The organism is Vibrio stylophorae (genome assembly GCF_921293875.1).
Lineage (GTDB): Bacteria > Pseudomonadota > Gammaproteobacteria > Enterobacterales > Vibrionaceae > Vibrio_A > Vibrio_A stylophorae.
On the sequence record NZ_CAKLDI010000001.1, the window covers coordinates 1,152,689 to 1,383,374 of the forward strand.

225 protein-coding genes, 1 tRNA gene, 1 pseudogene and 3 riboswitches (2 of these 230 cut by a window edge) are annotated in these 230,686 nt (G+C 46.5%); of the genes and pseudogenes, 133 read left to right on the forward strand and 94 right to left on the reverse strand.

What is annotated here, in order from left to right; genetic code table 11:
• The 5 genes from L9P36_RS05280 to L9P36_RS05300 all read right to left on the reverse strand — a co-directional run.
• Positions 1-1,231, reverse strand: partial view of a hypothetical protein gene (locus L9P36_RS05280; protein ID WP_237465513.1) — the 5' portion only. The gene continues 1,937 nt to the left of window position 1, outside the view; only the first 1,231 of its 3,168 coding nucleotides appear in the window; the start codon lies at positions 1,229-1,231; the stop codon falls past the left edge of the window.
• Positions 1,232-1,576: 345 nt separating this feature from the next.
• A complete protein-coding gene (locus L9P36_RS05285; protein ID WP_237465514.1) occupies positions 1,577-2,719 on the reverse strand; it encodes a mandelate racemase/muconate lactonizing enzyme family protein in 1,143 nt (380 codons plus the stop codon).
• A 133-nt stretch (positions 2,720-2,852) separates the two neighbouring features.
• Positions 2,853-3,809, reverse strand: a complete 957-nt coding sequence (locus tag L9P36_RS05290; RefSeq protein WP_237465516.1) for a DMT family transporter — start codon at positions 3,807-3,809, stop codon at positions 2,853-2,855.
• A 52-nt stretch (positions 3,810-3,861) separates the two neighbouring features.
• Entirely contained in the window at positions 3,862-5,037 is a 1,176-nt protein-coding gene (locus tag L9P36_RS05295; RefSeq protein ID WP_237465518.1) for a UxaA family hydrolase, read from the reverse strand.
• Positions 5,037-5,366 (reverse strand): UxaA family hydrolase, encoded by a 330-nt coding sequence (locus L9P36_RS05300; protein WP_237465520.1) that lies wholly within the window; start codon positions 5,364-5,366, stop codon positions 5,037-5,039. The genes L9P36_RS05295 and L9P36_RS05300 overlap by 1 nt, the downstream gene beginning before the upstream one ends.
• 142 nt (positions 5,367-5,508) lie before the next feature.
• Between L9P36_RS05300 and L9P36_RS05305 the strand changes: the two genes are divergently transcribed.
• The 7 genes from L9P36_RS05305 to L9P36_RS05335 all read left to right on the forward strand — a co-directional run bounded on the left by L9P36_RS05305 (position 5,509) and on the right by L9P36_RS05335 (position 13,950).
• Positions 5,509-6,165, forward strand: coding sequence for a GntR family transcriptional regulator (locus tag L9P36_RS05305; protein WP_237465522.1), 657 nt, complete (start codon positions 5,509-5,511; stop codon positions 6,163-6,165).
• 313 nt (positions 6,166-6,478) lie between these two features.
• A complete protein-coding gene (locus L9P36_RS05310; RefSeq protein ID WP_435532762.1) occupies positions 6,479-6,832 on the forward strand; it encodes a DUF2541 family protein in 354 nt (117 codons plus the stop codon).
• 247 nt (positions 6,833-7,079) lie between these two features.
• A complete protein-coding gene (locus L9P36_RS05315) occupies positions 7,080-8,159 on the forward strand; it encodes a cytochrome-c peroxidase (protein WP_237465525.1) in 1,080 nt (359 codons plus the stop codon).
• Positions 8,152-10,569 (forward strand): hybrid sensor histidine kinase/response regulator, encoded by a 2,418-nt coding sequence (locus L9P36_RS05320; protein ID WP_237465527.1) that lies wholly within the window; start codon positions 8,152-8,154, stop codon positions 10,567-10,569. Before L9P36_RS05315 ends, L9P36_RS05320 begins: the two co-directional genes overlap by 8 nt.
• The gene (locus tag L9P36_RS05325; protein WP_237465529.1) at positions 10,566-12,434 is read left to right on the forward strand and encodes a response regulator; all 1,869 of its coding nucleotides are present in this window, start codon (positions 10,566-10,568) and stop codon (positions 12,432-12,434) included. The genes L9P36_RS05320 and L9P36_RS05325 overlap by 4 nt, the downstream gene beginning before the upstream one ends.
• A 115-nt stretch (positions 12,435-12,549) precedes the next feature.
• Entirely contained in the window at positions 12,550-13,503 is a 954-nt protein-coding gene (locus L9P36_RS05330) for a glucosaminidase domain-containing protein (protein ID WP_237465532.1), read from the forward strand.
• Positions 13,504-13,764: 261 nt separating this feature from the next.
• Positions 13,765-13,950, forward strand: a complete 186-nt coding sequence (locus L9P36_RS05335) for a DUF2986 domain-containing protein (protein WP_237465534.1) — start codon at positions 13,765-13,767, stop codon at positions 13,948-13,950.
• 163 nt (positions 13,951-14,113) lie between these two features.
• Here L9P36_RS05335 and L9P36_RS05340 read toward each other — a convergent pair whose 3' ends face one another.
• The 15 genes from L9P36_RS05340 to L9P36_RS05410 all read right to left on the reverse strand — a co-directional run bounded on the left by L9P36_RS05340 (position 14,114) and on the right by L9P36_RS05410 (position 25,301).
• Complete coding sequence (locus L9P36_RS05340) at positions 14,114-14,593, reverse strand: YehS family protein (protein ID WP_237465535.1); 480 nt, start codon at positions 14,591-14,593, stop codon at positions 14,114-14,116.
• A gap of 422 nt (positions 14,594-15,015) precedes the next feature.
• Positions 15,016-15,507, reverse strand: a complete 492-nt coding sequence (locus L9P36_RS05345) for a hypothetical protein (protein WP_237465537.1) — start codon at positions 15,505-15,507, stop codon at positions 15,016-15,018.
• Between the two features lie 356 nt (positions 15,508-15,863).
• Positions 15,864-16,151, reverse strand: coding sequence for a hypothetical protein (locus L9P36_RS05350; RefSeq protein WP_237465539.1), 288 nt, complete (start codon positions 16,149-16,151; stop codon positions 15,864-15,866).
• A gap of 295 nt (positions 16,152-16,446) precedes the next feature.
• Positions 16,447-16,794: a hypothetical protein gene (locus L9P36_RS05355; RefSeq protein ID WP_237465541.1), complete on the reverse strand. Its 348-nt coding sequence runs from the start codon at positions 16,792-16,794 to the stop codon at positions 16,447-16,449.
• A 563-nt stretch (positions 16,795-17,357) separates the two neighbouring features.
• The gene (locus tag L9P36_RS05360; RefSeq protein ID WP_237465543.1) at positions 17,358-17,729 is read right to left on the reverse strand and encodes a hypothetical protein; all 372 of its coding nucleotides are present in this window, start codon (positions 17,727-17,729) and stop codon (positions 17,358-17,360) included.
• Between the two features lie 213 nt (positions 17,730-17,942).
• Positions 17,943-18,431 (reverse strand): P-loop nucleotide/nucleoside kinase family protein, encoded by a 489-nt coding sequence (locus L9P36_RS05365; RefSeq protein WP_237465545.1) that lies wholly within the window; start codon positions 18,429-18,431, stop codon positions 17,943-17,945.
• Between the two features lie 92 nt (positions 18,432-18,523).
• The gene (locus tag L9P36_RS05370) at positions 18,524-19,033 is read right to left on the reverse strand and encodes a ClbS/DfsB family four-helix bundle protein (RefSeq protein WP_237465547.1); all 510 of its coding nucleotides are present in this window, start codon (positions 19,031-19,033) and stop codon (positions 18,524-18,526) included.
• Between the two features lie 69 nt (positions 19,034-19,102).
• Complete coding sequence (locus L9P36_RS05375) at positions 19,103-19,969, reverse strand: DUF4231 domain-containing protein (RefSeq protein WP_237465549.1); 867 nt, start codon at positions 19,967-19,969, stop codon at positions 19,103-19,105.
• 19 nt (positions 19,970-19,988) lie between these two features.
• Positions 19,989-20,585 (reverse strand): TIR domain-containing protein, encoded by a 597-nt coding sequence (locus L9P36_RS05380; RefSeq protein WP_237465551.1) that lies wholly within the window; start codon positions 20,583-20,585, stop codon positions 19,989-19,991.
• Positions 20,488-21,075 carry a 7-cyano-7-deazaguanine synthase gene (locus L9P36_RS05385; protein ID WP_237465553.1) on the reverse strand — a complete coding sequence of 196 codons (588 nt, stop codon included), beginning with the start codon at positions 21,073-21,075 and terminating at the stop codon, positions 20,488-20,490. The genes L9P36_RS05380 and L9P36_RS05385 overlap by 98 nt, the downstream gene beginning before the upstream one ends.
• On the reverse strand, positions 21,066-21,779 hold the full coding sequence (locus L9P36_RS05390) for an 8-oxoguanine DNA glycosylase (protein ID WP_237465555.1): 714 nt from the start codon (positions 21,777-21,779) through the stop codon (positions 21,066-21,068). The genes L9P36_RS05385 and L9P36_RS05390 overlap by 10 nt, the downstream gene beginning before the upstream one ends.
• Positions 21,760-22,755, reverse strand: coding sequence for a hypothetical protein (locus tag L9P36_RS05395; protein ID WP_237465558.1), 996 nt, complete (start codon positions 22,753-22,755; stop codon positions 21,760-21,762). The genes L9P36_RS05390 and L9P36_RS05395 overlap by 20 nt, the downstream gene beginning before the upstream one ends.
• 309 nt (positions 22,756-23,064) lie before the next feature.
• On the reverse strand, positions 23,065-23,448 hold the full coding sequence (locus L9P36_RS05400) for a nuclear transport factor 2 family protein (RefSeq protein WP_237465560.1): 384 nt from the start codon (positions 23,446-23,448) through the stop codon (positions 23,065-23,067).
• A 201-nt stretch (positions 23,449-23,649) separates the two neighbouring features.
• Positions 23,650-24,300, reverse strand: a complete 651-nt coding sequence (locus L9P36_RS05405; protein WP_237465562.1) for a hypothetical protein — start codon at positions 24,298-24,300, stop codon at positions 23,650-23,652.
• 206 nt (positions 24,301-24,506) lie between these two features.
• Entirely contained in the window at positions 24,507-25,301 is a 795-nt protein-coding gene (locus L9P36_RS05410; RefSeq protein WP_237465564.1) for an AraC family transcriptional regulator, read from the reverse strand.
• Positions 25,302-25,393: 92 nt separating this feature from the next.
• On the opposite strand from L9P36_RS05410, the gene L9P36_RS05415 reads away from it, so the two are divergent.
• The 3 genes from L9P36_RS05415 (at position 25,394) to L9P36_RS05425 (ending at position 27,942) form a co-directional block, all read left to right on the forward strand.
• Positions 25,394-26,791, forward strand: coding sequence for an MFS transporter (locus tag L9P36_RS05415; protein ID WP_237465565.1), 1,398 nt, complete (start codon positions 25,394-25,396; stop codon positions 26,789-26,791).
• A 77-nt stretch (positions 26,792-26,868) separates the two neighbouring features.
• Positions 26,869-27,300, forward strand: a complete 432-nt coding sequence (locus tag L9P36_RS05420; protein ID WP_237465567.1) for a DUF4087 domain-containing protein — start codon at positions 26,869-26,871, stop codon at positions 27,298-27,300.
• A gap of 81 nt (positions 27,301-27,381) precedes the next feature.
• On the forward strand, positions 27,382-27,942 hold the full coding sequence (locus L9P36_RS05425) for a GNAT family N-acetyltransferase (protein WP_237465569.1): 561 nt from the start codon (positions 27,382-27,384) through the stop codon (positions 27,940-27,942).
• An 85-nt stretch (positions 27,943-28,027) separates the two neighbouring features.
• Here the strand turns inward: L9P36_RS05425 and L9P36_RS05430 are convergent, their stop codons facing one another.
• Positions 28,028-29,101 carry an FUSC family protein gene (locus L9P36_RS05430; protein ID WP_237465572.1) on the reverse strand — a complete coding sequence of 358 codons (1,074 nt, stop codon included), beginning with the start codon at positions 29,099-29,101 and terminating at the stop codon, positions 28,028-28,030.
• 385 nt (positions 29,102-29,486) lie between these two features.
• Between L9P36_RS05430 and L9P36_RS05435 the strand changes: the two genes are divergently transcribed.
• The 3 genes from L9P36_RS05435 to L9P36_RS05445 all read left to right on the forward strand — a co-directional run bounded on the left by L9P36_RS05435 (position 29,487) and on the right by L9P36_RS05445 (position 33,701).
• Entirely contained in the window at positions 29,487-30,701 is a 1,215-nt protein-coding gene (locus L9P36_RS05435) for an NRAMP family divalent metal transporter (RefSeq protein WP_435532763.1), read from the forward strand.
• 414 nt (positions 30,702-31,115) lie between these two features.
• Positions 31,116-32,621: an MAC/perforin domain-containing protein gene (locus L9P36_RS05440; RefSeq protein ID WP_237465576.1), complete on the forward strand. Its 1,506-nt coding sequence runs from the start codon at positions 31,116-31,118 to the stop codon at positions 32,619-32,621.
• 261 nt (positions 32,622-32,882) lie between these two features.
• Positions 32,883-33,701 (forward strand): SDR family NAD(P)-dependent oxidoreductase, encoded by an 819-nt coding sequence (locus tag L9P36_RS05445; protein ID WP_237465579.1) that lies wholly within the window; start codon positions 32,883-32,885, stop codon positions 33,699-33,701.
• 186 nt (positions 33,702-33,887) lie between these two features.
• On the opposite strand, the gene L9P36_RS05450 is transcribed toward L9P36_RS05445, so the two are convergent.
• Together L9P36_RS05450 and L9P36_RS05455 are read right to left on the reverse strand one after the other, a co-directional pair.
• Positions 33,888-34,355: a NanQ anomerase/TabA/YiaL family protein gene (locus tag L9P36_RS05450; protein ID WP_237465580.1), complete on the reverse strand. Its 468-nt coding sequence runs from the start codon at positions 34,353-34,355 to the stop codon at positions 33,888-33,890.
• A gap of 143 nt (positions 34,356-34,498) precedes the next feature.
• Positions 34,499-35,203: a class I SAM-dependent DNA methyltransferase gene (locus L9P36_RS05455; protein WP_237467863.1), complete on the reverse strand. Its 705-nt coding sequence runs from the start codon at positions 35,201-35,203 to the stop codon at positions 34,499-34,501.
• Positions 35,204-35,488: 285 nt separating this feature from the next.
• Between L9P36_RS05455 and L9P36_RS05460 the strand changes: the two genes are divergently transcribed.
• Entirely contained in the window at positions 35,489-36,073 is a 585-nt protein-coding gene (locus tag L9P36_RS05460) for a hypothetical protein (protein WP_237465581.1), read from the forward strand.
• 131 nt (positions 36,074-36,204) lie between these two features.
• A complete protein-coding gene (locus tag L9P36_RS05465) occupies positions 36,205-36,573 on the forward strand; it encodes a hypothetical protein (RefSeq protein ID WP_237465582.1) in 369 nt (122 codons plus the stop codon).
• Between the two features lie 218 nt (positions 36,574-36,791).
• On the opposite strand, the gene L9P36_RS05470 is transcribed toward L9P36_RS05465, so the two are convergent.
• A complete protein-coding gene (locus L9P36_RS05470; RefSeq protein ID WP_237465583.1) occupies positions 36,792-38,453 on the reverse strand; it encodes a phosphoethanolamine transferase in 1,662 nt (553 codons plus the stop codon).
• Between the two features lie 497 nt (positions 38,454-38,950).
• On the opposite strand from L9P36_RS05470, the gene L9P36_RS05475 reads away from it, so the two are divergent.
• Positions 38,951-39,766 (forward strand): HAD family hydrolase, encoded by an 816-nt coding sequence (locus L9P36_RS05475; protein ID WP_237467864.1) that lies wholly within the window; start codon positions 38,951-38,953, stop codon positions 39,764-39,766.
• 70 nt (positions 39,767-39,836) lie between these two features.
• On the opposite strand, the gene L9P36_RS05480 is transcribed toward L9P36_RS05475, so the two are convergent.
• Positions 39,837-40,553 carry a YebC/PmpR family DNA-binding transcriptional regulator gene (locus L9P36_RS05480; protein ID WP_237465584.1) on the reverse strand — a complete coding sequence of 239 codons (717 nt, stop codon included), beginning with the start codon at positions 40,551-40,553 and terminating at the stop codon, positions 39,837-39,839.
• Positions 40,554-40,970: 417 nt separating this feature from the next.
• Here L9P36_RS05480 and L9P36_RS05485 point away from each other — a divergent pair, with 417 nt between their 5' ends.
• The 5 genes from L9P36_RS05485 (at position 40,971) to L9P36_RS05505 (ending at position 46,983) form a co-directional block, all read left to right on the forward strand.
• Positions 40,971-42,377, forward strand: a complete 1,407-nt coding sequence (locus tag L9P36_RS05485) for a TolC family protein (protein ID WP_237467865.1) — start codon at positions 40,971-40,973, stop codon at positions 42,375-42,377.
• A 24-nt stretch (positions 42,378-42,401) separates the two neighbouring features.
• A complete protein-coding gene (locus tag L9P36_RS05490; protein ID WP_237465585.1) occupies positions 42,402-43,382 on the forward strand; it encodes an HlyD family secretion protein in 981 nt (326 codons plus the stop codon).
• Positions 43,383-43,398: 16 nt separating this feature from the next.
• A complete protein-coding gene (locus L9P36_RS05495; protein ID WP_237465586.1) occupies positions 43,399-44,622 on the forward strand; it encodes an ABC transporter permease in 1,224 nt (407 codons plus the stop codon).
• The gene (locus tag L9P36_RS05500; protein ID WP_237465587.1) at positions 44,619-45,752 is read left to right on the forward strand and encodes an ABC transporter permease; all 1,134 of its coding nucleotides are present in this window, start codon (positions 44,619-44,621) and stop codon (positions 45,750-45,752) included. The genes L9P36_RS05495 and L9P36_RS05500 overlap by 4 nt, the downstream gene beginning before the upstream one ends.
• Positions 45,753-45,915: 163 nt before the next feature.
• Positions 45,916-46,983 carry an SMI1/KNR4 family protein gene (locus L9P36_RS05505; protein WP_237465588.1) on the forward strand — a complete coding sequence of 356 codons (1,068 nt, stop codon included), beginning with the start codon at positions 45,916-45,918 and terminating at the stop codon, positions 46,981-46,983.
• Positions 46,984-47,315: 332 nt separating this feature from the next.
• Here the strand turns inward: L9P36_RS05505 and L9P36_RS05510 are convergent.
• Positions 47,316-48,521: pseudogene (locus tag L9P36_RS05510) on the reverse strand (DEAD/DEAH box helicase); the annotation flags it as partial.
• A 131-nt stretch (positions 48,522-48,652) separates the two neighbouring features.
• Entirely contained in the window at positions 48,653-49,543 is an 891-nt protein-coding gene (locus tag L9P36_RS05515; protein ID WP_237465589.1) for a LysR family transcriptional regulator, read from the reverse strand.
• A 199-nt stretch (positions 49,544-49,742) separates the two neighbouring features.
• On the opposite strand from L9P36_RS05515, the gene L9P36_RS05520 reads away from it, so the two are divergent.
• Together L9P36_RS05520 and L9P36_RS05525 are read left to right on the forward strand one after the other, a co-directional pair.
• Positions 49,743-50,705 carry a DUF2860 family protein gene (locus tag L9P36_RS05520; RefSeq protein WP_237465591.1) on the forward strand — a complete coding sequence of 321 codons (963 nt, stop codon included), beginning with the start codon at positions 49,743-49,745 and terminating at the stop codon, positions 50,703-50,705.
• A gap of 81 nt (positions 50,706-50,786) precedes the next feature.
• Positions 50,787-51,281, forward strand: coding sequence for a hypothetical protein (locus L9P36_RS05525; protein WP_237465593.1), 495 nt, complete (start codon positions 50,787-50,789; stop codon positions 51,279-51,281).
• 151 nt (positions 51,282-51,432) lie between these two features.
• On the opposite strand, the gene L9P36_RS05530 is transcribed toward L9P36_RS05525, so the two are convergent.
• Positions 51,433-52,827, reverse strand: a complete 1,395-nt coding sequence (locus L9P36_RS05530; protein WP_237465595.1) for a peptide MFS transporter — start codon at positions 52,825-52,827, stop codon at positions 51,433-51,435.
• A gap of 490 nt (positions 52,828-53,317) precedes the next feature.
• On the opposite strand from L9P36_RS05530, the gene L9P36_RS05535 reads away from it, so the two are divergent.
• The 5 genes from L9P36_RS05535 to L9P36_RS05555 all read left to right on the forward strand — a co-directional run bounded on the left by L9P36_RS05535 (position 53,318) and on the right by L9P36_RS05555 (position 58,289).
• The gene (locus tag L9P36_RS05535) at positions 53,318-54,283 is read left to right on the forward strand and encodes a siderophore ABC transporter substrate-binding protein (protein ID WP_237465597.1); all 966 of its coding nucleotides are present in this window, start codon (positions 53,318-53,320) and stop codon (positions 54,281-54,283) included.
• Positions 54,284-54,300: 17 nt separating this feature from the next.
• Positions 54,301-55,239 carry an ABC transporter permease gene (locus L9P36_RS05540; protein WP_237465599.1) on the forward strand — a complete coding sequence of 313 codons (939 nt, stop codon included), beginning with the start codon at positions 54,301-54,303 and terminating at the stop codon, positions 55,237-55,239.
• Positions 55,232-56,251 (forward strand): iron chelate uptake ABC transporter family permease subunit, encoded by a 1,020-nt coding sequence (locus L9P36_RS05545; protein ID WP_237465601.1) that lies wholly within the window; start codon positions 55,232-55,234, stop codon positions 56,249-56,251. The genes L9P36_RS05540 and L9P36_RS05545 overlap by 8 nt, the downstream gene beginning before the upstream one ends.
• The gene (locus L9P36_RS05550; RefSeq protein ID WP_237465604.1) at positions 56,248-57,003 is read left to right on the forward strand and encodes an iron ABC transporter ATP-binding protein; all 756 of its coding nucleotides are present in this window, start codon (positions 56,248-56,250) and stop codon (positions 57,001-57,003) included. The genes L9P36_RS05545 and L9P36_RS05550 overlap by 4 nt, the downstream gene beginning before the upstream one ends.
• Positions 57,004-57,140: 137 nt before the next feature.
• Positions 57,141-58,289, forward strand: a complete 1,149-nt coding sequence (locus L9P36_RS05555) for a glycerate kinase (protein ID WP_237467866.1) — start codon at positions 57,141-57,143, stop codon at positions 58,287-58,289.
• 89 nt (positions 58,290-58,378) lie between these two features.
• Here L9P36_RS05555 and L9P36_RS05560 read toward each other — a convergent pair whose 3' ends face one another.
• From L9P36_RS05560 to L9P36_RS05585, 6 genes are all read right to left on the reverse strand, one after another.
• A complete protein-coding gene (locus tag L9P36_RS05560; protein WP_237465606.1) occupies positions 58,379-58,726 on the reverse strand; it encodes a putative quinol monooxygenase in 348 nt (115 codons plus the stop codon).
• A gap of 5 nt (positions 58,727-58,731) precedes the next feature.
• Positions 58,732-60,156 carry an exodeoxyribonuclease I gene (sbcB, locus tag L9P36_RS05565; RefSeq protein WP_237465608.1) on the reverse strand — a complete coding sequence of 475 codons (1,425 nt, stop codon included), beginning with the start codon at positions 60,154-60,156 and terminating at the stop codon, positions 58,732-58,734.
• An 84-nt stretch (positions 60,157-60,240) separates the two neighbouring features.
• The gene (locus tag L9P36_RS05570; protein WP_237465610.1) at positions 60,241-61,164 is read right to left on the reverse strand and encodes a hypothetical protein; all 924 of its coding nucleotides are present in this window, start codon (positions 61,162-61,164) and stop codon (positions 60,241-60,243) included.
• A gap of 217 nt (positions 61,165-61,381) precedes the next feature.
• The gene (locus L9P36_RS05575) at positions 61,382-61,975 is read right to left on the reverse strand and encodes an NAD(P)H-dependent oxidoreductase (protein WP_237465612.1); all 594 of its coding nucleotides are present in this window, start codon (positions 61,973-61,975) and stop codon (positions 61,382-61,384) included.
• A 158-nt stretch (positions 61,976-62,133) separates the two neighbouring features.
• Positions 62,134-62,235 carry a MetS family NSS transporter small subunit gene (locus L9P36_RS05580; protein WP_237465614.1) on the reverse strand — a complete coding sequence of 34 codons (102 nt, stop codon included), beginning with the start codon at positions 62,233-62,235 and terminating at the stop codon, positions 62,134-62,136.
• Position 62,236: 1 nt separating this feature from the next.
• Positions 62,237-63,727, reverse strand: a complete 1,491-nt coding sequence (locus L9P36_RS05585) for a sodium-dependent transporter (RefSeq protein ID WP_237465616.1) — start codon at positions 63,725-63,727, stop codon at positions 62,237-62,239.
• 460 nt (positions 63,728-64,187) lie between these two features.
• Between L9P36_RS05585 and cydH the strand changes: the two genes are divergently transcribed.
• From cydH to L9P36_RS05605, 4 genes are all read left to right on the forward strand, one after another.
• The gene (gene cydH / locus L9P36_RS05590; RefSeq protein ID WP_237465618.1) at positions 64,188-64,283 is read left to right on the forward strand and encodes a cytochrome bd-I oxidase subunit CydH; all 96 of its coding nucleotides are present in this window, start codon (positions 64,188-64,190) and stop codon (positions 64,281-64,283) included.
• Between the two features lie 81 nt (positions 64,284-64,364).
• Positions 64,365-65,039 (forward strand): TIGR01621 family pseudouridine synthase, encoded by a 675-nt coding sequence (locus tag L9P36_RS05595; RefSeq protein ID WP_237465620.1) that lies wholly within the window; start codon positions 64,365-64,367, stop codon positions 65,037-65,039.
• 154 nt (positions 65,040-65,193) lie between these two features.
• Positions 65,194-65,382, forward strand: coding sequence for a hypothetical protein (locus L9P36_RS05600; protein WP_237465621.1), 189 nt, complete (start codon positions 65,194-65,196; stop codon positions 65,380-65,382).
• A gap of 68 nt (positions 65,383-65,450) precedes the next feature.
• Positions 65,451-66,398 carry a class I SAM-dependent methyltransferase gene (locus L9P36_RS05605; protein WP_237465622.1) on the forward strand — a complete coding sequence of 316 codons (948 nt, stop codon included), beginning with the start codon at positions 65,451-65,453 and terminating at the stop codon, positions 66,396-66,398.
• A gap of 168 nt (positions 66,399-66,566) precedes the next feature.
• On the opposite strand, the gene gspS2 is transcribed toward L9P36_RS05605, so the two are convergent.
• Complete coding sequence (gspS2, locus tag L9P36_RS05610; protein WP_237465623.1) at positions 66,567-66,953, reverse strand: type II secretion system pilot lipoprotein GspS-beta; 387 nt, start codon at positions 66,951-66,953, stop codon at positions 66,567-66,569.
• Positions 66,954-67,270: 317 nt separating this feature from the next.
• Between gspS2 and yoaA the strand changes: the two genes are divergently transcribed.
• The 8 genes from yoaA (at position 67,271) to L9P36_RS05650 (ending at position 75,368) form a co-directional block, all read left to right on the forward strand.
• Positions 67,271-69,262 (forward strand): DNA repair helicase YoaA, encoded by a 1,992-nt coding sequence (yoaA, locus tag L9P36_RS05615; RefSeq protein ID WP_237467867.1) that lies wholly within the window; start codon positions 67,271-67,273, stop codon positions 69,260-69,262.
• Entirely contained in the window at positions 69,237-69,938 is a 702-nt protein-coding gene (gene tsaB / locus L9P36_RS05620; RefSeq protein ID WP_237465624.1) for a tRNA (adenosine(37)-N6)-threonylcarbamoyltransferase complex dimerization subunit type 1 TsaB, read from the forward strand. The genes yoaA and tsaB overlap by 26 nt, the downstream gene beginning before the upstream one ends.
• A gap of 42 nt (positions 69,939-69,980) precedes the next feature.
• Entirely contained in the window at positions 69,981-70,301 is a 321-nt protein-coding gene (locus L9P36_RS05625) for a hypothetical protein (RefSeq protein ID WP_237465625.1), read from the forward strand.
• 49 nt (positions 70,302-70,350) lie between these two features.
• Positions 70,351-70,902 carry a Slp family lipoprotein gene (locus L9P36_RS05630; protein WP_237465626.1) on the forward strand — a complete coding sequence of 184 codons (552 nt, stop codon included), beginning with the start codon at positions 70,351-70,353 and terminating at the stop codon, positions 70,900-70,902.
• Between the two features lie 9 nt (positions 70,903-70,911).
• The gene (locus tag L9P36_RS05635) at positions 70,912-71,814 is read left to right on the forward strand and encodes an alpha/beta fold hydrolase (protein ID WP_237465629.1); all 903 of its coding nucleotides are present in this window, start codon (positions 70,912-70,914) and stop codon (positions 71,812-71,814) included.
• A 63-nt stretch (positions 71,815-71,877) separates the two neighbouring features.
• Positions 71,878-73,551, forward strand: coding sequence for a long-chain-fatty-acid--CoA ligase FadD (gene fadD / locus L9P36_RS05640; protein WP_290368677.1), 1,674 nt, complete (start codon positions 71,878-71,880; stop codon positions 73,549-73,551).
• Between the two features lie 61 nt (positions 73,552-73,612).
• Entirely contained in the window at positions 73,613-74,743 is a 1,131-nt protein-coding gene (rnd, locus tag L9P36_RS05645) for a ribonuclease D (RefSeq protein ID WP_237467868.1), read from the forward strand.
• A 262-nt stretch (positions 74,744-75,005) separates the two neighbouring features.
• On the forward strand, positions 75,006-75,368 hold the full coding sequence (locus L9P36_RS05650; protein WP_237465632.1) for a hypothetical protein: 363 nt from the start codon (positions 75,006-75,008) through the stop codon (positions 75,366-75,368).
• A gap of 192 nt (positions 75,369-75,560) precedes the next feature.
• Here L9P36_RS05650 and L9P36_RS05655 read toward each other — a convergent pair whose 3' ends face one another.
• Both L9P36_RS05655 and L9P36_RS05660 read right to left on the reverse strand, forming a co-directional pair.
• Positions 75,561-76,526, reverse strand: coding sequence for a KpsF/GutQ family sugar-phosphate isomerase (locus tag L9P36_RS05655; protein ID WP_237465634.1), 966 nt, complete (start codon positions 76,524-76,526; stop codon positions 75,561-75,563).
• 2 nt (positions 76,527-76,528) lie between these two features.
• Positions 76,529-77,209, reverse strand: a complete 681-nt coding sequence (locus tag L9P36_RS05660; RefSeq protein ID WP_237465635.1) for an HAD family hydrolase — start codon at positions 77,207-77,209, stop codon at positions 76,529-76,531.
• A gap of 206 nt (positions 77,210-77,415) precedes the next feature.
• Between L9P36_RS05660 and srlA (L9P36_RS05665) the strand changes: the two genes are divergently transcribed.
• From srlA (L9P36_RS05665) to L9P36_RS05710, 10 genes are all read left to right on the forward strand, one after another.
• Entirely contained in the window at positions 77,416-77,964 is a 549-nt protein-coding gene (gene srlA / locus L9P36_RS05665) for a PTS glucitol/sorbitol transporter subunit IIC (protein WP_237465637.1), read from the forward strand.
• Between the two features lie 15 nt (positions 77,965-77,979).
• Positions 77,980-78,960, forward strand: a complete 981-nt coding sequence (gene srlE, locus L9P36_RS05670) for a PTS glucitol/sorbitol transporter subunit IIB (RefSeq protein ID WP_237465639.1) — start codon at positions 77,980-77,982, stop codon at positions 78,958-78,960.
• A gap of 42 nt (positions 78,961-79,002) precedes the next feature.
• Positions 79,003-79,362 carry a PTS glucitol/sorbitol transporter subunit IIA gene (locus tag L9P36_RS05675; protein WP_237465640.1) on the forward strand — a complete coding sequence of 120 codons (360 nt, stop codon included), beginning with the start codon at positions 79,003-79,005 and terminating at the stop codon, positions 79,360-79,362.
• Between the two features lie 84 nt (positions 79,363-79,446).
• Positions 79,447-80,226 carry a sorbitol-6-phosphate dehydrogenase gene (gene srlD, locus L9P36_RS05680; RefSeq protein ID WP_237465642.1) on the forward strand — a complete coding sequence of 260 codons (780 nt, stop codon included), beginning with the start codon at positions 79,447-79,449 and terminating at the stop codon, positions 80,224-80,226.
• A gap of 63 nt (positions 80,227-80,289) precedes the next feature.
• On the forward strand, positions 80,290-80,688 hold the full coding sequence (locus L9P36_RS05685; RefSeq protein ID WP_237465644.1) for a transcriptional regulator GutM: 399 nt from the start codon (positions 80,290-80,292) through the stop codon (positions 80,686-80,688).
• Positions 80,689-80,775: 87 nt separating this feature from the next.
• Positions 80,776-81,537, forward strand: coding sequence for a glucitol operon DNA-binding transcriptional repressor SrlR (gene srlR, locus L9P36_RS05690; RefSeq protein WP_237465646.1), 762 nt, complete (start codon positions 80,776-80,778; stop codon positions 81,535-81,537).
• A 164-nt stretch (positions 81,538-81,701) separates the two neighbouring features.
• Positions 81,702-82,265 (forward strand): PTS glucitol/sorbitol transporter subunit IIC, encoded by a 564-nt coding sequence (gene srlA / locus L9P36_RS05695; protein WP_237465648.1) that lies wholly within the window; start codon positions 81,702-81,704, stop codon positions 82,263-82,265.
• Positions 82,262-83,251, forward strand: coding sequence for a PTS glucitol/sorbitol transporter subunit IIB (gene srlE, locus L9P36_RS05700; protein WP_237465650.1), 990 nt, complete (start codon positions 82,262-82,264; stop codon positions 83,249-83,251). Before srlA (L9P36_RS05695) ends, srlE (L9P36_RS05700) begins: the two co-directional genes overlap by 4 nt.
• A gap of 7 nt (positions 83,252-83,258) precedes the next feature.
• Entirely contained in the window at positions 83,259-83,618 is a 360-nt protein-coding gene (locus tag L9P36_RS05705; RefSeq protein ID WP_237465652.1) for a PTS glucitol/sorbitol transporter subunit IIA, read from the forward strand.
• Between the two features lie 259 nt (positions 83,619-83,877).
• Complete coding sequence (locus tag L9P36_RS05710; RefSeq protein ID WP_237465654.1) at positions 83,878-84,096, forward strand: hypothetical protein; 219 nt, start codon at positions 83,878-83,880, stop codon at positions 84,094-84,096.
• 134 nt (positions 84,097-84,230) lie between these two features.
• Here L9P36_RS05710 and minE read toward each other — a convergent pair whose 3' ends face one another.
• Genes minE through minC form a run of 3 tightly spaced genes read right to left on the reverse strand, consistent with a single transcriptional unit; the run spans position 84,231 to position 86,003 of the window.
• Positions 84,231-84,485: a cell division topological specificity factor MinE gene (minE, locus tag L9P36_RS05715; RefSeq protein ID WP_237465656.1), complete on the reverse strand. Its 255-nt coding sequence runs from the start codon at positions 84,483-84,485 to the stop codon at positions 84,231-84,233.
• 1 nt (position 84,486) lies between these two features.
• Positions 84,487-85,296 carry a septum site-determining protein MinD gene (gene minD, locus L9P36_RS05720; protein WP_237465657.1) on the reverse strand — a complete coding sequence of 270 codons (810 nt, stop codon included), beginning with the start codon at positions 85,294-85,296 and terminating at the stop codon, positions 84,487-84,489.
• A gap of 35 nt (positions 85,297-85,331) precedes the next feature.
• A complete protein-coding gene (gene minC, locus L9P36_RS05725) occupies positions 85,332-86,003 on the reverse strand; it encodes a septum site-determining protein MinC (protein ID WP_237465659.1) in 672 nt (223 codons plus the stop codon).
• A gap of 198 nt (positions 86,004-86,201) precedes the next feature.
• Between minC and L9P36_RS05730 the strand changes: the two genes are divergently transcribed.
• The gene (locus tag L9P36_RS05730; protein ID WP_237465661.1) at positions 86,202-86,477 is read left to right on the forward strand and encodes a YcgL domain-containing protein; all 276 of its coding nucleotides are present in this window, start codon (positions 86,202-86,204) and stop codon (positions 86,475-86,477) included.
• A 24-nt stretch (positions 86,478-86,501) separates the two neighbouring features.
• Entirely contained in the window at positions 86,502-87,608 is a 1,107-nt protein-coding gene (locus tag L9P36_RS05735) for a lytic murein transglycosylase (protein ID WP_237465663.1), read from the forward strand.
• 74 nt (positions 87,609-87,682) lie between these two features.
• Here L9P36_RS05735 and L9P36_RS05740 read toward each other — a convergent pair whose 3' ends face one another.
• Positions 87,683-88,108, reverse strand: coding sequence for a GNAT family N-acetyltransferase (locus L9P36_RS05740; RefSeq protein ID WP_237465664.1), 426 nt, complete (start codon positions 88,106-88,108; stop codon positions 87,683-87,685).
• 361 nt (positions 88,109-88,469) lie between these two features.
• Here L9P36_RS05740 and L9P36_RS05745 point away from each other — a divergent pair, with 361 nt between their 5' ends.
• The 4 genes from L9P36_RS05745 (at position 88,470) to L9P36_RS05760 (ending at position 92,192) form a co-directional block, all read left to right on the forward strand.
• Positions 88,470-89,141: an SDR family NAD(P)-dependent oxidoreductase gene (locus L9P36_RS05745; RefSeq protein ID WP_237465666.1), complete on the forward strand. Its 672-nt coding sequence runs from the start codon at positions 88,470-88,472 to the stop codon at positions 89,139-89,141.
• Positions 89,142-89,283: 142 nt separating this feature from the next.
• Positions 89,284-90,234: a tRNA-dihydrouridine synthase gene (locus L9P36_RS05750; protein WP_435532764.1), complete on the forward strand. Its 951-nt coding sequence runs from the start codon at positions 89,284-89,286 to the stop codon at positions 90,232-90,234.
• Positions 90,235-90,296: 62 nt separating this feature from the next.
• Positions 90,297-90,863: a hypothetical protein gene (locus L9P36_RS05755; RefSeq protein WP_237465670.1), complete on the forward strand. Its 567-nt coding sequence runs from the start codon at positions 90,297-90,299 to the stop codon at positions 90,861-90,863.
• Between the two features lie 231 nt (positions 90,864-91,094).
• Entirely contained in the window at positions 91,095-92,192 is a 1,098-nt protein-coding gene (locus L9P36_RS05760; protein WP_237465672.1) for an OmpA family protein, read from the forward strand.
• A 580-nt stretch (positions 92,193-92,772) separates the two neighbouring features.
• On the opposite strand, the gene L9P36_RS05765 is transcribed toward L9P36_RS05760, so the two are convergent.
• A tRNA-Asn gene (locus L9P36_RS05765) sits at positions 92,773-92,848 on the reverse strand.
• A 158-nt stretch (positions 92,849-93,006) separates the two neighbouring features.
• Here L9P36_RS05765 and uvrB point away from each other — a divergent pair.
• The 3 genes from uvrB to L9P36_RS05780 all read left to right on the forward strand — a co-directional run bounded on the left by uvrB (position 93,007) and on the right by L9P36_RS05780 (position 96,975).
• On the forward strand, positions 93,007-95,043 hold the full coding sequence (gene uvrB, locus L9P36_RS05770) for an excinuclease ABC subunit UvrB (RefSeq protein WP_237465674.1): 2,037 nt from the start codon (positions 93,007-93,009) through the stop codon (positions 95,041-95,043).
• Between the two features lie 118 nt (positions 95,044-95,161).
• Complete coding sequence (locus L9P36_RS05775) at positions 95,162-96,613, forward strand: sigma-54-dependent transcriptional regulator (protein ID WP_237465676.1); 1,452 nt, start codon at positions 95,162-95,164, stop codon at positions 96,611-96,613.
• Positions 96,614-96,615: 2 nt separating this feature from the next.
• Positions 96,616-96,975: an Hpt domain-containing protein gene (locus L9P36_RS05780; RefSeq protein WP_237465678.1), complete on the forward strand. Its 360-nt coding sequence runs from the start codon at positions 96,616-96,618 to the stop codon at positions 96,973-96,975.
• Here L9P36_RS05780 and yvcK read toward each other — a convergent pair.
• Positions 96,934-97,857 (reverse strand): uridine diphosphate-N-acetylglucosamine-binding protein YvcK, encoded by a 924-nt coding sequence (gene yvcK, locus L9P36_RS05785; protein WP_237465680.1) that lies wholly within the window; start codon positions 97,855-97,857, stop codon positions 96,934-96,936. The genes L9P36_RS05780 and yvcK overlap by 42 nt on opposite strands.
• Positions 97,858-97,983: 126 nt before the next feature.
• A complete protein-coding gene (locus L9P36_RS05790; RefSeq protein WP_237465682.1) occupies positions 97,984-98,568 on the reverse strand; it encodes an LON peptidase substrate-binding domain-containing protein in 585 nt (194 codons plus the stop codon).
• 439 nt (positions 98,569-99,007) lie between these two features.
• Positions 99,008-99,164: riboswitch (molybdenum cofactor riboswitch) on the forward strand.
• Here L9P36_RS05790 and moaA point away from each other — a divergent pair.
• The 5 genes from moaA (at position 99,153) to L9P36_RS05815 (ending at position 102,026) form a co-directional block, all read left to right on the forward strand.
• A complete protein-coding gene (gene moaA / locus L9P36_RS05795) occupies positions 99,153-100,133 on the forward strand; it encodes a GTP 3',8-cyclase MoaA (RefSeq protein WP_237465685.1) in 981 nt (326 codons plus the stop codon). Its footprint overlaps the riboswitch before it by 12 nt.
• A gap of 55 nt (positions 100,134-100,188) precedes the next feature.
• Positions 100,189-100,716, forward strand: coding sequence for a molybdenum cofactor biosynthesis protein B (gene moaB, locus L9P36_RS05800; RefSeq protein ID WP_237465687.1), 528 nt, complete (start codon positions 100,189-100,191; stop codon positions 100,714-100,716).
• 11 nt (positions 100,717-100,727) lie between these two features.
• Positions 100,728-101,216 carry a cyclic pyranopterin monophosphate synthase MoaC gene (gene moaC / locus L9P36_RS05805; RefSeq protein ID WP_237467869.1) on the forward strand — a complete coding sequence of 163 codons (489 nt, stop codon included), beginning with the start codon at positions 100,728-100,730 and terminating at the stop codon, positions 101,214-101,216.
• Positions 101,213-101,458 carry a molybdopterin converting factor subunit 1 gene (gene moaD / locus L9P36_RS05810; protein ID WP_237465688.1) on the forward strand — a complete coding sequence of 82 codons (246 nt, stop codon included), beginning with the start codon at positions 101,213-101,215 and terminating at the stop codon, positions 101,456-101,458. Before moaC ends, moaD begins: the two co-directional genes overlap by 4 nt.
• 22 nt (positions 101,459-101,480) lie before the next feature.
• Positions 101,481-102,026 (forward strand): molybdenum cofactor biosynthesis protein MoaE, encoded by a 546-nt coding sequence (locus L9P36_RS05815; protein WP_237465690.1) that lies wholly within the window; start codon positions 101,481-101,483, stop codon positions 102,024-102,026.
• A 174-nt stretch (positions 102,027-102,200) separates the two neighbouring features.
• On the opposite strand, the gene L9P36_RS05820 is transcribed toward L9P36_RS05815, so the two are convergent.
• From L9P36_RS05820 to L9P36_RS05840, 5 genes are all read right to left on the reverse strand, one after another.
• Positions 102,201-102,680 carry an FKBP-type peptidyl-prolyl cis-trans isomerase gene (locus tag L9P36_RS05820; protein ID WP_435532765.1) on the reverse strand — a complete coding sequence of 160 codons (480 nt, stop codon included), beginning with the start codon at positions 102,678-102,680 and terminating at the stop codon, positions 102,201-102,203.
• Positions 102,681-102,867: 187 nt separating this feature from the next.
• Positions 102,868-103,830, reverse strand: a complete 963-nt coding sequence (locus L9P36_RS05825; RefSeq protein ID WP_237465692.1) for an ABC transporter permease — start codon at positions 103,828-103,830, stop codon at positions 102,868-102,870.
• A 1-nt stretch (position 103,831) separates the two neighbouring features.
• A complete protein-coding gene (locus L9P36_RS05830) occupies positions 103,832-104,809 on the reverse strand; it encodes an ABC transporter permease (protein WP_237465694.1) in 978 nt (325 codons plus the stop codon).
• 168 nt (positions 104,810-104,977) lie between these two features.
• The gene (locus tag L9P36_RS05835; protein WP_237465696.1) at positions 104,978-106,534 is read right to left on the reverse strand and encodes an ABC transporter substrate-binding protein; all 1,557 of its coding nucleotides are present in this window, start codon (positions 106,532-106,534) and stop codon (positions 104,978-104,980) included.
• A gap of 112 nt (positions 106,535-106,646) precedes the next feature.
• Positions 106,647-108,353 (reverse strand): dipeptide ABC transporter ATP-binding protein, encoded by a 1,707-nt coding sequence (locus L9P36_RS05840; RefSeq protein WP_237465698.1) that lies wholly within the window; start codon positions 108,351-108,353, stop codon positions 106,647-106,649.
• A gap of 639 nt (positions 108,354-108,992) precedes the next feature.
• Here L9P36_RS05840 and L9P36_RS05845 point away from each other — a divergent pair.
• Positions 108,993-110,069 carry a DUF3137 domain-containing protein gene (locus L9P36_RS05845; protein ID WP_237465700.1) on the forward strand — a complete coding sequence of 359 codons (1,077 nt, stop codon included), beginning with the start codon at positions 108,993-108,995 and terminating at the stop codon, positions 110,067-110,069.
• Positions 110,070-110,166: 97 nt separating this feature from the next.
• Here the strand turns inward: L9P36_RS05845 and L9P36_RS05850 are convergent, their stop codons facing one another.
• The 4 genes from L9P36_RS05850 to L9P36_RS05865 all read right to left on the reverse strand — a co-directional run bounded on the left by L9P36_RS05850 (position 110,167) and on the right by L9P36_RS05865 (position 114,171).
• Positions 110,167-110,739 (reverse strand): LemA family protein, encoded by a 573-nt coding sequence (locus tag L9P36_RS05850; protein WP_237465702.1) that lies wholly within the window; start codon positions 110,737-110,739, stop codon positions 110,167-110,169.
• 38 nt (positions 110,740-110,777) lie between these two features.
• Positions 110,778-111,833: a DUF3137 domain-containing protein gene (locus L9P36_RS05855; RefSeq protein ID WP_237465704.1), complete on the reverse strand. Its 1,056-nt coding sequence runs from the start codon at positions 111,831-111,833 to the stop codon at positions 110,778-110,780.
• Between the two features lie 32 nt (positions 111,834-111,865).
• Positions 111,866-112,912, reverse strand: coding sequence for a DUF3137 domain-containing protein (locus L9P36_RS05860; RefSeq protein ID WP_237465706.1), 1,047 nt, complete (start codon positions 112,910-112,912; stop codon positions 111,866-111,868).
• Between the two features lie 71 nt (positions 112,913-112,983).
• Positions 112,984-114,171: a DUF3137 domain-containing protein gene (locus L9P36_RS05865; RefSeq protein ID WP_237465708.1), complete on the reverse strand. Its 1,188-nt coding sequence runs from the start codon at positions 114,169-114,171 to the stop codon at positions 112,984-112,986.
• Positions 114,172-114,422: 251 nt separating this feature from the next.
• Between L9P36_RS05865 and L9P36_RS05870 the strand changes: the two genes are divergently transcribed.
• The 6 genes from L9P36_RS05870 to L9P36_RS05895 all read left to right on the forward strand — a co-directional run bounded on the left by L9P36_RS05870 (position 114,423) and on the right by L9P36_RS05895 (position 119,370).
• Positions 114,423-115,175 carry a DUF3450 domain-containing protein gene (locus L9P36_RS05870; RefSeq protein WP_237465710.1) on the forward strand — a complete coding sequence of 251 codons (753 nt, stop codon included), beginning with the start codon at positions 114,423-114,425 and terminating at the stop codon, positions 115,173-115,175.
• The gene (locus L9P36_RS05875; RefSeq protein ID WP_237465713.1) at positions 115,168-116,532 is read left to right on the forward strand and encodes a MotA/TolQ/ExbB proton channel family protein; all 1,365 of its coding nucleotides are present in this window, start codon (positions 115,168-115,170) and stop codon (positions 116,530-116,532) included. The genes L9P36_RS05870 and L9P36_RS05875 overlap by 8 nt, the downstream gene beginning before the upstream one ends.
• On the forward strand, positions 116,504-117,085 hold the full coding sequence (locus L9P36_RS05880) for a MotA/TolQ/ExbB proton channel family protein (protein ID WP_237465714.1): 582 nt from the start codon (positions 116,504-116,506) through the stop codon (positions 117,083-117,085). Before L9P36_RS05875 ends, L9P36_RS05880 begins: the two co-directional genes overlap by 29 nt.
• A 66-nt stretch (positions 117,086-117,151) precedes the next feature.
• Positions 117,152-117,508 carry an ExbD/TolR family protein gene (locus tag L9P36_RS05885; protein WP_435532766.1) on the forward strand — a complete coding sequence of 119 codons (357 nt, stop codon included), beginning with the start codon at positions 117,152-117,154 and terminating at the stop codon, positions 117,506-117,508.
• Complete coding sequence (locus L9P36_RS05890; RefSeq protein ID WP_237465718.1) at positions 117,498-118,208, forward strand: TonB family protein; 711 nt, start codon at positions 117,498-117,500, stop codon at positions 118,206-118,208. Before L9P36_RS05885 ends, L9P36_RS05890 begins: the two co-directional genes overlap by 11 nt.
• Entirely contained in the window at positions 118,186-119,370 is a 1,185-nt protein-coding gene (locus L9P36_RS05895; protein ID WP_237465720.1) for a tetratricopeptide repeat protein, read from the forward strand. Before L9P36_RS05890 ends, L9P36_RS05895 begins: the two co-directional genes overlap by 23 nt.
• Positions 119,371-119,492: 122 nt before the next feature.
• Here the strand turns inward: L9P36_RS05895 and cls are convergent, their stop codons facing one another.
• Entirely contained in the window at positions 119,493-120,956 is a 1,464-nt protein-coding gene (gene cls / locus L9P36_RS05900) for a cardiolipin synthase (RefSeq protein ID WP_237465722.1), read from the reverse strand.
• Positions 120,957-121,273: 317 nt separating this feature from the next.
• Between cls and L9P36_RS05905 the strand changes: the two genes are divergently transcribed.
• The 4 genes from L9P36_RS05905 (at position 121,274) to tnpA (ending at position 125,180) form a co-directional block, all read left to right on the forward strand.
• Positions 121,274-122,617: a sodium-dependent transporter gene (locus L9P36_RS05905; protein ID WP_237465724.1), complete on the forward strand. Its 1,344-nt coding sequence runs from the start codon at positions 121,274-121,276 to the stop codon at positions 122,615-122,617.
• A 127-nt stretch (positions 122,618-122,744) separates the two neighbouring features.
• On the forward strand, positions 122,745-123,311 hold the full coding sequence (locus tag L9P36_RS05910) for a hypothetical protein (RefSeq protein ID WP_237465726.1): 567 nt from the start codon (positions 122,745-122,747) through the stop codon (positions 123,309-123,311).
• 763 nt (positions 123,312-124,074) lie between these two features.
• Entirely contained in the window at positions 124,075-124,578 is a 504-nt protein-coding gene (locus L9P36_RS05915; protein ID WP_237465728.1) for a hypothetical protein, read from the forward strand.
• A 164-nt stretch (positions 124,579-124,742) separates the two neighbouring features.
• The gene (gene tnpA, locus L9P36_RS05920) at positions 124,743-125,180 is read left to right on the forward strand and encodes an IS200/IS605 family transposase (protein ID WP_237465730.1); all 438 of its coding nucleotides are present in this window, start codon (positions 124,743-124,745) and stop codon (positions 125,178-125,180) included.
• 84 nt (positions 125,181-125,264) lie between these two features.
• Here tnpA and L9P36_RS05925 read toward each other — a convergent pair whose 3' ends face one another.
• Positions 125,265-126,206, reverse strand: a complete 942-nt coding sequence (locus tag L9P36_RS05925; protein WP_237465731.1) for a permease — start codon at positions 126,204-126,206, stop codon at positions 125,265-125,267.
• 128 nt (positions 126,207-126,334) lie between these two features.
• Here L9P36_RS05925 and L9P36_RS05930 point away from each other — a divergent pair, with 128 nt between their 5' ends.
• The gene (locus L9P36_RS05930; RefSeq protein WP_237465732.1) at positions 126,335-126,631 is read left to right on the forward strand and encodes an ArsR/SmtB family transcription factor; all 297 of its coding nucleotides are present in this window, start codon (positions 126,335-126,337) and stop codon (positions 126,629-126,631) included.
• A gap of 137 nt (positions 126,632-126,768) precedes the next feature.
• On the opposite strand, the gene L9P36_RS05935 is transcribed toward L9P36_RS05930, so the two are convergent.
• The 3 genes from L9P36_RS05935 to arfB all read right to left on the reverse strand — a co-directional run bounded on the left by L9P36_RS05935 (position 126,769) and on the right by arfB (position 128,638).
• On the reverse strand, positions 126,769-127,125 hold the full coding sequence (locus L9P36_RS05935; RefSeq protein WP_237465733.1) for a hypothetical protein: 357 nt from the start codon (positions 127,123-127,125) through the stop codon (positions 126,769-126,771).
• Positions 127,126-127,284: 159 nt separating this feature from the next.
• Entirely contained in the window at positions 127,285-128,079 is a 795-nt protein-coding gene (locus L9P36_RS05940) for a hypothetical protein (RefSeq protein WP_237465734.1), read from the reverse strand.
• Positions 128,080-128,224: 145 nt separating this feature from the next.
• Positions 128,225-128,638 carry an alternative ribosome rescue aminoacyl-tRNA hydrolase ArfB gene (arfB, locus tag L9P36_RS05945; RefSeq protein ID WP_237465735.1) on the reverse strand — a complete coding sequence of 138 codons (414 nt, stop codon included), beginning with the start codon at positions 128,636-128,638 and terminating at the stop codon, positions 128,225-128,227.
• A 261-nt stretch (positions 128,639-128,899) separates the two neighbouring features.
• Here arfB and L9P36_RS05950 point away from each other — a divergent pair, with 261 nt between their 5' ends.
• Positions 128,900-129,829, forward strand: coding sequence for a DUF7916 family protein (locus tag L9P36_RS05950; protein ID WP_237465736.1), 930 nt, complete (start codon positions 128,900-128,902; stop codon positions 129,827-129,829).
• A gap of 68 nt (positions 129,830-129,897) precedes the next feature.
• On the opposite strand, the gene L9P36_RS05955 is transcribed toward L9P36_RS05950, so the two are convergent.
• Complete coding sequence (locus L9P36_RS05955; RefSeq protein ID WP_237465737.1) at positions 129,898-130,827, reverse strand: NAD-dependent epimerase/dehydratase family protein; 930 nt, start codon at positions 130,825-130,827, stop codon at positions 129,898-129,900.
• A 368-nt stretch (positions 130,828-131,195) separates the two neighbouring features.
• On the opposite strand from L9P36_RS05955, the gene L9P36_RS05960 reads away from it, so the two are divergent.
• Positions 131,196-131,801, forward strand: coding sequence for an HAD family hydrolase (locus tag L9P36_RS05960; protein ID WP_237465738.1), 606 nt, complete (start codon positions 131,196-131,198; stop codon positions 131,799-131,801).
• 91 nt (positions 131,802-131,892) lie between these two features.
• Here L9P36_RS05960 and L9P36_RS05965 read toward each other — a convergent pair whose 3' ends face one another.
• Entirely contained in the window at positions 131,893-132,402 is a 510-nt protein-coding gene (locus L9P36_RS05965) for a glycine cleavage system transcriptional repressor (RefSeq protein WP_237465739.1), read from the reverse strand.
• A 244-nt stretch (positions 132,403-132,646) separates the two neighbouring features.
• Entirely contained in the window at positions 132,647-136,243 is a 3,597-nt protein-coding gene (locus tag L9P36_RS05970; RefSeq protein WP_237465740.1) for a hypothetical protein, read from the reverse strand.
• Between the two features lie 304 nt (positions 136,244-136,547).
• Here L9P36_RS05970 and L9P36_RS05975 point away from each other — a divergent pair, with 304 nt between their 5' ends.
• The 4 genes from L9P36_RS05975 to L9P36_RS05990 all read left to right on the forward strand — a co-directional run bounded on the left by L9P36_RS05975 (position 136,548) and on the right by L9P36_RS05990 (position 139,037).
• A complete protein-coding gene (locus L9P36_RS05975) occupies positions 136,548-137,129 on the forward strand; it encodes a DUF4303 domain-containing protein (RefSeq protein WP_237467871.1) in 582 nt (193 codons plus the stop codon).
• 205 nt (positions 137,130-137,334) lie between these two features.
• Complete coding sequence (locus L9P36_RS05980) at positions 137,335-137,832, forward strand: hypothetical protein (RefSeq protein WP_237465741.1); 498 nt, start codon at positions 137,335-137,337, stop codon at positions 137,830-137,832.
• 65 nt (positions 137,833-137,897) lie between these two features.
• Positions 137,898-138,320 (forward strand): VOC family protein, encoded by a 423-nt coding sequence (locus L9P36_RS05985; RefSeq protein WP_237465742.1) that lies wholly within the window; start codon positions 137,898-137,900, stop codon positions 138,318-138,320.
• Between the two features lie 150 nt (positions 138,321-138,470).
• Complete coding sequence (locus tag L9P36_RS05990; RefSeq protein ID WP_237465743.1) at positions 138,471-139,037, forward strand: DUF2937 family protein; 567 nt, start codon at positions 138,471-138,473, stop codon at positions 139,035-139,037.
• A 146-nt stretch (positions 139,038-139,183) separates the two neighbouring features.
• Here L9P36_RS05990 and L9P36_RS05995 read toward each other — a convergent pair whose 3' ends face one another.
• From L9P36_RS05995 to cspD, 6 genes are all read right to left on the reverse strand, one after another.
• On the reverse strand, positions 139,184-140,323 hold the full coding sequence (locus tag L9P36_RS05995) for a ribosomal protein uL16 3-hydroxylase (protein ID WP_237465744.1): 1,140 nt from the start codon (positions 140,321-140,323) through the stop codon (positions 139,184-139,186).
• Between the two features lie 89 nt (positions 140,324-140,412).
• Positions 140,413-141,780, reverse strand: coding sequence for an adenylosuccinate lyase (gene purB / locus L9P36_RS06000; RefSeq protein WP_237465745.1), 1,368 nt, complete (start codon positions 141,778-141,780; stop codon positions 140,413-140,415).
• Between the two features lie 23 nt (positions 141,781-141,803).
• A complete protein-coding gene (hflD, locus tag L9P36_RS06005) occupies positions 141,804-142,421 on the reverse strand; it encodes a high frequency lysogenization protein HflD (RefSeq protein WP_237465746.1) in 618 nt (205 codons plus the stop codon).
• Between the two features lie 17 nt (positions 142,422-142,438).
• Positions 142,439-143,560, reverse strand: a complete 1,122-nt coding sequence (gene mnmA / locus L9P36_RS06010; protein ID WP_237465747.1) for a tRNA 2-thiouridine(34) synthase MnmA — start codon at positions 143,558-143,560, stop codon at positions 142,439-142,441.
• A gap of 87 nt (positions 143,561-143,647) precedes the next feature.
• Positions 143,648-144,406 (reverse strand): pseudouridine synthase, encoded by a 759-nt coding sequence (locus L9P36_RS06015; protein WP_435532730.1) that lies wholly within the window; start codon positions 144,404-144,406, stop codon positions 143,648-143,650.
• 303 nt (positions 144,407-144,709) lie between these two features.
• Positions 144,710-144,934, reverse strand: coding sequence for a cold shock domain-containing protein CspD (cspD, locus tag L9P36_RS06020; protein ID WP_237465765.1), 225 nt, complete (start codon positions 144,932-144,934; stop codon positions 144,710-144,712).
• Positions 144,935-145,148: 214 nt separating this feature from the next.
• On the opposite strand from cspD, the gene clpS reads away from it, so the two are divergent.
• On the forward strand, positions 145,149-145,469 hold the full coding sequence (clpS, locus tag L9P36_RS06025; RefSeq protein ID WP_237465767.1) for an ATP-dependent Clp protease adapter ClpS: 321 nt from the start codon (positions 145,149-145,151) through the stop codon (positions 145,467-145,469).
• 38 nt (positions 145,470-145,507) lie between these two features.
• Positions 145,508-147,790, forward strand: coding sequence for an ATP-dependent Clp protease ATP-binding subunit ClpA (gene clpA / locus L9P36_RS06030; RefSeq protein WP_237465769.1), 2,283 nt, complete (start codon positions 145,508-145,510; stop codon positions 147,788-147,790).
• Between the two features lie 105 nt (positions 147,791-147,895).
• Here clpA and infA read toward each other — a convergent pair whose 3' ends face one another.
• From infA to asnS, 5 genes are all read right to left on the reverse strand, one after another.
• Positions 147,896-148,114, reverse strand: a complete 219-nt coding sequence (gene infA / locus L9P36_RS06035) for a translation initiation factor IF-1 (protein ID WP_001040192.1) — start codon at positions 148,112-148,114, stop codon at positions 147,896-147,898.
• Positions 148,115-148,200: 86 nt separating this feature from the next.
• A complete protein-coding gene (locus tag L9P36_RS06040) occupies positions 148,201-148,884 on the reverse strand; it encodes an arginyltransferase (RefSeq protein ID WP_237465772.1) in 684 nt (227 codons plus the stop codon).
• Entirely contained in the window at positions 148,874-149,590 is a 717-nt protein-coding gene (gene aat / locus L9P36_RS06045; RefSeq protein ID WP_237465774.1) for a leucyl/phenylalanyl-tRNA--protein transferase, read from the reverse strand. Before aat ends, L9P36_RS06040 begins: the two co-directional genes overlap by 11 nt.
• Positions 149,591-149,730: 140 nt before the next feature.
• Entirely contained in the window at positions 149,731-150,936 is a 1,206-nt protein-coding gene (locus L9P36_RS06050; protein WP_237465776.1) for an amino acid aminotransferase, read from the reverse strand.
• Positions 150,937-151,106: 170 nt separating this feature from the next.
• The gene (gene asnS, locus L9P36_RS06055; protein ID WP_237465778.1) at positions 151,107-152,507 is read right to left on the reverse strand and encodes an asparagine--tRNA ligase; all 1,401 of its coding nucleotides are present in this window, start codon (positions 152,505-152,507) and stop codon (positions 151,107-151,109) included.
• Between the two features lie 41 nt (positions 152,508-152,548).
• Here asnS and L9P36_RS06060 point away from each other — a divergent pair, with 41 nt between their 5' ends.
• Both L9P36_RS06060 and L9P36_RS06065 read left to right on the forward strand, forming a co-directional pair.
• Positions 152,549-152,785, forward strand: a complete 237-nt coding sequence (locus L9P36_RS06060; protein WP_237465781.1) for a hypothetical protein — start codon at positions 152,549-152,551, stop codon at positions 152,783-152,785.
• 17 nt (positions 152,786-152,802) lie between these two features.
• Positions 152,803-154,284, forward strand: a complete 1,482-nt coding sequence (locus L9P36_RS06065) for a bifunctional NUDIX hydrolase/phosphatase PAP2 family protein (protein WP_237465783.1) — start codon at positions 152,803-152,805, stop codon at positions 154,282-154,284.
• Between the two features lie 175 nt (positions 154,285-154,459).
• Here L9P36_RS06065 and L9P36_RS06070 read toward each other — a convergent pair whose 3' ends face one another.
• The 3 genes from L9P36_RS06070 to L9P36_RS06080 all read right to left on the reverse strand — a co-directional run bounded on the left by L9P36_RS06070 (position 154,460) and on the right by L9P36_RS06080 (position 158,047).
• Complete coding sequence (locus L9P36_RS06070; protein ID WP_237465785.1) at positions 154,460-155,461, reverse strand: 2-hydroxyacid dehydrogenase; 1,002 nt, start codon at positions 155,459-155,461, stop codon at positions 154,460-154,462.
• Between the two features lie 119 nt (positions 155,462-155,580).
• Positions 155,581-156,087, reverse strand: coding sequence for a response regulator (locus L9P36_RS06075; protein ID WP_237465787.1), 507 nt, complete (start codon positions 156,085-156,087; stop codon positions 155,581-155,583).
• Positions 156,056-158,047 carry an ATP-binding protein gene (locus L9P36_RS06080; RefSeq protein WP_237465788.1) on the reverse strand — a complete coding sequence of 664 codons (1,992 nt, stop codon included), beginning with the start codon at positions 158,045-158,047 and terminating at the stop codon, positions 156,056-156,058. The genes L9P36_RS06075 and L9P36_RS06080 overlap by 32 nt, the downstream gene beginning before the upstream one ends.
• Positions 158,048-158,323: 276 nt before the next feature.
• Between L9P36_RS06080 and L9P36_RS06085 the strand changes: the two genes are divergently transcribed.
• Both L9P36_RS06085 and L9P36_RS06090 read left to right on the forward strand, forming a co-directional pair.
• The gene (locus L9P36_RS06085) at positions 158,324-159,571 is read left to right on the forward strand and encodes a DUF945 family protein (RefSeq protein WP_237465789.1); all 1,248 of its coding nucleotides are present in this window, start codon (positions 158,324-158,326) and stop codon (positions 159,569-159,571) included.
• A 93-nt stretch (positions 159,572-159,664) separates the two neighbouring features.
• Positions 159,665-160,930 carry a DUF945 family protein gene (locus L9P36_RS06090; protein WP_237465790.1) on the forward strand — a complete coding sequence of 422 codons (1,266 nt, stop codon included), beginning with the start codon at positions 159,665-159,667 and terminating at the stop codon, positions 160,928-160,930.
• A gap of 98 nt (positions 160,931-161,028) precedes the next feature.
• Here the strand turns inward: L9P36_RS06090 and L9P36_RS06095 are convergent, their stop codons facing one another.
• Positions 161,029-161,637, reverse strand: a complete 609-nt coding sequence (locus L9P36_RS06095) for a hypothetical protein (protein WP_237465791.1) — start codon at positions 161,635-161,637, stop codon at positions 161,029-161,031.
• Positions 161,638-161,901: 264 nt separating this feature from the next.
• Between L9P36_RS06095 and L9P36_RS06100 the strand changes: the two genes are divergently transcribed.
• The 3 genes from L9P36_RS06100 to L9P36_RS06110 are packed head-to-tail and all read left to right on the forward strand — an operon-like array spanning position 161,902 to position 163,453.
• Complete coding sequence (locus tag L9P36_RS06100; RefSeq protein ID WP_237465792.1) at positions 161,902-162,375, forward strand: TlpA family protein disulfide reductase; 474 nt, start codon at positions 161,902-161,904, stop codon at positions 162,373-162,375.
• 29 nt (positions 162,376-162,404) lie between these two features.
• Positions 162,405-162,818: a hypothetical protein gene (locus tag L9P36_RS06105; protein WP_237465793.1), complete on the forward strand. Its 414-nt coding sequence runs from the start codon at positions 162,405-162,407 to the stop codon at positions 162,816-162,818.
• A gap of 47 nt (positions 162,819-162,865) precedes the next feature.
• Complete coding sequence (locus tag L9P36_RS06110) at positions 162,866-163,453, forward strand: hypothetical protein (RefSeq protein WP_237465794.1); 588 nt, start codon at positions 162,866-162,868, stop codon at positions 163,451-163,453.
• 54 nt (positions 163,454-163,507) lie between these two features.
• Here the strand turns inward: L9P36_RS06110 and L9P36_RS06115 are convergent, their stop codons facing one another.
• Both L9P36_RS06115 and L9P36_RS06120 read right to left on the reverse strand, forming a co-directional pair.
• Positions 163,508-164,038 carry a hypothetical protein gene (locus tag L9P36_RS06115; RefSeq protein ID WP_237465795.1) on the reverse strand — a complete coding sequence of 177 codons (531 nt, stop codon included), beginning with the start codon at positions 164,036-164,038 and terminating at the stop codon, positions 163,508-163,510.
• 76 nt (positions 164,039-164,114) lie between these two features.
• Entirely contained in the window at positions 164,115-164,786 is a 672-nt protein-coding gene (locus tag L9P36_RS06120) for a SanA/YdcF family protein (protein ID WP_237465796.1), read from the reverse strand.
• 309 nt (positions 164,787-165,095) lie between these two features.
• Between L9P36_RS06120 and asnA the strand changes: the two genes are divergently transcribed.
• The 3 genes from asnA to L9P36_RS06135 all read left to right on the forward strand — a co-directional run bounded on the left by asnA (position 165,096) and on the right by L9P36_RS06135 (position 168,390).
• Entirely contained in the window at positions 165,096-166,103 is a 1,008-nt protein-coding gene (gene asnA, locus L9P36_RS06125) for an aspartate--ammonia ligase (RefSeq protein ID WP_237465797.1), read from the forward strand.
• A gap of 162 nt (positions 166,104-166,265) precedes the next feature.
• A complete protein-coding gene (locus tag L9P36_RS06130; RefSeq protein WP_237465799.1) occupies positions 166,266-166,727 on the forward strand; it encodes an HAD family hydrolase in 462 nt (153 codons plus the stop codon).
• A gap of 184 nt (positions 166,728-166,911) precedes the next feature.
• On the forward strand, positions 166,912-168,390 hold the full coding sequence (locus L9P36_RS06135) for a hypothetical protein (protein WP_237465800.1): 1,479 nt from the start codon (positions 166,912-166,914) through the stop codon (positions 168,388-168,390).
• A 259-nt stretch (positions 168,391-168,649) separates the two neighbouring features.
• Here the strand turns inward: L9P36_RS06135 and rplY are convergent, their stop codons facing one another.
• Together rplY and radD are read right to left on the reverse strand one after the other, a co-directional pair.
• On the reverse strand, positions 168,650-168,928 hold the full coding sequence (rplY, locus tag L9P36_RS06140; protein WP_237465801.1) for a 50S ribosomal protein L25: 279 nt from the start codon (positions 168,926-168,928) through the stop codon (positions 168,650-168,652).
• A 129-nt stretch (positions 168,929-169,057) separates the two neighbouring features.
• Positions 169,058-170,803: a DNA repair helicase RadD gene (gene radD / locus L9P36_RS06145; RefSeq protein WP_237465802.1), complete on the reverse strand. Its 1,746-nt coding sequence runs from the start codon at positions 170,801-170,803 to the stop codon at positions 169,058-169,060.
• Between the two features lie 12 nt (positions 170,804-170,815).
• Here radD and L9P36_RS06150 point away from each other — a divergent pair, with 12 nt between their 5' ends.
• A complete protein-coding gene (locus L9P36_RS06150; RefSeq protein ID WP_237465803.1) occupies positions 170,816-170,971 on the forward strand; it encodes a hypothetical protein in 156 nt (51 codons plus the stop codon).
• Between the two features lie 119 nt (positions 170,972-171,090).
• Here the strand turns inward: L9P36_RS06150 and L9P36_RS06155 are convergent, their stop codons facing one another.
• On the reverse strand, positions 171,091-171,600 hold the full coding sequence (locus tag L9P36_RS06155) for a GNAT family N-acetyltransferase (protein ID WP_237465804.1): 510 nt from the start codon (positions 171,598-171,600) through the stop codon (positions 171,091-171,093).
• 273 nt (positions 171,601-171,873) lie between these two features.
• On the opposite strand from L9P36_RS06155, the gene rsuA reads away from it, so the two are divergent.
• Positions 171,874-172,572 (forward strand): 16S rRNA pseudouridine(516) synthase RsuA, encoded by a 699-nt coding sequence (gene rsuA, locus L9P36_RS06160; protein ID WP_237465805.1) that lies wholly within the window; start codon positions 171,874-171,876, stop codon positions 172,570-172,572.
• A gap of 39 nt (positions 172,573-172,611) precedes the next feature.
• Positions 172,612-173,799, forward strand: coding sequence for a Bcr/CflA family multidrug efflux MFS transporter (locus L9P36_RS06165; RefSeq protein WP_237465806.1), 1,188 nt, complete (start codon positions 172,612-172,614; stop codon positions 173,797-173,799).
• 71 nt (positions 173,800-173,870) lie between these two features.
• On the opposite strand, the gene L9P36_RS06170 is transcribed toward L9P36_RS06165, so the two are convergent.
• Positions 173,871-175,469 carry a DUF2867 domain-containing protein gene (locus tag L9P36_RS06170; RefSeq protein WP_237465807.1) on the reverse strand — a complete coding sequence of 533 codons (1,599 nt, stop codon included), beginning with the start codon at positions 175,467-175,469 and terminating at the stop codon, positions 173,871-173,873.
• A gap of 257 nt (positions 175,470-175,726) precedes the next feature.
• On the opposite strand from L9P36_RS06170, the gene L9P36_RS06175 reads away from it, so the two are divergent.
• The 8 genes from L9P36_RS06175 to L9P36_RS06210 all read left to right on the forward strand — a co-directional run bounded on the left by L9P36_RS06175 (position 175,727) and on the right by L9P36_RS06210 (position 185,560).
• A complete protein-coding gene (locus tag L9P36_RS06175; protein ID WP_237465808.1) occupies positions 175,727-176,401 on the forward strand; it encodes an ABC transporter ATP-binding protein in 675 nt (224 codons plus the stop codon).
• Positions 176,382-178,832 (forward strand): ABC transporter permease, encoded by a 2,451-nt coding sequence (locus L9P36_RS06180; RefSeq protein ID WP_237465809.1) that lies wholly within the window; start codon positions 176,382-176,384, stop codon positions 178,830-178,832. The genes L9P36_RS06175 and L9P36_RS06180 overlap by 20 nt, the downstream gene beginning before the upstream one ends.
• Positions 178,832-179,914: a lipocalin-like domain-containing protein gene (locus tag L9P36_RS06185; RefSeq protein WP_237465810.1), complete on the forward strand. Its 1,083-nt coding sequence runs from the start codon at positions 178,832-178,834 to the stop codon at positions 179,912-179,914. The genes L9P36_RS06180 and L9P36_RS06185 overlap by 1 nt, the downstream gene beginning before the upstream one ends.
• A gap of 1 nt (position 179,915) precedes the next feature.
• Entirely contained in the window at positions 179,916-181,196 is a 1,281-nt protein-coding gene (locus tag L9P36_RS06190) for an amidohydrolase (RefSeq protein ID WP_237465811.1), read from the forward strand.
• Positions 181,197-181,501: 305 nt separating this feature from the next.
• Entirely contained in the window at positions 181,502-182,500 is a 999-nt protein-coding gene (locus L9P36_RS06195) for a response regulator (protein ID WP_237465812.1), read from the forward strand.
• Positions 182,497-183,486 carry a sensor domain-containing diguanylate cyclase gene (locus L9P36_RS06200; RefSeq protein ID WP_237465813.1) on the forward strand — a complete coding sequence of 330 codons (990 nt, stop codon included), beginning with the start codon at positions 182,497-182,499 and terminating at the stop codon, positions 183,484-183,486. The genes L9P36_RS06195 and L9P36_RS06200 overlap by 4 nt, the downstream gene beginning before the upstream one ends.
• 957 nt (positions 183,487-184,443) lie before the next feature.
• Positions 184,444-185,061 (forward strand): DsbA family protein, encoded by a 618-nt coding sequence (locus tag L9P36_RS06205; protein ID WP_237465815.1) that lies wholly within the window; start codon positions 184,444-184,446, stop codon positions 185,059-185,061.
• A 40-nt stretch (positions 185,062-185,101) separates the two neighbouring features.
• On the forward strand, positions 185,102-185,560 hold the full coding sequence (locus tag L9P36_RS06210; protein ID WP_237465818.1) for a hypothetical protein: 459 nt from the start codon (positions 185,102-185,104) through the stop codon (positions 185,558-185,560).
• 82 nt (positions 185,561-185,642) lie between these two features.
• Here the strand turns inward: L9P36_RS06210 and L9P36_RS06215 are convergent, their stop codons facing one another.
• Entirely contained in the window at positions 185,643-186,032 is a 390-nt protein-coding gene (locus L9P36_RS06215) for a hypothetical protein (protein WP_237465820.1), read from the reverse strand.
• 266 nt (positions 186,033-186,298) lie between these two features.
• Between L9P36_RS06215 and L9P36_RS06220 the strand changes: the two genes are divergently transcribed.
• From L9P36_RS06220 to L9P36_RS06230, 3 genes are all read left to right on the forward strand, one after another.
• Entirely contained in the window at positions 186,299-186,952 is a 654-nt protein-coding gene (locus tag L9P36_RS06220) for an MBL fold metallo-hydrolase (RefSeq protein WP_237465822.1), read from the forward strand.
• A 352-nt stretch (positions 186,953-187,304) separates the two neighbouring features.
• Positions 187,305-187,715 (forward strand): MarR family transcriptional regulator, encoded by a 411-nt coding sequence (locus L9P36_RS06225; protein ID WP_237465824.1) that lies wholly within the window; start codon positions 187,305-187,307, stop codon positions 187,713-187,715.
• A 215-nt stretch (positions 187,716-187,930) separates the two neighbouring features.
• Positions 187,931-188,239: a hypothetical protein gene (locus L9P36_RS06230; protein WP_237465826.1), complete on the forward strand. Its 309-nt coding sequence runs from the start codon at positions 187,931-187,933 to the stop codon at positions 188,237-188,239.
• Positions 188,240-188,303: 64 nt separating this feature from the next.
• Here L9P36_RS06230 and L9P36_RS06235 read toward each other — a convergent pair whose 3' ends face one another.
• Complete coding sequence (locus L9P36_RS06235) at positions 188,304-189,746, reverse strand: alanine/glycine:cation symporter family protein (RefSeq protein ID WP_237465827.1); 1,443 nt, start codon at positions 189,744-189,746, stop codon at positions 188,304-188,306.
• A gap of 102 nt (positions 189,747-189,848) precedes the next feature.
• Positions 189,849-189,940, reverse strand: a riboswitch (glycine riboswitch).
• Positions 189,941-189,942: 2 nt separating this feature from the next.
• Positions 189,943-190,031, reverse strand: a riboswitch (glycine riboswitch).
• Positions 190,032-190,282: 251 nt separating this feature from the next.
• On the opposite strand from L9P36_RS06235, the gene L9P36_RS06240 reads away from it, so the two are divergent.
• Positions 190,283-191,950 carry an ATP-binding SpoIIE family protein phosphatase gene (locus L9P36_RS06240; RefSeq protein ID WP_237465829.1) on the forward strand — a complete coding sequence of 556 codons (1,668 nt, stop codon included), beginning with the start codon at positions 190,283-190,285 and terminating at the stop codon, positions 191,948-191,950.
• Positions 191,951-192,088: 138 nt separating this feature from the next.
• On the opposite strand, the gene gdhA is transcribed toward L9P36_RS06240, so the two are convergent.
• The 3 genes from gdhA to L9P36_RS06255 all read right to left on the reverse strand — a co-directional run bounded on the left by gdhA (position 192,089) and on the right by L9P36_RS06255 (position 197,917).
• On the reverse strand, positions 192,089-193,432 hold the full coding sequence (gdhA, locus tag L9P36_RS06245) for an NADP-specific glutamate dehydrogenase (RefSeq protein ID WP_237465831.1): 1,344 nt from the start codon (positions 193,430-193,432) through the stop codon (positions 192,089-192,091).
• A 315-nt stretch (positions 193,433-193,747) separates the two neighbouring features.
• On the reverse strand, positions 193,748-196,816 hold the full coding sequence (locus L9P36_RS06250) for an efflux RND transporter permease subunit (protein ID WP_237465832.1): 3,069 nt from the start codon (positions 196,814-196,816) through the stop codon (positions 193,748-193,750).
• Positions 196,817-197,917: an efflux RND transporter periplasmic adaptor subunit gene (locus L9P36_RS06255; protein ID WP_237465834.1), complete on the reverse strand. Its 1,101-nt coding sequence runs from the start codon at positions 197,915-197,917 to the stop codon at positions 196,817-196,819. It lies immediately after the preceding gene.
• Positions 197,918-198,028: 111 nt separating this feature from the next.
• Between L9P36_RS06255 and L9P36_RS06260 the strand changes: the two genes are divergently transcribed.
• Entirely contained in the window at positions 198,029-198,646 is a 618-nt protein-coding gene (locus tag L9P36_RS06260) for a TetR/AcrR family transcriptional regulator (RefSeq protein WP_237465836.1), read from the forward strand.
• Between the two features lie 52 nt (positions 198,647-198,698).
• On the opposite strand, the gene L9P36_RS06265 is transcribed toward L9P36_RS06260, so the two are convergent.
• Positions 198,699-199,397, reverse strand: a complete 699-nt coding sequence (locus L9P36_RS06265; protein ID WP_237465837.1) for a DUF7168 domain-containing protein — start codon at positions 199,395-199,397, stop codon at positions 198,699-198,701.
• Between the two features lie 159 nt (positions 199,398-199,556).
• Here L9P36_RS06265 and L9P36_RS06270 point away from each other — a divergent pair, with 159 nt between their 5' ends.
• The 3 genes from L9P36_RS06270 (at position 199,557) to L9P36_RS06280 (ending at position 201,488) form a co-directional block, all read left to right on the forward strand.
• Positions 199,557-199,904 (forward strand): XRE family transcriptional regulator, encoded by a 348-nt coding sequence (locus L9P36_RS06270; RefSeq protein ID WP_237465839.1) that lies wholly within the window; start codon positions 199,557-199,559, stop codon positions 199,902-199,904.
• Between the two features lie 77 nt (positions 199,905-199,981).
• Positions 199,982-200,593 carry a riboflavin synthase subunit alpha gene (locus L9P36_RS06275; RefSeq protein WP_237465840.1) on the forward strand — a complete coding sequence of 204 codons (612 nt, stop codon included), beginning with the start codon at positions 199,982-199,984 and terminating at the stop codon, positions 200,591-200,593.
• 343 nt (positions 200,594-200,936) lie between these two features.
• Positions 200,937-201,488 (forward strand): hypothetical protein, encoded by a 552-nt coding sequence (locus tag L9P36_RS06280; RefSeq protein WP_237465841.1) that lies wholly within the window; start codon positions 200,937-200,939, stop codon positions 201,486-201,488.
• A 169-nt stretch (positions 201,489-201,657) separates the two neighbouring features.
• On the opposite strand, the gene L9P36_RS06285 is transcribed toward L9P36_RS06280, so the two are convergent.
• Both L9P36_RS06285 and L9P36_RS06290 read right to left on the reverse strand, forming a co-directional pair.
• On the reverse strand, positions 201,658-202,539 hold the full coding sequence (locus L9P36_RS06285) for a fructosamine kinase family protein (protein ID WP_237465842.1): 882 nt from the start codon (positions 202,537-202,539) through the stop codon (positions 201,658-201,660).
• Positions 202,540-202,657: 118 nt separating this feature from the next.
• Positions 202,658-202,984: an HI1450 family dsDNA-mimic protein gene (locus L9P36_RS06290; RefSeq protein WP_237465843.1), complete on the reverse strand. Its 327-nt coding sequence runs from the start codon at positions 202,982-202,984 to the stop codon at positions 202,658-202,660.
• A 176-nt stretch (positions 202,985-203,160) separates the two neighbouring features.
• Between L9P36_RS06290 and L9P36_RS06295 the strand changes: the two genes are divergently transcribed.
• The 3 genes from L9P36_RS06295 (at position 203,161) to mlc (ending at position 206,555) form a co-directional block, all read left to right on the forward strand.
• The gene (locus tag L9P36_RS06295; RefSeq protein ID WP_237465844.1) at positions 203,161-204,360 is read left to right on the forward strand and encodes an iron-containing alcohol dehydrogenase; all 1,200 of its coding nucleotides are present in this window, start codon (positions 203,161-203,163) and stop codon (positions 204,358-204,360) included.
• A 154-nt stretch (positions 204,361-204,514) separates the two neighbouring features.
• The gene (locus L9P36_RS06300; protein WP_237465845.1) at positions 204,515-205,084 is read left to right on the forward strand and encodes an acetate uptake transporter; all 570 of its coding nucleotides are present in this window, start codon (positions 204,515-204,517) and stop codon (positions 205,082-205,084) included.
• A 256-nt stretch (positions 205,085-205,340) separates the two neighbouring features.
• A complete protein-coding gene (mlc, locus tag L9P36_RS06305; protein ID WP_237465846.1) occupies positions 205,341-206,555 on the forward strand; it encodes a sugar metabolism global transcriptional regulator Mlc in 1,215 nt (404 codons plus the stop codon).
• A 103-nt stretch (positions 206,556-206,658) separates the two neighbouring features.
• On the opposite strand, the gene bioA is transcribed toward mlc, so the two are convergent.
• A complete protein-coding gene (gene bioA, locus L9P36_RS06310; RefSeq protein ID WP_237465847.1) occupies positions 206,659-207,975 on the reverse strand; it encodes an adenosylmethionine--8-amino-7-oxononanoate transaminase in 1,317 nt (438 codons plus the stop codon).
• A gap of 126 nt (positions 207,976-208,101) precedes the next feature.
• Here bioA and bioB point away from each other — a divergent pair, with 126 nt between their 5' ends.
• From bioB to L9P36_RS06335, 5 genes are all read left to right on the forward strand, one after another.
• Positions 208,102-209,154, forward strand: coding sequence for a biotin synthase BioB (bioB, locus tag L9P36_RS06315; protein ID WP_237465857.1), 1,053 nt, complete (start codon positions 208,102-208,104; stop codon positions 209,152-209,154).
• Positions 209,138-210,349, forward strand: coding sequence for an aminotransferase class I/II-fold pyridoxal phosphate-dependent enzyme (locus L9P36_RS06320; protein ID WP_237465859.1), 1,212 nt, complete (start codon positions 209,138-209,140; stop codon positions 210,347-210,349). Before bioB ends, L9P36_RS06320 begins: the two co-directional genes overlap by 17 nt.
• The gene (gene bioC / locus L9P36_RS06325) at positions 210,343-211,122 is read left to right on the forward strand and encodes a malonyl-ACP O-methyltransferase BioC (protein WP_237465861.1); all 780 of its coding nucleotides are present in this window, start codon (positions 210,343-210,345) and stop codon (positions 211,120-211,122) included. The genes L9P36_RS06320 and bioC overlap by 7 nt, the downstream gene beginning before the upstream one ends.
• A complete protein-coding gene (gene bioD, locus L9P36_RS06330) occupies positions 211,119-211,808 on the forward strand; it encodes a dethiobiotin synthase (RefSeq protein ID WP_237465863.1) in 690 nt (229 codons plus the stop codon). The genes bioC and bioD overlap by 4 nt, the downstream gene beginning before the upstream one ends.
• 195 nt (positions 211,809-212,003) lie before the next feature.
• Positions 212,004-212,843, forward strand: a complete 840-nt coding sequence (locus L9P36_RS06335) for an AAC(3) family N-acetyltransferase (RefSeq protein ID WP_237465864.1) — start codon at positions 212,004-212,006, stop codon at positions 212,841-212,843.
• 17 nt (positions 212,844-212,860) lie between these two features.
• Here the strand turns inward: L9P36_RS06335 and L9P36_RS06340 are convergent, their stop codons facing one another.
• Positions 212,861-213,046: a hypothetical protein gene (locus L9P36_RS06340; RefSeq protein WP_237465867.1), complete on the reverse strand. Its 186-nt coding sequence runs from the start codon at positions 213,044-213,046 to the stop codon at positions 212,861-212,863.
• A gap of 232 nt (positions 213,047-213,278) precedes the next feature.
• Here L9P36_RS06340 and htpX point away from each other — a divergent pair, with 232 nt between their 5' ends.
• From htpX to L9P36_RS06380, 8 genes are all read left to right on the forward strand, one after another.
• Positions 213,279-214,163: a protease HtpX gene (htpX, locus tag L9P36_RS06345; RefSeq protein ID WP_237465869.1), complete on the forward strand. Its 885-nt coding sequence runs from the start codon at positions 213,279-213,281 to the stop codon at positions 214,161-214,163.
• A 364-nt stretch (positions 214,164-214,527) separates the two neighbouring features.
• The gene (locus L9P36_RS06350; RefSeq protein WP_237465870.1) at positions 214,528-215,202 is read left to right on the forward strand and encodes a hypothetical protein; all 675 of its coding nucleotides are present in this window, start codon (positions 214,528-214,530) and stop codon (positions 215,200-215,202) included.
• 29 nt (positions 215,203-215,231) lie between these two features.
• Positions 215,232-215,666 carry a hypothetical protein gene (locus L9P36_RS06355; RefSeq protein WP_237465872.1) on the forward strand — a complete coding sequence of 145 codons (435 nt, stop codon included), beginning with the start codon at positions 215,232-215,234 and terminating at the stop codon, positions 215,664-215,666.
• Positions 215,667-215,826: 160 nt separating this feature from the next.
• The gene (gene hrpA / locus L9P36_RS06360; RefSeq protein ID WP_237465874.1) at positions 215,827-219,723 is read left to right on the forward strand and encodes an ATP-dependent RNA helicase HrpA; all 3,897 of its coding nucleotides are present in this window, start codon (positions 215,827-215,829) and stop codon (positions 219,721-219,723) included.
• A 64-nt stretch (positions 219,724-219,787) separates the two neighbouring features.
• Entirely contained in the window at positions 219,788-220,195 is a 408-nt protein-coding gene (locus L9P36_RS06365) for a ribosomal maturation YjgA family protein (RefSeq protein WP_237465876.1), read from the forward strand.
• A gap of 54 nt (positions 220,196-220,249) precedes the next feature.
• Positions 220,250-220,771 (forward strand): NUDIX hydrolase, encoded by a 522-nt coding sequence (locus L9P36_RS06370; RefSeq protein WP_237465878.1) that lies wholly within the window; start codon positions 220,250-220,252, stop codon positions 220,769-220,771.
• Positions 220,772-220,996: 225 nt separating this feature from the next.
• Positions 220,997-221,857, forward strand: a complete 861-nt coding sequence (locus L9P36_RS06375) for an endonuclease/exonuclease/phosphatase family protein (RefSeq protein ID WP_237465880.1) — start codon at positions 220,997-220,999, stop codon at positions 221,855-221,857.
• Positions 221,858-222,015: 158 nt separating this feature from the next.
• On the forward strand, positions 222,016-223,611 hold the full coding sequence (locus L9P36_RS06380; RefSeq protein ID WP_237465882.1) for an ABC-F family ATPase: 1,596 nt from the start codon (positions 222,016-222,018) through the stop codon (positions 223,609-223,611).
• 270 nt (positions 223,612-223,881) lie between these two features.
• On the opposite strand, the gene fusA is transcribed toward L9P36_RS06380, so the two are convergent.
• Entirely contained in the window at positions 223,882-225,969 is a 2,088-nt protein-coding gene (gene fusA / locus L9P36_RS06385) for an elongation factor G (RefSeq protein WP_237465884.1), read from the reverse strand.
• Between the two features lie 609 nt (positions 225,970-226,578).
• Between fusA and L9P36_RS06390 the strand changes: the two genes are divergently transcribed.
• Entirely contained in the window at positions 226,579-228,216 is a 1,638-nt protein-coding gene (locus L9P36_RS06390; protein WP_237465887.1) for a methyl-accepting chemotaxis protein, read from the forward strand.
• 32 nt (positions 228,217-228,248) lie between these two features.
• Here L9P36_RS06390 and L9P36_RS06395 read toward each other — a convergent pair whose 3' ends face one another.
• Positions 228,249-228,785 carry a DNA mismatch repair protein gene (locus tag L9P36_RS06395; RefSeq protein WP_237465888.1) on the reverse strand — a complete coding sequence of 179 codons (537 nt, stop codon included), beginning with the start codon at positions 228,783-228,785 and terminating at the stop codon, positions 228,249-228,251.
• Between L9P36_RS06395 and L9P36_RS06400 the strand changes: the two genes are divergently transcribed.
• The 3 genes from L9P36_RS06400 to L9P36_RS06410 all read left to right on the forward strand — a co-directional run.
• Positions 228,784-228,957: a hypothetical protein gene (locus L9P36_RS06400; protein WP_237465889.1), complete on the forward strand. Its 174-nt coding sequence runs from the start codon at positions 228,784-228,786 to the stop codon at positions 228,955-228,957. The genes L9P36_RS06395 and L9P36_RS06400 overlap by 2 nt on opposite strands.
• 130 nt (positions 228,958-229,087) lie before the next feature.
• A complete protein-coding gene (locus L9P36_RS06405) occupies positions 229,088-229,456 on the forward strand; it encodes a hypothetical protein (RefSeq protein ID WP_237465890.1) in 369 nt (122 codons plus the stop codon).
• A 217-nt stretch (positions 229,457-229,673) separates the two neighbouring features.
• Positions 229,674-230,686, forward strand: partial view of an LruC domain-containing protein gene (locus L9P36_RS06410; RefSeq protein ID WP_237465891.1) — the beginning only. Its footprint extends 1,156 nt past the window's final position; 1,013 of the gene's 2,169 nt are visible here — the first part of the coding sequence; it begins with the start codon at positions 229,674-229,676; its stop codon lies off the right edge, out of view.

Here is a 230,686-nt window from a genome sequence, read left to right on the forward strand (position 1 = left end):
ATTTTGTCTGCTGGGCGAGGGTAAGCGCTGCCCAGTGTTCATAGGCTTCAACCGTATAAAAAGTTTGTGTTGATTCGGTGAAGTATTGCTGCGCCATGGCTAAATCACCCAATTTCCCCGCCGCAATAGCCATATGGGTATGACAGAGCGCATGTAGGAGTGTATCGCTCGCTTTTAGCATGCTCAGCGCTAGCCTATTGAGGCTGATGCTTTTCTCGAACTGCTTAGGTTGCGTGCCATGTAGCGCATATAAGCGGCCGAGCCAAAAGCAGCTAAAAAAGTCTGACCCAAACTCTTCCGCCGCTTTTTGCAGATTGCGCATCGCTTCGTCGACATGACCGAAACTCAAGCTTTCATAGGCCCAGGTTTTACGCTGGATCACATCAGCAAAGAGTGGGCTTTTTTTCGCCGTGGTTTTTTCAAAGTAGTAGATGCGACTGAGCTGATGTTTGAGTGTGTCCTCTAGGCTGTCTATGTTTTCGCGCGAATAGCCACAAATATGGAGCAGGTTGTCACTGTTGACAGGGGTTTGTTCGCCAAGAATTTGCCAAACACTGGTTTCTAAGGTGCTGACAATGGTGCGCGCAATGAGCTCAGGGTCTTCGGCATCGACAATGTGTTGCTGAACCAAATGGGCTTGTGGATGCACTTGTATATGGGGTTGAGGCTCAACTGGTTGATGGGCACTGTGTGGCGCATTGTTGGTGTCAGCCCGCGCTGTTTGCTTGGCTTTTGTGGCATCTTGCGCTTGTTTGGAAGTATTGGTTTGTACGTTATTTGCAGCCACAGCGTCAGCTGAGTTGGGTTGATGGGTATCTGTTGTGCTTGTTTCATCGCTGATAACTTCACACATTGGCGGCGTGATAAGCGCATATATTTGTCGCATCTCATCGCACATATTTTCTGGATCGGCAGCTTGCTCACCGAGCCAAAAGGCAAAGAGTAAAACATCGTGTTCAAGCGCCGCTTCAATTTCACATTGCAGGGCTGTTTTACCATCTTTCACCACTTTGCCAGCGTGCTGGCCCAGCAAACACACCATATAGCGGTTGTTGCCAATGCGGCTCAGCCGCTGCTCAAGCGGGGTATTATGGTTGGCTTCAAGTTGGACAAACGGACGAGGATGAAGACCACTTTTTTGCAAAATCTCAGATTCACTAGTGCGTTGAATTAAATGTTCAACCAGAGGTTTGAGCTCGAGAGATGCAAAGGAATATACGATGTTGTCCATGTTCCATCCTTGTCAATGCGCAGAAAATAGGCGAATTTCCAGTCTAAAGGAAGCATGGAAAGGGCGGATGTGAAATCATCAATCGGATTGTAATTTATGCTGTGAGATCAAATTTTACGCCCAGTTATCACAGCAACTGAATAGGATTTAATGGGCTCATTCACAACTCAATTGCGAATTAAAAATAAGCGGTTATATGATGATTTTTAAGAAATTGTAATGAAAAAGGCCGCTTTCGCGGCCTTTGGCTTATCTCTTTCCCGGAAAATAAGCATATCAGTTTATGGCTTTGCGCTCTTTTGTATCACGTGAGGGGGAACACGTGATCACAAGCGCAACCAAGTCTTAGTTCACACGATATTTGGCGATGATTTCCTCATCAAGCTCCACACCCAATCCTGGGGTGTTTGGTACAGCAACATAGCCATTTTCAAAGGCGATTTGGTTTTTCACCAAAGAGGTAAACAGTGGGCTGGTGCTTTGAGAGTACTCAATTAGATCGCCATGCTCGCGTGATGCCAAGAAATGTACGGTTGCAGCAATCAAAATACCGGTAGAGAAACCGTGCGGTACCAGCTTCATGCCCGCCATATGTGCCATATCGTAGATCTTCACCATCTCAGTGATACCCCCGCAGCGCGTCACATCTGGTTGCACGAAGTCGGCACCTGATTTCTCGATGAAGTTTGCGAACTCATAACGGGTGGTCAGGGTCTCACCGCCCGCCAATTTTTGCGTGGTGGATTGCGATACTTTACGGTAACCCGCTAGCACGTCATCGGTGATTGGCTCTTCAATCCAAAGTAGGTTGAATTCTTCAAGCTTTTTCGCCATCTCAATAGTGTGGCCAGCGGTGCGCCATGCGCTTGCAAGATCGATAGCGATTTCTACATCTTTGTTAATTGCACGCGCAGTTTCGCACACGGTTTTGATGATTTCGTAATCGGTCTCTGCGTTGTGACCCAATGGACCGCCACCAAATTTAAGGGAGGTAAAGCCTTGTGCCAAAAGCTCTGTGGTGCGGGCAATGTTCTCTTCTTTAATCGCAGATGGAATAAAGGTGCCGTAGGCGCGGATCTTTTCACGGAACTTACCGCCCAGTAGCTGCCATACTGGCACTTGGTAGAACTGACCAGCGATATCCCAAAGCGCCATATCAATGGCAGAGATGGCATGGATCATGGTTGAGCGGCGGCCCGCATAGTGAGTGCCGTTGTACATCTTGGTATAAAGGCGCTCAATCTCAAGTGGGTTTTCGCCAATCAAAAGGCGCTCAAGACCCTGTGATGAACCGTGGCTTTGCGTCGCTTTAATGCAAGCTTCAATCATCATCGGTGAGCTATCAGACTCGCCCACACCGGTAATGCCCGCATTGGTATGTACGCGAATGAGCACGCCATCTTCACCCCATTCACAGGCTTCATCAAGGGCAGGAACGCGTAGGTGAATCACTTCAACTTCTGTAATTTTGATTTCGTTAAATTTCATGTTTGTTTCTCTTTTTGTTTTTTCTTTTTTGATTTTGAGGACGTTTATTTTGGGGATTTCTTTTTTTGCAATCTTGCAGGCAAGGCTGCATGTGTTCGAAAAACTGCCAGCTCAGCTGGCAGTTTGAAGAGTGTTAAGCGGCTGCTTTTTCTGCGGCAACAGCTTTTTTCTTGTTGTCACCCATGGTGTAGATACATAGCGCAATGACCACAGTCACAACACCTGCAAGTTTCTGCAGCGTCACAGTCTCACCCAGTAGGAAGTAAGCGACGATCATTGCAAATAGCGGTAGAACGTTCAGTGCCATGGTGGTAATTACAGCGTCTTGAGTCTTCAGTGTGGCAATTTCCCAAATCGCATAAGCGATACCAGAACACACCAAACCAAGCGCTAGAATACTGAAGATGTGCTTGTTGTTTTCTACAAGAACAGAGGCTGAGCTAAAGTCTGCACCTGTGATTAGGCCAAGGATCACTAGCGCTGCGGTTGCAGAAGCAAACTGATAGAAGTTGCTTGAGAACGCGTCATAACGCTCGTTTAGGTCTGAGCCGAACTTACCCAAAATGTAGTTGTAAGTGACAAAGCCCAATACACCGCAAAGTGCGAATAGGTGGCCAAGGTTCAAACCTTGAATTTTGTTGGATGGGTCATAAGCGATGATGCCTGCACCCGCCAATGAAAGCACAACCGCACCCACTTTGATTGCCGACGGTTTGATCTTATCAATCACAAATACCGCCAGCATGGTCAAGAAAGGTGCCATACCGTTGATCACGCCAATCTCACCAGACGAGGTGTAGTCATAGGCCAAAATGGTGAAGTAGAAAAACACAGCCTGCGCCGAGATACCTGCTGCCATAAGCAACATCGCATCTTTCGCGCTTTGGATTGGTTTTAGCGTGTGTTTTTTCGATACCAAAAACAGAACAACAAAACCAAGGGTTGCAATGGCGTAGCGTGAAATGGCCAATACCACAGGATCCAATTTACCAGCTAGAACGCCACCGAGTGGGAAGGAGGCACCCCAAAGGGCAGCACATACCAAAGCCAAAGTAAGACCTAGGGTTTTATTAGGAGCAGCTTTACTCATAGTTTTAATCTCAATAAAGGGGCACCAAGGCACCCCTTGTTAGGACAACAGATTATTGTGGGCAAATACCGATCACATGCTCGAGGCGTTGATCTTTTTGATAGAGAGATGCGTAGGCATAACCAACACCTTCAAGGTTGGTTGGCGCGCCATCCGCAACGGCAAATACTTTATCGAGAATGGTGTTGGACACATTATCGATGGTGTCAGTGGCATCCATGATGCCGCAGGCATTGATATCCATATCAGCTGTAATCAATGAACTGTTACCCGATACACGAATTACCGGCACAATGGAGTTGTTAAAGCCAGCGGCTCCCGCAGTCCAGATAATGAGCTGACAGCCCAGAGATGCAAAGTGCATCGCCGCGCCACCACAAAGCATGGTGGTCTCCGTCAGGTAGAAACCTGGTTTGGTTGGTTTTTCACGGTAGATATGGTTAATGCGCAAGCAATCTTGAATTGGGCTTGAGCCAGTTTTGTGCATCGCACCTTGCGATTTTTCATCAATGGTGGTCAAACCGCCCACACTGTTACCAATCGACATGGTCTCAGTGCCATCAATCACGTGCCAACGCTGCAAATCTTCTGCAATGAGACGCTCGATTTTTTCGCCCACTTCAGGTGTGACTGCACGTGCTTTTAGGATCTCTTCACAGCCCAGTAGTTCAATGAGCTCGCCAGCCATCGTGGTGGCGCCCATATCGACAAGCTTGTCTGATGCCGCGCCCACAGAAGGGTTTGATGCCAAACCGCTTGAGGTGTCAGAGCCACCACATTTGATCCCGATGCGCAGCGCAGAAATCGGCGCTTCAACACGCTCAATGCTGTCTGCGTATGCTTTTAGCTCTTTTGCTAGCGCCAAGCCATCTTTAATGGTTTCAATGGTGCCTTTGTTTTTAATCACAGTGAGGGTGTGAACAGGCAAGCCTTCTTTGCGAACCGGACCTGCAACCATCTCAGGGTCAATGGAGCCACAACCCATGGCAATCACCAAAACACCCGCGATATTTGGGTTGGTCGCTGTGTGGATGATGGTGTCGATCATCTCTTCGTTACCACCGTACATACAGGTGTAGTGGTTGGTAACAACAACTGAATTATCAATCTCTTTGCTGATGTTGCGCGCAATGCCTTCGCAGCATTCATCGATCGCAACGATCATCACGTTATTACGAATACCAAATGTGCCGTTTGGGCGAGGGTAGCCTTGAAATGTACGAGTCATTATTTTTCGATCCCCATTTGTTTGATGATTTCTTCAATGATTGCTTCAGGAATATCTAGGCGTTCGCTGCGCACGTTTTGTACGTGAACGAGCTGACCCAGAGGGATCATGACAATCGATTTACCAATGGAATGGCCCGCTTTGTAAATATGTGCATCGTTTTCGATGTCACACAGTGCAATTTTGTTGCCGAAGGTGATCTTTTGTAGTGCTTTGATTTCTGCGATCACTTCATTTTCAGCAGAGATAATTTCAACGATTTCGTTCTTTTCGACATTGCCAAGTAGAGTAGCGACGTTGTCGCTCGGAGACAGTTTTATAGCTTTCATAGTGTACTTCCGTAATGTTGATTGTCTCATTGTCGGACAATCGGCATTATACAGATAGACAAAAGACGGAATATGACACCAATCACAACTTCGTGTTAAGATTGAAAAATATTGAAAATCAGCAAGATGACGAGCCAAGGAAATGAAGATAAATAAGCAAAGCCTGGAAGAGCAAGCGACTGATTATATTAGAAATATGATTCTTTCCGGCGTGCTTGGTCTCGGTGATAAAATCGTCGAGAGCACCTTATCAAAAGAGTTAGAGCTCTCGCGCAGTACCTTGCGTATGGCACTGAATTCCTTATCTCATGAGGGGTTGGTGGTGCAAAAGCCCTATGTGGGTTGGCATGTGTTTACCTTAGAAGGTGACGATTTGTGGGAGCTTTATAACCTACGTGTTGCCATTGAATCGCAAGCGGCGTTGATGGCGGCAGAGCGTGCGGATCAGCAAGATAAAAAAGAATTGCGCCGTATTTATGACGAATTTTGTGAATTTTGTACCCAAGGGCCTTTGGATATCGAAGAAGTTTGCGTCAAAGATTTCGAATTCCACCGTAAAGTGGTGGAGATCACCAAGAGCACTAAGTTCATTAAAATTTATGAGCAGATCTCCAATCAGCTGCGCTGCTATATCAAAATGACGCACCATGACTATGACTTGTCTTTAAGTGGCTTGAGTCACCGAGGCATTGTGGAAGCGATTGTGGATGGTGATACAGACCGCGCGTGGCGTGAGTCAAAACTCAACATCACCACCTTTACTGATTTGTGCCGTCAAAATCTAGAAGCGAAGTCTTAACGCCAAGTCATCATGTGAAGTCTTAAAGCGAAATTTGAATGCATGAAGGCCTGAAAGCTGGGCAGTTCAGTCCTTTTGCTTTGATGCGCAATGAAAAATATCAAAGGCTGCAACGATGCAGCCTTTTTCATGGGTGATATTTCACATGGCTTTGCGGTTCATCTCACTTTTCTTGCTGAAGGATTGCTGAACTAAAAGCGCTTGATCATTCGTGTCAAAGAGGGGCGATGATACACTGCGCGAGCACTGGCAGTTGCCATGATTTTGAGATGGATATATGAAGTTTAAAGCTGTATTGACTGCGCTTTTTGCCATGATGGCGATGTTTTTCACTGCGCCTTTCGCGCATGCAGATGAATCGATTACTTTAGGTCGCACCATTGTTTTTGAAGAAAATAACTATGGTGCTGATATTCCCCTGGTGGTGTGTCGCCGCGCTGATGCGATTCGTGTTAAAGCGGATCGCGATATGTATTTGCGAGAGGTGGTGCTGACCTTTAAAAATGGCGACACCAAGACTGTCCATTTTTATCGCAATGTGAAAAAAGATAAAAAAACTGGATGGCGCTCATTGGGCTATGGCTACAAGCGCTGCGTAAAACGCCTTGAGGTATTCGCCACATCGAAACACTCTTCCGCCGGTATTCGTATCTACGGTCGTCAATAATCTCCCGAAAATCCCCATCTAAAAAGAAGCCATATGGCTTCTTTTTTGTCTCAGTTCACTGAGTATCTCCCGCTTTTTCTTTTTCCGATATGAACTAGGTTTTATAAAAAAGAAGGCGCAATTTCACAGTGTTTTATGAAGCAAAACATCATGATTTTAAACAAGGTGATGACGCTGGTTGACCAAGATGGCTGATAGCCGTTTTGAACATAACTTAAATTATGGCGTGAACATTCAGGGAGAAAGAATGAAAGAAAGGGGATGGATAGCGGCGTGCGTCAGCGTCGTCTTATTCGCACTGCTGCTGTTTGGCTATGAAGCGACTTCGCCCAATCAACATGCGTCCCACACCAGTTCGCATCAACATGGCGCGAAAGAAAACCAAGGTGTCCATCGTCGCGAACAAAGTCATCAAGCTGGCTTATCACCGACATCGAAGCCCCAATTTATCTCGCCCATTCCACAAACTATCGCCTTTGATCGCCAACAAGCCAAAATCGGCTGGCAGCTGTTTAATGACGCCAATTTATCCTCAAATCGCATGGTCAGTTGCGAAACCTGCCATGACTTAGCAACCAATGGCGCCGAGACCATTGATGTATCCATCGGTGTGCATGGTAAAGGCATTCGCAATTCGCTCACTATTTTTAATTCAGCCTATAACTATCGATTTTTTTGGGATGGACGCGTCAACACGCTGCATGACCAAATTGATGGTCCAGTGCATAGCAGCGTCGAAATGGATACCGACTGGCCCACTATTGAACGCTATGTATCCGAAAATTCGCACTATCAGACGCAGTTTGAGCAAGCCAATTTAGCGATTTCAGAAGCGACCATTAAACAAGTGCTGGTGGAATTTATGCGCACGCTGAATACGCCCAATGCGCCCTTTGATCGTTATATCCAAGGTGATAGCAAGGCGTTAACCGCGCAGCAAATCCGCGGTTGGGAGGCGTTTCAAAGTGAAGGTTGCATTAGCTGTCACCGAGGGATCAATGTTGGCGGTGGTATGGTGATGCGCTTTGGCTTTTTGGGTGAGCAAACCATTGGTGCAGAGCGCTCAAATGATACCGGGCGTCACCGTAGTACAGGGAAAAATGAAGATATGTACCTTTTTCGTGTGGCCAGCTTGCGTAATGTTGCCGATACCGCGCCCTATTTTCATGATGGACAAACGAAAACCTTGCAAGAAGCCATAAAAATTATGGGCGAAAGCCAATTAGGGAAAACATTAGCGCCGCATACCATTACCGATATCGAAGCATTTTTAATCTCACTTTCAGGCGAGCGCCCATCAATTTTGCAGGAGTTTGAAAATGAATAAAATGAAAGCATTATTGGTGGCCGGCGCATTGGCTATCAGCATGATTATCGCCTCGATTTTTATTCTTTATATGGAATATAACCGCTTAATTATCTATCGCACCATGGTCACTGAAATCGGTCATGAAGTGATTAATATCCGTGACACGGTGACGCAACATGCACTTGAGCCTGATACCGATCCCTATTATCTCACGCAAGTCTTGGTTGAAATTGAGCGAAATATTCAAGAAGAACTCGCAAGCTATGCGCAATCTAATTATATCGGGATTTATGAAATAGAAGCTTTTGCCCAACTCGGCCAATTTACACAGGCGCTATCTAATATTACGGATACCCTCGATCATGTGATTGGTATCATTATTATGGAAAAATCGCTGATTCAAGCGATTTACAAGCAATTTAAGATTACGCCAGTGTCCAGTTCTTCTGCGCTGCGATTGGCATTTTTAGATGATCAAAGTTTATTCTCAAAAATGGTGTCAGAAGCTGAAAACCCAGCGGTGACGACGTTTTTGCAAGTCGAAAAACAAAAGAAACAGCTGCTTTCTATTTTATTATCCCATGAAAATATGGACTTTATTGAGCGCTCTGAAGTTGTTTTTGGCACTTTATCAGAGCAAGTTCGAACGCGAATGGTCCAACTGCTGATTGTGCTATTTTTAATCATCATTAGTGGTGTTTGTGTCGCCGCATGGCTTCGCATGAAAGAACTGCATCGAAATAATGTCATTCGCCAAGAAGCCATGGATCGCATTGAGCGCGCCAATCAAGCCAAATCAATTTTTCTAGCCACTATGAGCCATGAATTAAGAACGCCGATGAATGGTGTTTTGGGTATTGCGCAAATGATCGAGGAAGATGCTCAGGAAGCACATATTCGTGAGCAAGCAAAAGTGATTGTTGATTCTGGCCAGCACTTGGTGACTTTGCTCAATGATATTTTGGATTTTTCCAAAATTGAGCAAGGGAAAATGGTCTTGGAATATCATAAATTTTCAGTTTGCGAGGTAATCGCACACCTTGAAAATGCACTTATGCCATTAGCGAAAAATAAAGCCATTCAATTTCATGTACAAAATGAAGTGCCCAGTCATTGCCATTTTATTGGTGATTCCGCCAGGGTTCGACAGATATTATTTAATTTAGCGGGCAACGCCATTAAGTTTACCCAAGAAGGGTATGTGGATGTGCATTTCGCTTTGCTTCATGACCCGCGTCGCGTACTGGAAATTAAAGTCTCTGACTCTGGTATCGGGATTGCTCGGGATAAATTAGAGGGAATTTTCACCCCCTTTGAGCAGGCTGATCTATCTACCACCCGTAAGTTTGGTGGAACCGGGCTTGGACTGTCCATTGTGAAGCAAATGACGGACTTGATGGGCGGCAGCATTCATGTCTTTAGCCAGCTTGGCGTCGGCACACAATTTGTTTTGCAATTACCTTTAGCGATTGAAGAGGAGTCATCGCAGCAAAACCAAAACCAAAGCCAAAGCCAAAACCCACAGCAACAGATTGGCCAGATATCGCTGCCATCAGGCCATGGTGAAAAAGATAAAAATGAACAGGCATTACAGGTGCTGCTGGTGGATGACAATCGCGTCAATGCACTGGTGGCACAGCAAATTCTTCACAAATGCGGGCATCAAGTCCAAATCGCATCAGATGGGCTTGAAGCGCTAGATATTCTAAAGCAGCGCTCTTTTGACCTGATCATCATGGACAATCATATGCCGAACTTAAGCGGCATTGAGACCATCCAGCAAATTCGTCAGCAGCTTAAACTGAGTACCGTTATTTTTGCCTACACCGCCGATGTGTTTAAAGAAGCGCATGATGCATTTATTGCAGCGGGCGCTCAGTATGTGCTTACCAAACCGCTGCAAAAAAATAGCCTTGAGCAAGCGATATGCCGCTACCAGCATGAAATATGCGAAAAAAACGCAGCGCAAACTGAGCAAAACGTGCGTACTAGCGCGCCTGTTAAAGGTGGCAATGTGATTTATTTGGTGCGCGCGCCTGTCACACAATTGCCCATCACGGAAGAGGAGCTATCCACCTGTGCTTGGCTACAACACCCGCAGCAAAGCGATGAAGAAAAAAGGGCGTTTTTAACATCATTCGCGCAGCAATTTGATGCCATGATTGATGCGCTGATTGCCACTTATGCGAGCGGCGATCTTCCGGCGTTATCGCAACAGCTTGATGCCATTGATGAGTTGGCTGCGCAATGTCCGCTTGCTGAAGTGCTCAATTTAGTGCATCAAAGTCAGGCGCTCATTACGCAGCATTGTTCACCGGATCTTGAATTGTTGCAGCAGCTAATCAATCGCATGTTGGTGAATTTACATCAGGCCAATCGGCTATTACATGCCAGCAATGATAAAGCACGGCAGGAGGCGGCCTTATGATGCTGGAATGGAGTGAATCGAGGCGCCGCGAATTTGTTTTTATCCTTATCGTATCGGCTGTGATTTTTGCGCTGGATATGTATAGCAGCGCAAGCTCAGCCGTGCCGGTGGCTTATGTCAGCATCGTGCTGATCGCGCTGGGTTCGAAAAATCAAGCCATCACGCTATCATCAGCCATCCTTTCAACGTTATTGATTGTCCTTGGCTTTTATTTATCGCCCTTGAATGGCGAGGGCGTGCACGTTATTTCCAACCGTATTTTGGCCATGTATGTGGTTTGGATTGTGGCTGTTGTCTCCTTGCTTGGTATTGCTAATACGCAGGCCGTGATGGCGCAAGTGTCCAAACAACAATTAACGGCCTTTCGTGAGACATTGGGGCAAGTGGCGGAATACGCCAGTGATGCCATTGTGATCACCGATGCAAACGGCTTCGTTACTTGGGTGAATAAAGGGTTTACGCAAATATCCGGCTATTCACTTGATGAGGTGATGGGTAAAAAACCAGGCGATGTACTGCAAGGGAAAGAGACCGATGTGAATGCGGTGCGCCTACTGTCACAGGCGATTGCGAAGGCCGAGCCCATTGATATTGAAATCATCAATTATCATAAAAATGGCACGCCCTATTGGATTGATATGTCGATCAATCCGGTGTTTGAGCACAATCAATTGCGACGGTTTGTCGCAGTCGAGCGCGATATTACCCATCGTAAACAGCTTGAAACATATATTGCTGAGCGAGCGCAAACGGCGTCGCAGCAAACCCATATTCAAGCGCAATTTGCTGATCTCATCGCCTTGGATTTAGCCGTGATTCAACAAGGCTTAGCTTGCCTGCAACATACACATCCAAACGCGGAAGGTGATGCCTTCATTCAGCATATGGGGCAGTTGATGGCGGCTGCAACTGGCTATGTGCAAGTACTTTCTCGTTTTGAGCAGGGCGAGCTAAAGCCTAAAATGCAGCGCATTGACGTGGTGGATTGGCTCAATGAGCGCACTGCAAGCTTTGCCGCTTTATTAAAGGCGCAAGGCGGGTACTGGCATGTCGATTGCCAGTTATCATCCTTCGCATCTTTTCAAGGCGCCGTGCTGTTGCTTAACGCAGTGATTCAATATTGCCTCTTTAAATCAGCACGCTACGGCAGCGTGGAGCTATTGGTTACGCAAACCACATCTCAGTCTGAGGCATGGATTGAACTAACATTTGTTTTTAACGATCATGGCGAGTTTTATCAGCAAACGAAATCATTGATGCATGATCTCGCCAATATCAATACCCAAGATAGCGTGAATCATGCCTGTGGTTATCTCTCGATTTTGAAAATCGTCGAAGCCTTTGAGGGCAGCCTGACCACAACCTTGGCTGCGGGCGAGAGGCGAACTCAAAGCGTTTTGAAAATACCTGCTTTAGCATTTGAGGCGCCACCTGCAGCGCCCAAAAGTGAATTGAAGGATCGCGTTTTAATTGCGGAAGATAATCGGGTCAATGCCATGGTGTTAACCAAAATGCTGCAATCACTGGGGTATGCGCACATTGATGTTGCGGTCAATGGTGAAGAGGCGGTGCAAAAATTCCATGAAAATCAGTATGCGGTCATTTTTATGGATAACCATATGCCGGTGATGACGGGAATCGAGGCGACTAAGCAAATAAAAATGATGCAGACTAAAACGTCGCCCGGCGCTGATGTGCCCATTATTGCCTGTACTGCTGATATCTCATCACAAGCAACTCAGGACTTTTATGACAGCGGCGTATCCCATGTGTTATTTAAGCCCGTTGATAAAGCAAAATTGGCGCAAGCACTGGCAGCCGTTCAGGCGCATACCAAGGTGGAACAACCGCTCACCTTAGTTTAAATGTTGCCATTTATTTACAGGGATGTGGCTGCCCAAAATGGTATGCAATTGTTGTCACAAATCGAAGCAGTGATAATCCACCTATAATTTTAAAAAAATCAATGAGGAGAATGGGATGCCCAAGAATCATTTCCGCCATTTTTTGCGTCATTTTTCGTGTCATAGCAAAATGGTACGTTTGCTGAATTTGACACTATTGTTGACCTTTGCTGTTTGCGCGATGCCAAGCCGAGCCGATACATTGCCACTACCGCCAGAAAAAATTAACCATCCCTATCCTGATGTTGCGATAACTGAGCTGCACTCAGCGCAATCGCTGGTGAGCTATTTCGATAAGCGTAATTATCAGCTCAATACCGTGTATCAAACCCGTGTGTTGCCAGCGATTTTTGTTGAGAACCTGCCGAGTAATTTACAGGCGCTGAGTGTGCCAGAAAAAACCAGTACCTATATTCGTTTGCTTTTGCCCACAGTGGTCGCGGTGAATGCACAAATTTTGCGCGTACGTCATGCATTACTGGATATATCGCAAAAGCCAAAAGCAAGCTGGAGCGACGCGGAAGTAGCTTGGGTCAATGCGCTGATGACGCACTATGGGGTGAAAAATAATGATCTCAATGAGCTACTTTTGCGCGTTGATATTATTCCTGTAGGCATGGCACTTGCGCAGGGGATTGATGAAAGCGGGTGGGGCACCAGCCATTTTGCGATTGCCGGTAGCAACTTATATGGCGAGCATCTACCGTCAACGGGTGGCAAATACCTCACGACCCCAGGTGGCAATGTGAAAGTCGCTGCTTTTGATAATCTCTATGCCGGCACGGCTAGCTATATGCATAACCTAAATAGCACTCAAGCCTATCGTGAGATGTGGCAGCTTCGCCAACAATTGAGAGCGCAAAAGCGACTTACAGGTGATGCTTTGGTGGGCGCTTTGATTGATTACTCTACACGTGGCCAAGCCTATGTAGATAATCTACGTGCGCTGATTCACCATCATCAGCTTGATCATTTTGACCGCGTGGCACTGACGCGCACCAACCCGCAAGTGGTACGTTTTGCGCGTTAGTTAGCCGAAGGGGTTGCTACGAAGTACAATCACTGAATCAAAATGCGTGAGTGGCGATGTTTGCTACTCACGCATTTTTTGTTGCTTTTACCTTGGATGAAAGCCATCTAGTTTGGTGGATTTATACGCTAGGTGGTGAGGTGATATTCTTTTCAATCCGTTGCGATGCTCGCGCGAGAATTCATTGTGCTTTGATGTAAAAGTGACTAAGCTGCCGCGCTCTGAATTTTTCTATCTATCAATGCAGCAAAAGGCGACCCCATGAATCGAAAGAAAAAGGTGAACGAAACCCTCAAAGCCAAGCAGAAGAAAATGAATGCTAAGCTGCACCAAAGTAACAAGCCACGTTATATTTCAAAGGCTGAGCGCGCTAAAATGGCAGCGGAAGCTGCGGCGAATACGCAAAGTGATGATGGACAGTCAGAACAAACCCAGCAGTCTGAATAACCACAGGTATAACTGGTTTCCATGGATTGGAAGCGCGAGTTAATGTGGAAAAAAACCGCCATTGGCGGTTTTTTTATGGGCAAGGTATTGATAGCGAGTCAGATGTATCAAATGGTTCCATGTTCATAGCGATGATCGATATGATGGGTCGCCTACATTAAGCTTACGCTTCTAGTTCGCTGCTGTTTTGACGCAGGTGTCGCTTCACACCCACCAAAAATTGTTGCAGCAGCTGATCTTTACAGGCGCGATAATGCTTATTATCTGGTTTGCGGAAAAACGCACTTAACTCATGTTTGCTGAGTTGAACATCCGCAAGTTGCAGAATTTCTAAAGTCTCTTCCGCTTTTAAATTCAATGCGATGCGCAATTTTTGTAACACCATATTGTTGTTCAAATTGCTTTCAGGTTTTGCCTGTTCGCCTTCGCGCTTGCCACGTTTGAGATTGATCAATCCATTGAGAAATGTCGCAAGCTCAATATCACTCAGTGTGATGAAGTCATCTTCTCTTTTGCCAAGCAGCCAGTGCGTCACTTGCTCATGGGTCACGATTAAATCAGCAAGGGAGAAGGTTTCGATGATGGTATTTTCATTGAAATCAAAAGCATCGCGGACACGGCGAAAAATATCATTATTCGTCAAAATAGATCCTAGTTTGAGGTAAACCCAGCACTGTCAAAATGACCACTGGCATGGCGAAAATTTTACCAGAATTAGTGTCGCGCCCCTATCAATAACGTATCCACCCATAAAATCGGGTTGCCTAAGGTTGAGGGCGGGGTACGCGTCTAAGCCACACGTATCTGAAGACACCACGCATTTAGCTGTAGGCCTAGGCGCTAGGAGTCAGCGGACATCAAAATTTGATAGGCGGTGGGCTGTTTAATGGATAGGTGGTTATCCGTAATCATTTGCGATGCGTTGTCAGCAATGAATTCACATACCTCGGTTGGACTCATTCTATAAGCCAATGCCATGTATTCAAAATTGAGTAGTTTGTGCATGTGCGTTATGTATAAGCGAAAAGAGTTCAACACATGCACAAATCAGATTTTAAGTCCTTATCAGTTTACTTGGCTTTTGAGCTGGCTAAGTATTTGAAATGTATGTTCTGCGTTGTCAAGAGTAGCTCTCATCACATGACTTGTTGCAACCAAAAATAGTCCAGAGACCAAAGTGACAAATCCAGGTGCTATACCAGCTACTGCGAGCCAGAAATCAAAGCCGTAACGACCATTTCCGGCGCCAAGTCCTGCCAAGGCAAGTAATAGACCTGAAGCAAAAATTAACCAGCCTAAGATACTAATACATTTAGAGACAAGTTGTGCAATTTGATATTTAGACTCATGGCTCACAAGATTTTGTGAGCTTTTCATTGCAACGTTAGAAACGTTAGCTTTCTCTAAGGCTTCTTTAGAGCTACGAGCTTCAACGTTCTCAATAGTTATTTTAAAACCATCTGATTGTAAAGCGCGTATTTCTTCTCCAGCGCTTTCTGAAACAATGTCTACTGCGATTTTTGTGGTGCCTTTTTGCATGATTACATAGTAATTCATCATTCCTCCTGAACAGATTTCCTGTGATTGAGAACCAATGGCATATTAGATTGCTTGTTTAGTTTGTGCTTCTAAAACATCTATTAATGTAACGCTGAAAATGGCTTAGCTCCTTGTGAATAAAGTTGCTTATCGCTCAATTTTGACTGAAATTTTCTGTACATCTTTTTTGATATCGCGTATGTGCGGTTGTGCTTACATATTGGTGATGTATTTGTAAGCGCAAAGGAAAAGGGGAGCTAATTGCAAAGAGAGTGTGAGCCCTAATAGGTCAGGGCTTACACTTCACGTAAAATACACGACCTGACCTTTTTGAAGCGTTGGCTGTGTTCGTTTCGAATAGCCACTTCGAGATGCTAGATAATTGATTTACTCTTAAAAAGTGTTTTTTTGCAGGATAAGCAAATATGTTTGTAACGTGGGTCTGCATGAGCGCTTAATGGTTGAAAAATAACTTTGTTTGAACCGCAACTAAAGCATTTAGCACTTTCAGGGTCTTCCGTTTTACATTCAGGGTGCTGAGCTAAATAGTCCTCAAGTGTTGGCAATTTGTCCCAATAATCATTCTGTGGTTTCGAATAAAATACGAAATAGTGGAATATTGCAGAACCAACTATTACTAAAACTAACCAAGTTAAAGTCATCTTTTTATCCTCAAGTTATCCTGAAGACATAACAAGGTATTAGGCAGTCTGTCTGGTTTGTTATGCCTGCTGAAGCACTAATTTTACGCTTAAACTTACTTTGGTCATTATGAATGGTGTTGCTTAACTCTCAGTTTCGAATGAAATTTTGTGCTGTTTTTATGTGCGAGAATGCCGGGTATTTAAAGCGGAGCTGGTGAGCGCTGCGTTAATCTTGATGATATCACCACGTTGCATCAGTATTTTTGGGGCATAAGTACACCTAAATGTTATACGGCATGCTTTGTTGAGCTATTCACCACTCCCATTTACCTTGCTCACTGAGCAGCACTTTTTCACCTTGGGTCACGGTTAAAACGCCTGATTCTGAAACTCGGTATGTCACATTGCCATGGGTGAACTGATAGCCTAAAAATTGCGATGGTGTGCCGTTAGATAAATAGGTATGTAAGGTACGGCCTTTGAGGGTGATTTTATCTCCCGTTTTTTTTGATTGGCCAGTATAAGTGACGTCATTACAGGTGACTTCACCCTCCATGCAGTTTGAGGTGATTGAAACTATATAGTGTTTTGTGGTTAAGGTGGCAGCGTGGCTAAAGTGGCTCACTAAAATCAATAGCAGTGAAAGTCCACGAATCGACATAATCTTTTCCTCATGAATCATGCTGCACGTGGTGCGCGCAACATAATATGGATGTTTTAGAATAGGCCTGAAGCCTGATCTATTGTAGCGCTAAGAGGCGTACAGGATGAAGCACAATGGCTGGCTATATGGATCCAGACAATGCAAGCATCAAAGCAAACATCAAGAATGTTAGGGCAAAGGCACAGCCCGTTGTGAGCAGTCCATCATGAACCAACTCACGGTGAACGTCTGTGATTGTTTTAACTGGATATTCTCTTTCATAGGTGAGCCGCTCTTCATAGGACCATGTCATACGAATGTAGCGATAGAAGACACAACACAAACCCACACAGCCCAGTAAAGTGATTATCTTTTGCCCATTTCAAAATGCGAGCTTCTTTCGGATTATTGATTGTTCGTTTCGTATAAAACAGGCGATGGCGAGCTTTATCACTTAATTGGGGGTAATCAGAAAGCTTTCGATAACCGTCGCGATTCTTTTTTTGTTGGCGTATTTGTTTTCTATTCATATTTTCAATGCCACACAATATTGAGCAATCAACCCTTTGATATAGATGACGTTAGGAAAAGCACTGTAAGCCAGCAGTGAATAAAAATAGGACGATGGCGAAGATGGAAGATTTTTCCCAAAAAATATAGATGGGGTAGATGAACGTCAGCACATTTTTTAACCGACCCTGACGCAGTTTTAAAAATGCTTTATCTTCTACAAAACAGGACATGTTAATCCATAAGCTTCTTACAAGTCCGGTTTTCCATGAAACATGATAGCGGCCATCAATGAAATGATGATTGTCTAATTTCAATGTCAGCCAAAGGATCAGAAATAACGCGTAAAAGAGTAGGGTAGGAATGGTCAGCCATGCCAATGCTGCAAGCAATATTGAGGTTACGATGGGATGCAAAAGAATACCTGATTCATCATTCGTCAAATGTCGCTGATATTGAAATCAATTCAGCTATGTTCTGCTAATTTTCGATAATTGTGTGCCTCAGCGTTTACCAAATCAATCTTAAACCCATCCGTGCGCCTGAAATTTAGCGTATATGTCTATTTATCCACGAACCCACTGTGTGAGGGGGGCGAAAAACAGCGTAGCACGACGACAACAGACAGCAGCACTATCAAGCTTTTTCACTTATTATCAGTGTACTTGAGTATCGCTTTGTATCCAAACGACCTGCTCATTTGAAGTTGGTATTTCAAACCAAGACCAGAACAGATTTAACATGTCAGGTGTCATTTCGTAGGACTTGCCATCTAAATTAGCGTTGCGTGAAAGCGCTCTTTGCTGGCATGTGTCAAAGGGTGCATCAAGATAATGAATTTCACTTTCTATGCCGAGGGATAACGCCCAATCAGTGAATCGATCGCGATCCGCTTTGCACCAAAAACCAAAGTCGAAAATAACAGGGATACCTAGCGTAAAAAGCTGGCGCGCTGAATCTTTGAATAGCGCTTGCAGTGTCGCTAAGCGGCTATCGAAAATTTCGCGTTCCATGTGTTCGCCGTACAAAGGAATCATCCACTCATCAATGGAGAAGCGAAAAGCGCCATATTTCTTTGCCAGCGCCTTGGCATAGGTGGTTTTCCCTGAGCCAATAAAGCCACATATAAAATAGATATTGGTCATGAGTCCTCTTTAGCTTAAAACGCCATGTTCAGCGGTGGCAGGCAGAGCGTTCTTCAGAAATAAGCCGTTGTACGTGAAACTTGAGCGAAGTGTTATATGAATTCTCGTTTAAATCGTCGAACTTTTGTGCGCATATTTTTCATAGGGGAGGATGTATTAAATTGAATCATCCGTCCCAGCGTCCATTGGTTATACCAGGCGGCGCCATAGAGCGCATGGTCACTTAAGCGATCAATCAGTAAAAGGATGTCGTTTACCGTAGACTCAAGCTCAATGAGTAAATCACCATATGACCAGTCACTATAGTCGGCATGAAACTTTTCGGTGAGTAAGCCCAATTGATTCCATTGGTAGCCTGTTTCCGGAAAATCCACATGTTGATTGTGCGATTTTAAGTGGTGCCATTTGAGCACTAGTTTTCCCCAGCCAATCAAGTAAGCCACGGTATCACTCACGCTAATCAGGGTGCCTTTTACGTTTCCTTCAACGCCAGATTGACGCGCTTTGCTTTCAGGAATAGACCGATAGTCCGCCATCAATTTGGGAAAAATTGAGTGGATAGCGGAAACAAGCTCATCTTTATTTTTGGGTATGGAAGACATTTGACCTCAATTTAGATCGAGCTTACGAAATAGACGTATTTTTATACACGATTCACCTAATAGATATAATTAAGTATCTACTTTTCGTGCAATCCACTGTGTATGCTCACGGGAGAATGCATTTTCAGTATTAATTACAAAGTCCGAAAAATCACGTTCAGTAATGGATTTCCATTCGGATTTAATGAATCCAATTTCATGAGCTGCTAGGGAATATGAAGAACTTAATTCATTGTGCTTTTTTGCCTGAATCCAAGTTAATACTGCACTAGCAGCGGTCGCTATAACCGCTACTGGAAGCGATTGTGACGAGTCGTAAACCCTAAATATCAACATAATAATAGCTGCGCTATGTAACAACACCGCAATCCTAAACCAGCGAGATGCTCTTTTTTTGTTAAAAGTCGCTTTCTTTGAGTACCAGTCGGCTTGATCATCAATTCTTTGATTCTTGTAAAGTGTCTTTCGAGAATCGAATGACAGGGAGCGAATTGTTCGCATCATATCTGTTATAGGCTCTTTTGCTCCTTCAGATGAGTTCAGAATGGTTGAAAGACTTTGATTCTGCTTTAGCACGTTCTTTAAGTCGTTAATAAAGTTTACCTCAGAGCTATTATCTTCATGGAAAGGCTCTGCTTTCATCATCCATTTCCAAGATAATGTTTTTACTGATTCAGCCACAGCCCTTCCGTTATACCATGTATCATCAGGTTTATATGTCTTGAGATAGATAAGGATTCCGAGAGTAACAAAAAAAAGTAATGCTGATACCACAGCACCATAAGTGTTAACAGGGACAAAAAAAGATACAGCCGCAGCTATTACTAAAATTCCCAGATAAAAGCTTAAACAGAGATAATATATGTTTTGGGCATACAATGATGCCTTGTTTGCCGATTGATACAATCCGGGTAAGGAGTCCTCTTGTACTTGCATTTACGTCCTTTAAAATTCGTTATCTGTTTGTGGAAGCATCTTCAATCGCCTCCATCATTGATGCATGTTTCCATTGCACGATAGAGCTAGCGTTATCTCTAATATGGCTGGGAATATTGGCTGGTGGCTCATTGCCTTTATAAACGGCAATAACACCTTTCCCCATTTTTTTGCTTTGCTCGATCTCCCATTTAACCCACTTGCTTTCTATACTGTTTGGCGATAGATAAACCATGGTCACGGAAGCTTTTTCAATTTTCCCCCTAATTTGGCGCTTGATATATTCATCTTGATCGCTGTTATAAGCTTTTTTTACTGAGTGGTCTGAAAATTCAAGGTCAACGCCTTCGTTTTTAGCTTGACCTCGCAATAGATTAACCTCATCCATATCATCGCTAGAAAAACTGATAAACACGTTTCGCTTGGATTCGCCTGCACTTCGCAAATGTTCCTTAGCTTTCTTTTCCAGTTCCTTTCTATCAACTGGAGAAAAACCATAGCCGCCGCCTCCACCCATACTAACCTCCTTTAATCCTGAATTCTTTGCATGATATACAAACACCACATGGTTCATCACCGCCAACATGGCATGAATATGATAAAATGCCTTTTTCATTGGCTATATCGATAACATCTTTTTTATAGAAATCACGTAATGGAGCCACGATTTCGATTGTTTGCCCTAAAGCCTTTGAAATCGTGCGCTCTGCAGAAAAAAGAAAGTCGTCAGTCTGATCTGGGAATATAGCGGTGTCTTCCCTCAAAAGCCCGATGGATACGCTACTGCAATCGTTTTGCACGGCAAAAGCACTGGCTATTAGCAAAAACAACAAATTCCGTCCGGGCAAAAAAGCTTCATCAACAATGTGCTTGGCTTTGTCGGTAAGCCCAGAGATGATTACGGAGCCAAAACCGGAGATGTCGATTTCCGTACATTTGGGAAGTCCAAATTTATTAACATGGTTTCGAACAGCCAAAACTTCCTTATTAATATTTAATTGCCCATAGTTTATGAATACTGGCTTTTGCTCCACACCTGCTTCCATAGTTAAAACAGACATTAAGCAGGAGTCCATCCCTCCAGAAAGCAAAGTTACTACGCCCATGTATATGCCTCCTTACCCAATGCTCTCATTACAAACCACATTGACTGATCAACAACTGAAACCGCATGATTGAACTTTGATGCTTTGTCTATAAATCTCCGCTCTATCGCTTCATACTCGTCAATTTTGCTTACTTGCTTTGGGCAAATGTCTAAACCATCAATCAATTTTAGATAATTCAAAATATGCCTATCTAAAATAGCGACATTATCTGTAAACCCAATATTTTTAACATAATGGCTAGATTGCTTCGGACCAATGCCTGGGCACAAGAAAATCAATTCTCTTCGCAAGTCCGATGGAGCGCTCATGGTCCCTATCATCTCTTTTAAAGAACCATATTTTCGTTCAATATTGCAAAACGATTCTGCAATATGCTTTGCAGCGCGTTTCGGATATCTGTACCTGCTGTATGTCTTGCCATTGGTCGATGAATAGGCTGGAGAATTTAAAATGCTCTCAATTGAATAGGTATGTTCACTGGATTTTATCCGTTTTTTTAGCCTTCTCAGCACCTGGGTCGATTGGATAGCACTTGCATATGCCAAACTTAATTCGTAGCGAACGCCACTACCTAGAATACATATGAGTAATTCAAAGGTTAAATCCTGTTCGGACATGCAGGTATAATCTTTACGCTCAACTACACGCTCAATATCCTTACAAAGTTCTGCTATCGCACTTTCAATTTGCCAGGGCTTCATGCGCTTCTTCTCGTCTATTAATCGTTTTAGAAAATAATTTTTGGTTTTTATTCAGAAAAGACTTAGGCAAATAGCGCTCTAACATAGCAATCTGTCCATCGTTCTCAATTGCTTGTTTAAGCATCTCCATCCACAAGCGGTAAAACTCGAGATTGTGCGCATAACAGCGGGCAAAAAAACTTAAATTTTTTTCACTACCATACTCGCTTTGGTGCTCATATAAATCGAGTTGCAATGGGTGATGTAACTTACCAGAATCAAAATCCACAACAGTTTGACACCAATCCAAGCCATCGAATGAGTCCGCGCCGGCAAAAGCGTAAAGCATCATCGATAATGGATTACCCGTACCTAAAATATGCAGGACTTGATATTTGCCTGTGCTATTCAACGCAGACCTGATCTTTGAAATATTCTCGGCGATTTCGCATATTCCAAATCCAAGTTCACGTTCTGGAATAGCAATTAGCTCTGGGCTGCATATGGTCGCAACTTGTTTGCATATCTCGGGGTAATCGTAGGCGTCTTTACAATGAACTATGGGAGAAATTACATCGGAACCGATTTGGCCTATTGTTCGCTTTATCATCGATTCAATATTTTTGACATTCGCCGTTTCGTTGGCCAGACAATAATCATCAAATCCAAATGCATGTGATACGTTATTTCTTCGCAATGTATTGATATATCGCTTAAAACACCAACGTTTAGAGCGAGACCACGCTACTTCATAAATACCTGAATCCCACAACACTACCTGACACTGCTCATGAGCTTTGTTTAGCGCAGCGAGCAGCCTTTTGTTGTCTTGATATTTATAAACATCGAAACACGAAACCAAAAACTGAGGAAAATCTAGGGAGGTAAGTAGTTCAATATGATCAATTACCGACCAGACATTTTTGGATACACTTGATACCGATGGATAAAAAACAGGAGTGGGAACTCTACCGATTGTTGAAACATCTGGGAACATGTTAACTATCCTCTGTCTTTTTCCATGTATAACAGTGTATTCAGCATCAAGGCTGAATTTACCGCTCATTATGTTGTTAATTTAGCGCTTTAATTGGCGCTGGTCATTATGAATAAAGTTGCTTAGCACTCAGTTTCGACTGAAATTTTTTGCACTGTTTCTGTGTATCGATTGCAGCGGCTATTCATCCTCTGTATCGGTTGTGCGGAAGTTATTCCAGTGGCGGTTAAAGGCAGATGGCAACTTGCCAAAATCGACGGGCTCACCTAAGTCGATGTGAAAAATGGGTATAACTGAGTTTAGCTTTGATTACGCGGCGCTTGCCGTCAACACACTTGTTGAATGTGCTGCAACGAGCTGTAATGTCTCATTTTCAGTGGCTTGCCAAATGCGGGTGAATCGAAGTGTCGCTTGCGAAGTCACACCACCAAAGGTGCCGTCAATTTCAGCCAATACAGAGACAATCGCAGTATTTTCCATGATGCGAATGTGCTGCTCTGACATGTTGATGGATTGAATGCGGCCAAAACCGGAGCGATGCCCTTGAATATCATCCGCCTTAGTCATGAGTTGGCCTAAGTGATTGGTGAAAATGAGCTGCTCACACAATAAGGTATCAAGTGTATCAACATCTGATTGGAGCATGGCTTCCTTGAGGCGGTTTTCATGTTCTTGAATGACTTCAATGTTCATCGTTTACATCCTAGTGAGGTTATTTCTAAGCTCGCACGCTTCGTGCTGTGAGCCATTAGGCTTGCGATGTTTACCAATCGCTATCTATCAAACATCGCTTAAATTGCTGCGTTGAAATCGGCTATTCATTTACGGCTTTGGTTCACGACAGCGCTGATAAAAAACAGTCACGCTAATGTTCTCTGCGCAAAGCATGCTTAGCTAGGGCTGCCCTGCATACATATACACACCAAGCACGCCGTAGAGCACTGCGGTCGGTATGACGGTTGTGACCACAATGGCTGAATCAATCACGACGGTTGCTGGCGTGATAATGACTTTACCCAGATTGGCGATGGTGCTGGATTCTTGAATTACCTGAATGCGATATTCATTTTCCAGTTTGATGCTGTTTGTTTGGCCTTCAAGAGCCAAGCGATGGCCTGTAAGTGAAGCGTGAAACTGCATCGGCTGAGTATCAGAGAACCCTAAATCAATGAGCTGTTTTCTGCGGGCTTCAGAAATACGTGAGGCGTGAATGAATAGGGTTAGTTCCCCCGTGATTTCACCGGAGGCTTGTAACACAAAGGGGCTGATACGTGGGGTGAACTCAATGTCGCGACTGAGTTTTAGTGCCGTTTTCAGGGCGGGGCTTATCTCAAAGAGATAGGCGTATTTGTTGCCGCTCACAATTAGTAGGTTGTTGTTATCGTTGACTGTGAATGATGAAACGGACTCAAAGTAGCGGTCATTCTCCCAAAGGGCTGATGTGGTGCCACAGCCTGTCAACGTCATGGCGAGCAGTAGCGAGATCAAACATGTTTTTAGCGACATGGCTTTGGTTTGCATCATTTTTATAGGGATCACTTTCATCGACATTCCTTGCATCATTCAACTGCATTGATGTCATTAATCTAACGTGAAAAATGATTGAAATCTTTCTTCGTGATATCACCCAACACACAGTTTCGATTGAAAAAAATGGGTTAGTTTCGATATCAATTCGCACCCAGTCGTGGCTGCGATCTTGTCTTGATTTGTCTTTCTTGAAAAAGGAAATAGGAATCAAGAAATACAAGTCAGTTCGCGCTGTGTCGATGCTGCTGAATATATTGTTTAGGTGGCATGCCCAGCGTCTTCTTAAAAAAGCCAATAAAGGCGCTGACGGACTCATAACCCAAATGCTCGGCAATGCGCTGTACGGGGACTTTGGCGGAAAGCTGCTGTAGGGCGATAACGATATGCAACTGTCCGCGCCACTGGCCAAAGGTGGTGCCAAGCTCCTGTTTGACCAGCCGCGCGAGCGTGCGCTCACTCATGGCGTAGTGTTTGGCCCAAGCACACATGGGTTGGCGATTGCTCGGGTCGCGGAGCATGGCTTGGGCAATCAGTTGTAATCTTGGCTCTGTGGGAAGCGGAAAATCAAAGCGCTCACGGGGCAAAAGCATCAATTCATCCAATACTACGCTGGCCAGTCTTGCCGTGGCGCTTTCCACCTCATATTGCGGCGCACTTTGCGCCAGTCGAATCACGGCCTCTCGCATCAAAGGTGACACGCTGAGCGTGCAGCTTTGTGTGCTTGGCATACAAAGTTGCGGCTCCACAAATAACATGCAGATATCTGCACCAGAGGCGATGTGGTTGCTATGTGGCACTTGGCTTGGAATCCAAACGGCGCTGTTGGTGGGCACCATCCAAATGGCGCGATCGATGGTGCAGGTCACTGAGCCACTTAATGGTAAAACCAATTGGCCTTTGAGGTGCTGATGGCGCGCCGTTTCCATGGCTTTCAGTTGCGGATTAAAGCGCAGCGCAGTCACGGGTTGGGATTGCGTAGCGTGCTCAAAACCAGCATCAAGTGGGGCAGAATGCATAAATTGACCGAATATCGATATTTTTTGTCAATCTACCTTAATTCGGAAATTTTCAACGCACTATAATGCGGGCGTCATTAAAGGATTGATGGATGTCACAAAAAATGAGTAATGCACGAATCCGTGGTCGTGGGCTTGTGATCCTCGGCATTTTATTAATTGCCAGTAACTTAAGAAGTCCCATTGCTGGGATGGGGCCGGTGATTGATTGGATCACCCAAGATTTAGGGCTCACCGCCGCACAAGCGGGCATGCTCACCACTTTGCCGCTGCTCGCTTTTGCTTTTTGCTCGCCCGTGGCTTCAGTTTTAGCTCGCCGCGTGGGTTTAGAGCTTTCTTTAATGTTGGCTTTGATTGCTATTCTCTGCGGCGTTCTCGTGCGCTCTCAAGGCTCGACGCCGCTGCTGTTTGCGGGTACCGCCTTGATTGGTGTCGGTATTGCCATTGGTAATGTGCTGCTGCCAAGTTTGCTGAAACGCGATTTTCCCACCCATTTGCCCACACTCACGGCGCTTTATGTGTTGCTGATGGGGATTGGTTCTACTTTGGTGGCTAGTGTGGCGATTCCGCTGGCCAGTTGGGCGGAGCATATGGGATTCACGCTGTTGCCCAATTGGGGCGTTTCGCTGGCCTCTGTGCTGCTGTTGGTGCTGCTCGCCATGGTCGTGTGGTTGCCGCAGGTGCGCCGACATAGCGCGCCCACCAAAGATACCGCAGTGCTCGATAGCCATAGTTATTTGTGGCGAACCGCTGCCGCGTGGCAGGTAACGCTGTTTTTAGGCATCAACTCCTTTGTGATGTATATCCTTATCGCTTGGCTGCCGAGCGTGCTCATTGATAAAGGCTACAGCGAGCAGCAAGCGGGCTTTTTGCATGGTTTATTGCAACTGGCGACCGCCATTCCAGCGCTGGCGCTTATTCCTCTTATGGCGAAATTCAAGGATAAACGCTGGCTTGGTGGGAGTATGGCGGTGCTTACCTTTGTCGGCATCGGCGGGTTAATGCTATGGCCACAATATGCGGTGCTGTGGATTTTGATGTTTGGTTTTAGCTGCGGCGGCGGTTTTATTTTGGGGCTCTCTTTTGTGGGCATTCGTACCCACGATGCTCAGCAAGCAGCGGCGCTCTCTGGTATGGCGCAATGCATGGGTTATTTGCTAGCGGCTACGGGGCCGATTTTGTTTGGCCTATTGCACAGTGTGACTGGCAGTTGGGATGCCTCGTTGGCGATGTGTGTTTTGCTCTGTTTGGTGTGGGGCGCGATCGCTACCAAAGCGGGGGTACCGTACCTTATTGACCGTCGTGGTCACGCCCATCCCGTGGCGATTCATGCACATGAAACACCAGAGCAAGAGCTGATTCGCTTGCGCGCTGAAGTGGAAAAACTTAAAGCGCAGTTAGCGGCGCAAGCGCAAGCACAAGCACAAGCACAAGCAGAAGCTGAGCGCGACATGGATGCGGCTTCTTTGGTTGAGCAAAGTGCCTCTTGAGTGATTTATTCCTTTTCTAACAGCAGCTTAGCATTATATGATTTGTGCTAAGTTGTTGTTTTTAAGGATGAGTGCCAATGAAAGGATGGACCAGTTCGGCGGTGACGGGCGGCGCGTTTTCAGTTTTGTTATCGATAGCGATGCAGGCAGAAGCGAGTACGGAAACCACAAAGGCAGAGCCACATTTATCAAAGGCTTATCAGCAGCAGTGTGGCTGGGTCGATAATCCATCATCAGCCAATCTGTTTTTTGAAAATGAGGCGGTGAGTTTGATTATCTTTCGCCAAGGCTTGGCGCAAGATGATGCCAGTATTGATATGATTTATGCCAATCGAGATGAAAGCCAAGTGCTACGCCAATCTAGCGCCCATGCGCTGTGTGCTTGTATCGAATATATTGCCGTGGATGACACGGTCACTGAGCTTAAAAGCTTTACGCAGCAGCCGCTGAAATCTTGCTTATCTAATCCTGCATTGCGCGCACTTGCGCCCATTCAACCCAAGGGCTAATTCATTCAAAACCGATCAATCCAAAACCAGTCAACCCAGAAGCGTTGAACGAAAGTGCTAATCAGTAAAAGAGACAGGCCAATGACGGATCATTTTTCTATTCGACTTGCCACCCAAGAGGATGCGGCTTTACTTCCTCAGCTTGAGGATGATGCAGGCTCACTGTTTGCCACCATGCCTTTGGATTTTTTGCAGCGCTTGCCCGCAGAAATTCCCTTTGGTGATGTGGCGTTTTACCATCAACGCATTGCGCAGCAATTGTGCTGGGTCGCGCAACGTCATGCGTCGAAAGGACAGAGCCCGCAAGTTGTGGGTGTTATCTGTGCTGATTGGGTACTGGAAGACAAGGCTTACTATATTGCCGAGTTGTCGGTGGCACCGTTAGCGCAAGGGCAGGGGATTGGCCGTGCGTTGGTTAGCCATATGCAGTGCTTTGCCAAGGAAAAGGGCGTGGATTTAACCCTCACCACATTTCGAGAGGTGCCTTGGAATGCGCCTTTTTATCGCTCATGTGGTTTCGTTGAATTGTCAGCGCCAGTCATCACACCATTTTTAGAGGAACGGCTATCAGAGCAAGCGAGTCACGGTTTTTTACGTGATGATCGCTGCGCCATGCGCTGGTCTTTCGCGACAAGCATTTAGCACGAGGCTTAAAGGGCTGCTCTTGTGTATCGAATTGATATACAGCCCTTTTTTAACGCTTTATTTTGATGGTTATTATGATGCGTTATTTCAATGGAAGATTGGCCTGATCGTAGCGGTGTAGCTGTTGGCAGGCGTGGCTTAACTGTGAAAATTGCCGCGCTAACTCGCGATTGAGCCACAAATAGCCAAAATAGCTGATGTCACTTTGATCGTCGAGGGCTTCAGGCGTCGTTGCTTGCTCCGGTACATGATGGTGCGGCTGCAAAGACATTAGTTCAATGTCATTTATCTCAATGGCGAGCACTTGCTTGTGCTCAATGGCCGTTGCCAGTGCTGAAAATTGTTCACTCAATGCTTGCTGCGCTTCGTTTAATCCCGCCATTTCACAGATTTTCTCTTTGCCTAGCTGACGCTCCCAATGGGTGCTCACTAAGGTTTCTAAGTCAGCATAAAAGCGTTTTTCAATGGCGAGTAATTGGATCAGCACAGAGCGCAGCGGCCGAATTTCTTTGACGGCGTGCGGCAGCAGTGCAATTTGTCGGTCAATCAAATTGGACAGCGTCGTGGCATGAAAGGTGAGGTAGGTCTGTTGGTGGATCTCTTTGCCATGATGCGCCAAATAGCGCTGACTTTGCTTGAGAAACTGCGCGGTGAGGTGAATAAATTGGTCACTGGCGCGCGATGGAAACACATAAAGACTGGCTGCTATGGTCAGCACCGCTGCCCACAATACATTCATGATCCGCCAGCCTGCAGCACTCATATCCGCAGGACCACCACCGGCAACAATGACCATGGTAATGGCCGCCATTAAAGCGGTGTAGGAGTAGGACTCCTGGGTGTAATACATCACCCCAACCAGTAATCCCAAAAACAGCAGATGATGGGTCCAGTGATATTGTGGCGGAATTAAAAACAGCGATAAACCAATCAAAGCACCGGTCAAAGTACCCCAAATCCGCTGATTCGCTTTGCTAATCACACCGCCGACAAATGGGATGGCACCAAGAATGGTGACTGCGGTGATCAGCGCCCAATAGCCATAGGGAATGTGAAACCAGCGCACAAAAAACAAAATGGTTGCCATCACCAAGGTGACTCGAATCATGTATAGAAAGCGGCTGTGTTGAAGGGCAAAACGGGTATAGGCAGACATAGATTTCATTTGGTTGTAGAGAGCTTTAACCCTAGGTGCCATGAGCGCTGGCAGGGGTCTGATTTTTGCGACGACAATACGGATTGCTGCGAAGAATGCAACGTAACCGTTTGCCTTAACTTTTCGCTTTAAAAGGCCGCACTGTAAAGCTTGGATTGCAGTACTGAAATTGAGGCAAACAAAAAGATGCGAATCTTTATTGACAGAGTTAACAAAAATCCATAGTATCCGCGCCCAGCAGATAAGGATGCCAAGCAAATTATCTGTTTTTATTGAGTTTCTTGGCGCACGTCAGCTGATCCCGGTCAGTTGTCTTTTCTTTTTTTAAAAGTAGAGACACTGTAAAAAGGGAAAGCCAATGACTGCGACCACCTCCTCCGACTCAATGCCAAGTGCCATTACGCACGACCAGCCAATCTCTTGGCAGAAAAAAGCAATTCTCAGTGTTGCCTTTTTGATGGCAACCACCTCTGTAGGCCCCGGCTTTCTTACCCAGACCGCAGTTTTCACCAACCTCTATAAAATCGATATGGCCTTTCCGGTCTTTGCCTCCATGTTTATCACCTTTGGTATTGTGATGAACCTTTGGCGCATTGTTGGCGTATCAGGCCTACGCATTCAGGACTTAGCCAACAAAGTGGCACCGGGCCTTGGCTATGGCATTGGTATTTTGCTTGCGCTTGGCGCAGTGGCTTTCAACTTTGGTAACGTCAGTGGTGCGGCGCTAGGGATGGAGGTGCTCACTGGCATTGATACCACCTGGGGCGCACTCTTTACTGGCGCTTTGGGTTGCTTGATCTTTGTGGTGCACAACGCTTCTAAACGCATGGATCAGATGGCGCGCTACCTTGGCTTGCTGATGATTATTTTGATTGCCTATGTCGCGATGTCTAACTTACCGCCAATGGGCGCGACGCTTTCTGCCGCCATTGTTCCCACAGATATTGGTAACTTGCTGATGCCAACTTTGATTATTGTGGGTGGCTCTGTGGGTGGTTACTACACAGGTGCGCAGCGTTTGGTGGATGTGGGTTTGCAAGGGCAGCAGCAAATGGAACCCATCAAAAAAGCAGCTTGGGCGGGTATCTCAATTGCGGTGGTGATTCGTATTCTACTGTTCTTGGCAGTCTTTGGTGTGATTGCCACAGGCGCAGAGCTTGCTAAAGCCAACCCAGCGGCTGATGCATTTCGCCATGGCGCAGGCCAGCTTGGTTACTACATCTTTGGTTTGGTGCTCTTTGTGGCGTCAATCACTTCCGTTGTGGGTAACTCCTACATGGCAATTTCACTGATTAAAACCTTGTTCCCAACGGTCGCACGTCATGAAAAAGCGTGGTGTGTTGGCTTTATTGCCCTGACTAGCCTTGGCACCATTATGATGAACATGCCTATTTTGCTGCTGATGCTAGCCGGTTTGGTGAATAGTGTGATTCTGCCGATTGTGCTTGGTGTGGTATTGATGGCAACGCGCCGTAAAGATATCGTGGGTGACTATAAACACCCGACATACCTGTTGGCCATTGGCGGCCTGATTGTGCTGCTGATGAGTGTTGCGAGTGTGAGCAATATCAGCAACTTTATGGCTAAATTTATCGGCTAGTGTTGATGTGCATCGCATGGGGCAAACCATGTGATGCACCTTGCGTAAGAAGTCGTCTGCTTCTTGACAAAAAAATACCCACGACGTCTTCTGTATTTAGTTGAGCCACTGTTGTTTTAGTTGCGCATTATTCGTGGGTCGTCTTTCAAAAGCCATTCAATTGAATGGCTTTTTTCGTTTTTAGGTGCGATATAAACAAATATTCCTCGAATTTTGATGCAATTATCATCAATGCATTTGATTGTATATGCGAGACGCGTCACGTATAGGGTGCTGTTTCTTGACTAGATTAAATGCACTAATTCATCTCATCGTACCAGTTGAGATGAGTGGTCGCCGATGAGTAATCCGCAAGGATCAGTTGTAACCAGTCAACGTGCGTAACATAGATGATATAACGCAGATGAGGTGAATATGTCGACACTAACATTGGAACCTAAAAACGCTCCCATTGTTCCTGATCGGCTGAGTACAAGTGACATTGAACTCGAAAGGGAATTTGGACAGACACAGCAAGCGAATGGGCGTGCAAATAAAGTGAACCAGTCTTGGCTGCAGGGCGTTGAGGTGATTGGTTCTGGCTATGATCTTTTTGGCGATTACGCCGCAACCGAATCACTGACCTGTCAGCTTTTTGATTGGCAGCGCAGTGAAAAAAAGGATGTATCGTTTCGAACGAATCAGTGTGTGCCTTCGGTGATTGATGTGCAGCAACGCGATAGCAGCATTCTGCGCAAATTCAGCGGGGAAACTATCGAAGAGTACCATCGAAATCTATCCAATGTGATTAAGATGGAAAGTGACGCCTGCTTTTTTGCAGAATCGCTGCGCAATGATTTTAGCCATTCTGCATTGTGCTTGGCTGAAAATGCATTTTGCCGCGTACAGCACTGTATTAATAAGTGGTCTTTATCCATACGCGCTGATTATCAAGCGCTGCGCTCGCTGCTCTATCCAGATGTGAAAAGAGCGCTAGATGATGCAAAAGAAGCGCGCGACTTTGAATGGATTTTTGCACACTACGGTAGCCATTTTATCTCAGGGCTGGTCATGGGAGGCCGTGTGGTGTTGACGGCATCGACCAATAAAATGCTCGTTGATCGCAGTTATAGCTACGATCATTTGGCTGAAGCTGTCTATAAGTCCATGACAGGTCAGCTACCGGTGGCTGCGCTGGATAAATACGCGGCGGCGCTTGATAGTTTTGAAGCGCACTCAAATGTTAGTTGTAACGTTAGTGGTGGCGATAGCATTGCGGCATCGACGATATTTCGAAATCATCGTCTTGATTTTGATATGTGGCGAGAAACCATCAGTAAGTCACCTGATTTTGTGGATTTTGCTGGCTCACAACCAGTGACGGGCATTTGGGAGCTGTGCGCCGATAAAGAGCGTGCTGAAGCCATGCAGCAATATTTTGAGTCGGTTTGGGTGCCGCGTCGAGAGCAAGAAACCCAGCTTCATGCTGATTATCTTGATGCATTGATTGTGGTGTATGGCCGTGATGCCGCTATTTCTGCGCCAGAAGGGTATCAACTGATCCCGGTGAATTTAAACGAGGGTGTCGCGGGTGACTTTATCTATCTTTGCTCGCATAAAGCGAAATTTAAGCCCATGGATACTGGCTTGCCGAGACAGTGTATTACCGACATTGTGGTGGTGATGGATAATGACGATGCGCCAGATGGTTATGTCAAAATCCCTGTGGATCTCAATCGAGGTACTGAGACAGGTCGCCGAGTGAATCTGTGTTATTTACTTGAAAAATATAATGCAGAGCGAGCAATCAAAGATGTGATGATTATTAGTGATCATCATCCGGATATCTATGCGCCCCATGGCTATATTCGGATTGCAGATGATCTGAACGCAGGTGCAGGTGGGCACTATATCTATCTATGTTATTCGCGAACCGCCTAAGGTTTCCCCAGCTGAAGTAATCTTGTGTTGATGTATTTTACGCCGCGCCCCTGCGGCGTTTTTTATTTGATTGAGTCTTGGGGGGGACAAGGGCTTGTGGTGATTCGCGCTTTAGCCCATGAATGCCCCATCAAAATTCACGGGGTGACGGCGGGGGGATAAGTGAGACATATTTGCGACTTGGGTGGAAAAACAATCGCTGAGAGCTCTTTTCACTGCCTGCGCTGATATGCTCAGAGGGATCCCAGCAAAGGAGGTGACATGAGCAAAACGATTTTAATCACCGGTGCAACTGATGGTATTGGTCTTGAGACGGCAAAACGCTTGGTGCTTGAAGGGCACCGCGTGCTCATTCATGGTCGTAACGATGAGAAACTTGCTCAGGTAAAAACGGCTTTGCAAACGGCGGTTTATACCCATGGACATTGCGCTGCGGTTGAAAGTTATTTGGCTGATCTGTCTGATTTAACGCAGGTGCAGACCATGGCCAAGGCGATTTTAGCGCAGTATGAATCCATTGATGTGCTGATCAATAATGCGGGTGTTTATGCCACGCAGCATCCACGTTTAGCCAATGGCGCGGATGTGCGTTTTGTGGTCAATACCTTGGCCCCTTTGCTGCTGACCCAGTTATTGTGGCCTGCATTCCATCCACAAAGTCGGGTGGTGAATCTCTCTTCTGCGGCACAATCCAGTGTGGATTTAACAGCGCTTCGCGGAGAAAAGGCGCTCAACGATGGCGAAGCCTATGCGCAAAGCAAATTGGCGCTCACCATGTGGTCACGCCTGTTGGGCTTGAGTCATCCCGAAGGGCCTGTGGTGGTGGCAATCAATCCCAAATCTTTTCTTGGCAGTAAGATGGTGAAAGATGCCTATGGCATCGCGGGTAGCGATCTCAGTGTGGGGGCTGATATTTTGTATCGCGCAGCGCTTGGGGATGAGTTTGCAACAGCGCATGGCCAGTATTATGACAACGATATTGAAGCTTTTAGTCACCCGCCTATGGATGCACTCAATGAACCCATGGTGCGCCAAGTGGTGGCAAGTCTTGAAGCTTTACTAACGCCATATTTAACTTAATAGATGAATGTTGAATGGATGCATATTGATAGCAGTGTGAGTCGTGTACGTTCAATGAAATCCTATGTATGGAATGATTAAAAAAAGCGCCGCAATTGCGGCGCTTTTTAGCTGTATGTTGCTATTTGTAATTGCAATTTGTAGTTGCTATCTGTGTACTGCGATGGACTTGTTACACCGCACGTGTTAGCCAAGTAAGCGACTGCGATGGATTTTAATGACCGCTTTTCGCAGTGGTTTGATTTCATCGTTGATGGCGCACATTGGGCGATGGGCTTCACCAGGATAAAACACCACCAAATCGCCAGCTTGCAGAGTGACAAATTGTTCGCGTTTTAGATCGGGGATAAATGCGAGATCGCCTTGCCAGCTGTAGCGCTCAGGTTGTGCGATGGCTTCAATGGCATAGCCGTAGCGTTCTTCACCGGCAAGTACGATTTGAATATCTAAATAATCTTGATGAATTTCTGGCTGCAGTGATTGAGCGAGTTTGGTTTCTGCTTGCATCAAAATGACGAAAACATCCTTGCCATCAATTTCAAATTCACCTTGTTCATGACTTGCTGCCAATGCCAAGGTTTGATGAATGGCATTAAGCATGACGGGCTGAATGTAACCGATGCGATCGAGCTGCGTAATATTGGCAAGTAACATAATGAACCTTTTGGGTTGGAGTGCGATGAAACATCGCTGAATGGTATTATGTTAGCATTGATAAATTAGAAAATACGAAGGGAATCAATCATGCGCGCCTAGCGCGGTGACTCGGCGCACATTGTTTATGGGATGGCTTGTGATTATGCAAGTGGGCGTTTGACACACACAAAGAGTGCGTTGCCCGATTCGCCATTCCAAGGTTGTAGGGTGTCGTAATTGTGCTCAAACAGATGCACATCAAACTGTGGCTCCAGCAATGCGGTGAGCTCTGCAAAGCTGATGGCGACCATGGGATGCTCATCATGCCAGACATGTGTTGCATCTTGCGTTTTACGATCCACACTGAGCTTAAGGGCTTGAGTATCGCCTTTGCCGCTGTAATACCAGCCCGATTGAAAGGTAAATTCGCTGCCTTCGTGATGCACGCTATGACGCACAAAAGAGTCATTGCGAATCAGATTTTTCTCCACCACATTAAAGCAAAATAGCCCGCCTTCATGGAGCGCCAAATAGACTTGCTGTAAGCACTGCTTGAGGTTTTCTAAATTGCCGCTGTAGTGAATGGAATAGAGAAAGCAGGTGATAAGATCGAGCTGCGTATCGACGGTAAAATCGCAGATGTTTTGCAGGCTAAAACTGGCCTCAGGGCAGCGCTGCTGGGCGAGTTCGAGCATGGGCTGATTGAGGTCTAATCCTTGGCTTTGATACCCCTTATCAATGAGGTGGCGAATATGTTGCCCTGTGCCGCAGGCAAGATCGAGATGACGTTTACCACCATTACCAAAGAGTTGGTCAAAACGTGAAATACAGTGACTTTGGGCTGCATAATCGATGTCAGTACACATCAGATCATAGTAGCGAGAGAGATCGGTATAAAGCGCGTTTGAAGTTGGGGTGTTCAAATGAAAACACTCAAAAATAAAAGGTGGCGCATCCTATATGAAAAGCCAAAATAAGCGAAGCAATATTCGCACAAATTTCACGCATCACTGCTAACTTTTTGATTAATTTGATAATTATATTATTCACTCTAATTGCTTGAATTCATTGAAATTAGATAAAATGACAAACAGAGGCGATACACTTATTTGATCAGTAAGGCGGCGATAACTGAGCGGATGGATAAGCAGATGGATAAACAGATGAATCAGTGGATGAATAAAGGGATGAACAGATGGGTATTGCACTTATTGTTTGTGTGTAGTGGCTTTGCACTGCCAGCTTTGAGCGCAGAAGGCGTGGTGCAAATTCGAGCCAAAACTAGCGCCTTAGTCAATGTCAGTGAAAGCTGTCGAAGCGGTAACTATGCTCAGCCCGATGGCGATTTTGCCGTGCAGCTTTTTTGTGATGGTGCCTATGGCAATCATCTCTCTGTGTATCTTGCCACGATGAGTGATCAAATTTCGCCGCGATATACAGTGAACCAACGCCACTGGCAGGGACAAGTGTGGGGTGTCAATGTCACTTCATTTCTATGGCTCAGTAATGGCGATGAACTGGTTGTTGCAACGATGAATAACGGTAGGGCCACGGTTTATTTACTGAATTTAGCCGAGCAGCAGTCGCACATCTTGTATCAGCAATCCGTGGATGACATTGTGATTCTGGGCGTTTCGAACCAGATGTTGACGATTGCGTTGAGCACTGAGCAAGGCCGACAAATTGTTGAGGTCACTTTACCTCAGCATCATTCGTACTTCAGTAGCAATAATTGAAATTAATTATCAATTAGTCTTGCAACTTCAATTGGGATTAGTTATTAATTGCAGTATTCGATTAACACTTTAGTTACAACTTGTGTGTGAATCATACTGTTAATATATCTCACCATCCAAAGGGAGTTCGCATGGTCTCTGATTCTCAGACAACCCAATCCGCTCAATCTGCTGCGCAAAGTTGGTTTAGCTGGGGGATCTCGGTCATTTTCAATTGGCGTATTCAACTCCTGACACATGTAATGGCTTTCGCCTGTTGGTCTGTGACTGCTTTTTACCCGCAATATGCCATGATGGTTCGCGGTTACGCGCTGATTTATCTATTCACTTTTGCACCTGTGACGCTATTGATGGTCAGCAGTGTTTGCGGGCGTTTTTCAAAGATGGGTGCGTCATCTTCCTTGGCTAATTTACCATGGCTCCTCTTTGTGACTGTGCCTGTCGGCGGTGTTGCTTGGTTGATTTGGACCTTTTGGTGTGTTTTCCATCAAATTTCTTAGCTAAAAACTGAACTAAGTCTTTAGCGCAATTTATGCCTGCCTTCACCTTGTTCTCAATCAATCGCTGTTTTGAGTTGTTCTTTCGAAGTGAATTTGCGAGCTACATTTGCGAACTGAATTTCTGAGCAGCAAATAAAAAAGCGCCTTTCGGCGCTTTTGTAATTGATATGACTGACGTTAGATTTTCTCAGATCGACTCGTGTCAACGAGCAGCCAATTTATTTGCTTGGACGACAGTTTGAGAAGAGATCTAATTGCGCTTCATACACCTTGGTTTGAATATCCATGGCACCCAAGAGTGAGTGGAAGATATTGTCTTGGCTGTACTCATTCTCTTTACCCATTTTACGCAGGCAATTGAGGTCAATTTGTTTGCTTTGCGCAAAGCCAGGTGACATCCACATCAATAGTGGCACCTTGGTTTGTTGCTCAGGCGCAATGGCGTAAGGCGTGCCGTGTAGATAGACACCGTGCTCACCAATGGACTCACCATGATCTGAGATATAAATCAGCGCCGTGTTATAGCGATCCTCTAGGCTAATCAATTTCTCAATGAGGTTCGCCATCACGTAATCGGTGTAGCGAATGGTGTTGTCATAGGCGTTACGAATTTGCTCATTGCTGCAGTTTTCAATATCGGCACGTGCGCAATCTGGTTGATAGTGTGCCATGGCTTTTGGATAGCGTTGGAAGTAGGTTGGACCATGGCTACCAATTAAATGCATCACCATCACGCGATTGCCTTTCATCTGCGCAATTTGTGAGTCCAAATCGGCAAGCATGATTTCATCGTAGCAAGTTTCACCGTTACAAAGTGGGTGGCTGCTGACATCGAGTTTGGCAAGCTGATGTTCGTCGAGCTTCGCGACATTGTGGGCAACGTGTTTATCACCACCATCATTGTCTTTCCAAAGCACACTCACACCCGCGCGCTTCAAGATATCCAATGCGTTGTCTTGCATGTCAGCACGCTCACGATCGAAGTTACTGTGCTGAAGAATAGAGAACATGCAAGGTACAGACACGGCGGTTGCTGTGCCGCAAGAGCTGACATGGTTGAATACCACAGGATTGTACTTCTGGGTAAAGGCATTGGTGTCACGCTCATAACCATTGTATTGATAGTTTTGTGCGCGCGCGGTTTCGCCCAATAGGAAAATCAGCAGGGTTGGTTTGCCATTACCCTTATCATGGAAATAAGCAGGGTTTTGTTTGGCATCTTCACCGATGGTTTTGTAGGTCAAAGGCGTAGACAAATAGCGCTTATCGATCAGTTTCACTGCACTATAAACAAAGTGAGTCGGAATGATCATCTTCTTCAAATAAGGCTGGTTGCGGCCCACTGAAGCATAATCTTGGTAGTAAAAACCGGCGATAACCACCACCAATAGTAGAGAGACCACCATGCTGATCACTTTACTGAGAAGCAAACGGAAAATGGAGGGTGCAGGGCGTACTGGGGTGAGCAAAAGAATGACGGCAGGAAGAACGCCTAGACCCAGCACCCAAAACAGAGCAGTCAAACTAAAGTAGGAACCCGCTTCATGGCTGTTGGTTTCGAGAATATTCACCAACATATCTTGGTCAACAATGGTGCCATAGTTATAGCCGGCGTAACTGATGACACTGGAGATCACGATCAAAATAGAGAAGAAGGCCTTGCCCACATAGGGCCAGTTCAGCAAGCTGAAAATGAAGTTCATCGCCAAAATGAAGAAGAGCGGAATGGAGATGATAAAGCCGATTTTAACGGATTCAAGCTCAGTGAAAATTTGATGAAGTTTGGCGTAAATTGGCAGATTCAATGCAAGTGCAAAGTAGCAAGCAAGTATCAAAGTGATACGCCAAAGCGGCTGCGGCTTGAGTCGTTTAGACAGCATGCGTTTGTCCTTTGTGATGTATTTGATGTTCTTATGGAACGGTGTGTCCGTCATTAAGCGTGCAAATATATAGCTATGTCACATTTTCCTGCAAATTTATGCTTGTTTTTTAAGCCTATTGAATGATGGCTAAATAGTCACAAATTCTTTACGTTTTTGCTGTTTTAAAATTGATATTTTCCAATGGAGCGGTCAGGTGGCAGTCAGAATCGGTCTGGGAGAGGGCAAATCTGCATAGCAAGATGAGGCTATTTTCGGGATAGATCGTCGCAAATGAAGGCAACTCAATGACTGCAATGGATTGCGGGGCGTGAGTGGCAACAGCTAGGAGTCGTGTTGGAACAGTGCGGGTTAAGGCGACGAGTATGAAATTCCTGTGACCGCGCAGTGATTTTTAACATCACAGCGCGAAATCCCAGCGGATGTGATATTGCATCTGTTTACATCATAAATGAGATCAAGCAAGCTGTGCGCACAACCAATCCATCATGAAACCTATGACCACACCTGATATTCGATTGATCGCTTCTGATATGGATGGCACCTTGCTTGATGAGCAAGCGCGCCTTGCTCCGGAATTTTTTGACCTTTTTCATCAGCTCAAGGCGCAAGATATTATCTTTGCAGCCGCTTCAGGTCGCCAATATTACAGCCTGCTTGAGACCTTTGCGCCCGTGAAAGATGAGATGATGTTTATTGCCGAAAATGGCACCTTGGTGATGCATCAAGGACAAGAGCTCTATAGTTGCACCATTGCGCGTGATGAAATCCATGCCATTGTCGCTGCGGCGCGCGAGATTGAAAATGCCTATGTGGTGCTTTGTGGTAAGCGCTCTGCTTATATTGAAACCCAAGCGCCAGAAGCGCTGGCTGAGTTTCAAAAATACTACCAGCGCTGTGAATATGTGCCGGATCTACTCGCGGTTGAAGATGATTTCATTAAGGTGGCGATTTGTCATTTTGGCGGCACAGAAGCGCTGGTTTATCCAAGTATTTATGGCCAGTTTGGTAACACCCACCAAGTAGTGGTCAGCGCTAAAATTTGGCTCGATGTGATGAACGCGCAGGCGTCCAAAGGTGCGGCCATTGAGCATTTGCATCGCACCATGCAATTTGGCCCTGAAAACACTATGAGCTTTGGGGATTATTTGAACGATCTTGAAATGCTGAATGCCAGTGGCTATTCCTATGCCATGGCCAATGCGCATGATGCGATTAAAGCAGCTGCGCGCTTTGAAGCGCCAAGCAATGCAGAACGCGGCGTTTTGCAAGTGATTGAGCAATTGCTAGCCGGTGAAATCAGCGGCAAATAGCTCGGTTGCGACAATTTGTCCAATATAAAAAAACCGAGCATGTGCTCGGTTTTTTTACAGGCGCTCAATATTAGAATTCAGCGTTGTGGTAAACGTTTTGTACGTCATCACAATCGTTCAAGGTATCCAAGAACTTCTCAAAGCTAGCCACGTCATCACCAGCAAGGGTGGTCATGGTTTGTGGAACGAAAGTGATCTCTTCCACATCTACAGTGACGTCTGGCTGGCTATCTGCAAGCGCATTTTTAATCTTGAAGAATTCAGTGTGTGGTGCGAATACAGTGATCACGCCATCTTCACACTCGATATCAGCGACATCACAGTCAGCCATCATCAGATTTTCAAGTACAGTTTCTTCGTCTTCACCTTTGAACTGGAATACAGCTTGGTGATCGAACATGTGTGCAACGGTACCTGGGCCGCCAATTTTTGCATTGTTTTTCACAAAGCACTGACGCACATCCATAAAGGTACGGTTGTTGTTGTCGGTTAGACAGTCAACGATGACAGAGCAACCACCAGGGCCAAAACCTTCGTAACGTGCCACTTCATAGTTTTCGCCGCCGCCGCCATTGGCTTTGTCGATCGCTTTTTCAATGACGTGGGTTGGTACTTGGTCTTTTTTCGCTTTTTCGATTAGACGACGAAGAGACAGGTTTGAATCTGGATCGGTGCCACCGTTTTTAGCAGCCACATAGATCTCTTTACCGTACTTAGAGTACACCTTGATTTTGGCGCCTTGTGTCTTCGCCATTGAAGCTTTACGTACTTCGAAACTACGTCCCATGGGGAGTTACTCTCTATGTTTGACAATAATCTGAGGCGCGAATTTTACCTTCGGGAAAGCCTCTTGGCTAGCACCTGATAGCTAAAGGGTGGTTTTGATTGGCTTTGTGTCAAAAATTTGGGACAAAATACGGCCAATTGAGGCTGGTTTTGTGATGCTTGCAGGCACACTGATCTTGCCTCTATTTATAGGCTGAACACTGAATAAATAATCGCCCATTGTTGAAATATAGGATTGTCATAAACCAGTGATTGCAATCTAAGAATGATTGCTAGAGTATATACTCTAATTATATTTTCATGATCTTACATGGATTTTAAGCGATAGATTGCCATGAAACCGATTGACTCATTTTCACTGACGCGCTGGCGCACAGCGACGCGTCATTTTCGTGTATTGTCCTTGGCTTGCACCACAATGTTTGCATCGGGCTGGGCTAATACAGCGCTCGCCGCAGATATTGGTTTTGAGCAAGCTTGGCAATTGATGCTGCAAAATAACCATGGGATTGCAGCAGAACAGGCCAATGTTCAGCGTTATGCGCAGCTCGCTGAAGGGACCAAGGCCATGGATTTGCCTTCGGTGACCTTGGGTGCGAACTATACCCGTCTTGATCAAGACATCACCTTATCCGGTCAGCAGTTGCTTGATAGTACCGATGCCGCGTTACCGCCGCCAGCCATGTTGCCGCCTACGATTGCGCCCATTGTGGGCAGCTTGCTTGGCACCACCTCAACAATTGCTGAAAAAGATATTTTGTCCTCATCGGTGCGTGTGATTTGGCCGATTTTTACGGGTGGTCGCATTGATGCAGCGCAGCGCGCAGCGCGCGGTAGACTAGATGAAGCGAAAAGCCATCAAGCCATGGCGCTGCAAGGTCGTTATGACGATCTCAGCCGCTACTATTTTACAGTCCAACTTGCCAAGGCCGTGCTGCAAACACGCCAAGAGGTGGAGCAGGGGCTTGCACAGCATTTGGATGCAGCGAAAAAATTAGAGCAGCAAGGACAAATTGCGAAAGTGGAGCGCCTGCAAGCGCAAGCCGCTTTTGATAAAGCCATTGTCGATCGACAAAAAGCAGCGCATGACCTCACCATGGCCAAGGCGGCCTTTGCTAAGCAAATTAATCAGCAAACAGGTCAGCAAAGCAATCAACAAAATGAACTGTCACCTGGTGATCCGCTGTTTATTAACGCCCATCTTCCGCCGCTCCATGCTTTTATCGAGCAAACACTTGCAACCTATCCTGGTCTTTCGTTACTCGATGCTAAAGACAGCCAAGCTCATAGTTTGGTCGATGCCGAAAAAGGGAAGTATTACCCCAATGTTTATCTCTATGGTGACTACAACCTGTATGAAGATGACAGCCTAGCGAGTCAAATGAAACCAGACTGGTTGGTGGGTGTGGGCGTGAGTATTCCGCTTATTGATAACACAGGCCGCTCTGAACAGCTTCAAGCTGCGCATAGCGCGGTGCTACAAGTGCGTCATTTAAAAGCGCAGGCGAAACAAAATCTCGCACTTTTGGTGCAAAAAACCTATTTAGAAGCGCAGCAGGCCATTGATGAAGCCAATGGTTTGAACTCCAGTATTGCGCTAGCGAAAGAGAATATATTGCTGCGTCAAACCGCATTTGCCCAAGGTTTAGGCGACTCGCTTGATGTGGTGGACGCACAGCTTTATTTAGCCAGCGTGCAAACCCAGCAATTGGTGGCGCGTTATCGCTATGTGATTGCACTCAATAAACTATTGGCACTGAGCGGGCAAACGGCCCAGTTTGCGCAATACCAACAATCATCCGTCGCGCATGTAGCCGCGCACTAAACAGCACTAAAGAAGGAATCGATGATGAAATATGTAAAACCACTTGCTGTGACTGTGGTGCTGGTTTTTCTTGTGTCTTGGGTGGGTTACAGCTTTTATCGTGCATATCTACCGCAACCAACCTTACTTCAAGGCGAAATTGAGATGCAGGAATACAGTATCTCATCCAAAGTCGCTGGGCGAATTGATCAAGTCTTGGTACGAAAAGGCGACACCGTATCCAAGGGCGAGCTGATTTTTACCATTCATAGCCCTGAAATTGAGGCCAAATTAGAGCAAGCACAGGCCGGTGAGCAAGCCGCCAGTGCCATGGCGGAGCAAGCTGATCAAGGTGCGCGTAAGCAAGAGATTCAAGCAGCCAAAGCGCAGTGGCAAAAAGCTAGCGCCGCAGCAGCGCTTTTGAAAAAGACTTATATCCGGGTGAATAATCTTTACGAGCAAGGGGTGATCGCGGAGCAAAAACGCGATGAAGCGAAAACCCAATGGCAAGCCGCGCAATACACGGCCAATGCCGCGTATCAGATGTATACCATGGCCAAAGAGGGCGCGCGCGTCGAAACCAAAAAAGCGGCGCAGGAAAAAGTACGAATGGCACAAGGTGCTGTGGCTGAAGTAGAGGCTTATGCCAAAGACACCCAAATTCACAGCTGGTATCAAGGTGAAGTGTCACAGGTCTTACTACACGGTGGTGAGCTTGCGCCGCAAGGTTTCCCTGTGGTGACTGTGGTGGATACCCAAGATGCATGGGCGGTGCTGCATGTGCGCGAAGATCGCCTTAACCAATTTAGAAAGGGCCAGCTGTTTGAAGCCTTTATGCCAGCACTGAATCAAACCGTTCAGTTTAAGGTGACCCATGTCGCTGTGATGGGTGATTTCGCCACTTGGCGCGCGACGGATGCGTCGAAAGGATTTGATTTACGCACCTTTGAAGTACAAGCGCGTCCCGTTGATAAGAGCCTCTCTTTGCGGATGGGGATGAGTGTTGTTGTGACGTTGTCACACTAAAGCTGTGAATGAACCCATGAAATATTCAGCCCATCCATATACTTCGCACGGCTTTCTCCCTGCGGCCACATTGTTGCGCCGAGATCGCTGGCTCGTGGTGGTTCTGTTTGTGCTGCCTGTGGTGCTCGTTGTTATGCTGTGGTCCATTTTTGCGCAGGGTATTGTGCGTGATTTGCCAATTGCTGTGGTGGATTTATCTAACTCCAGCTTATCGCGTCAGCTGATTCGCCAATATGACGCCAGTCCGACGCTGGCGGTGACCCGTGAATATGGCAATGCGCAGCCTGCTAAGCAGGATCTTATCGATAGTGAAGTGTATGCCTATTTGGTGATCCCGCGGGATTTAGATAAACAGATGCGCCTTGGCTTATCGCCACAGCTCACCCTTTTTTATAATGGCCAATATTTGCTGATGGGACGCTTAGTGAGCTCTGCAGCCATGCAGGCGCAGGGCACCCTCAATGCACAAATATCAGTGCTGCAAGCTATGGGGCATGGTCACGTCACGCCGGCTGGGGCTTTTGGTCAAGCGATGCCGATGCAAAGTCAGGTCACTGCACTTTTCAACCTCAATAGCAACTACACCATCTTTTTGCTGGGCGCCATTGTCCCTGCGCTTTGGCAGGTCGTGATGGTCGCGGGCACCGTATTGGTTCTCACCGCGCAGATGCGCTTATCAAACGGGAGTTATTTGACTGCTGGCAGTTCGGCGCAATGTTTTTGCCGCATTGGCCGAAGTTTGTTGTGGCTTTGGGCACTTTATTGCGCGCAGGGATTGTTGTTTCTCACTTGGTTTTTCTATGGCTTGGATTGGCCGCTGCACTGGCAAGCAGGTCTGGGTGGGCTCAATCATTGGTTGATTTTGATCTTTGCGCAGGTTGTTACGGCGCTGGTATCGATTGTGATGGGCGCGCTGTTTTATTTCTTAACACTGGATGCCGCCCGCGCCATGAGTTTTGCTGGCGCATTTAGTGCGCCGAGCTTTGCTTTTATGGGGATCACTTTTCCCGTCACCAATATGGGGCATTTTGCCATTTGGTGGCGTGATCTTTTGCCGATTACCCATTATATCGATGTGCAAGTGAGCCAAATTAACTATGCGGCGCCTTTGATGACAGCGCTCAATCATATGAAGCCCATGCTTGGCTATATCATCGCTGTGATTGCGCTTTTGCTATTGGTCGATTTTCAGCGTCAGCAGCAGGCTAAGCATGCCGGCCAAGTGGAGGGCGTGTTATGAGCTGGTGGCAATTGATTCAAGCTGAGTTACGTGCCTTTTCACAAAACAAAGTGGTGCTGCTCACCGTGTTTGGCGGCGTGCTGTTTTATTCTTTTCTCTATCCGCAGCCCTATCTTGAGCAGGTGCCGCGTGAGCAAGCGATCACCGTGGTGGATTTGGATGGCAGTTCACAAAGCCGCGCTTTAATACGGATGGCCAATGCGACATCGCAGCTAAATGTTGTGCGTCATGATCTGAGCATTGCGGCGGCTAAAGATGCGTTTTTAAACGGTGATGTGCAGGGGATTTTGGTGATCCCACAGCATTTTCACCGCGATCTTTTATTGGGCCGTTCTCCGACCTTGGCCTATGCTGCTGATGCTTCCTACTTTCTGGTGTACGGCACTGTGATTGAGGGGATGCTTGCCAGTAGTGGCACGCTAGGGGCACAGGTGAAAGTGGGACGTCTGATGGTTTCCGGCGTGCCTAAAGTGCAGGCAGCGGAGCAATACACGCCGATTCGCCTCAATGGCAAACCGACCTTTAACCCCGCCATGGGCTATATCGAATATGTCGTACCTGCGGTCTTTGTGATGATATTGCAGCAAACCCTTATTATGGGGGTGGGCTTAGTGGGCGCAGGCCAGCGCGGTCAAGGTTACTGGCAAAAGACGCCTTTTTGGCGTGTGGCATTACTGCGTGTGGTGCTATTTGTTGCCATTTACTATGTGCTGAGCGCCTTTTATTTTGGCTTTACCTTTGAGGCCTATGGTATTCGGCGTCTCGCCGATCCGGCCGAGTTATTACTGCTGCTATTACCATTTTTGCTGATCTGTTGCTTGATCGGGTTGCTGTTAGGGGCGCTGATGCCGCGTCGCGAGCTGGTGACAGTGGTGGTACTACTGAGCTCCATGCCGCTGATTTTTTCCATTGGCTTTATCTGGCCACTACAAGCTATGCCCCTGTGGGTTCAGCAATTTGCTCAGCTGTTTCCTTGTACGCCAGGTGTACAAGGCATGCTAGAGCTCAATCAAATGGGCGCACCGTTTCATCATTTAACCGCGCAGCTCAATATGATGGCGCTGCAACTGCTGGGTTGGGGTATCTTGGCGACGGGCGCTTTGTATTGGCGCGCGAAACAGGCGGACTGATTGGTTTTAAAAGCTGGCGATGCCAGCTTTTTTTTGATGTTTGCACTGCGTGCAAGGTAGCCAGTTTAACTTTGCTGCGATCAAGCGCACGTCCTGTATTAATTCAATTATCATGATAAATATGAATTGGTTAGGATGTGCGCAACAGCACGAGGGGGTGGCGATGAAAAAAAACTGGGGTGCTTGTTTGCTAGCATTATGCTGGTCAGCAACAAGCGCGGCGCAAATGCCAATTTTGAGCATGGACTATCAAAGTAGCCAAGCAAAGGGGATGCGTTTTCATGTCGATGTGAATGATGCAGGCTTGGTTCGTTTTGATGGATTTCAGTTGGTTAAAGGATTTGGTCATCATCAATATCAATTAACGCCCGCGCAGCGACAAGCCCTTACCAGTTTAATGCAATCGCCTTGGCTTGCGCAGATCCCCAGTGAGCTGTCTGGCACTGAGCTTTGTAAAAGCTTCAAAGCGGAGATGCCAAGGATTCAGTGGCAAGTGGGGGCTAAAGCCATCGTCCATGATTTAGGTTGCCAAGGGTTTGCCCAGCAAATGTCTCTGTATACATGGGAGCAGCAAGTCTACCAAGTGTTGGCACTCAATCATTGGGTGGGCAGTGAGCGGCTGCATCAACCGGTGAATGTTCAGCCGCCAGTGGCGGCCTTTAGTGAATTATTACAGTATCTACAGCAGCAATCTTTTGCGGCGATTTTAGAGCTGAATGTTGGTGCCAATGAAGCGAAGCTTAAAACGCTCAGTGAAGCCATCGGGCAACCTTTGCCCACCCAGCTAGCGCGATTGCTGGGTTTCAGTAATGGCCAATCACCGACCAGCATGGGACTGATGGTGGATGGTTACTATTTACTGAGCACAGAAGAAATCATCTTTGAATACCAAACGCTGAGTAAAATTTACAAGCAATCGGCCAGCTCACGTCAAATTTTGGATCGCAGCGGTGCAGTGCTTGATACTTGGTGGCAGCCGCAATGGATTCCTTTTGCTTCCATTGGCAATGGCGACCTGTTGCTGATTGATTTATCGCCGGGTGAGCAAGGAGATGTGGGGCAGATTGTTGAATTTATTCATGACGATACAGCGCGGCCATTGCTCGCAAAGGATCTGCAAAGCTACTTTGCACAGATTAGAGCAGGATTAAAATCTGGTGAATTTGTGCTGACCGAATACGGGGTATTGCGAAAATCGGATGCTGATATGCTGTTAGAATCAGCCCAATAAAAAGCGCCGCAGGGCGCTTTTTTATTGTTTATTAATCAGTAATCAGTGCGAGTGCGTATGGCGCACCATTATTGGTCTTGTTGTTTGCGCTGCCCCTTTGGGCTAGGACGCGAAGTAAGGGTATCTTTATTGTTTGCATGGCGATGCGTTTTATCGCTTTTACGCGCAGAAGGTTTGGATGAGCGCGCTGGACGCGATGACCGACGCGGAGGCTGATGCGATGCATTTTCATCCCGAGCCTTTGGCTCTTTGTGTCGCGTGTTGCTCAGGTTTTCTTGTCGCGCATGATCGCTTGAATGCTTCGCTGCGCTTGCGTCTGGCAGATCTTCATGCGGCGCCGCTGATTCAGCGGATGCATTATCGCGAAGACGTTTTGGCACATAGTTTAGAATTGAAATTGGCACAGGTTTTTTCGGCTCAAAGCCTACGATCTCACGACGCTCTAAAAGGTGACCCAGACGTTTTTCAATCATGCATAGGTTCTTAAAGTCATCTTTAGAGACCAAAGAAATGGCTTCACCGCGCGCCCCCGCACGAGCCGTACGGCCAATGCGGTGAATATAGTCATCAGCAGGGAAGGGCAGATCATAGTTGACCACGCGCTCTAGATGCGCAATATCAATCCCGCGTGCCACCACGCCAGTGGCCACAACAAAATTTACTTTGCCCTGCTTAAAGTCTTCAAGAAGCTGCTCACGGGCAGCTTGGCTGCGACCGCTATGAAATGCTTCTGCATGAATGCCGCGTTTTTCCAGTTGACTGACAAGCTTGGCTGCACCTTGCTTGGTTTTAATAAAAATAAGCGCTTGTTGCCACTGTTTACTGTGAATTAAGTGGCTAAGTAGCGATGATTTGGCGTCTTTATCAACGCCAACCATCCACTGCTCGATTTTGGGTTTTTGTCCTTGTGAGCGCAGATCCACTTCCTGTGGCTCAATCATGGCTGTTTTCGCCAGCTCACGCACAGGCGCAGCTAAGGTCGCAGAAAAGAGCAGAGTTTGGCGCTCATTAGGGAGGCGATCCACAATCCAGTTCAGCGCATCAATAAAGCCCATATCCAGCATGCGATCGGCTTCATCAAGAACCAGATATTTGATCGCGTCAAAATGCAGCGCACGTTGTTGAAAGAGATCGCGTAAGCGGCCCGGTGTCGCAATCAGAAGGTCTATCCCTTCAATGAGCTTTTGCTTTTGCGGAGCGCTATCTACACCGCCATAAACGGCCAATGTTTTCAGTGGTAAATGCAGGCTGTATTCACGGGCTTTTTGCTCTACTTGCAGCGCCAATTCTCGGCTCGGCACAAGCACCAAAGCGCGCACACGTTTTTTGCCAATGACGCCTTGCGTCGCCATTTTTTCAAGCAATGGCAGAACAAAGCTGGCCGTTTTGCCACTGCCAGTCGGTGCGAGTGCAATTACATCCTCGCCTTTGATAACCATAGGAATGGTTCGTTTTTGAATCGGCGTTGGTCGATTGTAAGAAAGCGCGTTCAGCGCAAGAATCAAAGGCTGGCTTAGGCCAAGGGAGGTAAATGACATGGAGATCTCAAACCGTAAAATGGGCAATAAAAAAGCGAAGGGTGAGTCATTTATGGTGATGACTCTTAGCCATCATCGGTGATGACTTAAGGTCGCTATGGCGCAGTGTATCACGGCTTTTCGCTTCGGTACTATTTCATATAGACCTGCGCATATTGGCGCAGCACTTTTCGCAGTACTTTAAGCTCAGGGGTGTGCTCTAAATTGGCGGTGTAATAGAAAGTTAAATCAATATATAGGCGGTTAGCGAGCTCTTTGATTTGCAGCTGCACCAATTTGCCATGGTCAACATAGGGCTGGGCATGGCTACAACTGAGGATCGCCCAGCCATCGTCTTGCACCAGCGCCAAAAGATGGTCGTGATTACTCACAAGGTTGAGATTGGGTGATACCGCAAATAGATCGGGCTGGTTTTTCATATGATTTTCGCTGATCAGCTGGGTTTCCAGTTGTAGCTGAGCCATGGTGACGCGATCGCTTTGGGTCAGTGGATGGTGCGCGCCGCAATATACCGCCAAAGGGGCTTGCCCTAGGCTCATAAAATCAAGAGGGAGCTGATGCTGATTGCGCTGTTGACTTTGCATAATCGCTACCTGATAGTGGCCACTAGCCACTGCCGTTAACGCTTCCTGGCGATTGCGCTGTAACCAATGTAGGCGCAGTTGCGGATAGCTTTGCCGCATTGCTTGGCTGGTATAGCGAATGAGCTGTTGTGGCACGGCGACATCATGGAAAATTTCAACTTCAACCGGTGGCGTCAGATAACAAGTGTTAAGGCTATGATGCAGTTTTTCACTGTGTTTGAGTAAAATTTTTGCCTGCTGATAAAACTGCTCGGCAAGGGGCGTTAGCTTTGCTTTCTTACCCTCGATTTCAAAGAGCACAATGGCATAACTCTCTTCCAGAATTTTAATCTGCTCTCGCACTGTGGTGCGGTCTTTGCCGAGAAGACGCGCAGCTTGGCTATAACTGCCTGTTTCAGCAGTGGCACAAAATGCGCTGAGGTGCTCATAGGAAAACATAGGCCAAGCTCTCTATTCGGCGGTGAGGTTTATCTTGCCATGCTTTGGTTTGCGAAAATGCGCACTGGCTCATGGCGATCGTGATTGCTGATTGCAATATCGCGCTGACCGCGTGAAGGCTTGGTGAAATGGGTGATAATTTCGATCTGTCGATTAGACTGAAATAAAGTCATAAAAATCTGATGAAGGTTGTTTTGAAATGGAATTCAAATCGAGTTATCTAAAATGGGTGGTATTGGGTTTACAGGGCTTCGTCATGAGCGGTGTACAAGCTGCAGAGTCGCGCTGGCAAGGTGAGCTTTCTTTCAATGTGGGTTATATCTCTGTGAAAGATAATCTCAGTACCAAAACCGACCAATCTATTGCGAATTACGCTGCGCCCAATGACCATGATGGGATCGATTTTGCGGGGGGATTAGGGCAAATCAGTTACCGTTTAGATGATGACAATCGGCATCGCCTTTATTTCGGAACCTCGCGTGCGGATATTGCCATAGGCACCTTGGCGCTTGAGCTTGGCTATCAGTGGCAACAAGACTGGGCGCTCGTTGATATCTCCTTCCTGCCGACAGTGCTGTCTCAAGAAGCTTGGCAAAATCCCTATCTGCTCAATCAAAATCGTCAAGAAACGGATCAGAAGGGACATGCTTTTCGGTTGCAGCTCAAAAATATCGGCGATTCTCGTTTGAGCCTTGAGCTTGGCTATGGCGATACAGAGATTGAAGATGAAGGCATTATGCAGCCGAGTCTTCATCGCTCCGGTGATGCTTGGCTTGTGCGCGGGCAATATATGCAACCCTTGAGTCGCAGCAACGGACTGATTAGCGCGCTGGCTTGGCTGAATTATGACGCCCAAGGGCAAGCTGCCAGTTATCAGCGATACGAACTGCGCATGACCTATTTTCATCATATCAATCAGCACCAATTTGCTCTCACGGGCGCCTATGGCTTTCAGGATTATGATGCGGTGCATCCCATCTTTTTGAAAACCCGTGAGCAGCAGGATGGGCGTTTATTTTTAGCCTATGAATATCAAAATCTGTGGGGTGTAGATGCGCTCTCAGCCAATTTATTGCTGGGATATCAATTGGGCAATGCCAATCTCGACTTTTATGATAACGAGCAGATATTTACATCAATAGGTTTGGGCTGGCAGTTTTAATAGGTGCTTCAGTGCTGTAGCACTCTACAAGGAATTAACATTGAGTATTTTACCAAGTCTAATAGCCCAAATGATTTATTGTTGAAATTGTGCCGTGAATCTTTGAGTGTTTATGCCTCAAAAAATGAGCAAGAAGTAGTTGATTGCTTTTTTAACTTTTGTGTTACGGCTCATTCCCTGAGAGATTGGTGCATTAAAGTATCATCAGCAACCTCTCAAGACTTCCATGATTACTGTAATACATTTGACACTTTGGAAATGTGTCGTGATATTGCGAATTCTAGTAAGCATTTTGGCTTAGATGGCAGTCGAGCATCGACTGTATCTGAAATTGATGAAAAAGAGCTTAAATACGTTCCTTTCGGTACAAATGACTCTGAGGGCGGCGTGATAAAGCCCAGCTTGGAAATAGTTACCGATGAGGGTCAAATAGTTAATCTAAAAGATTTTCTAAACGATACCGTAGAATCATGGGTGAAAGTATTTGATCGATTTAGCATTCAGCGAGATCAGAAATTTACTTATACAGGATCATTGGAAGTGCAAGTCGAAGACTATGTTATTTCTCTTATCTAAGTTCGTAGTGCTAGTAAGTCCTTAAGAGACTAAAACAGCAGGCTGTTCGCTTCACACCATTTTAGTCCCTTAATGAGGAGTTAACTGATAGGTATAGGCAATAAAAAAGAGGGCGCATGGCCCTCTTTTTCTCTATGTGAGACGTTCAGAATTAAGCGAGTTGCTCGTGCTCAATTGCCGCATCTTCATCTGGCTGCTCAACCGCACTTTCTGCGCCGTGCATCCAGTAAATCAATTTATCGCTCAACAGCCATAGAATCAGTGCTGATACTGTTGCTGTGATCGCAATACCACCGAAGATAGACATTGCGCCAAAGCTACCAACGTGTGAGCCAATATAGCCCGCAACATAGTTTGCAACAGCGTTAAAGCCAAACCATACACCCATCATCAATGATGCAAGGCGAAGTGGTGCCAATTTGGTGATCATAGACAGACCGATTGGTGACAAGCAAAGCTCACCCAAAGTATGGAAGAAGAACGCGCCAACCAACCACATCATTGAGGTTTTCACTGTGGTGTCACCACCTTGCTCAAGCACGGCACCAATCATACAAAGGAAACCAAGAGCCAAGAACACAAGCGCCATTGCAAATTTAATTGGCGAGTTTGGTTCGCGAGGGCCCAATTTCACCCAAAATGCAGCAAGTACAGGTGCAAGCACAATGATGAAGAATGGGTTCAATGATTGGAACCACGCCGCAGGCACTTCAAAGCTACCAATCATACGATCGGTGTAGTGCTGGGTGTAGACGTTCATCAAGCCGCCTGCTTGTTCAAAGCCAGCCCAGAAGACCACGACGAAAAGACCCATGATCAAAATCACTTTGAGGCGATCGAACTCTTCTTTGGTGAGCGGTGCTTTACGACCTTTGCTATCTTGGTTTTTCTTCAGTTTTGCCGCAGGGACAGTACCGATGTTACCCAATAGATTTTTAGCAAATGTTAGCTGAATTAGCATGCTGAGTAGCATACCAATACCCGCAGCCAAGAAGCCTGCTTTCCAGCCATAGCTGTTGGTTGCAGAGCCTGACACGATACCCGCCATAAATGAGCCAATGTTAATACCCATATAGAAGATGGTGAAAGCACCATCACGGCGTTTGTCGCCTTGGTCATAGAGATCACCCACCATGGTTGAGATGTTTGGTTTAAACATCCCGTTACCGATGATCAGGACAATCAGACCTAGATAAAGCGCATGTTCTGGTGATAGGCCAAGCCAGCCATTTGGCAGTGCGAGGGTAAATTGGCCTAGCGCCATTAAAAAGCCACCAATCAAAATGGATGTGCGCTGGCAAATGTAGTTATCTGATAACCAACCACCGATGAGTGGGGTTACATAAACAAGACCGGTATAGATACCGTAGAGTTGCAGTGCATCTTGCTCAGTCCAACCAAGGCCACCGTTCATAGTGGTATCAGTTAAAAATAGAACCAAAATGGCACGCATTGCGTAGTAGGAGAATCGCTCCCAAAGTTCAGTCCCAAACAGCAGGAACAAGCCGCGAGGATGACCGAACATCTCTTTGTGTGTGTTTGTCATAAATATTACTAATCTTTGGAATTATAGAATTTAATGCGACTCTATATATACGCTCCAGATGACCATGCTGCAAATGTGGCATATGGTGAATTTCCGCGCGAAACTCCTAAGTGAATGATTTATCAATATTTGTGCGCATAATTAACAAAAGTTGAATATCCTGATAATTCATCGAAAATAGGTTATTTTGTCGTGAATGCGATCTCATCGGTAATATATTCTTAATTTGAGCGATAAATCCAGTTGAATGCACTAAAAATCACATTATTTCGCCATGTTTTAAAAGGTAACTAAATGTAACATCGCTCTTTTGGCATTTATTGCTTGATATTCGAAATAAATGCGAAATTTCTTATCTGTATCCACTGTGTTTTCCGCTTTTTCCTTGATTATTTATCGTTGTTTGATATTTTTCATGCAAATAAAAATGGTTCGCATTCGCATGATTTATTTAGTGATTGCCATTAGGGAATAAAGAAGGAAGTTGCACATGACAAAACAACAGAATTGGTGGGTCACCCTAGGGTTGCTACTCGTATTGGGTTGGACGCCTTGGGCGAAAGGCGCAACCTACACCCATGCTCTGGGTGAGACACATTTGGATAAAACGCCGCAGCGCATCGTGGTGCTAGGATTTGCTTCCTTAGATCTATTGCAACGCTTGGCTATTAAGCCTGTCGGGGTAACACAAACCCTATTACCCGAATATCTTGCCTCTTTTGCTGACGCGTCTTATGTCCATGCAGGCAGTTTGAGTGAGCCAGATTTTGAGACCATTTTTGAATTAGCACCGGACTTAATCATTATTGAAGGCCGAATGGCAGGTGCTTACCAAGATTTAAGTCAAATTGCCCCCACCTATATTTTTATGCCGGATGCGCAAAATTATTGGTCTTCCGTACAGCAAGGCTGGCGTGATATCGGCGCCATGCTGAATAAAAGCACGGAGGTTGAACGCTTGATTGACTCAGTACAGCAGCAAATGAGCACGCTGCAAGCAAAAGTAAAAGCGCAACCACTTTCAACTTTGATGGTGATGAACAATGGCAACAAAATTGCGATGTTTGGTCCCAATAGTCGCTTTGGTTTGATCTATCGCGAGCTTGGTTTTCCATCAGTCAGTCATGACACATCTGCTAATGGTCCGCATGGCCACTTAATCTCCTTTGAATATATCGCGCAGCAAGCGCCGCAAATTTTGTTTGTGATGGATCGCGAGCAGGCTATTGGGCGTGCGCAGGGGATGGCTAAAAAGCAGTTTGATAATCCATTGATGGCTAAGACGCCAGCGGCGCAATTCCATCGACTAATCTTTCTTAACCCATCGGTTTGGTACCTTGCCACCGGCGGCGTGACTGCCACTGAATTGATGTTGGCTGATCTCAATCAGGCATTTATAGCGCCGCAAGTTGCGCTGACGCAGTCAAAACAAGCAATGCATTCGCAGTCGCGATAAGATGAGGGTTATATTTTTTGCAGCCGCGGTTTTTTTTGCTTATTGCGGCGGGTTCATTGTTTGTCGGGGTGGCAAGCGTCAGCCCCTTGGATCTTTTGCAGGATAATAGCCAAGCATGGTCGATCTTTTGGGTAAGCCGCTTGCCGCGTTTGCTGGCCATCATTTTTGCCGGTGCAGGATTGAGCATTGCAGGGCTGTTGATGCAGCAAATTGTGCAAAATCGCTTTGCTGCGCCTTCAACTACGGGAACCATTGATTGTGCCATGCTCGGATATATTTTGAGTTTGGCGTTTTTCTCGCACTGGGGGCGCTGGTCGCAAATGCTGCTGATTTTCGCCTGCGCCATGGGGGGAACTTTGCTCTTTGTTCGCTTTATTGCGCGCCTGCCGTTGAAAAACACCGTGATGATCCCACTGATTGGCATTATGTATGGCAATGTGGTGGGGGCGCTGACCACCTTTTTCGCCTATGAATATGACTTAATGCAGACGCTTGCGGCATGGAAAGTCGCCAATTTTGCATCTGTGCTTCAGGGCAATTATGAGCTTCTGTTTATTGCACTTCCTGTCGCTGTGGTGGCTTATCTTTTTGCCTTTCAATTGAATGCCGCGAGTATGGGAGAGAGCTTTGCGAAAAACATTGGCCTTCACTATTCGCAGATCCTGCTGATTGGCGTCACGCTGGTTGCCATCTTATCTGCCAGTGTGGTGATGATTGTTGGGGTGATCCCGTTTTTAGGCTTAATTGTCCCTAATTTGGTATCGCTACTTAGCGGTGACAACCTGCGTAAGAACCTACCTTGGACGGCCTATTGGGGCGCGCTATTGGTTTTAATGTGTGACCTATTAGGGCGGATATTGATTTTCCCCTATGAGGTGCCCATTGCCATGGTGATGAGTGTCTTTGGCGGCGCTATCTTTATTTCCTTGATCTTAAAGGAGCGACGTCATGGCTAATTTGCTCGCAACTTTGGGGGAAAGGGCGCAATCAAAACGCCAATGGCGTTGGCGCGGTGCATCGCTTGGCTTGCTATGGCTTGGTTTGGCATTGATCATTGCGCTTGCGGGGTACCATTTATTTGAAGGGCTGACCGCAAGAAATTATCAGTTTTTTCTTTCAAGGCGAATCCCGAATCTGTTGGCCATGGTGCTGGCTGCCATTGCGATTGGTGCGAGCGCCTTGGTGTTTCAAACCATTACTCATAATCGTATTTTAACGCCCTCAATTTTAGGCTTTGATGCGCTTTATGCACTGCTTCAAGTGAGCTTGGTCGTGTGCTTGGGTAAAATGCATCCGTGGGTGCTCAATCCTTATCTGAATTTTGTGTGGGTGACATTGGCGATGGTAGTGAGTGCTTTGCTGCTGTTTCGACTCTATTTTCGAGTGATGGCGGGGCAGATCTATCCGTTACTGCTGATTGGCATTGTGTGCAGTGCGCTCTTTTCTAGCATGGCTGATTTTATGACGTTGCTAGTTGACCCAAGCGAATTTACAGGCATTCAAGATCGCTTATTGGCGAGCTTTAACCGCATCAATACCCATCTTGTGTTTGCCTTGATATTGCCCATGGCAGCTTGTTTGCTATGGCTTTGGTATCTCAGTCCGCAGCTTGATGTGATGTGGCTTGGCTCTGAAAATGCGACAAGTTTGGGTATCAATACAGCCAAGCTGACGCATCAAGTGCTGATTTGTATCACCTTAATGATTGCCATGGCGACGGCACTCGTCGGGCCCATTCTCTTTTTTGGCTTGATTGTGGTCAGTGTGACACGTCAGCTATGCCAAGCTTTTCAACACCGAATATTGCTCATTGCTAGCAGTGGTGTTGCCGTTTTGATGCTGCTATTTGCGCATCTACTTGTGGTTCAGTTGTTTTCATTTTCAACCACCCTCAGTGTGGTGATCAATCTTATTGGGGGGAGCTACTTTTTGTGGTTACTCACCCGTCAATCGATGGCTCAGTCATGATTCATTTTTCTAATCTTCATAAAACCTACCGCCAATTTTCTGTGTTATCCGATGTATCGGGCGATTTTCCTCGCGGCCAAGTCACGGCCATTATTGGTCCCAATGGCGCGGGTAAGAGTACTTTGCTATCCGTGGTGTGTCGTTTGGCAAAAGCTGATTCTGGCGATATTGAAATTGCAGGCCAACGACTTGAAAGCTGGGATCAAAATGCGCTGGCGAAGCGCTTGTCGGTGCTGCGTCAATCCAATCAAATCAATATGCGCTTTACTGTGCGTGAATTGGTGGCGTTTGGCCGTTTTCCCCATTGCCAAGGTCGTTTAAAAGCGCAAGATCATCAGGCGATCGATGAGGCGCTGGCGCTGCTCGAGCTGACCCATTTATCTGAGCGCTATTTAGATGAATTAAGTGGCGGTCAGCGTCAGATGGCATTCATCGCCATGACAGTGGCCCAGCAAACTGATTATCTCTTTTTAGATGAGCCGCTGAATAATCTCGATATTAAGCATTCCGTGGCCATGATGCGCTGTTTGCAGCGCCTTGCTCATGCACAAAATAAAGCGGTAGTGATAGTGATCCACGATATTAATTTTGCTGCGCGCTATGCTGACCGTTTGATTGCGATGAAAAACGGCAAAATAGCTCAGATGGGTAGCACGCAAGAGGTCATTCAATCTGAAATATTGTCAGATATTTATGAGGTGCCTTTTGTGGTGACCGAGCATCAAGGGGCGCCGCTGTGCGTTTATTACTAATGCTTCAGTAAAGTGTGATGGCGCGCTTGCCCCGGGATGGATAAGACGCAATTACACACGCTCTCAGGCACAATCAAAGAAGCGCCATTAAGGCGCTGTTATGAAGCAAGTCCTTGCCCTCAAATGAGATAGACATGATGAAGATTGTGATCGCCCCAGATTCCTATAAAGAAAGCTTAACCGCGCTGCAAGTGGCCAATGCCATTGAGGCTGGGTTTCGTCAGGTTTTTCCTGATGCGCAATATATCAAATTGCCCATAGCTGATGGCGGAGAGGGGACGGTGCAATCTTTGGTGGATGCAACACAAGGGCAAATCATCGACTGCCAAGTGACCGGGCCGCTGGGAACGCAGGTTCAGGCATTTTATGGGCTACTCGGTGATGGCAAGACAGCTGTCATAGAGATGGCTGCGGCATCGGGTTTACATCACGTACCTGCAGCTATGCGCAATCCCCTTCACACCACCAGTTATGGTACTGGAGAGCTGCTGCGTCATGCGTTATCACGTGGTGTGCAGCATATCATTTTAGGTATTGGGGGGAGCGCGACCAATGATGGCGGCGCAGGAATGGCGCAGGCATTGGGTGTTCAGCTATTGGATGGCCAAGGGCAGAATATTGGTTTTGGTGGTGCGGCGCTCGCTCAATTAGCGCGTATTGATTGCAGCGCCATGGACACTCGACTGAACGATGTCAAGTTAGAAGTCGCTTGTGATGTCACCAATCCGCTATGTGGGTCAAAAGGCGCATCGCAAGTCTTTGGCCCACAAAAAGGTGCAAAGGCGCAGATGATTGCGATACTCGATGGTAATTTAGCGCATTTTGCAGATGTGATGGCGCGTGACTGTGGCCGTGAGGTGCGTCATCTGCCGGGCGCAGGCGCTGCTGGTGGTATGGGGGCGGGGCTTATGGGGTTATTCAATGCAAATTTGCGCGCTGGTATCGAGATTGTGGCGGATGCGCTGCGCTTATCAGAGATTGTCGCTGATGCTGATTTGGTGATCACCGGAGAAGGGCGCATTGATAGCCAGACGATTTATGGCAAAACGCCTGTTGGCGTTGCAAAAATAGCGAAGCGCTTTGACGTGCCGGTGATTGCAATTGCAGGGGCCATGGGCGCAGATTATTCCGCTGTGCACCAGCATGGTTTAGACGCGGTCTTTAGCTGTGTTCCTCGAGCGATGCCCCTAGATGATGCTTTGACTCAAGCGACAAATCATGTGGTGCAAGTTGCGCAAAACGTAGCGATGGCACTGTATGTGGGGCGCAGTTTAGGTTGTGCTTAACCGCTTTCATGAGCGGTGAATTCAGACTATAGGCAAAAATAAAAAGCGAGCATTTAGCTCGCTTTTTAGTGCATATCGATCAGATATGGTCAAAATTGCGGCGCATCAAATTGCTCTGGCTCGTCGGAATAGATGCATACATTCCATTTGTCGACTAAACCTGTGTCGGCTATGCACTGGCTTTCAAAAAAGTGTTTGATCTCTTTTCGTTGGCAGTGCGCTTCAAAGCTTGCGTTATCGGCCCAAATTTCATGAAAGGCTATAGGGTAGCTTTCACCGCCAGCAAAAGGACTTTCAATGTGGCGGGTGACGGTATATTGAATGCAGCCATCTTCTCTGAGCGTGTTCGGCTCAAGCGCTTGCAGTACTTGAAAGAGCGCATTGAGCTGACCTGGTTTTGGCTGAAATTGCGCGACGCAGTAGACTTTTTTTGACATTGCTTTTATCCCATGAGTTGTTGCGCATATTGGTATACAGACTTGAGAATGGCCATTTTATGGGCATCTTGCTCATGTTCGTACACTAGATTTTCGAGGTTCAGTAGATAGTCATCAGCACGGCGCGAGAAGTAATCGCTTTTGTGCGCAAGCCATTGCTGCTGCTCTTTGTCATTGAGCGTGTGCGGAAAATGACGCGCGCGATAGCGAAAGAGGAGCGGTGCAATGCGTGGGTCATCAACGCTTAGGTTGAGGCTATCCAGAGCTTCTGGCGGTGTTTGGCGAATGATCTCCATGGCGCTTTGTGTGCTGGGCGTGAAAAACCCATCATATAGCTGGGTATCGACGTCATCTTTTGCAAATTCAGGCGCTGAGAGCTCAAAAAGGGCGACGAGTTTATCGCGTACTTCTGGGTGCTGTTTTAGCTTAGCTAAATTGTCGAGACAGGCTTGGCGATCAACATTTAAACGCGCCGCGTCATCAGCGGTGAGTGTTTTTGCTGGAGCAACCACAGGACATTTGTTGGTATGAATGAGCTTGACTGGCACCGGAAGTTCATTTGCCGCTAAATCCTCTCGTTTGGTATATAAGCGCGCAGCTAAAGCTTCAGCATCCAGATCCAAAAGTGGTTGTGGATCCATGGCAAGGTTGACTGCAATTACTGCGTTTTGATTGGTGGGATGCCAAGCCATAGGTACCATCCAGCTGATATTGCTACATTCGCGGCCAAGCATGCCAGAGACATGAACGATCGGCGTGAGATTTACGGTATCAATCAGTGTTTTGACTTTGTTTTTATTGCGGTGTTCAAACAGGAATTGAAACAGTTTGGGCTGACTGTCTTTGACCAATTTAGCCATCGCAATGGTGGCATAAACATCAGCCATAGCATCGTGCGCATTGCCATGTTCAATGCCATTGGCAACAGTGAGGCGCTCTAGTTTAAAGCTGGTAAAGCCGTCTTCATTTTCTGGCCACTGAATGCCCTGTGGGCGAAGTGCGTAGCAAGTGCGCATGACATCCAGTAAATCCCAGCGCGAATTGCCGTTTTTCCAGCTCCAGCCATAGGGTTCGAAAAAATTGCGATACAGCGTATAGCGGGTCACTTCGTCATCAAAACGCACATTGTTATATCCCACCACACAGGTATTTGGGGTGCTGAGCTCTTTTTCAATCGCGGCGATAAACTCAGGCTCAGATAGGCCGTGCTTCAGTGCGTGCTGTGGCGTGATCCCTGTGACAAGACAGGCTTCTGGCGTAGGTAGATAATCATCTGTGGGGCGGCAGTAGATCACCAAAGGCTCACCAATAATATTTAAATCCATATCGGTACGAATGCCTGCAAACTGACAGGGGCGATCTTTGCCTGGATGGGTGCCGAAAGTTTCGTAGTCGATAAAATAAAAAGTGGGTGAGTGTTGGTTGTTCATCTGGGTCACATGCTTGAAAACAGAGGGTAAAGATAACACAGCGGCCAATAAAAAACGCCATCGAATTCGATGGCGTTTTTGAAGTTATAAGTAACCTTTACCGACACTACGCTTTGACGGTTTGAGCCAATCAGCAAGGCCATCATCACTTTCTTGATCTTCTTGTGTGACATGATTTTCAGTGAATACGACTTGATACTCGCTGGCAACAAAGTTGCGTTGTGATGCAATCACAGAATCAATCAAACTTTCCATTACCAAGGCGATAAATTTTTGTGCATTGGGCTCTGAGATATGAGCGATATAGGCTTCAAGCTCACTGTCGCTCAGATCTTGGTAACTGTATAAGCTGTGCAACATGATATTGGTGCGAATACGTGATTTGATTTTGGGCTCCAATTTTTTGGTGAAGCTCTCTATTTCTTCGACGGGAATAACCAAATCACGGGGATAGGTATCAGATTGGCTGATGGCGTAAAAGTGCACCTCAATGGCTTTTTCAACCATGGGGTAGGTATGTTCAACCAATAATGATTTTTCAACGTAGGTGTTAATTAATCCCACACGTTTGGTGTCTTTGACCAGCTCGCGTAGTTGCGTATTGAGTTGTAGTGGTGTGAGCTCGGCCATTTGATAGCTGGCATTGGCTTCAAGTTGACGTACTTTTTTTGCGAGTGGTGATTCAAACCATTCAAAAGCGGCATCCATGGTATCGCTGTCAAGCTCGGTATAAAGCACGATCTTAGTTTCTAGCAGAAAATCTTCATAGCGAAAATAGGGAATCATCCCACTCATGGTTTGACTGATTTCACGGTCGTTGACGCGTTCTGCCAACATTTTTTCTTCGGTTTCACTGAGGATAGATTCAATGGTTTGCTGAATGGCGTGGTTGGTGCCACTAATTTCCATTAGCTCAACGACACGGAAATAACGAGAGACAGCGAGTCCTGTACCGATAAGGACAATAAGAAGAAGCGTTGACAGGATCCACGATTTTTTGTTGCGCATTGTTATACCGTTGATTGAATCTTAGGGTGTATGCTAGCTCACCCATGGCGTTCTGCCTGCATTTGTCGCAGGTCAAAGGTTCGATTTGGGGAGATTTTGGCAAAAAGACTGTAATCGCAACATTTTTTTATGCAAACTTTCGATGGCAAGCACATTTTTCTTGCCATCGCGGTATTGTTTGCGACCTAATTAGATTAGGCTTTTCCCTTGTATATCATCAGGCTATGGCTAGTTTTCCATCTAGATATGCGCTGATATCAAGCACTGCTTGCGAAAGGACCGCATTCTTGTCTTGCTCACTTCCCATGTTAAGCCCCTCAGCATAAATAAATTTCAAGTCATGAATGCCAATAAAACCCAAAATCTGTGTCAAATATGGCGCAATTAAATCTGAGGCTTGTCCTTGGTGCTGACCGCCGCGACTGGTAATGATTAATACCGGTTTATTATCCAGCATGCCAACGGGACCATGCTCTGTATATTGGAAGGTCACACCAGCCCGGCATAATAGATCAAGCCAAGCTTTCATTTGGGTGGGTACACTGAAGTTATACATGGGTGCCGCAAGAATGATGAGATCGCTGTCCTTTACCTCAGCAAGTAGACTATCGGCTAGATTCTTAATGGCGTTTTCTTGATCACTATTGAGCGCAAATAGGGTATCGCCATCTAAGAGTGGTACTGGATCTTGCGCTAAATCGCGTTCAATGAGATGAAAGTTGTTTAGTTTTGGTTTGATAGATTCTATCAGTGCATTGGATTGAGAGTAATCACCAAGAATACTTGATTTGATAATAAGTGCTTGTTTCATTAGTGGTTCTCAATTTTTCTAATTTGATGAAATAAGTTTAAATCGAAAGTTGGAGAATGATGAGAGGGGAGATTTGGCTATCTTGTTCAAAAAAATTGAACTTTATTTCAGGTCTATGGGGTGAAAAAAGAGAGGCAGATGCCTCTCTTTGAGTTTGTTTATGCTTGCTTACTTTGCATGGCGCGACGAATGCAATAAATTGCGCCGCCCCATGTACAGCCAATACCAATGCACATCATGACAATTGCTGCTGTGGTCATTTTAGGCTCCTTCTGCTGTCATTTGTGGTGCAGCAGGTTTGGTGAAAAGGTTAATTGCAACGGCCACAACAATCATGGCGCCCACCACACACCAACCGGCAAAGAATAAGGCTTTGGTTGGATACCCTTCATAATTGGTAGTGAGTGCGGTGTAGTACTGCATGATTACAACCACAAGCAATGCGCCTGAAGTGATATAGCGAATACAGTTGACAAACAAGGCACCAACTTTGAACTCGGAGGTTTTGTTGATGTAATCGCGCAATCCTTTCAAATTAAAGAACCAACCAATAATAATCAGCTCAATCAAACAGCTGGTGAGAATGCCGATGTTATTGACAAAGTAATCCACGACATCGAGTAGGAATAAACCGCCATTGGTGGTGAATGCCAGTGAGACAACTAAACCGGTTCCACAGACAATGGCAGAGGTTACCTTACGGCTCCAGCCCGTTTTATCAATAATGGCTGAGTTGACTGCTTCTAAAATAGAAATGTGCGAGCTTAGACCGGCGATGGCCAAGGCAAGGAAGAAGAGTGGGCCAAGAATATAGGGAATGGGTAGGAAGTTGATTGCTTTCGGAATGGTAATAAAGGCGAGACCGACACCACTACTAACCACTTCAGTCACTGCTACTTGTTGCTCTTGCGCCATATAGCCAAGTACCGCAAAGATCATGATACCGGCCATAATCGAGAAGCCGCAGTTGATCAAAACGGTCATGATTGCGTTATTGGTCACATCCGATTTCTCAGGCAAGTAACTTGAATAGGCCAGCATAATGGCAAAACCAATGCTGAGAGTGAAGAAAATCTGACCATAGGCGGCAGACCAAATATTCCAATCACTCAGGCGTGAGAAATCTGGTTTGAACATATAGTTCAAGCCGGTCATGGCACCATCAAGAAAGATCACACGCGCAATCAGTACAACCACCATCACAAAGAGCACTGGCATCATAATTTTGCTGGCACGCTCAATACCAGCTTTAACACCGCCAAAAATGGCAAAAAATGAAACTAACCATGCGAGAGCAACGGCACCAACGATGTGCCACTGAATTTGGCCAAGCTCAAGAGGCGATCCGCCCAATTTCAAATATTCACCAAAGAAAAAATCTTTGGTGGCATCGCCCCAGCTTTGGGTAAATGAAAAACTGAAATAGGAAAATGCCCAACCGATGATAGCCACGTAGTAAACCGCGATCACTGCTGCTATACATACTTGGAACCAGCCAAGCCATTCTAGCTTGGGGTGAATACTGGAAAAGACGCGCGGCGCAGAGCCTTTGAGCTTTTTACCCAGCGCAAATTCCATAATGATAAATGGAATACCAGCCGTGATCATCGCGATGAGATAGGGTAGGAAAAATGCGCCACCGCCATTTTCATAAGCCATATATGGGAAACGCCAAATGTTTCCTAAACCGATTGCAGAGCCGACTGCGGCGAGGACAAAACCTACGCGAGAGCCCCATTGTTCTCGTTTCATAAAAAAGTATCCTTACTAAATTTAATTACTAAAAATCAGCAATTAAATAGTGATATAAACTGCATCATGCATTCTTTTGTCGAATAAATAGAAATAAGCCACTATTTTCGACATTGGTCACAGATTAACAGCTTCCCTATTGAAGGCAATAGATAGTGAGGGCGTGAAATAGGATTGTTTGTGGTTAATTATTCTACATTTATTTACGTTGTTAGTGGATAAATGAAAATTAGCGTGGTTGAAAGTGATAGGTTTGGTGTTTTTGTTGGTTTGTAAAATCATCTGTTAAAGATGGAATTTGCACCTTTTGCCTAAAATGTGCGCACTTGTAAGATGGATGTACTGTTTTGAATGTAACAGCAAGCTGACTTCGTGCGATAAAACGTGAGCTTTTGCTTGCACCTTGTTCGATATGGTCTATGCCTTAATTAAGGGCTTTGATTGATCATAAGGAGTGAGTATGTCGGCAGAACTAAAACTAGCATTAACAACCACGGCCATTGCGCTAGCTGTGATTTTAGCGTTTGGATTGATCGCGATTCAGTTTCCCAGTTAGCAGCGTAGAACCCATCTTTATCACCTTAGTGTTTTCATTGTTGAATCTGACTATAATGCGCCCCTAATAAAGGGGCGCATTATGTTTGATATTCTTTTTTCCCATCCCGATTTTGTTGTGATCCATAAAGCTGCAGGTGTCAGTGTTCATCGCGACAATGACGATCAAGGTTTGCTGGATGTGGTGTCCAAAGAGGTCGGTGTACCGCTTTATTTGATCCATCGTTTGGATAAGATGACATCAGGGTTATTGCTTCTGGGTAAAAATGCGCAGGCTGCGGCAGCTTTGAGTGAATTGTTTGCCAAGCGCCAAGTCGAGAAATTTTATATTGCCTTATCTGAACAAAAGCCAAAGAAGAAGCAGGGCAAAATTCAAGGCGATATGAGCAAAGCGCGCCGGGGGAGTTATAAGTTAGAAAAGACTCATGAAAACCCAGCGATTACGCAATTTCTTTCGTTCTCATTAAAACCGGGTATGCGTGCTTTTATCTGTAAGCCATATACAGGCAAAACGCATCAAATTCGGGTGGCACTTAAGAGTGTTGGCGCGCCGATTTTAGGGGATATTCGCTATGGTGGCGCACCTAGTGATCGCGGTTATTTACATGCAGCAATGCTTCGTTTTACCTACCAAGGTGAGTTGTTTCGCTTTTTCCAGATACCCAAAGATGGGGCGCATTGGTGTGATGAGCTGGGGCAAGATTGGATTTTGCAGCACCAAGCACCGGAATTACTTGCTTGGCCCAAATTATTTTAGTGGATCGCGAGCGTCATGATCTTTTGAGTCTTTTGGTCTGAATCATGTCAATGGTTGCAGCCTGTAAAAATATCCTTCACAAATTTGAAACAAAGGAGCCAGAGCCCAAATAAAACCGTGATAGGATGAGCGTGTTAAATCTGGAGGATTGAATATGCCTTTTCGCCGCTCAAGTGCTGCACGCTGGCGCGCCAAGCGCCGCCGACTGCGTGTCACCGCTGGTGTTCATTTTGGTTTTCACCAAAACCTGAAAAAGAATCGTCAAGCTATCCTGCTGCCGATGCAAGCTGAACATATTGTTCGCGCCAAAGATCAGGCCGAACTTTTGCGAGATGCCAGTTAGCAAAACTAGATTCTTCATTAGCGCCTCTGTAAACTGCATCGCTCGTTTTCGCTATCATTGAGACTGCAATGCAACTGTCTGCGCTTCGCGATCTATTTTCCTCTCTTTCTTTGCCTCAAGATGCACCGCAGGGGCGTCGTTTATTTCATGGCCGTGGCCGCCTTGTACCAGGTTTAGAGCAGCTGACCATTGACTATTTACCGCCGGTTCTGTGGGTCGGTTTATTTAAATCAGCCGATGATGCCTTTCTCGATGAATTAAAATCTCAGCTCGTTGCACTGGCAAACTCAGAGCAATGGGTGGAGAGTGGGCTGAGCAGTATTCAACTTCAACACCGCTATTTGCAACCTTGTGAAGTGGACTTGGTCTATGGTGATGCGGTGCAGCAAACTGAGATCCAAGAAGGCGATTTAAAATTTGGTTTGCGCTTTGGCCGCAATCAAAATACTGGGCTTTTTTTGGATATGAGCCAAGGTCGTCAATGGGTACAGCAACACAGTAGTCAGGCTAGAGTGCTTAATCTATTTGCCTATACCTGCGGCTTTTCTGTGGCTGCCATCGCGGGTGGTGCCAAGCAGGTTGTTAATTTAGATATGGCCAAAGGCGCATTATCGACAGGGCGTGAGAATCATCAGCGCAACGGTCACGACCTGCGCTCTGTGAGCTTTTTAGGTCACGACCTTTTCAATTCTTGGGGCAAGCTGAAAAAATCGGGTCCCTATGAGATGGTGGTGATTGATCCGCCATCGTTTCAAAAAGGCAGTTTTGCACTGACCAAAGATTACGGCAAAGTGCTGCGCCGTTTAGATAGCTTGACTGTGGATGGTGCTCAGGTCTTAGTTTGCGCCAATTCACCAGATGTCACGCCGGATTATCTGATTGATATGATGGCGGAAGAAGCGCCGCAATTTTCATTGGTTGAGCGTTTGGCCAACCCTGCGGTCTTTGCCGATGTTGATGAGCAAAGCAGCCTAAAGGTGATGGTGTTTGTGAAAAATAAAGCAGTGGATGCGTAAGCAGCGGTTGAATGGTCAAATGCAGCGCCAATGCTGAATGACGGTGAGTTACTTGGTAAAAGTGCTGATAAACATCAGTCGATAAACAGTCGATAAACAGTCGATAACATAATGCGATAGAAAGAAAAAAGCGGCCAACAGCCGCTTTTTTTTGTGTTTAAAGGTTCACTAGCTTTTTGCGGCCACAGGGCAATCTTGCAGGGTGACAAGTTTATCCGCCACAATTTTGGTGTTGGCATCGCGAATTTCAATTTCGTACACCACACCTTGGTCTAAAAGGCTTTTGAGCTCTTCGCTTTGACAAAAACCCTTGCTGATATTTTGACTAAAACGCTGGGCATTGGCTTTGCTGTCAGTGCGTAAAAATACATAGCGAACACGATTTTCTTTTGCTTTGACATTGATGAGGCGATAACCCGGAAGCTCTTGAGGTAGCTTTTTAATCGTTACATCAGCGCGATAACGCGCGAGAACGTGTGATTCAGGCTCTTGGCTGGCGCAGCCTGACAGTAAAAATAGAGATGAGAGCAGGGCGATTGAAAGCGTGCGGAACATAAGTCAAACCTTGTTCAGTAACATAAGCGTTGGTTAAGACAGCGATTTGATTGAATCGTGCCAAAGGATTAGAGCATTGCCTGTTCCCCCCTGCAAGCAGCAGTCTCTTTTTTCGAATTGAGGGCTCAGTTTTTGTGCACAACCATAGAAACTCACAAAAACCATGGATTGCGTTTAGATAAATGAGCACGGAGGTTGCACAGCTCATTGCCTACGGTTAGTGAGCGTATTAAGCGCGTCTTTTCATAAGGGGAGAGAGCGCTCGCCTAACGCCTTGACTCTTGGCATAATGAGTGCCCATTTTTGATGTGACCACCATGATAGCGGATTACTTTTCTTCACAAGGGGCTTTGGCCAAGGCGATCGACGGATTTGTGCCAAGACAGCCGCAAATTGATATGGCTGAAGCTGTTGCCAAGGCGATTCGCCATGATGCGCAGCTGGTGGTGGAAGCGGGTACAGGGACAGGGAAAACTTTTGCTTATCTGATTCCAGCGTTAACCAGTGGTAAAAAGGTGATCATCTCCACGGGTTCTAAAGCGCTGCAAGAGCAGCTCTATCATCGCGATCTGCCATTACTAAAAAAAGCCCTTGGTTATCATTATGCCTGCGCACTTTTAAAAGGGCGTAGCAACTACTTATGTCTTGAGCGTTTGCATCGTGAATACGCCGAAGCGCACAGTGGCGTACGCGATAAACTGGCACTGAGCCAATTGGTATTGGTGCGCCACTGGTCAAGTCAAACCAGCTCTGGCGATTTAGCTGATTGTGCGAGTTTGCCTGAAGACAGTCCCATTATTCCAACCATCACCTCAACCAATGACAATTGTTTAGGCCGCGAGTGTCCGCAGTATGAAGAATGCTTTGTGGTCAAAGCGCGTCGCCGTGCCATGGATGCACAGTTGGTGGTGGTCAATCACCATCTATTTTTAGCCGATTTAGCGATTAAAGAGACGGGATTTGGTGAGCTGATTCCGCAAGGTGATGTCTTTATCTTTGACGAAGCGCATCAATTGCCCGATATCGCGACCCAATATTTTGGTACCAGCTTATCGAGCCGCCAGTTGATGGAGCTGGGTAAAGATATCGATATTGCTTATCGTACTGAGCTGCGCGATAGCAAGCAGCTGCAAAAAGTCGCAGACAAAATTCAGCACTGCGCCATGGACTTGCGTTTAGTGCTTGGTGAGCCGGGTCAGCGCGGCAATTGGCGCGAGATTGCTCAGCGCGGTGGTGTAGCGCGAGAAGTGGAGCGATTGCAAGAGGCGCTGGATTTTTGCCAGCAGGTGCTCAAGCTCTCTTTAGGGCGCAGCCAATTATTGGATGCAGCCTATGATCGCAGCGTACTCTTTCAAGGCCAACTAGCACGAATGCTCGATACTTCCGTGTCTGGTTACTCCTATTGGTATGAATGTACGCAGCGCCATTTTGTACTGCATATCACGCCGCTCAGTGTGGCACAAAAGTTCCAAGAGCAGGTGAAAATGCAAGGCGGTAGCTGGATTTTCACCTCAGCAACCTTATCGGTAAATCATAATTTTCAATATTTTACCGCACGTCTTGGCTTGACGCCGTCGCAAGCATTTACTCTGCCAAGCCCCTTTGATTATCAGCGCCAAGCTGTGCTTTGTGTGCCGCGTTTTTTGCCTGAGCCCAATAGTCCGGGGTTAGCGCAGACTTTGGTCGAGCGCTTATCACCTGTGATTGAGGCCAACCAAGGTCGCTGTTTCTTCCTATGTACCTCGCATCAGATGGTGCGTGCTTTGTCCGATGGGTTTCGTCAGCATCTATCTTTGCCTGTGCTGGCACAAGGGGAGATCCCTAAACAAAAATTACTCAGTGAATTCTTAACACTGGGCAATGCATTGCTGATTGCCACAGGTACCTTTTGGGAAGGGGTGGATGTTAGAGGACAAGCGCTAAGCTGTGTTATGATCGATAAATTACCCTTTGGCGCGCCAGATGATCCACTGCTCAAAGCGCGAATGGAAGACTGCCAGCTTACCGGCTGTGACCCATTTTCGCAGGTTCAAATTCCAGATGCAGTGATCGCCTTAAAGCAGGGCGTAGGGCGTTTGATTCGCGATCAGCAAGATCACGGCGCCTTAATTATTTGTGATAATCGCTTAGTGACCCGCCAATACGGGGCAACCTTCGTGGCCAGCTTGCCTGAAATGCCACGAACACGAGATTTAAACCAGGTCATTGCGTTTCTAACCGCAGGGCCAGAAGCAGAGCGCGAGATAGCCGCGACTTTGCCAGAAAATGAGATAGAGAATAACGATGACGGCAAAAATTCTAGCCATTGATACCGCAACAGAAAATTGCTCTGTTGCTTTAATGATCGGCGATCAAGTGATTGAGCAAAGCCTCTTAGCGCCTCGCGAGCACACGCAAAAAGTGCTGCCGATGGTGGATCAAACCTTGGCGCAAGCAGGCTTGAGTTTGCAGCAGTTAGATGCCATCGCCTTTGGCCGTGGCCCAGGTAGTTTTACTGGCGTTCGTATTGGCATTGGCATTGCGCAAGGTTTGGCCTTTGGTGCCGATTTACCGCTCATTGGTATTTCAACGCTACAAGCCATGGCGCAAGCCACGTATCGTTTGCATCAAGCTGAGCATGTATTAGCGGCGATTGATGCGCGAATGAATGAAATTTATTTTGGCCATTACGCGCGTCAAGCCAATGGTGATTGGTTGATTCAAGGTGAAGAGTTGGTTCTGCCGCCGCAAGATTTAAGCGCAGCACTGCCAACCTTAGCACCGAATACACTCAGGGTGGGTACAGGTTGGGATGCCTATGCTGAACAACTGCAAGATGTGATGGCGCAAAGCCAAGCTTGCGAAGTGCTTTATCCGCAGGCGCAAGATATGGCAATGCTGGCGCAATATCGTTGGCAAGCGCAAGATATGGTCGCCGCCGAGTTGGCTGAGCCGACTTATTTGCGTGATAAGGTGACTTGGAAAAAATTACCCGGTCGCGAATAGTCACGGTTGATGGATTGAGCTGTGAATCATCAGGTGGTATGAATGCGTGTTCAAAATTTACCTTTACCGGTTACCAATAGTCAGCGCTCGCAAGCGCCAAAACGCGCGCAGGCGAGTGCGCAAACGTCGTCTTCACAAAGTACAACGGCGGCTACGGCTGCGCCAAGTTTATCTACCTCAATCCATCCATTGGCGGCCAGTGTGGCCGACGCTGTAGCGCAATCGCCATCTGGCTATCAGCAGATTATTTATGACCAACCACAAGGTCCCGGCGGTGAGGCGGTTGGTGAATACTTGTCGGTGATGAATTACGATAAAAAACAAGCGTTGGCAGCGCTGGTGGGCATTGATTATTACGTATAACCGCAGCGCATGATTGATGATGCAATCATGATTCGATTTCGAGGTTTTTATGAAGCAGTTTTATCTCGCAGCCTTGCTTACTTTAACGCTGAGTGCTTGTTCGACCACGCCGCAATCGTTACAAAGCAGCGCTGAAAATTTGATCACACAATACGCTGAGCTCAATCAAGCACAAATCAAACAACCCGTGCGTCTGGGCGGGGTGATAGCAAAAGTGGATAATCTTGCGGAACGAACCCGCGTTGAGATTGTGAGCTTACCGCTATCATCCAGCGGCCGACCAGATATCAATGCCAATACGCAAGGCCGTTTTGTTGCCTATATCGACGGGTTTGTTGAGCCGGTTGCCTTTCATCCAGGGCGTTTAATCTCTGTGTTGGGTCAATATAGTGGTCAGGAGCAGGGCAAAATTGGCGAGTATAATTATACATTTCCTGTGTTGATGGTCAGCGGCACACAATTGTGGAATGTTAGCCAAGAAGTGATCATCTATGATGATTTCGGCCGCTTTGATTGTTTTGACCCATTTTATTGCGATCCATTTGATAACGGCATTCGCCGCGGTAAAGTGCAAGATCGCGTTGTACCACAATCTGAATAAGTCATTCTTTTGCAACTTCATGAACTTTTATTGCCCCTTGCTGATTATTCATTGGCCGCAAGGAGCAGTACGCCTGATTTAGCGGCTGAGCAGCCTACTTTAGTATTCCTCCATGGTTGGCAAGATAACGCCAATAGTTTTGCCCCCATATTGCCGCAGCTTGCGCCGCATTTTCGTGTTTTAGCCTTTGATTTTCCGGGTCATGGCTTATCACCGCATCGTAGTGAACACTGCTATTACCCCTTTGTTGATTATCTCGATGAATTGCAGCAAGTGCTGAGTCTATTGGCATCGCCCTATATTTTAGTGGGGCACTCCATGGGCGGTATGCTGGCGGCAACCTATGCTGGCTTGTGTCAGGATGAAAATCTCAAGGGTCTGGTGTTATTGGAATCAACAGGGCCCATCGCTGATTCGCCTGATCTTGCCGTTGAACGACTGCAAAAAGGGTTAAAAGCGAGACAAAAATGGCGAAAACAGCGGCATAAAGTGCATCGCGGCTATGAAACCATGGATTTTGCCATTGCGCAGCGCAGTCGAATTAATCGTATTGATCCTGTGCAGATCACGCCACTAGTCGAGCGTGCCTTAGAGTGTAGGCAGGGACGCTGGTTTTGGAGACACGATCGAAAAACCGCATTACCCTCATTGACGCGTTTTACTGAGCCGCAAGTAGAATCAATTCTGAGACAAATTCAAGTGCCAATTTTTACCCTTTTAGCAGAACAAGGCTATGATTGGCTTAAGCAAGATCTGAAGTTAAGAAAAACGTGGTTACATGCTTTTGAGTGCGAGATCCTAGCAGGTTGCCACCATTTTCATTTACAATGTCCAGATCTTGTCTCGGCTAAGATTCTAGCCTTTGCTGCACAGAATTTTGCTCAAGAAACAACCGAAAAGGCGTCAAAATAGACGCTGCCTCTGACCAGCTACTCAGTAGCAACACCATTACTACAAGAAGTAAGGAGAATTATGGTGGATAAGGTATGGCTTAAACGCTATCCGGCAGATGTCCCTGCTGAAATCAATCCTGAGCAATACAGCTCTTTGGTTCATCTTTTTGAAACTGCTGTCGCCAAATTTGCCGATCAACCTGCCTATATCAACATGGGCGAGGTGATGACTTTTCGTAAGCTGGAAGAGCGTAGCCGAGCGTTTGCCGCTTACTTGCAAAATGAATTAAAACTGAAAAAAGGCGATCGCGTCGCGATCATGATGCCAAACTTGCTGCAATATCCGATTGCGTTGTTTGGTATTTTACGCGCTGGTTGTATTGCTGTGAATGTGAACCCTCTGTATACCCCACGCGAACTTAAGCATCAGCTCAATGATGCTGGTGCCAAAGCGATTGTCATTGTTTCTAACTTCGCGCACACCCTAGAAACTGTGGTTGATGAAACCCAAGTGAAACACGTTATTTTGACACGTTTGGGTGATCAACTACCTGGTGCGAAGGGCACCATCGTGAACTTCGTCGTGAAATATATTAAGCGCATGGTACCTAAGTACAGCTTGCCACACGCAACCTCTATGCGTTTGGCGCTGCGTAAAGGTCGTCGCATGCAATATGTGAAGCCATTTATCAATGGTGAAGATATTGCATTCTTGCAATATACCGGCGGTACCACAGGTCTGGCGAAAGGCGCAGTGCTCAGCCACCGCAATATGGTGGCCAACGTGATGCAAGCCAAGGGTATGTATGGCGCGCGCTTGCAGGAAGGTCGTGAATTGATTGTTACGGCGTTACCGCTCTATCACGTTTTTGCGCTGACCGTAAATGGTCTGCTGCTATTTGAAATGGGTGGTCAAAACTTGCTGATCACCAACCCACGTGATATTCCAACCTTTGTGAAAGAGATGTCGAAAGTCACTGTTTCGGCGATCACTGGTGTGAATACGCTGTTTAACGCATTGAATAACAATGAAGATTTCAAAGAGCTTGATTTTAGCCAATTGAAATTGAGTGTTGGTGGCGGTATGGCGGTGCAGCGCGCCGTCGCTGATCGCTGGCAGAGTATTACCGGTTGTTATCTGCTTGAAGGTTACGGTTTAACCGAATGTTCGCCTTTGGTGGCAGCATACCCGCATGATTTGACTGAGTTCAATGGCTCGATTGGTCTGCCTGTTCCTTCAACTGAAGTGCGTATGGTGGATGATGAAGGCAATGAACTGCCTATGGATGGCGTTGGTGAGCTTCAAGTTCGCGGTCCACAGGTGATGCAAGGCTACTGGCAGCGCAATGAAGCAACCAGTGAAGTGTTGACTGAAGATGGTTGGCTATCGACGGGTGATATCGTGCGTTTTGATGAGCAAGGCTTCTTGCACATTGTTGATCGCAAAAAAGATATGATTTTGGTATCTGGTTTTAACGTTTATCCAAATGAAATTGAAGATGTCGTGGCGCTGCATGAGAAAGTCCTTGAAGTGGCTGCAATCGGTGAGCCGCATGAAGTGTCTGGCGAAATCGTCAAGATTTGCGTCGTGAAGCGCGATGATAGTCTGACGCGTGATGAGCTGATTCAGCATTGCCGCAAACATCTTACTGGTTACAAAGTTCCACGAGTCGTGGCATTCTATGATGAATTGCCAAAGACCAATGTGGGCAAAATTTTACGTCGTGAGTTGCGTGATCAACCCGCACAAAGCTAAGACGTTATTTGTTGAGTAAAAAATGCCGGCAAATGCCGGCATTTTTATCGAAGTAGGTTTTATGAATTATCAAATGATCACAGATTCGCAGGGACTTGCAACCGTCTGTGAAGCCGCTGCGCAAGTGCCCGCAGTGATGCTCGATACCGAGTTTGTACGCACGCGCACCCTGTATCCTCAGCTGGGGTTGATTCAACTTTTTGATGGTCAGACCCTCAGTTTGATTGATCCGCTCAGTATCGAGGATATGTCCCCGCTGTGGCAGCTGTTGGTCAATCCGCAAGTGATTAAAGTGCTACACGCTTGCAGTGAAGACTTAGAGGTCTTTTTACGCGCTGGTGGTGTATTACCTGCGCCCATGTATGACACGCAAGTGATGGCAGCCTTTTTAGGCCATGGTTTATCTACTGGGTTTGCCAAGCTGGTGGAGGAATATTTAGGCGTGACCTTGGATAAAGGTGAGTCTCGAACGGACTGGTTAGCGCGCCCACTGACGGACAAGCAGCTAAACTATGCTGCTGCCGATGTACATTATCTATGGCCGCTATATCACACCTTGGCTGAAAAACTAGCACAGACACCATGGCAGCAAGCCATGATTGAAGAGTGTGAACGTTTGGTGGCGAAAAAGAATAAAGTGATTCGCCCAGAACTCGCTTATCTAGATATTAAAGGTGCCTGGCAGTTAAAACCCTATCAATTAGCGGTGTTACAAAAATTGGCGCAGTGGCGTTTAGAGCAAGCACAAAAGCGCGATTTAGCATTGAATTTTGTGGTCAAAGAAGCGCAATTGCTCGATTTGGCGCGTGATATGCCAATGAATCAAGCGCAGCTTGAGTCATTGGCACTGGATCCTTTTGTGCTACGTCGTTACAGCCAAATTTTGCTCAGATTGATTCGCCAAGGTAAAGCGGTATCGCCGGATGCTCAACCAGAAGCATTAAAACGTTTGGTTGATGAGCCGGCTTATAAAGCGGTGCTTAAATCCTTTAAGCCAGAAATTGAGAAGCTGAGCCAGCAAACAGGTCTCGCAAGCGAGTTTATCGCTTCGAAAAAGCAGATTCACCAAGTGCTGAAATGGGTATGGTGGTATGACTGCGATGAAGCAAAGCGCCCTGATATGCTTAAAAGTTGGCGTGGGCTGCTACTGAACAGCGTCGTACAACGTATTTTCCCGCAAATTAAGTTGTAGCGGGCTGCTTAAACGATTTAGTTTTACGCATGAAAATGCATCAATTTAAACCACGCACTGGCGTGGTTTTTTTGTGCCAGAGAGCGAGGTGTAACTGTCGTGTCTATGTTTGAGTTCACGGTTTTTCATTCGTTATTGGCTGTTTTCGTGTTTTTGTTCACAAGATTATCATTGTGATTATTGTTGTGAGACTTTTTTGATCGAATGAAAAAAGATATGATGGCGCCATTCTTTCATTGTGATAATTGAATAGGTGTGAATCATGGAAAAACAACACCCTCAGTTGGTAAATATGAAGCTGCTACAAGTGAGCTACCAACTCAATGCATTATTGGCTGATCTGACCGTCAATGCCACTGATGCGCAAAAAGAGCATTGGCAAAGTGCTTTTCATTGCGTGCTTGATCCCTTGTTTGATGGATTGATTGAGCCTTTATGGCAGCGCCATCCTGAGCTTGAACCATTGGCTGTGGGCGGGGCGTTGCCTGTGCCAAATCAATGGCATCAAGGACAAGCTGAGCGGCTAGAGCAAGCGATTGTTGCTTATTTAAATGATGAGCCAACCGCTGAACCTTCAACTGGCGTGGTCTTTGACCAGTGTCCACACGTGTTGTTGCTGGACTAACCACTATCAATACACAGACATGGTATTCCAATAAACATTCATGCGCCTGTGATATTGAACTTTCAATTGAAAATCACATCTTGTTTTTTTATTGAAAAAAAGAGGCCCGAAGGCCTCTCCTGAATTGAACCATCTGCACCGCCGCTAGGGGGAAAAAGTGGGGTGCAGATGGGTTCTTCCAAGTCGTTAATTTTAGTAGATACCTGCGCGATGCATGGTATTTAAGTTGATCACACCAATCAGAGTGTGCATATGGTCAAGCACAGGCAGTGCTGAAATGCCTTTCTCTCGCATTAAGATTAATGCATCTGAACAAAGCGTACCTTGCATCACCGTGGTGCAATGCGGCGCAATTACATCGCGAACCGGCGTATCTAGGCTCGATTGTTTGGCAAGTGCGCGGCGCAAATCACCATCCGTAAATACGCCCACCACGCGTTGCTCAGACACCACAGCCAAAAGGCCAAGGCCAGTTTCACAGAGTAAGCCAATAGCTTCGCTCAAAGTTGTTTCTGGTGTGCAGCGCGCACTGCTGTGTTGATGTTCAATGAGCTGATCGAGACGTGTTAATAAACGCGCGCCTAAACTGCCGCCTGGATGTGAGCGGGCGAAATCATGCTGGTCAAAATGGCGCATTTGCATGGTGGTAATGGCCAATGCATCGCCAATGATTAATGTGTTCACGGTACTGGTGGTTGGCGCAAGTCCGAGCGGGCAGGCCTCTTGCGTGACGCCGACATTGAGTAGGAAATCGCAATGCTCAGCCAAGTAGCTTTGTGGATTGCCGGTCATGGCAATAATTTGAATCCCTTTTTGCGCAATCAGCGGCACCATGGTTTTAAACTCGCTGGCTTCGCCTGAATAGGAGATTAAAACCACCAAGTCGCCTTCACTGATCATACCAAGATCGCCATGCAGCGCTTCTGCTGGATGCACGAAAAAGGCCGGAGAGCCGGTTGATGCCAAAGACGCCGCGATCTTTTTACCAATATGTCCTGATTTACCAATACCAGAAATAATCACTTTACCTTGGCAGTTTAAAACCGCTTGGCAGCTTTCACTAAAGCGCTCATCGAGACGTGTGAGTAGCGCTTTTGCCTCATTGAGCTCAGTTTCAATGACGCGTTTTCCTAGATCAATAATGGCTTGATGGTCCATGGTTATTTCTCTACTGATTGTTGCTGTTTTTGCCAAATTTCTGTCATCAGAGCAGGTGTGAGCTCCGTTAAACTTGCAATGGTGTGATCGGCAAGTGCAAAGCGCTCATCTTGTGCGTCTTCCGCTGGCATTAAAATACAAACCATACCTGCGGCTTTCGCGGCAAGTAAGCCATTGGCGCTATCTTCAATCACCACACAATCTTGTGGCGCTACATCGAGTGCTTGCGCTGCCAGCAAGAAGATATCCGGATGCGGTTTACGTTTTTCCATAAACTCACCCGATAAGCATTTCATTTTCACATCTTGCGGAATGAAAAAACGTTTGTAAAGCGTTTCGATGAATTTGGATGGGGATGATGATGCGATCGCCATTTTTACGTCATTGGCTTTCAATTCATTCGCCAAATTTAAGGCGCCAGGATTCAACGTGAGTGTTTGCTCAAATGCCACTGTCATTTTGCCGATCAGCATGGCATCTGCTGCGTCAAGATCAAAATTTTCGAGCGCAAGTTGGGCGGCAATAAAATCAAGAAAGTCACGATAAAACATCCCCTTTGTTGATTCTAAAAGGGATTGTGAAGGGGTGCCGTGCCAATGCGCCAAGGTTTCACGCTCTGCAACGCCCCAAACGGGTTCGGAATCAACCAACACCCCATCCATATCAAATAACACAGCTTTCATCGCCCTTGGCTCCTTCTATTTGGCGGCAAATTTGAGTGTCTATCCTAACTTTTGTGTTTTTCGATGTAAAAAAATTGTTCGTGATTTTAGTCACGAAATGAAAATCATATGCTTTTCAAATGAAAATCAAAATGAAAAAGTAATTGGGCGATTTGCACTGAAATAAAAAATTAATCGTTCACAATAACAAACATGAGGTCACATCTATGGACTCGATTATTCACGGAGCGGAGTGGTTCATCGGACTATTCCAACAAGGGGGCGAAGTCTTCACCGGTATGGTGACTGGCATTTTGCCATTGTTGATTTCTCTTCTTGTCGCGATGAATGCGTTGATTCGCTTGGTCGGTCAAGATCGCGTTGAGCGTCTCGCTCAGCGTTGTGCCGGTAACCCAGTATCTCGTTACCTTGTTCTACCTGTTATCGGCACTTTTATCTTCTGTAACCCAATGACACTGAGCTTGGGCCGCTTCCTACCAGAGCGTTACAAGCCATCTTACTACGCAGCTGCTTCTTATAGCTGTCACTCAATGAACGGTCTATTCCCGCACATCAACCCAGGTGAGTTGTTTGTATACCTAGGGATTGCAAGTGGTTTGACAACGCTTGGTCTTCCTCTTGGCCCATTGGCAGTGAGCTACCTATTGGTCGGTATGATCACAAACTTCTTCCGTGGTTGGGTTACTGACTTCACTACTGCAATGGTTGAGCGTCAGCAAGGCGTACAGCTTGAGCGTGAAGTTCACTTTAAATAATCGAGGATGCCTATCATGACTAAAGTACTACATATCAAACAAGGCAATGGCGGTTGGGGTGGTCCTCTTGCACTCCCTGTAGAAGCTGGCAAAAAAGTGCTCTTTATTACGGGCGGTACACGTCCCGATATCGTTGACCGCATCGTTGAGTTGACCGGTTACGAAGCTGTGGATGGTTTTAAAACTGCCATTCCTGATGAAGAGATCGGTGTTGCAGTGATTGACTGTGGCGGCACCTTACGCTGTGGCCTATATCCAAAGAAACGCATTCCTACCGTGAATATTCACGCCACAGGTAAAGGCGGTCCTTTGGCACAATTTATCACTGAAGATATCTATGTATCAGGCGTGAAACCTGCGGATATCACGCTTGAAGAGAACGGCTCAATCACTTCAGCAGCACCTGCAGCGCAGCCTGTAGAAGAAGAAAGCAAGTTCGACACTAGCAAAAAACTAACTGAGCAAAGCGACAGCCTACTGGCCAAAATCGGTATCGGTATGGGCTCGGTGATGTCCACCTTCTTCCAAGCGGGTCGCGACACCATTGACACAGTGCTAAAGACCATTCTTCCGTTCATGGCATTCGTATCCATGCTAATCGGCGTAATCATGGCTTCAGGCTTTGGTGACGTGATTGCTGGGGCATTGACGCCACTTGCACAAAACCCTCTGGGTTTGGTGACGCTAGCACTGATCTGTTCGTTCCCACTGCTCTCGCCATTCCTTGGCCCTGGCGCAGTAATCGCTCAGGTAATCGGTGTATTGGTTGGTACACAAATTGGTCTTGGCAACATTCCGCCACACCTAGCGCTACCAGCACTATTTGCGATTAACGCTCAAGCAGCCTGTGACTTCATCCCTGTTGGTCTAGGTCTTGCTGAAGCGAAGCCACGTACCGTAGAAATCGGTGTGCCTTCAGTACTGTACTCACGCTTCATCACTGGTGCGCCAACAGTATTGCTCGCGTGGTTCGTTTCAATGTTCATCTATCAGTAATAAAAAAACTCGAAATAAAAGCAGTAATTTAAGGAAAGAATCATGACTCCACTATACCAAGCCACGATTAAACAAATCGGTGACTGTGCCCTAGAAGCACTTGAAGACAACATGATGATCATCTTTGGTGATATGGCCCCAGCAGATGCCGCAGAGTATTGCTTTGTCCATGGCCACGATGAGCTTAAAGGTGAAATCACCACAGCAGGGTTGCTTAAGCTTGGTCAGCATGAATATCGCATCACAGCAGTGGGTGAGGTGGTGAACAAGAACTTAGGTGAACTTGGCCACATTACCATTCGATTCGATGCATTGACTGAAGCTGAATACCCAGGCTGCCTTCATGTTGATGGACCAACGCCAACTGATTTGACGCTTGGTGACACGATTTCTTTCTGTTAACCGCTTGGTTTCAAAAATTAGGGGGGAGGGCCGCTCGTTGCCTTAGGCCCAACCCCCACACGAATAATAAATTGGAGATTTAAAATGAAAAAAACAGCATTGGTTGTCGGCGGTGGTCAAACTTTAGGTGCGTATCTATGTCACGGTCTAGCCGAAGATGGTTACCGCGTAGCAGTCGCTGACTTGAATGGTCAAAACGCAGATGCAATTGCGGCAGAAATTAATGCAAAACATGGTGAAGGTAGCGCGATTGGTGTTGCTGTTGATGCAACCAAAGAAGCAAGCGTTGTCACCATGACCAAACAAGTTGATGATGCATTTGGTCGTATCGATCTACTTGTATACAGCGCCGGTGTTGCGAAAGCTGCGAAAATCGACAGCTTCCCACTTGATGCATGGCAGCTTTCTCTTGATGTGAACCTCACCGGTTACTTCCTATGTGCCCGTGAAGCGGCAAAAGTGATGATTCGCGAAAACAACGGCGGTCGCATCATTCAAATTAACTCTAAGTCAGGCAAAGTTGGCTCAAAACACAACAGTGGTTACTCTGCTGCGAAATTTGGCGGTGTTGGCCTGACTCAGTCTCTTGCGCTTGACCTAGCAGAGCACAACATCACGGTTCACTCTTTGATGCTTGGTAACCTGCTGAAGAGCCCAATGTTCCAATCTTTGATTCCTCAGTACGCAGCTAAATTGGGCGTGCCAGAAGCAGAGGTTGAGCAACTATACATCGACAAGGTTCCGCTAAAAGCCGGCTGTGACTATGAAGATGTATTGAATGTGTTGAAGTTTTATGCTAGCGATAAAGCGGCATACTGCACTGGCCAATCCATCAACATTACCGGCGGTCAGGTAATGTTCTAATCCCCCCTCGGGTTGGATTAAGTGCAATTTGAGGTTAACCTCGTTGGGGGCAAGGACCATGACTTGCCCCTTTTTTATTTCAATACAAAGCCAGCCAAGGAGACGACCATGGATGCTACTACCAGTTTAATTTTTGTCGCAATATTTGCGTGGGTTCTTCAAATCGCATTTGGTTTTCTTCAAGTGCGCGCATTTAACAAAATGTTGCAGAAAATGGCCAAACAAGGCCAAGTGAAAATTGGTCGCACTCAAAGTCGCTGGAAGCCGCGGACATTGTTAGTCATGGTTGAGGATACTGATGGTGTCATCATTGAAGCCAAAGCATTGAAAGGAATGACAGTTTTTGCAAGGCCTCGCACTGTTAAATGTTTGCTTGGTCAACGTTATCCATTTGCAGAACAAGTGATAAATCAGCTCGATAAAGGCACGCGTGAGGCGTTAACTGTCGCATTTTCGCACTGATAAAGAAAGAAACGCTTTCATTGCCTTTCACATTGAAAATGATTTGGTGTAGTTTAGCCCTAGATAAATTAAGTGAACGGTATGAGTATGGACAATCGAAGAGCGCGATTGCTTGAATATCTTCGCGCGAATGGCAAGACCTCAGTCAACGATTTGGCTGACATTTTTGAAACCTCTGGCGCAACCATTCGTAGTGATTTACGTGCATTGGAGAATCAAGGTTTATTGATTCGCCGCTATGGTAGCGCAGAGGCCACCACGCCAGGACACAGCAGTGAAGATCGTTCTATGGACGAGAAACAAACGCTGAACCTAGATGCTAAGAGCAAAATTGCTCAGCGCGCGGTGGATTTTGTTGCCGATGGCGACTCTATTATTTTGGACTGTGGCAGTACGACATTGCAGATGGTTCATCACCTTGAGCGCATCATGGAACTGACCTTGATGACCAACAGTATGCACATTGTTAATGCCTTATCGCATTTGGAAGCAGAGCATACGGTATTGATGCCAGGTGGTACCTATCGTCGTAAATCTGCCTCTTTTCATGGCAACGTGGCAGAGCGAGCTTTTCAGAAATTTTCATTTGATAAGCTATTTATTGGTGCCGATGGTTTTGATTTGATGCAAGGGACCACGACCTATAACGAAGCCTATCAAGTCAGTCAGGCGATGTGTCAGGCCGCAAATCAAATCATTGTGGTCACTGACTCCAGCAAATTTGGCCGCCGCAGCCCCAATGTGGTGGTGCCGCTAGAGAAAATCGATGTGGTGATCACCGACAGTGGGATCGCTGAAGATGATATTCGCTATCTAGAATCCCACGATATCCAAGTGGTATTGGTTTAAAAAAAGGCACTTGGTGCCTTTTTTTATTTTGTTACGCCTCTCAAATTTTCATTGTACTGAATTTCAATTTCAGTGATTGAACTCACGAAAACCGTTTGCGTCACTTTGTGGTGAAATTAAATGAGTACAGACTCGCAAAGTGTGATCTTACTCTAGCGGTTTTTATGGATAACATTATTGGCTTGGCTGATTGGTTTATTGGCCTTTTCGAGCGCGGTGGGCAAGTCTTCACCGATATGGTAACGGGCATTTTACCGTTACTCATCTGTTTACTGGTCGCAATGAACGCCTTGATTCGATTTGTCGGCCAAGATCGCATCGAGCGACTCGCACAGCGTTGTGCCAATAATGTCATTGCGCGCTATCTTGTGTTGCCCGTGGTGGGCACCTTTATCTTCTGTAACCCCATGAACCTCAGCCTAGGGCGCTTTCTTCCTGAAAAATATAAGCCTTCTTATTATGCTGCGGCTTCCTATAGCTGCCATTCCATGAATGGTATGTTTCCGCACGTCAATCCTGGCGAGCTTTTTATCTACTTAGGTATTGCCGCCGGCATCACCACCCAAGGGTTGCCGCTAGGGCCTTTGGCGGTGTGTTATTTGCTGGTCGGGATGGTGACCAACTTTTTCCGCGGTTGGGTCACGGATTTAACCACGGCATTGGTTGCTAAGCAGCAAGGGGTAACGCTCAGTAGCACGGTTCATGTCAAGCAAGGAGCGCAATCATGAGGATATTTGTGACGGCTGGCTCTGGGGGCTGGGGCGGACCGCTGACCATTGATTTAAAACCCAACCATAAGATTTTGTATATCACCGGTGGTATTCGACCTTCAGTGGTGGATCGCCTCGTCGAGGTTACTGGTTTAGAGGCTGTTAATGGCTTTGAAACCTGGATGCCCGATGAGGATATTGGCTTGGTGGTCATTGATTGCGGTGGCACCTTGCGCTGCGGTTTATATCCCAAGAAAAATATTCCCACATTGAACATTCATGCCACGGGTAAAAGCGGTCCTTTGGCATCTTTTATTCGTGAAGATATCTATGTTTCCGCGGTGACGCCAGCGTCTATCGCGCGTATCGAGCATGTGGGTGAGGTGGTCTCAGAGCCCTTATCAGTGCAAGAGCAGCGAGATATTGCCCATGAACAAGTGCGCTATGACGCCAGTAAAAAATTAAGTGAACAAACTGACTCAATGGTCGCACGGATTGGCGTGGGTATGGGACGGGTGATGGCGACTTGTTATCAAGCGGGTCGCGATACCATGGATACGGTATTTAAAACCATTTTGCCATTTATGGCCTTTGTTTCCATGATGATCGGGGTGATCATGGCCTCTGGGCTGGGCGATCTCATTGCCCATGGGTTGACGCCACTTGCAAACAATCCACTGGGGATGGTGACCTTGGCTTTGGTTTGTTCATTCCCGTTGTTATCACCATTTTTAGGCCCCGGCGCGGTGATCGCGCAAGTCATTGGCGTTTTAGTGGGCACGCAAATTGGCTTGGGTAATATTCCACCGCATTTAGCATTGCCGGCTCTGTTTGCGATCAACGCACAAGCGGCCTGTGATTTTATCCCTGTGGGGCTTGGACTTGCCGAGGCCAAACCAGAAACCGTACAAGTGGGTGTGCCGGCTGTGCTTTATTCCCGCTTTTTAACGGGCGCGCCTACAGTACTCTTTGCTTGGGCTGTCTCCTTTATGATTTATCAGTAGCGCCATTATGGAATATCAATTTCAAACGAAATTTGTTGCGATTGGCGAGTCTGCGTTAGACGCGCTAGAGGATGACATGATGATCCTCTTTAATGAGCAAGCCCCTGAAGCGGTGCGCGAATATTGTTTTATCCATAGCCACAGTGAGCTGAAAGGGGAGATCACCGAAGACACCACGGTGATGATTGGTGAGCAAGCCTATGTGGTCACTGCAGTGGGCGCAGTGGTCAATCAAAATCTCGCTGAGCTGGGTCATATCACTTTAAAATTCGATGGTCAGCGCACTCCAGAGCTACCGGGGACAGTGCATCTGCTAGGACCTAAACTAAAAGTGCCAGAGTGTGGTGATAATCTGATTTTTGGCTAATTATCGGCGTATTGAGTTTGATGAAAATGGCATGTCTAAGGGAGAGGAGACTTTCCCTTTTTTTGTGTGAAATGGTGAGGAAAAGATCGGTCTTTTGATGATAAATTGACCATTAATTTCATGATTCTCATTTCAACTTGGAAAAGTTTTTACAATGTAATCGATTGAATAATGTGATCTATCTTTCGTTTTCTGCCAAAATAGAGCGAATTTTGAGCGGTCGTTCCACAATTGAGAAAAGGGTAGAGAGAGAGCAAAGATGCAGACATTAATTTGGACGGTTTTAGGAGCAATGCTTGGCGCGATCACTGGCGCTGCATTGGGGGTGCCATTGTTTTGGTTCCTCGGAAACTACTTTTTTCAAGTGGATCAAGCGATGGTCATCGCATTATCAGTAGGCGCGGCGATTGCTGGTTTGTTTGTGATTGGCATTGCCATGGGAATGGGATTTTGGGCCTGTTACCGAGTTCGAAGCTAAATGCTTAGATGTCCAATCATTAGAAGCTCAGAGCAATAAAAAACGCGGCAAAAGTGCCGCGTTTTTTATTGCTCGAATGAGGCTTGGATATTAGATGATCTGAATCAAGCCAAGATTCTATCTTCCAGCAAGCTTTACTCGTCTGGTAGCGTAACATTGAGCTCAAGCACCGCAAGATCTTCTTCGCGCTGATCCAGCGTGACGGTCACTTGCTCTGGCGAAATTGCCACATATTTTCGAATGACATCCAAAATATCTTGTTTCAATTGCGGCAAGTAGCTTGGCTGCTGATCTTGCGAGCGGCGCTCAGCAACAATGATCTGAAGGCGCTCTTTGGCCACATTCGCGCTGGTTTTTTTCTGTGGTCTAAAAAATTCCAGTAGGGCCATCCTATCCTCCGAACAGACGTTTCAAAAAGCTTTTCTTCTCTTCTTCCATAAAGCGGAATGGACGCTCTTCACCGAGTAGGCGCGCCACAGTATCTAAGTAAGCTTGGCCAGCATCGCTGCCCTCGTTAAAGGTGACTGGCTCACCTTTGTTTGAGGCGTTCAATACAGACTGGCTTTCAGGGATCACGCCTAGCAGTGAAACGCGTAGGATCTCTTCTACATCTTCGACACTGAGCATTTCACCCAAGGTCACGCGCGCTGGATTGTAACGGGTCAAAAGTAGGTGCTGTTTGACTTGCTCACCGAGTTCAGCTTTGCGAGATTTTGCATCCAAAATGCCCAAAATGCGGTCAGAGTCGCGAACTGAACTCACTTCTGGGTTGGTAGTGATGATGGCTTCATCCGCAAAGTAGAGTGCCATCAATGCGCCAGTTTCAATGCCTGCGGGTGAATCACAGATAATGAAATCAAAGCCCATGGTCTTGAGCTCTTCAAGTACACGCTCAACGCCTTCTTTGGTGAGCGCATCTTTATCACGGGTTTGCGAAGCCGGCAGAATAAATAGGTTTTCGGTGCGTTTGTCTTTGATCAACGCTTGGGTCAGGCTCGCTTCACCATTAATCACATTGACAAAGTCATAGACGACACGTCGCTCGCAACCCATGATGAGGTCAAGGTTACGTAGACCGATATCAAAATCGATGACGACAGTTTTTTTACCTTGCAATGCAAGGCCAGAAGCAATGGCTGCACTAGAGGTGGTTTTACCCACGCCGCCTTTGCCTGAGGTGACAACAATAATGCGTGCCATCTGAGATTCCTTCTTAATTCTTAGTTAGCAACGTGTTATGCGTTACGAAGCTGTTCAATGTGGAGTTGGTTATCTTTGAAATACACCATCACCGCTTGATTGTGGTGGTGTTCTGAAATGGCGTCATTGAGCCAATAGTTTCCTGCGATGGAGACCAGTTCTGCATCCATTTGGTCGCAATAAATTTGCGCATCCTGATTGCCACTGGCGCCTGCAATGGCTCGGCCACGCAGGGTGCCGTAAACATGAATGCTGCCATCGGCAATGAGCTCTGCACCGGCGCTGACATGGTTCATCACCACTAAATCACAGTTATTGGCATAGACCTGCTGGCCGGAGCGAACTGGATGGCGAATCACCTTGGCTGCTTGGTGTGTCACTTGTTGTGTTTTTTGTTGGCGCGCCGCGGTGACAATAGCTAAGCCTGCGTCTTGCGCTTGTTGGCGCCAACGCTGATTTGGACAACCCGTCACGGCAACAGGAATCATCCCATGGCTTTCAATCAAGCCTTTGACCTTGGCAAAATCGAGATCTTGCTCGCTTGGCATTTTGCTTACATCCAATACGATGGGCGCATGGGCAAAAAATGCAGGTGCTTGGTTCACCTTTTCTTCAATACTTTGGCACAAACTCTGCAAATCGTTGTCGTAGAGTTGCAGTACAGAGAGGGTAAAACTGCTGCCTTTAAATTGGGCGGTGTGACACATAAATGGAAACTACTTACCGCAACAAGTGCGGTTGACTGTGACGATAATCAGTCTCTCATGTTATAGTCCGCAGCGCATTGCGACAAGCCTCCATCGCCCATTCCACGCGGCTTTGGTCAAAACTTCATCGCTTCGATGGTGAAGCTGTGAACTTGCGCATTCATCGATTAAAAAAACAGCTAAAATAAGGCGAGTAACATGTGGTGTGCGATATATCGAAGCCCTAAAAAAATGGCAACCTACCTCTATATCGAGCGCAAAGATGATTTTTCATCGGTGCCAGAAGCTTTGTTACAAACCTTTGGTACCCCAGAATTTGTCATGGTGTTAAAACTAACCCCAGAGCGTCGATTGGCAAATGCAAATATTGACCATGTGCGCGACGCATTGACTGAAAATGGATTCTATTTACAGCTGCCACCAACGCCAGAAAATCTTTTGGCAGCTGAACGCGCTTTGCAAAATAAAGAATAAAGTTAGGGAATAAAAGGATTGAAGATGAATAAAACGCTGTTAGCTGTCTCGCTTGCGCTTGGATTCTCATCGCCATCTTTGGCGCAAACTGCGGAGTTAGAGCAATCCGCTGATAATTTGGTGCAAATCACAGCGCCAGTGGCTCAGAGTAAAGAGCCAGCGGTACAAGATACAACAGCGCAAAGCAAAACACCTGCGGTGCAAGTGAAAGAACATAGCGCAGAAGATTTTCAGCGCTATGTGACAGCCCTAAAAGCTGAAGCTGCTCAGCAGGGCATTGCACAATCAGTGATTGATAGTGCCTTTGCCAACGTAAAATATCATCCTAAAGCGGTTAAAGCGGATCGTAACCAGCCAGAGAGCAAACGCACGCTCGCACAGTACTTAGAACGCGCCTTGCCCGATTGGAAAGTCGCGCAGGCCCGTCGCTATTATGATCAAAACTATGCAGTGCTGAAAAAAATTGGTGATGAATATGGTGTGCAGCCACGTTTTATCGTCGCGCTGTGGGGCGTTGAAAGTAGCTTTGGTAAGCTGCAAGGCAACTATGATGTGATTGATGCCTTAACCACGTTAGCCTATGACGGTCGTCGTGAAGCTTTTTTCCGCAAAGAGGTGATGTCTGCACTACAAATTCTCAATGCAGGCCATATTCCACTATCAGAGTTTAAAGGCTCTTGGGCGGGTGCTATGGGTCAATGTCAGTTTATGCCAAGCTCTTATCTATCTTTTGCTCGTGATGGCAATGGCGATGGCAAGATTGATATTTGGCAAACCAAGGCTGATGTTTTTGCTTCAACAGCCAACTACCTTAAGCAGGCGGGCTGGAACGATGAATACACTTGGGGTCGCACTGTAAAATTGCCGGCCAACTTTGACCAAGCCTTGATTGGTCGAAGTAAAGCACAGGGGAAAAATCTGGTTGAATGGCAGGCATTAGGCGTTCGCAATCAGTATGGTGGCGATTTACCAGCGTTGACCGACTTAACGGGTTGGGTGATTCAGCCAGATGGCAAAGGCACGCAAGCTTATTTGGTTTACGGCAACTATCAAGCCTTGATGGATTGGAACCGTTCAAATTACTTTGCGTTGTCTGTGAGCCTATTGGCCAATAAGATTAAATATCGCTAATTGAGCTCAGTAGATTTTGAGAAATAAAAACCGCCATCATGGCGGTTTTTTTGTTTGCGCATCGTGCGCTGTGTTTAACCAATCTGTTTCGATAAATAGTAAAAATTGTCTTCAGCTTTATCGCGCGTAAAACCACATCGCTCATAGAGATGGATAGCTGGACTGATTTGAAAGACGCGCAGGCGAAGCTGCTGATAGCCTAATTGTTTGGCATATATTTCACAATGCGCGAGCGCAAGGGCACCCATACCACGGTTTTGATATTTTTCTTCGATTTGAAAATCGCGGATATAACAGCCTTGATCGTCAAATGCGAGGCGAATAATGCCGATGATGCTGCCATCACACACAATATCCAAATTCTCTAGGTGAGCAATCTGCGCGGTGATGGTTTCAATTTGCCAGTCCACGCCATAGTGCGCGTAATAAGGATGCATATTGCGCTGGGTTAGCTTGGCGGATATGAGTAAATCATTGGTGGCTTGGAATGAAAGGGACATGGACTCAAAATCTTCTCAGTGCTGGTGCCGTTTGATATCGCTCAGCCGTGTTGTGAATACCTGCGCACATAATTAGCACGACTCATATTTGCGGCAATGGTCAATCCGTCTCGGTGTTTTATCTCATTGTCCCGCGTTTTGTCATCAGAAAAATCGTGAGTCGAATCTCTTTTTGAAAGATTTGCTGCGCGAAATATCACCTTTTTGAAGTGCTTCACACAGCACAAGTTTTGAATCAACCATAGTTAAATCGTTAACAAAATAACAACAAGTTATCAACAGCTGATGCGACAATTAATGCACAGCGCAATCCTTCTACATTGTGTCGCTGACACAGCAGAATAATCGCCGGGGGGCGGCAATGAAAATATCAGGTTCCACCATCGCAATCTGTGCTGCTGGTAGTGAGATGGGGCAAATGATTGCACACTATTTTGCGCAAGCGGGAGCAACGGTCGTATTGATACAAGAGCAGGCGGTCAATCCCTGCGAATTAACACAAGGTATTGTTGAATCGGATTTTTATCAGCTTCAATTTGATCCGCAAAATGAACAGAGCAGTCGGAAAATATTTGAGCAAATATATGAGCTCATTGGTCCGGTGGATATCTTTATTAACTATTGGGCTGCAGCGGCGCAAATGAATTTGATGTCCGATGATGCCATGACCCAGCTCTCAGGGGCGATGAATCATGTGGTCTCGCGTTTAACTGTGCTAGGTCGCGAAGCTGCAAAACAGATGCAACTGGGACAAGGTGGGGTGATCATCAATATGACAGCGCCAGAAGAGAATGGCGTGGTCAGTTTAGATAGCACGCGAGCCATTATTGATGGCTTTACCCAAACTTGGGCGAAGGAACTCTCGCCTTTTAATATTCGTGTGGGTGGTGTGGTGCCTGTGCAAGCTAAACGTACGGCTGGCCTTTATAAACCGGTTTGCCCGCAGGAACTGGTGCGTAGCGCAGAATATATTGTTGAGAACGATTACTTTAGTGGTCGCCTGCTTGAAGCTGAGATGAGTATGGTGTTTTAACGCGACTGCCATGGTTTGCATACAAAGCCCGCCTTTTGGTGGGTTTTTTGTTGCCATTTTCGCCGAGCTGCGTAAGCTTTGCGCCTCTTTGTTTTTTGGAAGATTTGCTGTGAAGCTTGCTCAACGTTTAATTTTGGCGCCCATGGAAGGGGTTGTAGATGGTTTGATGCGTGATTTTATTACCCGCCTAAACCCTTACGATCTCTGTGTTACAGAGTTTGTGCGTGTCGTCGACTTGCTATTACCTGAGCGGGTTTATTACCGCTTAGCACCAGAGCTACTTCAAGGGGGCAAAACAACGGCAGGAACGCCTGTGCGCGTGCAGTTGCTTGGACAGGATCCCAACTGGTTGGCTGAGAATGCCAATCGCGCCGCAGCGCTGGGTTCTCCAGGTGTGGATTTGAATTTTGGCTGTCCTGCGAAAAACGTTAATCGCAGTCAGGGCGGCGCCTCACTTCTTAAAAATCCACAGCAGATTTATCAAATCATTCATCAAGTGCGTCAAGCGTTGCCCGCTGATGTCACCCTCAGTGCAAAAATCCGTTTGGGCTGGGATAGTATTGAGAGTGCGCAAGAGATTTTTGATGCGGTTATTTCCGCAGGCGCGAATGAGCTGACGGTTCATGGTCGCACCAAAGAAGATGGTTATCACGCGCCAGCCAATTGGCCTGCGATTGGTAAGCTCGTCGCACAGTGTCCCATTCCATTGATAGCTAACGGTGATATTGTCGATGCCACGACGGCCAAACAGTGCATGGAACAAACAGGGACACCACTACTGATGGTGGGGCGAGGTGCCATTGAAAAGCCAAACCTTGGCGCGATGATCCAAAGCCAAGCCTCGCTGCTGCCTTGGTTTGATTTTGTTCATGCCATGGTGAGTTTTCATGATGAAGACCCAGCGGCGCGTGCAGAGTTGTTCCATCCGAGCCGCGTGAAACAGTGGCTTCGCTACCTCAAAGTAAGCTATCCACAAGCCCAGCAGCTGTTTGTTGAGTTTCGGTCACTACGAACAATTGAAGAGATGCATGCGGGATTTCGTGCGCATTATGAACAGTTGCTACGAACCCACTCACAAATCGGTGAAATCTAACACTTTGATTTATAAGTTAAACTGATATAATTCACCGCAGATTCAATGACTTGGATACAAAAATGGAAAAAAAGCCCAATATTTTGCGCCGTCAGCTCGATAAGTTTGATCACCGTGATTTGATCAACTCGAGTTTTTGGGTAGGGCAAATATTCGTCCTTATCGCGACTGTGGTTGGGGTTTATTTGGCTGCGCAAGCGGGTTTGCGCCAAGCGGTTGAGTTTGACAATTTGATGGGTGATCAGAACGTCTATTTTTTGCAAAAATCGATGCACAGCGAAGTGAGTGATAATTTACAGATGATTCGCGACTACGTTGTCGAAGTGCGAAAAAATCAGGTGATTAATCGTAAAACACTCCGCCCTTATTTCCCGCGTTTGGTTTGGGAAAATATGCGTTACTCCCCTTATACCTTAGAGACGCCGCCAAAGTACCTCACCGCTATTCAACGTTTTTATGGCGAAATGGATTTGCTAATCGATAAATATGAAAGCAAGACCTATGGTTCACGTTATGCTGCCGATCAGATGATTGCAGCTGTTGAGCGCATTGAACCTGTGCTGGATGATATGGCGCTCACTTTAAAAGAAAAAGAGAAGTCGCTGACTGAAGCGGGGGTCGATCTTTAACTTTGTTTGCTCTGTTTAGCTAAAAAAAGCGCGTCTGAAAACGCGCTTTTTTTATGTCTGATATGTAGGTGAAATCATATTTTCTAACTGGGATATGAAAGTAAGTTTTTTATCAGTTACTTTGAATCATGACGATTGACGTGAACTGATAGAAAGCCAACACAGACAAATTGCTTAAACTGATGTGCATGGTAGATTTCTTCTCAACATCCAGATTAAAAAGGATTTTTTATGTTCAAAGCATCTTTTCATACGGCCATGTGCATGGCATTGCTATTTTCAAGTACCTCAGTTTTGGCTTGGCAAGCTACTGATCATCCAACGTTAAAGCGATTTCCTAATGCAGAAATCGAGAATAATTCTGATTACTTCGAATATGAAGAGGTGAATGTTATACGCAGTAAACCCCGTGACGTTGGTGGAAATGCCGTGGTTGATAAAACTGAAAAAATTTCAGGCAAGGTGACTTTTATTGAGTATGAAATTGCTGAGAAATACACGGCACTTCAAGTCTATAAAAATTACAAGCAAGTGTTTAAAAAGCAGGGTATTCAACTGAAATTGGATTGTAACCGAAGCTGTATGCAAGATTTAAATCCACATGATTTTCGTAGCTTGATTATTGATGGTCGTACCTTAGGGATGTACGGTTTATCTCAGAATCATTTATTGGTGGGGGTGAAAGGCCCATATCACTATATGTTATTTATTGGTGAGGGTACCTTTGATACAACTGTTTATCAGGTTGTTGTCGAAATGGATGTGATGGATACCGATATGATGTCGCCCATTGCGGCCTCTTTGCAGTCTGATGGCAATATCAACCTCTATGGTATTCAATTTGATACCGGTAAAGCGGTGCTGAAATCATCCTCTAAAGATGAGTTAGGGCAGCTTGCGGATGTACTGAATCAATATCCTGAACTGAATATCGATATTATTGGACACACCGATAATGTCGGTAATGCGAAGAGCAATCTCACCTTGTCTCGTCAGCGCGCCGATGCGGTGAAAAAATATTTGGTGAAAACTCACGGTATTGACGGTGATCGCCTTAATACCATGGGCCGCGGTCAAACCAAACCCATCGCAAGCAATGGTAGTAAAGAAGGTAAAGCACATAACCGCCGAGTTGAAATTGTTGCGGTGAATCCAGAAACCATTACATCGCAGACACAAGTCGCGCAAGGTCAGCAAAAGAAAAGTGATAAACCTTCCTTAGATGAGACCAAAAAGAAAGTTGATGACACTACAGATAAAGTGAATGGTGTTGTTGATACCGTAGAAGATGCAGTAGGCACGGTCGATCGTGTATTAAGCTTCTTCTAATGAGGTGACTGCCTCACTGATCAAAAACCGCCTAAAGGGCGGTTTTTTGTTATCGAGCGTAATAACACTGCTGATGAGCTTTAGAAATCATTGCGCTGAAATAAAAATACTGTTCAAATAAACAGTTCGATAATACATAACAACGCATCATTGATGCATTTTTGCCCAACAGTTGATCACCATCGTACTGTAAATTGCAGCGTAAATTTTCAGACAAGAATGGGGTAAAAATCGGACGATTTTTCTTTTGTTTTTTTGCTGTCTCTATCTTGACATTCCGTTAGCAAAGTCAGGACTGGCTTGCCAAGAGTTACCCACAGATTCTGTGGATAAGTGTGTGGGTGAAGCATAGGAAAAAGCGCTAAGTTCGTAAAAACAAAGCAATAGACCATGGCGATCCAAAACCGATCGCTTTTGAATGCTAATTAAAGATCAATAACTTATAAGATCAAAAGATCGCTGAGTGATCATCAACTCTAGCAAAGGCTTGTTTAAAAAATATGCGAATCTGGCTGTGAATTGATTTACATCAAGTTGGGGAAAAGTCGTGGAAGAATTGAACAAGAAATGTCAAGAAAAGTGGCTCCCCCTGCTGGACTTGAACCAGCGACATACGGATTAACAGTCCGCCGTTCTACCGACTGAACTAAGGGGGAATTGCGGGGCAGGATGATATGGATTTTTAATTCTTTCGTCAACCCTTCCTATGCATAAGATTGCAAAATTCAAGGGATGAATGGGCGCATCGCGAATAGATGGGGCTTGCACTTGCGTGCGTACACTTCGAGAATAGATAAAAAAACGAGATGAATTCATGGAAAAATCATTTGAACTCAATTCGCCCTTTCAGCCATCGGGCGATCAGCCCACAGCGATTGCGCAGCTGCTACAAGGGCTCGATGCCGGTCTGGCAACGCAAACCTTGCTTGGTGTGACAGGTTCGGGGAAGACATATACCATGGCCAATGTGATTGCCACGGCCGACCGTCCGACCTTGATTTTAGCGCCAAACAAAACATTGGCCGCGCAGCTCTATGGCGAGATGCGAGATTTCTTTCCGAATAATGCGGTGGAATATTTCGTTTCTTACTATGACTACTACCAGCCTGAAGCTTATGTGCCGTCTACCGACACCTTTATTGAAAAAGATGCGTCAGTAAACGCACATATTGAGCAGATGCGTCTTTCGGCCACCAAGGCGCTGATGGAGCGACGCGATGTGGTCATCGTTTCTTCCGTGTCGGCGATCTATGGTCTGGGTGATCCACAATCATATTTGCAAATGATGTTGCATGTGCGCCGTGGAGATGTGATGGATCAGCGCGCGATTTTGCGTCGTCTTGCTGAAATTCAGTATACTCGCAATGAGCTCGCATTTGAGCGCGGTACCTTCCGTGTGCGCGGTGATGTGATTGATATTTTCCCTGCAGAGTCTGATCGTGAAGCGGTTCGCTTGGAGCTGTTTGATGATGAGATTGAACGGATTTCACTGTTTGATCCGCTCACTGGTTCAGTGACGCAAGATGTCGCGCGTTACACCGTGTATCCGAAAACCCACTATGTGACGCCGCGAGAGAAAATTCTTGAGGCGATTGAAAAGATTAAAGTAGAGCTCAATAGCCGACAAAGTGATCTGCTGGCTAATCATAAATTGCTTGAAGAACAGCGAATCACGCAGCGTACGCGCTTTGATATTGAGATGATGCAAGAGTTGGGTTATTGCTCTGGCATTGAAAACTATTCTCGTTATTTAAGTGGGCGTGCAGAGGGCGAGCCGCCACCAACCTTATTAGATTATTTGCCAGCTGATGGCTTACTGATCATTGATGAATCGCACGTGACAGTGTCACAAGTTGGTGCCATGTATAAAGGCGACCGTTCACGCAAAGAAACCTTGGTGGACTATGGTTTTCGGTTGCCATCAGCTTTGGATAACCGACCCCTGAAATTTGATGAGTTTGAAGCCATAGCGCCGCAGACCATTTATGTTTCAGCAACGCCTGGTGCCTATGAGCTGGATCGCTGTGCAGGCCAGGTCGCAGAGCAAGTGGTGCGACCGACAGGATTGCTTGACCCGATGATTGAGGTGCGACCTGTGGCAACGCAGGTGGATGACTTGCTCTCTGAGGCAAGGCGTTGTAGTGCCAATAATGAACGGGTGTTGGTGACCACGTTAACTAAGCGTATGGCTGAAGATTTAACTGAATATCTCGATGAACATGGCATTCGTGTGCGTTATTTGCACTCCGATATTGATACCGTAGAGCGAGTCGAGATTATTCGTGATTTGCGTTTGGGTGAATTTGATGTGCTGGTGGGGATTAACTTGCTCCGTGAAGGTTTAGATATGCCGGAGGTCTCACTGGTAGCGATCCTTGACGCCGATAAAGAGGGCTTCCTTCGTTCTGAGCGCTCCTTGATTCAGACCATTGGCCGTGCTGCGCGTAATATTCAAGGCAAGGCAATTCTATATGGGGATACCATCACCAAATCCATGGCCAAAGCCATTGAAGAAACGGAGCGTCGACGCGAAAAGCAAAATCAATATAACCAAGATCATGGGATTGTGCCGCAACCGCTGAATAAGAAAATTGCGGATATCATGGAGCTTGGCTCAAAAGTGCCAACCAAGGCGAATAAGCCAGTGAAGGCGCCGACCTTGAAATCACTGAAGCAAGTGGCTGAGGATGAACCGGCCTATATGGCACTTTCGCCGCAGCAGCTGGAAAAACGAATCAGCGAGCTTGAAGCGCAAATGCTTGTTCATGCACAGAACCTTGAGTTTGAGCAAGCCGCAACTTTGCGTGATGAAATTGCAGTGCTGCGTGAGCAGTTTATTCGCAACAGCTGATCGGATGGTTTTAGCATCGTCAACTATCTCTAAGCCGCTCAATTGAGCGGCTTTTTCGTTGCAGCAGCTTGGCTGCCTTTGTCTACACTTAAGCCATGATTTCACAAAGGATGTTGGAATGATGGCTCACAGCAAACGCATTCTCATGGTGGAGGACACGGCCTCTGTCGCGACGCTTTATTGCTCCTATCTTCTTCCTCTCGCATTTGACATCGAGGTCGCCAAAGATGGCGGCGCAGCTTTAATTGCGCTGAAAAAAGAGCCCTTTGATATGGTGCTACTTGATTTGCGTCTGCCGGATATGACAGGGATGCAGATCCTCAATTGGATTCAACGTGAATGCGCACATATTCCCGTCATTGTGATGACGGCGCACGGCTCTATTGATGTGGCGGTAGAGGCAATGCGAGAAGGGGCGCAAGACTTTCTAATTAAACCCTGTGAAGCCAATATTTTGCGTGCAACTGTTGGACGTGTATTTCGTCAACAACAGACGGTATTAGCTAGCGGGGAGCACAACGTAGAGGCACCTTCGCCTGATGCAGAGCATGAGTTGGGCGATTTTTATGGTTTTATTGGTCAATCACCGGCCATGGCATCGGTCTATGAAGTGATTCGCTCTGCAGCAAAAAGCCGTGCCACAGTTTTTGTCACAGGCGAGAGTGGTACAGGTAAGGAGCTTTGTGCAGAAGCGATCCATCAAGCCAGTGATCGAAATCAAGGCCCCTTTGTGGCGATTAATTGTGCCGCGATTCCCAATAGTTTGATTGAAAGTGAGCTTTTTGGTCATGTGAAAGGCGCTTTTACTGGTGCGGCGAGTGAGCGAAAAGGCGCGGCAGAGCTCGCCCATGGCGGGACGCTCTTTTTAGATGAAATTGGTGAGATGGAGCTGGATTTGCAAACCAAGTTACTGCGTTTTATTCAAACGGGTTTGGTGCAAAAAGTGGGGAGCAGTGAACAAACGCAGGTGGATGTGCGTTTTGTTTGTGCGACCAACCGCGATCCATGGTTGATGGTGCAAGCCGGACAATTTCGAGAGGATCTATACTACCGCTTACAGGTGATCCCGTTAAGTTTGCCTGCGCTGCGTGAGCGTGGTGAGGATGTAATGCGAATTGCGGATATTTTACTGGCACAAATTTGTGTCGAAGAGGGTAAACAATTTGCCTCTTTTTCATCGCAAGCGCAGCAGCAACTTAAGCAATACCAATGGCCTGGGAATGTGCGTCAATTGCAGAATGTGATTCGCAACATTGTGGTGCTCAATGACGGCGAGATCGTTACTGCCGAAATGTTACCACAAGCCGTGATGGCGCAGGCGCATCCATCGCTCAATGCACATCAGGGCTTGGCTGATGGGGCACATCTTACCGTCAAGCAGGGCGCGCAAGGAGAAACGATATCCCATCATTGTGAGATTGAGCCGCTGTGGATCACCGAAAAGCGAACCATTGAAGCGGCCATTGCGATTTGTGATGGCAATATTCCTCAGGCCGCAGGGCGGCTTGAAGTGAGTCCATCAACCCTTTATCGAAAACTGCAGAGTTGGCAAGCCCAATCAGGAGAGTGAAGATGAGTCATATCAACCGACAGCGCGTGACTTTATTGTGCGATGAAGTGGGACGTGACATGCTCGCCATGCTCTTTAAGGTTTTTAGCGAAGAGTTGGCGGAATATGTGCAGTGCTTAGATCAAGATGCGAGCTTGGCTAATATCGCTGATGTGTGTCATGCCGCGAAAAGCAGTGCACGTAGTTTTGGTGCAGATTTATTAGCAGAACAAGCCATTCATTTTGAGCAGCAAGCCAAACAAAGTGAGCAGTTGTGGCTTAAAGAACATTTACCACAACTGCGAAATTTACTGCTGCAAAGTGCGGAAGATTATGCGGCACTAGCCAGCGATGAGAAGGCGCTCGATCGCTTGCTTCAATAGTTCGCGATCATGACGCCATTCATGATTTTTGGAGGCTAGCTCTGTGACTGTGACGGGTCGAGAGATCTGATCGGCATCTTTTTGATAGGCCGTTAAAACGCGATCAATTGGGCGTCCATCCATAGCGCGCTCAAGCCAAACTAACATCTCTTCTAAAGTCATTAAACCAGCTGGACCAGGCTCTTGCGCCAAGTTAGTAATAAACACCACTTGTCCTTTGGTTTGCGAGAGGGCTTTACCAATCCCATTGAGTAGTAGTGGCGGCATCACACTGGTGAGAAAGCTGCCGGGACCAAGTAGTACCAAATCAGCGGCCAAAATGGCGTCTACCGCTTCTTGTGTCGCTGGGACATTGGGTTCGACAAATAAGCGGCGTGGCACTGCATCAAGTTCATCAACACACACTTCACCTCGGGTTAAATTGCCTTTGGCGTCAATCGCACTGAGATCGGCGGCATGTTCTGACATCGGCAAAATATGGGTGTCCACATTAAGCATGTCGCGAATGAGGTTAATGGCATCTAAGGGGCGCACACTTAAATTATCTAAGGCGGTGAGCATTAGATTGCCAAGATTATGGCCATCGAGCTCGCCATTACCACGAAAGCGATATTCAAATAGCATGGAGCCGATGGACGGTGTAGTAATCAGCTGGTTGATGCAGTTGCGCATATCGCCCCAAGCGATCCCGCCTTGGCATTGGCGAATACGGCCGGTGGAGCCACCATTATCTGTGGTGGTGACAATGCCTGTCGCTTGCTCACCCAAGTGAGAGAGTGCTGCAAGCACTCGGCCAAGACCATGCCCGCCACCAATGGCGACGATTTTTTGATGTTCAATAGAGAGCGCAGCAGAAGTATTGGCCGCTGAGGATGTTGTCATTGTTATATTCCAGCAATCGCGATACTTTCAGTGTAAACCGCACTCTTTTATCCACTCAAACATTTGTTGCAAAAAAGCAATTTCGTCCATGAAATTGTGATAAATATCAATAGCAATCGGTGACCTTTAGTGCTCTGCTTGACCCAGCTGTAGCAGATAATCACTGGCTGCCTCGCAAGTGGTTGCTTTTAAAAGACTTTGCTTTTCTTCAAGTGAGAGCGGCAATATCTCTAGCCAGCGTTGGCATAGCCAAGTGAGGTCCGTGAAATTTTTCTCTGGATAGAGTGCATTGAGCTCAGGGTGTTTTTCAAACACTGCGTTTAACCGCGCTGCCAATTTTTGATGCCGACGTTCAACCGCAACTTCAGGCCAAAGGGGGAGGGGTTTACATTGTGCGGCTAATATCCCTTCTTTCGTTTGTTGCACATTTTGAATGAGTAGCAAACGCTCTCCTTGCACCATCAGGCGTACGCGTCCAGCTGGCGCTTCAAGAAAATCCACAATGGTGACTTCTGAGGCCATGGGGCAGGAAGGCATGCTGTTTTCTTGGTCGATCATTGCTAAGGCAAGCGGTGAGCCATGATCGAGCGCATGCTTCATGGTATCGGTTTGCACGCCTGCCAGAATATCTAGTGGCATTCGCCCACCAGGCAAAATGTGGCGGCGATTAAATAGAAGGGGTAATGCTTTGTATTGAGTCGGTCGAGTCATAGTGCCTCCTTGGTCATCAATTCAAGGAGCAAAGGCAAGGCCGTTTATGGATGTGAAATGTCTAGTTTTTAAGATGAAGCCAAGATTGGCTTGATGAATTTAATGAAAACAATATGTTAATTATTTGTGTTGGTCTTGATAGGGACAACACAACAGGAAAAATTGGCCATAAATATGGACACAACAGTCGATGACGTGGGTCGATGATTGCAAGATGCGTTGCACATTGATTTTTATTTTGAATTTGCAAAGCCTGCAGGCCTGTCGGTGCTTGGTTTCGTAGAAATGAAAAAGCAAACGTTTGCTTAATGCTTTTTCTATCAATTGAGGGATTTACCCTTGTGAGGGAGGGATGGGGCAGAGTAAACTGCTCGCCTTTTTCAGCCATTTTGCAACATGGCTGTTACACTCAATAATAGATTTATGTGATTTTGCATCACATAGCCGATAACTCCGAGCCTGCTCTGCTAAGTGTATGGATGTGAATGTTCCATTCTGCTGCATAGGTTGTTCAGGCCAGTGACTGGTTCACTCAGGGTCGTTTTAGAAATGACGCGGCCTCCCGATGTTTGGAAAGGTGTTTTGTGGCACAACAATTTGAAGATCGTTTTCACCGTAAGTTTTACTACCTACGGTTGTCGGTGACAGACGTATGTAATTTCAAATGTACTTACTGTTTGCCGCATGGCTATCGTCCGACGAATAAGCCATCTACATTTCTTTCTTTGCCAGAGATTGAGCGCGTGATCGCGGCGTTCTCCGATTGTGGTACCGATAAGATTCGGATCACCGGGGGAGAGCCTTCGATGCGACGGGATCTGCCGGAAATCATTCATGCTGCGGCCAATAGGGTCTCTGAAGTGGCAATGACCACCAATGGCTATCGCATGGCACGCGACGTCGCGACTTGGCGTGAGGCTGGCCTCACCCGCATCAATGTCAGTGTGGATAGCTTGGATCCGCGTCAATTTGCGCAAATCACAGGTGAAAATCGTTTCGCGCAGGTGATGGCTGGGATTGATCAAGCCTTTGCCGTAGGTTTTGAGCAAATCAAAGTCAATAGCGTTTTGCTCAAAGATCTCAACAGCCAAGATCTCCCTAAATTTTTAGCTTGGATTAAAGATCGTCCCATTCAGCTTCGTTTTATTGAGTTGATGCAAACCGGTGAGATGGATAGCTTATTTACTAAGCACCATCAATCAGGTGTGAGCATTCGCAACCAACTAATGGCACAAGGCTGGCAGCTCAAAGCGCGCAAAGCCAATGATGGCCCTGCGCAAGTTTTTACCCATCCAGATTATCTTGGTGAAATTGGTTTGATCATGCCCTATGAAAAAGGGTTTTGCGCCAGCTGTAATCGCCTGCGTATTTCTGCGCTGGGTAAATTGCACTTGTGTTTATTTGGTGATCAAGGCATCGATTTGCGTGATTATCTACAGGCAGATAACCAAAAGCCAGAGCTGATTGAACAGATTCAACAGGCGTTGCAAAGCAAGGCGCAGGGGCATTATTTGCATCTTGGCGACTCCGGCGCGACGCCACACTTGGCATCCATTGGCGGCTAGGCCAATGTTGATGTCATTGCGTATACAAATTAGAAAGAAAATAGAGGATTAATTGATGAGCCATGCTGCAAAAGAGTTCAAACCTGCACACGTTGCTGTTTTAACCGTTTCTGATACCCGTAATCTTGAAACCGATACCTCGGGTCAATATTACGTGGATAACCTGATTGAAGCGGGCCATAAAGTCGTGGATCGCGCCATTGTGATCGATGATATCTATAAAATTCGCGCCATTGTGTCGAAGTGGATTGCCGATGAAAATGTGCAAGTGATCATCAGCACCGGTGGCACTGGTTTTACTGCGCGTGATTACACCCCTGAAGCGTTGATGCCGTTGTTTGATAAAGAGATTGAAGGTTTTGGTGAGCTTTTCCGCGCTATTTCTTATCAAGAAATTGGTACCTCAACCGTGCAATCTCGCGCGTTGGGCGGTTTTGCGAATAAAACCGTGATTCTTGCAACCCCTGGCTCAACCAATGCTTGTCGCACGGCGTGGACCAAAATCATCAAAGAGCAGCTCGATTCTCGTCATCGTCCATGTAATTTTATGCCGCATGTTAAAGTGATCGCGGAGGAAGCATGAGCCAAGCGTCTATGGACACTGAGCAACAACTGTCGCACCTCAATGCTAAAGGCGAAGCCAATATGGTGGATGTCTCTGAAAAAGCCGTGACCGTGCGTGAAGCGCGTGCCGAGGCTGTGGTCAAGATGTTGCCACAAACGCTTGAGATGATTGTGGCAGGCACGCATCCCAAAGGGGATGTATTTGCTACCGCCCGTATTGCTGGCATTCAGGCGGCGAAACGCACTTGGGATTTGATTCCGCTGTGTCATCCGCTGCTGCTATCGAAAGTGGAAGTACAACTGCAGGCCGATCATCACAATCATAGCGTTCGCATTGAAAGCTTGGTCAAACTCAAAGGCCAAACGGGCGTTGAGATGGAGGCGCTGACCGCAGCTTCTGTGGCCGCATTGACCATCTACGATATGTGCAAAGCGGTGCAAAAAGATATGGTGATTGAAAGCGTGCGTTTACTTGAAAAAACAGGTGGCAAATCGGGCACCTTTAAGGTGGATGCATGATTACCGTTCGTTTTTTTGCCGCGCTCAAAGAGCGTGTGGGCGTTGAAACGCTGACATGGCCAGCGGTGCCTGAAACCACCGCTGCATTGCGCGATGCGTTGGCTGCGCAAAGTGATGAATGGCATCAAGCGCTGACTCAAGGTCCTTTGCTAGTGGCTGTTAATCATACCATGACGCATTGGTCTCAAGCGCTTGAAGCGGGTGATGAGGTTGCGTTCTTTCCGCCAGTGACGGGTGGTTAGACGAAGTGATGAAGGCATTTTGATGATGGATTCAACGACCAATTTAACATCAGCGCAGGCGCCTGATTTGACGTCAATTGAGATCAGCGTACAGACGCAGGATTTCACCCTGCAGCACGAATATGATGCACTCGTTGCACGCAGCGGCGGTGAAGGTGCTGGCGCTGTGGTCACTTTTGTTGGCCGAGTGCGCGATACCAATAGGCCGCATCTTGCGACTGGTGATGCCCAGCAAAAAGGTGAAGTGAGCGGATTATTTCTAGAGCACTATCCGGGGATGACCGAAAAGGCGCTTGCGAGTTTGATTTGTGAGGCGAAAACGCGTTGGCCGCTGCTCGCGGTAAAAATCATTCATCGCGTCGGACAGCTCAATGCAGGCGATCAAATCGTATTTGTGGGTGTGGCCAGTCAGCACCGTGTCGCGGCATTTGAAAGCTGTATGTACCTGATGGATACCCTGAAAACCGCTGCGCCTTTTTGGAAAAAAGAGCAAACGCAAAGTGGTGAACATTGGGTCGCAGCAAAAGCCAGTGATGATGCACAAGCGGCGCGCTGGCAAATCGATTAGCGGATTATGCCGCTGATAACACTTATCAAAACGCGCTTTTAGCGCGTTTTTTTTATGGCGGGTGATGGGGTGAAGGTTCGTGAATATCAAAAAGGGACGATAAACGTCCCTTTCCATTCGCGGTGATTTGCTATGCGTGATGAATATTGACGCCATAGCAAACGTTGTAGCGCGCTAGTCTTTACCGACAATCTCAAGGAGCTCGACATCAAAAATCAGCAATGCACCGGCGGGAATACGGCCCACACTGCGCTTGCCATAACCTAGCGGCGCTGGAATATAGAAACGTTTTTTCTCACCGACCACCATGGTCTGGACGCCTTCAGTCCAGCCTGCAATCACTTGGTGCAAACCAAAGGTAATGGGTTCGTTGCGCTGTACTGAGCTATCAAATACGGTGCCATCCAGTAGGGTGCCGTGATAATGCACTTTGACGGCATCGCGTGGGCCAGGGTGTGTGGTGCCTGTCCCTTGCTCTAGGGTTTCATATTGTAAGCCAGAGGCTGTGGTGGTGACGCCAGCTTTGTTTTTATTTTCCGCAAGAAAGGCTTCGCCCTTGGCAAGATTGGCATCGTAGCCTTTGCTTCCCGCAATGCGCTGGTACAGGCCAAAAATCAAAAATGCAGCAAATAAAATCAGAAAAAACTTCACGATGGCTCCTCGCCAGATGTTGTCATTGAATGGCCGTCATCATACGTTTTGTGCTCGCTGTAGCAATAAAAAACGCCGCATGACGCGGCGTTTTGTGATGGTTCACCCGTTTGCTTTTTTCACTGCTTTTCCACGTGGGTGATTTAATGCAGGCGATTTTGGGTTGATTTTGGACGAAAGATAAGTGCGATTAACCTTTGTAGAGCTTTGGATTAAACACATCGCGTAGCCAGTCGCCCAAGAGGTTGATGACCAGCACTAAACTCACCAATACCAAGCTTGGGAAAGCAATCAGCCACCATTTGCCAGAAAAGATATTTTCAAAACCGATGCTGATCAAAGAGCCCAAAGAGGGTTGGTCCACCGGCAAACCCAAGCCTAAGAAGGAGAGAGCCGCTTCTGACATTATGGCGTTGGCCACTTGCACCGTGGAGATCACCAAAATTGGTGATAGGCAGTTGGGCAGAATGTGGCGGAACATAATGCGTGGTGATTTAAAGCCCATCACACGCGCCGCTTCCACATACTCTTTTTTCTTTTCGGCCAGTACACAGGCGCGAATGGTGCGCGCATATTGAGGCCATTCAGCAATACCGATGATCACAACAAGCATTAACACCGCATATTGGCTAAAGAAATCGCCGCCAAAGCTGGCCTTAAAAATCGCAGAGATGATGATCGCCACCATCATGGTGGAAAAAGAGAGCTGAATATCTGCAAAGCGCATCAAAAAACTATCGACACGTCCGCCAAAGTAGCCCGCAGAAAGACCAATGATAATGCCTAAAAATAGCTGTAAGCCCACCGCTAAAAAGCCGATGGTGAGTGATAGGCGAAAGCCGTAAATGATGGTGGAGAGCACATCACGGCCTTGTTCATCGGTACCAAGTAAAAAACGCTCGTCACCCTCTTCAGTCCATGACGGGGCATAATCTGAGTCCATGATATCAATGGACGCCAAATCGTAGGGGTTGGTGGGCGAGAGCACTGGTGCTAGCAAGGCGACACCAATAAAGAAAACAAAAATCACAAAGCTGGTGATGGCAACTTTGTCACGCTTAAAGTAGTAGAAAAAATCAGAGGCTAAGAAACGTTGCCATGCATTGGGCACCACAGGGTTCATCTCAGCGCTTTGTTGCGTTTGCTCAGTCATATTATGCTCCTTTACCCATCAAATTAACCGTTGGGTTGATGATGCCGTAAAGCAGATCGACCAAGGTGTTGGTGACCACAAAAATCAAACCGACGAAGATGACGTAGGCGGTGATCAGCGGTGTATCGACGCGGGTAATCGCTTCAAGAAAGAGTTGTCCTGTACCGGGCCATTGGAACACTTTTTCAGTCAAAATGGTGTAGGCCACCATGGTTCCGATTTGCACGCCACCCACGGTCAGTACGGGGAGCATGGTGTTTTTTAATGCGTGTCGGTAGTAGATTTTTTTCAGGCCAATGCCCTTGGCTTGGGCAAATTTAATGTATTCAGAGCCAAGCACTTCCAGCATTTCTGAGCGTACCAAACGAATAAACAGCGGCAGCATAATGGATGCCAGCGCAATGCTTGGCAAAATCAGATGCAAAAGGCCATCCATCGTAAAAAATCCGGACTCCCAACCGAGCACATTGGCGGTTTCGCCACGACCAAAGGAAGGTAGCCAGCCAAGCTGGATAGAGAACACATACATCAGCAAAATGGCAGTGAGAAATACCGGAATAGAGATACCGATACTGCTGAGCGCCATAATGATTTTGGTCATCACACTTTTGGGTTTTATTGCGGAATAAACGCCAAGTGGAATGGAGCAAAGAATAATGATGAGGGTGGCACCAAACACCAGCTCCAAAGTTGCGACAAGCTTATCGAGGATCACATCGAGCGCTGGGCGTTTAAAGAAATAGGAGGTTCCAAAATCACCTTGCACCGCACCGCGAATAAAACGGCCATATTTGGTTAAAAATGGATCGTTGAGTCCCATTTCATCGCGCATAGCTTGACGCTCTGCCTCAGAGACGGATTGACCAACGAGCTCTCGCAGTGGATCGCCAAGATTATCTTGAATGGAAAATGCCACCAAACTGATCACAAACATCACAACGATGGCTTGTACCAGTCGATTGACCAGAAATGAGAACATTCCTTGCCCCTTACAATTCGAAAAACTGCTTCATGCAGACTCAGTCCTATCAATGACCATCCCGCGACTGAGAAACCGGGTGGACTGGATCACACATGGGGCAGGCAAGCTGCCCCATATGCCATGGCAACGGGTTAATTTTCATCAACCCGTTGCCAATGTGGCGTATTACTCAGAAACAACGAGATCGCCGTAATATGGGAAGTCCATGGCGTTGACGATTGGTTGAATATTGACGTTTGATTTCGCGCCCCAAGCCAAGTTTTCCCAATGTAGCGGTACAAACGCTGCATCTTTATACAGAATTTGCTCAACTTGTTTGAGCATGGCTGCACGTTTGGCTGGATCGGTTTCGGTATTTGCCGCTTGGGTAAGGGCATCAACCTGTGGGTTTGAGTAGTAACCACAGTTGTATTGACCTGTACCTGTTTTGGCATTGCGGGTCATGGTCAAAAACTCAGTGAAGTTCGCTGAATCTTCAGTGTCTGAATGCCAGCCAATCATCAACATATCTGCCGCACACAGATCATACTCAGGCCAGTATTGCGCTTTTGGCATGGTCTTCAGTTCGACATCAATGTTGATTTTCGCCAGCATCGAAGCCACAGCTTGCGCTACTTTTGCATCGTTCACATAGCGGTTATTTGGCGCGATCATGGTGATCTTAAAGCCATCTTTATAACCCGCTTCAGCCATCAGCTGTTTGGCTTTTTTCAAGTCATAACGAGGCACCAAAGCTTCATCATGGCCGATGTAACCGGCTGGGCTTTGCTGGCCTGCTGTGGTTGCAAAACCTTTCATGATTTTCTTCACGATACCTTCGTTATTGATGGCATGCACAATGGCTTGACGGACACGTGCATCGCGAAGCGCTTCATTGGTGTTTTGGTTGAGTTGGAAGGTGATCAGACGGGTGCCTGACATGGTCACCAAGTTCAGACCTTTGGCATCTTTTACTTTGTCGTGATCATTTGGTGCCACAGGTGCAATGATATCGACATCGCCTGAGAGAAGCGCAGCAACGCGTGTCGCGTTTTCTTTAATTGGCACCAGTGTGATGTGGTCAACGTTGCCTTTGGTTTGGGTATCCCAGTAGCTGTCAAAACGGTCAAACTCAACTTTGATCCCTTGTTCGCGTTGGGTTACGACAAATGGACCAGTACCTGAGATATTGGTTGAGGCAAAGGAGTTACCATGTTTTTTGATCTCGCCTTTATCACGACCATCTGCAGTTTTACCGGTATAGAACTTGCTATCCATTGGGAAGATGTAGGTTGCTGTTTGCAATACCAATGGGAATGGCTGCGCAGACACGAGGTCAACGGTGTGATCGTCCACTTTGACCATTTTGCTAAAGGGCGCAAAGATCGCTTTGAAATCAGGCGAAACTTTCAGACGGTCAAAGGTCCAGACGACGTCATCGGCGGTCATGGTGTTGCCTGAGTGGAATTTTACGCCTTGGCGCAAATGAAAACGGAAGGTGTTTTGGTCAATACGTTCCCATTTTGTTGCAAGACGAGGCTCAAATTGGAAGTCTTGGGTAAAGCGAACCAATGGATCAAAAACCATATGAGACAGCTGTAATGTACCACCAGACAGCTGCTCATGCGGATCCATTGATACTGGATCGGCATCAAGCGCGACGGTGATATCAGCAGCGGCAACGCCGAAGCTAAGACCCGCAGCCATCAAGGCAACGGCAAGTTTTGATTTGAGCATTTTCATGCACGACTCCTTATGCGGAAATGATTTCCTATCATGTTGTGTTTGTGCTCGCCCTGAGATGCGGGCGAGTCATTTTGATTTGTTTGCGTTGGTTGTATTGTGTCGTTTGCGATTAAACGGCGTTGCGAAGACCTGTAAACTCAGGCATCAATTGAATCAGCTGGCGGCTGTATTCATGCTGGGCATTGGTAAAGAGTTGTTCGGTTGGCGCCACTTCTAAAAGCTCACCCATTTTCATTACCCCGATGCGATCGCACATTTGGCGGATCACCGGTAGGTCATGGCTGATAAACAACATGGTGAGATTGAGCTCTTGTTGCAGATCTTTGAGCAAGTTTAGAATTTGCGCTTGTACTGAGACATCTAACGCCGAGGTCGGTTCATCGCAAATCAGTAGGCGAGGGCGAGTGGCCAACGCACGTGCAATAGAGATACGTTGACGCTGACCACCTGAAAACTCATGGGGGTACTTCAGGCCTGCTTTTTGTCCCAAACCCACATAATCGAGCAAATCATTGACCACTTGGCGCGTTTGCGCTTCGCCAGAAGTCAGGCGATGAAAGCGAATGGGCTCCGCGATAATGTCAAAAATTTTCATGCGCGGATTCATTGAGGTATAGGGGTTTTGAAACACCATTTGCATTTGCCGGCGCATCGGGCGGCGTTCGTGCTCTGATTTGAGCGCGGTGAGATCCACCCCTTCAAAATGAACCGTACCGCTATTGGGCGTATAAAGTCCTGCGATAACACGGGCAATGGTGGATTTACCAGAGCCTGATTCGCCCACTAAACCAAAGGTTTCGCCTTCTTTGACGTCAAAACTGACATGGTTGGACGCTTGCACATATTCGCGGCGACTGGCAAAGAGTGAGTCTTTGGTGGTAAAGCGCAAACAGACATCATCCACTTTTAACAGTGGGCCGGTGTAACTGCGGTGATCTTGGCTTTGGCCCAGCCAATGGGTTTTGATATTGAGTTCAGGCAGCGCTTTGGCATCCTCGATATAGGTCACCAAAGGGAAGCGATCGAGTTTGATATCAGAGCGTGGTACTGCCGAGATCAAGCTGCGGGTATAGGCATGCTCAGGCGTACCAAGCACTTGCTTTGTTGGACCAAATTCAACCAACTCACCGCGATACATCACTGCCACGCGGTCGGTAATATTGGAGACCACACCCATATCATGGGTGACCAGCATGCAGCCGACGTTTTTCTCCATACACAGGGTGCGAATCAAGGTTAGGATTTGATCTTGAATGGAGACATCCAGCGCGGTGGTGGGCTCATCTGCAATGATTAAATCAGGCTCACCAGCAAGGGCGATGGCGATTACTACACGCTGGCGCATGCCGCCGGAAAACTGGTGTGGGTACTGTTTTAGACGGTTTTCAGGCTGCGGTATGCCCACCTGTTTCATTAAATCTAAGGCGCGCTGATAGGCTTGCTCATCGGAAACCTTCATATTGGCATGAATGGTTTCGACCAATTGCTGCTCAACGGTAAACAGTGGATTGAGCGAGGTCATGGGATCTTGAAAAATAAAGCCAATTTTGTTGCCGCGAACATTGAGCATGGCTTTATGACTGAGCCCAGAGATTTTCTCACCATCAAGATAGATCTCGCCCCCAGCAACCAGCCCTGGTGGGCTTAAAAGATCAATAATGGCGTTACCAACGGTGGATTTCCCTGCACCGGACTCGCCAACCACCCCCACGATTTCACCGCGTTCAATCTCAAAGGAGAGTGACTCCACTGCGGTATGGGTGCCATGACGTGATGGATATTCGATACGAAGCGAACGAACTTCTAGAAGTGGCATGTTCAGACCTCAACTGCTTTGGCAGCGTTCTGCCCTGTCTGTAAATTGAATCCCTTCATCATCAGAATAATCTTCTGATCAATGCTTGGGCGACAATTTGGCAAAGATTGAACTGAAATGCAAACCAAATGCACAAAAAACATGCGATAGATTAATTTATGAGCAAATCGAGTGCTTTTATATGTGTATTTTATAATTTTTTATGCTGCATATAAGTTGCGAACTTGATCATGTCTGATGTTGTGATAGTCAATAAAAACAGGGGATATGGCTAAGTCGTTATTTTATGTGCGGGTAATTTTAGTGCATATTATTTGGTGATACCTTCATCTTTTCTTATCTATTGTTTTTGAGCGTTATGCTAGCTTGTTATTCAGTCTAGGTGATTTTTGTATAGTTTATTTATCTATAAATAATCAAATTGTCGGTGGTTTGCTCTGCTTATAACTATGGGGCCGTAACGTCATCACGTGAGGGATTTGAATAATAGGTTTAGAAAGTCTTGCAAAGAGGTTGCTGCAGATGATTTGACTTGTGCAGTGATTGCCTTTGTTTGATTGATGGGTATGCGGCGGTTGTCGCAGTGGCTATCAGATTGATTGTTTATCATCAGTTCATAGCTATAAAGGAGAATCAAGGATGGATTTTCGAGCATTTGAGACGTTTTATCAGCGAGAGATTGAGCGTGATGTCACGTACTATGCGACTTCGATGTATCAACTCATAGAGTCGGATCGCAAAGGAACGGCGCAAGATAAGAGACATCGGCTATGGGGATTTGTGCTTATTTCAGGATTAGTACTAGGTGGTTTGTTTTTACTCGACGATGAATATATGAACGAGCATGCCACGCTTTCTGTCATTCTTTTTGTCAGTGTGCTTGGCTTTCTTGCATTGCTCTATGAATTACTCAATGAGTCAGACACGTCAAAATTTCGAGAAAATATAGAAAAACAAGTAGCACTTAAGCAATTGTGGTGTAACAGATTACTCCCATCAGTCTTTGATTTTTTAGGTGGCACTGCGAAATTTGAGAATGACACACGCATCGATGTTCGATGGGAATATCAGGGGGTATCGTTCCAATATCAGCGATATAGCGACTTCTCATTAAATGGCTATGAATTTGAAAGTCAATTGAGTCTTGAAGATTACTACCTTGACTATAGGCCAAATCACCATCATCTAGCGGTTGGTGTCGGTGATTTTATACACTGCACGCAGGTTGAGGTGCCATTACCGTTTCGAATAAATCGCTACGTTTTTATTCACTTAGATGAGATGAAACAACATTTCAATCATAAATACCGTAATAAAGATATCGATCGCGTTCGACTTGAGGATCCTAAATTTGAGGGTATTTTTGAAATCTATAGTGGCGATCAAATTGAAGCGCGAGAGATATTGACCCCGATGATAATGGAGAAAACTTATCGATGGGTTAAGCGGTTTAATGGGGTTGTTTCACTTGAATTTCGAAATCAGACAGTAAAAATTTATTTTCATCATAGCAAAGAGCACCTCCATCAGAAAATCATTGATCTCGCATATGTTCGTGCTTTGATTTTTTCTTACCACCGTGATTATCAAATGTGTTGTTGTTTTATTGATGACGTTTTATTGCCATTATCGGCAGCCATGGAAAAGATAAGAAAGCGAGATGGAGAATATTATGTGATGGGCTATGAAAATAGTTTCCCTGTTTTCAATTCTTAGGGTTAATGTAATTGGGTAAGTTGGATTGATTGAATTTCTTTAGAGAATAAAAAACGCGCCTAGAGCGCGTTTTTTATTGAGTGGAGGTGATTGCTTTTTAGTACAAAAAAGCCTCTGCGTTGACGCCTTCGCGCGCTTGCTCTTGCGCTTTAAATAGCTCCATTGCGCGCACACCAACCATATTGGCGATCACCGAGCTTGGGAAAATTTGCACCACGTTATTTAAATCGATCACTGAGGTGTTGTAGAAGCGGCGGCTCGCACTAATGTGCGACTCCACTTCATGGTAGGTGTGCATCGCTTCCATAATCGCTTTATCTGAACGCAGGTCTGGATAGCTTTCAACATTGATCATCAGCTGACCAAATTTGTCGCTCAGCGATTGCATGGCTTGAACGTGGCTATTGACTTCGGTGGGCTTATTTTTGTCATAGCCTTCCATTACTTTTGAGCGTAGTGCGGCCACTTCAGTAAAGAGGTCTTTTTCATGCTCCATAAAGCGGCGGGCGACACGCAGCACGTTAGGTACGAGGTCGAAACGTTTTTGCATTTGCACATCGATGCCGGAAAGCGCCTCTAGTGCTTGGTTACGCAGTTTAATCAGTTTGACGTAAGTGCTATAGCCCGCTACAGCGATCAGCACAATAATGGCCAATAGAATATATTCCATATGTTGTTCTCCTTGCGACGAGATGGTACCCGTCTTTTCTATGCATTCTGTTTATCATATCCGCTCGGTGATTGCAGCTTTAAGATGTCAATCAATTGATGTATCTCAATGATCTCATTAAACATTTGTACGATTGGCTGCTCAAATGTGATGGCTTGGTAGAGATTATCTAAACCGCAAAAATAGTCATGCTTGCTTGGAATTAAAATAAACAGTCGGTTTTGTTCAAAGCAGGCCTGAATTTTGTCGCCATAAATGGTGGTTAGATGCAGTAAGCGCTCCATCATGGCGGTTGAAAGCAGATAGCGAGCCTCAATTTGATCGCTACCATAGACTTCAAAAGTGCGTTCAAATTTAGGATCTTCTAAGCGAACTCGAGCCATTTTTTGACGTTCAAAGAACCGACTGATGGTGCCCTTGTCGGTCTGAACTAGGGTGGTGCCTTGAAATGGTTTGGGGCATTGAATATCAATTCCGATACCAGTAAACACAATTTCACTACTGCTTTTTCCGTTATTGCTGCGCTCTCGTTTAAGCTCAAATTCTTGAACCGTAAACCTTAACCCTTGATAGGTGCCACTGATACTTTCATTGAGTGTACCGTGATGAAATTTGGGAAAGAGCTGATATTGCTCGTAGTAAGAAAGCGCCGGACGTTGCATCAAATTGTAGTAGTAGTCCTCGCCAAAGTAACGCAGGGCCACGGGATAGGCGGCATCACCAAGCGTACATTGAAGCTGGGTCAGTGGATTTCGACAGTAGAAAAAACAGAAAAATAGCGGCACGACATAGAGGACAGTGACGAGCGCCCATCTTGAAACCGTCTCCATTGAGGGCAGTAGGATATGTATGAAGATACAAGCCAATAAGGTCGGTAGCATCCAGTAGCGAAAGCGTTGCCTCGTTTGCTCAAGGGCAGGGATTCGATGCTGTTCATATTGTTGGCAGATAGGCTCGATATGCTGTTGATAGTAATTACGAAAATTCGGTGCGCGTTCGGCCAGTGCGTAAAACTGAGCTTGCTGCAGGCGCTGGTCAATGGGGTAGCCCAAAATCAGTTGCCAGAGATTTGTCGCATATTGTGCTGTCTGCATGTTCCCATCCTTGGGGTTACTTTTAGACTGAATCACACCGCTTCAGGTTGAATGATCAGCGTCTCAATTAAATGGTGGATGATGCCCAGCTCATGAAAGAGCTGCTCAATATCTCGGCTAAAGGTAATCGCCTGATAGGGATTCACTCGCGCCTCAAAAAAGTCATGCTTGGTTGGCAGCAGAATAAATAGTTGATTGTTTTGAAAGCAGGCTTGCATGTCTGCGTCAAAATAATCGGCCAGAGAGAGAAATTGCGCCATGGTATCGCGAGTGAGTATCTGGTTCACTGCTTTGAGATCATCGCTATAGACTTCAAATTGCGCTTCAAACGCGGCATCTTCGCGTTTGATCTGCTGTAAGGATTCGCCAAATCCATTCCAGGCATTAAAAAAGCCGCGATCGCGTTTGACTTGAATGGTCGCCGCAATGGATTTAGGCAAGGTCAGCTCTATAAATAAACCGCGAAATACTGTTTGGTAACTCGTTTTGCCACGGCTATCCGTTTGACGGGTTGTGAGCACTGTTTCTTGGACACTAAAGCGGGTGTTTTGGTAACTGCCGCTGAGGCAGTCATCAAATTTTGAGTGATCATAGCGTGGCAGCAGGCCATATTGACGATAGTGCTGAATATCTTGGTAAGCATTGCCATTGAATTGATAGTCGTTGCCAAAATAAGCCAAGATGGTGGGAAATACATCATCTTCAATTTCATCATTGAGCTGTGCAATAGCCTGTTGTGCCCAGCTACGTGTGATGAAAAATAGACCACAGCTAAAGGTCATCAATGTCAGCCAAAAGGCCCAGCCTAAATCGGTAAATAGCTGCTGTAAAAGCCAATAGAGTAGAGGAAGGGCGATTAAAAATCCCGGAATCGCCAGTCGAAGTCGAAGGCGGTATTGGTTGAGTGCTGCCTGTCGTTTGAGTTCATAACGGGCGCGAATAGGCGCGACGTGCTCAGCGTCATAGGCATGGTACGCGGCTTGATGTTGCGCAGGAATATCAAGCGTAAGGGCTTTTTCTGCGGTATCAATGGAATGGCCGAGCGCGAGGGAAAGCCAATGATGGGCAAGATTCGACATGGGAACTACTCAATAACTTAAATCTTGCCCAAGTATATGATTTTAATTAATAAAAGCAATGGGTTATGGGCTTATCTTAAATCTGTTCGTCGTTCTCGATGCTCAAGATTGACAAAACTGATGAGTTTTTGGATCTCAATCATTTCATAGAACAGTTGGTGAATATCGTCAATAAAGCGCGCGGGCTCTTCAGGATTTAGGCGAGAACTGAAGTAGTCGTGAGGTGTTTCCAGTGCAACGATGACTTTTTTATCCTGAAAGCAAGCTTGTACGCTACTGCGAAAGGCTTGGCCAAGGCGATAGAAGCAATCTAGTGTTGCTGGTGGTAGTAAATATCGCGCTTCAATTTGGTTGGTGGTGAACACCTCATACTCTTTTTCAAAGCCTGGATCTTCAAGGCGTGCGCGTTCAAAGTGCTCAGGCGCGGGATGCTGCAAATGGCCTAAGGGTCCATGGGGTTGCATCACCAGCGTGGTGCCTTCGAAATTTTTATATAGCCCGCACTCAAGAAAGATACCGTGGAAAATTTCATCGCTACCCATCATATAGTTGGTCAGGGTGACTTCAGTTAGTTCAAATTGCGAGCCTTCATGATGGCCCAGCATACGATCATCGGTATAGATGTACTCAAAGGGTGGTAAAATTTGAAATCGACGGTAGTAATATTTGGGATGTGGCTGGGATGAATTGACCTTGATTGCAGGGTCAAAATAGCGCAGTACGGCGCGCAGCATTTTTTGTTTGGCTTCATGCATCAGTTGGACGTGCATGGCTTCATTACCATGATAGTCACAGTGATAGGGTGATTGGTTGTCGAGCCCTTGGTTCAAGGAGGCACGGCGGCGATGGGCTGGTGGATGAAACATATGATCGAGCTGACCAAGTAAATACATGCGTGCAGCAAAGCCGGCGACACAACCGACAAATCCAGCCAAATATAAGCCCATATGCTGGTGCTGATGCATAAAATAAGCGATCAAACCGGCCACCAGTAATCCGCAAATAGTTGCCAGAAGGGGATGAATGGTGCTTTTCTTTTTTGCTTCTCTCTTTTGGCGCTGACGGCCTGAAGTATTCGCGCCTTGTTCGCGCAAATTGCGCATCAGCTGGAGTTGCCGCTCGCACAGAGGCATGATCTTTTCGCGGTAATGGCGGGTGAAATCACTTTTATGCGGCTCCTCAAAATGAAATTCAGCCTGCGCCAGTTGGCTTAGTTTATCTTGGTCTTCAATCGTCAATGATTTGGGATTTGCGTACATAACCGCTCCTTGTTGTGCACATAGATTACTGAAAATATTAAGAAAAAGAAGAGTGTTCTCAGTGCTGCATGAAGCTTTCAGAAAAAATGATGGGTATCTCTCAGAACCAAAGGATATTGATCTAAATCCAATCCATTGCGCATTGATTGCATTCTAGTTGCGAGGACAATAGAACTTGGGTACATTAGCGCCAAATGCTAACGATTCTCAATTATTGGTGCGAATCATTTTCGTCACGGACATGGATTCTCATGCGAATACGACATATCTTATGGCCGCTTTTAGGGCTGCTTTCCATCAGTTCGCCAGCACTGGCAAACGTCAAACAAGCGCAGCAAGAAGCGCAATCAGGTTTGAGCCATAGCGCTCAGCAACAAAATACCATCGACCACTTAGAAGATGAGCGCAGTCAGCTTTACTTCGAACTATCAGCGCTGAACCGCCAAATTTCACAGCTTGAAACCTATAACGCGCATCTACAAACCATGGTGGAAGATCAGCAACAAACGCTTAAGGCACAAGTGCAAAAGCAGCAGGAGATTGCAGAGCTCAAGCGTGCCTTGGTGCCTTTGATGTATGAGATGTTATCGACCTTAGACCAATTTTATCAGCAAGATGTGCCGTTCTTGCCTGATGAGCGTCGTCAACGTATGGCATCACTTCAGCAGATGATGGCACGTAGCGATGTGAGTGATGGCGAGAAGCTGCGTCGAATTTTGCAGGCGTACAATATTGAGCTCGAATATGGGCAAACTATTTCACAATATGCTGGCGATCTAAATATCGATCAAAACAAACTGCGCGTGGTGTATACCCGTGTTGGCCGTATTGCATTGCTTGCGCATGTTGCTGATATGAGCAAAGCATGGTGGTTTGATGGCAACAGTTGGCAACCACTATCCCGCGATGGGATTGAGTCGATTCAAATTTTAAGCGCGCAGTTAGAGCGCCGCGGTTTACCACAGATGGTGGCTTTACCTTTGATGGAGGCCAGCCATGACTAAGTTCGCGTTCAAATCACTGTGTATTGCGCTGTGTGTCTCACCATTACTGGTCTTTGCAGCTGAGCCAATGAGTGGAAAAGCCTTGGTGGATGCTGTGCGTGCACAGGTAAACCAAGATGAACAAGTGGATCGCGCGCGCGTACAAACCGCTTATCAAGATAAAGCCCAGCTGCAAGCGGCAGTCAAAAAAGCCAAAGCTAAGTTGGCACGGTTAGAAGCAGAGCAAGCTGCGCTTAGTCAAACCATTGAAGCCAATGAGCAGCAATTGGCCGAGCAGGGGCGTGCGTTGCAAATCGCGACAGACAGCTTGGGCGAAGTGCAAGGTCACTTACAAAGTCAGGCGCAAGAAAGCGCAAGATTAGCCAATCAAAGCCAAGTGGTATCACCTGCTTTTACTGCATTGGTGCGTCAATTAAGCGATAGCCAGAGCTTGCCATCGCAGCAGCATCTATCTCAATACTGGCTTGGTTTGGTCGAAGCTTTAGTCGCCAGTGAGCAGATTCAGCAAATCGAGCAAACTGTCATTGGTCTTAATGGCGAGGAGCATTCGCAGCCAGTGTGGCAAATTGGCGAATTTGGTCGCATTAGCAAAGGGCAATATCTTAATGCTCAAACTAATGCAGTTTATGCCCAGCAGCCCGATGATTTGGATTTGGCTGAGCGCTATAGCGGTCAATCAGGACAGTGGCTTAGCCTAGATCCCACGCGAGGCTCGGTTTTAGCGATGCAAGCACGTTTGCCGACTTTGTCTGAGCGAATTCAGCAAGGCGGTACTGTGGGCTGGGTGATTCTAACGCTACTGAGCGTGGGCTTAGTGATTGCTGCTGTGCGTTTGAGCTATCTATATCAAGTGACACGTAAGATGAAAGCGCAGCGCGGTCAGCCGCCGCAAGCAGATAATCTGCTTGGCCGCTTACAACTTGCTTATGCCAGTCAGTCGCAAAGTGATTTAGAAACCCTGCAGCTCAAATTGGAAGAGCAAGTACTGCGTGATATGCCGTTACTGGAGCGTGGAATTCCAATGCTGAAACTGTTGGCAGCAATCGCCCCTATGCTGGGGTTGCTTGGGACTGTGTCGGGCATGATTGCGACCTTCCAAGCGATCACATTAACGGGCTCTAGCGATCCAACCACCTTAGCCGGCGGGATCTCCATGGCGCTTGTGACCACTGTACTAGGTTTGGTTGCCGCCATTCCTTTGTTGCTTTTGCACAACTTGGCGCAGAGTAAGAGCCAAGCGGTGATCACCCAGCTTGAAACGGAGATTGCTAGCTTGTTGGCCAATCATATCGAGCGCCATCAAGGCGTGTCAGCTGTTGCGGTGCATCATGAATCGGAATGCGTCCATGCTCACTGAGTCAGCATCGCATTCAACCAATGCCTACCACATGGCGCAGCAAGTACTGAGCAGTGGTGGGCCATTGGTATGGGTGATCCTTATTGTGATGATGTTGAGTTGGTTGCTATTGCTTGAGCGCTGGCTCTATTTCAAACAATACGGTCGCGCTAATTTTGATTTTTTATTGTGCCAATGGCGCCGTGTGGCCTTTCTTAAACCAAGGCAAATCGCAGCCATTCGTCAAAATACGTTGAATCAATTTGCCGTGGTTCATCGCCGACGCCTTCATTGGGTGGGGCTGTTTATTGCCCTGTGCCCCATGCTTGGCATGTTAGGTACGGTCACCGGAATGATTCATGTGTTTGATGTCTTAGGTGAATTTGGCACCGGAAACCCACGCTTGATGGCCAATGGCATTGCGATGGCAACGGTGCCTAGTTTGTGCGGCATGATTGCAGCGGTGAGCAGTCTATTTGCGCGCAGCCGTTTACTGCGCCGAATCGATCGCCAATTAATGAAATTAGATGAGCAGCTGGTTTACCAGCAAACAGCAACGATGAACTGCGAATAAGATGAGCAGTGAGTAAATAGAATGCGAGTGAAATTAAGAAAGCAGGCAGAAGAGCCGCAAATTGATATGACCCCAATGCTTGATGTGGTCTTTATCATGTTGATTTTCTTTATTGTCAGCACCACCTTTGTGCGTGAATCTGGCTTGGATGTTGAGCGCCCTGATGCCACACAAGCCAGCGAGCAGCCCAGTCAATCTATTCAAATTGCACTGGCCGCTAATGGGGATATCTATGTCGATCGCCAGCATGTTGATATTCGTGAGTTGCGCGGTATTTTAACCCGCTTGCTGAGCCAGCAGCCCAATGCCAGTGTTTTGGTGCAAGGTGATGAAGCGGTTGCCCATGGTCGTGTTGTGGCGGTGATGGATGAAGCGAAGGCGGCGGGTGCAGCCCATATCGCGGTGGCCGTGGATGCAAACTGAGTTAGAAACCAGCCATTGTCAGTTGATTCGCCAGCAGCGACATGCTTGGGGCTATCGCTGGGCACTAGCGGGGCTCGGTGCGAGCGGTTTTGTATTGCTACTGCTGCTACTCATGGGTTGGCAAATTAACAATGATTTTCAGTATCAACGTGAGCCCGAGCGAATTCAATTTGATGTTTCAATGGCCGCCAAAGATGAGTCCATGGACTTGCGACAGCGTCATCTCCCTGAGCCACCCCCTAAGATTGAACCGCAAGCGCCGGTTGAAATGACCGAGATGATGCCGATCAAACCTGTGATGCCCAGCTTAAAAGCACCAAAGCCTTCCAACTTTAGTCCCAATGCCACGGTATCTGTGCTGGCGAATGTTGCACCGGGTAATAGTTATACTGCGCCTGTGAATACTGGGGTTGCGGCCATTGCTGTGGGGCAAATTCAACCAAGTCAGCGCGCCATTCCTATGTATCCAAGGCAAGCAAGCCGCCGCGGCATCGAAGGCTATGTCAAACTTGGCTTTAGCATCGATGAAGATGGCCGCGCGGTGGATATTCAAGTGATTGAGGCACAACCCAGAAATATTTTTAATCGCTCGGCAATTCAGGCATTGAAGCGCTCACGTTTTCCTGTCACGCGTTTGGATGAGCAAGCGGTGGTGGTGCCGAATCAGGTTCAGGTTTATGAATACAAATTGGAAAAATAAGCTTTATTGCCTGCTGTGTTGTGTATTTTTAGCCTTGCCTGTCATGGCCAAAAACTTATCGCCAGCCTTGGCAAAAAAGCTCAATGACACCCAGCTCGCACTGGAGAAAAAAGACTATCAACGCGCGCAAGCACTGCTTGGGCAAACACCACCAAGCAGTGAGTTTGAGCAAGCGTGGTGGTGGCGTATGCGCGGCGCTGTGGCTCAGCATCAAAATCAGCCAGCCTTAGCTTTGGATTATTTTCAAAAATCCGCATTGCTCAATCAGTTTGACGCTACGCCGATGCGACAGCTGTATCAGCTGGTGGGGGATTTATCCCTGAATCAAGAAAAGTACGACCAAGCGATTCGTGCTTATCGCGCTGCCAATGCTATTGAACCGCGTTACGCTGCATGGCGCGGTTTGGCACTTAGCCATTATATGAAAGCGGACTATCCGGCCACTGTCACTGCGGCGAAAAAAGCGATTGCCGGTCATCCATCCCCTGAAAAAAGTGTATTTGAAGTATTACTTGCGGCGCAGTATGAGACACGCAATTGGCCGGGTGTGGTGAAAACCACACAAGCGCTTTTAGCGCGGTATCCTGCGCAAGTCGATTGGTATTTGCAGCAAGCACAGGGCTGGCAATATCAGGGCCGATTAAAAGAAGCGACTGCAAGCTTGTTGACGGCGCGCGAGCAACAGTTACTCACGCAGGCCAGTTATTGGCGCTGGCTGGCTTATTTACAGCAACAATCAGGTGCACCTCTTCGCGGCGCCGAAACACTTGAGCTTGGATTAAAGCAGGGCGTGATTGCAAAAAATGTCGAAAGTCAGCGTATGTTGCTCAGCTATTATCAGCTAGCCAAAGCGTGGCAACGCGCAGAAGCGCCCCTGAGGTGGTTGATTGCCCAGCAAGGCAAAGGGAAAGATCGTCGCACATTGATTGAAATGAGGCTCACTGCACGAGATTGGCAAGGCGCGCTGAAAGCTGCTTATCAGGCTGAAAAAGCCGGCGTCTCATTTAGCGAATCCTTGTGGTTAAACCTAGGCTTTGCCGCGAATGAAATGGCTGATCAAGCGGCGCAGCGCTGGGCTTATCAAGGTGTTTTGGCTATAAATCCAGAATCAAAAATAGCGCGTCAGCAAATAGCGATACTGGATGGACGCTTAAAAAGTTAACTGATAAATCCGTTTAATCGCTTGTCACAGATAAAGAAAAAGCCACGTTATGCGTGGCTTTTTTATGCGCGTTATTTTCTGTTGAATCGCTTTATCGCTTTATCGCTTTATCGCTTTATCGCTTAGAGCAGGGGACCAAACAGGTAGAAGAACTGCTCAATGGGACGACAGACAAAATTGCGCTTTTTCCATGTCGTCAATTCAATGGGATTGGCTTGGGTTAAATATTCTTGCTGCACTGCGCACACGGTGGCACAAAACTCAGGGTCGTCCACCGCTAAGGTGACTTCAAAGTTAAGCCAGAAGCTGCGCATATCCAGATTCACCGTCCCGATAAAGCAATGGCTTTGGTCAATCATAACGCTCTTGGTATGCAATAAGCCGCCATAGAAGCGGTAAATATCGACGCCTGCATCCATCAGCTCTTCAAAAAATGAACGGCTGGCCCATTCCACCATTAAGGAGTCATTCTTATCTGGAATGATCAGCGTGACTTTGACGCCGCGCTGGGCTGCAGTTTTCATTGCTTGCAGCATATTTTCACTGGGCACAAAGTAGGGGGTGGTGATGGTAATACTGTGCTTGGCTTGATAGATACTCAGCAGTAGCGCTTGATGAATAATACCATCTGGCATACCAGGACCCGATGGGATCACCTGCACCGAATGGTTGGCATGAGGGTGAACTTGGCTATTGGTGGGGCAAACGGGCAACATTGGTAGGTTGCGCTTGCCCGTTTCTACTTCCCAATCCCAGGCTTGAATACAGTTCAGGAGGGGGACCACAGGGCCTGTGATACGCATCATCACATCGACCCATTGACCAACGCCGGCATTTTGTTTGAAAAAGCGAGGGTCAACCAGATTCATCGAGCCGGTATAACCCACTTGATTATCAATCACCACAATTTTGCGATGAAGGCGAATATCTAAGCGGCGGAAAAACATACGAAATGGGCTGACCGCTAGCGCTTCAACCAGCTCAATACCGGCATCTCGCATCACATCAGGCCAATGGCTTTTAAAGAACTCTCGGCTACCGGCGGAGTCGAGCAAAATGCGCACATCAACACCGCGTCGCGCAGCCTGAATACAAGATTGCGCCACACTATCGGCAAGACCGCCCGGATGCCAAATATAAAATTCCAAATACACACTGCTTTCGGCTTGATTGATATCGGCGCATAGGGACCGCAAAATATCTTCCGGCGTGTTGTGCAACGTTAATTGGTTTAGGGTGAGACTCGGGATCCCTAATCGCGCCTGACATAATTGGTGCACCGCGCGTATATCGCTGTGTTTGCGCATCGGTGAATGCTGCGTGCATTCAGCCAAGGTTCGAAACCAATTTTCATAGGGCGAAAACATCTGCTTTGCGCGAACGGCTCGCTTGTTGCCTAGCTTGAGTTCACCAAAGAGAAGATAGATCACCACACCAAACACTGGAATGATGTAAATGATTAAAAGCCAAGCGACGGATACACCCACAGCGCGGCGTTTGAGTACCACGCGAATGGTGACGGACGCCACGGTGAGCCAATACAGAATCAGCAGCGCAGAGATAAGAAATTGATAGAACTGAGACATCAAGTGCCTTTTTTAAAATGATGGTGATCAAAGACAACTGCATCTTAGCGCAATGCAATTGAGACTGTCAGGTAAAAGCAAGGTTCAATGCGTTTTGAACCGTAACATGAAATGATCGATTTGGTGTTTTTTTCAGCAAGAGGTGACGAAAATAGGAAAAAGTCGCCATTTTATAGATAAAAATAGCGCCTCTGCTTCACATTGTAATCACAACCTGTTTTACTAGCCATCCTATGAATACCAAAAGATATTTCTCATGCTGTAAAATATTTTTTACATGCGTGATGCTAAATACCTCACAATACATGGAATGATATATGGCAAGTAGTTCACGCGGACAGTTCACCACTCGGTTGGGCTTCATCTTAGCAGCAGCAGGATCAGCTGTTGGCCTAGGAAACATTTGGGGCTTTCCAACCAATACCGCAGAAAATGGTGGCGGGGCATTTCTTCTTATTTATTTGGCAATGGTGGTGCTGATTGCATTCCCTATGTTGGTGGCCGAATTAACCATTGGTCGTTATGGCCAATCCAACCCTATTGGTACACTGAAGAAAATTTGGAACGGTAAACCAGTGATTGCAATCATCTTAGGTGTCATTGCAATGATTGCTGCTTCTTTGATTTTGAGCTTCTACTCTGTTTTAGCGGGTTGGCTTGCAGGCCATGCCATCGCCCCTGTTTTAGAGCTCGTGAGTCTAGATAGCGCCGCTAAATGGTTGGTGACTGAGACGCTTGCGCGCAATATGTTTTTAACCGCGCTGTTTTCTTTGATGACAATTTATGTCGTTCAGCGCGGCGTTGCTGACGGGATTGAAAAATGGTCAACCCGCTTGATGCCTGTACTGTTTATTCTGTTCTTCGTAATGATTGCGTATATCTTCACGCAAGATGGGGCTGTGAAGGGTTTGAAGATGTATCTGATCCCTGACTTTTCGCACATCTCGCCGAAATTGATCATCGATGCTATGGGCCAAGCCTTCTTCTCGCTTTCATTGGGTGTGGGCACCATGATGGTTTATGGCTCTTACCTGAAAAAAGATGCCAACATACCGAAAACTGCAGGCCAAGTGGCAGCCATCGACACTGGTGTTGCGTTGACGGCAGGTTTGCTAATTTTGCCTGCGATGACTGTGGCGCAGCACAACGGTGTGCAGATTTTCAATGATAGCGGCGAGCTGCTTTCCTCTGGTGCCTTAGTTTTTTCTGTGTTGCCAAACATGTTCGAAACCATGGGGACGGCAGGTTTGTTCTTAGCTGCGATGTTCTTCGTTCTTATGGTGATTGCGGCGCTGACTTCATCCATTTCAATGCTCGAAGTCCCTGTGTCTTGTGCGCAAGAAGAGCTTAATAGTGATCGCTCTATTGCCACGTGGGTGATTGGTGGTGCGATCATGCTGCTTAGCTTTGTGATTTGTGCCAATACTGGCACCTTGATCGACTTGGTCGCATTGGTTTCGACTGTGTATATGCAGCCGCTGCTAGGTGCTGCGTGGGCGATTGTGCTGGGCTGGGTTTGGCATCGTAATGGTGTGCTCAAAGAGCTTCAGCAGGGTAATCCGGAGATTGAAAATGGTCTGTTTTGGAAGATTTGGCCTTGGTACGTCCGTTTCGTCTGTCCAATTGCAATCTTCGCAATCTTCGCATTACCATTTGTATAATTGATATCTGTACTAAAAAGGCAGCCATTGGCTGCCTTTTTTATTTTATTTCATTACCTTAGATTGCAGTTGTTCTCTTTTTCTGATGTAAAATAGCGGCGATATTGGGCATAAAAAAGAGGATGAGATGCCAGAAACAGCTGCGTGTGGATATAAGCAATATACAGAGTGTCTTAATGATTTGATGGACTACTTTATTCTGACGGATATTGAGGGACTGACGACTTACCAAGAGGAAGAGGGGCTGCAAGCTGATCTCTTGACTGAGTTTACCAGTAATGAAAGTGGTGACTGCGCGGTGGAATCGGGTGTCATGGTACCTTTAGCTGGCATTGAGAATTACCCCTATATCCTGTATTTCAACCTAGGTGTACATTCTGTTTTTGAACAGCGACATAGTGATCTGCAACATCGCCAATCTGGGTATGTGCTGCAGGTCGTCAGTGGTCGTGTTTATCTTCTCACCATGCCACTATTGCGTGATTGGCCGACCTTAAGTGCAGTGGTTGTAGCACATAAGCCTTATTTAGATATCGCTAACGGTTGGTACCAAGTAACCGTTCATATCGGCGAGACTCAGCAAGAGTCTGGCTGGGAGCCTACCTTAGAATTTATGTTTGAGCCTGTGGCGCAAAAGCCCGCGCTAAAGGCGGATATTAACTATCGCTATGGCATTGATGCGCGAGAATATTAGCGTGTTATCTCAGTGTATAGCAGACATAAAAAACCCCGCTTGGCGGGGTTACTTTTACTTCGCGTCAGATTTTTCTGGCTGAGGTTCTTCTTTGCGCTTGAAGCGCGTTGGTTTATAGCCGTGACGAACACGTGAACTCGTAGGGCGTGAATGAAAACCAACTGGTCTCATATTATTTTTCTCATTCCGGAACAGGGACAGGATGTGCTATCAGAGGTTGGATTTCACATGCAATCTCTTGAAGCGATTCCAGTGTAACGTGCCCTTGCTTTTTTTCGCAATCCTGTACAGCACAAAATGCTGCTATGTGAAAACAAAGTCTATTGAAGGTCTTTTAATAGCAAAAAGTTATTAGCATTCAATACCCACAACATAAAGATGGTCTAATTCATGCTTTGTGCTTGCGCGTAAACCCTCGTGAAATGGGGAGCTAGTTCACATTGCGTGAATGGCCTCCATTTTATAAACCCATTTATTCCAAAATGAAAGAGGTATCTCGTCAGTGACTTGTCAGTGCTTAAGTCACTGACGAGATGCAGCGGGTTGTGTTTACTTCGATACCGGTTCTCATATGGAAAGCTGCATGCTTTTCTCGTCTTTCTCACAAAAGTAAGCGTAATGCGCGAGCTTTTTTGATTGCGGTGTGATTGGTTACGAGAAATTGTTTTCTTATTTTTAATATCTGCTAGTGGTGATTGTTTTCATTGTTATATATGACGCTGATTGAATGCGCTTTAACCCTCAATTTCAAAAGGCGGTAGAGATGAAAGCAAGTCATTATGGTGCGGTATTGGTTCGGTTATTTGCTATGGCTCTGGCTTATCATGCTTTAGATCGGCTGACACTTATGATGCTGATGGGATTTGATAATATTAACTATCACAATGTTTGGAATATGTTTGTCTATCCCCTCATTCCAATCGTGATCGCCTTACTGCTTTGGTTTTTTCCGCTGACAGTATCTCAGTTTCTAGTTCGAGAGGATTTTGATCATCAAGTGGAGCTCATGAGTGTCGGTACCATTTTGATGGTGTTGCTATTGGCTGTTGGTATTTTTCTTTTGTATCACGCCATCATGAATGCACTATATTGGGTGGTCGTATTGCCATATCGCACACAGCTGGATGAATATGGTGTACCGGCGATCTCCTTTAGTCCTTTTGATATATCAAATATGATCGTAGCGGGTCTTGAATTGATTGTGTCTTTGTTACTGGTGTTTCGAGCGCGCTACTTTGCTCGATTGCTTCTTCGTGTTGTCCGTTGATGACGCTCGCATTGTATTAAAAAGGCCGCAATCGCGGCCTTTTGTTGTCATCCCTAAACCACCGCCTATGGCGGTGGTGATTGTCCCTTAGGGCTATTGCCCGTAGAAGTGCCCATGCTAGAAGAAAAGCTCTTATTCACCATAAGTAAGAGGTTTCAATTAACATGGGCGATTACAGAAGTTCATCACATGTGTACTGGCGTTGTAAATATCATATCGTATGGACACCAAAGTACCGTTTTAAGATTTTGAAGGGCAATGTAGGTAAGGAGCTTTATAGGTCGATTTACATTCTCTGCAACATGAAAGATTGCGAAGTTTTAGAGCTAAATGTGCAAGAAGACCACGTGCATTTAGTCGCAATCGTCCCACCGAAAGTATCCATATCGACGTTAATGGGCATCCTGAAGGGAAGAAGTGCAATTAGGCTTTTCAATAAATTTCCTCATATAAGGAAAAAGCTCTGGGGTAATCATTTTTGGTCTAGAGGTTACTTCGTAGATACGGTAGGTGTGAACGAAGAAATAATTAGACGGTATGTGAGACATCAAGATAAGAAAGAGCTGGAGTATGAGAAACAGCTTGAGTTGTTGAGAGATTAGCAGCGAGATCGCCCCCTTCTAGGGGGCTGATACTAAAACCGCCTTCTAAGAAGGCGGTTTTTTATTTTTATATCTAGAGATATTTTAAAACAGCACGGGGTAGAGCCAGCCGGCGAGCATGGCCATGGCAAGGATCACGGTGACAAAGGCGACAATCAGCTGAGTTTTAAATAGAGATTTTAGCAAAATCACTTCAGTGAGGCTGGCGCCTGCGCTGCCGATAATCAATGCCATCACGGTACCAAGTCCCATGCCTTTGCTGACCAAGGCAGCGCTTAGTGGAATCACTGCTTCGGCGCGAATATAAAGTGGAATACCGATAATGGCAGCAACCGGTATGGCAAATGGGTTGTTGTCGCTAGCGACCGATGCGATCCACTCTGTAGGTAAAAAGCCATAGATCAGCGCGCCAATACTAATGCCCAAAAGAAGGTAGGGGGCGACTTTAACAAAATCTTGCCAAGTGCTTTGCCATAAGCTGCGCCATACCGATACGGGCGCAGCTTTTGTGCTGCCATCTTTAGAACTACCACAAGTGCTCGCGCAGCAGCTTTGTACTGGTGCATAGACTTCTGGTTTAACAAAACGCTCAAAGCCCAATTTTTCCAAAATAAAGCCAGCGGCAATGGATACACCCATGGCAATCACGAAGTAAAATACCGTGACTTTTAAGCCAAGTGTGGCAGCAAAGAGCGCAATAATGATGGGGTTGAGCAAGGGGCTGGCAAAGAGGAACACCAAAACACTCCCCATGCTTGCACGGGCGCGCAGCAACCCTTTTAAAAATGGAATGGTAGAGCAAGAGCAAAAAGGCGTGATTGCGCCAAGTAATGCGGCAATGAAATAGCCGCGACCATTGCGACTGCTGAGGATAGCCTCAATCTTCTTGGGTGGAATTTTGCGTTGTAGCGCTGCAACCGCAAAGCTAATCAGTAAAAAGAGGGCGCTGAGCTCAATAGCTAAGAACGCGAAAAGCTTGAGGGTATCGACGATGGCGTCGTGATGGGTTTGAATCAAATCGAACATTGCCAAATCTCTATATTTCTGGAATAATCGAAATATAGAGATTATCATTGCAGCGGTCAAGATATTTCGATATAAACCGAAATATGGATAAAGTTGAAGCAAGACGTGAAGCAAAGAGAGGCAAAGCGATGGAGCTAGAGTTTGTAACCAAAGCCCTAAAAGAGTTGGGCCATGAAACACGGTTGCGATTGTATAAATGCATTGTGCGCGCGGGCCATCAGGGTATTGCGGTAGGGCAATTGCAAGAGTCGCTGGCGATCCCAGGCTCAACATTGTCGCATCATATCGCCAGTTTAGTTGCGGCAGATTTGGTTCATCAGCGCCGCGAAGGGCGGACACTTTACTGTGTCGCGCAATACGACACGCTTACGGGTGTGATTGATTACTTGCAGCAAGAATGCTGCGCAGATGAGTGCGAAGATTAATTCATGCATATATGGGGCAAGGCGTCAGCGAATCTGTTTTGAGCGTCCAGTCAGTCAATCAATAAGCCAATAAGCCAGTGAGCTAGCCGAGCGCAATGTGGCGATTGCGCTCAACAAAGATGATTTGCTAGTTCCTATTATTCGGGGCAACGGACATAGGTAAATGGGGTATATCCCGGATGTTTAATGGTTAGTTGATCGCGTTTATCGCTTAGCATCCAGTTCGATTTTTCCTGCCATGTTTCACCTTCACCGCTATAAATCATGGTGATGGTTAGTCCAATGTTGGTGAGCTCAATGTTGGCGGGTTTGGCAATGCTTTCATAGTACTGCACTTGGGTTTGTTGCACCTGCATTCGTGTTTCACTTTCAGCAAGCCTACACTGTTGCTCAGATTGATCCCAGATACCTTGATAGCTTTCTGGAAAAGTTGGGGTCGCTGCGAAAGCAGTTGCCCATGGGCTGAGACATAAAGCAAAAATCAGCGGACGCATGAAATCTCCATATTTTAAAATCAATCGAAATACGCGATGTGGTTATGCGCATAAGTGATGGCTACAATAGCTTGAATTATCTTTAGATTCATTGCTTTGCGCATAAGCTGGATTGGGTATCACAGCTGTCGATGTAACGTGTTTCTATTTTTCTATCGCCTAATCAGAAAAGCTCAGTAGCAGCACAGGCTGCTCTGCGATAACCTGTTTAAACACGGGGACCAAGGCTGGCATATAAGTTTCACTGCTCGGATTAAGCTTGCTGTACATGGTGACACAGAGTTGGTAAAGCGCGTCTTGCTCTGTTGTCGAGAGATTGCGGGTTTTGATAAAACCAATAAACATGGCACCAATGGCAAAGAGGTGAAGACCAAACTGCGTTTTCAGCAGTTGCGCTAAGCGCGCATTTTGCTGCGGGCTGAGGTTGTCGGTCCAATAGCCATTGGGGAATGCAGCAAGGCTTAAATGATTTTCTTCCACAGGCACCACAAACAGATGCGCTTCTTCAATATCCATGATGCGGCTTGGATGCTGGTAAAAAGCCAAGTAATCCTGCTCATGGCTGCCATATTCGCCAAAAAAATCCCAGCGCTCCACATAGAGGCTTTCTACGGGCGTTGCTTGCACTAAGCGGGCGAGATTTTGTTTGATCATCATAAACTGGAAGTGTTCTTCATCATCACCACAGTAGTCGCCTTGATCCATATCTTGTGCAAAGGCAGAGGTATCACAGTCCGTATTATCGTCTAAATTATTGGCGGAAATACTGTGCATTGAGGTGTAACAAGCCTGCGGGTAATCATCGAGCGAAAAGAGAATTTGCGCCTGTGGGTATCGCGCTTGTATCTGCCAGTATTGCTCACAAAACTCAGGCCAAGATGCCGGAATATTGGAAACCTCAGCGCAGCAACAGCGCTCTGCTTGCCATGGGTTTAACCAATTGAATTCCATCATGTTTTATCCTCATCAACAGTTGATAGGACAATATGCGTTAAATGATTAAAAATCAATAAGTTAATTTGATTTTTGAATGGTGGTGAAGCGAGGGGGATTGGCTTTGTGCGTAGGTTATATCGTGCTTTGAGCGCTTGGAACGTGCTTAGTAATTCAATTTACCGCGCAGGTTTTTCTTTTCGCCCTGTTTCTTTTTATTGTCGAGGCGCTTTCTGTGCACGCTTTTAGGAATCTTAGTGGGCTTTCGTTTCTTCGGTGTGACCAATACACTTTCAATCAGCTCGCGGAGGCGGCTGAGCGCTTCCTCTTTGTTTTTCAGTTGGGTGCGATGACTTTGTGCCTTGATGATCACTACGCCATCTTGGGTAATACGGCTGTCAGAAAGGGCAAGCAAGCGCGCCTTATAAAGCACAGGTAAATTCGAAGCTTGAATATCAAAGCGTAAATGAATAGCGCTTGAGACTTTATTGACGTTTTGTCCACCATTGCCGCTGGCGCGAATGGCTGTGAGTTCAATTTCATCATCAGCAATTTGGATCGTTCTTGAAATGGCTAGCATGGCAGGCTCCTTGATTGGTGCGCGATTGTAACAGCAATTGATTGCAGTGCAAATAAATTACAAATATATTCAATGTCTTATCTCAATTTTTGCAGCTATTTTTTCGGTGTTTTTCGTTAGATTTTGACCATTTTTTGCGTTTTGACAAAGTTCAGCTTGTCACGCGGTGTTAGGGTCATGACAGCGTCATTTTGCACAATCAACAATGCGCTTTGTGCCTCAAATTTTGCACCTAGCGCGAAAAGATGGAAAGGATGAAGTATGACCAAACGATATTTAGATTGCAGTGCATCGGAAATTGCCGAGCTTTCAGGTACTGATTTACTCAATTCCCTACGCATGAGCGAAGGGCGCATTATTGTCAGTGAGAGTATTGGTATGTTACAGCCGATGTTAGTCAGCGTGAGCAATGCCGAACTGGCTGCTAGCCAAGGCGCCGATCTACTTTTGCTCAATATGTTTGATTCACAAGCCCCTGTGATCAATGGTTTGCCCAATGATATTGAGCCTGAGCAGCTATTATCGATACTTGCAAGCTATACGGGTCGCGCGATTGGCGTCAATTTAGAAGCAGTGGATCCAAATTTTGCACGGACCCATGATGATTTTTGGCAAGTCTCACCTGGGCGTTTAGCCACTGGCGAAAATGCGCAAAAACTCTATGAGATGGGCGCGCGTTTTATTACGGTTACCGGTAACCCAGGCAACGGTGTGAGCAATGAGGCGATTACCCATAGTTTGCGTTTAATTCGCCAAACCATGGGCGATCGCATGGTGCTTATGGCTGGCAAGATGCATGCGGCTGGTATTTTGCGACAGGGCAGTGAGAAAATTATCACCAAAGCAGATATTCGAGATTTTGTTGAAAGCGGTGTAGATGTAGTACTCATCCCTGCGCCCGGTACCATTCAGGGCATCTCGCAAAGCTATGCCGCTGAGCTCATCGATTATGCCCATGAGCTAGGTGTCATGGTGATGACTGCCATTGGCACCTCGCAAGAAGGCGCAACGCCTGAAACCATTCGCCAAATTGCTTTAATGAGTAAAATGGCTGGCGCTGATTTGCATCATATTGGTGATACTGGCGCTGCTATGGGGATCGCAACGCCTGAAAATATTCGCGAATATAGCATTGCCATTCGCGGCGTGCGCCATACCTATGCACGTATGGCGCGTTCAGTGAAACGTTAAGCTAAATATTGTGATAAGTAAAATGCCCACGCAGTGGGCATTTTCTATATTGGAAAGCTGATGGGAGTTTACTTTGCCGAACTAATCATGACCAGTTCCCATTGAATGGTTTTCTCAATTCCATTTTCGAGTGAAACTATTTCTTTATATCCAAGTTCTTTTCTGATTTTAGATGAGTCAATGGTGAAGTGTTGGCTGAAATTCATACTGTTCATTTTATAGTTAACTAGCTTCACACTGCCATGCCAGTCTAATTTTTCAGCAATTAAATTGTGCCACTGAAGTTCACTTAACGATGTCCGTTCAGCTAAATTGTATACTTTTCTATGCTCTTTACTTTCCGTTGCTAACACAATGCCATAAGCAATATTCTCGACATAACCCTTAGAGAATTTCATGTTTGCTAAATCGCTTGGTATCTCTATAGATGCATCTTGGTTACGCATTGAAGAAACAATGTTCGCAAAACGTCTATTATAATCAGCTGGACCATATACCATGCCTAATCGCAAAATGATCGGGTCTATAATATGGCTTGATAGCGCGGTTTCTTCTACTAATACCTTGTCATAATCGTAAGCAAAGTCGCTATCTATCTTCCCTCTGTATGGAAATCGACTGCTGCGAATTTCAGCATTTTCATCTAGCGGTGTTTGGATGATGTTTTCTATTAATCCATTACATAAGATGTCATAAGCTTTATAGACATCACAGCTTGATATAATGATGACTTTGATTTTCTGATTATTTAATGCTGATTCTAAAGATTTTATGTTTTCCTTGCAGAGCGCTCTCATGTGAATGATAACATCAGGCATAGTTTCATTTATGGCTCGGGAAAGATCTGCCTTGTCATTATAGTCACCATGTATCTCGTTATATGAAATATTAGACTTGTTGGGTCTATGAAACACGGTGACATCATGCCCTCTATTTACTAGCTGTTTAGATACTTCAGCGCCAATGAATCCAGTTCCAGCAAGGATTAATATTTTCATATGCAATCTCATTATTGTGTGTTGCTGTTTTTTTAATCTTCATGTTAAATTTTAAGATGAATATATTGCAGTATTTAACTCGGCACATTAGACATTTTATGTTGGTCGTGAGTTATATGGCTCATCAATACATCATCTAATCTAGCGTGAAAGCCGAATGAAATCTTCAACTATGTACTCACTAAATCCGCATATTGGATTGAAACTATTCTGATTGTTGCGCTTATCTTTATTTTTGAACCGCATCATGTTCAGCGGCGTGTATTTTTATGAATTTTTATCGTAATTTACGAGGTCTTGCGCCATGTTCATTATCAAATTTCGGGCGATAATGAAGGTGAGTAAAACTAGAAATGGGGCATTTGGCCATGATTGAGCATGTGATCTTTGATGTAGGTAATGTGTTGGTGCGCTGGCATCCACAGCGAATTATTGAGCTGAGTTTTCCGCAGGAAGCTGATACTTTGGCATTGGCGAAAGCGGTTTTTGGTGACCCGATTTGGGCAAGTCTTAATGAGGGTAAATTGAGTTGGCTGCAGGCGCAGCAGGCTTATGCTCAAAAATTTGCTTGGCATGACGAGCAGATCAAAACACTGTTTTATCAGATCACTGCAACGCAGCAATTGCTGGTGGGCACAGTTGATTTAATGCGCCGGTTAAAGGCGGCTGGCTATGGCATTTATGGTTTAACCGACAATGTGGAAGAGATAGTCCATTACCTTCAATTACGTGATGATTTTTGGGCGATGTTTGATGGCGTGGTGACCTCTTATCAAGAAGGGGTGCTTAAACCTTCGCCACAAATCTATCAAGCACTGCAAACGCGCTATGGATTGAACCTATCGCACAGTGTGTTTATTGATGATATGCCTGCCAATGTTGAAGGGGCAAAAGCGCAGGGCATGCATGGGATTGTTTTTGTGGATTGCGGCCAGTGTGAGGCAGCGCTGCGAGATTTAGGGCTGCGATTTTAACGGGTTCTCGTCGTGGCGTTTTGGCGGATATAATGGGCAGGCATAAAAAAAGCCCTCCGAAGAGGGCGCAGAGGTAAAATATACAGCTTTATTATTGTTTTGGTTGAAGTTTTACAATCGTACCTTGGCTTAGTGCTTCGATATCATTGGCCATGTCTTGGGCGGTGATATCAGCTGGCATTTTGACACTGACTTGCGCGGTAAACATGGTGCCGGCAATGGCACCAAGGCCAAAACGATGACAGTCCATATCAATCACTTCAATATTGCGCTCATCAAGAATATGACTAATTTCTCGCACGATCCCCGGCCTGTCTTGCGCATCCACACGGAAACTGACTTCCGGTAAAGTTGCAAGCTCAGCTGACGCTAAATCGGTAAATTGCACCGTGAGTGTGGCTTGCTCGCTAAATGCGGCTTTCACGGTGTCGCAATTCTCTGAGGGAAGTTCGACTTTGATTACCGCCGCCACAGTGTCATCGACATAATTGACTTTACTCACCAGCCATTTACCCCCCTGCTCGTGGGTGATGTGAGCTAGTTCTTTAATTAAGTTGGGTGAGGCCTTACCAATAAAACTAACCAAAAAGACTGAGTTCATAAGCAACTCCTTAACTGCAACAGTTCAAATGTAGGCAATTCCCTCGCCGCGTAGAAAGTCACATATGGTTGTGTTTTCTTACTTTGAGTGTATGAAAAACAAGCGGAAAAAGTTTGGAGAAAGCTCAATTTAATGGCCGACTAAGGTGAATGAGTTCACAAAATCGTTCATTTTCAAAACAAAAAAAGCGCTGAGTCTCAGCGCTTTGTTCAATGATGGGTCACCAAAGTGATTTGAGTCGCTTTTACGCCATCTGGGAAAGCTTGGTTAGTCGGTCTTTGACTGGGCGCGCGTTGTCTTTTGCAAAGAGGGCGCACAGTTCAGCTGCGCTCATGGACTCACTTAAGATATCAATCAGCTTGCACCGTTGACCCACATAGAGCGATGGGATCGCAGAGGTTAATGCACCGCTGCGCGCCATATCGACTAAGGCAGGGGTGAGGCTATCTCGATGATATTTCACGGCCCAAAGCAGTAGATGCTGGCGGTTCACGTCAAGCGAAATTAATTGATCCATCAGCCATGCATAGGCTTCGCTACGATAATCATCCCTACGTGCTTCGAGCAAATCGGCTAAGTTCCACTGTCCGCAACGCACTTTCAACGCGCAGTACCCGAGTTCGATATTTTCAATCAACACCTTATAGCCACGATAGCTGTGGTTGGCGAGTAGGGTGAGCAGTTTTTTGCGACGCGGTTCATCGATATACCAGAGGAATTGTCCGACGCTATAGTTGTAACCGTAATTATCCAGATTCGGTTCTAGATTTTCTCTGATATAGCGTTGCATCATGAGCGCGACTTGTTGATAGCGCAGCGCTTCTTGTGCGGTACGTTCGCTTTCGCTTTCTTGCGCTGGTGACAGATAATCAAGGATTGCACGCTGTAGGCGTTCGATGCGCTCTGCTTTGCTTGGCATTTGTTGCAAGGCACCTATGATTGTCTGTGCATCGATGCTGTCGTCAAACAAGATAAATTCATGGCCAAGGCGCACGCTGCCATCTTCTGCGATAAGCCCTTTTTCGGTGATCAAAATGACATTGGTATCGCCCTGTTTTTGCGCAATGGTTGGGGTGCTCCAGTTCTTGTCGTAATCACTTTCAGGGGAGAAAGCGAGATCCTCATGGTAGCGAATATCGAGTTTATATTTTTCGGGTAATTCCTGAGTGCTGCCGCTGAAAAGGCACGCGTCTTTAAATTGCTGGGTTAGCACCCGTTCCCAGGAGTGCGTATTGAGCTCAATAAAGATGCGCAGTGCTCGCTCAAAGTCTGATTGCAAATCAAAGTTAAACTCGGGATAAGCCAGCGAGGCGTGGAAGTGGTAGTTCACCTTGACGCTTTCTTTGATGTAGTCCAAACCGCGCAGCAGTGCTTTGCTGCGGTTTACCCCCATTTGCGCAAACATGCCTGGATTTGGGTCGAGCAGGTTTTCAACCATATCTACTTGCGATAGATAATTGCTGGCGCGACTGTAACTCTCGACATTTTCTTGCAGCTCACAGGCAAGGGTAAAGGCTGAATCGATCCCTTGCTTGTTGAGTCCTTCATAAAACTCGATTTCATCCAGCACGTTGTCAAAATCCAGTTCATCGCCATCTAAGCGATGTACTTTGGCAAGATGGTGCACCATCTTTACGGGTGCCATGGCGACCATCAAATGCCATAAACGAGCGGCAATTTTGCCCAGAGGTAAGGGCAGTTGCTGTAGCCAGAAAAAGCAGAGGACAGCGCGTTGGTAGTCATCATCAAAGTCATGTAAAAAATGATAACTCGGCTGTTTTTCACTAATTTTGGCGAAATACAAGTTGCTGAAACGGTTAATTTCATCACGCAGTAAATAAGTGTTGAATAGGTCTATGAGCGCGTCTTGTGTCAGTTGTGGCGTGTCGGCGGTAAAGTAATCTTCAATGAGTGCTACTTGCTCTGGTGTGAGGCCATCGTCCTCATGGAAGCGATTGCCTAAAATGCGTGCATTTTTTAGCAAATATTGGCAAGCCGTCTGGAAGACACCCTGTTCAAGTAGTTCGATTTGCGCTTGGGTATACTCATCGTGAATGCGCGCATGAAAGTCTTGATTGAGCAGATAAGCTGCCAGGCTATAACGGCCTAAGCCTGTGACAGCGTCACCCCATGTGTTGGGCGCGCGCAGGCTGCGATCTTGAAAAATTTTATCAGCGCTATCGAGCATCTCACTTTCAAGTTTGTCGTCCATATCATCGAATTGCGAAAGCAGCAGTTCAAGGCGTCGGCTTTGCACTGCATTGGCGCCATTGCCGTCGCTGGCAGCTTCGTAGCGCTCACCATAGGCCGCTTCCGTTAAGATGGCTTGATACTCTTCATTGCCAGTCAATAGATCGCAGACCTCTGTAGGCATGGGTTGCTGACCCAGTAGATGATAAAAACAATCCACTAAGCGCAGCATGATCATGCTGTTTTGTAGGTGACGGCTGCTATCGAACTCCTCATTAATGCGAATACGAGAGATCAAACCATTGCAATATTCGGTGTCAAATTGGTCGGACTCCAGCATCAAGTCGCGCGCTAGGTGCTCGAGCACTTCATGAAGGTTTTCGCGCAGGATGTTGTTATCGCCCGGCCAATAACTGGCTTCATTGATCACATCATGCAGGGTGAGTGCATGGGCTTGGCTATGCTGCCAAATGTTGATGTTATTTAATTGCTCAAGAATTTCAGGATGTTCACCTGTATTGACGTAGTGCCCTAGTTCTTTGGCAAAGGGCAGCGACAAAATGAACTCATTCATCATTTTGATCGCGCCAAGCGGTCGATAGAGCGCAGTTTCTCGGATTTCGCGCGCTTCTTCTTTGGCATTGTCTGCGGCGATGTGGCCCGCATACACGCACAGTGGCGTGCTTTGGCTCGCTTCAATTGTGCGCTGCAGATCCATGGCTTCATTTTCAAGGGTGCTTGCCATAAATGGTGCTTCAAGCATTTGTCGCTGCGCTTCCTCTGCATCAAATTTGCAGAAGATTGGGAAAAGCGATTGATAGATGGAGAGTACAGGGGTCATCTCATCTAAATCATCATCTTCGTAAGTGGCTAGCATTGGCTGGGCAGCAAAACGCTCAATGATGAGCTGCTTAAAGCGCGGATAAATATCAGGATTGGCTTGTAGATATTCACCTAAAGGTTGCTTCTCTGGATGGTAATGATCCCAACTCATGCCATAGAAGGAAAAACGAAAGGCGAAGTTATCACACCATACAAAGGCTTTGAGCATGGCATCAGACCAGCCATTTTCATTCACCAAGCTGATAAACATTTGCTCATAACCCGTGGCATGCTCATCGTCCCAATAGGGTATAAAGAACTGAGAGAGATAAGTGGCATCTTGAGGATTGAGTCGAGCCATTAAATACAAGGCTTCAGCGCCAAATACGCGCATATCATCGACCCACATATCACTGGTGTCATTTTGATAGCGGGCAAAATCTACAATGGCTTGCGCGGTGCGGCGAATTTCGGCCATCAGCTCAGCATCATTTTGTGCATGCTCAAGCGCAAGGGCAAAAAAGATCACTTCTGAGATACATAAGTTGCGCTCAGGGGTGCTGATAGAGGTGCGCTTATAGCCGCCATCTGGGGTGCAATTGAGCGCATTGACAATGAGATCGGCGTATTCGCTGTCTTGAATTTGAAGGAATTTGGCTTCACCGCTGCTGATATCCTGAAAGGCGATATCAAATTGCGCCATACAACCATCTGAGATAAAGGCTTGATGGTTGTTCAGTTTATGTTGATAGCTAAGGAGTGCGTCGGTAATGCTGGCAGTTTGCGTGCGATCAAATGTGATGATCTGAGATTGAGAAAAATCGGACATTGTATCTTTTTGTTTTATAAGGGAATCAAATTCAAACTACGCTTTATTGTGATGAATATCAATAACTTCCATGCATTCTTGTTAAGCAAAACGTTTTCTTTGGCTTACAAATTTGGAACAACACTGGTCGAGCCACTGAAACAAAGAAGTTTCGACTGTTTCACATTCTCGACTCCTATTGAAACACTAGGATCAATACAAGCGGGATCCTATTACCAATCTTGCTGCTTAGTTGATTCATTTGCTGTTTGAGCTGGCGTCATGCCGTATGCTGAGAGACTGCAATGGAATAGAGATGTGAGTGATGGAACAGCCTGATTACAAAATGATAGAACAGGCCTTTGTTGAGGCCGGAACTGCTGCAATTGATGCTTTATCTCAATCTGCGCTCAATGATATTTATGCTTTTTGTTTCGATATCGATATCGAGCAAGGACAGTTTTCTATTGCGGCGAATGATAATGCCAATTATGAGGCACATTGCTTAGCCTATGAAGCGGAATGGGGCTATGTGGCAAGCGAGGATCGCGGCATAAAAAGTGTGCGATATAGTGCCGATGAGTTTGCTTGGTTTGCCTGCGATTGTGATAAGTTGGCGAAGGTTCGTCGACTGCTAGATGACTTGGCGCAGCAAATTTATGACTATCTCGACGAAGATGATTTTGCCGATGAGGCGCTTGCAGAGGTTTCGCATATTGAGGCCAAAGTACTTGAGACTGCGATTTCAGCCATCCACGCATTGAAAAAGCCGATGAAAACCTTGAACCAGTCTAATGATTTTATCGCTTTTGTGACGCAAAATGATGCGGATAACAGTGCGTTAAAAGGCTTGATGAAGGCAAGCCTTGGTGAGAAGGCATTTCGTAAACTCTTTACCGATGAGTGATGCCATGACGGTTAGTACCATCAGCGACTCAAAGCCTCGTTTCGACGGGGCTTTTTGATTGATTTGGACGTTGTTTTCAGTGGCTGAATTTCAAATATCAATAGGTTAAATATTTTATTTAATCGATATTGAGAATTTGTTTCATTCGCGTTCGTTGTTTTGCTAATCTTGGACCATTCGAAGTTGGCAGATGATGAGTCGTGCCATGATTATTCTTAATGATCATTTAGCGCTGATGAAATTGCGTCAAAAGCTTAACAAGCAGGGGCGCAAGCAAGCAAAATATCGTCGGAAAATAAGCAAGCTTTTGGTGGTTAAACCATCGGATGTAAAGCGCTTGCAAAAGCTTCAGTACAAACTTGAAAAAGCCAAGCGTAAATGGGCCAAAGCAAAACAGAAAATGCAGGCCATTATGCAGCAGTCGCTGGATCTGGTTTGGTCACCGTTAGCAAAAGCGCCTTTAGTGTCACAGGGCGTATTGCCAGGCGGACGACAAGCACCCGCACCGACCTTGCCTTTGTTGGCGTTATCAATTCATCCCGATCATGCGTTGGTGGCAATTGAAGAGCAGCCACAGCAAATTTTACTGACGATTCCGCTCAAATCGCCACCTTGTAAACGTTGTCCGGCCTTAAGCGGTGGTATTTGTGCCTGTGCCCAAAAACGCTTGGCCAAAAGCTATCAACCGCCAGAGGCCGCTTAAGACCGGCGTTATCTTTGCAGCCATCGACTAGGCTTTTTATAAGGCAAATCGATGTGGGCTTTGATATGCAATTGCTTGGACTTGATCATATAGTGCTGCGCACGGCTCAGCTAGAGACGCTACAGCGCTTTTATTTAGATCTTGGCTGTGAACTTGAGCGGCAGGTCCCTGAATTTGGTCTCGTACAACTGCGTGCGGGCAGTGCGCTACTAGACTTGGTGGATTGTGATGGCCCCCTTGGCCAAGAGGGCGGTCCGCCGCCCAATGGTAAAGGCCATAATATGGCGCATTTTTGTCTGCAACTGGCACCCATTGAACCGCAAGCGCTGCATCAAAAACTGGCGGAGCGAAACCTTACCCACCAACCTTTTATCCAACGTTATGGCGCAACAGGCTTTGGCGATTCTGTCTATATCTTTGATCCGGATGGGAATTGTATTGAACTCAAACCCCTATGTTGGCTACCTGAGTCTCAGCGCAAAGATTGAAATCTGAAAAATAGAGTGTGAGATGGCTACCAAAACTGATGCGCCAGCGGTGATGGTGGGGCGCTTTAATTTCTCCTCACTTGACAAAAAATGAGCGACTGATGAAAGTGAGCACAGAGAAATGGATGCCAAGGACGCAAAGGGATTCTCATGTTTATTCGAAATATGCTCGATAAAATTGTGTTTGGTGCTGCGCTACTTTTGGCGCTGCAGGTGCCGCAGCTGGTCAAAAGTTACCAACAATTTATCGCTGGCTATTACACAGCGACAGCCGAGCAAGTGGCAGCTTTTGAAACTATCGCCACACAGCATGGTTTTGATAGCTTACAAGCGATGATTGATGCACATAAGCAAAATGAAGACTTGAGCGTGCAGTCCGATGCATTTCATAAGCAAGATACCTTCAATCAATATCAAGACTTACAGGTACTCACCCAGCATTTTGATGGGAATAATTTGCTGATGCAGGTATGGCAAATGGTTCAGCCGCATCGCCGGGCTTATTTAGAGCAAGCTGTGAGTTATTTCTCGCCTGGTTTACCCATGAGCCTTGAAGGTTTGTTGTTTGGCTTTATTGGCGGCATGCTGCTCAATTTAATTGTGATGAGCCCGCTCTATAGTCTGTTCTGGTTATGGGGTAAATGGCGCCGCCGAGCGCCGAAAGTTAAACCACGGCCTGAGACAATGCGTACCGAGCCAACATTGAATCGCGCATAACCATGCTTTGACATGCTTGAAGAAGTAACGCATGAATGAATGTATGAATTGAGCGCGCTGATGTGATGACACGAAAGCTATGACACGAAAAAGCCTTCCCGATGGAAGGCTTTTTATCATCAGTGCGAACTAATCGCTTTCGCAACTTATTCTGATTCTGGCAAATACCAGTACCCTAAATTACAAAGCTCAGTAAGCAGCGCAATCAAGTCTGAATTTTGACAAAGACCGGCTAACTGAGCGCCACTGAAATAGTGGTTATCACAAAGTAGGGCAGCAACCGTCTCGCAACCTTCAGGGAGGCGGTAGCTGTCACCATGAATAAATAGGGTTTGCGGTGCGTCTTGATGGTAGAGGGCTTTGAGGCCCGCAACACGTTCAAATACCGCGCCTTGAAGTAGGCTTTGCTGCAGCTCTTCGGCTTGCCAGAGTGGATCTGCAGGAATGATATCTAACTCATGACGCGCTTGACTGAGTTGCTCTCCGAGCCATTGGTCACGCATGCTTTGGTTGTTGAGCAAAGACATCAACAATGCATCGAGCTCTTGACGATCGCTGTGGCTGATCATCCCGTGTTGATCGCGCGTGGCAAAACCCGTGCTATGTAGATGTTTATCGCCCAAATCATTGGCCAAGATATGGTCTGCAAAGCCGCTCAATAGCTCTTGCGCTTTCGGTGAGCGATAGCCTACTGAATAGCTTTGTGCTTGGGTGAGGCTTTTGCCTTCGTGTGGGAAACCCGGTGGAATATACAAAATATCACCCGGCTCTAGCACGGTATCAATGATCGCATCAAACCCCGTAATTTGGCGCAAACCAGTTTCATGATTGGCATCTTGATAGTCGCCTAAATCGCCGACACGCCAGTGACGTTTACCGCTGCCTTGGATGATAAATACATCATATTGGTCGATGTGCGGACCAACGCCACCTTCGGGCATCGATAGGCAAATCATGACATCATCAAATAGCCAGTTTGGTAGTTTTTCAAAAGGTTTAGCTAGCGCTTGAAGGCCATGGTGCCAATGGTTGGCGGCTTGAACAATCAGTTGCGAGTGGGTGTCGCTCAACGCGCTAAAATCTTCAAATGGGCCATGAAAAGCTTGCCATTGATTGTTGGCATTTTTGACCATGCGTGAGTCAATTTCAGACTCCATGGCAAGACCGGCGATTTCATCGGCACTAATGGGATCGACAAAGTTGGCAAAACCTTGACGAATGACGGTTGGCTTTTGGTGCCAAAACTCAGCAACAAACTGGTTTAAATCGAAATTAAGGCTGTACATCAATATTGTTCTTATGGGGTGTGGCCGCGCATCATAGCATCGGCACATGGAAATAAAAAAGCCCAGCATCGCTGGGCTTTGGATTTGACTTAAAGTAGGTCGGTCAATTTCACCGCATCGCCAATGTAGTTGGCTGGAGTCATCTGCTTCAAGCGCACTTTTTCATCTTCTGGTAGCTCAAGGCCATCGATAAAGGCAGCCATGCCAGCAGCGTCAACACGTTTACCACGGGTGAGCTCTTTGAGCTTCTCATATGGTTTCTCGATGCCATAACGGCGCATCACAGTTTGGATTGGCTCTGCCAGTACTTCCCAGTTGTGATCCAACTCGTTGAGTAGCGCATCACTGTTTAGCTCAAGTTTGCTGATGCCTTTTAGTGTTGAGGTATAAGCGATGATCGCATAACCACAGCCCACACCAAGGTTGCGCAATACGGTTGAGTCAGTTAGGTCACGCTGCCAGCGTGAAACAGGCAATTTTTGAGCAAGGTGGGTAAAGATTGCGTTGGCAAGACCCAAGTTACCTTCCGAGTTTTCAAAGTCGATTGGGTTAACTTTGTGCGGCATGGTGGATGAACCAATTTCACCTGCAATGGTGCGTTGTTTGAAGTGGCCTAGTGCGATATAGCCCCAAACGTCACGGTCAAAATCGATCAGAATGGTGTTAAAGCGTGCAAAGGCATCAAACATTTCCGCGATGTAATCATGCGGTTCAATTTGCGTGGTGTACGGGTTCCAATCAATACCAAGTGAGGTCACAAACTCTTGGCTATATTGGTGCCAGTCAATTTCTGGATAAGCAGAGATGTGCGCATTGTAGTTACCTACGGCACCGTTGATCTTACCAAGGATTTCAACAGCAAGAATTTGCTTGTATTGACGTTCCATACGGTAGGCCACGTTGGCCATCTCTTTACCCATGGTGCTTGGTGATGCAGGCTGGCCATGTGTACGAGAGAGTAATGGCATGTCACGATATTGCTCTGCCAAACCACGGATTGCATCCATCAGGTTGCGGATCTCTGGCAGCATCACGGTTTCGCGTGCTTCTTTGAGCATCAATGCGTGTGAAAGGTTGTTGATATCTTCTGAGGTGCAAGCAAAGTGAATGAATTCATTCACTGCATGCAATTCAGCGTTATCAGCGACTTTCTCTTTGAGGAAATATTCAACCGCTTTGACGTCGTGGTTGGTTGTGCGCTCAATCTCTTTGATGCGCATGGCATCTTGCTCGCTGAAATTGTCAGCGATGGCATTCAGGAAAGCATTTGCTTCGTCGCTAAACGCGGGAACCTCAGTGATTTCTGCGGTGGCGGCAAGCTTTTGAAGCCAGCGGATCTCAACAATAGTGCGGTACTTCAGTAGACCAAATTCACTAAAAATGCTGCGAAGTACAGCGGTTTTGCTTCCGTAGCGACCGTCTACTGGGGATACAGCAGTCAATGCTGATAGTTCCATTATGGTGTCTCTCCTGAGTTAAATTAAAGTCGGGCTAAAAGAATGTTGGCTTGCTGCACGATTTTGCTACGGCCAAGAAGAAGTTGGCGGCGTTTGCCACCGACTTGACGCCATAACACTGTGCTGCGAATCCCAGCGAGCAGTAGGGCGCGCACTTGATTTTGTACGCTTTGTTTTTGTAGCTGAGCTGGGGTTCCTGTGACTTGAATGCGAGGACCAAGGGGGCTAATCACATCCACGTAAATACTTGCGAGGTTATTGATATAATTCTCGTCAAGTAGCTCATAATGTTCGCGCTGGTACTGTGCCATTTGAATGCGCTGGCCAAGCTTTTGCATTAGCTCAGGTTGGCTGCTGAGTTTGCGCTCAAGGGCAATGAGACTGACGACATAGCGCATCAATTCATTGGTTTCTGACGAGCCGCTCATGCCGTTGGTGAGTACTTTTAAACCGCTGCGCAAATCGCGCTCTTGGCCGTAAACCTCAAGGGTATTGGCAGGATTGGTATTTAAAATACTCGCCAATGTAGCGCTTAGCGCTTGTTCATCACAGCGCCCTTCACGCGCTGTGTCTTGAACCAGTTTTGCGGCTTGGCAAATCCCTGCAAAGGCGAGGGTGCGATCATAAAGGGTGTGGGCCACGCTATTTTGCTCCTTTGCTAAATGCGTTGCTCGATAATACCACCACCTAAGCAAACCTCATCTGAATAAAAGACGGCAGATTGGCCTGGTGTGACCGCAATTTGCGGTTCATCAAACATTACACGAATGGTGTTGTCATCCATTGGAACCACGGTACATGGAATGTCATGCTGGCGATAACGTGTTTTCACGCTGCAGCGCAAAGGCGCTTGCATTGGTGTGCGATTCACCCAATGCAGCTGGCTTGCAATCAGACCATTGGAGAATAGACGCGGGTGGTCATGGCCCTGTGCAACGATTAACACATTGCGCTCGACATCTTTATCCACCACATACCATGGGTCTTCTGTGCCATTGCCGCCTTTTTGGCCACCGATACCTAGACCTTTACGTTGGCCAAGGGTGTGGTACATCAAGCCTTGATGTTCGCCAATGATTTCGCCATCGACGGTTTCAATGGCACCCGGCTGTGCTGGTAAGTAGCGCGATAGAAAATCAGTAAATTTACGCTCGCCAATAAAACAAATACCAGTTGAGTCTTTTTTCTTCGCGGTCACAAGACCTTGCTCTTCAGCAATTTTACGAACTTCCGGTTTTTCAAGCTCACCAACCGGGAAGAGGCTGCGTGCCACTTGCGCATGGCTGAGGGTATATAGGAAGTAGCTTTGGTCTTTATTGCCATCTAAGCCACGAAGCATTTGCGGCAGGCTACCATCGGTTGGGAAGGTACGGCGAACGTAGTGACCCATGGCGATGTAGTCAGCGTCGAGCACTTCATCGGCAAATTCGAGGAAGGCTTTGAATTTGATCTCTTTGTTACAAAGAATGTCTGGGTTTGGTGTGCGTCCTGCTTTGTATTCGGCAAGAAAATACTCAAATACATTGTCCCAATATTCCGCTGCGAAGTTGATGGTGTGCAGCGTGATCCCCAGCTTATCGCACACCGCTTGTGCGTCAGCGAGATCAGCTGAAGCCGAGCAATATTCATCATTGTCGTCTTCTTCCCAGTTTTTCATAAACAGGCCTTCCACTTGGTAGCCTTGCTGAAGAAGAAGATAAGCGGAGACGGATGAATCTACACCGCCTGACATGCCGACGATGACTTTCTTTTGTGCGTTGTCGTGATGAGGTTGGGTCATGAATGGTAAAACTCTATCTGTGATCTGCGGCGCATTCTAGCAGAACTGTCGCCCTGAAAACAGGGGCAATCCATGTGCAAAAAGCGCTTATTTTTGTGTGTTGTCACTTGTTTGTGGTAGCTCGACGCGGCGCCATTCTCCAGGCGCAAGACCATCGACGGTCCATGGGCCGAGTTGATATCGAATGAGGCGCAGCGTTGGATGGCCAATATGTGCGGTCATACGACGAACTTGGCGGTTGCGACCTTCGCGCAGAGTGATGGCGAGCCAAGTGGTGGGAATGTTCGCGCGTTCGCGAATGGGTGGATTGCGCGGCCAGATATCAGGGGCATTCATGCGCTCAACTTTGGCTGGCAGCGTCATGCCATCTTTGAGCTCAACACCTTGGCGCAGGGCATCTAACGCTTGCTCTGAGGGCTCACCTTCCACTTGTACCCAGTAGGTTTTCGGCGATTTTGATTGGGGCTGCGTGAGTTTGGCCTGCAGTTTGCCATCATTGGTGAGTACCAAGAGTCCTTCGCTGTCTTTGTCTAAGCGACCTGCGGCGTACACATCTTTGACATCAATATACTGGGCAAGTGTGATGTCATTGGCTTCGCCTGAAAATTGAGTGAGCACATTAAAGGGTTTATTAAACAAAAGAATCTGCTGCGGGCCTTGCATTGGACGTGCGCTGCCCACCTGACGTTGGCGTGAAGGGCGTCGCGTTACGCTGCTCGATGTGTTGCGGTGCGAAGACGCGGTGCGAGTTACATTCGTTTTTTTAGAATGTGCCTTTTTTGAAGGTACTTTTGTAGAAGAGACTTTGGATTTTGAACCAGGCGCAGGTTTTAAGCGATTCGACATGACAAATGGCAATATCAGATAAGGAATGCGCGCAAGTATATCTTATTTACAGCAGGCATGGGTGGCGGTGTGAATGATAAGAAAAGTAGCTGGGATAAGTAAGATAAAGAAAAAGCACAATCAAAGATTGTGCTTTGTTACTTCCGTTACAATAATGCAACAAGCGCCGAGACGGCAAAAGCAATTTGATATTGCTCAAGGCATTACTGATGCATCTATTGTTTATTTGAATTTTTATTCACAGCATAACCTTGGGGGTTGCATGCAACTCTTTTTTTCAAAGAAAAAGAGTTGCTGCCATGGTTAAGCGTTGGCACTATCCATATGGAGGAGTGTGATATTACTAGCGTGGTAGCCTTTCGGTCCTTCGTGAATATCGTACTGCACCTGCTGGCCTGCCTTTAATGTGCGGTAGCCATCCATCTGAATGGTTGAATAATGGGCGAAAATATCGCCATCACCCATATCAGGGCAGATAAAACCGAAGCCTTTTGCGTTGTTGAACCACTTCACTGTTCCCGTTGCCATACGTTACATCCTTTTTCATTGACGAGTAATACTGGGGTGAATGTCAAATGAATATCTATGCCTTTGATATTCAAATTGCTTTCCTTCTCCACTCTAGTAAAAAGGGCAGGGCAGTCAAGTGACGATGTGCAGAAATGGTAACAATTTTACTAAAATTTAATATATGCCGTATTAAACTGTAGCCGGCCCTGAAATCAATGACTAAGATGAGACTATGAGTAAGTTATACGAATGGATTAACCCAGATTCTGATGTGGCGTTTGAGGAAGAAACTGCGCTTCAGCCACCATCCATGTATCACGTGGTACTCAATAACGACGATTACACACCGATGGATTTTGTGGTCGAGGTTTTGCAGGTTTTCTTTGGCATGAATGCTGACCAAGCCTCGGATATTATGTTAACGGTGCACTATAAGGGCAAAGCATCTTGTGGCGTTTTTACCGCCGAGGTGGCGGAAACGAAGATGGCTCAGATCAATGCCTATGCCCGCGAGCAAGATCATCCACTGCTTTGCACCATCGAAAGAGCCTAAAATAACACGATGCAAGCCATTGTTAGGGAAGGTGAATAATGTTGAATAAAGAGCTTGAAGCCAGTCTAAATGGCGCCTTTGCGCAGGCGCGTGAACAGCGCCATGAATTTATGACTGTGGAACATCTTCTACTGGCCTTGTTGGATAATGCCAGCGCCCGTGAAGCGCTGGAGGCCTGTCTGGTCAATTTAGAGCGGCTGCGTACTGAGCTTGCCAGTTTTATCGCGCAAACAACGCCGTTGATTCCCAAAGACGATGAAACCAGAGAAACCCAGCCGACGCTCAGTTTTCAGCGTGTTCTACAACGTGCAGTATTTCATGTGCAATCTTCAGGGCGCACGGAAGTCACAGGTGCCAATGTTTTAGTCGCTATTTTTAGTGAGCAAGAATCACATGCAGCCTATTTGCTGAAAAAGAATGATGTGAGCCGTTTGGATGTGGTGAACTTTATTTCACATGGCATTAGCAAAGATGATAGCCACAGCGAAGGCCTTTCTGGACAAGGACCATCGCATCAACCCGGTGAACTGAATAGTGGTAGCACAGAAACTGCCAATGAAGATCGCTTAGAAAATTTTGCAACCAACTTAAACCAGTTGGCACGAGTCGGTGGCATCGATCCACTGATTGGGCGTGATAAAGAGTTAGAGCGCACGATTCAAGTTTTGTGTCGTCGCCGCAAAAATAACCCATTGCTAGTTGGTGAGGCCGGTGTCGGTAAAACGGCCATTGCTGAAGGTTTGGCATGGCGTATCGTCGAAGAACAAGTGCCAGACGTAATGCGTGATTGTGTGATTTACTCTTTGGATATTGGCTCTTTGCTGGCAGGCACAAAATATCGCGGTGATTTTGAAAAACGTTTTAAAGCAGTTCTCAAACAGCTAGAGCAAGAAGAAGACGCGATCCTCTTTATCGATGAGATTCATACTATTGTTGGTGCGGGCGCAGCTTCTGGTGGTCAAGTAGATGCGGCAAACCTTATCAAACCATTACTCAGCAGTGGCAAGCTGCGTTGTATTGGTTCAACCACATACCAAGAGTACGGCTCTATTTTTGAAAAAGAGCGCGCATTGGCTCGCCGTTTCCAGAAAATTGATGTGGTGGAGCCATCCATTGACGACACCACAAAGATCTTGATGGGTTTGAAGTCCAAATATGAAGATCACCATGAGGTGAAATACACCAATAAGGCGATTCGCGCAGCAGTTGAGCTGTCGGCGAAATATATCAATGAACGTCACTTACCTGACAAAGCCATTGACGTGATTGATGAAGCGGGTGCACGTTGTCGATTGGTCGTCGCGAGTAAACGCAAAAAAACCATCAATGTTAGCGACATTGAATCGATGATTGCCAAGATGGCGCGTATCCCTGAGAAATCAGTATCGAGTTCGGATCGTGATGTGCTGCAATCGCTAGACGAAAAACTTAAGATGCTGGTTTTTGGCCAAGACTCTGCCATTAGCGCTTTGTCTGAAGCGATTAAATTGAGCCGAGCAGGTTTGGGTGCTGAGCATAAGCCCGTGGGCTCATTCTTGTTTGCGGGCCCAACAGGGGTGGGTAAAACAGAAGTAACCGTACAGCTGGCGAAGTGTTTAGGTATTGAGCTCCTTCGCTTTGATATGTCCGAGTATATGGAGCGTCACACTGTGAGTCGTCTAATTGGTGCGCCTCCAGGTTATGTGGGCTATGACCAAGGCGGTTTGCTCACCGATGCTGTGATTAAACATCCGCATGCGGTTGTACTGCTTGATGAGATTGAAAAAGCGCATCCAGATGTGTTCAATCTATTACTGCAGGTCATGGATAACGGTACACTTACGGATAATAACGGTCGTAAAGCTGATTTTCGTAATGTTATTTTGGTGATGACCACCAATGCTGGCGTTAGTGAAACGATTCGCAAATCCATTGGTTTGATTCAGCAAGATCACAGTCATGATGCCATGGGCGAAATTAAGAAGGTGTTCACCCCTGAGTTTCGTAACCGCTTGGATAACATCATTTGGTTTAACCACTTGGATGTCAGCATCCTGACGCAAGTTGTCGATAAATTCATTGTGGAACTACAGGCACAGTTGGATGCGCGAGGTGTGTCCATGGAAGTCAGTGACGAAGCGCGGATCTGGCTGGGTAACCAGGGCTATGATCGCGCCATGGGTGCGCGTCCAATGGCACGTGTGATTCAGGAAAATCTGAAAAAACCACTAGCCAATGAGCTGTTGTTTGGCTGTCTAGCCAGTGGTGGTAGCGTACGAGTGGATCTGCAAGATGACAAACTCACCTTTGATTATTCAACTACTGAAGCCACGGTGAATTAACAGAGTCGAATGAGTTCACGCTCTTTATAACGACAAACCCCAGCCATTGGCTGGGGTTTTGCGTTTTAAACTTTGCTGCAACAGCTGGTGCAGTCAAAGGAAATATTAACGCGCGCGGAAGACGATGCGGCCTTTGCTCAAGTCGTAGGGAGTCATCTCAACCGTGACTTTATCGCCAGTCAAAATACGGATGTAGTTTTTGCGCATTTTGCCAGAGATGTGTGCAGTAACAACGTGTCCGTTTTCAAGCTCAACACGGAACATAGTATTTGGCAGGGTATCAAGTACCGTTCCCTGCATTTCAATTACGTCTTCTTTTGCCATTGAATCCTCTTTTAGGCCTGTAGGCCAGTCTTTAACTGGCGCATAATGCCCTGAAACTGGGAGAGTGTAAAGTATGGGCGCATATTTTAACGCTGCCAACCCTGCTTTGATAGCTTTTCATGAGGGTGGAAACGAGATTTATAATTCATTTTTTGGCATTGCTCGATGAAATAGCCTGGATAAATCCAGGTTTTCTGCCAAATTTTGGCTTGTTCAAGTTGAATGAGCAGGCATGCGCTGCCTAAGGAAAGCTTGTGCTGCGGGTCAAAAAAGCTATACACCGCGCTTAATGCATGCGGGGTGATGTCAGTGACCGCAATGGCAATCAAACGTTCCTCTTGGTAAAGATGCAAATATTGAATGTTTTGCCATTCACTGTGGCTAAATTGCAGAAAACTCTGGCGATCGGCTGGATACATACTGCCATCTTGATGCCGCGTATTGATGTATTGCTGATAAAGCGAAAACCACTGCGGATCAAGCTCAGATGAAAAATGCCAACGCATGGACTGAATTTGGTTCTTTAGCCGTTTTAAACTGCGACTGGGGGTAAAGGCCATCACATCATAGCGTATGGGCGTGCAAGCAGAGCACTTGGGACACATTGGTTTATAGATGATATCACCGCTGCGTCGATATCCTGCGGCCAGTAGCAATTCATAATGGCTGTTTTGATGCCATATTTCATCCATGACCACACCAAGACGCTCCTGCTGACCGCTGAGATAACTACAAGCATGAATGGGGGTGAGCCCAAGATTAATTTGCATGCGATGCTCCAGGGAACGCCAGTTGCTGCTGGTGATAAACGCTAGCGGGTAATGCTTGTTCGCGTGTTTGCATCAATATATCCAGATATTGCCTGCGCGGCATTAATTGCGCGCCCAAGGACATTAAATGCGGGTTTTCCATTTGGCAGTCAATCCAATGACCACCATGTTTGGCAAAGTGATGGCTAAAGGCCCAGAGCGCGATTTTTGATGCGTTAGTGGCACGTGAAAACATCGACTCACCGCAAAACATTGCGCCACAAGCGATACCATAAAAACCGCCAACGAGTTGGTCTTGATGCCAAACCTCAATTGAGTGCGCATGGCCGAGATGATGCAGATAGATATAGGCTTGGGCGATCTCTTTGGTGATCCAAGTCCCGGTGTTTGGGCGGTGGCGGCATCCGGCAATTACGCCCGCAAAATCACAATTGATGGTGACCACATATTGCGCTTTTCGTTGAAATTTGTGGCTGCTTCGACTGAGGTAGGGGGTGCAAGGATCAAAGAGCGCACGGGTTGACGGGCTCCACCATAAGATGGGCTCCCCTTGGTTGTACCATGGGAAAATGCCATGTCGATAAGCTTCAATGAGACGCTCTGGCCGCAAATCACCGCCAATAGCCAATAGCCCATCGGGTTCACTCAGCGCTTGGTCTGGTATCGGGAATTGAACATGATGTGGGCTAAGTTCGGTCAAATACATGGCAGCGGATTGAGAACAATATAGAGGGGGAAATTATACGTTGCTTATGGAAAACAATATACCAGATGAAAAAACAATACTGCGTATGGATAGCACAGATAAAAAAACCGCCCGAAGGCGGTTTTTAAAACTGAGTGTACTTATGCAGTGACTGGCTCAAGTACAGCAGCAATAGACTCACAGAGTTTGTCCATATTGCTGGTGGTCATGCCTGCAACGCTGATGCGGCCAGAGCCTACGATGTAGACACCAAACTCATCTTTCAAGCGCTTCACTTGCTCTGGAGATAGACCCGAGAAGGAGAACATACCGGTTTGACGGCTGATAAAGCTAAAGTCTTGCGACACACCTTTCTCTTTGAGTGTTTTAACAAACAACTCACGCATCTCTTGAATGCGATCGCGCATCTCAGTTACTTCTTGTTCCCACTCGGCACGAAGTGCTGGATTATCTAAAATCTCAGTGGCCACTTTACCGCCGTGCGCTGGTGGGTTGGAGTAGATGGTACGGATGATGCTTTTCGCTTGGCTAAATGCTGTTGCTGCGATGTCGCTGGTTGCTGCAGCTAGTGTAAAGGCACCGACGCGCTCGTTGTACATACCAAAGTTCTTAGAGAATGAACTAGCAACCAAAAGCTCAGGGCAAACCTTCGCAAACAAACGTAGGCCTTCTGCATCTTCTTCTACGCCGCGGCCAAAGCCTTGGTATGCAAAGTCAAATAGAGGAAGCAGAGATTTGCGCGCACATAGTTCAGCAATTTGTTGCCACTGCGCTGCAGTTGGATCGATACCGGTTGGGTTATGGCAGCAGCCGTGAAGTAGCACCACATCGCCTGCTTGTGCTTGCTCTAGATCTTCAAGCATCGCCGCAAAGTCCATATCGCGATTTGCTGCGTTATAGTAGCGGTATTGCTGCACGGTCAAACCCGCAGCATTAAATACGTTGTTGTGGTTCGCCCATGTTGGGTTGCTGACCCAAATGGTATCGCTGCTCAACTGGCGCTTAATAAATTCTGCGGCAATACGCAGTGCACCAGTACCGCCAGGTGCTTGCGCTGTTTGAACGCGTTTTTCAGCAATTAGCTGTGCATCTTGACCAAAGAGAAGTTTTTGAACCGCCAGTGCATATTCAGGAGCACCCGGAATGCTGAGGTAAGATTTGGTGGTCTCTTTCTCAAGCAATAGGGCCTCTGCTTTTTTCACTGTATTAAGAACAGGCGTCTCGCCGGCGTTCGTTTTGTAGATACCAACACCAAGGTTGATTTTGTTACTGCGGCTGTCAGCTTTGAACTCTTCAGTTAAGCCAAGAATTGGGTCTGCGGGCGCTGCGATAATTTTTTCAAACATTTGCGTCATCCATGCTGTGTTCGAGAGAAAAGGGTCTGCTCAAATTTATACCGTTAACTGATATAAATTGACACTATTTTCTGAATAATCTTTCGTGAAATTGATCAATTTCCGAACAAACGATAAACATAAAAAAGCGCAGCAGGTGCTGCGCTTTTATTTTCGAGAGCTTAGAAGTTCGCGTTACGTGGTGTACGAGGGAATGGAATCACATCACGCACGTTGCCCATGCCAGTGACGTATGAAACCAAACGCTCAAAACCAAGACCGAAGCCAGCGTGTGGTACGGTGCCGTAACGGCGTAGATCGCGATACCAGTTCATATGCTCTGGGTCGATACCCATTTCAACCATACGCGCATCTAGAATATCTAGACGCTCTTCACGTTGTGAACCACCAATGATTTCACCAATGCCAGGGGCCAAAACGTCCATCGCAGCAACGGTTTTGCCATCATCATTCATACGCATGTAGAAGGCTTTGATATCTTTAGGATAGTTTTTCACGATCACTGGCGCTTTAAAGTGCTCTTCAGCAAGGAAGCGCTCGTGCTCAGAAGACATATCGATACCCCATTCAACAGGGAATTCAAATTCACGGCCAGAATCAAGCAGGATTTGAATCGCATCGGTATAGTCTACTTGTGCGAAATCTGAAGCGACGAATTGCTCAAGACGGGTAACAGCTTCTTTATCGATGCGCTGCGCAAAGAACTCAAGATCATCGCGGCACTCTTCAAGTGCAGCTTTGAACACATACTTCAGCATATCTTCGGCAAGTTTTGCAACGTCATCTAGTTCTGCGAACGCAACTTCAGGCTCAACCATCCAGAACTCAGCCAAGTGGCGGCTGGTGTTTGAGTTTTCAGCGCGGAATGTTGGACCAAATGTGTAAACCTTGCTAAGTGCACAAGCGTAAGCTTCTGCGTTTAGCTGACCAGATACGGTCAAGAAGGTTTCTTTACCAAAGAAATCTTCGCTGTAATCCACATCACCTTTGTCAGTGCGTGGCAGGTTGTTCATATCCAGCGTTGAGACGCGGAACATTTCACCAGCACCTTCACAGTCAGAAGCTGTGATCAGTGGCGCAGACATCCAGAAGAAGCCTTGCTCGTGATAAAAACGGTGAATCGCTTGTGATAGACAGTTACGGACACGAGCAACCGCACCAATCACGTTGGTACGAGGGCGAAGGTGCGCAACTTCACGAAGATATTCGATAGAGTGGCGAGTTTTTGCCATTGGGTAAGTGTCAGCATCTTCAACCCAGCCAACCACTTTTACGTTAGTGGCTTGCAGTTCAAAGGCTTGGCCTTGTCCTGGCGATTCAACAACCTTACCTGTGATTTCCACTGAACAACCCGTAGTTAGACGAAGAACCTCGTCTTGGTAATTATTCAGTTCATTAGGAACCACGGCCTGAATCGGGTCGAAACATGAGCCGTCATAGATGGCAAGAAAAGAGATTCCAGCTTTGGAATCACGACGGGTACGAATCCAGCCGCGAACTGTGACTTCACTGTCAACAGCGCATCGGCCCTTCAGTACGTCGACTACAGGCACGTAAGTCATAATGAGTCTATATCTCCGTTGGTGCACTAAGTGCAATTTTTGTGTTTTTCCAAACAGCAATATTACCTGTGGATGGCGCGGCTGCAAGCGATGATCGCGTTGAAGCGGTAATTCTTTTACTTTTTTTTCTTTCAATGGATTTTTTCTGTTTAAAAAATGCTCGAACTTGGTCCGTCGCACAAAATTTCCTGATCGAAATGCAAAATGGTCACGAAACCGTTTTCCCCATCGCTTTTTTCCGGCATAGTCTGCAACTATTTTGTGATATCGCCATGTAATTAAAGGAGATGTGTGAATGAGTGGTATTTTCACGCGTTGGCTCGGCGTTTTATTGAGTGTGCTGTGGTTGCCTTCAGCAGTGGTGCAAGCATCAGAGCCGGGGGCGCAATCGGCGTCACTGCCGCCTGAAAGTGCGGTCTGTGTGATCCGCCATGAGCAGCAAGTGTTGATGACGCTGGATAAATTTACCGGTCGTTATGCATTACCTGGCGGCGGTATTGAGGCCGGTGAGACTGCGCAGCAAGCCGCGGTGCGTGAAGTATATGAAGAAACGGGCGCAGTGGTTCGCGTCGTTCAGCCTTTGGCTGTGATTAATCAAACCAATATGGTTTATAGCTGTGTGACTGAGCGTCCTTTGCCAGTGGCAGCGCATGCCGATCCACGTGGCGAGCATATTGTGGCCGCTTGGTTTGCACCGCATTTTGATAAAGAGATCAAAGCGGTTTATCTGCTCAACCCAGAATTACAAGCCACAAAAGATTTTCGATTTAAGCGACATATTGCGCAATTAAGCAAATGGCGCGATCAGACCCCAGAGAGTGCGATTACGGTGTATACCGATTTATCGGCGAATGCTTCTGCACTGCATCGATTAGAATTGCCATTGATTGCAGGTCTACAAAACTCAGTTGCTTCTTTGCCTGATATTCTGTCGCGACTGGTTTCTGGCGTACTGTTGGCAGCTAATTTATTTGGCGAAGGTGCGCTGGTTGCTTGTTTAATTCCCTTGGTATTTGGCCTGTGGGGACGTCAAGCGGGGCTCACGTTTATTTTTTACGTGATGGGGGCTGCGGTGCTGATCGCCGTTGCCAAACAGCTCATTGCTTGGCCGCGTCCTTTCATTTATTGGCCTGATCTACAGCAGATGAATGCTTCTGGATTTGGCATGCCAAGTGGGCATACCTACTTATCCGCAATTTTGTGGGGGCTTGCTTATTTTGCACTGCGCGATGGACTCAAAGTGAAAATTTCATGGATGGTGCCTGTGCTGATGGTGATCCTCACGGCAACGGCGCGGGTTTGGCTTGGCGTTCATTTTATTTCAGATGTGGTGTTTGGCGCGCTATTTGGCGGTGTGACGATTTGGCATTGGCGTCGCCTGATTGATCGTAAAAGATTGGATCTGCAAGAGCAGCTGAATCTGCCGATGTTTTGGTTGGTGATTTCGGTGATGTTACTGGCGGGTGCGATCTTTACGCAAAATCCGACCTTGGTCTATGCCTTTGCATCGGCTTGGAGCATTGCCTTGGCCTTGAGCTATATTCGCCGTAAAAATTGGCAGCTCAATCGCGCTGTCAGTGCAAAATATCGCTGGTTAACCGTGGCGTCGATTGGCTTTGTTTTGCTGGTGGTTTGGAGTCTACTCAAGGTTTATGTGATGACTCAGACGGGCGCCCTGGCGATTGTGATGGGTTATACCGTTGCGCTGTGGATCTTAACGTTCTTGGTCTTTGTGATGACCGCAGGTTGGGCTCATCATAGTCAGCAGCAAGCTTAGCTGTGAAATTTCAGTAAGAAATTTAAGTGAGAATTTAAAATTGAAAAAGGCGCCTATTGGCGCCTTTTGATTGAGTAAAACATGTGTGCAAGCACTTGCGAAAGCGTTGATGAAAGCGCAAGGGCTCATCTTTCATTTTGTTCGTCCGTTTTGCTCCTTGCGTGCACTATGCTCGCTATGCATTGAGCTCAACTAACTCGTTACCAGATATTTCACCTTGGCTAAATTTCAGCACGCTGGTTAGCGTGGTATCTGCAATATTGGCCAGAGCTTCTTTGGTTAAAAATGCCTGATGGCCGGTAAAGAGCACATTGTGACAGGCGGATAGGCGGCGGAAGATATCATCCTGAATGACGTCATTGGATTTATCTTCAAAGAACAGCTCTTTTTCGTTGTCATAGACATCCAGACCCAAGGCACCAATTTGCCCTTGTTTGAGTGCTTCGATGGCGTCACTTGAGTTCAATAAACCGCCGCGGCTGGTGTTGACAATCATCACGCCTGGTTTCATCTTGGCAAAGGACTCTGCATTGAGCATATGCGTGTTTTCAGGCATTAATGGGCAATGTAGGGTGATGATATCGGCTTTCTCGTAAATCTCATCAAGCGTGGTATAACGCGCACCTAAATCGATAGCTTCCTGCGCAGGATAGGGGTCATAGCACAATATATCCATGCCAAAGCCCTTAAGGATGCGCATTGCTGCTAGGCCGATTTTACCGCTACCAATAACGCCAACTGTTTTGCCAAAAAAGTTAAAGCCAGTTAAACCTTCAAGCGAGAAGTTTGCGTCACGGGTACGCTGGTACGCACGGTGGAAACGGCGGTTGAGTGAGAGCATCAGACCGACGGCATGCTCAGCCACGGCTTCTGGTGAGTAGGCCGGTACGCGAACCACTTGAATGCCGTATTTTTTTGCGGCGGCGAGATCAACCTTATCAAATCCGGCGCAGCGCATGGCAATGAGCTTGGTACCATTTTCAGCGAGCTCTTTTAGGACTGCATCATCAACATCGTCGTTGACGAAAGCGCAGACCACATCAAAACCTTGAGCAATTTTCGCGGTCCTTTGCGTGAGGCGAAAATCAAAATAATGAATATCAAACTGGTAGGTTTGATTAATTTGTTCAAAGGAGATTTGGTCGTACTTCTTCGAACTAAACAATGCAATTTTCATATCGGCCACTTCCCTTAAGTCGTAGTTTTATTACAAATAAGCTACCACGCTTTCACAACCAAGGGAAGTTTGTATGACAAATTGAATTCATTGATGTTTTCAATCAATCAAGCCCATTTTTAGAACTCATCAAAATTTAAACTCAAGCGCCGATCATTCATTGCTGCCATCAGCATCTCGGCATCAAGCACCTGAAGCCAAGGCATCAGTTGTTGCTCGCTGGCGATGATAAATTGACTGAGCTGCTGAATCACCACTTGCTTGAGTGCCTTACCATCCCAAGGTTTAGCAATATAATAGTCCAAGCTTTCGTGATTGAGCGCTTGAACGGTTTCTTCTAGTCCCGCTTGTCCGGTGAGAAGTACCTTGCGACAGCTTTGGGTGCTTTCATTGGCACCCAATTGTAGTAAAAAATCTACGCCGGTTCGCCCTGGCATAATGTGATCGCATAGCGCTAGGGCCAGTGGAACACCTTGAGCGATGGACTCTGCGAGTACCTCTTCAGCTTCACTAACAGATTCAGTCGCTTCAATATCAAAGTGGGAGCTAAGCTCGCTGAGATCTTGGATAACGCTATCGAGAACTTCTCGTTCATCATCGACGCATAGGATGAGATATCGATTCATGATTCGCTCCGTGGGCTTGATGTTGTGGGGCTGAGATCGGCAATAAAATGCGCATTTGGGTGTATTTTTCAGGCTCTGAGGTGACGATGATTTCACCCTGATGTTGGTGAATAATTTGCTGGCAAACCGACATCCCAATGCCTAAACCAAAATTCCCCTCGCGCTTGGTGGTGTAGTTAAGCTCAAAAATACGCGCAATGGTCGCTGCATCCATACCGCAACCATTGTCGGTGAGCGTTACTTCCACATACTGATTCTGCTTGGCTAGTTTAGTTTCAACACAGAGTTTGGGCCGTGCGCCAAAAGACTCCATGGCATCCAAAGCATTGGCAATTAAATTGGTCCAAACCTGCTGCAGGGCGATGGGTTGGCAATGAATTGCGGGCAGGGTGTGATAGCTTTTTTCTACCTCAATGCGCTTTAAACGGTTTTCAAAAATCACTAAGGTGTCTTCGAGCCCTTCGTGAATATCCACTAAGTGCCAGCTTTCATCATCTTGGCGCGCGTAAGATTTAAGGCTTTTTACCATATCCGCAATACGTTTTGCGCATACATGTATGGAACGCAGAAAATTACCCGCTTGATAGTATTGATCCCAAAGCGCTGTGGATTGCTCCAACTGTTGCGTTGTTAGGTGCTGCCAATGTACGAGCTGACTTGGCTCGTCTAATCCCATGATCACCAATTTTCTTGCTAGCTGTCGATCATCGGTCAGCGCTTCAAGGTTTTTCGCTTGTGCCCGAGCTTGCGCGGTAGACAGTGGCCGTACTTCCAGCGCTCGGCGCAAAATTGTTTCACCCAGCTCATGGGTGTCTCTGTCGAGCTCATTGCTTAGAATAAATTCAAAACTTGATTTTAGGGTATCAGCGCCGCGTAGGATGGCTGCGACGGGATTGTTAAGTTCATGGGCAACACCCGCCACCAGCTGACCTAACATGGCCATTTTCTCTTTTTCTAGAAGCTGGTCTGTGGCGGTCTCTAAATGGTTGAGCGCGCTGTGCAGCGCCATTTCAGTTTTAATGCTGCGCTGCAAGCGGCGGTTAAAATGGCGCAAAAGTAGGGTGGTAAAAAGTGGTAAAAGCTCATTTTTACTTTTCATCACTTTGCTAAAAAGTGGGCGATCGATTTTAATGACTTTGGTTTGAGATAGGGTGCGCCCCGTTGAAAATGACGGCTCACCAGTGACAAAGGACATGCCACCGACCAAATCGCCTCGGCCATAGCGCACCACTTGGTGATCATGGCCGTCTTCATCGCGTTTGGTGAGCACCACGTTGCCCTCAGCAATAAACCAAAGAAACTGATTTTCCTTTCCTTCTTCAGTTAACAGATGATTTTTACTGTAGGTGCGGCAGGCTTCATCCTCGTTATTGCCATCAAAAAAGTCCTGCAGCGCAGTTAAAAACTGCTGCGATAGGGTTTGATCATCGAGCTGATAATAATCTTCAATAAAACCAGAGCGAAATTGCTGCATTTGTTGTTCGATATGCGCTTTGATTAATCGCTGCGTATCCAGTAAATGGCTGTAACCGAGATATTCATCGACCTTGGCGTGATCCAGAATAAAGTTGGTGAGCTCTTTTTCAACGGCTTGACGAAGTGCCACTGGTTGCCAAGGCTTGGTCAAGCAGTGATCCAGTTGTCCTTCATTGACGGCGGTAAGGATTTGTCCCACATCGGGCGTGTCGGTAAGTAAAATTTTATAGGCGCGTGCTGTGGTGGGGTGCTGATGTAAGCGAATAAAGAACTCAATGCCTGTTTCTTTACCCAAATCATCATCACAAAGGACCAATGCAGCCTCTTGCTGGCGCTGATGCATGGACGCTAAAACATAATCCGCCTCATCTGGGTTATCTACGCAGACAATATCGAATTGCTCACTTAAATAGGCGAGTTCTTGGCTCAGCTGCGCCACAATGGTGGCGTCATCATCAATACAGATAATGGCGTAGGGGGGCATGCGGCTCTCCTTAGCAATGCATTGGATGAATTTTACGCAATTGTGAATATTTTGGGTGCGATCTTGCTAGCAAAGTGTTGATTTTAAAATTAAGTTCTAGACGGAATGGCAAGGTGATGTGTGTCGCATAGTAAAATGTACTAACCAGCAAGGCGTAAAGGCTTTGCGATTCTTTTTGCATAATTTGACATGGATTTTACATAGGCGGGCTGGTTTGATTCTTCTCTGTCTCAACTTCGGTACACTGATGCCTGATTTCAGGATGAAGAGACGAAGATGAAAAAGGTCGTGTTACCAATCTGTATCCTATTGGTTTTATTGCTAGTTCCATTGGCTTTGGGATGGTTGACTAAATTCAAAATTGAAGCTGAAATGGATTATCACTCGGCGACCATGAGCCGAACGGTAGACGCCTATGAGATGGGTTATCTCAGTTCAAACGTTGTGCTTAAAATTGAAGTGACCGATTATGCCAATCGTCAATCAATGATTGAGTCGAATATCCCAGTGGTTTACTTCGTGAATGTGAATATTTCTCACTGGCAACCCACCATGAAAGTACAAGGCCATATCCATGTTGCTGATGATGGCAGTTTGCTATCAAAGGTGATTGGCCCAAGTCAAAAAACGCTGGCATTTTCTGCCAGCAAAGACCTGCTTACGGGCAAGCTTTCTCCGGTGCGTTTTGATATCGCAGGCATGAATTACCAAGATGCAATGCAGATCCTCCGTGTTCATCCGGGCCATATTACAATGCCTTCAGATTGGACATCGCCAAATGCTTCAAAGCAAATGGACTGTACGTGGCCTGGCGTCCAATTTTCTTCGCCTGAACTTGAGCTCACTCTTTCAGATTTGCTGTGTCGTTCGCAAGGGCAAGTCGATGCGAACGGTGAAACGATTGAGATTGCTTTAAAGCAAGTGAGTATTCAATCGATGGAGATGCTCGAGCCTTTCTTGATCGATAAAATAGCGCTGCAAATGCATGAAAGGCATCAGTCTCCATATATTGATTCCACGGCAAAACTCTCCGTTGCTCAAATGGGTATTGGCGAGGATGTGCTAAATGATATCTATTTGGCGATGGAAATGAACGACCTGAATCAAGGTGTGATTGAGGTTGTTTCTGACTCATCGTTGAAAGGGCCAGCCTTGATGGGGCGTTTGGCGGATTTCGACCCTGTGTTTGATATGCTTGAAATGAGTTTTGGTTATACCTCTTCGCAAGGTGAGAATCAGCTGAGTTTGAGGTTTTCAACGCTCCCTGGGTTTGTTCATAACCCAATGAACAACATGATTATCGATTTTACGACGCAGATGAGTGCGGCAGATTATCAAATGTGGAGTCAATCGATTCCTCAATTACTCTTACTGGAAAAACTGAATTGGCTGGCGTGGGATCATAAAAAGGAAAAATACATGATCGAAAGTCAGTTCCGCCAAGGTGAGTTGATGGTGAATCGCTATCCGGTCTCGATGCAAAAGATGGCATTGGTGGCACAGGCGATGCAGAGCATGGAGTGATTTTTCGTTACTTTTTTAATTTTATCGACAAGGGCTGCCCATGCAGTCCTTGTTTTTTTATACTGTGCCCATCATCAATTTGAGTGACGGAATATGAATCGATTGAAAAAAATAGCCGCAGTTGCAGGTTTGGTTGCACTGATTGCCAGCTGGCCATTTATGGTGGGTTTGATTGCTGAAAAAGCGACGATTCGAGGAATTAATGAGCATCAGTCCGATGATCTAACGCTTGAATTACTGGATTATCAGCGTGGTTATATTCATGCCGATGCGAAAACGCAGGTGACGATCACCCAGCCTGATCTATTGCGTTTATTTCAGCGTGCGAATGTGCCGCCTGTACTGCTGTTAGAGCATCACATTACTCATCATGCATTGTCACTTGAGATTGCGAGCCAATTTACGCCGGATACTGAAAAAGCCTTAGCAAAGGTTTTCTCGGTATCACAATTTAAGATGACCTTGCTGACTGACACGAGCATCAGTGGCAAAACGACCTTTGATGCCAATATCAGCGATATGAAAAATGACGTTTTTTCATTGCAAGCGGGACAGATTAGCGGATATTACAGCCATGCGCAGTGGCAAGTTGCCTTCGCCGCAAAAACGCTGATGGCACAACTTTCCAATCGTTCACTTGATGCAACCCGTCCTTATATGCGAGTTCAGGTTAGTGAGGGCGACAAGGAAAGTGATGGCATTCATGGCATTGATTGGGCTTTGGATGCGCAGAATCTCATTTGGCATGATGCCCAGCGTGATTATCAACTGAAGCAGCTCGCGCTGTCATTTGTGCTTCAGCCGCAAGCGTCGCATTACGATATGAATGTGGCGGGGCAAGCCGCACAGCTTGATTTTAATGATGCCGCCCGTTATCACACGCAAGTGACGCTCAATTTAACGCACTTACCGACGGATAAATTAAAAGCGGCAGTGGATGTCATTACCAATCCGCCGGCATTGTGGAATCGTAAGATTCGTCGCCAGCGCCAAACTCAAGCCCTCAATGAGCTATTTGCGGGCGATTGGCAAGGGCAATTGGCAGCGCAATATAGCCGAGCGCCTTCAGCACGCGCTGAAAATCACCTGTCTTTGGCTGTTTCTGGTATTTCACCGGCCAGCAGCAATTTATTTTCAGCCTTTGTGCAGCACAAAGGGATACTGAATTTAAAACTCAATGAAAAAGATCATTCGCAAGCGGACTGGGCGGTGCTGATTGAGCACGGTTTGCTACAAAAGCAGGGTGATTATATTCAGGGTGAAGTTCGTACTGATATTTCAGGTCTTTCTAATGCAGAGCAGCGTTTACCGTGGGCACAATTTGTAGTGGAGATGAAAACCTTGGCAAGACAAGGGTGAGTCTCAGTCATGATGAATAAATGAATAAAAAAGGTGCCGTGGGCACCTTTTTTTATTCGTCATTGTATTGTGCGGTTTAAGGGATGAAACCGTCAATTTTAAGCTTGTTCAGGGCGGGCAGGCATTGTACTACGAAGGCCAAAGAGACGCTTAATTCGCATTTCCACACTCGGGAAATATGGGTTGATAAAGAGTTTGTGCGCCATCAGCAAACCTTTCACGATGCAGATGATCACCATTTGTGGTGCGCCCAGTAAGAAGTAACTGGTACCGCCGACAAAAGCGGAGATAAACATCGCCCACTGGAAAATCTTCATATTGGTTACGCTCAGCGCCACAAGAATTAACACGAAATCCATCCAGTTGAGGGCAATGGCCCATGATGGATTAGCGCTAAAATCACGAATGGCATACACCGCAAAGCCAAGTAGCGACGCAACCGCAATAGCCGCTAAAGCATGAATGACGCGCTTAGGCACATTCATATAATCCTGTGCGTAGCGGTAAAAATTTAAAAAGCCAAGTAGGCCGTTGAGCAGTACTTTTGGCAAAATACCCAGTAGCGCGCCGTAGATAATGTCATTGACCACAGAAAGGAAAGTGGCAATACGCACCCCTTTAAATTGGTTAAAGATAAGCAAACCGATGTAAAACACCAGTGAGGACCAACCCAAGATATTGATAACGAGGTCAAGGTGATTTGTCATATTCAGATTCTACAGCTGAGCAAAAAAGAGATGCAGTGTACAAAATGAAAACGAGTAGAACAATCTTGTGATCAAGCGCAAGCTGTGCTTACTGGTTGGGATTCGCTATCAGTTTAGCAACTGACATCTTGCAAAATGAAACAGTAGACAGAGATAAATGTTGCATAATCTCGACGATCCCAAAATAAAAAATATTGGAATCATTGTCTTAGGGGATAATCAGATCTGCTTAGATAGACTGATGCGATAATACATGGAGGGAATATGCGGCTATTGGTTCTTTTAAGTCTGTGCTTAGGGATTGTCTTTTTTTATCAAACGGGTGGTGAGCCGATGCCAACCATGCAGCTACTGCAAACACAGCTCAATGATGACGATGCGGGACTTGTTTCTGTTGGGGATTGTGAGGCAGAAAAATGCGTGATGGTTTATCTTGCGCCTTGGTGTGGAACTTGCCGGGCCGCATCGCCGATGATCGTCCAGATGAAAGCGCAGCTTGAGCAAGAAGGGATCCCAATGCAGGTGGTGATCGGCAATGCCAATGGATCGCAAGTCCAGCAATATGCAGCGCAGTTTCCTTTTAATGTCGCACTTGATCCCATGGGTGCTTATAGTCATCAATTAGAAAATAAAGGTGTCCCATATTTTGTTGTGTTTAACAAAAAGGGAAAGCGAGTGAGTGATTACGGTGGTGCCTATTTACAAGTGGATGCGATGCGCGGGGCATTGGAAATATAGAGTTAAAAAAAACAGGCAGATGCGCGTGCGTGTTCCTGCTGTTGCTAATCAGTAGCTCAGTGAATGCGGCTTTACAGCCTTTTGTCAGTGACGGCTGTAGTCTATTTCCTAATGGTGACTGGTCGCAGCCCAATGTTTGGTTACATTGTTGTGTCGCCCATGATTTTGCCTATTGGCAAGGCGGCACTAAAGCGCAGCGTTATGCGGCTGATCAAGCGCTTGAGCAGTGTGTGATGGCGCAAGGATTTTCTTGGACAGCGCAAGCCATGTTTCTTGGTGTGCGTTTTGGCGGCAATCCCTATTGGCCAATGTGGTATCGCTGGGGGTATGGCTGGCCCTATCCATCGAGTTATCAGCCTTTAACGACGATGCAGCAACAGCAGGTCGAGGCGCAGGTTGCCATATTGTCAGCACCTCTCAAACAGCAACTTCATCTAAAATAATTGAGATGATTGCACTTAGGGTGAATATCAACAACGAGGATAAATGGATGCGTTACTTGTTATTGGCTATCTTGGCGATGGTGAGCATGGGAGCAGTTGCAGGCAGCTACAGTCGAGGTCACACGATTGCGTATTATGATCAGGGCTCTGACTATTTTTACCAAGGGGTGGTGGAAGTAAAGGCAGGCCACCTGTTGCAAGGCCGCTCGATTGAGAATAAAAACCTTTATATCTATAACACGCAAACCGATCAGGGAAAATTGCTCTTTCAAAGCCGTGTCGATGGCAAAATTACTGATTTAATATTTGAGCAGGCGTTTATGGTGGTGCCTAGCAATGGCTCGGGATATATGTCAATCCAAAAGCAATGCTACACCTGTATTAAAAACAACAATGGCATTAAACAGCGCGAACCAGCCAATCGCATTATCATTGTGACCTTAAAGACCATGGATAAAGGCGAAACATTGATTCTCTATGTCGCTAAAAAGGATGGCTCTGAGCTTCAAGAGTTAGCACGCTTTGATCCAGCGACAGTCAGCTGGCATATCGATGTAAAACATGAGGTGCTTCGGTTGATTGAGCAAAAGCAGGACACCATCGTGGTGCAAAATAAACCACTGCCAAATTTCTAATCAAGGGCAATAAAAAACACCGCGATTGCGGTGTTTTTTATTCGGCTTGCTGCGTTAGAAGTTAAAGCGCACATCGAACCAGAATGTATCACCAGCGGGCTCGTTGACATGATAGCTCGCCCCGAGAGAGATAAGCTCAGTGGCATGGAAGTTTACATGGCCACCAAAAATGCCATCGTTACTGTCACCAGAGAAGATCCCAACAAAACCGCCTACTTCAAGTTGCTGAGTGATCCACTGGCGAACCCCGACCTTAAATTCAGCGCCATTGTCATCTAAGTCACGCGATCCTTCTTTCCAATCGCTATAACGCCAAGAAAGACGGCCATAAAAATCAGTCCACATTCCGATTGGCGCATTAAATCCCACACCCGCATTGACGTTGGTATATTCCTCAAAATCGAAATCACCTTCAGCAAAAAAATACGCATTGGGATGGAAGGCCTGTGAAATATTGACGCCTAAAGAGCCATGCTCAGAGCCAACACGAAAGCCAAGATAGTTATAGTTAAAGTTACTTTCAGCATGAGATGGGAGTGAAAGTAGGGAGCTTGCTGCGCAAAGAGCAAGAGCCATTTTTTTCATGGTCAACAGTCCATATTGAATGTGAATGCTGAAATTCTACAAAAGCGAAAATGTAATTTCAGTGAACTCAACGAAATTATTGGGTATTTGGGGTTTGTGGACCATCCGCATCGATGGGGACTTTGGGACCGAGAAATTTTGGCTGTTGATCTGTGAAATAGAGATCAAGCACCGCTTTGACGCGAGCAAAAGCTTCGCGAATACGAATTTTTCGACCGGCGCTGCCATCTGGAGAGGGCACTGCGAGGCAAATCGCATCAATCTCTTTGTAATCGGCAATAAATAGCGCACGCTCGCAGTGAAAGCCTTGGCTCACCACCACAAAGTGGTTGGTTTCAAACACCTCTTTGGCGCGAACGATGGAGTCTAAGGTGCGAAATCCCGCGTAATCGAGGTGAATTTTATCGCCAGGAATGCCAGCGGCGAGTAAGTCTCGTCGCATGGTAATGGGTTCGTTGTACGAGCGATGCGCGTTATCACCGCTGAGTAAAAATGCATCCACCTTGCGCTGGCGATAGAGCTCGCGCGCAGCATCAATGCGGTATTGATAGAAGGGGTTGAGGTTGCGGCCGATATATTTGCTGGTGCCTAGCACAAGTGCCACACCACGCGGTGGGATCTGAGCGACATCGTCGTAGATACGGCCTGCTGCGCGAGACGCCATCCATTGATCGATAGAAAAAATGGTTAAACCCAGCAGGATAACCAGTACGATCAAGGTGATAAGAAGGGGTCTTAGGTAGCGCATCATCTATCTTAACTAATTGTTGTCATTCTATTTTACGTTCTTTTTTTTAGATTGCAGCATTGAGATCAGCCTTGACGATGATTTTGAGCCAAAAAATGAAAGTAATCTCACTTCATCCGCATGAATGGGGATCTTCAAGGGTGAAATACCCTTGATTTTAAATAAAATTCAGATATTTCTTGTTATAAAATATATTATTCACCTTTGCGTTTGTTTTTTGCTTGTTTTGTTTTGCTTGGGTTGTGCTTTAATGGATAAAACAATAGGGTGTCATTCAGAAACTGAATAAACCCTAAGAAAGGATGCGCTATGAAACTTTTTGTTCCCGCTAACTACCATTCGCCCTTGGACCTTCGTGACACTGAAGTCGCGATTAAAAAGCTCAAGGATTACTTTGAAACCGCGCTGGCCTACGAGCTTTATTTAACCCGTGTTTCTGCACCTTTGTTTGTTAAACCAGAAACCGGCTTAAATGACAACTTGAATGGCACTGAGCGTCCGGTGGATTTCGACCTTTTGGATGACAATCACGCGAAAGTGGAAGTGGTTCACTCATTGGCAAAATGGAAGCGTATGGCGCTTGCTCGTTATGGCTTTGCCGAAGATGAAGGTCTTTACACGGATATGAATGCGATTCGTCGTGATGAAGAGTTGGATAACCTGCACTCAATCTATGTTGATCAGTGGGATTGGGAAAAGGTAATTTCCAAAGAGATGCGCGGTGTTGATTATCTTAAAGAGACGGTTGGCAAAATCTATAACGCATTTTTAAAGACTGAGAACTACATCAACCAAGAGTATCCAGTACTTGAAAAGTGGTTGCCAAAAGAGATCACCTTTATTACCTCTGAAGAGTTACTGCAGCTTTATCCTACGCTGGATGCAAAAGGGCGTGAAAATGCCATCTGTAAAGAGAAGAAAGCTGTCTTTGTGATGCAAATTGGTGGTGCGTTATCACATGGTGAGCGTCATGATGGACGTGCGCCAGATTACGATGATTGGCAGCTCAACGGTGATATTTTGTTCTGGAACCCTGTGCTTGAATGCGCCTTTGAATTGTCATCCATGGGGATCCGTGTAGATGAAGATTCACTCAAAGCGCAGCTTGCCATTGCCGGCTGTGAAGATCGCTCAAGTTTGCCGTTCCACCAAGGTATTTTGAACAAAACCCTGCCTTATACCATTGGCGGTGGTATCGGTCAGTCACGTATCTGCATGTTCTTCTTGCATAAAGCACATATCGGCGAAGTGCAATCATCGATTTGGCAAGATGAGATGATCCGCGAATGTGAACAGCACGGAATTATACTGTTGTAATTGCTAGCCGGTGCAAAATAGTTAAGACCAGCCCACGGGCTGGTTTTTTTATTGCGCGTTGTTTCAAGGCGCTGAGTGATACTTCATAAAAGTGGGGTAAGGGCGCAGACGTCTCTGCAATTGCTTGGTTTAATAGACTAAATAATACGCAAAGGGTCTGTCATGAGAAAAATCTATCTATTTGACTGGGGAGATACCCTGATGAAGGATGACACCAGTCAATCTTTGCCAATGAAAGATTGGCCAAGTGTTCAAGCGGTTGAGGGTGCTAAAGAGGTACTGAGTAAACTGTCGGTGAGCACAGTGATCTATGTTGCTACCGGTTCAACCAAGGCAACGCCTGAAGACATGAAAGCGGCGTTTGAACGCGTGGATTTAGCGCAATATATTCGCGGTTATTTTTGTCCGCAACTTACGGGGTATTCAAAAGATAGCCCTGAATATTATCGAGCCATCGCTAAAACCCTTGAAGTGGATTGTCAGCAGCTCATGATGATTGGCGACAACTATCAAAAAGATATTCTGCCTAGCCGCTCAGCGGGGTTGGAAGCCGTCTGGTTTAACGACCAAGGCTTGCCGAAAAAGCCAGGGAAAATGGTGACGGCACTGACACAACTGATTTAACGAAATGTCCGTAAATTTTTATAAAGCCGTACTTACAATGTACGGCTTTTTTATTTGAACCACACATACTGTAATTTTTTTGCGTATTGATTTTGATAATGAATTTATGCCGGTCGATTGCCACTGATAGGGATGATATCGAGCAATATTTACAACTCGTTATTCCGATGCGTAAGGAGTGAGTATGCGTTTTTATCAAATTTTAATTTTAGTTGTATTGCAATCTGCTTCGTTTCTTTCATATGCGGAGATTCCAGTTGATACATCTATGAGTTCGAGTCAAATTGTAAATGTAAATCCTGGTGATGTTCGAGCCGAAATTCCATTTCGGGTAGATACTATCGATACCGTGCACCTTGAGGTGATTGTACCGATCGATAATGTCAGAATTCATGTGCTTGACCCTAACGGCGATGTAGTAATTAGCCATGGCCAATCTGGTATCTGGGATATTCCTGGTGAAGCAATTGAAGCCGGATTACCTGGCGCGCATTACTTTCTACCTGAGCTAAAAAAACCGCTGCTTGGTGACTGGCTGATTGTGGTTGAATTTCCATATATTGATTATAAAACAGCCATTATGGTCAATGTGTTCATGACATCGCCAGTGCAGTTGAGTCCAGCAATACCAAATGATCGATATATATTGGGTGAGTCAGTTACACTGGCTGCGCTATTAACAGTTGATGGTATCCCAATGCTTAACCAGTCTGTGGTGTTTGAAATGCAAATGCCAAGTGGGCAGCAAATCAAGTTACGAGGAATGGATAATGGTGAAGGGGCAGATGGTACCGTAGCTGATGGTGTTTACTCAGTTCTTTACTCTGAATTAACTGAGCTTGGTGAGTACCTGATTAAAGCAACAACAACTTTAACTTATGACAATCGTTTATTGACGCGGGAATTTTACAAAAGGATCACGGTGAATCGCCCGCAAATAGATGTGAAAAAGGTGACACTTTTTCCCGTACTTGGATACCGAGGATGCTTAGAAACGGTTCGAATTGAAACTGAAGTCGATGTGTTTGAAGCTGGAACTTACGCTATTACACAATATTTAATCGAAGGGGAGCGTAAGCTAAGATATGGCAATAGAGAGACATTGGTTGCAGGAAAAACTGTACTGAGTGTACAAGTTGAGCCACGAGAGTTATTTGCTGTCTTTGATAGAAAGAGTCGTTTATCTATTGGAACGCCGCGTATTACGCAAATATCTGAAAAGGGTTCGCCTAGAGCATCTGCTCGTAAATTTTATGCTCAGATCCTTGATTTATCTAATTATGAGCAGTGTCGAAAGCCCGTGGATTTTAATAATGACTTAGTGGTTGAAGAGGTGATGTCAGCGAATGGTCGTTACATCAGCGCCCTGAAATATCACTACACTGTCTATATTCAAAACCCTGACGTCTACATCACTACATTTCAAGTTAAATCAGCATCGACAAAAGAACTAGTGAAGTTCGTTACACTGAAAGAGCGCTACGTCGAAGGAGAGAATCAAGTAAGCTTTATAGTAGATGGTCGTTATTTTCAAAAAGTGGATGGTCCATACCTGATTGACTCTGTGGGTATCTACCCAGAAATTTATCAGGCGGGTGATGGGCGCCGCGGTCCAAATATGGGGCCAACAAAGGCTTATAAAAAAGAACAGTTTATGCCTTAGCTGGATGTTTCCGTCTAAGTCGAGGCGGTTGATTTTGAAAAACTGATTGGTTCCATCGAAAATTTGCTCACAGGGTGACCCTTGTGGGCTTTTTTGTATATTCAAATTTGTGTTTTCAATGCGAAGGTTAAATCAGGAAGAGATGATGAATCAAGGGCGCGAGAGGGGAGGAAAATTGGTGGGCTTTAAAACGGTGAACGGCCGCTTGGTAAGGGCGGCCGCTCGGAATATGCAAAAGGTACGCTTCTAATTGGTAAGATTAGATGCGAACGAAGTCCATGTGTTGAACTTTTGGCTTGAACGGGTGACGCTGAATATCTTGCGGCTTCACTTTCACTTCTTTGCCATCAACAACTAGGATGATGCCTTCGTAGAACGCAGGCTTGTCCATTTGGTTGATTACGTCGTCGTGGTTTAGTGCAATAGCAACAGGCGCTTCAGTACCACCGTAGATGATTGCAGGGAACTGATTCGCGTGACGCAGGCGGCGGCTCGCACCTTTACCCTGCTCGGTACGTAGGATTGCTTCAAATTTCATATCGAAACTCTCTTGAGGTTAATAACAGGATCAAGCTTAGCGACCCAGCCTGATCCAACAAAGGAGCGCGGATACTAGCATTTCATTGCCTTGGACGCAAGCATTCTGATCTTTGCTGAGCGCAGGCCATTACTGGGCTGCGCTCAAATCAATGTGCTCAAAAATTTTGCTGCGAATTTTCCAAAATCGACCCTGTTTGCGCGCAATGATAAAGGTAGGGCAACGCAGGCGATGCTGTGATTGAATTACTTTACTGGCCGCGGTTTCGGTAAAGGGACGATGATGGTCAATCAGATGTGGGCGAATAAATCGCTCAAGCATGAGCTGTTTTTGTTTTTTGCCAGAAAGGGGCCATACCTCTTTAATGGATGCGCCTTGATTATCTTGGTATTCAACCGTGAGTTGCGGTTTCCCTTCTTTGTTTTTTCCTGCATGCAGTAGCATTTCTGCACATTGCATCACCATGGCATCTTTTAAGGCCAGCGCCTCACGCAGTTTTTTATCAGGGTCTACTAAAATTGCATCGCACTGGTGGCAGCGGCGCGCCGCAATGTCATTATCTGCGCCGCACTCGTCGCAATATTTGGCGACAAAACGATAGCCGCAGGCTTCTCGCTCGCCGTCATCATCTTCAAAATAGCCCTGACATTGGCGGCCATAATGCTCAATCAGCATGCCTTGGCTGTCTAGTTTGCCCCAAAACTGATTGAAAAATCCGCAGGCAGGGCAAGGGACGCTTACTTGCTCGCTATCGCTACTGGGTTTGGGATTGTCGATATTAACTTGGTGCAGATCAAATTGGTTGCCTGCGTAATCAAGCACTAAACAGTCATTTTTATCCGGTGCAAGGCGCAGTCCGCGGCCAATGATTTGCTGATACAGCGCCACAGATTCTGTGGGTCTTAAAATGGCAATCAGATCAACATGCGGGGCATCAAATCCAGTGGTCAGGACGGAGACATTGACCAAATAGCGAATCCTTTTCGCTTTAAATGATTGAATGATCGCATCGCGCTCAGGACTGGGCGTATCACCAGTGATGAGGGCTGATTCAGCTCTGGGCAGCAGACCATAAATCTCTTTGGCATGGCTGACGGTGGCCGCGAAAATCATCACCCCTTGGCGCTGCTCACTTTGAAACAAAATATGCTCGACAATTTGCGGTGTGGCACGTTTGGACTCATCAAGGACGCGATCCAATTCTTGCTCGCGATAGTAACCCGCAGCCGTAGGCCGAAGCGCAGAAAAATCATAGCTCAGCGCAGGGGCATCAATCAGTGTGGCTGGTGCAAGGTAGCCTTCGTCAAGCAGATGATAGATGGGCAATTCAAAAATACAGTCGCGGAAAAAGCGCGGCTCGGTGGTTCGAACCTGACCTCGCGTGTGGTACTGATAAATCCAGCCAAGCCCTAAGCGATAAGGGGTGGCCGTGAGCCCCAGAACTTTGATGTTGGCATTGATCTGTTGCAGATGCTGAATGACACGCTGATAGCTGCTGTCATCTTGTTCTGAAACGCGATGACATTCATCGATAACCACCAATGAGAACGCTTGTTCAAATTGGTCGAGATTGCGCACCACAGATTGCACCGATGCAAAAACCACCTTGTCTTCGCTTTCTTTACGACCCAGTCCTGCGGCAAAAATACCAGCCTTGAGGCCATAGCCTTCATATTTTTCGTGGTTTTGCTCGACCAACTCTTTGACGTGCGCCAGCACCAAAACACGTCCACGGGCTAAGCGTGCGAGCTCAGCGATTACCAAGCTTTTACCGGCCCCTGTGGGGAGCACTGCAACTGCTGGGTGATGGTGACGGCGAAAATAGTGCAGCACCGCTTGCACGGCATCTTGTTGGTAATCACGAAGTTGGTACATGAATCAATAAAAATGAGCGATAAATTAGCAGGGGTTATAACAAGAAAAAGCACAGCAAGAAACTTTACGGGCAAGAAACCGAATGCATTTGATGCAAATGCTGCGAAGAAAAAGCGTCGCTGTAAAAGCTTTGATGAAAAATATGGATGTAAAAAACGCACGAGATGACTCGTGCGTTATCAGCGTTGATTCAGTGACACTATGTTAGAACACTGAGGCTAGAAGCTATTGTAAAAATTGATGCAAAAGTTAATGCAAAAATTTATGGACAGAACTTGTGCCAGAGTTTAAGCGAGCACTTCATCTGCGGCGTGGTGGGTGGTGTCTGTTTGCCCCATTTTCTTGCCCATAAGGCAGAATTGACGGCGAGCCACATAGCCGTGGCGCTCATAGAATCGACGTGCATCACCATTGCCAATATTGGTTTCAAGCAGCAATACACTGGCACCTTGTTGATGAATGAATCGCTCAATGCGCGGCAAAATATATTGGCCAATACCTTGGTTGCGCCACTCTTTGCGAAGGTAGAGTTGGTCCATATAAGCCACTTTTCCGCCGTGCTCAATGCTAAAGCTGTAGGCGATGGCCACATGACCCACGGTGATAAGACCGCGTGTTGGATCATCAATTTGGATCATCCAAATATGGCCTAATTGTGGGTTGGCTAGCAGGGCTTCGACGGCAGAGAAAGTACCTTCAGCGGTTTGTGCCATGACCTCATGGTCATAGAGTTCTTGAATTAGGGTTTTGAGAAGGGGAATGGCGGCTTCATCAGGCGCTTGCAACAGAATATTCATCATCATTCCTATATAAAAAGCTAAATCTGGGACGATACATGGATATAGATGCTTGAAAACTCAAAAGGTTGCATTCGATTTGCATTAATTTAAGTTTACCGATGATATTCCTGCTCGCCTCGCAGTGAGTAAGTTATAGGAGCTTGCGAGATGGCTTTCAAGGGAGGGGCTTCAGAAATGTAGACCCTGAGGCGAATTTTATTTTTCGCCAGCGCTAGCCGTCACATTTTGCATCGCTATAATGGCGCGCAAATGATAGATGAGAGAGAACTCATGCGATTGGATAAATTTTTGTGCGATACCCTTGGGGTCAGTCGTAAAGAAGCGGGGCGCATCATTCGCAGTGGTGATGTGGAGATTAACGGCGTTATCGTCAAACAAGCCGCAACCAAGGTGAGCAACGATGATGATATTTGCTGGGATGATCGTCCGCTGAGCCACCAAGGCGTGCGCTATTTTATGATGAACAAGCCACAGGGTGTGGTATGTGCCAATGAAGATGATCTCCACCCAACAGTCTTTACACTGATGGATGAAGTCAATCAGCACAAGATGCATACCGCAGGTCGTTTGGATGTGGATACCACAGGTTTATTGCTAATTACTGATGATGGTCAATGGTCGCATCGTATTACCTCGCCACGTCATCGCTGCCCGAAAACCTATTATGTTGAGCTTGCAGAGCCTTTGTGTGATGACGCTGTTGAGCGCTGCGCGCAGGGTATTTTGCTGCGCGGTGAAGAAGCGCCAACACAGCCTGCAACATTGGAAGTGCTGTCACCAACGCAAGCACTGATCACCATTGCGGAAGGGAAATACCATCAGGTGAAGCGTATGTTTGCTGCCTTGGGCAACAAAGTTGAAGCGCTGCATCGTGAACGTATTGGCGAGCTTGAACTCGATGAGATGCTCGAGCCGGGTGAGTATCGTCCATTAACCGAACAAGAAATCGCACTGTTTCTTGCCGAGTAGTTTTAATTTGTACAGTGCCACGATGACTGGAGTTGTAATATGACATCGGAGCGACGGCTCAGTGCTGGGCTGATTGTGATTCTTGGGGCCATTGCGGCATTAACCCCATTGGCCATTGATATGTATTTGCCTGCGATGCCAACCATCGCGCGCGATCTTATGGTCGATGAAAGTTTAGTGCAGGGCACGCTGTCTGTTTATGTGCTGGGCTTTGCTTTAGGTCAACTGATTCACGGTCCCATCTCTGATAGTTTCGGTCGACGTCCGGTGCTCTTGATTGGCGTATTAAGCTTTGCCATTGCCGCGACAGTCTGCGCCAGTAGCTCTCATATTCATGATTTAACGGTAATGCGTGCGGTGCAGGGTTTTGCCGGTGCAGCAGCTGCGGTTGTGATTCAAGCCATTGTGCGCGATCTCTTTGATCGTGAGCAGTTTGCTCGCACCATGTCCTTTGTCACCTTAGTGATGACGGTGGCGCCTTTATTGGCGCCGATGATGGGCGGGCATTTGGCGATTTGGTTTGGTTGGCGTGCGGTTTTTTGGTTCTTAGTGGTTTATGCAAGCTTGGTGCTGGTTGCTGTGGCGATTTTTTTGCCAGAGAGTTTGCCAAAATCCGAGCGCACCCCGCTTAGTTTTCGCGCCACTATGCGTAACTATATGACGCTGGTGACCAACCGTACGGCACTGGGGTTGATTCTATGTAGTGCATTCTCTTTTTCCTGCATGTTTGCCTTCTTAACGGCTGGCGCTTTTGTCTATATCGACCTTTATGGCGTAAGCACTGAGCATTTTGGCTATTTCTTTGCACTCAATGTTTGTGTGCTCATTGTGATGACCAGTATCAATAGCCATTTTGTTCGTAAAGTGGGTTCGCCAACTATGCTGCGTATTGGCTTATCACTGCAATTATTGGCAGGAATCTTACTGCTCCTAGGACAGTTATTTGATGGCGGATTATGGGCGTTGGCCTTACCCGTTGCACTTGCTGTTGGTGTGATTGCGATGATTGGTAGTAACTCCATGGCCTGCTTGCTTGGCAATTATCCACATATTGCAGGTACGGCTAGTTCTTGCGCGGGTACCATGCGCTTTGGTATGGGCGGCATTGCAGGGGCTATTTTGTCGCTGTTTTCGGTGCAAAGCCCATGGCCCATGGTGCTGGCGATGTTCCTATGCGCACTTCTAAGCATGCTGTGCTATTTGCTATTTGCGCGTAACGTCCAATAAATCATATTGGCCAAATAAAAGCCCTTTATTGGATGCATCAAGCATTGACACGGCAAAGAAAAAAAGAAGCCTTAGGGCTTCTTTTTTTCTTTGGCAAGTGGCGAGTCCGGTTGTTGATGGGGCGCGATGGGCGACGCTGTGTTTTGAACTGTGGGGGATTGTTTGCGCGTACGACACATAAGTCGCTTTGCTTTTTTGCAAATTTTTCGCACCAATCCTTTAAAGATAAAAAGGTGCGCCGGAAACATCGCATACCAATAAAGCAAGCCATAAATCCCTTTTGGGTGCCACCATGCGGTGACTTCGAGGCGATATCTTTGATGTGCAATGGGGGTGATGGTGAAATCAAGGCGCCCTAAACCTGGTCCCTTCATACCAAACAGCAAAGAGAGGTAACGCTTCGGCTCAAGGCCAATGACCTTCCACGTTTCAATGTATTCGCCGATCTTGAGCGCTTGCTTGCCTTCGTTTGCTTGTGGGCTTGGCAATTCGCTCGAAGCGCCCGCTAAGCGGTCAAGCCAGCTTCGAATGCGCCAAAGCCAATTGGCATAAAAATAATCCTGTTTGCGTCCAAAGGTGCGCAGAATTTGCCAAAGCGCTTGCGGCGGGAGGGCTGTATCGATGGCGGCACCTGCTTTTTTCGGATAATAACCAAAGCCACTTTGCCAGCGGTCAAGGGCATCTGGATCAAAGCCCCAGACGTCGCTGCGTACAAAGGCATCTTGCTTCGCCAGCGCATGATGGACAGCAGAGTCAAAATCGATGAGCTTTTGCGGATAACGATGTTCAATAGCGCGACTGTTGGCGTAGAGATCATGGGTGAGACCCGCTGCAAGCGCGCGGGCTATATTGTAGGGTACTGAGGTGACCAATCGCAGCCACCAAAGGGAAAATCGCAGCGGAATAAAGGGCATGGAATAAACCCGCGCCGGTTTACAAAAGAGCTGACAAAGTCGCTCAATTTGTTGGCGGTAGGTCATGCTCTCAGGGCCTGATACATCATAAATGGCATTTTGCGAAAAGTTATCTTGGCCAATGGCGATCAGATAAAACAGCAAGTTTTCAAGCGCAATAGGGGGCGAGACTGAGCTAATCCATTTTGGGGTGAGCAGTACAGGGAAGTGGTGGACTAAATCGCACATCACCTCAAAGGCCGCAGAGCCAGCACCAATGATAATTCCCGCGCGCACTTCAATCACCGGTAACAAGCCCTTGCGCAGGATTTCACCCGTTTGCGCGCGCGCCGCAAGGTGGGCCGATGCGTTGTCTGTGGGTTGCAGCGCGCCAAGATAGATAATATGTGACAGCTTGCCATGCGTAGCGGCATGGTTAAATGCCATCAGCGCACTACCCGCCATTTTTTGTTCGTAGTCAATAAAATCATGGCCGTGCGCCATGCCATGCACTAGAAAATAGCAAATATCCGCTTGGTTAAAGAGCGTCTGTTGCGAAGCTTCAATGGGTAAACTGAGATCAAGCCGCATCAAGGTGACGTTGTCATCTTTTGCCCAACATCTTTTCTCTAATACGCTCAGTTGCCTTGCGGCGGCAATGACATGAATGCCTTGAATCAGTAGGGCCGGAATGAGGTGATTGGCAATATAACCTGTGGCACCGATGATCAGTGCCGTTTGCTGGCCTTTTGGTGATTGAAAAGAGTGCTTGGGCATGGTCCATTGCATTGCTGTGTGATTTCTTTAACGTTAGCTGTAAATGATTCAGATTTCGTGTTTTTTCTGTCTCAGCTTCGATTCGAAATGGCGATATTTCAAGCAACTGAAAGCATATTCAACTGTGAAATTGACACAACGCATCAATATCTGTGATCTAGCATAAAAAAACTTTGCCAAAGCAGCGCATTAAGGTACATTGCCATGCGTTATTTAAGCCTTATTTTTACCCAGCCAAATTGCGATAAATCGGATTTATGAAGTTACAACTGACTGATATTTTTAAAGGATATCAAGATGGCACTGAGTTCCATCCTGTATTACAGGGGGCTGAGATGACGCTTGAGACTGGCAGTCAGATTGCATTAATGGGTGAAAGCGGCTCAGGCAAGAGTACCTTACTTAACTTGATCGCAGGCTTGGACGATCTCGACGAAGGGGAAATCTGGTTTGATGAAACGCCGGTTCATAAAATGAAGCCGGGCGCGCGAACTAAATTTCGTCGCCAACATATCGGGATTGTTTTTCAGCAATATAATTTGCTGCCTACCATTACCATCGCAGATAACATTCGTTTCTGCCGCCAGCTAAATAACCTGCCGGAAAATCCTAAATTGTGGCGTCAAATCGTCACTGCGCTTGATCTCATGTCATTGCTCAATCGTTATCCTGAAGAAGTGTCAGGCGGTCAGCAGCAACGCACGGCGATTGCGCGCGCACTTTATATGGAACCGAAATTACTGCTCGCCGATGAGCCAACGGGAAGTCTTGATGAACGCAACGCAGAAGCGGTCATGCGTTTGTTAACGAGCTTAACACGCGAGCAAAATTGCAGTTTGCTGTTGGTAACCCACAGTGAGCAAGTGGCGGCGCATCTTTCTGGTAAAGTCAAAATTCAAGGGGGGCTGCTTCATGTTCAGCCCCGTCGTTAAGGCATTATTTGCTCACTATCGTAAGCACCCATTACAAATTTTATTCGTTTGGCTTGGCCTGACACTGGGCATTGCGCTTTTTGTCGGTGTACTCTCGATCAATGAGCATGCCCGCCAAAGCTATCGCGAAGGCGAGCGTATGTTCGCAAGTCCATATCCTTTGCGAATCATGCATAGTCAAAAAGGTCTCTCTGTGCCTGAGGCCTTTTACATTAATCTACGCCGTCATGGCTTTACGGAATGTACGCCCATTGATGTGATCCGCGTAGAGACCTCGAGTTACCGAGATATGAACCTATTTGGGGTCGATCCGGTGGCGATGCTCTCGCACGGCATGCTTGAGCAGCAGCAAGAATTGATGTTGGCGCTGATGAAAGCGCCATATCCAATTTTGGTTGGCCGCAGCACCGCTGATTACATGGGCTTTTTCAACGGCCAGCGTTTGCATTTATCCGATGGTAAAGAGATCGGTCCAATTAAAGTGGTGTCCGATGAGCTGGTGGGCGGCCCACGGATGCTTGCCGATTTGGCGATGATTCGACAGCTGCGTCCTTCAGCTGGCTTTGATTACATTGCCTGTAGTGCCATGAGTCATGAAGAAGAAGCGCGCCTCGTAAAATTGCTGCCTTCATTATTGGTACTTGATCGCGAAGATACCACTGAGCTAGAACCGTTAACGGAAGCATTTCACCTCAATCTATACGCCATGGGGCTTTTGGCCTTTGTGGTGGGCTTGTTTATTTTCTATCAGGCTATCAACCTATCGCTTACTCAGCGCCAGCTAATGGCCGGTCAGCTGCGCCAATTGGGTGTTTCTGTGAGTCAGCTTTGCTATTCATTGGTGCTTGAGCTACTCAGTTGGGTCTTTTTAGGCTGGCTAGGCGGTAATTTAGCGGGTATGGCCTTAGCGCGGCGTTTGTTGCCATCCATGGCTGAAACCTTGAGCGAATTTTACGGTACCAATATCAGCCTGAGTTTGAGCTGGCAGTGGCAGTGGGGCGCATATAGTTTTGCGCTTGCTGTCTTTGGTGTGCTGCTGGCAAGCTTTTTCCCCATTATGCGTTTGCTGCGCACGCCAGCGCGTTATCTTTCATCGCGTTTGACACTGGCACGATTTACCAACCGTGAATATGCATGGCAAGCTGTGTGCGGTGTATTGTTGCTCAATTTAGGTTTTGTGTTTTATCACAGCCCACAATCACAGCCCATGGGCTTTATGATCATTGCGCTCATTCTTATTGGTGCTGGCTTGCTGATGCCTTGGTTTGTTTGGTGGCTGTTCCACTTTATTTCCAATCGCAGTCGCCGTGTAAAAGTGCGTTGGTTCTTTAATGATGCGGCTGTCAGTTTAAGTTACCGCGGCGTAGCAGCGATGGCCTTTATGTTGGCGCTGGCGTCCAATATTGGTATGGCAACGACTGTGGGTAGTTTTCGCGCCACCACTGAATCTTGGTTAGAGCAGCGCTTAGCTGCCGATGTTTATATTCAACCGCCAGCACGCTTAGAGCGCCGAATCGCTGACTGGCTCAATCGACAAGATGAAGTGCAATCGATCTGGTGGCAGCTGCGCAAGGAGCTGCGCTCGTCGAAAGGGATCATGCAGGTGATGAGCACGGGTGATAGCGAAGGCGAGAAAAATGCCATGGCGATTAAAACGGCTGAGCCTGATTATTGGCAGCGTTTGCACCATGAAAATAGTGTGCTCGTCAGTGAATCCTTAGCGCTGCGCATGGGCTGGGAGCTTGGCACGGATATCGTTTTGCCAAATCTTCCGGAGCGGCATTGGACTGTGGTTGGGATCTATTATGACTACGGTAATCCTCATGGTCAGCTGACCATGTCCCATCATAATTGGCTCGCGCTATGGCCCATCGGTGGGGAAGTGGCTTTGGCTGTGCACCTGAAACCGGGTAAATCGAGCAAACCACTGATCAGTCGATTAAGTAATATTTTCCGGTTACAACCAGAGCGGGTACAAAACAATAGTCGCATTCAGCAGCAGGCTATGGGGGTGTTTGACCGCACCTTTATGGTCACCGATGCGCTGGGTAAACTGACCTTAGTGATTGCGGTATTTGGCCTCTTTTTTGCGACTACAGCGGCTGAGATTTCGCGCCAACGTCATGTCGCGTTGATGCGCTGTATGGGGGTTTCCGCACGTGAAATCCTATGCTTGGGTGTTGGCCAGCTGATGGTAATTGGTTTGATTAGCGCTCTGATTGCGCTACCGCTCGGGATTTTGCTGTCTAAGTTACTCATCGAAGTGGTGCTTAAATATGCCTTTGGCTGGACCATGCCAATGGCGCTTTTCCCCATGGATTATCTACATATTATCTTTAGTGCACTGTTCGCATTGATGGTGGCTGGAATTTGGCCGGTTTGGCGATTAACACAGCGCTCTGCGGTGACTGGTTTGCGAGAGTCTTTGTAATGCGTGTTTTTATTGCCTTGATATTGTCTTTCTGTTTGGTCGGCTGCTTTGATGAAGAGCCAAAATCGGCGTTGCAGCTACTGAAAATCCAAACCCAAATGAGTACGCCAACGGGCAATTTTGAGCAGCCAAGTGCCGATCGCCCAGTACAGCTGCCCTTTGACCACGGCCCGCATTTTGACTATCGCCATGAATGGTGGAGCTTGCATGCCAATTTAGTCGATGAGCAGGGCAACCATTATGGTTTGCGTTGGCTGTTGCTTCGCTACAACCTCAATGACAGCCAGAAAAAAGGCTGGGCCACACCCCATCTCTATATTTCTCATTTCATCTTAACCGATGAGGATGAAATGGTCGCGTTTGAGCGTTTTGCTCGTGGCGGCATTGGTCAAAGCGGCAGCTTACGCTCGCCCTTTACCCTTTGGATTGATGATTGGCAGTGGCAAGGTGAAGATGAAATGCCTTTGCCTGCTACGTTGAATTTAAAAGAGAAGCAATATCAGCTGTCTCTTGAGATGGATAAGGCTCCATTTTGGGTCGCTTTTGGCGATCACGGCTATATGCAAACTGACCCGCAGGCGGGCCATCATATCTATTGGGTTGGCGCGCCGAAGGTGCATATTCAAGGTCAGCTGAAAGAGGGTAATAAGACCTTCACCTTGACTGGGATGGGATGGTTTGACCACCAGTGGAGCAGCAATAAATTTAATGATAAGCAGCTGAATTGGGAGCGATTCTCACTGCACTTGAGTGATGGTCGCGAGCTGCTTATTGCACGTTTGCGCGATAATATTGGACGTACCAAACATCAGTTCGGCTTTTTAATTGAGCCTAATGGTAAGCAGATTGCGCTCAATAAAGGAGATTTTCAGCTTAAAGCGGAAGGTATTGGTGTCGCGGGTGTTGGAAAGCGTTTGCCACTGATTTGGCGAATTCGAGTGCCTGAGTACCAAATCGATATTCGCACGGATCCGCTCCATGATCGTCAATGGTCTCACTTTTCTATTCCATTTTGGGATGGCCCAGTTTTTGTCACTGGCTCTCATACCGGTAAAGGCTTTATGGAATTGACGGGGTATTAGGATGCAAACAAATCAGACTATATTGGCCGCGCTTATTGCTGACCGCCGTCATCTCCACCAACACGCAGAATTGGGTTGGTGTGAGTTTTACACCACCGCATATCTTGCATCGCAGCTGGCTCCTTTGGGAGGCCAGCTGTTTTTTTCTCAGCATGTCATTGCCAAATCGCAAGTGATGGGACGCGATTTATCCGATGTGATAGCAGCAAAAGCGCAGGCGAAAGCTTGGGGCGCCGCGAAACATTGGCTCGATAAAATCGGTGATTATCCAGGCTTGATGGTGCAATTTGATGGTTGTTCGCCAGGGCCTGTATTGGCGCTGCGTTTTGATATGGATGCCGTGGCGGTGAGCGAATCGCAAGCCGCCGAGCATGCGCCGACTGCGCAGTTATTTGCGAGTAAAAATGAGCGTGCCATGCATGCCTGTGGCCATGATGGACATATGGCTATCGGTCTTGGCTTAGCGCGCTATATCGCAAGTTTGCAGCGGCAGTTTCAGGGCCAGATTAAATTGCTTTTTCAGCCTGCAGAAGAGGGCTGTCGCGGCGCAAAAGCGATGGCTGAAAGTGGTATTTTAGATGATGTGGATTATTTCCTCAGTGGTCATCTAGGGCTGGGTTTGCCCTCAAACGCCATTGCGATGACGCCGACTCATCTATTTGCTACGACTAAATTTGATATTCAATTATTTGGCCAAGCGGCGCATGCCGGCGCATCGCCTGAGTTAGGTCATAATGCATTGGCTGCGGCTTGTCAGGCTGTGAATCAAATGATGGCGATTGCGCCGCATGGACAAGGGGTCACGCGCTTAAACATTGGCACCATTAAAGCGGGAAGTGGTCGTAATGTGATTGCTGATTATGCGCTTTTACAAGGTGAAACGCGTGGTGAAACATTGGCGCTTAATCAATATATGATGCAGCGTGTAGCGCAGATCCTCAGTGGCATTCACCTTGCCTATAACGTGACAACGCAGCTAGATATCATGGGTGAAGCTAGCGATGTCGTGCAAAGTGAAGCACTCGCCCAGCAGCTATCACCCTTTGCCCGTCAGCATTTTTCGCAAGTCTTGATGGCATATCCTTTTGGTGCCAGTGAAGATGTGAGTCATTTGATGGCGCGCGTTCAGCAATGCGGTGGACAGGCTCTGTATCTTTTATTTGGTGCGGATTTACAAGCAGGGCACCATCAATCTCGTTTTGATTTTGACGAGGGGACTTTGCACCAAGCGCTTTCGTTTTATATCGATGCGATAGGGCAACTTCTGGCGATAAAGAATTGATAGATAAAAATTCATTGCGTACACGCAATGAATACGCATCAGTGAATAACCCATTTTTATCCATATTAGGCGCTAAAAACGAGATAGTTTTTGTGTGCTAAATGATGACGAATTGATGGTTAATTAACCGTTTTGTGAATAGCGCACATTGCTACGCAAGCGCCAATGTAACAGGCAAAAGTAATGGGATCTTCTGCGCTATTTTGAATTTATTCGCAAGCTGTCCAAGGGCGGGCTAGGTATTCTTTATGTTGTCATGATTGTATTGATAACAAAGCGTTAAGATGTACTGAAAGGGAATTTCCTTGTCCTATAACCCCATTGTTATTTGTGATGACTCCGCCACAGCGCGTCGAGCTCTCGCATCTCAACTTCCTAGCGAAGTTCAAGAGCAAATTTTATTTGCCAAAAATGGCAAACAAGCCTTGGACTATCTCAATCAACATCATGTCGAGGTGATGTTCTTAGACTTAACCATGCCAGAAATGGATGGTTTTGATGTGCTCTCACTCATGTGTCAAGGTGACTACGATACCAAGGTGGTGGTGGTTTCAGGGGATGTGCAGCGTGAAGCCGTCGACCGCTGTATGGCGCTGGGCGCTTTTGAATTTATTAAAAAGCCTTTTGCTCATGATGAGCTCGAGCAAGTTTTGATCCGCCTTGGCATGCGCGCTGTGCATGATCCTTTTCAAGTCTCTATCTCTTCTGAAGCCAAAGATGATGAAAGTAGTGATGCCATCTCTGCCTTTCGTGAAGTCGTGAATATCGCCATGGGCAAAGGGGCTGCGATTATCTCCGATCATTTTGGCCAATATATTCGCATGCCACTTCCATGCGTCGGAATGTTGGATGCGGCCAGTCTGCAAATGGCTATCGAAGATATTCGTCAACGTAGCGACTCGATTGCCATTGGCCAGCGTTTTGTTGGTGGTGGGATCCATGGTGAAGCATTGGTTTGTATGCGTGGTAAAGGGATCGAGGCCTTTAAAAGTTTAATGGGTTATGACGATGCCATGAGCAACCATGCTGAGCTAAATATCGATGTGGCGACCGTATTGGTCTCCGCATTTTTAATTTCGCTTGCAGAGCAGATTGATGTGCCTTTTTCCTTGAGACAGCCTGTCGTGCTTGACACTCGAACCGGTTGGGGCGGTTTATCGACGCAAATCATGCAATGCACACCGCAGTTTTTTACCATTGAATATACCTACAGCGCCGAGAGCACGGATCTTGCCTTTGAGGTACTGCTATTGATGGAGCCCAATGCATTGGATGTCATTGAACAGGTGATGGTGAGCGCATGAATCAAAAACTAGCGGAAAATATTGCTGAGTTTCACTGGGCATTGCAGGTTATGGATACCATGGATGCCGGTTTGGTGGTGCTAGATTTAGAACATCGCGTATGTGCGTGGAATACCTTTATGCAAGCCTATAGCGGTATTGCAAGCGTTGATGTAATGGGGCGTAACCTTTTTGATGTGGTGCCTAATCTGCCAACGCGCTGGCTCAAGCGAAAATTAGAAGCAAGCTTAAGATTGAAGACACGCACCTTTAGTTGCTGGGAAGATCGTCCCTATATCTTTAAGTTTAATAACTTCAGTCCTGTGTCTGCGGGCATGGCGACCATGTTCCAAAATGTCACCATTACGCCGCTTAAATCTTTAAATGGTGAGTACAACTATCTTTGCGTGATCATCAATGATGTCTCTGATATCGCCAAGAGCAAACTAAGCCTGCGCGCATCCAATGAGAAATTATCACATTTAAGCCGTACCGATCGCTTAACGGCCTTGTTTAATCGGGGGTACTGGGAGCAGCAGCTGCAAGAGGAGTTCATTTGTACGCGTCAGCGTGGTGGTACTGCCTCTTTGGTGATGTTTGACATTGACCATTTTAAAAAGGTGAATGATGAACATGGCCATTTAGCGGGGGATCAAGTCTTGCGTGAGATGAGTCAATTGCTACTTCAAACTAAGCGGCAAAGTGATATCGCCGGGCGATACGGCGGTGAGGAATTTGGTGTTATTTTACCGAATACATCAGCAGACATGGCGCTCTATTTTACTGAGCGAATTCGCCAGCGGGTTGCCGATAACGCTGTGAATACTGAGCAGGCGGAAATTGCATGCACGATCAGTCTTGGGGTGTGTGAATGGTCTGAGTCACTTGGCGATCACAGCCAGTGGATTGCATTGGCCGATCAGGCGCTTTATCACGCTAAAAATACTGGGCGGAATCGTACCTGCGTTTATAACCATGCCATGCAGCAGCCACAAGCTGCCCCTTAATAGGCGATAGCAACAAAAAAGGACTGCAAGTGCAGTCCTTTTTTATTTGTCGAAATCGTTGCGACTTGGCAAATTGTAAACAAAAAAAAGACAATTTAGGGGCCAACCTAAATTGTCTATCTACACAAGAGTATAGGGGGATGTATTTCAAAGCCGCTTGAAAGCCACTTTGTAAATCTGTATCAATGACCACCCTAAATGGTGGACATTGATTGATTAAGCAATATTTGCGATTGCTGCGTTCACCATCACTAGACCGGTGAAAACGCCAACAAGGATTGCTGCAGATAGAAGCTCAACAGAGACTTGCTTGATTAGTTGACGCATAGTATTTCCTTATTTTTCCGTTAAATCGAAAATAAACTTTTACTAAAAATGACGGCTGAAATAACCAAAACCACAAAGCTCAATGACAGTAGCTCTTTTAGTGTGCTCTTCACTTTCGCTGACATATTACCTTCCTAGCTACTGACTTAGTTTGGTCATTTACTGCCTGATTTGGTGACCAACGACTTCGTCTTCTTTTCTGTTCATCTCCAAACCATGGCTGTATTTTTAAACAAACCTTGAACTCGGTCAACCTTTTTTGTAGCTAAATTACGAAAGATTATGAATGGAATGTGTGTGATCTAGAACACATAAGGCTTGCAGACTGGTATGACCAGATAAATTTTTGTTAACCAAGTCAAACTTTTTCGCTTTTTAAGTGTGACGTAGATCCGTATAGACTGTTTTATCAGCACGCTGTGTCAATTTTAATTAAAACAAATGTAATTTTATTACGATTTTTGACGTTTTTTCTGACGGTTTTATGTCAGTTGGGGGGTGTATGAATTTTTAGGGTTGTGAAGTGAGCAAACAGGTCAGTGTCAGCAGATTCGGACAGACCGTTTTATCGGCTGAATATTGTCGGGATTTGTTTCTCTTTGTACTATTCAAGCCGACAAAGGAGCGTTGATGGCCACTTTATATTATTTTCACGATCCCATGTGTAGTTGGTGCTGGGGATTGAAACCACAATTGGAAATTTTGCGTTCGCAATTACCGACGCAGGTATCTTTTGTTTCTGTATTGGCCGGACTTGCGCAAGACACAGATGAGCCAATGGCAAAATCCATGGCTGAGCAGATTGAGCAAATCTGGCGAAAAATTGAAGGTGAGCTTGGCCGCCCCTTTAATTTTGATTTTTGGCGTGAATGCAAGCCAAAGCGCTCAACACATATTGCTTGTCGCGCTGTGATTGCTGCTGCGGTACAAGAGAAAGAACAAGCCATGATCGATGCGATTCAGCAGGCTTATTATCTTAAAGCGCAAAATCCCAGTGAGCTCAGTACGCTTTTAGCATGCGCGCAGGCGATTGATTTGGATGTGGCCTTATTTGAATCGCATATGGCCGATCCTTACTTGCAGACGTTATTAGCGCAAGAGATTGCGTTTTTTCAGCAGTATGGTGGTGGTAAAGGGATGCCTGCTTTGGCGCTCGCGCATCAAGGAGAAGTCTTTCCTATTCAACTGGATTATCACAACAGTCGTGCGATGCTGACGCAGATCGACATTATTTTAGAACAGAAGTAAGGGCAGATTCGCCATGATAAATCGAAATTTTGGGTGTGCAATGAAACGTATTGGTGTGAGTTGTCTTGTGATGTTTACTTCATTGTGGGTGGCGCCAAGTGTCTCTGCGGCAAGCTATGGCGAACAATTAGGGCAGTGCTTGTCGGCGCAAACAACGGTGCAAGATAAAACCTTGATGGCGCAGTGGGCCTTTGTGTTGATGGGGCAGCATCCCGCATTAGCAGGCTATAGTAAGGCGACACCTTCGCAGCTTCAGCGGCTAAATCAGCAAGTGGTTCAGTTGGTCATGGATCTCACGGTGAAACGTTGTAGTGAGCAAACCATGCGAGCCATTCAGCATGAAGGTCGACAAGGCCTTGAACAAGGTTTTCAAGTGATGGGCTCTGACGCACTGCAAACTTTAGGACAGGCACCGGCGATGCAAAAACAGCTGGCAGCGTTGCAACAACAAATTAATGTCGGGCAATTGATGCAGCAATTGTTGATGCAAGCGCGCTGATTCATGCGAATAATAATTTCAAGGGTCATAATGAGATCAAAAAAGCGAGCATGAAGCTCGCTTTTTTGATGCGTGATGACTGTTATTCTACCGGTTCAAAACGGATAAATTCACCGACGTTAACCACATTGCCATCTTCAAATCGGGTGATTTCGCCGTTAGGACAGACGGTGAGACGCGAAGTGCGAACTGACTCGTTGTAATAATGCTCACACTCACCATTTCGCGCGCTATCAATGCGTGAAAAAATCAGCATGCCTTGATTAGCAAATAAAACGCTGTCTTCAAAAAAAGTCAGCGTGCTGCCAGAAGGTGAAACCAAAAGCTCTTGTTCAATGCCATTGGCCCAAATGATCAAACCATTGGTCTTCATGTTGGCAATGTTGGCCGGTTGAATGCCCGAATGTTGACTCACACAAGCAGTCAAACCAAGTAGGCTCAAACTCATCAGCAGTACACGCATTTGTTTCATTGACATCACTTCATATTTTCAAGACTGTCATTAGTATAATGCGCGCTGTTTAGCGCAACAATCACTGGCCATGTTTTTTGTTAGTTGTGACCATATTTCGCAAGCATTTATATTGCTCGTATAGCAAGCCATCTCGTAAGGCATAAAGACAGTCTCAATCGAATGGTGAGCAATTGGTCGCGATGTGATATGGGTAGAATGACAGAGGCAGATCTTGAGCCAAGCACATGCTATGCTGCCTTAAATTTTTGATAGTGAAGATTCCCATGAGCTTGAAGTTTAAAATTATTCCGGTGACTGCTTTTCAGCAAAACTGCTCTTTAGTGTGGTGTGATGAAACCATGAAAGGGGTGGTGATTGATCCAGGTGGTGACTGTAAAACGATTTTGTCTGTGATTGCAGAAAAGCAAGTGGATGTGACTGCAGTGGTGTTGACCCATGGTCACCTTGATCATGTCGGTGGCAGTGTTGAGTTAGCAAAGGCGTTGAATGTTTCAATCTTGGGCCCGCATCAAGAAGACCGTTTTTGGTTGGAAAACCTGCCAGAACAAAGCCAGATGTTTGGTTTTGCTCATACTGAGGCATTTGAGCCTGCACGTTGGCTTGAAGAGGGCGATGTGATTGAGTTTGGCCAAAGCCATTTAACAGTGCTTCATACGCCAGGCCACACGCCAGGGCATGTTACTTTGGTCAATGAAGATGCCAAAGTCGCTTTTGTTGGCGATGTGCTATTTAACGGCAGTATCGGTCGTACTGATTTTCCAAAAGGTGATCATGCGACTTTGATTCAAGCGATCAAAACCAAATTATGGCCGCTTGGCAATGAGGTAACCTTTGTGCCAGGACACGGTCCAACCTCAACCTTTGGTTATGAGCGTCGTACCAACCCATTTGTTGCAGATGAAATGCCGCTCTATTAAGCGATAGAATTTGTCTGCGTGAGAAAGCGGCTCAGGCCGCTTTTTTTATGCCAACAAAATGAGCAATTTTGCAGCGTTGCGCGTGAATCTATGAGCCGACGCGTAAAAGTCACGGATAGGCATTGGCGCAGCAAGCTGAAATCTAGATACTTGGGGCCTGCTTAAACCGATTGATTGCAGGTTGTTTGCACAATTGCGCATAAAAAGCGCGTTTTTTTTCGCAAAAAACCTAGTTTTTTCGATGTTGTGTTTAGCTCGCTACAAAAGCCCTCATTTTTTTGGTATAAAACGCGCTGATTTTGATTATCGGCCTTCTTGAGGCGAGAAAAGTTGTAACTGAATAGGAAAGTTCATGAGAATTTCGCATAAACGTAAAATCCAGTCGAAGCTTAATAAGCGTAATAAAGCAACCCTAAGTGCTGTGGTTGTCACCGCTGCCCAAGAAGCCCCGAAGAAAAAGCCAGTGGCAAAAGCTGCGCCAAAAGCGGAAGTGAAAGCGGCACCAAAAGCTGCAGCCGTTCAAGTTGAAGCAAAAGCTGTAGTTGCGGATATCAACCTTACGCCAAAGCAGCAGCAGGTTCTTGATATTGTTCAAGCGAACCCAGAAGGGATTAACCCGAAAGGCATTGGTTTGGCAGCGGGTCAAGAAGATGGCAAAGCAGCAGCTTGGGCAACCAGCGCGCTGAAGAAACTTGCTGAAGAAGGTTTAGTGGAGCGTGTGCAGCTTGCAGGAAACAAAGTAAGCTACAAGCCTGCGGCATAAGCCTCAAATCTCATATTGTGTTGAAAAGCCCGTGCACTGCACGGGCTTTTTCTTTGCTTTACAGTTGGATAGCCGATAACCACTGTCTCGTCATTGTAAAAATTGTGAGACATTGCTCACACTTACTTTTTCCTTTTTTACTTCTTTTCTATGCTTACTTCGAAGCCAATAAAAAAAGACTATCTGGCTCAGGTCAGCAAAAGGAGAGAGGGGTTATGGTAAGTGCCAAAGAGTTTGCGCAGTGGCTAAGGCATCGCTTCCACAGCGCGGGAGCAGGGGTTTACTTAACACGAGCAGACATTAACCAATTGACAGGACGACAAAGTTTTAATGTCAATTATATCCACGATATTCATCATGAATTAATGCAAGATGGCATCGCGTTTGTCACCGACACCAGTCGAGAGCTTTTCTATCTAGTGCCTATTTCACGTTCTTACTGGCGCGATGAGCTTGAGCAACAATTTGAACGCGAACTATTTTGCAATGTGTTACCCATTCCGACGCAAGCGGTTGGACGCTGATAAGGCGGGTAATAAAAAAGGACGCTGATGCGTCCTTTTACATATTTGCATAATGTATAGCTGGTTACGCCATATCGCTGTTGAGATCCGTGCCCACATTGATGCGACGACGTTGTTCAAAGTAGCTTTGTGTCTCTGCGATCACCACTTTACGAAGCAGTAGTAGACCAATCAAGTTTGGAATGGCCATCAAGCCGTTGACGATATCAGCCAGAATCCAAATGGTATTCAATTGCAAGAATACACCCGATGCAATCAGACCAATAAAGATCAGTTTGTATGGGAAGATGGCTTTGGTACCAAAGAGATACGCAGCGCAGCGCTCACCGTAGTAGTTCCAACCCAAAATAGTGGTAAAGGCAAAGAAAATTAAGCCTGTTGAAACTAGTTTTGGACCCCAATTTGAGCCAAGACCTGCAGCAAATGCTTGTGTCGTCATGCCTGCGCCTGCGGCATCACCGCTCCATACGCCAGTGACGACCAAAGCAAGACCTGTCATGGTACAAATGATGATGGTATCGAGGAAGGTACCGGTCATGTTGATTAGGCCCTGACGCACGCATGAGTCAGTTTTCGCCGCAGCAGCTGCAATCGGTGCACTACCCAAACCAGATTCATTTGAAAATACGCCACGTGCAACACCGGCTTGAATCGCCAACATAATCCCAGCACCGGCAAAACCACCCGCTGCGGCATGGCCTGTAAAGGCGCTGCTGATGATATTTTGCAATGCAGCTGGAACCGCTGAAGCATTAAAAATCAGTAGCATGGTACAGGTTAACACATAGCCAAGTGCCATCACTGGAACCACAGTTGATGCAACACGTGCGATGGATTTAATCCCGCCAAGTGTGACTATGGCAACCAAAGTCGTCAGAATTACTGCAGTCGCAATTTCAGGAAGATGGAAGACATTGTGCGCACTATCGACAATGGCATTTACTTGCGCGAAGGTACCGATACCAAAGAACGCAACGCCGATGGCGAAGAAAGCAAAGATCTTCGCTAGGAATTTGTTACCGGTTGCCGCTTCAAGGTAGTGCATTGGACCGCCGTTGATCTGGCCATTGGCATCAATCTTACGGTATTTCACTGCCAGCAAGCACTCTGCATATTTGGTCACCATCCCAAAGAGGGCTGCCATCCACATCCAAAAGAGTGCGCCTGGACCGCCTAGTTTGATGGCCGTTGCAACACCAACGATGTTACCCGTACCAATGGTTGCAGAGAGCGCAGTACAAAGTGCAGAGAAGCTAGAAACGTCACCCGTTTTTGGGTTTGGATCTTTCTTAAATACCAATGCAAGGGCATAAGGGAGATAACGAAACTGAAGTAAGCTCAAACGGAAGGTAAAGTAAACGCCCGTACCAACCAGTAGGATTAGTAGCGGTGGACCCCAAACAAAGCCATTGATTTGATTCAAAATGGTTTCAGTGTTGCTGGGTTGTGTCGCGACTTGAATTGCCGCTTCGGTTGCAGCATCCGCTGCCGTGGTGATGGTGGTCATGATTTCCCCTTTCATAAACAACAAAAAAGGAGAAGAGTCGACCCATGCTTCAAGATCAGGTGCGCAAAATTAATAGCAGATGTTCATATACATGTGTCTTCTCCTCTGTCCTTTTGCCTGAGAGTTTCCCTAACCATGGTATACATGCGTTAAGTTGCTCCTTCGGCGTCCGATTTAACGGATCTCTCCAGAGGTTCCTCCAACTACAGTCCTCGCCTAAATAGGCACCTGAAAGATTTACTTCTTCGGCGGATAGCGATGCTATCTCTCTCCAGCAGTCTTCAACGGAACGAACCAAGATACAGCAGCGCAAGTGGCTGGTATCGAGTGATGTGAAATTTATCATGTTTTTTCGATAAATCAATAGAATTACCGTGCTATTACGCACATTCTATGCTTCATCTCGTTACATTGTTGGTGATTTGTTTGGTGATGGTTTCTTTTTTGTAGGTAATCACCATCGCTTAGATGCGTAGCTGCGATGGCGGAATGACTGAAATGACATAGGCTTAGAGTAATGATGGAGGTGAGTCTCTATGCAACAAGCCATATTATTAGTCGATGACACGGCATCTGCGCTGGCACTTTTTTCTGCGCGTCTTAAAAAAGCGGGTTTTCAGGTTTATCGCGCGCAAAGCGCAGCGCAAGGATTAGCGCTTCTCAATCAACATCCAGATATTTGTATGGTGGTCAGTGATTGGCATATGCCAGATTGTAGTGGCCCACAGTTTTGCCAAATGCTTAAGCGCGATCACGAACGTCATCTCAGCGAGCCTCGTTATCTGTTTTTTATTCTGCTCTCTGCAATTGAAGAGAGTGGGGTGATTGCCCAAGGGATTGCAGCGGGCGCTGATGATTTTATCGCCAAAACCGCGACTAACGATGAGTTGGTTGCGCGCATTTCAGCGGGATTTCGGACGCTGTCACTACATTATCAACTCGCGCAGCAAAATCAGCAGCTGCAGCAAGCCTATGATGCGCTCTCCAATCAGCTCCATTTTGCCGCCAAGCTTCAGCATAATTTGTTGCCTGCTGAGCAGGTGCTTGATGCGCCGGTGCAATTTGATGGACTCTATCAGCCAGCAGAGCAGCTAGGCGGTGATATGTATGGGGTGCGAGATCACGGGGAGGTTACCAGTTTTTTTCTACTGGATATCGCAGGACATGGCGTCCCTTCAGCGTTATTGACCTTTGCTGTGGTGAATGCCATTGATGATATTGAGCGCCAGCTATTTTCATCAATGCCTGAATGTTGGCGCGATATTGCCGCGCAACTGGTGACGCAACTGAATGAACAGTTTTTGATGGAAGATATGCTAGGTCGCTATTTCACCATGATTTACGGCCTGATTGAGCATCGAAGTGGTCAGCTCATTTGGGTTAATGCAGGGCATCCGGCGCCGCTTCGAATTGCACCCGCGGGCGATAAGTGGCAGCAATTAGAGGGACAGCAACCGGCAGTTGGATTTATTGAAAATTATCGCTATGAGGCGCAGGAGACAGCGCTTCATGTGGGCGAGCGTCTATTTTGTTTTTCAGATGGTGTGATTGAGGCGAAAAATCAGCAAGGGGAGCAGTGGCAATTGGCTCACTTACAGCAGTGCATTCAGAAAAGTTATGCACCGGAGTTATTCGCTCGCATTCAAGCGGATTTGCAGCGTTGGAAAACTGGCGATGTGCCAGATGATGATATCACTTTGCTTCAGCTGACTTGGCAAGGTGATTGCGCGGCATCCGAATCGTCTACATTTTATCGTTATCAAACAGTAACCTATGACATAGTGCGTCATTTGCGTCATGCCTTTTCTGATTTTTTAATCTCAACCCTTGCTGCGCACCACGCAGAAATCACATCGACTCGACTGCAAGCGATTTTGCTGGTGCTGACCGAGGCAATGAACAATGTGGTGGAGCACGCCTATGAGGAGCGCTTAGGACCAATGAGTGTGATGGCTAAATGGCAACCGAGTGGCAGCGCCGAGCAAGAGATGCTCATGGTTGAAATTTGTGATTGGGGAAAAACGCGAACCACCCATGCGACAGAGCAAGATTTAGCATTGGATGCCACCAGCGGACGCGGCCTGAATATTATGGCGCAGCTTTCAAATTTTTTACGTTACGAGAGGCTCGCAGAGAAAAACTGTTTGCAGTTGGGATTCGAATTGTCGCGCTTGCCCGCGCACTCGCTGTTGGACGAAACGTGATTTATCTACTGAGCTGCCCATTGAACTAACCGATTACCGAAAGAGCGGATGAGTGCGAATGAGCTAACTGCGAACCTGTTATGGATAAAAGAAAAGCCACGCAAGCGTGGCTTTGTTTTAGGAACAAAAGGACGAAAATTAATAAACGCCCTGTGCAAGCATGGCGGTTGCAACTTTCACGAAGCCTGCGATATTCGCGCCGCGCTCGTAGTTGACCCAACCATCATCGATGCCATAACGCTCGCACTCGTCATGGATCTCTTGCATGATCGCTTTCAGTTTGTTGTCCACTTCTTCCGCAGTCCAGCTAAAGCGGATTGCGTTTTGGCTCATCTCTAGGCCTGAAGTTGCAACACCACCTGCGTTAGATGCTTTACCTGGGGCATAGTGCACTTTGGCAGCGTGGAACTGTTTAATTGCGTCAGCTGTGCTTGGCATGTTTGCGCCTTCAGCTACAAGCTGAACACCATTGCGAATCAATAGCGCAGCGTCGTCGCCGTTCAATTCGTTTTGTGTTGCACATGGTAGCGCAACTTCCATTGCGAATTGCCATGGTTTTGCACCAGCAACATAAGTCAGGTTCATTGCTTTTGCATAATCTTCAACGCGGCCTTGCTCAACGTTCTTGATGTGCATCAGTGCAGCAAGTTTTTCTTGTGTGAAGCCTTCAGCGTCATACACAGTACCTGCAGAGTCAGAAGCAGTGACAACTTTCGCACCCATCTGCATCGCTTTTTCAATCGCGTACTGAGCAACGTTACCTGAGCCAGACACACCGACAGTCATGCCTTCAAGGGTCTTGCCTTGGCGCTTCAACATCGCTTCAACGAAGTAAAGTAGGCCATAACCAGTCGCTTCTGGACGAATCAAGCTGCCACCAAAAGTCAAACCTTTACCAGTGAATACGCAGTCCGCTTTGTTGCTCAGCTTTTTCATCATACCGGTCATATAGCCCACTTCACGTGCACCAACGCCGATATCGCCTGCAGGAACGTCAGTATCAGAACCAACGTGACGGTGTAACTCAAGCATCAATGCTTGACAGAAACGCATCACTTCTTGATCTGACTTACCCTTAGGATCGAAGTCACTACCGCCTTTACCGCCGCCCATTGGTAGCGTGGTTAATGCGTTTTTGAAAGTTTGTTCGAAGGCGAGGAATTTAAGAACGGATTGGTTAACTGAAGGGTGGAAGCGCATGCCGCCTTTGTATGGACCGATGGCTGAACTGTGTTGAATACGGAATGCACGGTTCACTTGAACTTTGCCTTCATCGTTGACCCAACTAACGCGGAATTGAATCAAACGCTCGGCTTCAATGAGTCGGTCGAGAAGGCCGGTGGTGCGATACTGCGGATTCTCCATCAAGAAAGGCCAAATCGCGTGGAGTACTTCTTCAACCGCTTGAATGAATTCTGGTTGGTTAGGGTTTTTTTTTGCCACGGAGTCGAGGTATTCGGGCAAAGAATTGATTAATGACATGACAGGTTCCTTTACATCATGTGGCATTGCGCCAAGGGTGCGAAAAGACGCGTATTAAAATTCTAAGCATTTGTCTCACAAATTAGCAGCCCGAACAACTAGCTTTTTTAAAACTTATAGTTCAATTGTCTACTTCTGGGTGTTTATCCAGCATTTGTCAAATGCCTATCCCTGTTCAATGGGTAGCTGAACAAGCATTGACTATGCAGAGTGGATGCTTTTCTGACAATTTGCGTTTCTTATGGTTTCAATAAAAAACGCTGACCGAAGTCAGCGTTTGTTGATTAAATGGCCGAATATATTAAATATTTTCTATTAAACCGTCGCATTCACTAGCTTTTTTTTCTTTAGCATTGCAAAGCGATAGGCGGCTGGAACAAAGAAAAATGACAAAATCGTGGTGAAAACGGTCCCGCCGGCGATGGCTACTGCAAATGGCGGCCAAAAACCACCACCAGCGAGGATTAAGGGAAGGAAACCACCCACTGTGGTAATGGTGGTGGAACTAATATGACGCGTGCAACTCATCACGCAGTCGATCACCGCATGGTGATCGCCTTGCTGGGCGGCTGGGCAGGTTTGTAGCTCAGCCAAGATGACAATGGCTGAGTTAATAGCAAGTCCCATCAATCCCAATAAACCAATGAGCACGGTAAAGCCAAAGGGATATTGGAACAGCCAAACCGAAAGAATGCCAAGTCCTGCCGCTTGTCCGCCCACCATAAAGATGATGGTGGAGAGACGAAAAGAGTTAAAGGAGAGCACCACGACTAAGATCAGTAGCGCGATCACCAAGGCTAAATTGGCCATCAGCTGTTTGACTGAATCATTGCGCTCCTGTGACTCGCCACCAAATTCTAAACGGTAGCCATCGGGTAGCATCAATGGATGCGTCGCTAAATTGGCTTGCAGCTGATTTAGGATCGTTTGCGGTAGCACATCGGCCTCAATATAACCTTCAATGACGTTGACGCGGCTGCCATTTCGACGCGGGATTGCGCCGCGACTTGGCGTCACCGAAAGATCGGCCAAAGCATCTACAGAAAGTCCAAGCGTGCCATGACCTGTGGGCAGCGGCATATTGGCTAAATCACTGAGCTGGTGGCGTTGTTCATTGCCAACACGCACACGAATTGGAATGAGCTCCGTTTGCTCAATAATATTGCCGTTTAGCTCACCACTTAATGTCGCGTGTAAAATTTGCGATAGCGGTGTGAGCGCCCAGCCGCTCACTTGGCTGGCTTCTTCATTCACATCAATCCAAATTTTTGGTACCCCAGGGGCGAGTGTGGCACGGGTATGCATCACATGCTCAATGCGACTCATGCGAAGGCGTAACTCATCGCCAATTTGACGCAAGGTATCGAGGTCATTACCAAGCACGCGCACTTCAATCGGCGCATTGTATGGCGGGCCTTGATTGAGTTTGCGGACTAAGGACTGCACGCCAGGAAGTCGGCTATCCAGCGCTTGTTGTAATTTCGGAATCATGTCATTGGCGCCATCCACATCCGTGGTTTTTACCATGGCTTGGGCAAAATAGACGGAGCCATCATCACCACCAATCTGGTTGTAGTAAAAGGACGGTGCATTATTACCGGCCATCCAGCTGACTTGTTCAAGCGCATCAAATTCACTAAGAATGGTATTGGCCTGATGAATCATCTCAGTGGTGGCATAAATATTGGCCTGCGGTGGCAGATAGAGGCGCACCTCAAACATGTCACGATCGGCTGGCGGGAAGAATTGTTCAGTCAGCTGTGAGGCGCTCCAAAATCCAGCGACAGGTAAAATTGAGACCAATACGATGGTGAGAGCAGGATGACGCGTTGCCCAATAGAGTGCTTGGCGAAAATGCGCTGTCAGCCAAGGCCATTGAATACCGCGATGGTACCAATCATTGAGCTCAGTTTTACCCAACAAACGTCCCGCGACACCCGCCACAATGGTATGTGAAATTAGGTAGGAGCCTACCAAAGAAAAACTCACGGTAATTGCAATGGCGGCTACAAATTCACCCGCAGAACCCGGCATCAAGAAGATGGGCGCAAAAGAGAGCACCGTGGTAAGCGTTGAGCCTAGCAGCGGTAACCAGAGGTGTTGAATGGCTTTATACGCGGCCTCAATGGGACGATCGCCCTGACGACGATGATTTTGGATGGTATCCACCATCACAATCGCGTTATCCACCATGATCCCTAGCGCCACAATCAATCCCGTCACTGACATTTGATCGATGGGAAGATGGGTAAATTTCATCATCGCTAGCGTAAAGGCGCAGGTCAGCGGCAAGGAGGCGGCAACGATCAATGCGGCGCGAAAACCTAAAGTAAGCAGTAAAATTGCAATAATCAGTAGCATACCAAAGAGCAAATTTTGCACGAGTTCGTGGAGACGAATTTGGGTATAGCCTTCTTGCTCAAAGAGGATTTGTAGCTCGATATTTTCCGGTAGCTGGCTTGCAAAGCTGTCTAGCTGCGCGCGAATATTCTCACTCCAGCGATCGACGCGAAGATTGGGCTGCATGCGTGCACCAATGAGTACCGCAGGGGCATCGCCTATATAGGCAAGCTCATCCGGTGGGTTTTTCGCACTGCGCGACACCGTGGCGATATCTTCGATGCGAAGCACATGGCCTGAGTCCAGTACGGTGATTGGTATGCGTTTAATTCGGTCGATGGAATCGATGCTATTGGCCATCTCCAATTGAAAACGATTTTGTCCACTGAGCAGTTCACCTGCGGTGAGTTTGGCATCGGCATAACCGATATTTTGGCTCATCGATAATGCGGACTGTCCAAGGCTTGCGAGCAGCGCAGGATCAATCTGTACCAGAATTTCTTCGTCTGGAATGCCATATTGGTCGACAAATTCTGTGCCTGAGCTAATGCGCAGCTGCTTGGCGAGCTCTTGTCCATAGCGCCCAAGGGTCAGCAGATTGATTGGGCTGTCACCGCGCCATTTTAAGGCCACAATCGTGGTATAGGGAAAGGAGTGATCTTTATCGACGCGCGGTGGTAGGGAGCCTTCAGGTAGCGTGGGGGCGACATCGGCCACTTGGTCACGAATATCGGCCCAAACTTCGTCTGTGTTGGTGATATTCTCTTGTAGTTTTAGACTCACCACGGCAATGCCGGGTTTGGAGATTGAGTTAATTTCACGGATTTCAGCAATTTGACGTAGGCTATTTTCTACTTTTTCAGTCACTAGCGCCTCGACACGCTCGGCGCTATTGCCGGGAAACCCCACGATCACGCTTCCCCAGCGATTATGAAAGCGGGGATCTTCTGCGCGCGGTAGTGCGCTGATTGCTGATAAACCTGCTACGACGATAAAGCCAATCATCAAAATCAGCAGGCGTGTATTACTCAAAATGGCACGCATCTATTTGCTCTCCTGCACAAGACGAACCAACTGCCCTGGGACCACACGGTGTAAGCCGGTGTCTATGAGTTTTTCTTGGTGATGCACCGCGCCTTGAACAAAGGCCAGTTCATCTTTCATATAAATAAGCTCTACTGAGCGTCGAACCACCTCGTAGTCATCGCCACTTGGGTTGAGTGCATAAACATTCCAGACGCCGCGCATACCATCGGTGAGTGCGGTCATCGGGATCCAGAAACCCTCGCTTTGATGGCGCTGCTGAAGTTGTAAGTAGGCAAGTTCCCCACGCATTAGTGAGGCGTCCGCAGGTAGGGTAAAACGCAGCATCACAGTGTGGGACTGGGCATTCACCTCAGCACCTGGGTTGATCAATTTGCCTTGATAAATGGTGTCGCCAACACGGATTGGCCATTGTTGCTGCTGTTGAATTTCGGCCAGATGTTTCATGGGAATCCCAATCTGCGCTTCACGTTGCTGTTGTGCGAGTAAAGAAAAACTGGCTTGGCCGGTATTAATAACATCACCGACGGAGACAAAGCGCTGAGCAATAACGCCATCATAAGGTGCTTTTAAGGTCGATTTTTCCTGTTGTAGCTGGTTGGCCTCAAAGGCGGCAGCAACCTGTTGTAGGTTGGCATTCAGACTATTGAGTTCACTGACCAGTACATCTAAGTCTACCTCTGCGGCAAAGCCTTTTTTCTTGAGTGCTTGCTGACGTTTGAGGTTGGCGCGGGTGAGTTTGCGCTGCGCCAAAAGTTGTTGGCGCTGGGCACTGAGTTCATGTCCCGCACTTTGTAAAAGTGCGGTATCTAGCGTGAGGAGAGGTTGGCCTTTGGTGACGGTGTCACCAATGTCTACATGGATAGCATTCACCTTACCGCCAAGCTCGGCACCTAATTGTGCTTGCTGATTACTTTGAATGCGCCCAACGTACTCTCGCTTGGCAAAATAATGATCGCTCGCCTCAAGTTGAAGGTGGCTTACAAATAGAGGTTGGGGTGTTTCGAGTTGTTTGGTGCCTTCGCTGTTACAGCCAGTGATCCATAAACTCACGCCAACGACTGGCGCTAACATCCATGGGCGTAAATTAAATCGTTTCATCAGCAACTTCCTTAGCAGATAAAATGGACTCTTCAGTCTAGTTGATTTTTCAACCATATCGCAGGTAGACTGGACTGTCTAGTTTGGTTTGTTTTGCTACGGAATATCACAATGGAAAGATCGAGGTCCTCGACAAAACGCGCGCAAATTTTGCAAGCGGCGCATCAACTCTTTTTTGAAAATGGCTTTCAAGTCTCCATGGAGGTGATCGCGCAGCAGGCGAATGTGTCGAAGCAAACCGTCTATAGTCACTTCAAAACCAAAGATGAGCTCTTTCGAATCTGCATGGAGGAAGGGTGTGAGTTTTTGTCTAATGCCAAGGTGGTGCTTGACCCTGATTTGCCTATCGAAGAGGTGCTTTACGCCTATAGCTGGCAATTTAATCAAATGTTGTTGCAGCCTGAGGTACAGGCGACTTATTACAATGCGATTAGCCAAACACCCACTTATCCAGAGCTCGGTGCGCTCTTGGTTGAGCAAGGACCGCAGCGACACTTGAATCAGTTGATTGAGTTTCTAAAAATTCATGAAGCCAAGCAGGGGTATCCTTTTCCTGAGACGATTCATCACCTAGCGACTCAATTTTTGTTGATGTGTCACGGACAATCTGTGTATTGGCAATGGCTTGGTGTGAAGGATCATGAAACAGAGGCGATGCGCCAAGATTATGCGCGGTCCTGTGTGCGCTCCTTTATACGCTCATTAGGTGTTCATGAGTGCCGCCAATAAAAATAAAGCCAAGCATCACGCTTGGCTTTTTCTTTGAGGTTGATGATAACTTTTAGTCTTTATGGTGGAGCCGTTTCGGAGCCTGTGCACCTGAAACTGGGCGATTGACTGAGATTTGCTGGCCTTTTTTCATACCGACTTCGTAGTCTTGCGTCATTTCAGCTAAGGCTTCGCGCATTTGCTGCTTAAAGGTTTCGCGGTCGATATTGGCAAATTGCTTGTCGATGTAATCGCTGATTTTTTGCTGACTTTCATCGTCTGCAGTCAAGATAGGTAATTTTTCTAAGGCACCTTCAATCCAGCCGCGACTAAAAGAGTTAACGCGGCGTGTGACGGTAAGGTTATCGGTACCTGAACCGGCAAAGCTATTGCGAAATTGGCCAATGCATTGATTCATTTCACGGTAGACCACATCAAAGGCAAAAGCGGCAAAGATGGCACGCTCAGCTGCGCCGATAAACTCTACGCGTTTTAAACCTTTATGGTTGGTGAGTACCGCTTCAACACCAAAGCGAGTATTGATTCCGCGAATCACTTTGAGAATATTTGAGCCGATATCACTAGGGAGTAGGGATTCAGAGATCGTCTTCCCAAGCTTGATAAATTCAATATCATCTTTATCTAAGCCATATTTCAGCATTAAGCGATGGGCCATTTTGATCGCTTGCGCGGCTTCATTCACATTTGCTGAGTTGCCCAATTCAAGGCATTTGGCGATTTTTTTCAGGGCTTTACGACGACTATCTGACATGACTCCTCCAGATTTAGCCGTGTATTGTAATCTCTTTAGTTTAGTAAAGTGAAGCGGGATGCGTGCTGTCGCATCGTTGCAGCTTTAACATCATTCTGACACTTGGTCGATTCTGCCTTTTAGACTATGTCTGATTCTTGGAATGATATGAGGTTGACCGTGGAGTTTACAGCTCAAGATCGCGATGTGTTGTTTGATCGTTGGATGTCCTATAAATCGAAAGCTCGCATCACCCAAATTGAAATGGCGCAAAAATTAAGTATGTCACAGGCTGATTTTTCTAATGCGCTGCGTGGCAGTGAGCCGCTCGACCCAGGCTTTGTTCGAAAGTTCTGTCATTTTATGCGGTTAGAGCCGAGTGATATTTTGCCATCAATGATTGAAAAGTTACGCGAAGGGAAAATTGACCGCGTGATGCTGACCAACACCTTTATTCTGGATGGCGACATTAAGAATGTGAAAGTGGAAGGTAATAAGGTCTTTGTTGAATACGAGCGTGTGTTGTAACGCTGCACTCTATTGCTTGTGCTTGTTTGCAATGCATGGGTAGACTGAGCAAAACAAGTCAAAAATAGAGGGTGATGATGTTTACTGGGATTGTGCAAACCACCGCGAAAATTGTCGAAATTAGCGAAAAAGGTTTAGCAAGAAGGCATGTCATTCAGCTGCCAAGTCCGTGGTCTCAGGGATTAGAGATTGGCGCCTCGGTTGCGCATAATGGTTGCTGTTTAACTGTGGTGGCCATCGAGGATGAACAGATTCATTTTGACTTAATCGCTGAAACACTGGCGCGAACCAATTTAGGCACCTTGGCTGTTGGTGATGCGGTCAATATTGAGCGCGCTGCACGTTATGGCGATGAAATTGGCGGACATATGATGTCCGGACACATATTAACCACTGCGCCTGTGGTTAAGGTTGTGAATGATGGTCATCAATATCAAGTCTGGGTTGGGATTGAACCAGAAATGGCAGATTATGTGCTGGAAAAAGGCTATATCGGCATTGATGGGATCAGTCTAACCATTGGTGAAGTTAGCGAAGATTGCTTTGCGCTGAACCTGATTCCTGAAACGCTGAGTCGAACCATTATCGGTCAGCGTCAAGTGGGCGATCGCGTTAATATTGAAATTGACCCTCAGACCCAAGCCATTGTCGACACAGTTGCGCGTTATCTTGCAAAGCAGCAGGGTTAGTTTTACGCAATTTTAGCGTCCATGAATTCCAATGGTGCGTTTCAATCAAAAAGCCGCAATTGCGGCTTTTTCTATATGTGCGATGTGCATAGCCCTCATCAATGGGATAGGCTTTATAATACTCAAATAAATGAAGACAATTGAGTAGCGTGCCGATATAAAAATGGAAATGGGTTAGAGTTTCCAACGCCAGAGAAAGGAAATGATAAGCACCGTCCACCTCATGGCTCGCAGTATAATTCAGTTGGCTTAACCGAAGGTGGGCAAGAAGAGCGGTTTACGCCAAGTTTACCTTTGTCTGATCCAAATGTTACCACCACACCAGTAGAAGGATTAAAGCGAAGTGATTGAGCAGCGGAACGAACAAATACGTCGAAGAGAAGAGCAAGAATGGCTAGAGCGGTTTAAAAACGGGCAGTTGGTTGACTATCTGCAAGGCACCAATGATTACCCGTATTCCTATGCACGCAATCTTCTGGCTGATAATTATCGCTATGAACAGAATCGTCACTTTCTTATTTATAACTTTTGGTGTCTATCAAGACAATATGATTTGGATACATGCACTCTGCTAATAGAGGCATTTAGCGCACTTTATTATCGTGATAAATATGCCTTATTGGCATCAGTATGTGAGCTCACTCAGATAATTAAAACAAAATTTGAGGTGGACATTAAATATGGTGATGAGCCTCCAGTTGTTCTAATTTCACAACTCAACGAGGTTGCGGCTGATTTTTATCATAAATTGCAAAAATGCTCACGCGATGATTTTGAACTTGATGATGATTATTACGAATATATGAAAGCCCCTAAGTGGCATAGGTTTGTTGATGTTGAATTTTTCAAGTCTGAGATAGAAGAAAATATCGAATTTTTAAGAAGCCATCTGTAATAAATAATATATCAGGGTCATACTATTGTGGATACAGTCGCGCGTTATCTTGCAAAGCTGCAGGGTTAGTTTGACGCAATTTTTGCTGCCATGAATTCGAATGCCGCGTTTCAATCAAAAAGCCGCAACTGCGGCTTTTTCCATATGTGCGATGTGTTAGCGGGCTGAATTAGTGCTCGAGCGTGAGTAGCCCTTGGTTTGCCATCTGCTGATGAGTTTTTTCCAAAAAATGGCCACCAAAGAGATGGCAATGCTGAAGAAGGTGATAGAGCTGATAAAGTCCTTTTCGCTGCGCATAGCCCTCATCAATGGGATAGGCTTCATGGTAGCTTTGATAAAAGGCATCGGGGAAACGGCCGAAAAGCTCGCTCATAGCTAAATCGCACTCGCGATCGCCCCAATAAGATGCGGGATCAAAACATAATGGGCCATGTGCGCCCATGGCTGCATTGCCTTGCCATAAGTCCCCGTGCAGTAAGGATGGTTTTGGCTGATGGTTATTGAGTAGCAGTTGGCAGCGCTCAATGAGCCGATCAATATCGCCAAATACCAAACCTTTTTCTGCGCATTGCATCAGCTGCCAACCAAAGCGTTGTTCTGCAAAAAAACGGCTCCAGCGCTTTTGCCAGCGATTATTTTGCAAATTGGTGGCTAAGTAGTTGTCTTGATCAAAACCATAATGGGGCTGTTCACCCCACAGATGAAGGGCGGCAAGATTGCGGCCAAATTGCGCGGCTTGTTCTGGGCTTTGCAACGGTTTACAGGGGAGAAATTCAAGCACTAAAAAGGCATGGTGCTTGGTGGTACCAACGTGGATCACCTGTGGTACTTGTACACTTTGACTGCTGGCAAGCTGTTTTAAACTGTCAGCTTCAGCGCAAAATGCTGCCAGATGATTACGATCGTTGAACTTCACGAAAAATCGCTCGCCTTGCTCATTTTCAATCCAATGCGCTTGATGAATATCACCGCCAGTGACGGCGCCGCGCTCAGTAATGGAAAAGGGGCGTTGAAGTTGCTCGGTCAGCTGATTCTCAATCGATTGCCACATCGACATCTCCTCACTGTCTTATCGCAGTTCAAAGCGTAGCCAAAGAGTGGATGGAGTGATAGCAAAAGAGCGCATTTCTGCGCTCTTATCGTTTATTTAAAAAGGCAAATGAGGCCACTTATTGATCTCGTTTCCAAATAATATGGCAAGATTTTTCATCGCGCTCACGGCTTAATAGTAGGCGAGCAAAGACATCATCGAGCTCATCATTGGCTTCATTGACTAAGCCAATACGCACCTCTGCGTACTCTTCTTCATCGACTTCAAAGCCAGTGTGGCCGACCCAGTCTTGACCGAGAGCGACAACTTCGGCAGCGCCGCGATCGTCAAATTGCGCGGTGAATAAAATAAGATCGACGGTTTCAAGATTGTCCTGTGCCATTTCAAGAAAGATATCGTAGGCGGTATCAATTAGCTCATCGACGGATAGATATTGTTCAGTCATAGGGGCGTTCATTGCGTAAAAGAAATATTAAAACACATTCATTTTGCGAGGGCGAATGAAGTTGCGCATTGAGATTTGAGCAAGCGCACAGGAGTAGGGATTGTCATGATTATTTTCTCGAACTCTCTTGCAATATCCACCATGGTTATAAGGTTATGGGTTAATGGCGAGGCAACATGTTTCAATTTTCCACGGCAAATCGAATTCTATTTGGTGAAGGCGCATTAGAGCGCTCGCTCTCTTTACTGAATCAATATGGCTATAGTGCGTTATTGGTATGTGGGCAAGATTTATCACGCAGTGAGCTCTTGGTTCATCATTTTCAGCAGCAAAACATGCGTTATCAGCAAGTATCGGTAAAAGGCGAACCCTATATCGCCATGGTCGAAGAGCTGGCTGCAGAAGGGCGGCGATTTAGCCCAGATATGGTGATTGCCATGGGCGGTGGCAGCGTGATTGACACCGGTAAAGCGCTCGCAGCGCTCATCCCCAATCAAGGCAGTGTTTATGATTATATTGAAGTGGTGGGGCGTGCCTTACCCTTGCAAAATAAACCACTGCCATTTATCGCGATTCCTACGACTGCGGGAACTGGAGCAGAAGTGACGCCCAATGCGGTATTAACTTCGGCGCAAGAGCGGATCAAAACCAGCATGCGCTCGCCGCAAATGCTACCTGATCTCGCTATAGTCGATCCTACGTATAGTGCGGGCGCAAGTCCCGAGCTCACGGCGCGAAGTGGCATGGATGCTTTTACCCATCTTATGGAAGCCTATGTCTGTAATGAGCCCAATCCTCTGAGTGATATGGTTTGTGAGGAGGGGCTACGGCGTTTTGTCAGTGCCATTTTGCCAGCAGTAGAAGAAGATGATTTACGCGCGCGCAGCGATTTAGCTTTTGCGGCCATGCTTGGCGGCATGGCGCGGGCCAATGCTAAATTGGGCGCTGCGCATGCATTAGGACGAGCGCTGGGCGGCCGACTGGATATCGCGCACAGCAGTATTACTGCTTATATTGCGCCCTATGTGATGCAGGAGAATATTTTGGCGGCAACCGCCGCCCATCGCCATGATGTGCTCAATCGTTATCGTCAACTCTCATGCCTTTTGACGGGCAGACATAATGCAGAAATTGATGATTGTGTGGCCTGGACAAGACGACTGCTCACGCGTTTGGCCTTGCCATCTATCAGTCACTCAGGTTTGTGCGAGACGCTTTTTGAAGAGGTTGCAGCAGATGCGATGCGCTCCAATGCGCTTAAGGGGAATCCGCTGCCATTGAACCAACAGCGGCTTGTTCAAATCTTGGAGAAAGTGTGTTTGAGCAGTGACTGCGGTTGTCAATTTACGCCACTTGAAGGTAGTGAATCAGCCTAAAATAAAGCGCCAAAATGACTTGAATATTTTAATTGCAAGGTTTCGTGGTTTTTTTTGTGAACAGGACTTGACTAAAAATTCGCGGCATGAATAATTGCGCGGCTTTTAAACGCATCTTGTACTTTTAATCACGATCTTCAGGAGTTTTGGCGCAATGTCTGCACCTCAATACGCCAACCCAGCCCCACTCGGTTTGATGGGCTTTGGTATGACCACCGTTCTTTTGAACATTCACAACGCGGGCTTTTTCCCGGTTGATTCTATGATCATCGCTATGGGTATTTTCTACGGCGGCCTTGCGCAAGTTATCGCAGGTATCATGGAATACCGTAAAGGTAACACCTTTGGTACCACAGCATTTACCTCTTACGGTTTCTTCTGGTTATCACTTGTTTCTGTATGGATGCTGCCAGAGATGGGTCTTGCAAAAGCAAGTCCACACGGCTTCATGGGTTGGTACCTAACCATGTGGGGTATCTTCACTGGTTTCATGTTCATTGGTTCACTGCGCTACTGCCGCGTGAAGCAATTTGTATTTGGTAGCTTGACAGTATTGTTCGCGCTACTTGCGATTCGTGATTTCACCGGTAACACCTTGATCGGTACCATTGCTGGTTTCGAAGGTATCATCTGTGGTGCATCTGCGATTTATTACGCAATGGCACAGGTGATCAACAACGAGTACGGCCGTGTGGTTCTACCTGTTGGTGAGTTGAAGAAGTAATTGACGACTTCTGATGTTAAAAACCCAGCTTAAGCTGGGTTTTTTTGTATTTGGGTCAAAATTTGAACTGAGATCTCTCTCCCAGCAAACTTTTGTTTTAATTCTTTGAAAATTGTCGATTTCGCAGGTTCACCAAGAGAAAAGAGAATTGCTTCGTGACCCAACTCACGACATCACACCATGTCACTTCACAATTAGTGAGCAAAGTAAAAGAATTCACCTCGTCGCTTATCGTCCTACATTAGAGGTGCTGTGGATGTATCTTGCCCATCCCGGTCATATTGATCATATTAAAAGAAATAACTCGGGCGCTATTTACCAATTAATTGATACACATGGCCCTATCTCCCGTATCGAGTTATCCAAGCTGAGCCAACTTGCGCCCGCGAGTATCACCAAAATCACCCGTGAATTGATTGATGCGCACCTGATTAAAGAGACCCAATACCAAGAATCCAACAGTCGTGGACGTCCTGCGATTGGTTTGGTGACCAATAATGAAGGTTGGCAGTTTTTATCTTTGCGCTTAGGGCGTGGCTATATTGCTATGGCGCTGCATGAGCTAGGTGGCGGCATTTTAATTGAAGACTCCACAACCCTAGATGAAATAGAGCAAGCGCCACTGCTCGCGCGTTTAGAGCAAGAGGTCACTCGTTTTCTTTCCGAGCACGTTCGCGATATTGACCGAATTACCAGCTTGGCCGTGAGCTTACCTGGCTTGGTGGATCCGAAACGCGGTGTTGTGGTGCAAATGCCGCATTATCGGGTCAAAGATATGCCGCTTGGCGATGTGCTGCATCAAAGTACAGGTTTGCCTGTTTTTATTGGTAATGATACCGCGGCTTGGACGCTTGCAGAAAAGCTCTTTGGTAATTCAAAGGGTGTGGCGAACTCGATTTTGATTGCTGTGCACTATGGTGTCGGCGCCGGTATTGTGCTTGATAATATTGTGCTGATCAGTGAGCGCGGCAATATTGGCGAACTTGGTCATATTCAAATGGTTGAAGAGGGCATGCCTTGTCATTGTGGCAATCACGGCTGTTTAGAAACTGTGGTGAGCCATACGGCAATGCTCAATCAAATTGAGCAAGATTTAGCTGCTGGCGTTGAAACTAGTTTGCGCGAGCGCTCGATTAGTATTCGTAATTTGTGTATTGCAGCGGTTGAAGGCGATGCTTATGCGACGCGATTGATTGAGTCTTTAGGGCAGCATTTGGGACGTGCGATTGCGATGATGGTCAATGTCTTTCATCCTGAAAAGATCCTTTTTGGCGGTGAATATAATCTTGCGAAATCGATTCTTTATCCCGCGATGCTCAGCGCCATTCATTCTCAATCGATTCCAGTATATACCGAGAACTTAGAACTGCAAGAAACGCAGTTTTTCCATGAGGCGACCATGCCAGGCGCTGCGCTTGTTAAACAAGCCATGTATAACGGCTCGTTGTTAATGAAAGTGATTGAAGGTTAATTTGCGAACCTTGATTGATACTGAAAAGGCGCCATTTGGCGCCTTTTTGCTATTTGTGAATATTGCCATCTATGAATATTTCTATCAGTGAATCAGGCTTCAATTACGCCTGTGCCAGCTCGCTTTGCGGCAGTTGTAAGTTGCGCGGTTCGGCAATGGCACTGGCAATGGCGTTGATCAGCTGCAAACAAGCCGCTTGAGAAATAATGTATGGCGGCATCAAATAGATAAGCTTGCCAAAGGGGCGAATCCACACGCCTTGCTCCACAAAGTGCTGCTGAATTTGCGCCATATTCACTGGATATTTCAGCTCAACCACACCAATGGCCCCCAGCCAACGCACATCGGCAACGTGCGCTGATTTTAAAAGGGCAGGAAGGTGGCGAGCAAACATGTGCTCAATTTGTTGCACCTGCGCTTGCCACTCGTTTTTCTCTAAAATATCTAAACTGGCGCACGCCACGGCGCAGGCGAGCGGATTACCCATAAAGGTCGGCCCATGCATAAAGCAGCCTGCACTGCCGCCACTGACCGTGTGCGCTACATCGCTGGTGGTGAGGGTGGCAGAGAGCGTTATATATCCACCCGTGAGCGCTTTGCCAAGGCATAAAATATCGGCTTCGATGCCGCTGTGCTCACAGGCAAAGAGTTTGCCGGTTCGGCCAAATCCTGTGGCGATCTCATCTGCAATCAGCAAAATGCCATAGTCATCGCAAAGTCTGCGCACGCCGCGAAGAAACTCAGGATGATAAATGCGCATGCCTCCCGCGCCTTGAACAATGGGCTCCAAAATCACTGCGGCAATCTTGCTGTGATGCGTGGCTAGTTGCGCGGAAAAATCATCTAAATCCGATGGCTGCCAGTCACCATCAAATCGGCTGGTGGGTGAGTTGGCAAACAGGTGCTCAGGTAAGAACCCTTTGTATAGCTTGTGCATGGAGTTGTCTGGGTCGGTGACCGACATCGCTGCAAAGGTATCGCCATGATAGCCATGACGCAGGGTAAGAAATTGGCAGCGCGACTCGCCTTTAGCTTGCCAATATTGCAGCGCCATTTTAAGCGCAACTTCGACGGCCACTGATCCAGAATCTGCGAGAAAAAGATGCTGAAAACGTGCGGGTGTCATGGCGATTAATTTTTTTCCCAAAGCGATAGCGGCAGGATGGGTGATACCACCAAACATCACATGCGACATGGACTCAATCTGCTGATGCGCGGCTTGATTGAGTTTCGGGTGATTGTAGCCGTGGATCGCAGCCCACCATGAGGACATGCCATCGACCAGCTGCGCGCCATTATCGAGTTCCAGATAAACGTCTTTGGCGGCAACGACACCATAGCAGGGCAGGGGGTTGGTGGTGGAGGTGTAGGGGTGCCAGAGATGGTTGCGGTCAAATTGCAAATCACACAAATTGCTCATAAAACATCCAAATGTAAACTAGTGCTTTGTTTGTATGTTGACAGCGTAACAGCGCGCAATGGAAAATAACAAGCACTTACTCAACAAAATACGCAACAAAAAAACACAAAAGCATGAGGGAACACTGTGGACGTGAGGCATAACTGGACGCTTGCCGAGGTGCAGGCACTTTTTGAACTTCCTTTTATGGATCTGCTGTTTCAAGCGCAGCTGGTTCATCGTCAATACCATACCCCCAACCAAGTCCAAGTCAGCACTTTGCTCTCCATTAAAACTGGCGCTTGCCCTGAAGACTGCAAATATTGTCCGCAATCGGCGCGCTACACTACGGATGTGGAAAAAGAGCGCTTAATGCAAGTGGAGCAGGTATTAACGGCGGCGCAAAAAGCAAAATCAGCAGGCTCAACCCGTTTTTGTATGGGCGCTGCTTGGAAAAATCCAAAAGCGCGAGATATGCCTTATTTGCTCGATATGGTGCGCGGCGTGAAAGCCATGGGATTAGAAACCTGCATGACCTTGGGCATGCTCACCGCTGAGCAAGCTACTGAGCTTGCGGGCGCAGGGCTGGATTACTACAACCATAATCTGGATACCTCGCCAGAGTTTTACGGCAACATTATCACTACGCGCACCTATCAAGACCGACTCGATACGCTGTCGCATGTGCGTGATGCAGGCATGAAAATTTGCTCGGGCGGGATCATCGGTATGGGTGAAAGCGCCAATGATCGTGCGGGTTTGCTCATTGAACTGGCGAATTTACCCGTGCATCCAGAAAGTGTACCGATCAATATGTTGGTGAAAGTCAAAGGCACGCCGCTGGAACAAGAAAAGGATGTCGAGCCCTTTGACTTTATTCGCATTATTGCTGTCGCGCGGATCATGATGCCGTATTCAGCGGTGCGTTTATCGGCTGGGCGTGAAAATATGAATGCGCAGATGCAAGCGCTGTGTTTTATGGCTGGTGCCAACTCAGTCTTTTATGGTTGTAAGCTATTAACCACGCCAAACCCTGATGAAGACAGCGATCTCCAGCTATTTCGCACATTGGGCATTAATACGGAGCAACGCGCTCAAAAGCCTGACCTGATTCAAGAAGATGAGCTACTCACGCAGGTCAATGAGCGCATAGCGGCAAGACCCACGGCTGATGATTTGTTCTATGACGCGACTCTTTAATCAGCGCCAGCAAGCTGCGCTCATGGCGCGCCGTGCGCAGGGCCTTTATCGCCAGCATGCTGTGTTTGCTGGCGGTATGCTTAATTTTGCCAGTAATGACTACCTTGGTTTAAGTCAGCACAAAGCGGTGATCGCCGCTTGGCAGCAAGCGGCTAAAGCGGGCGTGGGAGCAACTGCGTCGCCTGCGGTCGTTGGTTTTCATGCTACGCATCAAGCGTTGGTGGCGAGTTTATGTGATTGGCTTGGTTTTGAGGATGCGTTGCTGTTTAACTCGGGCTTTAGCGCTAATCAAACTTTGCTGCATACCGTGGTTGAACCGCAAGACCGCTTATTTCAAGACAAACTAAACCATGCCTCTTTAATTGATGCAGGGCTGCATACCAAGGCGCATCATCGCCGATTTGCGCATAACGACTCACAGGCGCTTGCACGCTTGATAAAAAAGCACAATGCGCAAGCGGGGCAAGATTGGGTGGTCACTGAAGGGATTTTCAGCATGGATGGCGATAGTGCCCCTTTGACTGAATTATCGGCGCTTTGTCAACAACAGGGGGCGGCGCTGATCCTTGATGATGCCCATGGTATTGGCGTGACTGGCGAGCAAGGTCGCGGTAGCTGCGACGTGGCCAAGATCAAACCCGATTATCTAATGGTTACATTTGGCAAAGCCTTGGGCATTGGCGGCGCTGCGATTTTAAGTACGCAGCAAAATATCGATTATCTGCGCCAGTTTTCTCGCCACTATGTGTACTCCACCGCGATGCCCATTGCGCAAGCTGCTGCCATTCAATGTGCGATAGAGATTGTGCGTTGGCAGCCAGAGCTTCGCGAAAAATTGCAAAACAATAGTGCCTATTTTGACCAAGGGTTGCGGCAATTAGCGACAGAATTTGGTGAGTTAGGTACGGCATCCATGCCAGCACTTATGTCAGCACGTATGCCAACACTGGCAATCAAGCCGGTGATTCTAAAAAGCAGTGTGCGTACCATGCACATCGCAAGACATTTGGCGGCGCAAGGGATTCAAGTGGGGGCGATTCGTCCACCGACCGTGGCGCCTAATAGTGCACGGCTGCGTATTTGTTTAAGTGCCGCCCATACAGAGGCGCACATTGACAAGCTGCTCAATGAATTGAGGCATGCACTCGCACAGCCACAACCGATCGAAAATCTATCGCAGGAGCTTGCATGCTAGCGCTCAATTTGCCTGAAAAGCACCGTATTCGACAATCTTTTGATCAAGCGGCGCTGCGATACGATCATTACGCGGATTTTCAGCGTCAGGTGGCGACGCGTTTGGCTGACTGGGTGCCCAAAAGTGCAGGGGAACTTGCGCTTGATATTGGTACAGGTACTGGGTTTGGTAGCACATTACTGGTTCAGCAAGGTTGGCACCCCATCGGCCTTGATTTTTCATCCGCGATGCTCAGGCAAGCGAAACAGAGGGGGCTTTCCCATTGGCGTGGTGTTCAGGCAGATGCAGAAGCGCTGCCGTTTCAAGATGAAAGTCTATCACTGATCTATTCCAGCTTGGCGTTGCAATGGTGCCAAGATTTAAGTCGTCCCTTTGCTGAAGCCTATCGGGTATTAAAACCGGGTGGCCGTTTTGTTTGCGCCGTGCTTCTTGATGGCTCATTGCATGAGCTGAAAACTGCATGGCAACAGATTGATTCACATCAACATGTGAATGATTTTTTCACCCTCAATCAGGTCAACTTTGCGCTAGCGCAAAAGCAGATAGTGCAGAGCCAGCTAATCTGTGAACCTGTTGTATGTCGATATGCAACCGCAAGAGCATTGATGCAGGATTTAAAAGGCATTGGCGCCAGTCAAATTGCTAGTCATGCAAGGCAAAGATTGACCAAAGGCACATTACTGCAGCTTGAGCACGCATATCAGCAATATTTTTCAGAGGATGGGGCGCTTCGCGCGACTTATCAAGTTGGATTGATTGAGGTAAGAAAATGACACAGGTTTATTTTGTCGCAGGGACGGACACTGAAGTCGGGAAAACTGTTGCATCGCGAGCCCTCATTCAAGCAATGGCAAAGCAGTATCAAGTTGCAGGTTATAAGCCCATTGCCAGTGACAGCCAAGCAACCGATGCGGGGCTGCGTAATCATGATGCGCTTTGCTTGCTTGATGCTAGTAATTGTACGCTGACTTATGATGAAGTGAATCCATACGCCTATGCACCGCCAATTTCACCGCATATCGCAGCAAAATTGGTGGATATGCCCATTGAGTTTTCGAAAATTTCTGATGGTTTAGAGCGTCTAAAAACAAAAGCGGATGTGGTGCTTGTTGAAGGAGCAGGTGGCTGGCGCGTCCCAGTTTCGGAGAAGGCCACACTGTCACAGTGGGTACAGCAAGAGCAACTGGCGGTGATTTTGGTGGTAGGGATAAAGCTGGGCTGTCTAAATCATGCGATGTTAACTGCAGAAGCTATTGAGCGAGATGGCTTGAAACTTGCGGGTTGGGTTGCCAATCGCGTTAATCCGGGAACCGCCAACTACGCTGAAATTATTGAGATGCTTGAAGACAAACTCAATGCCCCAAAACTCGGTGAAATCCCCTATATGCCGCATATCCACGAGCGTGATTTGGCAGAGTTTATTGATATTTCAGCGCTGCCATTGCCGCAAATGGCCTAAATCATTCCGATAGACTAAGCCGCTTTAGTGCGGCTTTTTTGTGTTTAAAAAACACAGACGCCTTTGTGCTGTTCTTAAGTTTTACGTTGAACATCATTGTGCCTCACAGAATAGATTAGCCAATGTTGAGAATGCTTGGCTCTTTCGCTTTGTTTGTTATGGTGAGGGGCTTCAAGGATGAGGAGGAACCTTTGTATGCTGACTTTGGCACAACTGCAACAAACCATGCACCAACTAGGGCTTTCACAGCGAGTGATTTTGGCACATGGCGCACTGAAATCTTTTGGCTCATGTGATTTCTCACCGCAGCAACTTATTGATACCTTGGCATCGAAAGGTAATACCTTGGTGATGCCCACTTTTGAATATGATTGCTTGGCTAACCCGCCACAGGATGCAACGAATTATCAGCAAAATGCTGTTGAGGGTCCATGGGCATTCTGCTCGCCTCATCCTTTTGTAGGGCATGAAAATCGAATCACGCCAGATATGGGCGCACTGTCGAAAATATTGCTCAATCATCCTATGCGTATTCGAAGCGTACATCCCATCAACTCTTTTACGGCGCTTGGCCCGCAAGCGAAGGCGTTGATGGCGAGGCAAAGCTATCAAGGCCTTTATGATATCTATCAAGCGCTTTGTTCTGACACGCATGAGTTCGATGATGCCGTATTACTGTTGATGGGCGTTGGGCTGACAAGCGCGACACCGATTCATTATGCTGAGCAATTGGCTGGTCGTGCGATGTTTGTGCGCTGGGCTTCGGTGGCAGGTGAGGGGATCGTAGAAACACGAATTGGTGCTTGCTCTTTAGGGTTTGCTGCATTGGATGATGCAGTCGCTACAATCGAGACGCGGGTACTGGTTGGTGAGAGCCTTTGGCGTCTTTTCTCATTGAAAGCCTTTATCGCAGTTTGCCAACAGGCGATTGAGAAAAATCCGGCGCTAATACAATGCCATTCTGATTGCGTGCGCTGTCGTGACATCATTGCGGGTGGGCCATTTGTGCGCCAAAGCGTTGGCGCACAAATGTAAGCATGCCAATTGAAATGCTAGTTGGTTTGGTTATCTGGCTGAGTGTGCAGTTTGACGAGCGCATTGGCTTGGGCAAAGACATCTTGTGTCGGTGGCTCTTGCTCTGCATCAAGTCCTAAGTGGCTTTTGGCTTGCTCTGGTGTCATGCCTAAATGACAGCAGAGAATATCAATCGCAAGGCGGTAATCTTCTTGATTAGACATATTTCACTCTCCTTTGATGCACCTTGAATGATTATATGGGTGCGACTGTTTTTGACTGGCTGAATTTTGTCCTCTTTATACAGCTTATATAGCTTTGGCACAAATGCGTAACAAAGTATATCGAGGGATTGAAAATAGTGGCATTGAGCCTCATATTAATACCAGCCTCAGGTGATGCATGCTTGATTGAACGTCTGGGGTATTGTCGTTTTCTTGTAAGGATAAAAATAATATGAAACGCATTGCGTTGTTTCTTCTAACGAACCTTGCTGTGATGCTGGTTTTTGGTGTTGTTTTAAGCATCATCTACTCAGTCACAGGTATTCCACGCCAAAGTATGACAGGGCTTTTGATTTTGTCGGCAGTCTTTGGTTTTGGTGGCTCTTTGGTCTCTTTGATGATGTCAAAGTGGATGGCAATGCGTTCAGTTGGTGCTCAAGTTATTGAAAACCCACGCAACGAAACTGAGCGTTGGGTGAAAGATACAGTTGAACGCCTTGCGCGTGATGCCAACATTGGTCTGCCAACCGTAGCCATTTACCCATCCAATGATGTCAATGCTTTTGCGACAGGTGCAAAGCGCGATGACGCCTTGGTTGCCGTGTCAGCAGGCCTACTAAACAGCATGACACGTGATGAAGCAGAGGCGGTGCTTGCACATGAAGTGAGCCACATCGCCAATGGTGATATGGTGACGCTTACGCTAATTCAAGGTGTGGTGAATACCTTTGTTATATTCTTTGCGCGTTTGATTGCCAATGTTGTCAGTGGCTTTATGAATAGCGATGAAGAAGGCGAGGGCGGTGGCAGCTTTATGACGTACTTTATTGTGTCATCGATTCTTGAAGTAGTATTCGGTATTTTGGCAAGCGTGATTGTGATGTGGTTTAGCCGTCAGCGTGAGTTTCGCGCCGATGCTGGCGCTGCCCGCTTGACCGGTGGTAATCGTAAAATGATTGCGGCGCTAGAGCGTCTAAAATCAGCGCATGAGCCCCAATTGGAAGGGAATATGATGGCCTTTGGTATCAATGGTAAAAAAACATTGAGTGAGCTATTTATGACTCACCCACCATTGGATAAGCGTATTGAGGCGCTTCGCCATAATCAGCTTTACTAAGAAAATTGAAGTAAAAAGCCCACGCTTGCGTGGGCTTTTTATTATTTGTTATTGGCCATATCGCGTCAAATATGTGATCTATGTCAATTAAATGTCAATTTGAAAACGATTACAAAAATCACCTAACGCTATAAAAATTAAGAGTTATTTGTAGAGTATCTACTGGAGTTATGATTTTGATACAATTAAATTGTACTTGTCAGTGCCTGATGAATCAGTCATGATGAGTTCGTCCTTGAGTGACTCCCCCTTTATTGGCTTTCGCCGCCCCAGTTTTATCCTTCTTGAATACCCATTTTGTAACACCGTTTTCCATTGTCGTTTCAGTTTATTTAGCCTTTTGGTCACTGATGGAGAAACAACCATGTTGCAAGCAAACAGCACAATCGCACAACCAATTCACACAGCCTCTGTATGGAAAACTGAGAGCAGTTTGACGCAGATTTTGTCTGATATGCAGTTTTTTTCGCGCTTTGCGAATGCACGCAATGCAATTGAAAAAATCAAATTGATTCGCGCGGTACCGCTAAATGCATTAGTGGCTTCTGGTTTGCCAATGCTTCATTTAGAAGATGCAGCAATTGATGCGACTTATCTCGCGCAAATGGAACAGCGTTTTGCAATGATGCTGCCAGCAAGTTACAAAGAGGTTGTATCTGAAATCGGTTTCATTAGCTTCGGATTGCAACCACTGGTTGAGAGCCATGGTGATATTTACCAAGGTTTTACTTTGCTCACACCAAGCCTACTGACAAATGTGACAGACTATATGGCAGATTTTGGTTGGCAGCTTGAAGATGAGCTCGATTGTGGTCACCGTGTGGCTGATTTTGAGCAAGGCACCTTGGCTTTTGCTGCAGGTGAAGAACAAGATGTTTATTTCTTCCTTGCACAAGAAACTGACACAGTGCTTCGTACCTTTGATGGTGATGAAATTTGTACCTCATCACAGCTAATGAAATCTGACGACCCATTTACACAACTACTCAATGATAAGCTTGAAGATCTTGTACTGAGCTGGCAGGACGCAGTGAAGTAATTGCATCGTATCCTTTAATAGGAGCACCTATGGAGTCCGTGCGTTGTGGTGATCTGTTTATCATCCCTTATGATGGTAAAGAGGCGGTAGCCAAATTGATCTGGCTGTCAGAGCGGATACCTAATTGTATTGGTTTTGTTCTACTCAGCCCTGAACGCCAATTTATGGCCAACACTGAGTTCGGTGAGGATTATCATCAAATTGAGATGAATGGTGATTTTGTCACTGTGTTATACAGCGATCTTTGTTACTTGCAACAGGGCGATTGGCGAGTTATTGGCCATCTGCCGTTGACTGATTTGGATCAACACTTACTGCATCATCTGGTTGATGATGATTTATATGAAGGCGATCAATTTCAAGCGCATATTGCAGTGGATCAGTTGCATCGATATCCCGCAGTTGAGCCGCAAAATGTGCAGGCACTTGAAAAATGGCTCAGCGAAGCTTTTGAAGGTTTTTAGCCAAATTTGACATGATCACTATCAGACACAGAGCCGCTTTAGCGGCTTTTGTCTTATCTGGCGGATAGAAATGGATCGCACCGCTTGATTTACTTGAATGTGTGATAAGATTGCGGCAATACCAGCCGTGAGGGCTGTAACCTGATTGAGTTTTTAAGTGATGTCTGACTCTCCAGCAAAAGAACATATTCAAAAAGCGATGAAACGACTCTCCGAGTGTATGCTCAAGGACCGATTCATTCTGCGTCGCCGCCTTCAAGGGGCACAAAAAATTGCCAAAGCCAGCGCTCGAAGCGCAGTGGTTTCTGAAATCGAACAGTTGATTGATGCTTCTTGTTCGCGCGCTGCGGCGCGAAAAAATGCGCCCCATCATTTGGATTACCCTGAACTATTACCTGTCAGTCAAAAGCGCGAGGAGATCGTGCGCGCCATTCGTGACCATCAAGTGGTGATTATTGCGGGTGAAACTGGCTCAGGTAAAACCACGCAGCTGCCGAAAATGTGCCTTGAAGCTGGGCGCGGTGTATTTGGTACCATTGCACACACCCAGCCGCGTCGTTTAGCTGCGCGCTCAGTGGCCACACGGATTGCAGAAGAGATGCGTTGTGAGCTTGGCAGTCAAGTGGGCTTTAAAGTGCGCTTTAGCGATCAAGTTTCAGAGCAAAGCCAAATTAAGCTGATGACCGACGGTATTTTGCTTGCTGAAATTCAGTCAGATCGCTATCTCAACCAATATGACACCATTATTATCGATGAAGCGCATGAGCGCAGTTTGAACATCGATTTCATTATGGGTTATTTACGTGAGATTTTGCCTAAACGCCCTGATCTGAAAGTTATTATCACTTCGGCAACCATTGATACGGAGCGTTTTTCGAAACACTTTTTTGGCGCCCCGATTATCGAAGTATCTGGTCGCACCTATCCTGTTGAAGTGCGTTATCGGCCTTTTGAGTCAAAAGGCGATCGCGATGAGTTAGAGGCCATTTTTGAAGCGGTCGATGAACTCTGCGATGAAGGGCTTGGTGACATTCTGATCTTTATGAATGGCGAGCGTGAAATTCGCGATACGGCCCATGCGCTCAATAAACGTAATTTACGTGATACCGAAATTTTGCCGCTTTATGCGCGCTTATCTGCCAGTGAGCAAAATCGCGTCTTTAGTTCGCATTCTGGTCGCCGTATTGTGCTGTCCACCAACGTGGCGGAAACCTCATTAACTGTCCCTGGTATTCGTTATGTGATTGATCCAGGTACCGCTCGCATTAGTCGTTATAGCTATCGCACCAAGGTGCAGCGTCTGCCAATTGAGCCTGTATCACAAGCCAGTGCCAATCAGCGTAAGGGCCGCTGTGGCCGTGTTGCTGAAGGTATCTGTATTCGTCTTTATAGCGAAGAGGATTTTCTTGGCCGTCCGGAATTTACCGATCCAGAAATCCTGCGTACCAACCTAGCATCGGTTATTTTGCAAATGACCGCTATTGGTCTGGGCGATATTCAAGCTTTCCCATTTGTGGAAGCGCCCGATAGCCGCAATATTCAAGATGGTGTGCGTCTGCTTGAAGAGCTAGGCGCGCTGAAAGCGCCACAAAAAGAGCGTCAAAATCAGCGTGCGCTGACCAAACTGGGTGAGCAGCTTTCGCGTTTACCGATTGATCCACGCTTGGGTCGTATGGTGCTTGAAGCCCATAAATTGGGCTGTTTAAATGAGCTGATGATTATTACAGCGGGCCTGTCGATTCAAGATCCTCGAGAGCGCCCAAGCGACAAGCAGCAAGCAGCGGATGAAAAGCATCGCCGTTTTGAGGACAAAGAGTCTGATTTTCTTGCCTTTGTGAACCTATGGGATCACATCAAAACGCAGCAGCATGAGTTATCGAGCAACCAGTTCAGAAAGCAGTGTCAAAAAGAGTACCTCAACTATTTACGTATTCGTGAATGGCAGGATATTCATTATCAATTGGCACTGGTGGTTAAAGAGCTTGGCTTTAAACGCAATCAAGAGCCGGCAAATTTTCAAGCAGTGCATACCGCATTGCTCTCGGGCTTGCTGTCACACATCGGTATTAAAGATGTAGAAAAACACGAATATTTTGGCGCGCGTAATGCTCGTTTTTCTATTTTTCCAAGTTCAGGCTTGTTTAAAAAACAGCCGAAATGGGTGATGGCTGCCGAACTGGTTGAAACTTCCAAACTGTGGGCGCGCGGCGTTGCGAAAATTCAACCTGAATGGATTGAGCCGTTAGCGGCGCATCTTCTTAAATACAGCTATAGCGAGCCGCACTGGGAAAAACAGCGCGCAGCTGTGGCCGCCTTTGAAAGAGTGACGCTTTACGGTTTGCCCGTGGTGGCTAAGCGTAAGGTGGTGTATAGCCAAATTGATCCTGCGCTTTGTCGCGAACTCTTTATACGCAGCGCGTTGGTTGAAGGGGACTGGGAAACCAAGCACGCCTTTTTCAAAAATAACCGCCGTTTACTGGCCGAAGTGGAAGATCTGGAACACAAATCGCGCCGTCGCGATATTGTGGTTGACGATGAAACCCTATTTGCCTTTTATGATGCGCGTATTCCCCATGATGTAGTTTCCGGTAAGCATTTTGATAGCTGGTGGAAAAAAGCGCAAAAAGATGAGCCAGAACTGCTGAATTTTGAGCGCGACATGCTGCTGAAAGGGGATGCTAGCCATATTACAGAGTTAGATTACCCGAATTTTTGGCACCAAAATGGTTTGAAACTCAAACTGAGTTATCAGTTTGAGCCAGGTGAAGATCATGATGGGGTGACCGTGCATTTGCCGCTGCCGATTCTGAACCAAGTTGAGCCTGTTGGCTTTGATTGGCAAATTCCGGGATTACGTCAAGAATTGGTGATTGCACTGATTAAATCGCTACCGAAGCAGTTACGACGTAACTTTGTGCCAGCGCCAAACTACGCCTCGGCATTCTTGGCGCGCGCCAATCCAGAGCAGGGGCCTTTACTGGACTGCTTAGAGAAAGAGCTCAAGCGCATGACAGGTACCACGATTTTACGTGAAGATTGGCAATTAACGCAGATCCCTGACCATCTGAAGATTACCTACCGCGCTGTGGACCATCGCAATCGAAAACTTAAAGAACATTACGATCTGCATGAGCTTAAACTCTCTTTGCAAGAGAAAGTCAAAGAGACCTTATCGCAAGTAGCTGATGACGATATTGAGCAGCAAGGGTTGCGCACTTGGAGTTTTGGCGAGTTGCCATTGCAATATACACAAAAGCGCGGTGGTTATGAGGTTAAAGCCTACCCAGCTTTGGTGGATCAAAAAGACAGCGTTGCTATTAGCTTGTTTGATAACGAGTATGAGCAGCAGCAAGCGATGCAGCAGGGCTTGCGCCGTTTGGTGTTGCTTAATGTGCCATCGCCCATCAAATACCTACATGACAACTTGCCGAATAAATCCAAGTTAGGTCTCTATTTTAACCCCTATGGTCGCGTGCTCGATTTGATTGATGATTGCATCAACTGCGCCATTGATACCTTAATCGCCAAACATGGTGGGGTGGTATGGCAAGGTGATGCTTTTGAGCGCTTAAAAGAAACCATTCGTGGTGAGCTTGGTGATACTGTGGTGGAAATTGCAGAGCGCGTTGAGCAGATCCTAACGCTGTCGTTTCAAATCGGTAAAAAACTCAAAGGACGCGTGGATTTAACCACGGCTTTTGCGATGTCAGATGTCAAAGCGCAGCTCGATGGTTTGATCTATAAAGGCTTTGTCACCGCGACAGGTGATACGCGTTTGGTTGATTTGATTCGTTATCTAAAAGCCATTGAGCGTCGCCTTGAAAAACTACCGATTGATCCGAATCGTGATCGCGCCCATCTACTTAAGGTAGAGGCAGTGCAAAAATCCTATCAAGAGTTGCTCAATAAGTTACCTAAGGGGCAGGTGATGCCAAAAGGCGTTCAAGAGATCCGTTGGATGATTGAAGAGCTGCGCGTCAGCTACTTTGCCCAGCAGCTAGGCACGCCATATCCGGTTTCAGATAAGCGGGTGAAACAGGCGATTGATGCGATTTAATCGTCAATAGAATCAAAAAAGATGGCGAAAGCCATCTTTTTTATAAATAACAAAAGGTTAAATGATGCATTCTCGTCGTTTTCATATCCTAATGCTGGTCGTGATATGTTGCATTGAGCTTTATATTGGCTTGTATGTGCGTGACCAATTTATTCGTCCCTTTATTGGCGATCTGCTGATTGTCCCTTTGATGTGTTTTTTCTTTTCTTCACTGTGGCCCAAGCGTTGGCCATTGATTGTGCCATTGATGTGGGCTTTTGCATTGAGCGTTGAATTTGCTCAGTATTTTGACCTAGTGCCGCGTTTGGGGCTGTCTCATATCCCCATGGTGAATATTCTCATTGGTCGTGTGTATGACCCTTTAGATTTATTGGCCTATAGCTTAGGTGCGCTATTGGCTGTTGGTCTTTATGTCGCTCACATGCGCTGGGTTTCGGTTCGGCAAAGGGCTTTATCGACGCTCTTGAAATAACGAAATAAATCCGTAGACTGCCGGATTTTCGCCTTAATCATACTGAATTGTGTTATGAAATTGCTTCGAACGACCATCCATCCTGATATTACCGACTTAGAAACCATGCGTCTTGTCGAGCGTCCCGCAGCGCGCGCTATTGCGCTTGATGGGCAAGATATTTTGCTAATGTATACCGCTCGTTATGATGATTATTCCATTCCTGGTGGTGGCTTAGAGCCCAATGAATCGGCGCAAGCAGGGATGATCCGCGAGCTTCAAGAGGAAACGGGCGCACAAAATATTCGTGATATTATGGCTTTTGGTTGCTATGAGGAGTATCGGCCTTGGTATAAAGACGATGCTAATGTCATGCACATGCTGTCCTATTGTTTTACTTGTCGTATTGATCGTGAGCTTGGTGATACGCAATTTGAAGCGTATGAAATCAAAAATGGGATGGAACCGCGTTGGGTCAACATTCATCAAGCCATTGCCCATAATCATCGCACCATGGCCGAGAGCGATAAAAAAGGTTTAAGCATTGAGCGGGAGACATTCTTATTGGAGAGAATTGTCGATCAATTGCTTGGTTAATACATTCAAAACATGATCGAAAGGAGCACTGATAAGGTGCTTTTTTTATCTAAAAAATTGGCTGTTTCACTGAGTGTAGATGCCGAACATTTCAAAGTGTGAAGTTCAATTCATTGAATTATCAGCTGCTTTCATCTTTTTCTGGATTTGTGTGACAATAGTCACTGCAAACCTATCCCTATGCATGTTGTAGTGTAATAACAATAAACACAATAGGAATACCCCATGAAATTGAAAACAGCTTTGCTGCCACTGGCGTTGATTTTTTCTGCAACTGCGATGGCAGGTGGGCATCGTGAACCGTATCAAGCGCAATCAAATCTTTTAAATAAAACCTACAGCCAAGAGCAAGCACCAAGCTTGCGTGTCGCTACGTTTAATATGGCGGCGGCGCGTGTTGGCTCAATGGAAGAGATCGCCAAAGCGATTAAAGCAATTGATGCTGATGTGATTGCGATTCAAGAGGTTGATGTTTTAACCGGCCGTAGTGGCAAAGTTGATCAGGCGAAACAATTAGAAAAATTGACTGGGATGCATGTCGCCTTTGGTCGCGCCATTGATTTCGATGGGGGTCAATATGGTCTGGCGATTGCTTCAAAATATCCAATTTTGAAAACTGAAGTGAATCTATTGCCTTCTGGTACACGTGAGCAGCGTATTGGCTTTGAAGCACATATTAAAGTGCCTGGTTTTGAAGCGCCGATCACCGTATTTAATGCCCATTTAGATACCAAAGAAGATCCAGCGATGCGTATTGATCAAGTACGTGCATTGAATGATGCTGCGATCGATACCCGTGGTATTAAAATTTTGATGGGGGATATGAACGATGTGCCTAACTCAGCAACTGTTCAAGAGCTAGGTCGCTATTGGAACAATATTGTCGATAGCGAAGTTGATTTTCGTAGCTGGCCTGCTGGCAACCCAGAAATCCAAGTGGATTATATTATGACGGGTAAGGCGCAACGCTGGCAGGTTGAGTCGATCACTGTGCCACAGGTAAACGCACCGTATTCAGATGTGAATTGGCCGGCAGTCACCGATCACTTGCCAATTATCGTTGATATGAAGATGCTTGAGCAGTAAGGCGCAAGCATAAAGGGTCTCAACAATAAAACTGATTGCGATCACAAAATCTGATACAATCCGCACATCGCAAAAGCTGGCACCCCGCCAGCTTTTTTTCGAATTCACAATTTGAGCCTGTCAGCGTTGGCGGCTTTATGAAGTATTAGGAACTGTTTGTGCTAACAACCGCAAATATCACCATGCAGTTTGGCGATAAGCCTCTGTTTGAAAACATCTCGATTAAATTTGGTCAAGGCAACCGTTATGGTCTGATTGGTGCCAATGGCTGTGGTAAATCCACATTTATGAAAATCTTAGGCGGTGAGCTTGAGCCATCGGCTGGTGTTGTTTCTAAAGACCCAAATGAGCGTATGGCAAAATTGGGTCAGGATCAGTTTGCTTACGAACAATACACAGTGATTGATACTGTGATCATGGGCCACAAAGAGTTGTGGACCGTGAAAGAAGAGCGCGACCGTATCTATGCTATGCCAGAAATGTCAGATGAAGATGGCATGCGTGTTGGCGACCTAGAAGTAGAATTCGCTGAGATGGATGGATATTCTGCTGAAGCGCGCGCCGGTGAATTACTGCTTGGCTTGGGCATTCCTGAGTCCATGCACTTTGGTTTGATGAGTGAAGTGGCACCGGGTTTGAAAGTGCGTGTGCTGCTTGCGCAGGTGCTCTTTGCAGAGCCTGATATCATGCTACTTGACGAACCAACGAACAACTTGGATATGCACACCATTGGTTGGTTGGAAGAGATTCTACTGGCGCGTAACTGCACCATGATTATCATTTCGCATGACCGTCACTTCCTCAACACCGTGTGTACCCATATGGCGGACTTGGATTATGGTGAGCTTCGTCTATTCCCTGGTAACTATGACGAATACATGATTGCCGCTGAGCAAGCGAAAGACCGCATTACAGCAGATAACGCCAAGAAAAAAGCACAAATAGCTGAGCTTCAGACCTTTGTGAGCCGCTTCTCTGCGAATGCATCGAAAGCAAAACAAGCCACCTCACGTCAAAAGCAGCTTGATAAAATCCAACTCACAGAAGTGAAAGCATCAAGCCGCCAGTCACCATTTATCCGTTTTGACCAAGAGAAAGTGCTGTTCCGTAATGCGCTTGAAGTTGAAGGCTTGACTCAAGGCTATGGTGATAACATTCTATTTAATGGCGTAAACCTACGTATTGAAGTGGGTGAGCGTGTGGCAATCATCGGTGAAAATGGTATCGGTAAATCGACGCTATTGAATACCCTTGCAGGTGCCATGGAGCCAATGAGCGGCATGATCAAATGGTCTGAAAACCACAACATTGGTTTCTATGCGCAAGATCATAGTGCTGATTTTGAAGCTGACATGAGTCTATTAGATTGGATGTCTCAGTGGAAAAATGAAGGTGAGGATGAGCAAACTGTGCGTGGTATTTTGGGCCGTATGCTGTTCTCACAAAATGATATTAAGAAATCGGTACGTGTGATCTCTGGTGGTGAGCAAGGTCGTATGCTATTTGGCAAATTGATCATGCAACGTCCAAACATTTTGTTGATGGATGAGCCAACCAACCACATGGATATGGAATCCATTGAAGCATTAAACTTGGCACTTGAGAACTACAAAGGCACCTTGCTATTTGTCTCTCACGATCGTCAATTCGTATCTTCAATTGCAACGCGCATCATTGAGATCACCAAAGAGGGTGTCAATGATTTCCATGGTACTTATGATGAGTACTTGGCGAAGCGTGAATTGACTTACTAATTTCCAAAGTCATTTGCTAAAAAGCGAGCCGAGAGCTCGCTTTTTTTATGGCGTAATTTCAGTGATTAACTATTTCAGTAAGTGTCATTTCAGTAATCAACTTTGCCATCGATGAGCGAAACAAAGTTTTATCGTGGGTGTAGATTGCCTGAACGAGATATTTCAGCATGCATCTTTTTTCTAAGAACACGCGTGTTTTGCTAAGGCGAAATGATGCGCATAAAAAAACCCTCGCCGAGGCGAGGGTTTTGAAAGAGTCACGGTCAGAAATTATTTCTTCGCGTTTTTCTCTTTTTGCTCTGCAATTACAGCTTCTGCTACGTTTGCAGGACATGGTGCGTAGTGTGCGAACTCCATAGAGAACTGACCACGACCAGAAGTCATAGTTCGTAGGGTACCGATGTAGCCGAACATTTCAGAAAGTGGAACATCACCCTTGATACGTACGCCAGTTAGACCTGCTTGTTGGTCTTTGATCATACCGCGACGACGGTTCAAGTCACCAATAACATCACCAACGTGATCTTCTGGAGTGAATACGTCTACGTGCATGATTGGCTCAAGAAGTTGAGGACCTGCTTTAGGCATAGATTGACGGAATGCGCCTTTCGCTGCGATTTCAAATGCGATTGCAGATGAGTCAACTGCGTGGAAACCACCGTCGTATAGTTCAACTTCAACGTCAAGCACTGGGAAGCCTGCTAGAGGACCAGTGTTCATCATGCCTTCGAAGCCTTTCTCGATTGCAGGCCAGAATTCTTTAGGAACGTTACCACCAACAACGGTAGAAACGAACTTGAAGCCAGTACCTTGCTCGCCAGGTTTGATGCGGTAGTCGATCTTACCGAACTGACCAGAACCACCAGACTGTTTCTTATGCGTGTAGCTATCTTCAACAGGCTTAGTGATGGTTTCACGGTAAGCAACTTGTGGTTTACCTACGATTAGGTCAACGCCGTAAGTACGCTTCAAGATATCAACTTTGATATCTAGGTGAAGTTCACCCATACCTTTAAGGATGGTTTCGCCAGTTTCTTCGTCAGTTTCAACTTGGAAAGATGGATCTTCTGCAACCATTTTACCGATCGCAATACCCATTTTCTCAGAACCGCCTTTGTCCTTAGGAGCAACAGCGATAGAGATAACTGGAGTAGGGAAGATCATCGCTTCAAGCGTACACTCGTGCTTAGGATCACATAGTGTGTGACCAGTCTGAACGTTCTTCATACCAACGATTGCGATGATGTCGCCCGCTTGTGCAGAAGTTAGTTCATTACGGTCATTTGCTTGCATCTCAACCATACGGCCAACACGCTCAGTCTTACCAGTTGCAGAGTTAAGGATGGTGTCACCCTTAGCAATTTTACCTGAGTAGATACGTACGAAGGTTAGGGCGCCGAAACGGTCGTCCATGATCTTGAACGCAAGAGCACGTAGTGGCTCATCAGCAGATACAGTTGCAACTTCGCCAGTTGGCTCACCAGTTTCTGGATCAGTCAAAGGCTGTGGATCAACTTCAGTTGGTGCTGGTAGGTAGTCAACAACTGCATCTAGAACAAGCTGGATACCTTTGTTTTTGTACGCAGAACCACAGTAAGTTGGGAAGAACGCTAGGTCACGAGTACCTTTACGGATACAACGCTTGATGTCTTCGATAGAAGGCTCTTCACCTTCCATGTAAGCTTCCATTAGATCATCGTCTTGCTCAACAGCAGTTTCGATCATCTCTTCACGGTATGCTTCAACATCATCAACCATGTCTGCTGGAACGTCAGTCACGGTGTAGTTTTCTGGTAGGCCAGTGTCATCCCAGATGAATGCTTTACGAGTAAGAACGTCTACAACACCAACGAAGTCTTCTTCGCGGCCGATTGGTAGAGTCATTACTAGTGGCGTAGCACCAAGAACTTTTTTCACTTGATCAACAACGTTGAAGAAGTCTGCGCCCATACGGTCTAGTTTGTTAACGAAGATCAGACGAGATACTTCTGATTCGTTCGCATAACGCCAGTTGGTTTCTGACTGAGGCTCAACACCGCCAGAACCACAGAATACACCGATACCGCCATCAAGAACTTTAAGTGAACGGTATACTTCAACGGTGAAGTCTACGTGTCCTGGAGTATCGATAACGTTTAGGCGGTGATCGTTCCAGAAACAGCTAACGGCTGCAGACTGGATTGTAATACCACGCTCAGCTTCCTGCTCCATGAAGTCAGTAGTCGTTGAGCCATCGTGTGTGTCACCGATCTTGTGGATTTTACCAGTTAGCTTAAGGATACGCTCAGTTGTTGTGGTTTTACCCGCATCAACGTGGGCGAAAATACCAATGTTTCTGTATTTTGATAAATCGGTCATCGTTTTACTCTGTTAATAGGATATAAAAACGCGCTGAGTATAACACAATCTTCAGCGCTACCAAGAGTATAGATGCCTCCTTGTTTCATTTGTTTGTTTTTCACTCTCTCAAAGGTGACATTGGCGAGGAAACAACCGCAAATGAGCGCACTTTTAATCACTTTCATTTGTGAGCAGGTTAGAAAATCAATCTTGCCGATAAGGAAATGAGATCGTGATTTATTTTTCGCACGTCAAATGCTCGTTTTTCAGACAAACGAGCGGTGTGATTTGTCCGCAAAGTTCAGTCTGAAGTTCAATCTATTGATAGATAGTCTTATTTATCTTTATATGGGAGCGTTTGTATCTGGTTTTTAGAACAATCACTTTTTTTAGTACAGACTTTCAATACTAGAGATTGCGTGATGGGGCGCTTTGCCATGTGGAGAACCAGCGCAAATCGAGCAATCACGGAGCCAATGATTCGCACTTTAAAATATAAAGATACGTCATACTGTTTGATGTTTACGCTTTAAACGTACGTCATTTTTCAGAAAACCTTCAATAATTTGACATTTTTCATATGATAGGGCTGCTGCTAATGGAATATTATTTCGAGGCCTATGAGAAATGAGACTAAAAAATCTATCCGTCGGTAAAAAAATTGGCGGGGCATTTGCGATTGCAGGTTTAGCGGTAGTCGCAATGGGTGCCTTTTTAATTAATGAAACGCACGAAATTCAAAACAGCTTATCATTGGTGACTGAAGTCACTATGCCAAGCATCATTCTTGTTAAAGAGATGGAAACTGACGCTGCGACCATTCGTAAAGATCAGTTCTCACTTATCCCCAATTTAAACAGCCCTAAAATGTCACAGTGGCTTGATGACTATCAAAAGCTACTGGCGAACATGGACTCCAACCTAGAAAAATATAAATCAGCCATGGTGGCCGGCGAAGAAGAGGATGCACGCCTCTATGCTGCAGTGACCAATGCTTGGCAAAAATACCAATCCCACCAAACTGCTTTTGTAAAAGCGATTGAGAATAAAGATCAATTCGCAGCCAACCAAGAGATGCTCTCTAGCGTTAATGACTATCTCACTCTTGTTACTGCCATTGGTAAACTCGATGACCTCAACACTGGCTACGCGCATAGCGATAGCGCGCTTGCACATGATCGCGTGAATCGCGCTGTGATGCTTAATCTCATCGCCATTGGCATGATTTTAATATTTATGGCGATCGTGACGGTGATCTTGACGCGCGGTATTTGCCGTCCACTGAATGAAGTGATGAAAATGGCCGGTCGCATTGCAGATGGTGATTTAACCTATCAACTTGATTTATCGAATATGGGCAAAGATGAATTGGGTCTGTTGGCATCATCTTGCGTAGCGATGCAAGATAAATTGCGTGAAGTGCTTTACCACATCACCGGCGCTGCAACGCAGCTAAGCGCGGCGGTTGAAGAGGTGAGTGCGGTTTCTGAGCAAACCTCGCATGGCATGCGTATTCAACAAGATCAAATCAATATGATCGCCACTGCCATGGAGCAGATGCAATCAACGGTGCATGAGGTTGCCAGCAATACAGAAGAAGCATCCAATGCAGCGATGGCAGCAACTGAAAATGCCAATCGTGGTATCCATGTGGTTCAAGAGAATATCGATAGCATTCAACGTGTTGCGCAAGTAATGGAAAATACGGGTGAGCTTGTTAATCAACTTGAGAAAGATTCAGCCAGCATTAGTATGGTTGTTGATGTGATCAATGGCATTGCAGAGCAAACTAACTTGCTTGCACTGAACGCGGCGATTGAAGCGGCGCGTGCGGGTGAGCAAGGTCGTGGTTTTGCGGTGGTTGCTGATGAAGTGCGCACCCTTGCAGGTCGTACACAAACATCGACTACAGAAATTATTAAGATTATTGAGATCCTACAAGCACGTACGAAAGAAGCGGGCACCTCAACGCAGCGCAGCTGTGAGATGATCCAAGAGTGTGTGACGCAAGCGCATAGCTCAGGACAAGAGATCCACAGCATTGAGCAAGGTGTTTCTCAAATCGCCAGCATGAGTATGCAAATTGCGAGCGCATGTAGCGAGCAAAATTCAGTGACAGAAGAGCTCAGCCGCAACGCTGAAACCATCAACCAATCTTCACTTGAAGTGGCTGAAGGTGCAGGGCAAACAGCGCAAGCTTGTATGTCTTTGGCACAGCTTGCCAGCGAGCTACAAAATAATGTGAGTCGCTTTCGACTTGCATAATCAGCCTATGGGTTGATAAAAGCCGGTGCTTGTCACCGGCTTTTTTGATCATGCCGATGGCCTAATAGATCTCGCGCTAACAATAGGGTGAGCCCTAGTATCTGCAAAAAAAGCGCAAGGTGATGAAGATAGGCCGCATTCTGGCTGTTTGTTTGAAGTCGCTGCTTAATTGTAAGGGTCTCGATATAAGCGGTATCGATTTTTTCTCTCAGCTGTTGCTGGTCTTGGTCAATCAACTGAAATAGAGATTGATAACTGATGTTATTGAGGGGCTGATTGAGCCAAGGTTGAAGCTGCGCAATAAGTGTAGGTGTGACTTTCGCATCTTGATTGGCCGCTAAGCGCTGCATCATGAGCCATGTCCATTCGCGTTTTCGCTCTAAATTTTCGACTTTTCGCCAAGCTTGACTGATATGGTCGAGATACTCTGTTTGCTGCTCATGTAGCCGTTGATTTCGCTGATTGTATTGTTCGAGAATCACGCTAGAAATCAAGATGGCCACAATATTCAAAAGAAGACCCAGCAAGATAAATAACCAGACGGGAATGCGTTGAATTGAAAATGCCATGGCTGACCCTCTCATCGTTTTGGCACTGTCTTCTGTCCATAGCATAGAAAATAAAGCGCTATCCTGTGGCAAAGTGCCGACGGTATGGCGAACAGTGGGTGCGCTTAATTGCCATATGAGTGACGCTGTCACAGGCTATTTGTTGAAGCCGGTTGGTTCACATAGTGCTTAAATTTAGCGAGGCTTGCATTTGTAGGGGGGCAATCAAGGCTGTCTTATCGATGTGAATCACAGCTTATTTTCAACAGCTTTGCTACAGTCATGGGGAATGCCATGATGCGCGAGATTGAAACGGAGGCAGGATGAAAAGAGGGATAAGCGTCATATTGGGCGCTTTGCTGGCAAGTTTTCCGATGCTTGTCATGGCTAAAAGTGATGTGGATACGCAAGCTCAGCAAAGTGCCGAGATTCGAGCGCTGCGTGCTGAAGTAAAACAGCTTCGTCGTGAGGTGCGCCGATTAGAGCGCATTGTACTCAATGGCCAATCGCTGGATGACGAGGACTCCCGAAGCAATGTTTGGGGCTGTTATCTCAATGATTTAAATGCAGGCGGTATTTACGGGACGGGGCGAACGCGCGCTGAAGCGAAGGGAAAAACCTTAGAAAAATGCTCGAAAAAAGAGGGGCTTTGTTTCGATCATCAAATTCAATGTAGCCAAGATACCCTGTGAACTTCATTGCTTTCATTAAGCCAGCACATGCTGGCTTTTTTTATTATGACTGCTTGGGGGTGTTTTTTGATTTGCATCGAGCACATTGCAAAACGCGAAAAAGGCCGTTATTTGTCTTGAGGCAGAACATTTAAATATTGATAAATCAATAGAATAAATAAGACTGATGGTTTGGCACTGAATTTGCCCTCTAGATCGCGACTAGAGGAGCGCAATGATGAATCAAACTCTCGCAATAACATTCGCAAGCATGATGTTGATGCCTGCAGCGCATGCAGCAATGCCATTTGATGCTTGTCCAACCGAAGCATTTTTATCACAGGGAACATCAACCCCAAGCGGCGGCTATGAAACTTATTATAAATCGGTGGACTTAGCCACGGGTCTGGTGCGCGTGCTATCGACTTCGGATGGTTTCGTTGGTAATCGTGTTAATTCGCTAGCCTTTAACGAAGCCGATCGCTACCTCTACGGTTTTAATAAAGAAACACTCTCCATCATTCGTCTGGATCGCTATTTCAATGGTGAGCTTTTGGATGTCTCGGGTTTGCCAGCGGTCAATTTTTATATTGGTGATATTTATGATGGCGATTATTACCTCTATTCCACTAACCGAGGGCTTTATCGCGTTGATTTGAGCCAATCGACTTTGACAGCACAAACCATCACCACCAATGCGCCGCTGGGCATTCATGATATGGCATTTCATCCCGGTGATGGGCATATCTACGCTGTGGTGGGCAGTAACGGTAAGCTTTATCGCATCAACGCATCGACTGGCGCGACCGAATATTTAGGCGAAACTGGCGTTCGCGGTACAGCGCTCGGCGCCCATTACTTTGATGTCAATGGCTACCTTTATGTGGCGCGAAATGACAATGGACAGGTATTTCGCATTGATATTCGGGATGTTGATAATCCTGTGCCCACCGGTGTTTATTTCGCGCAGGCCGAGCCAACCGGTAATAATGATGGTGCGCGCTGTGCGAATGCGCCAGTACTAGCACGATTTACCGACTTTGGCGATGCGCCGGACAGTTACCAAACCAGTTTGGATGAAAACGGCGCGCGGCATTTAGTGTTAAGCCCTAACTATCTATTGGGGATTGCGGTTGATGCCGAAGGTGAAGCGCAAGTTTCACCCGCATCCGATGACGCTCATGGTGCCGATGACGACGATGGGGTGATCTTCTTATCACCAGTGAAAGCTGGCTTTGATACCGCGCTGCA

Coding starts and splice junctions, on each gene's coding strand:
- L9P36_RS06355 (WP_237465872.1), top strand. CDS start 215,232: ATGGAGTCCGTGCGTTGTGGTGATCTGTTTATCATCCCTTATGATGGT.
- L9P36_RS05755 (WP_237465670.1), top strand. CDS start 90,297: ATGGAAAAAAAGCCCAATATTTTGCGCCGTCAGCTCGATAAGTTTGAT.
- L9P36_RS06120 (WP_237465796.1), bottom strand. CDS start 164,786: ATGCGCTACCTAAGACCCCTTCTTATCACCTTGATCGTACTGGTTATC.
- L9P36_RS05405 (WP_237465562.1), bottom strand. CDS start 24,300: ATGAAAGTGATCCCTATAAAAATGATGCAAACCAAAGCCATGTCGCTA.
- L9P36_RS06115 (WP_237465795.1), bottom strand. CDS start 164,038: ATGAAAAAAATGGCTCTTGCTCTTTGCGCAGCAAGCTCCCTACTTTCA.
- L9P36_RS05310 (WP_435532762.1), top strand. CDS start 6,479: ATGATGGCGATGTTTTTCACTGCGCCTTTCGCGCATGCAGATGAATCG.
- L9P36_RS06180 (WP_237465809.1), top strand. CDS start 176,382: ATGTTCAGCCCCGTCGTTAAGGCATTATTTGCTCACTATCGTAAGCAC.
- L9P36_RS06335 (WP_237465864.1), top strand. CDS start 212,004: ATGCTGACTTTGGCACAACTGCAACAAACCATGCACCAACTAGGGCTT.
- L9P36_RS06080 (WP_237465788.1), bottom strand. CDS start 158,047: ATGCCCCCCTACGCCATTATCTGTATTGATGATGACGCCACCATTGTG.
- L9P36_RS05650 (WP_237465632.1), top strand. CDS start 75,006: ATGGAAAAACAACACCCTCAGTTGGTAAATATGAAGCTGCTACAAGTG.
- L9P36_RS05445 (WP_237465579.1), top strand. CDS start 32,883: ATGAGCAAAACGATTTTAATCACCGGTGCAACTGATGGTATTGGTCTT.
- L9P36_RS06365 (WP_237465876.1), top strand. CDS start 219,788: ATGCATTCTCGTCGTTTTCATATCCTAATGCTGGTCGTGATATGTTGC.
- L9P36_RS05380 (WP_237465551.1), bottom strand. CDS start 20,585: ATGAAAAAGGCATTTTATCATATTCATGCCATGTTGGCGGTGATGAAC.
- L9P36_RS05330 (WP_237465532.1), top strand. CDS start 12,550: ATGCCCAAGAATCATTTCCGCCATTTTTTGCGTCATTTTTCGTGTCAT.
- L9P36_RS06320 (WP_237465859.1), top strand. CDS start 209,138: ATGACGCGACTCTTTAATCAGCGCCAGCAAGCTGCGCTCATGGCGCGC.
- L9P36_RS06090 (WP_237465790.1), top strand. CDS start 159,665: ATGAATCGATTGAAAAAAATAGCCGCAGTTGCAGGTTTGGTTGCACTG.
- L9P36_RS05975 (WP_237467871.1), top strand. CDS start 136,548: ATGGAACAGCCTGATTACAAAATGATAGAACAGGCCTTTGTTGAGGCC.
- L9P36_RS05580 (WP_237465614.1), bottom strand. CDS start 62,235: ATGACCACAGCAGCAATTGTCATGATGTGCATTGGTATTGGCTGTACA.
- L9P36_RS06100 (WP_237465792.1), top strand. CDS start 161,902: ATGCGGCTATTGGTTCTTTTAAGTCTGTGCTTAGGGATTGTCTTTTTT.
- L9P36_RS06040 (WP_237465772.1), bottom strand. CDS start 148,884: ATGCAAATTAATCTTGGGCTCACCCCCATTCATGCTTGTAGTTATCTC.
- gspS2 (WP_237465623.1), bottom strand. CDS start 66,953: ATGTTCCGCACGCTTTCAATCGCCCTGCTCTCATCTCTATTTTTACTG.
- L9P36_RS05740 (WP_237465664.1), bottom strand. CDS start 88,108: ATGTCCCTTTCATTCCAAGCCACCAATGATTTACTCATATCCGCCAAG.
- arfB (WP_237465735.1), bottom strand. CDS start 128,638: ATGCTAGCCATTTCAAGAACGATCCAAATTGCTGATGATGAAATTGAA.
- L9P36_RS05410 (WP_237465564.1), bottom strand. CDS start 25,301: ATGCATTCTGCCCCACTTGATGCTGGTTTTGAGCACGCTACGCAATCC.
- L9P36_RS05515 (WP_237465589.1), bottom strand. CDS start 49,543: ATGTTTTCCTATGAGCACCTCAGCGCATTTTGTGCCACTGCTGAAACA.
- L9P36_RS06230 (WP_237465826.1), top strand. CDS start 187,931: ATGGTAAGTGCCAAAGAGTTTGCGCAGTGGCTAAGGCATCGCTTCCAC.
- L9P36_RS05305 (WP_237465522.1), top strand. CDS start 5,509: ATGAAGATAAATAAGCAAAGCCTGGAAGAGCAAGCGACTGATTATATT.
- L9P36_RS06185 (WP_237465810.1), top strand. CDS start 178,832: ATGCGTGTTTTTATTGCCTTGATATTGTCTTTCTGTTTGGTCGGCTGC.
- L9P36_RS05535 (WP_237465597.1), top strand. CDS start 53,318: ATGACAAAACAACAGAATTGGTGGGTCACCCTAGGGTTGCTACTCGTA.
- L9P36_RS05460 (WP_237465581.1), top strand. CDS start 35,489: ATGGATAAACAGATGAATCAGTGGATGAATAAAGGGATGAACAGATGG.
- L9P36_RS05845 (WP_237465700.1), top strand. CDS start 108,993: ATGGATTTTCGAGCATTTGAGACGTTTTATCAGCGAGAGATTGAGCGT.
- L9P36_RS06215 (WP_237465820.1), bottom strand. CDS start 186,032: ATGAAACAAATGCGTGTACTGCTGATGAGTTTGAGCCTACTTGGTTTG.
- L9P36_RS05790 (WP_237465682.1), bottom strand. CDS start 98,568: ATGACTCGACCGACTCAATACAAAGCATTACCCCTTCTATTTAATCGC.
- L9P36_RS06175 (WP_237465808.1), top strand. CDS start 175,727: ATGAAGTTACAACTGACTGATATTTTTAAAGGATATCAAGATGGCACT.
- L9P36_RS05325 (WP_237465529.1), top strand. CDS start 10,566: ATGATGCTGGAATGGAGTGAATCGAGGCGCCGCGAATTTGTTTTTATC.
- L9P36_RS05550 (WP_237465604.1), top strand. CDS start 56,248: ATGATTCATTTTTCTAATCTTCATAAAACCTACCGCCAATTTTCTGTG.
- L9P36_RS05705 (WP_237465652.1), top strand. CDS start 83,259: ATGGAATATCAATTTCAAACGAAATTTGTTGCGATTGGCGAGTCTGCG.
- L9P36_RS06395 (WP_237465888.1), bottom strand. CDS start 228,785: ATGGCATTTTCAATTCAACGCATTCCCGTCTGGTTATTTATCTTGCTG.
- L9P36_RS05315 (WP_237465525.1), top strand. CDS start 7,080: ATGAAAGAAAGGGGATGGATAGCGGCGTGCGTCAGCGTCGTCTTATTC.
- L9P36_RS05520 (WP_237465591.1), top strand. CDS start 49,743: ATGGAATTCAAATCGAGTTATCTAAAATGGGTGGTATTGGGTTTACAG.
- L9P36_RS06135 (WP_237465800.1), top strand. CDS start 166,912: ATGCGTTTTTATCAAATTTTAATTTTAGTTGTATTGCAATCTGCTTCG.
- srlR (WP_237465646.1), top strand. CDS start 80,776: ATGGACAATCGAAGAGCGCGATTGCTTGAATATCTTCGCGCGAATGGC.
- L9P36_RS06165 (WP_237465806.1), top strand. CDS start 172,612: ATGACATCGGAGCGACGGCTCAGTGCTGGGCTGATTGTGATTCTTGGG.
- L9P36_RS05905 (WP_237465724.1), top strand. CDS start 121,274: ATGGCAAGTAGTTCACGCGGACAGTTCACCACTCGGTTGGGCTTCATC.
- srlE (WP_237465650.1), top strand. CDS start 82,262: ATGAGGATATTTGTGACGGCTGGCTCTGGGGGCTGGGGCGGACCGCTG.
- L9P36_RS05735 (WP_237465663.1), top strand. CDS start 86,502: ATGAATAAAACGCTGTTAGCTGTCTCGCTTGCGCTTGGATTCTCATCG.
- L9P36_RS06130 (WP_237465799.1), top strand. CDS start 166,266: ATGAGAAAAATCTATCTATTTGACTGGGGAGATACCCTGATGAAGGAT.
- L9P36_RS05780 (WP_237465678.1), top strand. CDS start 96,616: ATGAGTCATATCAACCGACAGCGCGTGACTTTATTGTGCGATGAAGTG.
- L9P36_RS05425 (WP_237465569.1), top strand. CDS start 27,382: ATGACGGATCATTTTTCTATTCGACTTGCCACCCAAGAGGATGCGGCT.
- L9P36_RS06150 (WP_237465803.1), top strand. CDS start 170,816: ATGAGCGATAAATTAGCAGGGGTTATAACAAGAAAAAGCACAGCAAGA.
- L9P36_RS06375 (WP_237465880.1), top strand. CDS start 220,997: ATGAAATTGAAAACAGCTTTGCTGCCACTGGCGTTGATTTTTTCTGCA.
- L9P36_RS06350 (WP_237465870.1), top strand. CDS start 214,528: ATGTTGCAAGCAAACAGCACAATCGCACAACCAATTCACACAGCCTCT.
- L9P36_RS05475 (WP_237467864.1), top strand. CDS start 38,951: ATGACCACACCTGATATTCGATTGATCGCTTCTGATATGGATGGCACC.
- L9P36_RS06110 (WP_237465794.1), top strand. CDS start 162,866: ATGCGTTACTTGTTATTGGCTATCTTGGCGATGGTGAGCATGGGAGCA.
- L9P36_RS05450 (WP_237465580.1), bottom strand. CDS start 34,355: ATGTTACTTGCCAATATTACGCAGCTCGATCGCATCGGTTACATTCAG.
- L9P36_RS06295 (WP_237465844.1), top strand. CDS start 203,161: ATGTTTCAATTTTCCACGGCAAATCGAATTCTATTTGGTGAAGGCGCA.
- L9P36_RS05830 (WP_237465694.1), bottom strand. CDS start 104,809: ATGTTCTCATTTCTGGTCAATCGACTGGTACAAGCCATCGTTGTGATG.
- aat (WP_237465774.1), bottom strand. CDS start 149,590: ATGTATTTGACCGAACTTAGCCCACATCATGTTCAATTCCCGATACCA.
- L9P36_RS05420 (WP_237465567.1), top strand. CDS start 26,869: ATGAAAGGATGGACCAGTTCGGCGGTGACGGGCGGCGCGTTTTCAGTT.
- L9P36_RS05570 (WP_237465610.1), bottom strand. CDS start 61,164: ATGCGCAACAAAAAATCGTGGATCCTGTCAACGCTTCTTCTTATTGTC.
- L9P36_RS05490 (WP_237465585.1), top strand. CDS start 42,402: ATGAAATATGTAAAACCACTTGCTGTGACTGTGGTGCTGGTTTTTCTT.
- L9P36_RS05300 (WP_237465520.1), bottom strand. CDS start 5,366: ATGAAAGCTATAAAACTGTCTCCGAGCGACAACGTCGCTACTCTACTT.
- L9P36_RS05915 (WP_237465728.1), top strand. CDS start 124,075: ATGAAAGCAAGTCATTATGGTGCGGTATTGGTTCGGTTATTTGCTATG.
- fusA (WP_237465884.1), bottom strand. CDS start 225,969: ATGACCGATTTATCAAAATACAGAAACATTGGTATTTTCGCCCACGTT.
- L9P36_RS05885 (WP_435532766.1), top strand. CDS start 117,152: ATGACCCCAATGCTTGATGTGGTCTTTATCATGTTGATTTTCTTTATT.
- L9P36_RS05750 (WP_435532764.1), top strand. CDS start 89,284: ATGGAAGGGGTTGTAGATGGTTTGATGCGTGATTTTATTACCCGCCTA.
- L9P36_RS05730 (WP_237465661.1), top strand. CDS start 86,202: ATGTGGTGTGCGATATATCGAAGCCCTAAAAAAATGGCAACCTACCTC.
- infA (WP_001040192.1), bottom strand. CDS start 148,114: ATGGCAAAAGAAGACGTAATTGAAATGCAGGGAACGGTACTTGATACC.
- L9P36_RS05855 (WP_237465704.1), bottom strand. CDS start 111,833: ATGCAGACAGCACAATATGCGACAAATCTCTGGCAACTGATTTTGGGC.
- L9P36_RS06225 (WP_237465824.1), top strand. CDS start 187,305: ATGAGAATTTCGCATAAACGTAAAATCCAGTCGAAGCTTAATAAGCGT.
- minC (WP_237465659.1), bottom strand. CDS start 86,003: ATGTGTCACACCGCCCAATTTAAAGGCAGCAGTTTTACCCTCTCTGTA.
- L9P36_RS05675 (WP_237465640.1), top strand. CDS start 79,003: ATGACTCCACTATACCAAGCCACGATTAAACAAATCGGTGACTGTGCC.
- L9P36_RS05485 (WP_237467865.1), top strand. CDS start 40,971: ATGTTTGCATCGGGCTGGGCTAATACAGCGCTCGCCGCAGATATTGGT.
- L9P36_RS06200 (WP_237465813.1), top strand. CDS start 182,497: ATGAATCAAAAACTAGCGGAAAATATTGCTGAGTTTCACTGGGCATTG.
- L9P36_RS05760 (WP_237465672.1), top strand. CDS start 91,095: ATGTTCAAAGCATCTTTTCATACGGCCATGTGCATGGCATTGCTATTT.
- L9P36_RS05990 (WP_237465743.1), top strand. CDS start 138,471: ATGTTTATTCGAAATATGCTCGATAAAATTGTGTTTGGTGCTGCGCTA.
- moaD (WP_237465688.1), top strand. CDS start 101,213: ATGATTACCGTTCGTTTTTTTGCCGCGCTCAAAGAGCGTGTGGGCGTT.
- L9P36_RS05585 (WP_237465616.1), bottom strand. CDS start 63,727: ATGAAACGAGAACAATGGGGCTCTCGCGTAGGTTTTGTCCTCGCCGCA.
- L9P36_RS06075 (WP_237465787.1), bottom strand. CDS start 156,087: ATGAATCGATATCTCATCCTATGCGTCGATGATGAACGAGAAGTTCTC.
- L9P36_RS06205 (WP_237465815.1), top strand. CDS start 184,444: ATGGCCACTTTATATTATTTTCACGATCCCATGTGTAGTTGGTGCTGG.
- L9P36_RS05435 (WP_435532763.1), top strand. CDS start 29,487: ATGCCAAGTGCCATTACGCACGACCAGCCAATCTCTTGGCAGAAAAAA.
- purB (WP_237465745.1), bottom strand. CDS start 141,780: ATGGAACTATCAGCATTGACTGCTGTATCCCCAGTAGACGGTCGCTAC.
- L9P36_RS05365 (WP_237465545.1), bottom strand. CDS start 18,431: ATGACCAATATCTATTTTATATGTGGCTTTATTGGCTCAGGGAAAACC.
- srlA (WP_237465648.1), top strand. CDS start 81,702: ATGGATAACATTATTGGCTTGGCTGATTGGTTTATTGGCCTTTTCGAG.
- L9P36_RS05870 (WP_237465710.1), top strand. CDS start 114,423: ATGCGAATACGACATATCTTATGGCCGCTTTTAGGGCTGCTTTCCATC.
- L9P36_RS05655 (WP_237465634.1), bottom strand. CDS start 76,526: ATGGACCATCAAGCCATTATTGATCTAGGAAAACGCGTCATTGAAACT.
- L9P36_RS05775 (WP_237465676.1), top strand. CDS start 95,162: ATGATGGCTCACAGCAAACGCATTCTCATGGTGGAGGACACGGCCTCT.
- gdhA (WP_237465831.1), bottom strand. CDS start 193,432: ATGTCATTAATCAATTCTTTGCCCGAATACCTCGACTCCGTGGCAAAA.
- L9P36_RS05480 (WP_237465584.1), bottom strand. CDS start 40,553: ATGGGACGTAGTTTCGAAGTACGTAAAGCTTCAATGGCGAAGACACAA.
- L9P36_RS05555 (WP_237467866.1), top strand. CDS start 57,141: ATGAAGATTGTGATCGCCCCAGATTCCTATAAAGAAAGCTTAACCGCG.
- L9P36_RS05965 (WP_237465739.1), bottom strand. CDS start 132,402: ATGAACTCAGTCTTTTTGGTTAGTTTTATTGGTAAGGCCTCACCCAAC.
- yoaA (WP_237467867.1), top strand. CDS start 67,271: ATGATAGCGGATTACTTTTCTTCACAAGGGGCTTTGGCCAAGGCGATC.
- L9P36_RS06190 (WP_237465811.1), top strand. CDS start 179,916: ATGCAAACAAATCAGACTATATTGGCCGCGCTTATTGCTGACCGCCGT.
- L9P36_RS05285 (WP_237465514.1), bottom strand. CDS start 2,719: ATGAAATTTAACGAAATCAAAATTACAGAAGTTGAAGTGATTCACCTA.
- L9P36_RS05890 (WP_237465718.1), top strand. CDS start 117,498: ATGCAAACTGAGTTAGAAACCAGCCATTGTCAGTTGATTCGCCAGCAG.
- L9P36_RS06235 (WP_237465827.1), bottom strand. CDS start 189,746: ATGACCACCATCACCACGGCAGCGGATGCTGCAACCGAAGCGGCAATT.
- L9P36_RS05350 (WP_237465539.1), bottom strand. CDS start 16,151: ATGACTTTAACTTGGTTAGTTTTAGTAATAGTTGGTTCTGCAATATTC.
- L9P36_RS06240 (WP_237465829.1), top strand. CDS start 190,283: ATGCAACAAGCCATATTATTAGTCGATGACACGGCATCTGCGCTGGCA.
- L9P36_RS06155 (WP_237465804.1), bottom strand. CDS start 171,600: ATGAATATTCTGTTGCAAGCGCCTGATGAAGCCGCCATTCCCCTTCTC.
- L9P36_RS05970 (WP_237465740.1), bottom strand. CDS start 136,243: ATGTCCGATTTTTCTCAATCTCAGATCATCACATTTGATCGCACGCAA.
- L9P36_RS06300 (WP_237465845.1), top strand. CDS start 204,515: ATGTCTGCACCTCAATACGCCAACCCAGCCCCACTCGGTTTGATGGGC.
- L9P36_RS05980 (WP_237465741.1), top strand. CDS start 137,335: ATGATTATTCTTAATGATCATTTAGCGCTGATGAAATTGCGTCAAAAG.
- L9P36_RS06015 (WP_435532730.1), bottom strand. CDS start 144,406: ATGTCGAATCGCTTAAAACCTGCGCCTGGTTCAAAATCCAAAGTCTCT.
- clpA (WP_237465769.1), top strand. CDS start 145,508: ATGTTGAATAAAGAGCTTGAAGCCAGTCTAAATGGCGCCTTTGCGCAG.
- L9P36_RS05960 (WP_237465738.1), top strand. CDS start 131,196: ATGATTGAGCATGTGATCTTTGATGTAGGTAATGTGTTGGTGCGCTGG.
- moaB (WP_237465687.1), top strand. CDS start 100,189: ATGAGCCATGCTGCAAAAGAGTTCAAACCTGCACACGTTGCTGTTTTA.
- L9P36_RS05625 (WP_237465625.1), top strand. CDS start 69,981: ATGCGTGTTCAAAATTTACCTTTACCGGTTACCAATAGTCAGCGCTCG.
- L9P36_RS05455 (WP_237467863.1), bottom strand. CDS start 35,203: ATGTGTACTGACATCGATTATGCAGCCCAAAGTCACTGTATTTCACGT.
- L9P36_RS05605 (WP_237465622.1), top strand. CDS start 65,451: ATGCAACTGTCTGCGCTTCGCGATCTATTTTCCTCTCTTTCTTTGCCT.
- mlc (WP_237465846.1), top strand. CDS start 205,341: ATGTATCTTGCCCATCCCGGTCATATTGATCATATTAAAAGAAATAAC.
- uvrB (WP_237465674.1), top strand. CDS start 93,007: ATGGAAAAATCATTTGAACTCAATTCGCCCTTTCAGCCATCGGGCGAT.
- L9P36_RS05985 (WP_237465742.1), top strand. CDS start 137,898: ATGCAATTGCTTGGACTTGATCATATAGTGCTGCGCACGGCTCAGCTA.
- rplY (WP_237465801.1), bottom strand. CDS start 168,928: ATGAAATTTGAAGCAATCCTACGTACCGAGCAGGGTAAAGGTGCGAGC.
- L9P36_RS05395 (WP_237465558.1), bottom strand. CDS start 22,755: ATGTTCCCAGATGTTTCAACAATCGGTAGAGTTCCCACTCCTGTTTTT.
- L9P36_RS06085 (WP_237465789.1), top strand. CDS start 158,324: ATGAAAAAGGTCGTGTTACCAATCTGTATCCTATTGGTTTTATTGCTA.
- L9P36_RS05815 (WP_237465690.1), top strand. CDS start 101,481: ATGATGGATTCAACGACCAATTTAACATCAGCGCAGGCGCCTGATTTG.
- L9P36_RS06400 (WP_237465889.1), top strand. CDS start 228,784: ATGGCTGACCCTCTCATCGTTTTGGCACTGTCTTCTGTCCATAGCATA.
- L9P36_RS05495 (WP_237465586.1), top strand. CDS start 43,399: ATGAAATATTCAGCCCATCCATATACTTCGCACGGCTTTCTCCCTGCG.
- L9P36_RS05935 (WP_237465733.1), bottom strand. CDS start 127,125: ATGCGTCCGCTGATTTTTGCTTTATGTCTCAGCCCATGGGCAACTGCT.
- clpS (WP_237465767.1), top strand. CDS start 145,149: ATGAGTAAGTTATACGAATGGATTAACCCAGATTCTGATGTGGCGTTT.
- L9P36_RS05355 (WP_237465541.1), bottom strand. CDS start 16,794: ATGTCGATTCGTGGACTTTCACTGCTATTGATTTTAGTGAGCCACTTT.
- minD (WP_237465657.1), bottom strand. CDS start 85,296: ATGGCACGCATTATTGTTGTCACCTCAGGCAAAGGCGGCGTGGGTAAA.
- L9P36_RS05880 (WP_237465714.1), top strand. CDS start 116,504: ATGAATCGGAATGCGTCCATGCTCACTGAGTCAGCATCGCATTCAACC.
- L9P36_RS06250 (WP_237465832.1), bottom strand. CDS start 196,816: ATGCGTGCCATTTTGAGTAATACACGCCTGCTGATTTTGATGATTGGC.
- L9P36_RS05995 (WP_237465744.1), bottom strand. CDS start 140,323: ATGTACAGCCTTAATTTCGATTTAAACCAGTTTGTTGCTGAGTTTTGG.
- L9P36_RS06170 (WP_237465807.1), bottom strand. CDS start 175,469: ATGCCCAAGCACTCTTTTCAATCACCAAAAGGCCAGCAAACGGCACTG.
- L9P36_RS06050 (WP_237465776.1), bottom strand. CDS start 150,936: ATGTTTGAAAAAATTATCGCAGCGCCCGCAGACCCAATTCTTGGCTTA.
- bioD (WP_237465863.1), top strand. CDS start 211,119: ATGACACAGGTTTATTTTGTCGCAGGGACGGACACTGAAGTCGGGAAA.
- radD (WP_237465802.1), bottom strand. CDS start 170,803: ATGTACCAACTTCGTGATTACCAACAAGATGCCGTGCAAGCGGTGCTG.
- L9P36_RS06255 (WP_237465834.1), bottom strand. CDS start 197,917: ATGAAACGATTTAATTTACGCCCATGGATGTTAGCGCCAGTCGTTGGC.
- L9P36_RS05865 (WP_237465708.1), bottom strand. CDS start 114,171: ATGTACGCAAATCCCAAATCATTGACGATTGAAGACCAAGATAAACTA.
- srlD (WP_237465642.1), top strand. CDS start 79,447: ATGAAAAAAACAGCATTGGTTGTCGGCGGTGGTCAAACTTTAGGTGCG.
- L9P36_RS05630 (WP_237465626.1), top strand. CDS start 70,351: ATGAAGCAGTTTTATCTCGCAGCCTTGCTTACTTTAACGCTGAGTGCT.
- L9P36_RS06290 (WP_237465843.1), bottom strand. CDS start 202,984: ATGACTGAACAATATCTATCCGTCGATGAGCTAATTGATACCGCCTAC.
- bioC (WP_237465861.1), top strand. CDS start 210,343: ATGCTAGCGCTCAATTTGCCTGAAAAGCACCGTATTCGACAATCTTTT.
- L9P36_RS05345 (WP_237465537.1), bottom strand. CDS start 15,507: ATGAATTACTATGTAATCATGCAAAAAGGCACCACAAAAATCGCAGTA.
- L9P36_RS05320 (WP_237465527.1), top strand. CDS start 8,152: ATGAATAAAATGAAAGCATTATTGGTGGCCGGCGCATTGGCTATCAGC.
- L9P36_RS06070 (WP_237465785.1), bottom strand. CDS start 155,461: ATGAAAATTGCATTGTTTAGTTCGAAGAAGTACGACCAAATCTCCTTT.
- L9P36_RS05430 (WP_237465572.1), bottom strand. CDS start 29,101: ATGTCTGCCTATACCCGTTTTGCCCTTCAACACAGCCGCTTTCTATAC.
- htpX (WP_237465869.1), top strand. CDS start 213,279: ATGAAACGCATTGCGTTGTTTCTTCTAACGAACCTTGCTGTGATGCTG.
- moaC (WP_237467869.1), top strand. CDS start 100,728: ATGGACACTGAGCAACAACTGTCGCACCTCAATGCTAAAGGCGAAGCC.
- L9P36_RS06340 (WP_237465867.1), bottom strand. CDS start 213,046: ATGTCTAATCAAGAAGATTACCGCCTTGCGATTGATATTCTCTGCTGT.
- rnd (WP_237467868.1), top strand. CDS start 73,613: ATGAATTATCAAATGATCACAGATTCGCAGGGACTTGCAACCGTCTGT.
- srlA (WP_237465637.1), top strand. CDS start 77,416: ATGGACTCGATTATTCACGGAGCGGAGTGGTTCATCGGACTATTCCAA.
- tnpA (WP_237465730.1), top strand. CDS start 124,743: ATGGGCGATTACAGAAGTTCATCACATGTGTACTGGCGTTGTAAATAT.
- L9P36_RS06405 (WP_237465890.1), top strand. CDS start 229,088: ATGAAAAGAGGGATAAGCGTCATATTGGGCGCTTTGCTGGCAAGTTTT.
- L9P36_RS05440 (WP_237465576.1), top strand. CDS start 31,116: ATGTCGACACTAACATTGGAACCTAAAAACGCTCCCATTGTTCCTGAT.
- rsuA (WP_237465805.1), top strand. CDS start 171,874: ATGCGATTGGATAAATTTTTGTGCGATACCCTTGGGGTCAGTCGTAAA.
- L9P36_RS05500 (WP_237465587.1), top strand. CDS start 44,619: ATGAGCTGGTGGCAATTGATTCAAGCTGAGTTACGTGCCTTTTCACAA.
- L9P36_RS05930 (WP_237465732.1), top strand. CDS start 126,335: ATGGAGCTAGAGTTTGTAACCAAAGCCCTAAAAGAGTTGGGCCATGAA.
- tsaB (WP_237465624.1), top strand. CDS start 69,237: ATGACGGCAAAAATTCTAGCCATTGATACCGCAACAGAAAATTGCTCT.
- L9P36_RS05950 (WP_237465736.1), top strand. CDS start 128,900: ATGACCAAACGATATTTAGATTGCAGTGCATCGGAAATTGCCGAGCTT.
- L9P36_RS06275 (WP_237465840.1), top strand. CDS start 199,982: ATGTTTACTGGGATTGTGCAAACCACCGCGAAAATTGTCGAAATTAGC.
- L9P36_RS06210 (WP_237465818.1), top strand. CDS start 185,102: ATGAAACGTATTGGTGTGAGTTGTCTTGTGATGTTTACTTCATTGTGG.
- L9P36_RS06065 (WP_237465783.1), top strand. CDS start 152,803: ATGAGTGGTATTTTCACGCGTTGGCTCGGCGTTTTATTGAGTGTGCTG.
- L9P36_RS05470 (WP_237465583.1), bottom strand. CDS start 38,453: ATGCTGTCTAAACGACTCAAGCCGCAGCCGCTTTGGCGTATCACTTTG.
- asnS (WP_237465778.1), bottom strand. CDS start 152,507: ATGACTTACGTGCCTGTAGTCGACGTACTGAAGGGCCGATGCGCTGTT.
- L9P36_RS05940 (WP_237465734.1), bottom strand. CDS start 128,079: ATGATGGAATTCAATTGGTTAAACCCATGGCAAGCAGAGCGCTGTTGC.
- L9P36_RS05860 (WP_237465706.1), bottom strand. CDS start 112,912: ATGTCGAATCTTGCCCATCATTGGCTTTCCCTCGCGCTCGGCCATTCC.
- L9P36_RS06265 (WP_237465837.1), bottom strand. CDS start 199,397: ATGTCAGATAGTCGTCGTAAAGCCCTGAAAAAAATCGCCAAATGCCTT.
- L9P36_RS05295 (WP_237465518.1), bottom strand. CDS start 5,037: ATGACTCGTACATTTCAAGGCTACCCTCGCCCAAACGGCACATTTGGT.
- L9P36_RS05415 (WP_237465565.1), top strand. CDS start 25,394: ATGTCACAAAAAATGAGTAATGCACGAATCCGTGGTCGTGGGCTTGTG.
- L9P36_RS05925 (WP_237465731.1), bottom strand. CDS start 126,206: ATGTTCGATTTGATTCAAACCCATCACGACGCCATCGTCGATACCCTC.
- L9P36_RS05335 (WP_237465534.1), top strand. CDS start 13,765: ATGAATCGAAAGAAAAAGGTGAACGAAACCCTCAAAGCCAAGCAGAAG.
- cspD (WP_237465765.1), bottom strand. CDS start 144,934: ATGGCAACGGGAACAGTGAAGTGGTTCAACAACGCAAAAGGCTTCGGT.
- L9P36_RS06390 (WP_237465887.1), top strand. CDS start 226,579: ATGAGACTAAAAAATCTATCCGTCGGTAAAAAAATTGGCGGGGCATTT.
- L9P36_RS05955 (WP_237465737.1), bottom strand. CDS start 130,827: ATGAAAATATTAATCCTTGCTGGAACTGGATTCATTGGCGCTGAAGTA.
- L9P36_RS05370 (WP_237465547.1), bottom strand. CDS start 19,033: ATGTCTTCCATACCCAAAAATAAAGATGAGCTTGTTTCCGCTATCCAC.
- L9P36_RS05465 (WP_237465582.1), top strand. CDS start 36,205: ATGGTCTCTGATTCTCAGACAACCCAATCCGCTCAATCTGCTGCGCAA.
- L9P36_RS05875 (WP_237465713.1), top strand. CDS start 115,168: ATGACTAAGTTCGCGTTCAAATCACTGTGTATTGCGCTGTGTGTCTCA.
- hrpA (WP_237465874.1), top strand. CDS start 215,827: ATGTCTGACTCTCCAGCAAAAGAACATATTCAAAAAGCGATGAAACGA.
- cls (WP_237465722.1), bottom strand. CDS start 120,956: ATGTCTCAGTTCTATCAATTTCTTATCTCTGCGCTGCTGATTCTGTAT.
- mnmA (WP_237465747.1), bottom strand. CDS start 143,560: ATGACCCAACCTCATCACGACAACGCACAAAAGAAAGTCATCGTCGGC.
- L9P36_RS05840 (WP_237465698.1), bottom strand. CDS start 108,353: ATGCCACTTCTAGAAGTTCGTTCGCTTCGTATCGAATATCCATCACGT.
- L9P36_RS06095 (WP_237465791.1), bottom strand. CDS start 161,637: ATGACAAATCACCTTGACCTCGTTATCAATATCTTGGGTTGGTCCTCA.
- L9P36_RS06220 (WP_237465822.1), top strand. CDS start 186,299: ATGAGCTTGAAGTTTAAAATTATTCCGGTGACTGCTTTTCAGCAAAAC.
- L9P36_RS05745 (WP_237465666.1), top strand. CDS start 88,470: ATGAAAATATCAGGTTCCACCATCGCAATCTGTGCTGCTGGTAGTGAG.
- L9P36_RS05290 (WP_237465516.1), bottom strand. CDS start 3,809: ATGAGTAAAGCTGCTCCTAATAAAACCCTAGGTCTTACTTTGGCTTTG.
- L9P36_RS05400 (WP_237465560.1), bottom strand. CDS start 23,448: ATGAACATTGAAGTCATTCAAGAACATGAAAACCGCCTCAAGGAAGCC.
- L9P36_RS05600 (WP_237465621.1), top strand. CDS start 65,194: ATGCCTTTTCGCCGCTCAAGTGCTGCACGCTGGCGCGCCAAGCGCCGC.
- bioA (WP_237465847.1), bottom strand. CDS start 207,975: ATGAGCAATTTGTGTGATTTGCAATTTGACCGCAACCATCTCTGGCAC.
- L9P36_RS05530 (WP_237465595.1), bottom strand. CDS start 52,827: ATGACAAACACACACAAAGAGATGTTCGGTCATCCTCGCGGCTTGTTC.
- yvcK (WP_237465680.1), bottom strand. CDS start 97,857: ATGACAACATCCTCAGCGGCCAATACTTCTGCTGCGCTCTCTATTGAA.
- L9P36_RS05895 (WP_237465720.1), top strand. CDS start 118,186: ATGAATACAAATTGGAAAAATAAGCTTTATTGCCTGCTGTGTTGTGTA.
- L9P36_RS06260 (WP_237465836.1), top strand. CDS start 198,029: ATGGAAAGATCGAGGTCCTCGACAAAACGCGCGCAAATTTTGCAAGCG.
- L9P36_RS06285 (WP_237465842.1), bottom strand. CDS start 202,539: ATGTGGCAATCGATTGAGAATCAGCTGACCGAGCAACTTCAACGCCCC.
- L9P36_RS05660 (WP_237465635.1), bottom strand. CDS start 77,209: ATGAAAGCTGTGTTATTTGATATGGATGGGGTGTTGGTTGATTCCGAA.
- sbcB (WP_237465608.1), bottom strand. CDS start 60,156: ATGAACAACCAACACTCACCCACTTTTTATTTTATCGACTACGAAACT.
- L9P36_RS06370 (WP_237465878.1), top strand. CDS start 220,250: ATGAAATTGCTTCGAACGACCATCCATCCTGATATTACCGACTTAGAA.
- L9P36_RS05505 (WP_237465588.1), top strand. CDS start 45,916: ATGAAAAAAAACTGGGGTGCTTGTTTGCTAGCATTATGCTGGTCAGCA.
- L9P36_RS05560 (WP_237465606.1), bottom strand. CDS start 58,726: ATGTCAAAAAAAGTCTACTGCGTCGCGCAATTTCAGCCAAAACCAGGT.
- L9P36_RS05825 (WP_237465692.1), bottom strand. CDS start 103,830: ATGACTGAGCAAACGCAACAAAGCGCTGAGATGAACCCTGTGGTGCCC.
- cydH (WP_237465618.1), top strand. CDS start 64,188: ATGTCGGCAGAACTAAAACTAGCATTAACAACCACGGCCATTGCGCTA.
- asnA (WP_237465797.1), top strand. CDS start 165,096: ATGAAACTTTTTGTTCCCGCTAACTACCATTCGCCCTTGGACCTTCGT.
- L9P36_RS05910 (WP_237465726.1), top strand. CDS start 122,745: ATGCCAGAAACAGCTGCGTGTGGATATAAGCAATATACAGAGTGTCTT.
- L9P36_RS05385 (WP_237465553.1), bottom strand. CDS start 21,075: ATGGGCGTAGTAACTTTGCTTTCTGGAGGGATGGACTCCTGCTTAATG.
- L9P36_RS05545 (WP_237465601.1), top strand. CDS start 55,232: ATGGCTAATTTGCTCGCAACTTTGGGGGAAAGGGCGCAATCAAAACGC.
- L9P36_RS05710 (WP_237465654.1), top strand. CDS start 83,878: ATGCAGACATTAATTTGGACGGTTTTAGGAGCAATGCTTGGCGCGATC.
- L9P36_RS05375 (WP_237465549.1), bottom strand. CDS start 19,969: ATGCAAGTACAAGAGGACTCCTTACCCGGATTGTATCAATCGGCAAAC.
- srlE (WP_237465639.1), top strand. CDS start 77,980: ATGACTAAAGTACTACATATCAAACAAGGCAATGGCGGTTGGGGTGGT.
- L9P36_RS05595 (WP_237465620.1), top strand. CDS start 64,365: ATGTTTGATATTCTTTTTTCCCATCCCGATTTTGTTGTGATCCATAAA.
- L9P36_RS05835 (WP_237465696.1), bottom strand. CDS start 106,534: ATGAAAATGCTCAAATCAAAACTTGCCGTTGCCTTGATGGCTGCGGGT.
- L9P36_RS05850 (WP_237465702.1), bottom strand. CDS start 110,739: ATGGAATATATTCTATTGGCCATTATTGTGCTGATCGCTGTAGCGGGC.
- minE (WP_237465656.1), bottom strand. CDS start 84,485: ATGGCCCTACTGGAATTTTTTAGACCACAGAAAAAAACCAGCGCGAAT.
- L9P36_RS05575 (WP_237465612.1), bottom strand. CDS start 61,975: ATGAAACAAGCACTTATTATCAAATCAAGTATTCTTGGTGATTACTCT.
- L9P36_RS05390 (WP_237465555.1), bottom strand. CDS start 21,779: ATGAAGCCCTGGCAAATTGAAAGTGCGATAGCAGAACTTTGTAAGGAT.